The organism is Luteimonas sp. BLCC-B24 (assembly GCF_028550595.1).
Taxonomy (GTDB): domain Bacteria; phylum Pseudomonadota; class Gammaproteobacteria; order Xanthomonadales; family Xanthomonadaceae; genus Luteimonas.
This window is the reverse complement of record NZ_JAQQGN010000006.1, coordinates 1-226,767: the sequence shown is the minus strand read 5'-3', so window position 1 is coordinate 226,767 and position 226,767 is coordinate 1. Positions and strand designations below refer to the sequence as shown.

The window sequence follows — 226,767 nt, the reverse complement described above, 5'->3', positions numbered from 1 at the left end:
GCTGCTGACGCCGCGCGTGGCCGAAGTGCCGCGCTGGTTGCTGTTGCCGGCCGATGCCGGCCTGCGCCGGCAGCTCGTGCTGCCCGCGGCGGCCGCCGACCGCCTGCGCGACGTGCTCGGCTTCGAGATCGACCGGCAGACCCCGTTCGCGTCCGCCGATGTGCGCTACGACCATCGCCTGCTCGGTCGGCGCAGCGACGGCCAGCTGGACGTCGAACTGGTGGTGGTGCCGCGCGCAGTGCTCGATGCCCGGCTCGCGGCGCTGGGCCCGCTGGTACCGACGCTCGCTGGCGTGGACCTCGACAGCGCGGACGGTCCCTTGGGCGTCAACCTGATCGGCGACGCGCGCCGGCGCGAGGACCCGCAGCGCCGCTACCAGTGGCTGCTCGCGGCGGTCGCCGTGCTGTTCACCGCATTCGCGCTGTGGCAGATCCGCGAGAACCGCACGGCGGCGGCGGATGCGCTGGAGGCGCGGGTCGAGGCCGAAGCCACGCGCGCCCGCGCCGCATCGGCGCAACGCCAGCAGCTCACCGATCTGCGCGAGGGCATGGCCTTTCTGCAGGCGCAGCGTGCCGCGCGCCCGACGACCGTGGCCGTGCTCGACGAACTCGCGCGGCGCCTGCCCGATTCCACCTCGCTCGAGAAGGCCGCGATCGAGGGGGATCGCGTGCTGCTGATCGGGCTCAGCACCGAGGCCTCGGCCCTGGTCGGCTACCTCGAGGGCTCGACGCTGTGGCGCTCGCCGGCGCTCGCGGGAGCGTTGCAGAACGATCCGCGCTCGCGTGCCGACCGCTTCACCCTGACCGCCGAACTCGTGCCGCCCGCGGCCGATGCACAGGAGGCCGCCCGTGCGCCGGTCCGTTGATCCCGTGCGCGCGCGTGATCGCTGGCTGGCGCTGGGGCTGCTCGTGGGCGCCGTGCTGACGGCCTACCTGCTGCTGGTGCATCCCTGGTTCACCCGGCCGATGCGCGCGCTGGGCGAGCGCATCGACACCCTGCAGGAACGCGAGCTGCGCGTGCGCCGCGAGCTGGACCAGGCGCCCGAGGTCCGCGCGGCGCTCGATCAGGCCCGGGACGCGATGGCGGCCATGCCCGGTTTCATGCCCCAGGCCAGCGTCGAGCTGGCGACCGCGGCGCTGGTACAGCGTCTGGAGCAGGCGGTGCTCGAGGCCAGCCCCGGCAACCGCAGCTGCGCGATCAGCAACCGCTCGCCGATGACCGGAGGGCGCGCCGAGCGCTATCCGCGCGCGAGCGTGCAGGTCCGCCTGCGCTGCGGCAATCCGGAACTGGCGGCGGTCCTGCATTCGCTGGAAACCGGCACGCCGCGGCTGTTCGTCGACAATCTCAACATCCTCAGCCAGCGCCACACGGTGGCCGCGGGCACGGCCAGCGGCGGGGTCGACGTGAGCTTCGACCTGTCGGGCTACGTGCTGCCGCCCGCGGGCGCGACGCGCGCCGGTCCGTCGACGGCACCGGGCGGAGGGCGCGATGCGGATTGAGACGGCCAATGCGCGTACCTGGCTGGCCGCGGCGGTCGCGGGCTGGGCGCTGGTGGTCTGGGGGCTGGCCCTGGCGGGCCTCGGCGGGCGTATCGGGGCGATCGGCGACGACGGCGAAGTGGCGGCGCCGATCGCGGCCGCGATGCCGGCACCGGAGGCCGCGCCGCCGCTGTCGCGCTATTCCGAGGTCGCGTCCCGTCCGCTGTTTTCCGGGGACCGGCGGCCGCATCCCTTCTTCATCGATCCCAACGACGCCGGTGAAGGCGCGTCGGCGGGCTTCGATTACGTGCTGACCAGCGTGCTGCGCACGCCCGATTTCGCGATGGCGATCCTGCAGCCTGCGGGCGGCGGCGACTCGATCCGCCTGCGGGTCGGCGAGGCGCCGCCGGAAGCCTCGAACTGGGCGCTCGACTCGGTGGACGCGCGCAGTGCGGTCTTCATCGGTCCGGAGGGCCCGCGGACGCTGGAACTGCGCGTTTACGACGGAGTGGGCGGACAGCCACCGACGCCGATGCGGACGCCGGTCGCCACGGCGCCCGAGCGCGTCCAGGCCGAAAGCGGCGCGACCGGCCGGAATCGCGCCGCGCCGGCGTCGCCGCAGGGCGCGCCGCGCGCGCCGCCGCCCACGCGGCCCGGCAGCGCCGCGGCGTCGACGGCCGAGGCGGCGCCCGTGCCGCCGCCTCCTGCCACGGCAGAGCCTGCGCCGCCCGCCGGCGACGCTGCGGGCCCCTCCGAGGCCCAGGTCGAAGCGATCCGGCGCCGGATCGAGGAGCGCCGGGCCCGGCTGCAGCAGGAGCGCGCGACCGGTGGCGCGCCGTGATGCCGCGCCCCGTATCTCCATTGCCTTCGCCTGCCGCCAGGCCCCCGCGGACGGCGCCTCGCGCGCCGCAGGCCCTAGACTCCAGCCGATGAAGCCTTCGATGACCCCATCCCCGTCTCTTCGTGCCATCGCCTTCGGAACCGGCATCGCCCTGCTGGCCGGCTGTGCCACCGCGCCGTCGCCTTCGATCCGCCGCTCGGCCCAGTTGCCGGCCGATGCGGGCGTGGCCGCCGATCCCGATGCCCCCGTGGTGCGCAGCCAGGTCCTGCTCGACGACGAGGACCGGCCGCGCCCGCAGATCCGCCGCGGCACCGGCACCGTGATCAACCGCGGCGCCGCGGCCGCGCCGGCGCCCACGCTCGGCGGCACCACCGGCCAGGCCTCGTTCAATTTCGAGGGCGAGTCCGTGCACGCGGTCGCCAAGGCGATCCTCGGCGACATGCTCGGCCAGAACTACGTCATCGCGCCGGAGGTGCAGGGCACGGTGACCCTGGCGACGCCGCAGCCGGTGAGCCCGGCCCAGGCGCTGAGTCTGCTGGAGATGGTGCTGGGCTGGAACAACGCCCGCATGATCTACAGCGACGGCCGCTACAACATCGTGCCGGCCGACACGGCGCTGGCCACCGGCACCGTCGCCCCGCGCACCGGCGGGACCGGTGCGGCGCGTGGCTTCGAGGTGCGCACGGTGCCGCTGCGCTACATCTCGGCCACCGAGATGGAGAAGGTGCTCGAGCCGTATGCGCGTCCGAACGCCATCGTCTCCGCCGACAACGCGCGCAACGTCATCACGATTTCCGGCAGCCGCTCCGAACTCGACAACTACCTGCGCACGATCGAGATCTTCGACGTCGACTGGCTGTCGGGCATGTCGGTCGGCGTGTTCCCGCTGCAGTCCGGCAAGGCCACGCAGGTGGTCGCCGATCTGGAAAAGGTCTTCGGCCAGGACAGCGAATCGCCGGTGTCGGGCATGTTCCGCTTCATGCCGCTGGAAGGCGCCAATGCGGTGCTGGTGATCACGCCGCAGGCGGATTACCTCGGCGAGATCCAGCAGTGGCTCGAGCGCATCGACAACGCCGGCCAGGAACCGCGGCTGTTCTCCTACGAACTCAAGTTCATCAAGGCGCGCGAACTCGCCCAGCGGCTGTCGGAAGTCTTCGGCGCCGGCACCGGCAGCAGCGCGCAGGGCGGCGCCTCGCTGGCACCGGGCGCGACCGGCAGCACCTTGCGCAGCGGCGGGCTCGGCGCGCAGTCGGCAGGCCAGAGCGGGTTCGACAGCGGCTCGGGCGGACTGGGCAGCACCAGTGGCACGGGGCGCGGACGCGGTGGTGCAGGCGGGGGCGACATCGGCCAGATGCAGCTCAACGACAGCCAGGACGGCCCCAGCAGCGTGACGTTGGAAGTCGAGGGCGCGCGCGTCGGCGTGTCGGCGGTCGACGAAACCAACACCCTGCTGGTGCGCACGTCGCCGGCCGCCTGGCGCTCGATCCGCGATGTCGTCGAACGGCTCGACGTGATGCCGGCGCAGGTGCACATCGAGGCGCAGGTGGTCGAGGTGCTGCTCAGCGGCGAGCTGCAGTACGGCGTCAACTGGTACTTCGGGCAGGGCGTGACGGACAACGGCATCGGGCCGTTCCCGCCTCCGGGCCAGGGCGGACCGACCCGCTGGAGCACGCTCGGCGCGGCGATCGGCGGCGCGGCGACGGGGCCGGGCGCGGCCTGGACGCTGGTCAGAAGCGATGCGGCCGCGCTGATCCGCGCGCTGGACGAAGTCACCGATGTGCAGATCCTGCAGTCGCCGTCGGTGTTCGTGCGCAACAACGCGATGGCCGAGTTCAACGTCGGCGCCAGCATTCCGATCTCGACGACCAGCTTCAATCCGGTCATCGGCGACAGCCAGTACACCCAGGTGCAGTACCTGGAAACCGGCACCATCCTCAAGGTGCGGCCGCGCGTGACCCGCGACGGCATGGTGTTTCTCGACATCGTGCAGGAGGTCAGCTCCCCGCAGCCGCAGAACACCGCGGACAACCAGGGCAACGTGCGCATCGACACGCGGCGGCTCAAGACCGAGGCGGCCGTGCAGGCCGGTGACACGGTGATGCTGGCGGGTCTGATCCGCGACGAGGTCGGGCGCACGTCGACCGGCGTGCCGGGCCTGAGCCGCATCCCCGTCGTTGGCGGACTGTTCGGCGGGCAGAGTTCCCGCACCGAGCGCACCGAAGTCATCGTGCTGCTCACCCCGACCATCGTGCGCGATCCGCTGGAAGCGCGTCAGCTCACCGACGAATACGGCCGCCGCTTCCGCGCCATGCAGCCCCTGCGCCGACCCCAGGACTGAAGTGCGCGCACAGGGGGACTCGCCGCATGGCTGAGTGGCCGATCGTGGTGCTGCCGGTGGGGCACGACGACGACGCGCTCGACGCGTGCCTCGCCGCGCTCGACGCCGGCACGCCGGCCGGCGCGCGCATCTGGCTGGCCGACGACGCCCGCATCGGGCCGCGCGGCGCGGCGATCGTGCAGCGCTGGCTGGCGCGCACGCCGCTGCAGGCCGACTACACCTGCCGCGCGCGGGGGATCGGCGAGGTCGCGCATCTGGACGACGTGCTGCGCGCCTGCGGTGATGCCGACGTGGTGGTGCTGGCGCCCGATGCGATCCCGCTGCCGGGATGGCTCGTGCAGTTGTCGGCCTGCTTCGCACGCGATGCCGCGATCGCGACCGCCACGCCCTGGTGCAATGCCGGCGAGGCGGCCTCGTGGCCGCGCATCGGCGAGATCAATGCCGCCCCCGAAGACGGCGTGCGCCTCGCGGCGGCCTGCCGGCAGCTGGCGCCGCTGCATCCGGAGCTGCCGGCGGCGGTGGGGCACGCGGTGCTGCTGCGCGGCAACGCGCGGCGCAAGGCCGGGGGCCTCGATGCGTCCAGCTACGGCTCGTGGTACGCCGCGCTGATCGACCTGTCGCTGCGCATGGGCGGGCTCGGTTGGCGCAATGCGCTGTGCGAGACGGCGTTCGTCGCGCGTGGTGGTGAAGGCGGGCCGGCCGACGGCGACATGGATGCACTCGCCGTGCGCTGGCCGGCGTGGCACTCGCGGCTGGCGACGTTCCTGATGCAGGACCCGCTCTACGACAGCCGGCAACGGCTGATCCGCCACTACGCGGCGCTCGAACACGCGCCGGCGCAGCAGTCGTTGTTTCCGGCGCGCGACGACGTGGCGTCCGCCGGTGAAGCCGGCACGGGCAGCCGGACGACGCGCAGCGACGTAGCGGACGGCCCGGCCACACCGGCCGACGCCGCGGATGTGGCGCCATGAGTGCGTCGTCGCCCGCCGGACACGCGGGCATCGTTGCCGTCGTCGTCAGCTACCAGAGCGGCAGCACGATCGACACCTGCCTCACGCGTCTGCGTGCGGCATCGGGCGTGGACCAGATCCGGGTCGTCGACAACGGCTCCACCGATGCCACGCTGGGCATCGTGCAGCGTCACGCGTCGCTGGATCCGCGCCTGCATTTCATCGCCAACCCCGACAATCCGGGCTTCGCGGTCGCCTGCAACCAGGGCGCGCGCGATGCCGACGCGCCGTGGATCGCGTTCGTCAATCCGGACTGCCTGTTGGACGCCGACACGCTGTCGCGGCTGCGCGCGCATGCCGAGGCGCTGGACGTGGATGCCTTGCTGGGCACCGATCTCGCGGGCGAAGACGGGGCGCGCGATCCGGCCGCGCGCCGCCGCGATCCGGATTTCGCCGCGATGCTGCGCCACGCCGCGGCGCGCGATCTGTCGGTGCCGCGGGATCCGGCGCAGCCCCTGCAGCGCGTCGATGCGATCTCGGGCGCGATGATGCTGTTGCCGCGACGCCTGTTCGAGCGCATCGACGGGTTCGACACCGGGTATCGCCTGCATGCCGAAGACCTCGATCTGTGCCGCCGCGCGCGCGAGGCCGGGGCGGTGGTGGCCGTGGCCAACGACATCGTCGTGGCTCATGCACGCGGGGTCTCGAGCCGGTCGCGCCCGGTCTTCGTCGAGTGGCACAAGCATCGTGGCCTGTGGCGTTACTTCCGCCGGTTCGAGGCGCCGCGGCGCGCCTGGCCGGTGCGCGCCGCGGTCTGGGCGATGGTCTGGCTGCGGTTTCCGGTGGCGGCACTGCGCGCAGCGGCCCGGACGGCCGGCTGATCGCCTCGCGAAAACTGCGACAGATTTGGCAAACCTGACAATCCGCGTCACCTGGGGCCTGCCCGGATGCCGCAAAGCGCCGTCGCCTCTGTAGGCTGCGCGCCGGGGGAAGTGTCGCCGTCGCAACCGGGGAATATGCATGTCCAGAACTGCTTGGGCGTCGTTGACGCTCGCGGCCGTCCTGCTGTCCGCCTGTGGCGGAGGTGGCGGCGATTCCGAAGCGCCTGCGCCGGCGCCCGGTGCACCTGCGCCCGCGCCGGGTACCCCCGCGCCGCCCGCGCCGGCGTTCGCGCCCATTCCGGCCAGCGACGCCGAGGCGGCGCGCTTCCTGGTGCAGGCCACCTTCGGGCCTACGCGCGCGGACATCGACCGGCTTCGCCAGATCGGCTACTCGGCGTGGATCGACGAGCAGCTCGATCCGGTGCGCACGCCCGCGACGCTGGTCACGCCGCACATCCTGTCGATTCCGGTGGCCCAGCTGAACTACGCCGAGCGCCGCAATTACTGGCTGTGGCAGGCAACCACCCGGCCGGACCAGCTGCGCATGCGCATGGGCTTCGCGCTCAGCGAGATCTTCGTGGTCTCCGACCGCGACTACAACACGGCCAACTTCGGCCGGATCAGCAATTACCAGGACATGCTGGCCCAGGGCGCGTTCGGCACCTATCGTCAGCTGGTGGAGCGGGTGACACTGCATCCGGCGATGGGGCTGTACCTGAGCCACATGTCCAACCGCAAGTCGACGAGCTACACCAACGGCCAGGGCGTGCGCGTCACCATCGTGCCGGACGAGAACTACGCGCGTGAGCTGATGCAGCTGTTCTCGATCGGCCTGATCCAGCGCAACGCCGATTTCAGCCCCCGGCTCGACGCCCAGGGCCGCACCATCCCCACCTACGACCAGGAAACGGTCAAAGGCATGGCGCGCGTGCTGACCGGCTGGACCTGGCCCGGCAATACCCGCGACACGTTCTGGCGCTGGGGCGCGGACAACGAGGCGCGCCCGATGACCTGCGTACCCGAGTTCCACGACGAACAGCCGAAGACGATCTTCAACGGCGTCGTCATCAACGAGGGCAGCAACTGCACCGCGAGCCTGGCGAAGATGCTCGATGCGCTCGCCGCGCACCCGAATGTCGCGCCGTTCATCAGTCGCCAGCTGATCCAGCGTTTCGTCACCAGCAATCCCAGCCCGCAATACGTGGGGCGCATCTCGCGCGTGTGGAGCGAAACCGGCGGTGATCTGGGCCGGGTAATCAAGGCGATCCTGCTCGACGTGGAGGCGCGGGTGCCGCCGGCGGCGGACAACGCGGCCTACGGCAAGGCGCGCGAGCCGCTGCTGCAGCTCACCGCGCTGTGGCGCGCCTTCGACGCGCGCTACATCCCGCGTGCCGACGGCCAGTACTACTTCGGCTTCTCCAATTCCTGGGATTTCGCCACCAGCCTCGCCCAGGACTCGCTGCGCGCGCCGTCGGTGTTCAACTTCTTCGAACCCGACTACCGGCTGCAGGGCGCCGACGGCGCCGCGGGCCTGTACGCGCCGGAACTGCAGCTCTACAACGAGGCGACCTTCGCCAGCGTGTTCAACCAGCTCGACAGCGCCGGCTGGTCGCAGCTGCAGACCGCGCCGCCGACCGCCAATACGTCCGCGCCCGTGCTCGACATCCGGCCGCTGCTGACGCTGGCCGAACAGGACAATCACGCCGCGATGGTCGACCGCGTCAACGTGTTGTTGCTGGCCGGCGCGCTCACCGGCGACAACCGCGCCACGATGGTGCAGATGCTCGACCGCCTGCGGGCCGAGCGGAGGCCCGCCGACGAGCGTGTGCGCTCGCTGGTGCAGCTCGCGGTCGCGTCCCCCGAATTCGTCATCCAGCGCTGAGGGCCTCATGGATACTCACTCCCGCGCCTCGCGCCGCCAGTTTCTCGCGCGTCTGGGCACGCTGCTCGCCGGCGGCGCCGCCGTGGCCACGCTGCCGCAGCTCGAACTCATGGGCCGTGCCCTCGCCGCCGCACCGGCCGCGACCGGCGGTTACCGCGCCGCCGTCTGCATCTTCCTGCTGGGCGGCAACGACTCCTTCAACATGCTCGTGCCGCATGTGCGCGAGGAGCACGACGTCTACCTCGCCAGTCGCGGCGGCGTATTCAACGCGAGCACCAACGCCCAGGGCCTCGGCCTGGCGCGCGAGGCGCTGGTGCAGATCACCGACACCGCCGGCAAGCCCTGGGGGCTGCACCCGGCCTGCGCGTCGCTCAAGCCGCTGTTCGACCGCGGTGAGCTCGGCTTCATGGCCAACGTCGGCACCCTGGTGCAACCGGTGACCAAGGCCGAGTACATCGCTCGCAGCCGACGCCTGCCGATGGCGCTGTATTCGCACAACGACCAGCAACGGCTGTGGATGCGCGGCGAGTCGGAACTGGCCAGTTCGACCACCGGCTGGGGCGGACGCTGCGCCGATCGCCTCGAGCGCGCCAACGCCGCAGGCCTCGCCACGCTGCCGCCGACGATCTCGCTGGCCGGCAACAACCTGTTCCAGACCGGCAGTGCGACCACCGCCTACGGCATGGGCAGTGGCGGGCCGGTCGCGCTGCGCCGCTTCACCAGCACCACCAACGCGGCCGAACGCATCCGCCGCGAGGCGCTGGAGGCGATGCTCGCGCGCCGCTACACGCCGATCATGCAGGACCATTACGCCGTGCTCGGCGAGGGCACGATGCAGATCAGCGACACGCTGCGCGCCGCGCTCGATCCGGCCAACGGCGGTGACATCACGACGGCGTTCCCGGCGAACGAGAGTCTGGCATCGCAGCTGCGCATGATCGCGCGCATGATCAAGGCCAGCCGCGGCAGCGCGATCAACCATTCGCGGCAGATCTACTACGCCACCCTCGGCGGTTTCGATACCCACGACAACCAGATGGCCGAAAGCAGCCACGCGCGGCTGCTCACGCGTCTGAGCGAGGGCCTGTCGGCGTTCCGCGACGCGCTGGTCGAGGTGGGCTCGCTCAACGACGTGGTCACGTTCACGATGAGCGACTTCGGACGCACCCTCAACAGCAACGGCAACGGCACCGATCATGCCTGGGGCGGCGTACAGCTGATGATGGGCGGGGCCTCGACCGCGGGTGGCCCGTTGCGCGGACGCCGCGTGCACGGCACCTATCCGCTGCTCGAACTCGACGGTCCGCAGGCGGTCGAGCGGGGGCGGATGATCCCCACCACGTCGACCAACCAGTTCGGTGCGACGGTCGCGCGCTGGCTCGGCGTGCCGGATGCCGACCTGGCGACCGTGTTCCCCGGTCTCGGCAATTTCGACCGGCCGTTGCTCGACTTCCTGGGCTGACCGGGTCCGGCCGGCCGGGTTCCGTCAGCGGTGCCGGTTGATCGCGTCGCGCAGCGTGCGCGCCTCGCGGGCAGCGGCGCCGGCGTAGTCGTCACCGTTCGACGCGTAGAGAATCGCGCGCGACGAGCTGACCATCAGGCCGGCACCGTCGGCGCTTTTCGCATTCGACACCACCGCGGCCACGTCGCCGCCCTGGGCGCCGACGCCCGGCACCAGGAACGGCATGTCCCCGACGATCGCGCGCACCTCGCGCAACTGCTCGGGCCAGGTCGCGCCCACCACCAGCGACACGTTGCCGTGGCCGTTCCAGTCGCGCGCGACGGTCTCGGCGACGTGCTGGTACAGCGGGCGCGTTCCGCCGGTGTGTGCCACCGGCAGATCCTGCAGGTCGGCCGCACCCGGATTCGACGTGCGGCACAGGATCACCACGCCCTTGTCGGCGCGCTCGAGAAACGGCTGCACCGAATCGCGACCCAGGTAGGGATTCACCGTCACCGCATCGGCGTCGAAGCGTTCGAAAGCCTCGGCGACGTAGCGCTGCGCGGTGCTGCCGATGTCGCCGCGCTTGGCGTCGAGGATCACCGGAACACCGGGATGCGTGGCGTGCAGATGTGCGATCAGCCGTCGCAGCGCATCCTCGGCGCCGAGGGCTGCGAAATGCGCGATCTGCGGCTTGAACGCGCAGGCGAACTCGGCGGTCGCATCGGCGATGTCGCGGCAGAATGCGAAGACCGCATCCGGATCACCGGCAAAGCGCGCGGGAAATTTCGCCGGCTCGGGGTCGAGGCCGACACAGACCAGCGTATCGGCGGACTGCCAGCGCGCGCGCAGCGCCTGCATGAAGGTGGACGTCATGGAGCGGGCCTCAGGTCACGATGATCGGCGCGCCGTGGGTGACGACGACCGTGTGTTCGAACTGCGCCGCGTATCCCTTGGCGCAGATCAGCGACCAGCCGTCGTCCAGGTCTTCGGTGCGCGTGACGTGCGTGGCCAGGAACGGCTCGACGGTGATCACCATGCCGTCGTGCAGGCGGCGGGTGTCGCGACGATCGAAATAGCCGGGAATTGACCCGGGCGCCTCGTGCAGCGCACGACCGACGCCGTGGCTCTGCAGGTTGCGGATGATGCGAAGTCCCCGGCGCGCGGCGACGGTCTCGATGGTGCGGCCGATGCCGCTGAGCAGTTCGCCCGCGCGGAGCTGGGCGATCGCGGCGTCGCGCGCCTCGCGGGTCGCGTCGAGCAGGCGCTGCTGCGCCGCGCTCGCGGTGCCGACGACGAAGCTCGCGCCGGTGTCGGCGAAGAAGCCGTCGAGCTCGGCCGAGACGTCGATGTTGACCAGGTCGCCGTCACGCAGCGGCGTGGCATCCGGGATGCCGTGGGCGACGACGCGGTTGACGCTGATGCAGGTCGCCCCCGGGAAGCCGTAGGTCAGCGCCGGCGCCGATTGCGCGCCGGCGTCACGCAGCATGTCGGCGCCGATGGCGTCGAGATCGCACGGCGTGGTGCCGGCCGAGGCCTGCTCGCGCATCGTCGAGAGGATGCGGGCGACGAGCGCACCGGCGCGCCTGAGGCCTTCGAGTTCGTCGAGGTGCTGGATGGTCATCGCGATGGTCCCCCACGGGGCGGCAGTGGCACGGTGTCGGGCGGCGCCTCGCTCGAGCCGGGCATGTCGCCGGACGGGCCGAGGATGAGGGCGTCGGGTGTGATCCCATGGATCCGGCGCGTGGCGTGCTTGGCGCCGAGCACGGTCTCGACCACCGGATGCCAGGTGCCGCCGGCGCTGCGCAGCACCAGCAGTTGGCGGACGTCATTGTTGCCGCCGCCGCAGCCTTCGAGCGTGTAGACGGCGAGACCGTCCGGGGCGAGATGGCCGTCGACCCGCAGGGCGAACACGCGGTCGGCATCCGGATAGCGCCGGCAGTCGTCTTCGCGCGCGCGTGCATCGGCACGTGCGGCGACCGCGTGCCGCAGCGCGGGCGGGACGGCCGTCGCCCGGGTGCGCAGTTCCGCGGCAGCGCCGTCGGTGAAATCCAGCGACGTGTCGTCGATGCCGACGCCCCGTGTCACAGACGCGGCGTCCGCGCGCGGCGGCGTGCCGGCTGCGCCGCCACCGCAGGCGCCCAGCAGGGCGGCCGCGGTCAGCAATGGCGCGTACGGCATGCGCATCGGGCGGGCGCCGAGACTTACTTCAGCGCCTTGAAGCGCAGACGCTTCGGACCGGCGTCGTCGCCCATCCGGCGCTTCTTGTCTTCCTCGTACTCGCGGTAGTTGCCCTGGAAGAACTCGACGTGGCTGTCGCCTTCGAACGCGATGATGTGCGTGGCGATGCGATCGAGGAACCAGCGGTCGTGCGAGATCACGAAGGTGTTGCCGGGGAATTCCAGCAGCGCGTCTTCGAGCGCACGCAGGGTTTCGATGTCGAGGTCGTTCGAGGGTTCGTCGAGCAGCAGCACGTTGCCGCCCTGCAGCAGCGTCTTGGCCATGTGCAGGCGACCGCGCTCACCGCCCGACAGGGTGCCGACCATCTTCTGCTGGTCCTGGCCCTTGAAGTTGAAGCGGCCGATGTAGGCGCGCGACTGGATCTCGGTGCCGTTGATGTTGAGGATGTCGAGGCCGCCGGAGATTTCCTGGAAGACGTTGTGGTTGCCTTCGAGCTTGTCGCGGCTCTGGTCCACGTACGACAGCTGCACGGTCGGGCCGATGACGATCTCGCCCGAATCCGGCTTTTCCTGCCCGGTGATCATCTTGAACAGCGTGGACTTGCCCGCGCCGTTGGGGCCGATGATGCCGACGATCGCGCCCGGCGGGATGATCATCGACAGGTTGTCGATCAGCAGGCGGTCGCCGAACTTCTTGCTGACGTTCTTGAACTCCATCACCGAGTTGCCGAGGCGCTCGCCCGGCGGGATGAAGATCTCGTTGGTCTCGTTGCGCTTCTGGTAGTCCTGCGACTGCAGCTCTTCCAGACGGGCCAGACGCGCCTTGCCCTTGGAGCGGCCGCCCTTGGCGTTCTGCCGCGACCATTCCAGTTCCTTCTGGATCGCCTTCTGGCGGGCCTTTTCCTGGTTGTCTTCCTGCTTGAGGCGCTCGTCCTTCTGGGTGAGCCACTCGGTGTAGTTGCCCTTCCACGGAATGCCGCGGCCGCGGTCGAGTTCGAGGATCCACTCGGCGGCGTTGTCGAGGAAGTAGCGGTCGTGGGTGACCGCCACGACGGTGCCGGTGTAGCGGGCCAGGAACTGCTCCAGCCATTCGACCGATTCGGCATCGAGATGGTTGGTCGGTTCGTCGAGCAGCAGCATGTCCGGCTTCTGCAGCAGCAGGCGGCACAGCGCGACGCGGCGCTTCTCGCCGCCCGACAGGTTGCCGATCTTCGCGTCCCACGGCGGCAGGCGCAGCGCGTCGGCGGCGACTTCCAGCTGGTTCTCCAGCGTGTGCGCATCTCCGGCGGCCAGGATGGCCTCCAGGCGCTCCTGTTCCTTGGCCAGGGCATCGAAGTCCGCGCCTTCCTCGGCGTAGGCGTCGTAGATCCTGTCCAGCGCGGCCTGGGCCTGCAGCACTTCGCCCACGCCCTCCTCGACGGCCTCGCGCACGGTCATCTCGGGATCGAGCTGCGGCTCCTGCTCGAGGTAACCGACCTTGGTGCCGGGCTGGGGCCGCGCCTCGCCTTCGAAATCGGTATCCACGCCGGCCATGATCCGCAGCACCGTGGACTTGCCCGCACCGTTGAGGCCGAGCAGGCCGATCTTCGCGCCGGGAAAGAACGACAGCGAGATGTCCTTGATGATCTGCCGCTTCGGCGGGACCACCTTGGACACGCGGTTCATGGTGTAGATGTATTGCGACATGGGGGCTCCGGTTGCGCCGGCCCGCGCCGGGGCCCGGTGGGGCGGCGTCGGGGGATGAAGGGATGGCGTCGATTATAGCGGCTCGCGCCCGGCCGGGCCGGCGCCGGGCAGGGGCGGGCGCTACAATGGCCGGCCCTGCCGTTCACGTCTCCCGGAGCCTTCGATGTTCCAGCGCGCCGCCCGTCTCGACCAGTACGATCCCGATCTCGCCCAGGCCATCGCCAGCGAGGTCCGCCGGCAGGAGGATCACGTCGAGCTGATCGCCTCGGAGAACTACTGCAGCGCACTGGTGATGCAGGCCCAGGGCAGCCAGCTGACCAACAAGTACGCCGAGGGCTACCCGGGCAAGCGCTACTACGGCGGCTGCGAGTACGTCGACGTCGCCGAGCAGCTGGCGATCGACCGGCTCAAGGCACTCTTCGGCGCCGATTACGCCAACGTGCAGCCGCACTCGGGCTCGCAGGCCAACCAGGCCGTCTACCAGGCGCTGCTGCAGGCCGGCGACACCATCCTCGGCATGAGCCTGGCGCACGGCGGCCACCTCACCCACGGCGCCAAGGTCAACGCCTCGGGCAAGCTGTACAACGCGGTGCAGTACGGCGTGGATGACGCCGGCCTGATCGATTACGACGAAGTCGAACGCCTGGCGCTCGAGCACAGGCCGAAGATGGTCGTCGCCGGCTTCTCGGCGTATTCGCAGAAGATCGACTGGGCGCGCTTCCGCGCCATCGCCGACAAGGTCGGTGCCTACCTGTTCGTCGACATGGCGCACGTGGCCGGCCTCGTCGCCGCGGGCGTCTACCCGACGCCGCTGCCGCATGCGCACGTCGTCACCTCGACCACGCACAAGACGCTGCGCGGTCCGCGCGGCGGCATCATCGTCGCCAGCCGCGAGGGCGCCGGCGACAAGTTCGACGAGCTGGAGAAGAAGCTGCAGTCGGTGGTGTTCCCGGGCATCCAGGGCGGCCCGCTGATGCACGTCATCGCGGCCAAGGCGATCGCCTTCAAGGAGGCGCTGGAGCCGGAGTTCAAGGCCTACCAGCAGCAGGTGGTGAAGAACGCACAGGCGATGGCCAAGGTGATCGTCGAGCGCGGCTACAAGATCGTCTCCGGCGGCACCGAGAACCATCTGATGCTGGTCGACATGATCGGCAAGGACGTCAGCGGCAAGGATGCCGAAGAAGCCCTCGGCCGCGCCCACATCACCGTCAACAAGAATTCCGTGCCCGGCGACCCGCGCAAGCCCTTCGTGACCTCGGGCCTGCGCCTGGGCACGCCGGCGGTGACCACCCGCGGCTACCTCGAGCAGGACTGCGCGGACCTCGCCCACTGGATCTGCGACGTGCTCGACGCCCCGGCCGACGAGACCGTGATCGCTGCCGTGCGCGACAAGGTCGCCGCGCAGTGCGCCCAGTATCCGGTGTATGGCTGAGGAGCCGGGATTCGGGATCGGGGATTCGGGATTGGCAAAGCGCCACATCCTGCAGAATTCCGCTGTTTCGAATCCCCACTCCCCACTCCCGAATCCCCTCGCCTGATGCATTGCCCCTTCTGCCAGCACACCGACACCCGCGTCATCGATTCGCGCGTGTCCGAGGACGGCGCGACGATCCGGCGTCGCCGCGAGTGCGAGGCGTGCGGCGAGCGCTTCAGCACGCTCGAGACGATCGAGCTCAAGCTGCCGGCGATCATCAAGGACGACGGGCGCCGCGAACCCTTCGACGCCAAGAAGCTGCGCCTCAGCATGGACCGCGCGCTGCACAAGCGGCCGGTGTCGGAGGAAGAGGTGGAAACCGCGGTGCGCGCCGTCGTGCATCACCTGCGCATGACCGCCGAGCGCGAGGTCTCGTCGCGGCGTGTGGGCGAGTTCGTCATCGGCGAATTGCGCAAGCTCGACCACGTCGGCTTCGTGCGTTTCGCGTCGGTCTACCGCTCGTTCGAGGACGTGGCCGATTTCCGCGAGGAGCTCGACCGGCTGGAGCGCGATCTGCCGGGCGAGGGGCAGCTGCCGCTGCTGGAGGGTGCGCCAAGTGCGGCGGCGGCGAAGCCGGACAGGGCGAAGCGGCGCTAGACGTCGATGTCGAGCCACCGGCGGCACCGATTTTCGCGTGAGGAGTTGCGCCGGGGCGAGCTGGGGTTCGGGGCGAGGCTCGGCGTCGCAGTCGCGTGCGTCGGTGTGTTGTGGTGGGCGTTCGATACGCCGAGGGGCCCCGTGTTCTGGTCACTTGCCGGCGTCTATCTGATGTATACGCTCTGGCAGGCCGCGCGCTTGCAGCGCTTCGAGCGTGCGCGCTGGGACAACAAGCGCCGGTATGAGGTGTGGTTCGAGCCGGACGTGATGCACGTTGCCGTTCCGCTGGTTCCCGCTGAGTCGGTGCCGCTCGATTCGATCGTCAGCATCGAGGCGGTCATGGAGCGGTCTCGGGTTGCGCGCCTCCTTGCCGACGACCGCTCCGGCGAGCGTTCGATCTATTCCGGATTCGAGGACATGGCGGCCTTTGCCCGTGATTTCCGCGATTCCGCGCCGCAGGCCCGCTTTCGAACCATGCGCATGGGACTTTCCATGCGGCTCAAGGAAGTCCCATGACCGAGTTCACGAACCACGATCACCGCTTCATGGCCCAGGCCCTGCGCCTGGCCGAACGCGGGGCCTGGACGACGCGGCCCAATCCCATGGTCGGCTGTGTGATCGTCGCGGACGGCGGCGTCGTCGGCGAAGGCTTCCACGTGCGGAAAGGCGGCCCGCATGCCGAGGTCGTCGCGCTGGAGGCCGCGGGCGCGGCAGCGCGTGGCGCGACCGCCTACGTCACGCTGGAACCCTGCGCCCACACCGGCAGCACCGGGCCGTGCGCGGACGCGCTGATCGCGGCCGGTGTCGCGCGCGTCGTCGCGGCGATGCGCGATCCGTTTCCGCAGGTCGACGGCGCCGGCTTCGAGCGCCTGCGCGCGGCCGGGATCGCCGTCGCCTCCGGCCTGATGGAGGCGCAGGCACGCGCGCTCAATCGCGGATTCCTCTCGCGCGTGGAACGCGGGCGGCCGTGGCTGCGGGTCAAGCTGGCCTGCAGCCTCGACGGCCGCACCGCGCTGGCCAACGGCGAGTCGAAATGGATCAGCAGCGCGGCCTCGCGTGCGGACGTCATGCGTTGGCGCGCGCGGGCCGGCGCGCTGTTGACCGGCAGCGGTACCGTGCTCGCCGACGATCCGCAGCTGACGGTGCGCCTGGACACCGGGGCGCCGGTCGCGACCCCGCTGCGCGTGGTGCTCGACGCGGGCCTGGCGACGATCGCGCGCGGCAACATCCGTGACGCCGCGGCGCCGACGCTGTACGTGCACGCCCACGACACCAAGGTGCCCAAGGGGTTCGATGCGCCGCGGGCCAGCGTGGCGCGCGATGCCGCCGGCCAGCTGGACCTGGCCGCCGTGCTCGCGTTGCTGGCCGAGGGGGGCATCAACGAAATCCAGGTCGAGGCGGGCGCGACGCTGTCCGGCGCGTTTCTTCGCGCGGGCCTGGTCGACGAGCTGCTGCTGTACATCGCACCGGTCCTGCTGGGCGAGCGCGGCCGGCCGCTGTTCGACGGCCTCGGCATCGAGACGATGGCCCAGCGGCTGCAACTGCAGACCGTGGAGACCCGCCGCATCGGCGACGACCTGCGGCTGCGGCTGCAGCCGGCCGGCGCATGAGCTTCGACGACCACTTCTCGGCGGTCGCCGAGGGCTACGCCCGCGCGCGTCCGCACTACCCGGACGGGCTGTTCGACTGGATCGCACGCGTGGCCCCGGGCACGGGCTCGGTGTGGGAGCCGGCGTGCGGCAGCGGCCAGGCCACCCAGGCGCTCGCGTCGCGCTTTCAGACCGTCTTCGCGACCGAACCCAGCGCCGCCCAGCTGGCCGGCGCCGTGATGCCCGCCCACGTGCGCACGGCGGTGGAACCGGCCGAGCACTGCAGCCTGGCGGACACGTCCGTCGACGCGGTCTGCGTTGCCCAGGCGCTGCACTGGTTCTACCTTCCCATGTTCTTCGCCGAGTGCGCGCGGGTGCTGCGCCCCGGCGGTGTGCTGGCTGCCTGGGGCTACCAGGACATCGTGTTGCCACCGCCCGTGGCCGAGGCTGCCGCGCCGTTCCTGGCGGCGATCCGTGCGGACTGGCCGGCCGAACGTGCGCTGGTCGACAGCGCCTATGCCGGCGTCGACTGGCCGTTCCGGGCGCTCGAGGTGCCGGCCTTCGACATGCGGGTCGACTGGCCGCTGGCCCGTCTGCTGGCCTACTTCGGCTCGTTTTCCGCCACCGCGCGGTATCGCGCGCGCACCGGCCGCGATCCGGTGGCCGAGCATGCCGACGCGATCGCCGGCGGCTGGGGCGGGGCGCCGACGCGGCCGCTGGCCTGGCCGTTGTTCGTGCATGCGCGTCGCACGCCCGCCTGAGCGGCGCCCGTGACAAGCACCGCCGCGCCGGCGCCTGTCCGTGCAATGAAGCGTCCCGCAGCGCCCGGCGGCCGGGTACGGCGGCGCTGCTAGACTGTGCGCTGCCGGTCACCCGGCATCCAATCGAATGTCTTCGGGGCGGGGTGGAAGTCCCCACCGGCGGTAGGCGCGGCGACGCGCGAGCCCGCGAGCGCTGCCGGCCCATGCCGGCAGGTCAGCAGATCCGGTCGAAGTCCGGAGCCGACGGTCAGAGTCCGGATGCGAGAAGACGACCTCTTGCGTGGCCTTGCGGCCGCGCACGTTGTCGCGTCCCGGACCGTTCCCTTTCGGCTTGACCGTGCGGGTATGCCCGTGCGGAGGGAGACAGCGACATGTTCACCGGACTGATCGAGGGCGTCGGACGCCTGGTGTCCACCGAGGCACGCGGTGGCGACGCGCGCCTGCGCATCGCGGTCGGCACGCTGCCGTTCGACGATGTGGCGATGGGCGAGAGCATCGCGGTCAACGGCGTCTGCCTGACCGTGGTCGCGTTCGATGCGGCCCATTTCGAAGCCGACGCGTCCACCGAAACCCTGTCACTGACCACGCTCGGTGCGCTGGGCGCGGGCCATGCGGTGAACCTCGAGCGCGCGATGCGCCCGACCGACCGCCTCGGCGGGCACATGGTCAGCGGCCACGTCGACGGCGTCGGCCGCGTGGCGTCGGTGCACGACGATGCGCGCGCGCAGCGCTGGCGCTTCGACGCGCCGGCCGCGTTGTTGAAGTACGTCGCCCACAAGGGCTCGGTCTGCGTCGACGGCGTCAGCCTCACCGTCAATGCCGTCGACGCGGCCGGCTTCGAGGTCGCGCTGGTGCCGCACACGGTGGCGCACACGGCGTTCGGCAGCACCGCGGTCGGCGATGCGGTGAATCTGGAAGTGGATCTCGTGGCGCGCTACGTCGAGCGCCTGCTCGGCGCCGGCGTAGCCCCGGCAGGCGCGGCGGCATGAAGTTCGCACCCGTCCCCGAGCTGCTGGAAGAGATCCGTGCCGGCCGCATGGTGGTGATCGTCGACGACGAGGACCGCGAAAACGAGGGCGACCTGATCATGGCCGCCGAGCTGGTCAAGCCCTCGGACATCAACTTCATGGTCACCCACGCCCGCGGCCTGGTGTGCCTGTCGATCACCCGCGAGCGCTGCGCCCAGCTCGGGCTGGCGCCGATGGTCCAGCACAACACCGCGCAGTTCCAGACCAACTTCACCGTCTCGATCGAAGCCGCCGAGGGCGTGACCACCGGCATTTCGGCCTACGACCGCGCGCACACCGTGCGCACCGCGGTGCGGCCCGACGCCAAGCCGCGCGATCTCAGCCAGCCGGGCCATATCTTCCCGCTGACCGCCCAGCCCGGCGGCGTGCTCACCCGTGCCGGGCACACCGAGGCGGCGAGCGACCTGCCGATGCTCGCCGGGCTCGAGCCCGCGGGCGTGCTGGTCGAGGTGCTCAACGCCGACGGCACGATGGCGCGCCGGCCGGAACTGGAAGTCTTCGCGCAGACCCACGGCCTGAAGATCGGCTCGATCGCCGATCTCATCGCCTGGCGCCTGAGCAACGAGCACACCGTCGAGCGCATCGACACGCGCGAGATCGAAACCGAGTTCGGTCCCTTCCAGCTGGTGACCTACCGCGATCGCATCGCCCACGAACTGCATTTCGCGCTGGTGCGCGGCACGCCGACGGCTGGAACGCCGACGCTGGTGCGCGTGCAGGTGGAGAATCCACTCAGCGACCTGCTGCACTGGCGCCGTGACGATTTCGGCGTGGCCGCGACCGACGCGCTGCGCGCGATCGCCAATGAAGGCCAGGGCGTGATGGTGGTGCTGTCGGCCCCGCGCGACGGCGAGGCGCTGCTGGCCCGGCTGCGCAAGCAGCCCGAGACCGTGAACACCAAGGACGTCGGCCAGTGGCGGCGCAACGGCGCCGGCGCGCAGATCCTGGCCGAACTCGGCCTGGGCAAGCTGCGCGTGCTGGGCACGCCGCGCAAGCAGATCGGCCTCGCCGGCTACGGGCTGGACATCGTCGAATACGTGCAACCGTGAGCACCGCAGCGCCCGTGTCGGACCGCGCGGCGGGCGACGCGGTAAACTCCACGCCCCCTGTCTGCAAGGCGTCGCTGTGACGAAGAGCCATTTCGAAGGCGACCTGCGCGCACCGGCCGGTGCACGCTATGCGATCGTCGCCAGCCGCTGGAATCCGAAGATCACCGACACCCTGGTCGCCGGCGCACGCAAGGCGTTCGCCGATCACGGCGTGGCCGACGATGCGGTCGATGTGATCCGCGTGCCCGGCGCCTGGGAGATCCCGGTCGCCTGCGCGCGCCTGGCGGCCAGCGGCGGTTACGCCGCGCTGCTGGCGCTGGGCTGCGTGGTCCGCGGCGACACGCGGCATTACGAACAGGTCGCCGACGGCTGCAGCGACGCCCTGATGCGCGTGGCGCTCGACACCCGGGTGCCGGTCGCCAACGGCGTGCTCGCCGTGGACGATTACGCCGACGCCGAGAAGCGTGCCGGCGGCACCCACGGCAACAAGGGCGAAGAGGCCGCGCTGGTCGCGATCGAGATGAGCCACCTGCTGGAACAATTCGCATGAACTCCACCCGCAACCGCACCGGCGGCATCGATCCCGTGCTGCGCTCGCGCGCGCGCCGGCGCGCGCTGCAGGCGATCTACGCGATGCAGATGACCGGCACCGAGCCGCGCGAGATCGTTGCCCAGTTCGCCCACGAGCAGGCCAAGGAAGTCGCGGACCTCGCGTACTTCGAGGACCTGGTCCACGGCGTGGGCACGCGCTACCGGGAACTCGACACGGCGCTGGCGCCGTTCCTCGACCGCGCCATCGACGAGGTCGATCCGATCGAGCGCGCCATGCTGCGCATCGCGGCCTACGAACTGCAGCACCGTGTGGACGTGCCGTATCGCGTGGTCATCGACGAAGCGCTGAAGACGGTCAAGCGTTTCGGCTCCGAACACGGCCACACCTACGTCAACGGCGTGCTCGACAAGGCGGCCGCGGCCTGGCGGGCGCCCGAGGTCGGGGCGCTGCGCGGTCGCTGAGCCGGGACGGCCGGTGCGCGAGGACGCGCGGTCCGCGTGTCGGGCCTCGGTCGACGTGGCGGCGCCCGGCAATGCAGGCACCGCGGTGCACCCTGAGGCAGGACAGATGAGAACACCCGGGTTTCCGTTCGGAGGGCGCGCATGACGCCGTCGCGTGATCGCGTGCTGGCGTGTGCGTCGTCGTCCCGGGCGGCGCGATCCTGCCTCGGCACGACCGCACCGCGCGTGGCTCCGCAGGTGGCAGGGCGCACCCGCGCGTGACCGGCGAATTCGACCTGATCGACCGGATCCGGGCGCGCGTCGTCGCCCGCGACGACGTGCGGCTGGGCATCGGCGACGATGCCGCCGTGCTCGCAGTGCCGGCGGGCCTGCACCTGGTCGTCGCGACGGACACGCTCAACGCCGATGTGCATTTTCCGGCGGACACCGCACCGGCCGACATCGGCTGGAAAGCGCTCGCGGTCAACCTGTCGGATCTCGCTGCGATGGGCGCGGTGCCCGCCTGGTGCACCGTGTCGCTGTCGATGCCGACGGCCGACGCGCCATGGGTGGACGCCTTCCTCGACGGATTCGATGCGCTGGCGCGTGCGCACGCCGTTGCGCTGGTGGGCGGCGACACCACGCGCGGGCCCCTGTCGATCTGCGTGACCGTGCACGGCCTCGTCGCGCCGGGGCGCGTGCTGCGCCGGAGTGCGGCCTGCGCCGGTGACGACATCTGGATCAGCGGCACGCCCGGCGACGCGGCCGGGGCACTGCGGCAGTGGCGTGCGGGCGGCGCGGTCGACCCCGCGCTGCGCGAACGGCTGGACCGTCCGACTCCGCGCCTCGCACTTGGTGATGCGCTGGTCGGCGTCGCCCATGCGGCGATCGACGTGTCCGACGGGCTGCTGGCCGATCTCGGTCACATCGCCCGGGCCAGCGGCCTGGCCGCCGAAATCGACCTGGACGACCTGCCGGTTTCCGCGGCGCTGCGCGCGGCCTTCGATGCCGACATGCGGTACCGCCTGCAGGCGAGCGGCGGTGACGACTACGAACTGTGCTTCACCGCGCCGCCTTCGGTCGCCGACGCGGTGCGCGGCGCCGCCCGGGCTTCGGCCACCCCGGTGACACGGATCGGCCGGATGCAGGCGGGCGCGGGCGTCTCGGTCCGGCTCGCGGGTGCCCCGTGGGCGCCGCAGGGCGCGGGTTGGGACCATTTTGCGGCATCCCCATAGGCAGGCCCGCACGCCGCCGCTGCTGCGCATGACGCGCGGGAAATCCGGCGCAGTCCGGCGCAAGGGCCGGGCTGCGCGGGTTCCGGCATTCACGGGCCGGACGGACCTCATCGGAGGATTCCGGGCGCCATCCCCGCGGCATCATCGACGTGCCGCGGAGCACACGCGCACGCGGCCGTCCGGTCCGGACGACTGGCGGTGTCGGCCGGCGTGGGGAGCCGCCGCTCAGTCGTCGGCGCGGAACGCGTCGCGCAGCCAGTCCAGACGGGGGGCGGACGCGTCGCCGCCGGCGGCGACCACATCGAAGCGGCAGGGCAGATCGCGCAGCGCGCGGTTTGCGGCGAGGAACTGCTGCGCCGCCAGCACCAGACGACGGCGCTTGCCGGCGTCGACCGACGCGGCGCCGCCGCCGAACGCCGCCGAGCGCCGGTGGCGGACCTCGACGAACACCACGGTGCGCGTCGCCCCGTCGCCGTCGAGCATCACCAGATCCAGCTCCCCGCCGCGGTAGTTCACGTTGCTCGCGACCAGCCGCAGGCCGGCCGCTTCGAGATGCGCGCGAGCGGCACGCTCGACCTCCGCGCCGGCGGCGCGGCGCCGGTTCAACCGCCGGCGTCCGCCTGCGGGACGACGGTGCCGCCGCGCCACGTGGCCCAGGCCGGCTGGCGCATGACGTTGCCGTCGGCGGCCACGCGCAGCACGCCGGTGGCGCCGTCGACCGTCGCCTCGCCGTTGCGCGACAGGTGCTCGAGATACCCGCTGAGCAGCCAGGCATCGAAGCCGAACGCGAACAGGCGCGCGGCGGGACCGCGGGCGGTGGGCAGATCGCCGGCCACCGAGGCCTGCGGCGGCAATGCGCGCGGCCCGGTGCCGGTCGACCAGCGCTCGGTCGGGAACACGATGCCGTCGAGAATCTGGTCCTCCTGGGCCTGGCCGGTGCCCAGCGTCAGCGCCGAGGTGCCCACGCGCGGGCGGCCGCCGAGGCCGGCGACCGAAAGCTGCGGCGCGATCGCCCGCGCCTGGTTGCCGCGGATGGCCAGAAACACCGCGTCGACGCCGCCCTCGGCCGTCACCGCGTTGCGGAAGACCTCGGTCTGATCGGCCGGCGTGTCGCCGACGACGGCCACCGTGCCGACGACGGTGCCGCCGGCCTGGGCCAGTCGCGCGCGCAGGGCATCCACGCTGCGGCGTGCATTGTCGTCGCCGTTGCTGAGCACCAGCACGTTGCGCGCGTTGCGGGCCAGCAGGTACTGCGCGGCGGCGTCGCCTTCATCCTCGGGCGCGAGCGAGAACGCGGCGGTGTTCTCGGGCGCGGCCGACGGCCCGCGGTTGAGCGCCAGCACCGGCACCGCCGGCGCCGACTGGAACAGGCTGCCCACTTCGTCGCGGCCCAGCGGGCCGACGATCTGGTCGGCACCTTCGGCGATCGCGCGTGCATAGGCCGCCGCGGTTCCGGCCGACGTGCCCGCCGTGTCGTAGAAGGCGAGTTCCGGGCGTTCGCGGCGCTCGCCGTAATAGCCGGCCAGCAGCCCGTCGCGCACCGGCGCCGCGGCCGTGGCCAGGCTGCCGCTCATCGGCAGCAGCACCGCGAGCTTGCGCGGCGGGCGGTAGCCGTCGCGTTCGGCCGCCGGGCGATCGCTCTCGAACGTCCAGCGGCCCGGGTCGACGGATGCGGTCGCGTCCGGCGCGGTGGCCACGCTGCTGCCGGTGGTCTGGACGGTTGCGCACCCCGCCAGCAGCGCGACCAGCGAGGCCGACAGCAGACCGCGCAGCGCGCGGATGCGGGGGCGCGGCGTCGCGCGGGCGGTGAGGGCCTTGAACAGAGCTGCCATGTCGCGGTTCCGCTGCGGGATAATGCCCGCATTCTAGCGTTGCCTCGTGGAGACGATGACTGCATCCGCCCGCCCCGGGCCCGGACCGGGCCTTCTGCATGTCGTCGCCACGCCGATCGGCAATCTCGGCGATCTGTCGCCGCGCGCGCAGGCCGTGCTGCGCGGCGTCGATGCGGTCTGTGCCGAAGACACCCGGCACACGCGGCAGTTGCTCGGCCACTTCGGCATCGAGCGCCCGCTGGTCGCGCTGCACGAGCACAACGAGGACGGCCTGGCCGCGCGTCTGGTCGAGCGCCTGCAGGCCGGCGAATCGCTGGCCCTGGTCAGCGACGCCGGCACGCCGCTGGTCAGCGACCCGGGCTATCGCCTGGTGCGCGCCGCGCGGGCCGCCGGCGTCCGCGTGTCGCCGGTGCCGGGGCCGAGCGCGCTGGTCGCGGCGCTCAGCGTGGCCGGACTGGCCAGCGACCGCTTCGTGTTCGAAGGCTTCCTGCCCGCCAGGGCCGGCGCGCGGCGCGAGCGCCTGCAGGCGCTGGTCGGCGAGCCGCGCACGCTGCTGTTCTACGAGGCCTCGCACCGCATCGCCGAGATGCTCGCCGATGCGGCCGCGGTCTTCGGCGGCAACCGGCCGGCGGTCGTGGCGCGCGAGCTGACCAAGCTGTTCGAGACCGTTCTCGACGGCACGCTCGACGCGCTCGCGGCGCGGGTTGCGGCGGAGGCCGACCAACGCAAGGGTGAGTTCGTCGTGATCATCGAAGGCGCCGGTGAGGACGCCGACGCCCGCCTCGCGGAGGGTCGCCGCGTGTATGCGCTGCTGGCGCGCGAGATGAAGCCGTCGCAGGCGGCGAAACTGGCCGCCGACATCACCGGTGCGCCGCGCAAGGCGCTCTATGGCGGGCAGGCGGAGCCGGACGCCGCCGCGTGACGTCGACGGTCGACGCGTCCGCGTTGCCCCGCTCCGCCCGCCGGGTGCTGGCGGCGTGCGCGGTCGTCCTGCTGGCGGCAGCCGTGTGGAACTTCCATGCCTCGGGGTGCGCGGAGAACGCCGCAGGGGCCACGGAGCGTTCCGCCGATCTGGGCTTCGTGGGCGTCCTGCTGGGGATGGCCGGCATTGCGCCGCTGCTGACGCTGGCCGCCGCGCGGCCCGGGCCCGTCGCGCTGCGCCTGTTGCGCGGGCTGATCGCCTGGGGCCTGGGCGTGGTGCTTCTGCTGCTCGTCGCGATCACGGTCCCGGCGATCGCGCGGTGTGGTTGAGCAGACCGGGCCGGACCGCGCCCGGTGTAGAATCCGCCCCGGCGGAGTCGGCCGGACAGTCGCGTCATCAGCACCATCGATGCCGAGGAAAGTCCGGGCTCCACAGGGCACGGTGCCAGGTAACGCCTGGGCGGCGCGAGCCGACGGAAAGTGCAACAGAAAGATACCGCCCAAGACTGCCTCGAGCAGGACGGCAAGGGTGAAATGGTGCGGTAAGAGCGCACCGCGAGCCTGGTAACAGGCCGGCACGGCAAACCCCACCGGGAGCAAGACCAAATAGGGACCTCATGACGTGGCCCGCGTCGGGTCCGGGTAGGTTGCTCGAGCGTATCGGTGACGATGCGCCTAGAGGAATGACTGTCCACGACAGAACCCGGCTTACAGGCCGGCTCCGCCACCTTTTCCTCCGCGCCGCGCCGCCCGTGCGCGCCGTGCATCTCCGAAGTCTTCCGTTCCGACGTCGCCAGGCCCCGCCTGGCCGCTGGTGTGCGCACCGCGCGCCGCCCGCAGGCGCCGGCGTGAGGGTTTCGTAAAGAGGACGTGAGCGCGGCGTGTACGGTCAAAAAATGACCGGAATCTCAAAATTTGAGACGAAACAAACGCTTGTGGATAAAGCTTGAACAAGTCTGTGAAGAGTGGTGCAAGTCATTGACCGGACAGGTGAAAACAGCATGGATCGACTGTTGACAACCCTCTAACGCAGTCCTAAGGTGGCGCCTCGTGGGAAACCCGGGAATTTTGTGGTTTTCCGTCGCACAAGTCCGCGTGAAGACGGGCGACAACCAGGCAGAACCGACGTGTTCCAGGGCGAGACCGCCATCACCATCGACGACAAGGGCCGACTGGCGATTCCCACCGCCTATCGGGACCTGATCGCGCGCGAGTGCGGCAACCGCCTGGTCCTGACCTACAACCCCTTCGACGCCGGCAGCCTGTACCTCTATCCGTACGCGGTCTGGGAAGGCGTGCGCGACAAGGTCAACGCCCTGCCGCGGACCCGTTCCACCAACCGCACCCTGCAGCTCAAGCTGGTCGGCGCGGCGATGGTGGTCGAGCCCGACGGCAACGGCCGCATCGGCATTCCCGCCAGCCAGCGCACGACGGTCGGCATCGAGCGCCGCGCGATGCTAGTCGGCATGGGCGACAAGTTCGAACTCTGGAGCGAGCAGGCCCACCAGGCCCAGATCCGCCAGACCCTCAGCGACGACGACATGGCCGGGGACGATCTCGAGGGATTGCAGTTGTGACCGCGGGTGGTGCGGATGCCACGTCCGGCCACCTCCCGGTGCTGTACGCGCAAGTCCTCGAGGGCCTGCGTGTACGCGAGGACGGGCGGTATCTGGACGGCACGTTCGGCCGCGGCGGTCACGCCGGCGGCGTGCTCGAGCGCCTCGGCCCGGCAGGCCGGCTGCTGGTGATGGACAAGGATCCCGACGCGATCACCGTCGCCCGGCAGCGCTTCGGCAGCGATGCGCGCGTCGCCGTGCGCCGCGGCAGTTTCGCCGACCTCGCCGCCTGGGGCGCCGCATCCGAGGCGCCGCTCGACGGCGTGCTGTTCGATCTCGGCGTGTCGTCGCCGCAGCTCGACGTCGCCGAGCGCGGCTTCAGCTTCGGCAAGGACGGTCCGCTGGACATGCGCATGGACCCCGATGCCGGCGAAAGCGCGGCCGAGTGGCTCGCGCGCGCGACCGAGGCGGACATCGCCGACGTGCTGTGGACCTACGGCGAGGAACGCATGAGCCGCCGCATCGCCCGGGCGATCGTCGCGCGCCGCGCCGAGGCGCCGTTCCTGCGCACGGCCGATCTGGCCGCGGTGATCGCCGCCCACGTGCCGCGCAAGAACAAGCCGGGACAGAAGGAGACCCACCCGGCGACGCGCTCGTTCCAGGCGATCCGCATCCACATCAACCGCGAACTGGCCGACCTGGAAACCGGCCTCGACGCCGCGCTCGACGCCTTGCGTCCCGGCGGCCGGCTCGCGGTGATCAGCTTCCATTCCCTGGAAGACCGCATCGTCAAGCGCTTCATCGCCGGGCAGGCCAAGGCGCCGGCCGGCAACCGCCGCCTGCCCGAAGCGGCGCCGTTCGTGCCGCGCCTGCGCATCGTCGCCGACGCGACCCGCGCCGACGCGGCCGAACTGCACGCCAACCCGCGTGCCCGCAGCGCCGTGCTGCGCGTGGCCGAAAAGCTCGCCCCGGGCGGTGCCGCATGACCATCGGGCGCCTGCTGATCGCCGTGCTGCTGGCCGCGAACATCGTCACCGCGATCGGCGTGGTGCACGCGCGCCACGACTATCGCCAGCTCTACGTGCAGCTCACGCGTCTGGAGCGCGCGCGCGACGAACTCAACATCGACTTCGGCCGGCTGCAGCTCGAACAGGCCACCTGGGCGATGAGCAACCGCGTCGACCAGGTCGCGCGCGAGCGCCTGGGCATGCGCTTCCCCGAAACGGCTGAAATCGTCGTGGTGCGGCCGTGAATTTCCGCAAGTTCATCAAGGCCGGCGACGGCCACGCCAAGAAGCCGCGCAAGCGCGCGCAGTTCGATCTGCGGCTGCGGCTGATGCTGGTCGGCGGCGCGCTGGGGCTGGGTGCGGTGGCGCTGGTCGGTCGCGCGGTGGACCTGCAGCTCATCGACAACGCGTTCTACCAGCAGAAGGCCGACGCGCGCTTCCGCCGTGAAGTGCCGATTCCCGCCTCGCGCGGCATGATCACCGACCGCAACGGCGAGCCGCTGGCGATCTCCAGCCCGGTCGAGTCGCTGTGGATCAATCCGCAGGAACTGAGCAAGCATCCCGACCGCCTGCCCGAACTCGCCGAAGCCACGGGCCTGGCGGTCGAGGATCTGGCGCGCGAGGTGTCGCAGCGCGCCGACAAGGAATTCATGTACGTGCCGCGTCACCGCCGGATCAGTCCCGCGGCGGCCAAGCGGGTGCTCGACCTCGGCGTGCCGGGCGTGTTCTCGCAGCGCGAGTACCGCCGCTTCTATCCGCAGGCCGATGCGGTGGCCCACGTGCTGGGCTTCACCAACATCGACGACCGCGGCCAGGAGGGCGTGGAGCTGGCGTTCGACGAATGGCTGACCGGACGCCCGGGCGCGCAGAACGTGATCCGCGATCGCCACGGGCGCATCGTCGAACACGTGAACCTGGTGCGCGCCGCCGAGCCGGGCAAGGATCTGGTGCTGAGCATCGATCGCCGCATCCAGTTCCTGGCCTACCGCGAGCTCAAGCACGCGCTCGAGGAAACCGGCGCGAGTGCCGGCTCGATCGTCGTGCTCGAGGTCTCGACCGGCGAAGTGCTGGCGATGGCGAATCTGCCCTCGTACAACAACAACCGCGTCACCGGCGACAACCGCGACGCGCACCGCAACCGCGCCGTCACCGATCTCATCGAGCCGGGCTCGACGATGAAGCCGCTGACCGTGGCTGCGGGCCTGGAGAAGGGCGTCATCAGCCCGACGAGCACGTTCAACACCAGCCCCGGCTGGATTCCGAACGGGCGCTACCGCACCAGCGATTTCCGCAACTACGGCGTGCTAGACACCACCGGCATCATCACCAAGAGCTCGAACGTCGGTGTGTCGCTGATCGTGCAGAAGCTGCAGAACCAGGAGTTCTACGACTTCCTGCGGCGCATGGGCTACGGCCAGAGCACCGGCAGCGGCTTCCCGGGCGAGGCGGCCGGCCTGTTCCCCGATCCGTCGCGCTGGAGCGGCACCACCAAGCAGACGATGTCCTACGGCTACGGGCTGTCGGCGACTCCGCTGCAGATCGCGCACGCCTACGCCACGCTCGGCAACCGCGGCCGCGCGATCGCGCCGACCTTCGTCAAGGGCCATGCCGGCGAGGCGCGGCAGGTGCTCGATCCGGCCATCGCCGACGAGATCGTGCGCATGATGCAGACCGTCACCGAGCCGGGCGGCACCGCCACGCGCGCGGCGATTCTCGGCTATCACGTGGCCGGCAAGACGGGCACCGCGCGCAAGGCCAGCGGCGGTGGCTATGACCGTCGCTACGTCGCGTTCTTCGCCGGCCTGGTGCCGGTGGAGAATCCGCGGTTCGCGATGGCCGTGGTGATCGACGATCCGGACACCTCGCGCAACATGTACGGCGGCGGCTACGTCTCGGCGCCGGTGTTCCAGCGGGTGATGGACGGCGCGTTGCGCCTGATGGACGTGCCGCCGGACGACATCGAGACCTGGCTCGCCGCGCAGGCCGCCAACGACGCCAGGCGCGCACGCGGGCAGGGCCGCGCCGCACCGGCCGCGCCCGCAGCGGCGACGCCGGCGACGCCGGTCGCGGTGGTCGCACCGCAAGCACCGGTCGTGGCCGCGCGCGTGCCCGGAGGCCAGCGATGAGCCGCGCGATGCCGCTGCGCGATCTGCTGCCCGATGTCGCCGGCGTGCCGGACGACACGGTGATCACCGGCCTGGTGCAGGACAGCCGCGCGCTGCGTCCGGGCGATGCCTTCGTGGCGATCGGCGGCTTCGGCACGCACGGCCTGCATTTCGTCGACACCGCGCGCGCTGCCGGCGCCGCTGCGATCCTGTTCGAGCCACCGGTGCCCGCGGAGATTCCGGCGCTGCCGGCCGACGCGATTGCGGTCGCGGGCCTGCGCGCGCGCCTGGGGGCGATGGCCGATGCCTTCCACGGCCGCCCGTCGCAGGCGATGACGATGGTCGGCGTCACCGGCACCAGTGGCAAGACGTCCACCGTGCAGTTGCTGGCCCAGGCCTTCGAGGCCATCGGCCGGCGCGCCGGTACGATCGGCACGCTCGGCGCGGGGCTGCACGGCGCCGTCGCGCCGACGGGGTTCACCACGCCGCTGGTGCTGCAGACCCATGCGCTGCTCGCCGATCTTCGCGACGCCGGCGCCGACGCGGTGGCGATGGAAGTCAGTTCGCACGCGCTCGACCAGGGCCGCGTGGATGCGGTGCACTACGACGTCGCCGTGTTCACCAATCTCACCCGTGACCACCTCGACTATCACGGCGACATGGCCGCCTACGGCGAGGCCAAGGCGCGCCTGTTCGTGCGCGACGGTCTGCGCGCGGCCGTGCTCAATATCGACGACGCATTCGGCGCCTCGCTGCCCTCGCGTCTCTCCGCGGAGGTGCGCGCGGTGACCGTCAGCGCGACCGATCGCGCCGACGCCGACATCGCGGCGCGCGACATCGTGCTCGATGCCGACGGGCTCGCGTTCTCGCTGCGGATCGACCGCACCTGGCACGCGCTGCGCTCGCCGCTGCTCGGACGCTTCAATGTCGACAACCTGCTGGCCGTCGCCGGCGTGCTGCAGGCGCTGGGGCACGCACCGGCGGAGATCGTCCGCGTGCTCGGCATGCTGCAGCCGATCCCAGGCCGCATGAACCGCCTCGGCGGCGGTGAGGCCCAGCCGCTGGTGGTGGTGGACTACTCGCACAAGCCCGATCCCTTGGCCCAGGCGTTGCAGTCGCTGCGCGGTCATCTGCGCGGCGAACTGGTCTGCGTGTTCGGCTGCGGCGGCGAGCGCGATGCCGGCAAACGCCCGCAGATGGCGGCGATCGCCGAAGCGCAGGCCGACCGCGTCGTCGTGACCGACGACAATCCGCGCCGCGAGAACGGCGATGCGATCGTCGCCGACATCCTCGCCGGCTTCAGCCGTCCGGACGCGGTGGTGGTCGAACGCGACCGGCGCCGCGCGATCGAGCAGGCGGTGGGGCAGGCTCGGCCGGGCGACATCGTGCTGATCGCCGGCAAGGGGCACGAGCCCTACCAGGAGATCGACGGCGTGCAGCACGCGTTCGACGACCGCCTCGTCGCCCAGGCGGCGCTGGACGCACGCAGCACGGAGGCGCGCCCGTGAACGCACTCTCGCTCGCCCGCATCGCCCAGCTGGTCAACGGCCGCCTGCACCACGTCGACGGCGACTTTCCGGTCGACGGCGTCGCCACCGATACCCGCACACTGGACGCGGCCGTGGCGCACGCGCAGCTGTTCGTCGCGCTGACGGGTGCCAACTTCGACGGCCACGATCACGTGACCCGCGCGGCCGAACTCGGCGTCCGCGCCGCCCTGGTGGCGCGTCCGCTCGACATCGCGCTGCCGCAGATCGTCGTCGCCGACACGCAGATCGCGCTCGGCCTGCTCGCCGGCGCGATGCAGCGCATCCGCGCCACGCGCGTCGTCGGCATCACCGGCAGCAACGGAAAGACCAGCGTCAAGCAGCTGGTGGTCGCGATCCTGTCGCGCCATGCGCCGACGGTGTTCAATCCCGGCAACCTCAACAACGAGATCGGATTGCCGCTGTCGATTCTCCAGGCGGACGAGGACGCGCGGTTCGCGGTCTACGAGATGGGGGCGGGGCAGCCGGGCGACATCGCGTACCTGACCTCGATCGCACGGCCGGACATCGCGCTGGTCAACAACATCGCCCCGGCGCACATCGAGCGCATGGGCAGCCTGCTCGGCATCGCCGACACCAAGGCCGCGATCTACGACGCGCTGCCGCCCGACGGCACGGCGGTGATCAACGCCGATGACGCCTTCGCACCGTATTTCGCGCGGCGCGCGCACGGCCGGCGGCTGCTGCGCTTCGGACTCGAAGCGAGCGCCGACATCAGCGCGCGCGACGTCGTCGGCGACACGAGCGGCTCGCAGTTCCGCCTGGTCACCCCGGCGGGGGATGCCGATGTCGTACTGCCGCTGCCGGGACGCCACAACGTGCGCAACGCACTGGCGGCCACGGGCATCGCACTCGCGGCCGGCGTGCCGCTCGCGACGATCGTCGCCGGCCTCGGTGCCGCCGAAGCGGTCGCCGGCCGTCTCGTGCGCCACACGCTGGCCACGGGCGCGGTGCTGATCGACGACAGCTACAACGCAAACCCGGGTTCGCTCAACGCGGCGATCGACATGCTGGGCGCCGTCGAGGGTGAGCGCTGGCTGGTGCTCGGCGACATGCGCGAGCTCGGCGGCGACGGTGCGGCGATGCATGCGCAGGCCGGTGTGCGCGCGAAAAGTGCGGGCATCAGCCGCGTGTATGCACTCGGCGCACTGAGCGCAGCCGCGGCCGAGGCGTTCGGCGAAGGGGCGCGTCATTTCGAAACCCACGACGACCTGATCGGCGCACTGGCCGGTGACCTGTCGGCCGGCACGCGCGCTTCCATCCCGGATCACGCATCCCCGCATCCGACGGACGAACGTCCGGCCATCACCGCGTTGATCAAGGGCTCGCGTGGCAGTGCGATGGACCGGGTGGTCGACGCGCTGCGCGCTGCACAAGGAACCCACGATGCTGCTTGAACTCGCGCGCTGGCTGCAGGGCTTCGACGACGTGTTCACGTTGTTCGAATACCTCACGCTGCGCGGCATCCTCGCCGCGCTGACGGCGCTCGCCCTGTCGTTGTGGCTGGGCCCGGCGGTCATCCGCCGGCTCGCGCAGTACAAGGGCGGCCAGCCGATCCGTCAGGACGGCCCGCAGACGCACTTCTCCAAGGCCGGCACGCCGACGATGGGCGGTGCGCTGATCCTGATCACCGTGCTCGCCTCGGTGCTGCTCTGGGGCGACCTGCGCAACAAGTACGTGTGGGTGGTGATGGCGGTGATGGTCGCCTTCGGCGCGATCGGCTGGTACGACGACTGGATCAAGATCGTCCACCGCGACCCGAACGGCCTGAAATCGCGCTGGAAGTATCTGCTGCAGTCGGTGTTCGGTCTCGCCGCCGGCCTGTACCTGTACCTCTATGCCGACGTGCCGGCGGCGACGACGTTCTACGTGCCGCTGTTCAAGTCGATCGCGCTGCCGTTGGCCGGCATCAGCTTCGTCGCGATCGCGTACTTCTGGATCGTCGGCTTCTCCAACGCGGTCAATCTCACCGACGGCCTCGACGGCCTGGCGATCATGCCGACCGTGCTGGTGGCCTGCGGTCTGGGCGTGTTCGCCTACGCCTCGGGCAACGCGGTGTTCTCGAGCTATCTGCAGATTCCGCAGGTGCCCGGCGCAGGCGAGCTCGTGATCATCTGCGCGGCGATCGCCGGGGCGGGGCTGGGCTTTCTGTGGTTCAACACCTATCCGGCGATGGTGTTCATGGGCGACATCGGCGCGCTGGCGCTCGGCGCCGTGCTCGGCACGATGGCGGTGATCGTGCGCCAGGAGCTCGTGCTGGTGATCATGGGCGGCATCTTCGTCATCGAGACGCTGTCGGTGATGATCCAGGTCGCCAGCTTCAAGCTGACCGGCAAGCGCGTGTTTCGCATGGCGCCGATCCATCATCACTTCGAACTCAAGGGCTGGCCCGAGCCGCGCGTGATCGTGCGCTTCTGGATCATCTCGGTGGTGCTGGTCCTCGTCGGCCTCGCGACGTTGAAGGTGCGCTGATGGCCACGTATCGCGACACCGCCAGCGCCCATCAGGCCACACGCCTCGACGACATCCACGGCCGTTTCGACCCGTGGCTGGCCGGTATCGTCGTCGCGATCGCGACGCTCGGCGTGATCATGGTCGCGTCCAGCTCGATCGCCATCGGCGAGGACATGCACGTCGGCCGCTACTACTTCCTCACCCGCCACTTCATGTTCCTGGCGCTGGGCATCGGTCTGGCCGCGGCGGTGATGCGCACCGAGCTCAAGACCATCGAGAAGTACGACCGCTTCGTGCTGCTGATGTGCGCCGGCCTGCTGATGCTGGTCTTCGTGCCCGGCCTCGGTCACACGGTCAACGGGGCGCACCGCTGGATCAATCTGGGCATTTCCAACTTCCAGGTGGTGGAAGCGGTCAAGGTCATCTACATCGTCTGGCTGTCGAGCTATCTGGTGCGCTTCCGCGACGAGGTCAACGCGACCTGGGGCGCGATGCTCAAGCCGATCGGTGTCGCGGTGGTGCTGGTGGCACTGCTGCTGCTGCAGCCGGACTTCGGCTCCTCGATGCTGCTGCTCGGCGTGACCGCCGGCATGCTGGTGCTCGGCGGCGGCCATCTGAAGCGGATGCTGGTGCCGATCCTGCTGCTGCTGCCGGCCGTGGTGCTGGTGGCGATCATCGAGCCCTACCGGCTGCGCCGCATCACCTCGTTCATGGATCCGTGGGAAGACCAGCTCGGTGCCGGCTACCAGCTCAGCAACGCGTTGATGGCCGTGGGCCGCGGCGAACTCACCGGCGTGGGCCTCGGCGCCTCGGTGCAGAAGCTCTCCTATCTGCCCGAAGCGCATACCGACTTCATCTTCTCGGTGCTCGCCGAGGAGCTGGGCTTCGTCGGCGTGTGCCTGGTGGTGGTGCTGTTCGCGGCGCTGGTCGGACGTGCGCTGTGGATCGGCCTGAAGTGCGTGGAGATGCGCCGCCACTTCGCCGGGTACTGCGCATTCGGTGTCGCGCTGATGATCGGCATGCAGAGCCTGGTGTCGATCGGCGTCAACCTCGGCCTGCTGCCGACCAAGGGGTTGACCCTGCCACTGGTGTCGTCGGGCGGTTCCAGCGTGATGATGACCTGCGTCGCGCTGGGCCTGCTGCTGCGCGTGTCCTACGAACTCGACCGCGCCCAGCGCCAGGTCGCCCGCCTGCGCGGCGACGCGGCGCCGCCCGCACCGGTGGTCGCGCCCGCCGCCGTTCCCACCACACAGCCGCCGCTGCCCGTGGCCCCGGCGCCCGCGCCGGTGCGCGGCACCAGTCGCCTTCGCCAGCGCGTCGAACCCCGTTTCGGCGCCGGGAGCACCGCATGATCCGCCGCCTCCACGACACCCGGGGCCTGTCCAAGGAAGACTTCGCCAAGGTCTTCTCCCGCGTCCATTTCGTCGGCATCGGCGGCACCGGCATGAGCGGCATCGCCGAAGTGCTGTGCACGCTGGGCTATACGGTGTCGGGCTCGGATGCGGCCGACAGCGCGGCCACGCGGCGTCTCGCACGTCTGGGCGCCACCGTGCACAAGGGCCATGCCGCCGCGAACGTGCTCGGTACCGACTGCGTGGTCGTCTCCAGCGCCATCCGTCACGACAACCCCGAGCTGATGGAAGCGCGCGCCCAGCGCATTCCGATCGTGCCGCGCGCGGAGATGCTGGCCGAACTGATGCGCTTCCGCCGCGGCATCGCGGTGGCCGGTACCCACGGTAAGACCACGACCACGTCGCTCACCGCCAGCGTGCTCGCCGAGGGCGGCATGGATCCGACCTTCGTCGTCGGGGGGCAGTTGCTGGCGGCCGGCGCGAATGCACGTCTGGGCAGCGGTGACTGGCTGGTGGCCGAGGCCGACGAGAGCGACGGCAGCTTCCTGCGGCTCAACCCGCTGATCGCGATCGTCACCAACATCGACGCCGATCACCTCGAGAACTACGGCGGCGATTTCGCCCGTGTGCAGGCGGCGTTCTCGGAATTCCTGCACCGGTTGCCGTTCTACGGCCTGGCCGTGCTGTGCATCGACGATCCGGAAGTCGCACGCCTGGCCGCCAGCGTGCCGCGGCACATGATGACCTACGGTCTTTCCGACGAGGCCGACGTGCGCGCGGAGGCCATTCGCCAGGAGGGCGCGTCGATGCGCTTCACCCTGTGCCTGCCGGAAAACGTGCGCATCGAGGCGCACCTCGCGCTGCCGGGTCATCACAACGTACTCAACGCACTCGCGGCCGCCGCGATCGGCTGGCAGCTCGGTGTCGCACCGGAGGCGATTGTCGCCGCGCTCGGCAAGTTCGAGGGCATCGGCCGTCGCTTCAATCTGCTCGGCGAACTGGTCACGCCCTCCGGCGCGCGCGTGCAGCTGGTCGACGATTACGGCCATCACCCCAAGGAGCTGGCCGCGGTGTTCGCCGCCGCGCGTGGCGGCTGGCCGGAACGCCGGCTGGTGGTCGCCTTCCAGCCGCACCGCTACAGCCGCACGCGCGCGCTGTTCGACGATTTCGCCGGCGTGCTGTCGGATGTCGATGCGCTGGTGCTCACCGAGGTCTATCCGGCCGGCGAAGCGCCGATCGCCGGTGCGGATGCGAAGACGCTCGCACGTGCGATCCGCGCGCGCGGCCGCATCGAGCCGGTGGTGGTCGGCAATGCCGAGGCCCTGACCGACGTGCTGCCGGACATCCTGCAGGACGGCGACCTGTTGCTGATGATGGGCGCCGGCGACATCGGCGCGGCGGTCCAGCAGCTCGTGCAATCCGGCTTCCAGCCGCGCGTGTCCGTGGAGGGTGCGCGATGAGCCTCACCCTGTCGCCGCCGCGCTTCACCGATCCGGCCGTGTTCGGTCGCGTCGCCGTGCTGCTCGGCGGTCCCGGTTCCGAGCGTGAGGTCTCGCTGCAGTCGGGGCAGGGCGTGCTCGACGCGCTGCGCTCGCGCGGCGTCGATGCGCACGCCGTCGACGGTGTGCCGGCGCTGGCGAGCGAGATCGTCGCCGGCCGCTTCGACCGCGTGTTCAACATCCTCCACGGCGGCGACGGCGAGAACGGCGTGGTGCAGGGCCTGCTCGACGCGTTCGCGATTCCCTATACCGGTTCGCGCGTGCTCGGTTCGGCGCTGACAATGGACAAGATCCGCACCAAGCAGGTGTGGATGAGCGAAGGCCTGCCGACGCCGCGCTACCGCCGGATGAAGCCGGGAGATGACGTGCACGCGGCCGCGCGCGAGATCGGCTTGCCGGTCATCATCAAGCCGTCGAAGGAAGGTTCGAGCGTCGGCATCAGCCGAGTGTTCGAGGATGCCGATCTGGCTGCTGCCGTCGAGCTCGCTGCGCGCTATCCCGGCGAACTGCTGATGGAGCAGATGGTCGAGGGTGATGAACTCACCGTCGCGGTGATCGAAGACATCGATGGTCCACGCGCGTTGCCGTCGATCCGTATCGTGCCCAAAGGCGCCTGGTACGACTACGAGGCGAAGTACGTGTCCGACGACACCCAATACATGTGTCCGGGCCTGGACGGTGACGACGAGCAGCGCATCCGGGCGCTGGCTGTCGACGCATTCGTATCGGCGGGCTGCAGTGGGTGGGGCCGGGTCGACGTGATGCGTGACCGTCGCACCGGCGCGCTTCTCTTGCTGGAGATCAACACCGCACCCGGCATGACCAGCCATTCACTGGTGCCCAAGGCGGCCGCGCAGATCGGCATCGACTACGCCGCGCTGTGCTGGCGTGTGCTGGAAGCGACGCTGCCGCAGGAGACCGCCGCGCGATGAGCCAGGCGTTCGCCATCGCTGCACGCATCCTGGCCTGGACGCTGGCGCTCGCGCTGGTGACGCTGCCGGTCGTCGCCGTGCTCAATGGCTGGATCGGCGCCGATCGCTGGCCGCTGCGCGTGCTGCGGATCAACGACGGCCTGGAGCAGGTGGACGTGGCGCGCGTGCGCGAGACGGTGCTGCCGCACGCGCAGCGTGGTTTCTTCGCGATCGACCTCGCCCAGACCCAGCGCGACGTCGCGCGGCTGCCGTGGGTGGCCGGCACCGACGTGCGCAAGCGCTGGCCGGACGTGCTGGAAGTGCGCATCGCCGAACACGTGCCGTTCGCGCACTGGGGCGAGAACCGGCTGCTGTCCACGCGCGGCCGTCTGTTCTCCGCCGAGGGTGTCGAGGTGCCCGCGGCAATGCCGCGCTTCGATGGCCCCGAGGCCCGGGTGACCGAAATCGTGGCGCTCTACAACGAATCGCGCGACCTGTTCCGCCCGGCCGGCGTCGAGGTCACGAGCGTGGTGCTCGACGCGCGCGGCAGCTGGCAGCTGACGCTGTCGAACGGCACCGACGTCATCGTCGGCAGCCAGGAGGCACGCCTGCGCCTGGCCCGGTTCGCGCGGATGCTGCCGAACCTGGTCGCCGCCCGCACCGAGTCGCTGACCCGTGCGGACCTGCGTTACACGAACGGGTTCGCTCTCGTCTGGGCGAACCCGGAATTGGGGATTGGGGATTCGGGATTGGGGGCAGCGATTGCACCGAACGCCACAGCCGCCTTCTCCAATCCCGAATCCCGAATCCCGAATCCCGGCACTTACACATGAACCGCAAAGGCGACAAGACGCTCATCGTCGGACTCGACATCGGCACCTCGAAAGTGGTGGCGCTGGTCGGCGAGTACTCGCCCGGCAATCCGATCGAGGTCATCGGCATCGGCAGCCACGAATCGCGCGGCCTCAAGCGTGGCGTGGTCGTCGACATCGAATCGACGGTGCAGTCGATCCAGCGCGCGGTCGAAGAGGCCGAGCTGATGGCGGGCTGCGAGATCCGCTCGGTCTACGCGTCGATCTCGGGCAATCACGTGCAGTGCCGCAATTCGCCCGGCATCGTGCCGATCCGCGACAACGAAGTGACCTGGTCCGATCTCGACCGCGTGCTCGACGCCGCCAAGGCGGTCGCGATTCCGGCCGACCAGAAGATCCTGCACGCGATTCCGCGCGAGTACGTGCTCGACGATTCCCAGGAAGGCATCCGCAACCCCGTCGGCATGACCGGCGTGCGGCTCGAAGTGCATGCGCATCTCGTGGTCTGCGCGCAGTCGGCGGCGGCCAACATCAGCAAGTGCGTGCAGCGCTGCGGCCTGTCGATCGACGACCTGATCCTCTCGTCGCTGGCATCGAGCACGGCAGTCCTGACCAGCGACGAGCGCGAGCTCGGCGTGGTGCTGGTCGACATGGGCGCGGGCACGACGGACCTCGCGGTGTTCGTGCAGGGCGCGATCTGCCACACCGCCAGCCTGCCGATCGCCGGCGACAAGGTCACCGAGGACATCGCGCACATGCTGCGCACGCCGACCCCGGAAGCCGAGCAGATCAAGGTCCGCTACGCCTGCGCGCTGGCGCAACTGGCCACCAGCGAGGAGTCGATCCAGGTACCGAGCGTCGGCGATCGACCGCCGCGTCGCCTGCCGCGCCAGTCCCTGGCCCAGGCGGTGCAGGCGCGTTACGAGGAGATCTTCGAGATGGTGCAGGCCGAACTGCGCCGCTCGGGCTTCGAGCAGCACGTGCGCGCCGGCATGGTGCTCACCGGCGGCGCCGCGAAGATGGAAGGGGTGGTCGAACTGGCCGAGGAAATGCTGCAGATGCCGGTGCGCGTGGGCATTCCGCAGCACGTGACCGGCCTGGGCGAAGTGGTGGGCAATCCGGTGCACGCCAGCGGTGTGGGTCTGCTGCTGATGGGCAGCCAGATCGAACACCCGCGCCGGCCGGTGATTTCGTCGGGACGCGCGGGCGGATTCCTGCGGAAGTTGAAGACCTGGTTCAACGGCGAGTTCTAGAAGAGCCGGGATTGGGGATTCGGGATTGGGGATTCGAAGAAGCAGAAGCAAACGCAAGAGCAAGAGCAGGACGGCAAGCGGGACGTGGTAGCGAGTAGGTTCAACAACTAACAACACGCCGGATGGCGATACGAGGCGGGATTCGTTTCTTCGAATCCCCAATCCCGAATCCCCAATCACGGCTCTAAAACACCGAGGACAACGGACATGGCACATTTCGAACTCGTGGAAAAGATGGCACCCAACGCGGTGATCAAGGTCATCGGCGTCGGCGGCGGCGGCGGTAACGCGGTCGCCCACATGGTCAACAACAGCGTCGACGGCGTGGAGTTCATCACCGCCAACACCGATGCGCAGGCGATCAAGAACTGCGGCGCCAAGCTGCAGCTGCAGCTCGGCAGCAGCGTCACCAAGGGCCTGGGCGCAGGCGCCAACCCGGAAGTCGGTCGTCAGGCCGCCCTGGAGGACCGCGAGATCATCATGGACGCGCTGCAGGGCGCCGACATGGTGTTCATCACCGCCGGCATGGGCGGCGGCACCGGCACCGGCGCCGCGCCGGTCGTCGCGCAGCTGGCCAAGGAGATGGGCATCCTGACCGTCGCCGTGGTCACCAAGCCGTTCCCGTTCGAAGGCCGCCGCCGCATGCAGGTCGCGCTCAAGGGCATCGAGGAGATGTCGGCGCACTGCGATTCGCTGATCACCATTCCCAACGAAAAGCTGATCACCGTGCTCGGCCGCAACGCCACGATGATCCAGGCCTTCCGCGCCGCCAACGACGTGCTGCTGGGCGCCGTGCAGGGCATCGCCGACCTGATCGTCCGTCCGGGCCTGATCAACGTCGACTTCGCCGACGTGCGCACCGTGATGTCCGAAATGGGCCTGGCGATGATGGGCACCGGCCACGCCCGCGGCGACGATCGCGCGCAGGCCGCGGCCGAGGCGGCGATCCAGAATCCGCTGCTCGACGACGTCAACCTGGCCGGCGCCAACGGCATCCTGGTCAACATCACCGCCGGTGCGGACTTCACGATGAGCGAGTTCGACGAGGTCGGCCGCACTGTCGAGAACTTCGCCAGCGAAGACGCGACCATCGTCATCGGCACCGTGCTCGATCCCGACATGCAGGACGAAGTCCGCGTGACCGTGGTCGCCACCGGCCTCAACCGCGCCCCGGCACGCGCCAGCGGCTACGACGGCCAGGGCGCGAACCGCGGCAAGCCGCAGGTGCAGCTGATCAGCAACACCCAGCGCGGTGTCCGCGACGGCACCACCGGCATGCTGATCGACGACGCCTCCGACGCCGTGGCCGCCTACAGCCCGGGCCACAGCATCGCGGCCTCGCTGCGCGGTCACAGTGCGCAGGCCGGCGGCCGTGCGGCCCCGGCGCGCGCCGAAGCGAACGAGGCGCCGAAGGTCGCCGATTTCGGCAACGACAACTATCTGGACATTCCGGCCTTCCTGCGCCGCCAGGCCGACTGAGCGCGTCGGGCTGTGACGCGCCGCGCCGGGTCCGGGTGACGTCGGTGCGGCGGTCGCGCCCGGGCGCCCGACATGTCCTCGTACTGCCGGTGGCACGTTGTCCGCGTGCCGTCGTTTTGCGTCCATCGGGCCTGTCGGCCCGGTGGACGGTTTTCTTCCGATGCGATTCGCACCACAGGCGGGTGATGCCGTGCCTGGAGCGGACCGCCCGTGCCCGGACTTCCGTTCAGGTTCAGCGGAGCGCGTGATAATCTGCCCCCCATTCCGATGACGGCCTGAAGTCGGCGGCTGCGCGGAACCTCCCCACACCGGAATCCCCATGCCCCGGCAACGCACCATCAAGAACGTCATCCGCGCGACAGGCGTCGGCCTGCACAGCGGCGAAAAGGTGTTCCTGACCCTGCGTCCCGCGGCGCCCGATACCGGCATCGTGTTCCGTCGTGTCGATCTCGACCCGGTCATCGAAATTCCGGCCGACGGCCATCTGGTGACCGAGACCACGTTGTGCACCGGCCTCACCCAGGGCGTGGCCAAGGTGCAGACGGTCGAGCACCTGATGTCCGCACTGGCCGGCCTCGGTGTCGACAATCTCTACATCGAGTTGTCCGCGGCCGAAGTGCCGATCATGGACGGCTCGTCCGGTCCGTTCGTGTTCCTGCTGCAGTCGGCCGGCGTGGTCGAGCAGGACGCGCCCAAACGCTTCATCCGCGTGCTGGCGCCGGTCGAAGTGCGCGAAGGCGACAAGATCGCCCGCTTCGAACCCTACGACGGCTTCAAGCTCGATTTCACCATCGCCTTCGACCACCCGGCGATTCCGCTCGCGCAGTCGCGGGCCGAGGTGGAGTTCTCCACCGAGGCCTACATCCGCGAGGTCAGCCGCGCACGCACGTTCGGCTTCATGCGTGATCTCGAGTACATGCGCGAGCGCAACCTCGGCCTCGGCGGGTCGATGGACAACGCGATCGTGCTCGACGAGTTCCGCGTGCTCAACGACGACGGCCTGCGCTACGCCAACGAATTCGTGCGGCACAAGATCCTCGACGCCGTCGGCGATCTGTATCTCGCCGGTCATCCGATCCTCGGCCTGTTCAAGGGCTACAAGTCGGGACACGCGCTCAACAACAAGCTGGTCCGCGCGCTGCTCGAGCAACGCGAGGCCTGGGAGACGGTCACCTTCGACGCCGCGACGCCGGCGCCGCTGACCTACGGCAGCCCGGTCGCTGCCTGAACTTCCGCGCGGCGCTCGTCGCGACCGTTGCGCCCGTCCGATCCGCCGGAAACGCCCGCACGGCGGCGTTCCGTCCTGCAATGGCGCGCGGATTTAACCAATAAATAACGAAATCGGCCTGAATCGCTGGCGCCGGCTTAACGTTTGCCTCGATTCGGATCGGTAGGATGCCCCGTCCCCTTCACCCGGCCTTGACGCCGGCGCGGGGGAGTCGGGGTCCCGAATCAGTCCGCGCGCTCGTCGTCCGACGGTCGCAGCGACGCCAGCACCGCCTGCAGCGCTTCGCGCGACCTGGCCGACGGTGCACCGCCGATCGGCGGCCTGTCGGCATCGGCCGCAGGGGCGCGCAACGGACGGGTCGAGGTCCTGACGACGATGTCGCTGACATCCAGCCCGATGGACCGGGCGGCGTCGAGCAGCACCTCGGCCGACAGGCGCAGCCTGGCGTGCCAGATGGGCGAGTCGACGAGGAAGACCAGCCTGTTGCGATCGACATTGGCCAGCCGCGCATGCGGCGCCAGCGCCGGAGGCAGCAGGGGAACAAGGCGGCGGTCCAGTGCGTCGAGCCAGATGGCCCGGCGGATCGGATCGGCCGACGCGCCCTCCAGCGCCGCATCCAGTGCGGCGGTCGGGGTCCCGAGACGGGATGCGCCGACGCGGAGGGGCTTGGACCTGGACCTGAAATCAGACATTGGCAATGACCGTACACACTCTTCTGAATGATATGCGCGCGCGTCTCGCGCATGTGGCCCGCACCGCCCGCGTCCTGGCCCGGCGCAAACCCGCTTCGATGGCCATCGTGATCGCTGCGGCCGGCATGTGTGGCGCGGCGGCGATGAATTCGGCCGAAATGGCCCGCCTCAACGGTGTCGCCGCGGCCCACGAGCAGAGTCTCGAGGCGACCCGCCGCGATGCGCAGCGCGAGATCAATGCGCTCGCCGCGCGGATGGGGGAACTGCAGGCGCAGGCCAACCGCCTCAATGCCCTCGGTGACCGGCTCGCCCGCGGCGCCGGCCTCGAGGGCGGCGAGTTCGATTTCGACCGCCCGGTCGGCATCGGTGGTCCCGAGGCGGCTTCCGACATGCCCGCGCGCCGGCTGCTCCAGGGGCTCGACACCCTCGATGGCGATCTCGCGAATTCCGGCCAGCAGCTTTCGGTGCTCGAAGCCCTGCTGTTCGACCGCACCCTGGAGCGCAACGCGATGCCGTCGCGCTCGCCGGTCGCCAGCAGCTTCGTGACGTCGTCCTACGGCTATCGCGCCGACCCCTTCGGCCGCGGCGGACAGTTCCACAAGGGCATCGACTTCGACGCCCGGACCGGCGATCCGGTGATGACGGTCGCCGACGGCGTGGTCAGCTATTCCGGAGTGCGCGGCGGCTACGGCAACGTGGTCGAGGTGGACCACGGCAACGGCTACGTCACCCGCTATGCGCACAACTCGCGCAATCTGGCCAAGGTGGGGGATCTGGTCCGCGTCGGCGACGAGATCGCCAAGGCCGGTTCCACCGGCCGCTCGACCGGTGCCCATGTCCACTTCGAGGTCTGGGAAAACGGCCGCGTGCAGAACCCGCGCAAGTTCCTCGGCGACATGGGCGTGAGCCGCCAGTAAGCGCAAGGAGGCCGGCCGGCGGCTTGAAAACGCCCGCCGGCTCCCCAAGCTACAATGCGTGTTGCCAACGAGAGGGCGCCCGGCGCCCTTTCTTTTTTGCGGCTTCGGGGGAAACCGCCGGAGCCGTGTCGATTCCAGGACCCGGATTCCACATGCTCAATCGTCTGCTCACCAGTGTCTTCGGCAGTCGCAACGACCGCTTCGTCAAACAGCTCGAGAAGATCGTCGCGAAGATCAACGCGCTGGAGCCGCAGATGGAGGCGCTGTCCGACGCCGAGCTGCAGGCCAAGACCCCCGAGTTCAAGACCCGCATCGCCAACGGCGAATCGCTCGACAAGATCCTGCCCGAGGCCTTCGCGGTCTGCCGCGAGGCGAGCAAGCGCGTGCTGGGCATGCGCCCCTACGACGTGCAGCTGATCGGCGGCATGGTGCTGCACATGGGCAAGATCGCCGAAATGCGCACCGGCGAAGGCAAGACGCTCGTGGGCACGCTGCCGACCTACCTCAATGCGCTCGAGGGCAAGGGCGTCCACGTCATCACGGTCAACGATTACCTGGCCCGCCGCGACGCGGCGCAGATGGGCAAGCTCTACAACTGGCTCGGCCTGTCGGTCGGCGTGATCTGGCCGGGCATGCCGCACGGCGATACCAAGCGCGAGGCCTACCGCGCCGACATCACCTACGGCACCAACAACGAATTCGGCTTCGACTACCTGCGCGACAACATGGCGCTGTCGAAGGCGGACCGTTACCAGCGCGGTCTCAACTACGCGATCATCGACGAGGTCGACTCGATCCTGATCGACGAGGCGCGCACGCCGCTGATCATCTCCGGTCCGGCCGACGACTCGCCCGAGCTCTACATCAAGGTCAACCGCATCGTGCCGTCGCTGGTGCGCCAGGAGACCGAGGACGGGGACGGCGATTTCTGGGTCGACGAGAAGGGCAAGCAGGTGCATCTGTCCGAAGCCGGGCAGGAGCACGCGGAAATGCTGCTGCGCAAGGCCGGCATCCTCGGCGAGGACGAAAGCCTGTACGCGCCGCAGAACATCCACGTGGTGCATCACCTCAACGCGGGTCTGCGCGCGCATGCGATCTACCAGCGCGACGACCATTACATCGTCCGCGACGGCGAGGTCATCATCGTCGACGAGTTCACCGGCCGCACGCTGCCCGGTCGGCGCTGGTCCGACGGCCTGCACCAGGCGGTGGAAGCGAAAGAGGGCGTGCCGGTGCAGCGCGAGAACCAGACGCTCGCCAGCATCACCTTCCAGAACCTGTTCCGCATGTACGGCAAGCTCTCGGGCATGACCGGTACGGCGGACACCGAAGCCTACGAGTTCGAGAGCATCTATTCGCTCGAAGTGGTGGTGATTCCCACGCATCGGCCGATGATCCGCAAGGACGCGCCCGATGCGGTGTTCCTCAACCGCGCCGGCAAGTACCGCGCGGTCGCACGCGAGATCCAGGCCGCCCACGAGCGCGGACAGCCGGTGCTGGTCGGCACGACGTCGATCGAGGTGTCGGAACTGCTGTCCTCGCACCTGCGCAAGGAGGGCATCGCGCACGAGGTGCTCAACGCCAAGCAGCACGAACGCGAGGCGACGATCATCGCCCAGGCCGGTCGCCCGGGCGCGGTGACCATCGCCACCAACATGGCCGGTCGCGGCACCGACATCGTGCTCGGCGGTTCGCTGGAGGCTGAACTCGCCCAGCTCGAGGCCGAAACCGGCGCGCCGGTCGACGAGGCCACCAAGGCCCGGCTCAGGGCCGAATGGCAGCAGCGCCACGACGCGGTCAAGGCGGCCGGTGGCCTGCACATCCTCGGCACCGAGCGCCACGAATCGCGTCGTATCGACAACCAGCTGCGCGGCCGCTCGGGCCGCCAGGGCGACCCGGGATCGAGCCGCTTCTACCTGTCGCTCGAAGACAACCTGATGCGCATCTTCGCCGCCGACTGGGTGCAGAAGGTCATGGCGCGCATGGGCCTGCAGGAAGACGACATCATCGAGTCGCCGCTGGTCACCAAGCAGATCGCCAACGCGCAGCGCAAGGTCGAGGCCCACAACTTCGACATCCGCAAGAACCTGCTCGACTTCGACGACGTCAACAACGACCAGCGCAAGGTGATCTACGGCCAGCGCGACGAACTGCTGGATGCCGAGAGCGTCAAGGAGAACATCGACGGCATCCGTGCCGACGTCGTCGCCGGCATCGTCGGCCGCTACGTGCCGCCGCAGTCGATCGACGACCAGTGGGACCTGCCGGGTCTGGAGTCGGAGATCGAACGCGAATTCGGCCTGCGTCTGGCGCTGGTGGAAATGGCCAGGACGCGCCAGGAACTCGATGCCGAGCAGATCACCGAGCACGTGCAGCAGGCGGTCGACCAGCTGTTCGCCGACAAGGAAGCGCAGCTCGGCGGCGAGACGATGCGCATGCTCGAGAAGCACATCATGCTCAATGTGCTCGACCAGGGCTGGAAGGAACATCTGGGGCGCATGGACTATCTGCGCCAGGGCATCCACCTGCGCGGCTACGCGCAGAAGCAGCCCAAGCAGGAGTACAAGCGCGAGGCGTTCGAGCTGTTCTCCGAGATGCTCGACAAGGTGAAGCTCGACGTCACCACGATGCTGGCCCGCGTCCGCGTGCGCAGCGAGGACGAGATCGCCGCACTGGAAGCCGAGGAGCGGCGCCAGATCGAGGCCAAACTCAACCAGGCCCAGTTCCAGCATGCCGACGCCGGCGGCTACGGCGCCGACGAGGAAGCCGAGGACGTGCGTGCCGCAGCGTCGCAGGCGGGCGGGCAGGTGCCGATCGTGCGCGACGGGGTGAAGGTGGGGCGCAACGATCCGTGCCCCTGTGGCAGCGGCAAGAAGTACAAGCACTGCCACGGTCAGCTGAGCTGACCGCAGCGGCGCGGCTTCGATGCGGCCGCGCCGTGAAGCCCCGAGCGGGCCTGCGCTGCAGGCATCCGCCTACCGGCGATGGGCTGCGTGCACGGCCAGCTGCCCGTGGCCGGACGCAGGCGCTCGCGTGCGTCCAGCCGACGCCGTCGCCCGGACGTCGGCCACCATCGCGGCCTCGCGCATTCCACTGTGATCAAACGCGCTGCCGCGGTTGGCCAGGCTGACCGTTGCGGCTTGGCGACCCGTTCCGCACCTGCAGCGATCCGCGCGTCGTCGCGGCGCGCAGCATCCGGTTGACGACCGACGATCGGCGGCAGCGGTCGAAAGGGCGCGCCCGGGTCTGATCCGCAGGCGCGCGACCGGGCGCCCTCCCGTTCGGCGCTGACATGCGGTGCTTCCGCGCGCATCGGCCCTATCCTCGCATCTGGAGTCCGCATCGTCGTCCCGGCGAGTCGACCGCGGGCGGCGAACCGTCGGCGTCGATCGGTTGTGCGCGGGGTCGGCAGATTCGGTGTGGACACCGTCGGCCTGTCTTGCGCTGACGGCGCGCGATCTTCCCCGCTTCTGTATCGAGGTGGCGGACAGGCCCCGCCTCGCCTAACCTGACGCCCCCCTCCGCCGCGCAGCCGCATGAGCGAACGCGTCATCGAAGTCGTCGCCGGCGTCATCACCGACAAGCGCGGCCGGATCCTGCTCTCGCGGCGTACCCCCAGCCAGGACATGGCCGGGCTGTGGGAGTTTCCGGGCGGCAAGCGCGAGCCCGACGAAACGGCCGAGCAGGCCCTCGCCCGCGAACTTGACGAGGAACTGGGCATCCGGGCCCACGTCGGCGCGCACCTGATCACCGTGCCCCAGGCCTATGCGCACAAGCGCCTGCGGCTCGAGGTGCGCGAGATCACCGGCTGGCAGGGCGTGCCCAAGGGGCGGGAGGGCCAGGCGCTGGCCTGGGTGGCGCCGGAGATGCTCGCGCGCTACTCGATGCCGCCGGCCGATCTGCCGGTCGTGGCCGCGTTGCGCCAGCCCGACCGCTACCTGGTGACGCCGCCCCCTGACGACGATGAGGCCGCGTGGCTGGGCAGACTCGAGGCCGCGCTGGGGCGGGGCGTCCGCCAGGTGCAGGTGCGTCTGCCGGGCATTGCCGAGGCACACCAGGCGCGATTGCTGGCGGCTGCGGCCACGCGCTGCCGGCGGCACAAGGCCGGCGTGCTGTTCAACGGTCCGATCGAGATCGCCCGTGATGCCGGCGTGGGCCTGCACCTCACGTCGCAGGCCCTGCGCGCGCTGTCCGCACGGCCCGTGCCCGCCGACGTCCTGCTGGCCGCGTCCTGCCACGACGCAGACGAACTGCGCATGGCCGCGGCGATCGGCTGCGACTTCGTCGTGCTCGGCCACGTGCGCGCCACGCCCAGTCATCCGGACGTGCCCGGCATGGGCTGGACCGCGTTCGCGCAGCTGCGCGACACCACGGCACTGCCGATCTACGCCATCGGCGGGTTGACCCCGGCCGACATTCCCGAGGCGCGCCGCCACGGCGCACAGGGCATCGCCGCGATTCGCAGTCTGTGGGGCGGCGACTGAGACACTGGTTCGTCGTCGTGCCGGTCGCCATCGCGGCCGCCGGGGCCGCGGGCGTGAGCGCACACGCGGTCGCACCATGTCGCGTCACCGCTCCGGCACGAGCGGCCAGGCCATCGGCGCCGGCCCCTGCGGTCACGGTGAACCCGGACGGCCAGCAATGGCATCGGCGTCGTGACGAGGCTGACCGCCTCCCGGCGGGCGGACCGGGGAGCGAGGGCAGACGACATTCCATCGGGTGAGGGCCGCCGGTCGTGCTGTCGAGTCGGGTGGCGGGGCGGGGCGGGGCGGGGCGCTCAGGCCTGTGGTGAGGCCGCCGATGCCAGCTCGCGATAGCGCGCATCGAGCGCGGCGACGCCCGTGTCCAGCGCCTCCAGAGTGCCGTCGTTGACCAGCACGTCGTCGGCGATCGCCAGGCGCGCGTCGCGGCTGGCCTGAGCGGCGACCATGCGCGCCGCCAACGCGACGTCGATGCCGTCGCGGGCCTGCAATCGAGCCATCTGCACGTCGGCTGGGACATCGATCACCAGCACCCGATGCAGCCAGGGATAGGCGTCACGGCCGCCCTCGGCCAGCAAGGGGATCGCCGCGACCGCATAGGCGCTGGTTGCTGCCTCGCAGGCCTCCCGCAGCATCCGGCGCACGCGCGGATGGATGATGGCCTCGAGGCGGCGCCGGGCGCGGGGATCCTCGAAAATCCGCCGCCGCATCGCTGCGCGGTCGAGATGGCCGTCGACGTTGAGTGCATCCGTCCCGAAGGCCTCGACGACTTCGGCCAGTCCCGCGCTCCCCGGCGCCACCGCGTCGCGCGCGGCCAGATCGGCATCGGCAACGGTGATCCCGCGTGCCTCGAATGCGGCTGTCGCGACGCTCTTGCCCGAGGCGATGCCGCCGGTCAGACCGATGATCAGCGCACTCATCCGCTGCGGCTGCGACTACGCCAGGCCGGCAATGCGCATGTAGCTGCCGACCAGGTCGTCGCCCCACATGAAGGTGATCCAGCCGGCAATGGCGAGATACGGGCCGAACGGGATCGGCGTGGCCCGGTCACGGCCCTGCACCGCCAGCAGAAGCGCGCCGATGATCGCGCCGGCCACCGCCGAGATCAGGATGATCGGCAGCAGGCCGGACAGGCCGCACCAGGCGCCCAGCGCGGCCAGCAGCTTGAAATCACCGTGCCCCATGCCGTCCTTGCCGGTGGCCTGTTTGAACAGCCACCACACCGACCAGAGGCTGACATAACCGACGATCGCGCCCAGCAACGCTGGCTTGGCCGGCATGTACAGATTGTCGAGCGCGGCGATCAGCCCGAGCCACATCAACGGCAGCGTCAGCGAGTCGGGCAGCAGCTGGGTGCGGATGTCGATGCCCGACAATGCGACCAGAAAGCCGGTGAGCACCAGCGCACCGAAGCCCTGCCAACCGAAGCCGAAGCGCCACACGCAGGCGACGAACAGCAGCATCGTCAGCAGCTCGACGGCCGGATACTGGATCGAGATCGGCGCCTTGCAGCTGCGGCACTTGCCGCGCAGCGCCACCCAGCTCAAGACCGGGATGTTCTCGTACCAGGACAGCTGGTGCCCGCAATGCGGGCAATGCGAGCGCTCGACCACGATGCCGGGCGGAGGCGGGTCGTAGAGTTCCGGTTCGCCCAGGATCTCGCGGCTGTCACGCTTCCACTGCCACTCCATGCGCCGCGGCAGGCGCAGGATCACCACATTGAGGAAGCTGCCCACCAGCAGGCCGAGGCCGGCGGCGAGCGGAAAGCCGAGTGCGGGGTTCTGGTCGAGAAACGCCATTCAGGAAAGGTCGGTGTCAGATGGTGGCAGCGAGCTTGAAGATGGGCAGGTACATGCCGATCACCATCGAACCGACGATACCGCCGATGAAGATCATGATCATCGGCTCGAGCAGGCTGCTCAAGGCATCCACCGCGTTGTTGACTTCCTCTTCGTAGAACTCGGCCACCTTGAACAGCATGGTATCCAGCGCACCGGCTTCTTCGCCGATCGCGGTCATCTGTACCACCATGTGCGGGAACAGGTTGACCTGCTTCATCGCCATGTTGACCTGGTAGCCCACCGCGACGTCGTCGCGCATGCGGTAAACCGCGCGCTCGTATACACCGCTGCCGGTTGCACCCGCCACGATGTCCAGCGCTTCGACCAGTGGCACGCCGGCCTTGAACGTGGTTGCCAGGGTGCGCGCGAATCGTGCGATCGCCGCGTTGTGGAGCACCTGGCCGATGACCGGAATCTTGAGCAGCAGGCGGTCGGCGAGATGCTGCAGCGATTCGGACCGCTTGTAGAGCGCCATGCCGCCGAAGATGCTGCCGATCAGGACCAGCAGGATCGCCCACCACCAGGACGTCACGAAGCGGCTGGCGTTGACGATGAGCTGGGTGAAGGCGGGCAACTCGGCCCCGAAGTTGGAGAACACCTGTTCGAACTGCGGAACCACGAACACCAGGAGCACGATGCTGACCAGAATCGCCACCGCGATCACCATCGCCGGATAGAACAGCGCCTTCTTGATCTTGCCCTTGAGGCTCTCGACGTTTTCCTTGTAGCTGGCAATCGTTTCGAGCACGGTTTCCAGCACACCCGCCTGCTCGCCGGCTTTGACCAGATTGCGATACAGCTCGTCGAACTGCACCGGATGCCGGGCCAGCGCCTCGTTGATCGAAAGGCCGCCCTCGATATCGAGCCGCATGGTGTTCAGCATGTCGGCCATGCGCGGGTTCTTGTGGCCGTTCCCGACGATTTCCAGCGCCTGCACCACCGGAACACCGGACTTGATCATCGTGGCGAACTGCCGGCTGAAGACCGCAATGTCCTTGGCCGAGATCGTCTTGCCCGCCTTGCCGAACAGCGGCTTCTTCTTCGGCTTGACGACCGAAGGCTGGATGCCCATCCGGCGAAGCTCGGCCCGCAGCAGGTTGGCATTCTTCGCCTGCTGCTCGCCCTTCATCTTGGCGCCGCGCTTGTCGGTTCCTTCCCAGAGAAAGGTGTCCAGCGTCACGCCAGCGCGCACGGGCGCGGTGGCGGGCTTGCGGGCAACGGTTTTCCGTGCGGCGGTGCGTGTGATCGACATGCGGGCTTTCCCCAAAGAACCGGCCTTCCCCAGCCGGGCGAATGCCCGCATGGTAGCGGGTTGCGCGGAAAAGTGTCGGTCTCGAGCCGTGACCGCGCGCCGCTTTCCGTAGACGGCCGGCGGCGGATCGGGCTTGGGCGCAGCTCCCGTGCCCGGGGCGCAGGATTCCGCGCAGGCCGGGGTTCGCGGGCCGAGGCCTGCTGCGTGTGAAGGTCAGCCTCTTGGAGTCGAGCTCAATCCTTGGTCACGCGATTGATCTCCGCCAGGCTGGTCAAGCCCTGCCGGACCTTTTCCAGCGCCGACTGGCGCAGGTCGCTCACCCCTGCCTTCTGGGCGACCTCGGCAATCTGCATCGCGTTGCCTCCCTGCAGGATGATCTCCTGGATCGCCTCGCTCATCGGCATCACCTGGTAGACGCCGACCCGGCCCTTGTAGCCGTTGGTGCACTCGTCACAGCCCACCGCCTCGTAGAGCTCGATGCCCACCCGCACCTGGTCCTCGGTGAACCCTTCGGTCAGCAGGGTGTGTTCCGGCAGGTCCACGCGCTTCTTGCACTTGGGGCACAGCCGGCGCGCGAGGCGCTGGGCGATGACCAGCGTGATCGACGAGGTGATGTTGTACGGCGCGATGCCCATGTTCATCAGACGGGCGATGGTCTGCGGCGCGTCGTTGGTGTGCAGCGTCGACAGCACCATGTGGCCGGTCTGGGCGGCCTTGATCGCGATCTCGGCGGTCTCCAGGTCGCGGATTTCGCCGACCATGATGATGTCCGGGTCCTGGCGCAGGAACGACCGCAGCGCCGCTGCGAAGGTCATGCCGCGCTTGGTGTTTTGCTGGACCTGGTTCACGCCGGGCAGGCGGATTTCCACAGGATCCTCGGCGGTGGAAATATTGCGGGTCTCGTCATTGAGGATGCCGAGCGCGGTATACAGCGACACCGTCTTGCCCGAGCCGGTGGGGCCGGTGACCAGCACCATGCCGTAGGGCTTGTGGATGGCGTCCAGAAAAAGCGCCTGCTGGTCAGGCTCGTAACCGAGTTTTTCGATGCCGAGCTTGGCGGCGCTGGCGTCGAGGATACGCAGCACCACCTTCTCGCCGAACAGCGTGGGCAAGGTGCTGACGCGGAAGTCGATCTGCTTCGTCTTCGACAGGTTCAGCTTGATGCGACCGTCCTGCGGCACGCGCTTCTCGGCGATGTCGAGCTGCGCCATGACTTTAAGGCGCGCCGTGATGCGCTGGTTGAGCTTGACCGGCATCTTCGCCGACTGCTTCAGGATGCCATCGATGCGCAGGCGCACGCGGTAGTCGGTCTCGTAGGGCTCGAAATGGATGTCGGACGCCCCCTTCTTGATCGCGTCCACCAGCACCTTGTTGACGAACTTGACGATGGGCGTGTCGTCCTTGCCATCGGCGACGGTCTCCATCTTGCCTGCGTCGTCGTCGTCGCCAACGTCCAGGCTGTCCAGGCCGTCCGTCCCGTCCAGTGCGTCGCCCAGAGAATCCGAGGACTGCAGCCAGACATCCAAGGTGCGACGGATGGTGTCCTCGTCGACGAGGATCGGCTCGACGGTGAGGTTGGTGTGGAACTTCACCTCGTCCAGTGCATGGGTGTTCGTCGGGTCGGCCGTGCCCACGAACAGCCGGTTGCCGCGCTTGAACAGCGGCAGCACACCATGCTTGCCCAGCAGTTCTTCGCTGACCAGCTTCACCGCACTGGCCTGCGGATCCATGACCGACGGGTCGAACACCGGCATGCCGAACTCGACCGAGTTCGCCGCCGCCATCTGGGCCGCCGTTACCAGCTTGTGCTCGCGGAGATAGGCCGCGATCTGCTTGCGCGCGGCCGTGGCCTTGTCGAGCGCGTCGCGCGCGGTGGCTTCGTCCAGCGCCCCGTCCAGCACGAGGCGACGGGCGATGCCGGTGATGCCGACGAGATTGGGCGCGGAAACTGCGTTCATGGCGGCATCTGGCAGCGGGATTCGGACAGATACTAGCGTCTGGGGCCTCGGGGCGGAACGGCGGGGTGACGCGCCGTGCGAACGATCGACCTATCGCGTGACGGGCAATGCACGTCGTGCGATAGCCCGCCCCGAGCGTCGCATACGTCTGGCTCAGGGCGCGCCTGCCATCGCCTTGAGCATCAATTGTCCGGCAAGTCCCGGTCTGAGCAATGGGGCAAGATTCTGTTGCCCCAGCGGATCACGTGTCGCATCCGACAGGTGGGAGGCCGCTGATGCATGCTCCGTCCAGTATTTGAAAAGCGCATCGCGGCCTTGGAAGTAGGCGCCTGAATACGATCCCTGACGAAAGTAGACGAAGCGGGGGAACGGGGTCGACTGGAGCGCAACGCCACGCCACGTCGAAGGCGGCGCAATGCCGAGTTCGGCGAGGATGGTCGGTGCGACGTCGATCTGGGATGCGAGCGGCCATGCGCCGAAATCGCTCCCGCTGTAGCCGCGCCGCTGCACGACGAGCGGCACGGTGAGGACCGCTTCATCGACCGAATGCTGGTGGCCAAATACTCCTGTCTCGCCGAGCATTTCCCCGTGGTCCCCGGTAACGAGAACGAGCGCGTTCTGCAGGTAACCCTTCGCTTCCAGCGCCTTCAGGATAGTCGACACGAGTCGGTCGAACTGGCGAACGCCGTTGTCGTAGTGGTTCACCGCGCGCTCCGCGTCTTCGGCACTGGGCGGCACACGTCCGCCGGGTCTGCCCGGCCAGCGGTAGTAGTTCGTGGAGGGTGCGAACGCATCGGGGGCGTCGTGCTTCGTGCCCAGGCCGTGCGTCGACATCAGATGCAGTTGAAGCAGCTCGGGGTGACGCCCGTCGTAATCCGGAAGCGTGTCGATGTGATCCAGCACGGCGAGGTCGTCGTTGACGTATCTCGCGCTCTGTTCGGTGCCGTCGAAGTAGCTCTCCGCAGGCCCATAACTGTCGCGAAGGCCGTAGAAATGGGTGTGATCACCGCCGAGTGCGAGCCGGATGCGATACCCGTGCAGCCTGAGGACCTCGTGCAGCGTGATCGGACTGGTGGGCATCGACTGCAGGGTGCGGGACGACGAGAGAGCCAGCAAGCCGCACAGTGATTCGGCGCAGATCGCCTTGGTCGTCGGCGCAATCCAGGTCTGGTGATGGTGCGTGCTCGCCTCCAGATCCGGTGTGGTCTGGCGGTGATAGCCGTAGAGACCCATGTGGCTCGCGCGCAGCGCGTCTCCAATGATCAGGACCACGTTGCGGTGTGCGAACGTGGTCGTGGTCGCATAGTGGGCGCGTGCATGGCGTTCCGCGGCGTCCAGCGCCGGTGACGCCGTCGCCGCATGTGTCTGCATCTCTGCGGATCGCGCGGCGAAGAAGCCTGCACCGATCGGCTCCTCATGGTGAAAGTCGGTCATGCTGGATAACCGCATGCCCTGGGTGAACGCGAGTGCCACGCAGCACGATGCGACCGTCGAGAGCCCGCTGGGGCTCAACCGCCGAGCCCCGATTTCGCACCAGTCGACCCGTGGCGCCTTCCACACGATCACCGCGACGAACGTCGTGAGCCCGGCGGCTGCAAGCGGCAGCCACCAGCCCGGTAGCCCAAGGGTCGCGATCAGATGAGGGCTCTGCTTGGCATATGTCCAGACCAGTGACCAGGTCGGCACTCTTCCCCACGAGGACAAGCCCACGAGCGTCACCATGTACCAGGCGGCGAGTGCGACAGGTGGCGTGAGGACGAGCAGCGCCGATGCGCGAAGGAATGCCTCCCTCGCCGGAAACAACCGCCAGAGCATCAGACGGATACCGACCAGCCCCGACCAGAACGCGAGGATCACCGTTGCGTGAGGCAGGACGACGCCGGCGTCGGCGCCATACGTGCCGACATAGATGAAGAGGAATGCGCCGGTCAGCGACCCCCAGCATGCGAGTTCCAGGGTCAGTCGACGCGCCAGGCGGCGCGAGTCAGCGAGCTGGCTTCTCATTGCGGATAACCAACAGCTTCGACAGCCCGAACAGATTGACGGTGGTGCACTCGAGCACGGTCCACGGGTGACGCAGAATGTTCTCTTCGTAGCTGAATTCGGATCGGAAGCCGATTCGTCCCGCCAACGGGCTGACCAGCTTCTCGAGCGTGAGCCAGATGTGGCTGCCACTGAAATGGTTGACCAGCACGATGTGACCGCCGGGCGTACAAACCCTGCGCAGTTCGGCAACGAAGACGTCGGGATTCGGGGTCACCGACAGGACGTAAGGGACAGCGACGCAGTCGAAGTTGTCGTCGTCGAATTGCAGATCTTCTGCGTCCATCTCCATCAGGCGGATGCGGCGCCCCGGCAACGCATCGGCGCGTTTCCGCGCGATCGCCAGCATGTCCGATGACAGGTCGATTCCCGTGACATCGGTATCGGCCGGGTACTCCGGGAGCGCGAGGCCCGTTCCGACGCCGACCTCGAGCAGGCGACGAGGCGCGAGAGCGGTGACGGTTTCGGTCAGCTTCCGGCGACCCGGGCCGAGCACGGCGCCGAACATCGTGTCGTAGAACGGGGCGTAGCGGCGGTAACTGGAGACGACGTCTTGCGATTGGATGTCCGGCATGTTGTCAGGTATGCGTCAGGCGCCTAAACGGCGGGGTTGATCAATCGAACTTTACGTTGCCGCACTTGCTCGGGCTCTGTCATCACTGTCGGATGCCCGGTTTTGATCGGCGGCGCGGCAAGCGGCGGCGCACATCCTAGCGTCGTTCCGGGTGGAACGAGATCGCAGGAGCAACTAAAAGGATCATGGGTGCATGCACGGCCAGGCGGCAGCGCCGAAGCGGGCGGCAGCGCCGAGCGCATCCGCGGGGTCACCATCGAAATGGGCGACGACGAGGCGACCATCGCCATCCGTGAGTGCGACCGACAGCACGCCGGGCAGGCGACCGGCATGCATCCAGGGCGCGCCTCGCCCGGCGACAGGTTGCCAGCGCCATCCGTAGCCGTACCACGACCCGTCCTCGAGCGGCACTGCGGAAGGCTCCAGATGCGTCAGAGGCAGCGTGGCCCGCAAGCCGTCGTAGACATCCTCGAGTGGTGCGATCCATGCGCCGGCGCCGCCGAGCGGCTGGGTCGTCAGTGCGCGGATCCGTTCGTCCTCGGGGCCATCCATCGCGACCTGTGCAAGAAGCTCGCCCAGCAGACAGTAGCCGGCGTTGCTGTAGAACGTGCGGCCGGTCAGCGATGCGTCGGGCGGCAGGCCGGCCACGTAGACGGCCGCCGCGCGACAGTCCGGGTGCGTCCCCGTGCCGGGTCCTCTCGTCCAGAGCGGGTCGAGTCCGTCGGGGCGACCAAGACCGCCGCTGTGCTGGAGCAGCTGGCGTATGGTGATGCGACCGGTATCCGGATGGAACGCGATCTCGTCGAGTGCGTCGGCGATGGGCGTGTCGAGTCCGAAGTCGCCTGCGGCGATGTGCCGGGCAACGGCATGCGCGATCAGGGGCTTGGTCAGGCTCGCAACGGGGTACTCGTGCCGCAGGGCGAGCCGGAAACGACTTCGCCAGGTGGCGCTGACGGACCGCGCGGTCCCGTCGTCGCCCGTGAAAACAGCCGCGCCGTTGTCGAGTGCCGGCTGTGTGAGCGCGCTCCTGACGCACTGGGCGCGGTCCGGGCTTTCGCTCGCACACCCACCGAGAGCGACTCCCAACGTCAGTACTCCCAAGCGCAGTGCACCATGAAGACTCATGTTGCGCGCTTGGGACGAAGCGTCCGACGGCAGCGGGCGAACATGCCATGCATGGCGATCCACGCTGCGTATTGCTGGTAGGTGGGGTCGGCCATCAGGTGACGCTCTTCCGTTTTCGCGCGCAGCCAGTAAATGCCGTTGACGGCAAGCAGCGCGGCGCAGTTCAGGGCGGCTGCTTTCGGACCACTGTTGGAGATGAACGGAACGGCGACCAACCACCAGCTCAGATTCTTGCTGATGTAGGCCGGATGCTTGGTCAATCGGAACGGTCCGCTCGTGATGATGCCGCGGTGGGTGAGGTTCGAGAATCGCGGGCCGAACACAAGGGTCGAGAGTGTATACACCGCAGTCAGCGCCAGGATCGCGAGCGCCCAGGCGCCTGCGACCCAGGAATCTCCGAGCCAGTGGGTCCAGTCGACTTCGTCCTGGTAGTCGAGCCATTGCCGAAGGACGAGGAGGTTCAGAGGGGGATAGCACACCAGCGCGGACAGCCAGCCGAGCCAGCTCGCATCGGTGGAGCGGATGTGGGCGCCGATCGCGCGATGCGTCGACAGATAACCGACCGTCCCGAACAGGGTGTCGAGCGCATACAGCAGGGTCATCGCAGCGAGAAACGCCGGCATCCAGCCGTCGAGCGGCGAGGCGGAGACGTGGAGCAGGGCCAGCCAGTCGTGCAGCCACGCGAGCATCAGCGGCAGAAAGAACAGCTTCACGCACCACGCCAGAAGGCACTGGCGCTCTGCGGTGGACCAGGAGCCGCCGCTGAGCAGGTGCTGGAACGACAGGGCAAGCTGCCCGACTGCACCCGGCGCAGGGCGATCGCGAGGCAGGAGCAGCCCTTGCAGGACCGCCCAAATCCCGGCGGCGACCAGAAGCGGAAACTGGACGACGTGGAGGCCGGCGACGCTGCTTCCGGACACGGAGAGCTGGAGCCGGATCGTCAGCGCAAGCAGGACGAACACCAGCAGGCCACCCGTCATGCGGAGGCGGCGGACCTGTGTCCGACTGAAAGGTGGGAGATCGCCGTCGTTGCCATCCGCGGAAGATCGGAAGCGTCGGTGTTCGATCACCCACATCGGAATGGCGCAGGCTGCGAGCATCAGGCCGAGGCTCGCCAACAAGGGTGGCTGCCACGTCAGCACGACGGTCAGACTGAGCAGTACGCCGATCACCCCGGCAACGACCGTGCGCCACGGCACGGCAGTGGGCGGCAACATCATGTCGCGCATAGAGCCGGCCCCCTGCAATAAAAAAGTCGGGGAGCATACGCCCCCCGACTTCTTCGCATCACGTTACGACTGGTTCGAATCAGCCGCCCGTGGTGCCGGTCGGAGCGGTGTTGCGGCACTCGGCGGGCACGTACTTGTGCGCAGCCGTCGCAGCGACCGTGCAAGCCCAGTTGATCGGAGCAGTCGCGTTGGCCTGCGTGGGCGTCCATACCATGACCGGGTTGTCGTTGGCACCGGTGTTGCGCGGAGTCGTGGTGATCACGCCGTTGGCGCCCACTGCAATGCTCTGCACGTAGTCCGTGCCGGCTGCCGGGAAGGTGAAGCCGGAGTTGGCAGCGGTCACGCCGGCGAGACCGTTGTTCAGCGACGAAGCCGTCTCGGCAACCGCCAGCTTGGCCGGCGCGGTCTGGGCGACGGCTTCCGACACGCGGGCGCGGACGGTGTAGTCCTGGTAGGCCGGCAGCGCGATGGCGACCAGGATGCCGAGGATCGCGATCACGATCATCAGTTCGATCAGGGTAAAGCCCTTCTGCATCTTCTTCATGGTGTATCCCCTAGGAGTGATTGTTTCCACGTGCCGGGTGGCCCGGCTGGTGCCGATCCGTGGGCAGCCGTGCGATCTGCACGTGCACGAGAGCTAACGCACGAGTCGTGCCAACTCCGGGATGACGAGGCTTTGACATCCGTGTGCGTGACGAAGGTTCAGTTTTGAGTCATCCAACGCTTGGCGGCGCTTTTCATTCCGGGCGCACAGGGTCAGTAGGTGACGCAGAGCGTCTGAGTGTGGCGAGCGGACCCGTGATGTGCGCGGAAAGAGGCCCGCGCTCTGGCCCGCGTGTCATCTCACCGCGCGGAGCGGCCGGCCCTGCTCGGAATCGATCAACATCCAACCCTCGCCGCGCCGGGACACCAACGGCGCGCGCCTGAGCGCATCGCGTGTGCGCCCGGTGCGGGCGATATCGGCGTCAGGTACCGACGGCGGGACCGCCTCTGCGTTCTCCAGCAGGAGGGGGATGACCGCGTCGAAGGATAGATAGCGCCGGGGTGTGCGCTCGATGCCGGCGCCGCCGGCCATGAAGGTCTCCATCACCTCGCGCCGCTGGTCAGGCGCTTCCGGCATGCGGGCACCCGCGAGGATGGGGCCGGTCCAAGGCAGGCTGCGCCACGCGGGGTCCGCCGCATCCGCAAGATCCGTCGGCGCGATTTCGTTGGCGAAGACCAGCGTATAGGTGTCAGGGGTTGCAACCAGGAAGACCGGCCGGCCTTGCCACAGGGTGTGCAGGCCATAGGCGAGAAACGCGGCTTGGCACAGCGCGATCACTGTGAGGTCGAACCGGAGGCTGGGCTTCCCGGCCCGGTACACGATGAGCGTGAGCAGCGGACCCGCAGTGAGATCGATGGCCAGCATCACCAGCAGGATGCGATCGAGTCCCGAGACGCGGTAGAGGGCGTAGGGATACCAGAGCAGGAACGCGGTGAGGGCGATACCGCCGATGACGACGGCACTCAGGGCGAGATGGGTGGCGGCGGCCTTCCAGCGATTCATCGTTGACCGGGAGCGGGGGCGACGGCGGCGAGTCTAGGCCGCGGTCGTCCCGCCCTCAATCGATCCCCAGCTTCTTCAGCTTGTACCGCAGCGCCCGGAACGTGATGCCCAGGGCCGCGGCGGTCTTGGTCTTGTTGTAGCGGTTTTCCTGCAGGGCCTGCTGGATCGCGGCGCGCTCGATGTCCTCGATGAAGGAGGGCAGGGCGGTGCCGGCGGTCTCGAAGGGGCTGACGGTGCGCGGGTCGCGCGGCGCGGACGTGCTGGGCGGCAGCGCGGGATGGGTGCCGGTAATGACCGGCGATGTCGTGCGCGGGGCGCCCGGAGGCGCGGGCAGGTGCAGGTCGTCGCCGGTGATGCGGTCGCCGTCGGCCATCGCCAGCGCACGTTCGAGCACGTTCTCCAGTTCGCGGACGTTGCCGGGGAACGGATAGGCCTCGAGCGCGGCGACGGCGTCGTCGTCGAGCATCGGCGGCGCGCGGTGCATGGCCTGGGCCAGGCGCTGGAGGATGGCGTTGGACAGCAGCGGCAGGTCGCCGGTGCGCTCGCGCAGCGGCGGGACGTTGAGGCCGATGACGTTGATGCGGTAGTAGAGGTCGTGGCGGAAGCGGCCCTCGTTGACCAGAGCGCCCAGATCCTTGTGGGTGGCCGAGAGCAGACGCACGTCCACGGGCACCTCGCTCGAGGCGCCGACCGGACGGATGCACTTTTCCTGGATCGCGCGCAGCAGCTTGACCTGCATCGGCAGCGGCAGCTCGGCCACTTCGTCGAGGAACAGGGTGCCGCCGTCGGCGGCCTGGAACAGGCCGGGCTTGTCGCTGTGCGCGCCGGTGAAGCTGCCCTTCTTGTGGCCGAAGAACTCGCTCTCCATCAGTTCGGTCGGAATCGCGCCGCAGTTGACCGGAATGAATGGTCCGCCGGCGCGCGCGCCCTGGGCGTGGATGGTGCGGGCCACGAGCTCCTTGCCGGTGCCCGATTCGCCGCTGATGTACACCGGCGCTTGGCTGCGGGCGACCTTGGCGATGGTGTTGCGCAGCGTGACCATGGCGTCGGACGCACCGAGCAGGCGGCTGCTCTGTTCCTCGCTGGTGCGCCGTGCGCGCTCGCCCAGTTCCAGCGCCTGGCGGACCAGGCCGCGCAGCACGTGGATGTCGACCGGCTTGCTGACGAAGTCGAAGGCGCCGGCCTTGAGGGCCTCCACCGCCGCTTCGACGTTGCCGTAGGCGGTGATCACCGCGACCGGGGTGCCGGGGAAGCGGGTGCCGATCTCGCCGACCAGTTCCAGGCCCGAACCGTCGGGCAGGCGCATGTCGGTCAGGCAGAGGTCGTAGGACACGGTGGCCAGCATTTCGCGGGCGGCCGCCAGGTTGGGGGCGGTGTCGGTGCGCAGGCCCATCCGCCCCAGCGTCAGTACCAGCAGTTCACGGATGTCGTGCTCGTCGTCGACGATCAGGGCGCTGCGGTTGTCGCTCATCGAGGCGGGTTAAACGTGTGTTTGGATGTGACGCATGGTGACAGCTTTTGCCCTGACTGACGAGCGCGACACCGGTGACAACGGCGGTGCGCCGCCCGTGAGGGCGGGCAGCGGGCGCGCGCCCGCGCGGCTCATCGACGCAGCAGGGTCTGCCGGGCGGCCAGGGTGATGCGGAAGCAGGCGCCGCCGCCGGGCACGGCGACGTAGTCGAGGCGGGCCTCGTTGGCGCGGCACAGTTCGTGGGCGATGTAGAGGCCGAGGCCGGTGCCGCTTTCGGAGGTGGTGAAGAACGGGCGGAACAACTGGGAGGCCACCGCGTCGGGGATGCCCGGTCCGCGGTCGAGCACACTCAGTGTCGGGCAGTCGCCGTCGGGTTCGATGCGCAGCGTGATGCGCGCCGGCGCACCCGGCATGCGGCCGTAGCGCACCGCGTTGTTGACCAGTGCCGTGAGCACCTGGTGCAGGTGGCGCGGGTCGAATACGGCCGACAGGCTGGCCTGGTCGCAGGCCACGCGGATCTCGGCATTGTCGTCGGCAACGATCATCCGGTAGTCCTGCACGAAGGCATGCGCGGCCGCGACCAGGTCCACGTGCTCGGGACGGGCGCGTTCGCGCCGGGCCAGGCTCAGCACGCTTTCCACGATCCCGTTGGTGCGCACGCACTGCTGATGGATGATCTGCAGCAGGCGGCGGTCGGCGTCGCGAATGTCCTCCGACTCCTCCAGCAGCTGGGTGGCGTAGCTGATCGCCGCCAGCGGATTGCGGATCTCGTGTGCCAGGCCGGCCGAGAACCGGCCCATCGTGGCCAGGGTCAGCGATTCGGCCCGGCGCGAAACCAGCGAGGTGTCGTCGAGGAAGACCAGGGTGTGGTCGCTGTTGGCCAGCAGGCGCACGAACCGCGGCATGACGTCGGTGTGCTCGCGCAGCGTGAGCGGCGCGTCGTCGGTACTGCCGCTGCGCAACCAGTCGGCCAGGCGCAGGGCCAGCCGCGGCGCGAGCTGCGACAGCGTGCGCCCGTGCATGGCGTCCTCGCCGGGCGTGTCGGCGTCGCCCAGCAGCAGCAGTGCAGCCTCGTTGGCCAGGCGGATCTGGCCCGTGCCGTCGACCAGCAGCACGCCGGTCTGCATGCGCCGGATCACCAGCTCGTTGATCTCGGCCATGTTGGCCGCCTCCGCGCCCCGGCGCTCGGCCAGGGCCTGGGTGTCGCGGACCTGCTTGCCGAGCTGGCGGGTCAGCGAGGCGGCGGCGAAAAAACCCAGCGCGAACATCAGCGTTTCGGCCAGCGGCCGGTCGAAGGGGCTGCCGCCGACGAGACTGGCGACGCGCTCGAACAGCAGCGCCGCCGCCGCGGCCGCGGCGATCAAGAGGCTGCTGCGCAGGCTGACGAACAGCGACGCGGCGCTGATGTTGAACAGCAGCAGCATCGCCACGCCGGGCGCGACTTCCGGAATCGCATGGCTCACGAGCCCCGCGACCGCGATGTCCACCGCCACGCCGACCACGGCGTGCGCCGCGTGGTCCACCCGCGCATGCCGGGCATGCAGCAGCAGGCCGACCGACGCCACCAGGTAGCCCAGGCTGACCGAAATCGCGACCGCCGGGTCCACCACCTCGCCCAGCAGTTCGCCCCAGGGGCTGAACACCAGAAGTGCCAGCAGGGCGGCCTCCAGCAGCCGGTAGAGCGAGAACAGCGCCAGTTCGCGCTGCATCAACCCCGGCGACATCGTGGGTACGGCGAGCAGGCGCAACGGTCGCTCCGTGGGGCAGACAGCGGCCAGTATAGGCACGCGCCGGAGGGCCCGTTTTGCCCGGGGGCGCCGCATGCGCGAGAATGGCGGGCCCGGTCGGCCTCCGGCGCCCCGCGCGCCCGCCTCGCGGCCGGCATCATTTCCCACCCGATGGACCCCACATGAACTTCCACGAATACCAGGCGAAGCAGTTGTTTGCCGATTACGGCATCCCCGTGCCGGCCGGACGCGTCGCGTCCACCGCCGACGAAGCAGTCGAAGCAGCGAAGTCCCTGGGCGATGGCCCCTGGATGGTCAAGGCCCAGATCCACGCGGGCGGCCGCGGCAAGGCCGGCGGCGTGAAGTTCTGCAAGACCACCGACGACGTGAAGGCCGCGGCCGCCGCCATGCTGGGCACGAAGATGGCGACCTACCAGTCGGCGGGCGTCGCCCTGCCGGTGAACCTGGTGCTGGTCACCGAGGCCGGCGAGATCGCCAAGGAACTGTACCTGTCGGTGCTGGTCGACCGCGGCACCCAGTCGATCACCTACATCGTCTCCAGCGAGGGCGGCGTGGACATCGAGCAGGTGGCTGCCGAGACGCCGGAGAAGATCGAGACGCTCAACGTCAACTTCGTCGAAGGCTTCCAGGCTTACCAGGGCCGCGACATCGGCTTCAAGATCGGCCTCAATGCCAAGCAGGCCAACCAGCTCGCCAAGATCATGGGCGGCCTGTACACCCTGTTCAACGAGAAGGATCTGGCGCTGGTCGAGCTCAACCCGCTGGCCATCCTGGACAACGGCGACCTCTACGCCCTCGACGGCAAGGTCAACAACGACGACAACGCGACCTTCCGTCACAAGGATCTGGCCGCGATGCGCGACACCTCGCAGGAAGACGAGGCCGAAGTGCGCGCCAGCGAGTACGACCTGAACTACGTGACCATGGACGGCAACATCGGCTGCATGGTCAACGGCGCGGGCCTGGCCATGGCGACGATGGACGTGATCGCGCTCAACGGCGGCGCGCCGGCGAACTTCCTCGACGTGGGCGGCGGCGCGACCAAGGAGCGCGTGACCGAGGCGTTCAAGCTCATCCTGTCCTCGGACAAGGTCAAGGCGATCTTCGTCAACATCTTCGGCGGCATCGTCCGCTGCGACATGATTGCCGAAGGCATCATCGCCGCGGTCAAGGAAGTGGACGTCAAGGTGCCGGTGATCGTGCGCCTGGAAGGCACGAACGTCGAAGCGGGCAAGAAGCTGCTGGCCGAATCGGGCCTGGCCATCACCGCCGCCGACGACATCAACGACGGCGCCAAGAAGGCCGTCGCCGCAGCCGCCTGATCCCACATATCACCTGCAGGGGCGGGCCATGCCCGCCGTCGCGCCACGCGATGCAGCACCTCCGGGTGCGCCTGCGACAGCGAAGGATTTACAGATGAGCGTTCTGATCAACAAGAACACCAAGGTGATCGTGCAGGGCTTCACCGGCCAGCAGGGCACCTTCCACGCCACCCAGATGGTGGAATACGGCACCCAGGTCGTCGGCGGCGTCACGCCGGGCAAGGGCGGCACCACGCACATCAACCTGCCGGTGTTCAACACCGTGCGCGAAGCGGTCGAGGCCACCGGCGCCGACGCCTCGGTGATCTACGTGCCGCCGCCGTTCGCGGCCGACGCGATCCTCGAAGCGGCCGCGGCCGGCATCAAGGTCATCGTCTGCATCACCGAGGGCATTCCGGTGCTCGACATGCTGCGCGTCAAGAACGTGCTGAAGTCGCACCCGGACGTCACCCTGGTCGGTCCGAACTGCCCGGGCGTGATCACGCCGGGCGAGTGCAAGATCGGCATCATGCCGGGCCACATCCACATGCCGGGCAAGATCGGCATCGTGTCGCGCTCGGGCACGCTGACCTATGAGGCGGTCAAGCAGACCACCGCGGCGGGCCTCGGCCAGTCGACCGTCATCGGCATCGGTGGCGACCCGATCAACGGCCTGAACTTCGTCGACTGCCTCAAGCTGTTCAACGAGGATCCGCAGACGCTGGGCATCATCATGGTCGGCGAGATCGGCGGCGACGCCGAGGAAGCCGGCGCCGAGTACATCAAGAACCACGTCAAGAAGCCGGTCGTGGGCTTCATCGCCGGCGCCTCGGCCCCTCCGGGCAAGCGCATGGGCCACGCCGGCGCGATCGCCTCGGGCGGCTCGGGCACGGCCGAGGGCAAGTTCAAGGCGATGGAAGCGGCGGGCGTCAAGACCGTGCGCTCGCCGGGCGACCTGGGCGAAGCGATCGCTGCGCTCGTGAAGTAATCGCGCCGCAAGGCGTGATTCGGGAAGGCCGCCTCCGGGCGGCCTTTTTCGTGGCGGGCTTTCGTCAAGGGCGCGCTCGCGCGCGATGTCGCTGCCCTGGAAACGGCTCACCGCCCGCGCAAGCACGCTCTCTCACAGGGATTTCAAGACGGGAGGTTGACTGGGTGTTTTTCAATGCGCATATTGAATGCGCATCCACGAGGACTCCGTCATGCGCATTCGTGAGGGTTATGCCGGTTACGGCAAGCGCGCCACCAATGTGAGCGTGAATCAGGGTCTGCTCGAAGAGGCCAAGGCGCTCGAGATCAACCTGTCGGCCACGCTCGAGAAAGCGCTGGAAGCCGAAGTGCGCGCACGGCGGCGTGCGCAGTGGAGGGAGGACAATCGGGAGGCGATGGCCGCGTATAACGCCCGTATCGCACGTGATGGGCTTGCCGGGGAGCGTGCGCGCGCATTCAAGACAGCGTTGAAGGACGCGGCAGGGGAATGAGCCAGTTCTGCGTCTATGCCAACGCCGATCCGGCGTCGCGTCGTGAGGTGCCTTGCTGGTTGAACGTGCAGAGCGATCTGATCGACATCGTCGAGTCGCGGGTCGTCGTGCCGCTGATTCCGGAGGCGCAGGCCGGCCCCCTGCTCACCCGTCTGATGCCGGCGCTGCCGGTTGCTGGCAAGTCGATGGTGATGGATACCGCGCAGATCACCTGCGTACCGATGCAGATCCTGGGCCGGCAGATTGCAGATCTGGCGGCCGAGCGACCGCGCATCATCGAGGCTCTGGACTTCCTCACACATGGCATCTGACATGACCGTACCGCTCCGCATCGCCCTGGCCCAGTTCGACTTTCCGGTCGGTGACGTCGGCCGCAACGCCGAACGCATCGCGATGATGATCGCGCATGCCCGCGACGAGTACGGCGCGCACGTGGTGGTCTTCCCGGAGCTCGCGATCAGCGGCTATCCGCCCGAAGACCTGCTGATGCGCCCGGGCTTTCTGATCGACTGCGAAGCGGCGCTGATGCAGATCGCCAAGGACGTGCACGGCATCGTCGCGGTGGTGGGCTGGCCGGAATCGGCGGGCAGCGTGCTCTACAACTCGGCCAGCGTGCTGCGCGGCGGCAAGGTCGAGCGCACCTACCGCAAGCGGGAATTGCCCAACTACAACGTCTTCGACGAGCGGCGGTATTTCCACGTCGACCCCGACGGCGGGTCCTGCGTGATCGAGGTCAACGGTGTGCAGGTGGGCGTGGTGATCTGCGAAGACCTGTGGTTTCCCGAGCCGCTCGACGACACCGCGCGCGCGGGTGCCGAGGTCGTCGTGGTGCCCAATGCCTCGCCCTACGAGCGCGGCAAGCATCGCCAGCGCGACGCGCTGCTGGCCGAGCGCAGCCGCGAGAGCGGTGTGGCCCTGGCCTACGTCAACGTCGTCGGCGGCCAGGATGCGCTGGTGTTCGATGGGGCCTCGGTGGTCGCCGATGCCGACGGCACCGTGCATCCGGCGGCCGTCGCGTTCGACGACCAGTGGCTGGTGGTGGACTTCGACCCCGCGAGCAGGCGGTTTTCGCCGGTACTCTGGGTGGACGATGGCGACGAGAGCATCGACGCGCTGGCCTGGCGGGCGGTGGTGCGCGGCACGCGCGACTACTGCGGCAAGAACGGCTTCTCCACGGCGTGGCTGGGCCTGTCGGGCGGCATCGATTCGTCGGTGGTGCTGGCGATGGCGGTCGATGCGCTGGGCGCGGACAACGTGACCGCGGTACGTATGCCCTCGCGCTATACCGCCGGCCTCAGCAACGACCTGGCGGCCGAGCAGTGCGCGGCGCTCGGCGTGCGCATGCTGACCATTCCGATCGAGCCGCCGTTCCAGGGCTTTCTCGATACGCTGGCGGACGCCTTCAGCGGCAAGGACGTGGACGTGGCCGAAGAAAATCTGCAGTCGCGCACCCGCGGCGCGATCATGATGGCCCTGTCCAACAAGCACGGCGGCCTGCTGCTGACCACCGGCAACAAGAGCGAGTACGCCGTGGGCTACGCGACGATCTACGGCGACATGTGCGGCGGCTACGCGCCGATCAAGGACCTCTACAAGACCGAGGTCTTCGGCCTGGCGAAATGGCGCAACACGGTGGGCGGCGCGCCGGTGATCCCGCCGGCGGTGATCGACCGACCGCCCTCGGCGGAACTGCGTGCCGATCAGCTCGACCAGGACTCGCTGCCGCCCTACGACGTGCTCGACGCGATCCTGCGGCGGTTCGTCGACCAGGAGGAATCGCGCGACGAAATCGTCGCCGCCGGGTTCGATCCCGCAATGGTCGATCGCATGCTGCGCCTGGTGCGCACCAGTGAATGGAAACGGCACCAGTCCGCGCCGGGGCCGAAGATCTCGCGCCGCGCGTTCGGCCGCGAGCGGCGGTATCCGATCAGCAACCGGTATTCGGGGTGAGGGGCGGGCCCGCCTTCGGCCTCGGAACCGGCCGGCCGCAGCGTCCACGCAGACGCGCGCGTGACGGGGCTTCTGCGGGGCGCGGGCGCGCATGTTGAGTCTGATCCAGCGCGTCACCCGGGCCGAGGTGCGGGTGAGCGAGGAGGTCGTCGGACGTATCAGCGCCGGCCTGCTGGCGCTGGTCGGCATCGAGCCCGGCGACGCCGATGCGCAGGTCGACCGCATGGCCGAGCGCCTGCTCGCCTATCGCGTGTTCGCGGATGCGGCCGGGCGGATGAACCGGTCGCTGGCCGATACCGGCGGAGGCCTGTTGCTGGTGAGCCAGTTCACGCTGGCGGCGGATACCCGTTCAGGCAATCGCCCCGGGTTCAGCACCGCCGCGGCGCCCGACGAGGCTGAACGGATCTTCACGCAGCTCGTCACCGCATGCCGCCACCGCCACCCCGGGGTGGAAACCGGCCGCTTCGGTGCCCATATGGAGGTCAGCCTGGTCAACGACGGCCCGGTCACCTTCCTGCTCAGGGCATGAACCCGGCCTCGCAGGTGGTACAATTACGGGTTCACTTTTACAACGGTGCGCCACATGGCGAATGAACGTCTCGTCCAGCAGTCCGATATCAAGCTCCTGATCAGCAAGGGCCTGGAGCAGGGCTACCTGACGTATGCCGAGGTCAACGATCACCTGCCCGACGACATGGTCGATCCGGAGCAGATCGAAGACATCATCGGCATGATCAATGGCATGGGCATCGATGTCCATGAGGTCGCGCCCGATGCCGAAACCCTGCTGCTGGCCGGCCAGTCCGGCGGCAACCGCGAAGTCGACGAGACCGCGGCCGAGGAAGCGGCTGCCGCGCTGACCTCGCTCGACACCGAGGGTGGCCGCACCACCGACCCGGTGCGCATGTACATGCGCGAGATGGGCACGGTCGAACTGCTGACCCGCGAGGGCGAAATCGCGATCGCCAAGCGGATCGAGGAAGGCCTCAACCAGATGATGGCCTCCGTGGCCAGCTTCCCCTGGTCGGTGCAGTTGCTGCTCGAGGAATACGAGCTGCACAAGGCGGGCAAGAAGCGCCTGGCTGAAGTGGTGGTCGGCTTCAATGATCAGCTGCTCGAGGAACTCGCCGCCGAGGAAGAGGCGGCGGCCGGCAACGTGCCCGTGACGGCCGAGGCCGAGGCCGACGACGAGGCCGACGACGACGATGCCGACGACGCCGGCGGCGACGAGGAGAGCGCCGGCCCGAGCGGCCCCGATCCGGAGGAGGTCGCGCGCCGCATGGAGGTGCTGGCCGACCTGTTCAACAAGTTCCAGAAGGCCTACGCCAAGAACGGTGCGACCGCCAAGCCGGTGGTGAAGCTGCGCGGCGAGATGGCCGACCAGTTCATGACCTTCAAACTGCCGCTGCCGCTGACCGACCTGCTGGTGCGCAAGCTGCGTGACGTCGTGTCCGAGCTCAAGGACCACGAGCGCCGCATCCTCGATCTGTCGACCCGCGTCGCCAAGATGCCGCGGAAGGATTTCATCCGCGCCTGGGACGGCAACCAGACCAATACGGGCTGGGCGGACGAGATGATCAAGCGCAAGCAGAAGTGGTCGTCGGGTCTGAAGGACGTGCGCGACCAGATCGTCGCCGAACAGGAAGCCACGCTCGCGATCGAGAAGGCGATGGGCGTGACCCTGGCCGATCTCAAGGAGATCAACCGGGCGATGGCCTACGGCGAGACCAAGGCCCGCCGCGCCAAGAAGGAGATGGTCGAGGCCAACCTGCGCCTGGTGATCTCGATCGCGAAGAAGTACACCAACCGCGGCCTGCAGTTCCTGGATCTCATCCAGGAAGGCAACATCGGTCTGATGAAGGCGGTCGACAAGTTCGAACACCGCCGCGGCTTCAAGTTCTCGACCTATGCCACGTGGTGGATCCGCCAGGCGATCACGCGTTCGATCGCCGACCAGGCGCGCACGATCCGTATCCCCGTGCACATGATCGAAACGATCAACAAGCTCAACCGCATTTCCCGCCAGATGCTCCAGCAATATGGCCGCGAGGCCACGCCGGAGGAGCTGGCCAAGGAAATGGACATGCCGGAGGACAAGATCCGGAAGGTCATGAAGATCGCGAAGGAGCCGATCTCCATGGAGACCCCGATCGGCGACGACGAGGACTCGCACCTGGGCGATTTCATCGAGGACACCAATGTGGAGTCCCCGATCGACGCGACCACCAACACCAACCTGATGGAAACGGTCCGCGACGTGCTCGCCGGCCTGACCCCGCGGGAGGCCAAGGTGCTGCGCATGCGCTTCGGTATCGACATGAACACCGACCACACCCTCGAGGAAGTCGGCAAGCAGTTCGATGTGACCCGTGAGCGTATCCGTCAGATCGAGGCCAAGGCGCTGCGCAAGCTGCGCCATCCCTCGCGCAGCGAGCAGCTGCGGAGCTTCCTCGACGTCGAGTAAGTACGGCACGATGGACGCGATCGAAAGGCCCGCCGCAAGGCGGGCTTTTCTTTGCCCGGCGCACGCGAGTCGCAGCAGGGCCCCTGGGGCGCATGCAGAGTTCCGTGGCGCCCGGCCGAGCCTAGGCCGCGCCGCGCGCGCTGCGGCCGCCGGGACACGCATGGCCCCGGTGTTCGCTTATGCCAGCGCCTCGACCGCGCGTGTGGCCGGTCTCGGAATCGGGAGTGCGATCGTCATGGCGATCAACGACCTCGCTCTTGGGGGCAGGCGCGCGCCGCAACGGTGACGCCGCTGCCGGGTTCAACCTGCTCGTCTGCTTCGGCTGGCTTGCCATGAAACGGCAGGTGTCTGCCGGTCTGCGCTGGCCGGCTGGCGGACTGCGGCGGGGCGTCCTGCTCCTGGTGATGCCCGGGTCGCAGGGCCGAGCGCTTGCGCTCAGGCGCGCGGCTGGCGCGGGAACGCACCACGGCTGGCCGGCGCCACGCCCGGTCTACTGCAGCGCCTCGCCTGGTTCACCGCGCTCTAAACGATGTCGAGCGGGTCGATCTCGCGCGACCTGCCTTCCCATGAGAGTTACAACACCGTCGGCGTCGCCGTCCCCACGATCACCACGTCGGCCTTGCGACGCGCGAACAGGCCCACGCTGACGACACCTGGAATCTGGTTGAGCCTGGCTTCGAGCGCCACCGGGTCGGTGATCGACAGGCCGTGGATGTCGAGCACCCAGTTGCCATTGTCGGTCTTGACCCCTTCGCGCCAGACCGGCTGACCGCCGGTGGCCTCGAGGATCTCGCGCGCCACGAGGCTGCGCGCCATCGGAATCACTTCGACCGGCAGCGGAAACGCGCCGAGCACCGGCACCTGCTTGGCCGGGTCGATGATGCAGACGAAGGTCGCGCTCGCCTCGGCGATGATCTTCTCGCGCGTCAGCGCCGCGCCGCCGCCCTTGATCAGGTGCTTGTGCGGATCGCACTCGTCGGCGCCGTCGACATACAGCGGCAGCGGGCCGGTCGCGTTGAGGTCCAGCACCTGGATGCCGTGTCCGCGCAGGCGTTCGGTGCTCTGGTCCGAGCTCGATACCGCGCCGTCGATGCGATGCTTGATCGTCGCCAGCGCGTCGATGAAGAACGCGACCGTCGATCCGGTGCCCACGCCGACGATCATGCCGTCCTCGACGTAATCGATCGCCTTCTCGGCCGCCAGGCGCTTGCCTTCGCTCATCACTTCTTCTCCAGGGACAACAGCAGCTTCCACTGCGCGGTCGAGACCGGCAGCACCGACAGGCGCGCACCCTTGCGGATCAGCGCGAACTCCTCGCCCAGATCGGCCGCGTGTTCACGGATCTCGGCGAGCGGGATGGGATTGGCCAGCGTGCGCACGTAGGCCACGTCGACCATGAACCAGCGCGGCGTTTCCTGCGTCGCCTTCTCGTCGAAGTATTTCGACGTCTTCTTGAACTGGGTCGGGTCCGGATACGCCGCGCTCGCCACCGACGCGATGCCGTAGATCCCCGGCACGTCGGTGTTGGAGTGGTAGAAGAAGATCTCGTCGCCGACTCGCATACCGTCGCGCATGAAATTGCGCGCCTGGTAGTTGCGCACGCCGGTCCACGGCTCGGTACCGACGCGTTCCAGATCGTCGATGGAGAACTCTTCGGGTTCCGACTTCATCAGCCAGTAGCGCTTGCGGGTGCTCATCGCGTCTCGTCGGTCGGCGGGGCGGGAAACAAGGTGGACGCTTCGGTGCAGATCGCATCCAGCGGCACGTCCCACGCGGCGGCGTCGAGCGCATCCACCTGCTGGAGCGCGAACGCCGCGCCCACCAGCAACGGGGGCGCCGCCTGCGTGCGCCGGAACGCGAACGTACGGTCATACCAGCCGCCGCCCATGCCCAGGCGATGGCCCTGCGCGTCGAATCCGACCAGCGGTGTGACCACCAGCGCCATCGCATGCGCATCGAGCGCGGAGGCCGGCTCGATATCGGGTTCCGGAATGCCGTACCGGTTGGTCACCAGCGGATCGCCGGCGCGCCAAGGGGCGAAGCGCAGCGCATCGCCGTGCAGCACGGGCAGGCAATAGATCAGGCCGGCGGGCAGCCGCATCTGGAAGGCATGCAGACCGATCTCGCCGTCGGTGGCCCAGTAACCGGCCACGTACCCGCGCCCGGGCAGGCCGGACAGCGCGAGCAGTTGCGCGGCGAGTCCGTCCGCCGCCGCGATACGCGCGGCAGGCGCCATCGCGCGGCGCTGGTCGCGCAGGCGGCGGCGGAGTGCGGGGCGTGCGGTCATTCGGCCGGGCTCGTCGTCGGTGGTGCCGGCGACGCGGCGGGCGGAATCGAAAAAAGTACGTCCTCCGCCAGTGTCGATGCGTGCGAAACGACCTTGAACCCGAGGTTCAAGTGGGAACGCTGGGATTCCTTCGGGCTTCCCGCTCGAGGGCGGACTGGCACTCCCGGTTTCCTGACATCCCCGGTGTCGTTCTTAAGGGACAAGGCGAATGTTTTGCTCGCTGTCGGACACGGCAGAGAACGCAGGCGCAGTATAGCCGCTGGACGCAGGGGGCCAAGCCCGTTCGTCGGTCCGGATGCGCCGGGGATGTCGACGATTCAGGCGTGTCGCTGTGCTGCGAAGGCGCTCATCGCGCCTCGGCGTCGAACGCGTCCAGGCGACGGTGCAGCGCGCCCACGGCCTCGGCCACGGCGCGGCTGTCGCCGCTTCCGGTGTCGCGCAGCTGCTGCAGCTCGTGGGCGAGATTGAGCGCGGCCAGAATCGCGACCCGATCGACCGCGGCCATGCGGTTCGCACCGCGGATCTCGCGCATGCGCGCATCGAGCAGACGTGCCGCCGCCATCAGGCTGTCGCGTTCGTCCGGTGCCACGCCGACCGTGTATTCACGATCGAGCACCCGCACGCTGACCGCTTCGCTGGTTCCGCTCACGTGTGCTGCTCCAGGGATTTCAGGCGCGCGATCATCGCCTCGACCCGCGACCGGGCCTGCTCGTTCTTGGACAGCAACTGGGCGCGTTCGCCGACGATCTGTTCCTGCTGCTGACGCAGGCTGCGGTTCTCGTCGCTGAGCACGCGCACGCGCTCGATCAACGTCTCCACGCGCGACGTCAGTCGGTGCAACTGGGCGATGACGTCGGGTTGATCCATCACGGCACGATAGGCAGGGGACCGAAGGCGGTCAAGGCAGGGTGACCGCGCGGGCCGGCGCGGGCGGCCGGGGCAGGTGCTCGGGGCGCCAGTTGCGGATGAACGCCAGGCATTGCAGCGCGTCCATCGGCTGCGCGATCCAGAATCCCTGGATCTCGTCGCAGCCCTTGTCGGCGAGGAACCGCATCTGCGATGCGGCCTCGACGCCCTCGGCCACGACGTTCAAGCCCAGGGAATGGCCCATCGCGATGACGGTGCTGGTGATCGCCGCGTCCTCGGCGTCGTGCGGCAGGCCGTCGACGAAGGCCTTGTCGATCTTCAGGGTGGTGATCGGCAGGCGCTTGAGATACGCGAGCGATGAATAGCCCGTACCGAAGTCGTCGATCGCCAGCGACACGCCCAGCGCGCGGAAGGCCTGCAGCTTGGCCGCGGTCTGTTCGGCGTTGGCCATCAGCACGCTTTCGGTGAGCTCGAGTTCGAGCAGATGCGGCGGAAGGCCGGTGTCCTCGAGCACGCGCGCCACCACGCCGGGCAGGTCTCCGCGCAGCAGTTGCAGCACCGAGACGTTGACCGACACGGTCATCGCATCGAGACCGTGCTGGCGCCAGCGGCCGAGCACCAGACAGGCCTCGCGCAACACCCATTCGCCGATCTCCAGGATCAGGCCGCTTTCCTCGGCCAACGGAATGAAGTCGTTCGGCGGAATGTCGCCGTGCTCGGGGCTGTACCAGCGCAGCAGGGCCTCCACGCCGGTGATCCGCGACGCGGCCAGCGACAGGCGCGGCTGGAACACCAGGCGCAGTTCGCCGCGATCGAGCACCTTGCGCAGCGCGCCCGACAGCGTCGCGCGCTGGCGCACCGCGATGTCCATGTTGTCGTCGTAGCGCATGAAGGTGCGCCGGCCCGCGGCCTTGGCCTGGTACATCGCGGTGTCGGCGTGCTTGAGCAGCGCCGTCGGGACCTGGGCGTGATCGGGATACAGACTGATCCCGATCGACGGCGAGATCGTGATCTCGCGGCGATCGTCGAGCATCAGTGGCGCCTCGAAGGCGTTGATGATCTCGCGTGCGACGCGCTCGGCGTCCGAGGCGTGTTCGAGGTCCTCGATGATCACCGTGAACTCGTCGCCGCCGAGCCGGGCCACCGTGTGCTGGGCGCCGACCGTCTGCTGCAGACGCACCGCCGCCGCGCGCAGGATGCGGTCGCCGGCCGCGTGGCCGAGGGAATCGTTGACGTCCTTGAAGCGGTCCAGATCGAGGAACAGCACGGCCACCCGCCGGTCCTGCCGGTGGGCGCGGATGATCGCGCGCGACAGCCGTTCCGACATCAGCGATCGGTTGGGCAGGCTGGTCAAGGTGTCGAAGTTGGCCAGATAGCGCAGTTCCTGTTCGGTGCGCTTGTGCTGGGTGATGTCGTTGAGCACGGCCACGTGCAGGCGCGTGTCGAGCTCGGGATCGTGCACGGTGCGCAGCTCGACCGCGGCGAGGAACTCGTCACCGTCCTTGCGGCGCTGCCACAGCTCGCCACTCCAGCGGCCCTCGTCGGCGGCCTGCAGCCGGATCTGGGCCTGCAGGGCGGTATCGTGCTGGTCGCTGTCGAGCATGTCCGCCGTGCGCCCGATGACGTCCGACTCGGCGTAGCCGGTCATGCGCAGGAACGCCGGATTGACCGAGACGAACCGGAACTCGGCATCGACCACCGCCACCGCCTCGCTCATGCTGCGCAGCACCTCGGCGGCGATCTGGCGCTCGCGCTCGGCCTCGCGGGTCGCGGTGACGTTCAGCGCCGTGCCGGCGATCCGCACCACGGCGCCGCCGCCGTCACGCTCGATGACCCGTCCGCGCACCCGCACCCAGCACCAGCCGCCCTCGCCGTCGGCGACGCGCAGCACGGCGTTGTAGCGGCCCGCCGGGTCCTCGACGCAGGCGGCCAGCGCCTGGCGGGCGGCGGTCAGGTCGTCGGGGTGGATCAGGGCCGCGGCCTGCAGCGTGTCCTCGATCAGCCCGCCCGTGCCGCCACGCTGGGCCACGCCGATCAGGCGCCGCAGCGCGCCGCTCGGCAGGTGGTAGTCCCAATACCGCTCGCCGGTGGCCCAGAGCGCCAGCGCGAGGCGTTCGCCGCGCTCGTCCAGCGCACGGGTGAAGGCGTGGTCGCTGCGGCGCCTGCGCACCACCAGCACGATGAGCAGGATCAGCATCGCGAACAGCGCCGCGGCACCGGGCACAACGAGCTGGCTGGAATCGATCACGCGGGAACCCCGTGCCGGACGACGGCCCCGCGAGTGTAGTCACGCGGCCGACGCGCCAACAAGCGGTTTCGCCGAGGAATTCCGGGCGATTGGTACACTGGCGCGCCATCGCCAACGTCGTGAGCGCCCATGTCCGAGTCCCTGCCCGCACCCGCCGAAGTCGATGCCGAAATCCGTCAGCTGCAGCTGGCCGCGAGTGCCAGTGAACTGCACGGGGGATTGTGCGGCTGGCTGGCCGGGGGCGGCGCGGATCGTGCGGACTGGCTGGCGCCGGTGCTGGCCGACGCGACGCTTCCGGCGCCGGTCTCCGGCGGCGCGCTGGACCGCTTGCGACTGGCCAGCGCCGCACAGCTCGAGGATCGCAGCTTCGGGTTCACGTTGCTGCTGCCCGGCAGCGAAGCCTCGCTGGCCGCGCGCAGCGAGGCCCTGTTCGAGTGGTGTCGCGGCTTTCTCGGCGGGTTCGGCCTGGCGGCCGGCGCGCCGCGGCTGTCGGCCGAGGGTGACGAGGCGCTGGCCGATCTCGCCCGGTTGGCCGCCGCCCAGGCCGATGCCGACAGCGAAGGCGACGAGGGCGAGGAAGACGCCTTGACCGAGATCGAGGAATTCGTGCGTGTCGCCGTGCTGCTGCTGCACGGTGACGCCGCGCTCGCCACCCGTCACCGCAACCGGCTGAACTGAGCATGGCCTCTTCCACCGGCATCACCGCGGCCGCCTACCAGAAGCGGCGCCGCCAGCTGATGCGGCTCGCCGGCAACGACGCCATCCTGGTGCTGCCGGCCGCGCCCGAGCGCAGCCGCAGTCGCGACACCCATTACCCGTATCGGCCCGATTCCGACCTCTGGTATCTGACCGGATTCGCCGAGCCCCATGCGGTGCTGGTGCTGGTGCCGGGGCGCAAGCACGGCGAAGCGCTGCTGTTCTGCCGCGAGCGCGACCCCGAGCGCGAAGGCTGGGACGGGCCGCGCGTGGGGCCCGAGGGCGCGGTCGAGGCGCTCGGCATGGACGACGCGTACCCGATCGACGATCTGGATGACATCCTGCCCGGCCTGCTCGAAGGCCGATCACGGGTGTACTACCACTTCGGCCGCGATACCGAATTCGACCTGCAGCTGATCGGCTGGCTCAACCGCGTGCGCGCCCAGGTGCGCCTCGGCGCGCAGCCGCCGCACGAATTTCTCGAACTCGGCCACCTGCTCGACGAGATGCGCCTGTTCAAGACCGCCGACGAACTCAGGTTGATGCGGCGCGCGGCGAAGATCAGCGTCGAGGCGCACGCGGCCGCGATGCGCGCTGCGCGGCCGGGCATCCACGAGTACGCGTTGCAGGCCGAGCTCGAGTACGTCTTCCGTCGCCACGACGCGGTGCCGGCATACGAAAGCATCGTCGGCGCGGGCGAGAACGCCTGCGTGCTGCATTACCGGGCCAACACCGCGCAGGCGCGTGACGGCGATCTGGTGCTGATCGACGCCGGCGCCGAGTATCGCGGCTATGCCGCCGACATCACCCGGACGTTCCCGGTCAACGGCCGGTTTTCGCCCGCCCAGCGTGCGCTGCACGCGGTCGTCGAAGCTGCGCAGCAGGCCGCCCTGGCCCAGGCGCGGCCCGGCGTGGCGTACGAAGCCGGGCACATCGCCGCCGTGGAAACGCTGACCGAAGGTCTGCTGCGGCTCGGCCTGCTCAAGGGCAAGCTGGACGCGCGGATCGCCGACGGCAGCTACAAGCGCTACTACCGGCACAAGACCGGCCACTGGATCGGCCTGGATGTGCACGATGTCGGGGACTACCGCATCGACGGCGAATCGCGACTGATCGAGCCGGGCATGGTGTTCACGATCGAGCCGGGCCTGTACGTGTCCGCCGACGACACCAGCGTGGATGCGAAGTGGCGGGGGATCGGTATCCGCACCGAGGACGACGTGCTGATCACGAAGACCGGCCACGAGGTGCTGACGGCCGGTCTGGCCCGCACCGCGGACGAGATCGAAGCCTTCATGGCCGACCCGCGCTGACGGCGGCGTCGCCGGTGCGTCCCCGGAGGCGTCGGTCCGGGCCGCCGGCATCGACGGCGCACGAGCGTCGAATCCGTATCCGCCAGCCCGGCCACCGCGCGGCGCGAGGTGCGCCGACACCGTCGCGTGGACCGAGCCGATGCGGTGCGGGCGCGTCCGCGCACGCCAGCACGCGCCGCGCCGCCTGCCCGGCCGCTCAGTCGGCGAGATCCGCCCAGGCGTCGCGTGTCAGATTGACCGGCGCGCCGTCGGTGCACACCACGTCGTCCTCGATCCGAATGCCGCCATAGGGGCGGAACGTATCGACGCGATCCCAGTCCACCGCATCGCCCTTGCCGTCGGCCTTGAGCTCATCGAGCAGCATGTCGATGAAGTACAGGCCCGGTTCGATGGTCACCACCATGCCGGGTTCCAGCGTGCGCGTCAGACGCAGATACGGATGGCCATCCGGCTTGGCGATCGTGCCGCCGGTGTCGGACGCGGCGAAGCCGCCGACATCGTGTACCTGCAGGCCGATGCCGTGCCCGATACCGTGGGGGAAGAACGCGGTGCTGACGCCGGTCTCCAGCGCCTGCTCGGGCGAGATCTTCAGCACACCGAACTCGCGCAGGACACCGGCCAGGGCGAGGTGTGCGTCCAGATGGATGCGCGCGTAGTCGACGCCGGCGCGCACCTGGTCGCACATCGCGCGCTGCGCGGTATCGACCGCGTCGATCATCGCCTGGAACTCGCTGCCGGTGTCGTGGGCGTAGGTGCGCGTGACGTCGGCCGCGTAACCGGCGTGGCCGGCGCCCGCGTCGATGAGGAAGCTGCGCAGCGGATCGGGCGCCAGACGATCGCGCTCGGTGTAGTGCAGCACCGCCGCATGTGTGTTGAGCGCGACGATGTTGGTGTACGGCAATTCGTTCGCGTCCTGGCCCGCTGCCTGGCAGTACGCCAGATGGATGCCGAACTCGCTGGCACCGGCGCGGAACGCGCGCTCGGCCGCGGCGTGGGCGCGCACCGCGCGCTCGGAGGCCCGGCGCAGCATCGCGATCTCGTAGGGCGTCTTGAACGCGCGGTGGTAGTCGAGATAGTCGACGACGGCTTGCGGGTTGTTGGGCTTGTAGGCGTCGTAACGACCGAGCGCGCTCTGCGCCTCGCCGAGGATCGCGCAGCGCGCCGCGTTCTTCGGCAGATGCTGCTGGGCCTCCTCGGGCTTGCGGATCACCACGATGTCGACGTGTTCCACCCACGCCCCGGTCGGCGTCCCCGGTACGACGTGCCAGTAGTCGCGCGGCTGCAGGTACACCAGTTTCGGGCGCGCCCCGGGGGTGAACACCAGCCAGCTGCCGGGCGCGCGGGTCAGCGGCAGCCAGGCCTTGAACTGCGGATTCACCGCGTAGGGATAGTCGCGGTCGTCGAAGACCTGGTAGTGCAGGGTGCCGCTGGGGATCACCAGGTGATCGAAGCCGCCGCGCGCGAGCGCCGTGGTCGCGCGCTCGATCAGCGTGGTGAGATGATCGGCGTAGAGGGTGGCAGTCGACGGTGCAGACATGGACATCGCGATCCCGGTTGGCTCATGGATCGGCCTATTCTGCCGCATCGGCCCCGGCCGACGCCGGGGTCATTCGTAACGGCTGCCCGGCGCGTTGACCCAGCCGTGCAGGCGGTAGACGAGCGCCGGGGTCGTCGCGATGAAGCGGAACCCCGCCCAGGTGCTGCCGGCGAGCGTGGCATCGTCGAGCCACAGCAGATGCGCGCCCAGCTCGACCGGCTCGGAACCGTCCGGAAGCTGGAAACTGAACTGGTACAGCGCATCGTCGACCAGCGGCTCGTTGGCGATCAACAGCATGCCGGTCTCCGACAGGTTGCCGACGCGACCGACCACGCGGTCGGTCATCGCATCGGTGACCAGGATGACGTCGGAGGCCTTGCGCCGGCGGGCGCGGCGGAATTCCTGGATCATGCGGTCGCTCCCGAGGGATGCGCTTCGCCGCGACCGGCGAAGCTGCGCAGCGCGCTCATCGCGGCCTGCCAGGCACGGTCGACGAGATGGCCGCGGTCTTCGGTAACCACGCGCGCGTTGCCCGAGGCCATCAGCCGCGCGACCGCGTCGAGCGACTGCTCGCCGGTGCGCTGGCCGCGCTGGTTGACGAACAGCACGTGGTCGGTGATCGGACTGAACCACGACATCCGGCGGCGCACGACGTCGCCCTGCTGGTTGGTGGTGAATTCCATCCAGGTGCCGAACGGCAACGTGCGCAGATAGTCGTACTGCGCCTGCTCGTCCGGCGTGCGCGGCGGCGGCACCGGGCGGCGTGCGCGATCGGCATCCTCGCCCAGGCGGGCGCGGGCCTTGAGCTTGAGCGCCAGTTCGGTGCGCGACGCGGCGTCGGCATCGTCGTCGGGCCGATGGCTGGTCAGGCGCTGCGCGATCACCGCGGCCTCGTCGCCGTGATACCCCACCTGGCCGAGCGCCGCTTCGACGTGCGCCTGCAGCACCGGATCGGCCGGATCACCGGGCTGCAGGGCGGCATCGACGATGCGGTGCGTGGCGTCGATCTGCTGGCGGAACGCGTCGGAGCGTTCACCGTGGCGCAGCAGGGTCAGCGTGAGCACGTCGGACCAGGCCTGGTCGAGCAACGCACGCGAGAACCGCGGCAGACGATGGTCGCCGACGATCTCGCGCATCAGCAGGCCGGCGCGCAGCTTCGCCGCTTCCAGGCGTTCCTTGCCCTGGGCCGCTTCGACATGACGCCGCTCCTGCAGCTCGGCCGTGCGGGCCTGGGTCTGGATCTGCGCCTCGACCTGGGCATTGCCTTCGGCGAACACGCCGACGTCGGTTTCGAAATTGCGTACGACATGGGCCACCGCCTGACGCAGCACGGCCTGCACACGCGGGTCGAAGGCGGTGTCCTCGTGCCAGCTGGCCGCACTTTCGGCGACGGTATTGAGCAGCTGCCGCGCCGGATGGCGTTTGCGGGTGAAGAACGAGTGGTCCTGCAGCGCCGCGCGCAGCAGCGGGATCTGCAGTTCGCGCACCAGCGATGCGGCCGGCGCCTCGTTGCGGATCTCGTCCTCGATGTGGCTGTAGAGCATGCCCAGCAGTTCGAACGCGTCCTCGTCCTGGGGCGCGAGCGTGGCGGCTTCACCGTCGCGCTGACGCGCCTGGGCGAGCAGCGAGCGTCTGACCTCGGCCAGATTGCGCGAGGCCTTGCCGGGCGCCAGCGGTTGTGCCTGCAGGCGGCGCAGGGCCTGGGAGACTTCGGCGGTCTGCAGTTCCTGACGCGGGGCGCGGGCTTCGCCGCCGGGACGGAACTTGCGCAGCAGTTCGCGACGTCCGGACATCAGCTGCTGCAGCGTCCGGTAGGCGGCCTCGTGGTCGTCGTCGTCCGGCGCCTGCGTCGCCGGCGTTGCAGCCGCCCAGGCGGTGTAGGGGCGCTGGGCCTCGTGCGCGGCCGGCGATCGGGACGGCGCGGCGGCGGCCACACGTGCGGACGCCGCGGGCTCCTCGGCCGGCGCGGCCGTGGCGCGTACCCGCATCGGCACGAAGGTCAGCGCAGGCAGGATGCCGCCGTCGGCGAGATGGGCATCCAGCCGCTCCAGCACACCGGCATAGCCGGCCATGACTTCGCGGTCGAAGATGCGGTACAGCAACAGGCGTGCGTCGTGTTCGATCTCCAGGGCCCGGGCGGCACTTTCGATCGCGCGGCACAGGCACTGCGGGCCGAGGGGCAAGCGCTCGGCGTCGAAGGCCGGCGCCCCGGCCAATACGCCAAAACGCTGGCCCAGCAGGTGCAGCGACAGGTTGGCGCGGCCTTCCTGGCGGCTGGCGATCTCGCGCAGCACGGTGCCCTCGTCCATCACCGCGTCCTCGACCAGGCTCAGCGTGCCGAAGCCGCCGATCGGGGAGGGGTCCGACGACGTCGGCCGGGCGCCCGGCGCGGACGGCGTGCGGATCGCGGCCAGCGACGATTCCAGCGCGAGCAGGAACCGCGGAATCAGGTCCGCCCGGTTGACGCGGAAGCTGCGCAGCGTGGCCATGTGATGCGCGCCCACGCCCGGGTTGCGGGCCTGGTCGGCGAGGCGGAACAGCTCCTGCTCGTATTCGGTCAGCAGGGCGTTGAGCGGATGGTCCAGCTCTTCCGAGACAAGCGCGAGCGCGCGTTCCAGCATGACGCGCACGCGGGGCGGAAGCCCGGAAGCGGCGAGCGATCGGGGTGGACGCTGGGACGGATGGGCGGACATACCTGTCGCGGGATGGGGTGCTCGTCACACTCTTATCACGGCGCGGGAGTTGCGACCAGTCTTGCGTGGGACCGCCTCCGCGGCGACGGCGGGCGCACCCGGTTCCGGACGTCAGTCGTCGAGAAACAGGCTCACGACATCGTTGGTGAACCGGCGCCCCAGCGCGGTCGGCACGATGCGTGCACCCTCGACCTGCAGCCAGCCCGCGCGCACGGCGGTGTCGATACGCGGCGCAATGGCGGCGTAGGGCAGGCCGGTACGCGCCTCGAACGCGGCGGGGGTGAAGCCCTCGATCAGGCGCAGGACATTGAGCATGTATTCGAACGGCCGGCGCTCCGGCGCGACGCGGTCGTCGCCGCCGATCGCCGCCGGCGTGCCCGCCGCCGCCAGCCAGGCAACGGGATGCTTGTGCTTCCAGCGGCGCAGGAGCGTCTGCTCGCTGCCCAGGGTCAGCTTGCCGTGGGCGCCGGCACCGATGCCGAGATAGTCGCCGAAGCGCCAGTAGTTGAGGTTGTGGGCGCATTGCCGTCCGGCGCGCGCATACGCGGACACTTCGTACTGCGCGTAGCCGGCGCCGGCCAGCAGATCCTGGCAGCGCTCCTGCATGTCCCAGGCGAGGTCGTCGTCGGGAATGCCCTCGGGCGGCCGCGCGGCATAGACGGTATTGGGCTCGAGGGTGAGCTGGTAATGCGAGATGTGCGTCGGCGCCAGCGCAATGGCGCGCGTCACGTCGGCTTCCGCCATCGCCAGGGTCTGGCCGGGCAGGGCGTACATCAGGTCGAGATTGAAATTCTCGAACCCCGCCTCCCGCGCCAGCGTGATCGCATCGACCGCCTGGCGGCTGTCGTGGATGCGGCCCAGCCGTGTCAGGCAGCCGTCGTCGAAACTCTGGATGCCGAAGCTCAGCCGGTTGACGCCGGCCTGCCGGTAGTCTTGGAAGCGCCCGTGCTCGGTGGTGCCGGGGTTGGTCTCGAGTGTGATCTCGGCGTCGGGCGCGAAGCGCAGGCGCGACGAGGCGCCTTCGAGGAGGCGGGCGATCGCCGCGGCCGGGAACAGGCTCGGCGTACCGCCGCCGAAGAACACGCTGTGCACCGTGCGGCCCCAGACCAGCGGCAGGTCCTGGTCGAGATCGGCCAGCAGCGCATCCACGTAGGCATCGAACGGCGGCGTGCCGCCCTTGAATTCGTGCGAGTTGAAATCGCAGTACGGACACTTTCGCACGCACCAGGGCAGGTGCACGTACAGCGACAGCGGCGGGGGCAGCAGGGCGTGGCCGGCCGCGCCGGCTGAGGCCTCGCCGGGCGGCGCGTGCGGATCAGCGGGCATGGACACGGCGGCTCAGGCCCCGGTCGCCAACAGGCCGTCGGCCTGCAGGCGTCCACGCAATGCCTGCAAGGCGAGTGCGCGGTGGCTGATGCGGTTCTTCTGCGCGGGCTCCATCTCCGCGGCCGTGAGTCCGCAGGCGGGATCGAAAAACACCGGGTTGTAGCCGAACCCGTTGTTCCCGCGCGGCGCGTCGAGAATGCGGCCTTCCCAGCGGCCCTCGGCGATCAGCGGCTGCGGGTCGTCGGCATGGCGCAGCAGCACGATCACCGCGTAGAACCGCGCACTGCGCCGTGCATCCGGCAGGCCGTCCAGGGCCTGCAGCAGCTTGGCGTTGTTGGCGGCATCGTCGGTCGGACTGCCCGCATACCGCGCGCTGTAGAGCCCCGGCGCGCCACCCAGCGCGTCGACGATCAGGCCGGAATCGTCGGCCAGTGCCGGCAGGCCGGTGATCTGCGATGCATGCCGCGCTTTGATCAGCGCGTTCTCGACGAAGGTGGTGCCGGTCTCGGGCACGTCGCTCACGCCCAGCTCGCGCTGCGGCACGATCGTCAGCGGAAGGTCGGCGAGCATGGCGCGCAGTTCGACGAGCTTGCCGGCGTTGCCGCTGGCGAGGACCAGTGTCTTCATGCCGTCGGCTCCAGCAGGTCCCACTTCGTGCCGTAGAGGTCGACGAACACGGCGACCGTGCCGTAGGGCTCGACGCGGGGCGCTTCGAGAAAGGTCACGCCGGCGGCGGTCATCGCCGCGTGGTCGCGTGCGAAATCGTCGGTATAGAGGAAATGGTCGACGCGGCCGCCGGTCTGGTCGCCGATACGCGCACGTTGCGCGTCGTTCGCCGGTTGCGCCAGCAGCAGGGCCGCCTCGTCGGCATCGCCGGGACCGATGCACACCCAGCGCTTGCCGTCGCCGAGCGGACGGTCCTCGAACACCCGGAACCCGAGCGCGCGCGTGTACCAGGCGATCGCCGCGTCGTAATCGGCCACCAGCAGCGTGGTCAGCGCGATACGACGCGTCGCGTGGCGCCCTGTCATCCGGCGAGCGCCTCGCGCTGCAGGGCGACGAGTTGCGCGACGCCGGCTTCGGCCAATTGCAGCATCGCGTCCATCTCGGCGCGGCGGAATGCATGGCCTTCGGCGGTGCCCTGGACCTCGATGAAGCCGCCGCCGTCGTTCATCACGACGTTCATATCGGTGTCGCAGTCGCTGTCCTCGGCGTAATCGAGATCGAGCACCGGCACGCCGCGGTAGACGCCCACCGACACGGCGGCGATCGCGCCGTGCACCGGATCGCGGGTGATCTCGCGCTTCGCACGCAGCGCGCCGATCGCATCGACCAACGCGACGTAGGCGCCGGTGATGGCCGCGGTGCGGGTGCCGCCGTCGGCCTGCAGCACGTCGCAGTCCAGCGTGATCGTGCGCTCGCCGAGTGCCTTGCGATCCACGCAGGCGCGCAGGCTGCGGCCGATGAGGCGCTGGATTTCCAGCGTGCGGCCGCCCTGCTTGCCGCGCGCGGCCTCGCGGTCGTTGCGGGTGTTGGTCGCGCGCGGCAGCATGCCGTACTCGGCCGTCACCCAGCCCTCACCCTTGCCGCGCAGAAAGCCCGGCACGCGGTTTTCCACGCTGGCCGTGCACAGCACGCGGGTATCGCCGAAGCTCACCAGCACCGAACCTTCGGCATGGCGCGTGAAGCCGCGCTCGAAACGGACGGTGCGCAGTTGATCGGCCGCGCGGCCACTGGGGCGGGAAAAGTCGGACATGAGGGCGTGCCGGAAGACGGCGCAGAAGTTTAGCAGTGGCGGGTTTCCGGGCCGGGTCAGGCACCCCGTGGGCCTGGACCGCCGCGTGGCCGACGCCAGTTCCTGCCCCTCGACGGTCTCGCGGCCTGCAGCTCCATGAGCGTGCCGGATCGCCCGCTGTGCCGCTCTTCCGAATCCCCGATCCCCAATCCCCGATCGCGGCCCTCAGGCATACTCGTCCGCCATTTTCAGCACCGGCCGACCGCATGATCCGCAGCATGACCGCTTTCGCTTCCGGCGAGCGCAGTACCGAATGGGGCACGCTGACCTGCGAACTGCGCGCGGTGAACCACCGCTTCCTGGAGCTCGGCACGCGCATGCCCGAGGAACTGCGCGGCCTGGAGCCGGTGCTGCGCGAGCGCGTTTCGGCGGCCGTCTCGCGCGGGAAAGTCGAGCTCGGCCTGCGCCTGCGCAGTGCCGAGGGCGGCGGCGAACTCCAGCTCAACCGCGCGCTGCTCGCGCAGTTGCAGGGCCTGGCACAGGACCTGCGCCCTGGCTTCCCGGAGTTGCGGGCGAGCCTGACCGAGTTGCTGCAGTTCCCCGGCGTGATGCAGTCGCGCGGGGTGGACCCCGCGGCGTTGCAGGCCGAGGTGCTCACCCTGCTGGAAACCGTGTTGCAGGACTTCGTCGCCGCACGCGAGCGCGAGGGGGCCAAGCTCGTCGCGGCGATTCTCGAACGCGTCGACGGCATCGCCGCGATCGCCGCCGAGGTGCGCACGCTGATGCCGCAGATCGGCGAGGGGCAACGCGCCAAGCTGCAGGCGCGGCTGGCCGACCTGCCGCATCCGGTCGATCCGGGCCGCATGGAGCAGGAGCTGGTGCTGTGGCTGCAGAAGCTCGACGTGGACGAGGAACTCGACCGCCTCGACAGCCACGTCGTCGAAATCCGCCGGGTGCTGGCCCAGCGCGAACCGGTGGGCCGTCGCCTGGATTTCCTGCTGCAGGAGTTCAACCGCGAGGCCAACACGCTGGGCTCGAAGTCGGTCGACCGTCGGACCTCGCAGGTGGCGATCGAGTTGAAGGTGCTGATCGACCAGATCCGCGAGCAGGTGCAGAACATCGAGTAGCCGGGATTCGGGATTGGACATTCGGGAAAGCAAGTACGATAGCCGCCCTGTCGAGCGACGGACGGGAGTCCGCGTGCCCAATCCCGAACCCCAAATCTCCAATCCCGGCCCCATGCGCGGCACCCTGTTCATCGTCGCCGCGCCGTCGGGCGCCGGTAAATCCAGCATCGTCAACGCCTGTCTGGCGAAGGATCCGGACATCGCCCTGTCGATCTCGTTCACCTCGCGCTCGGCGCGGCCGGGTGAGCGTCATGCCGAGCATTACCACTTCGTCGGCAAGGACGTGTTCCAGCAGATGATCGATGCCGGCGACTTCTTCGAGTACGCGCTGGTGCACGGTGACTGGAAGGGTACGGCGCGGCAGTCGGTGGAACCGCAGCTCGCCGCCGGCAAGGACGTGCTGCTCGAGATCGACTGGCAGGGCGCACGCCAGGTACGCGAGAAGGTGCCCGACGCGGTCAGCGTGTTCATCCTGCCGCCGTCGCGCGAGGCGCTGGACCAGCGCATGCGCAAGCGCGGCCAGGACAGCGAGGCGGTGATGGCCCAGCGCCTCGCCGCGGCCCAGGAGGAGATGTCGCATTACGACGAGTTCGATTTCGTCGTGGTCAACGAGGACTTCGATGTCGCCGTGGCCGACATGTGCGCGATCTTCCGGGCCAGCCGTCTGCGCCGGGACCTGCAGGCCGCGCGGCACGCGGGACTGATCGGCCGGTTGCTGTCCGGCGCCTGAGCGCCACCGCGTGCGCGCCGTCGTGGCGGCGCCAAGTGATTGATTTCCGTGGGCGGCGCTTGCGCCCGCCCCCGCGCGGCCGTACCATGCCCGACCCCTTTTCCTGATTCGCGCGGCCGTGCCGGTCGCCGGGAGCCCGTATGGCCCGCATCACCGTAGAAGATTGCCTGGAAGTCGTCGACAACCGCTTCGAGCTGGTCATGATGGCCGCCAAGCGCGCGCGTCAGCTCGCCAACGGCGTCGAGGCCCAGCTGGACAACAGCGAGAACGACGACAAGCCGACGGTGCTGGCGCTGCGCGAGATCGCTGCGCGTCGCATCGACCAGCCGTTCATCGACGCGGTCGACAAGTCCGAGCGTGAGCGCAAGGAGCGTGAAGCCCTCGAGTGGGCCGCGGCCGAAGTCGTCGCCGACGAGGACATGGCCAAGGGCGACGATCTCTGAATCGCCCGCGCGGCGGCGACAGCCGCCGCGATGTGGACCACACCGGCCCCGCTTCGTGCGGGGCCGTTGCATTTCCGGGCAGGTGAACGCGTCGTCCGCACTGCGACGTGGTTCCCAAATGTCGACCGGCCCCGTAGGCTTCGCGGATGACGCCAGCGCTTCCTGCCAGCCTCCTGGAGCCCGATGTGCCCGGTGACGAGGCGCTGCCGGACTACGTGCGCGAGTTCGAGCGCAGCACGCTGTACCTGCCGGCCGACCAGCGCGCCCGCCTGCGTCATGCCTGGGCGGTCGGCGCCGCCGCCCACGCGGGCCAGACGCGCAAGTCCGGCGAGCCCTACATCACGCATCCGGTCGCCGTGGCCGGGGTGCTCGCCGAGCAGCGGGTCGACGTCGAAACGCTGGTGGCGGCCATCCTGCACGACACCATCGAGGACACGCCGCTCACCCGCGACGCGCTCGCGGCGACGTTCGGCGAGGCCGTGGCCGAACTGGTGGAAGGGGTCACTAAGCTCGACAAGCTCAACTTCAACAGTCGGCAGGAAGCGGACGCGGAAAGCTTCCGCAAGATGATGCTGGCGATGGCGCGCGATCTGCGCGTGATCCTGATCAAGCTCGCCGACCGTCTGCACAACATGCGCACGCTCGGCGCCCAGCCGGGCCCGGCACGCGAGCGCATCGCGCGCGAAACGCTCGAGGTCTACGCACCGATCGCCCAGCGCCTGGGCATGAACAAGATCAAGGCCGAGCTGCAGGATCTGGGTTTCCACGCGCTGCATCCGATCCGGCACTCGGTGCTGGAGAAGCGCATCGGCAACCAGCCGCTGGTGCGTCGTGAAGCGCTGGCGAGCATCGAGGCCCAGCTGGCGCAGCGGCTGACCAGTGCCGGCCTGCAATACCGCCTCGTCGGCCGGGTGAAATCGCCCTGGAGCATCTACAACAAGATGCAGGGCGAGGGGAAAACCTTCACCCAGGTGATGGACGTCTTCGGCTACCGCATCATCGTGGCCACTGCCGCCGACTGCTACCACGCGCTCGGCATCGCGCACTCGGTGTTCAAGCCGCTCGACGGACGCTTCCGCGACTTCATCGCGATTCCCAAGGCCAACGGCTACCAGTCGCTGCACACGGTGCTGTTCGGGCCCTACGGGGCGCCGATCGAGGTGCAGATCCGTACCGAGGAGATGGACCTGATCGCCGAACGCGGCATCGCGGCGCACTGGGCCTACAAGCACGGCGGCGACGGCCCCAACAGCGCCCAGTCGCGCGCGCATTCGTGGATCGCCGGTCTGCTCGAATCGCAACGCGCGACAGGCTCGTCGCTGGAATTTCTCGAGAACGTCAAGGTCGACCTGTTCCCGGACGAGGTCTACCTGTTCACGCCCAAGGGCGACATCATGTCGCTGCCGCGCAATTCCACCGCGCTCGATTTCGCCTATGCCGTGCATACCGACGTCGGCAACCAGGCGGTGGCCGCGCGTGTCGACGGCAAGCTCGTGCCGCTGCGCACTGTGCTGGCGAGCGGGCAGCGGGTGGAGATCGTCACTGCGAAATCCTCGGCCCCGCGTCCGCAGTGGCTGGAGTTCGTGGTCACCGGCAAGGCGCGCACCGCGATCCGCGCGCAGCTCAAGCATCTGCAGCACGAGGATGCGGTGCAACTGGGCCATCGCATGCTCGACCGCGCGCTCGAACTGCTGGGCACCTCGCTCGACCGCCTGCCACAGTCGCGCCTGGACGCGTATCTGGCCGAAGCCCGGTATCCGCGTCTGGAAGCGCTGATGGCCGACATCGCGCTCGGCAACTGGATGCCGGCCCAGGTGGCACTGGCCCTGGCGCCGCAGGAAGGCGCCCAGCCCAAGGACCAGGCCGCCCGCCCGGGCGAGACGATCCGCATCCGCGGTGACGAGCGCGGCGTCATCACCTTCGCCAATTGCTGCACGCCGATTCCCGGCGACGACATCATGGGCTACCACACCACCGGGCGCGGCATCGTCGTGCACCGCATGGATTGCCCGAACGTCGCCGAGTTCCGCAAGTCGCCGGAGCGCTGGGTCAACATCGACTGGGACCGCGACGTCGTCGGCGACTACAACGTGGCGCTGCGCATCGAAGTGGAGAACCACCCCGGCGTGCTCGCGCAGGTGGCCGCGGCGATCGCGCGCGCGCATTCGAACATCGACGGCGTCGACTACCTCGAACGCGACAGCACCGTCGCCGCGATCCGTTTCTCGATCGAGGTCAAGGGCCGAAAACACCTGGCCGACGTGATCCGCAAGACGCGACGCCTGCCGGTGGTGCACGGCGTCCAGCGCATGTGACGCCCGCGGCGCGCACGCCGGGCGCGGAGCCAGGACCGCGGCGAACGCGCCCCCGCTAGAATGGCCGTCTCGATTTCCTGGAGATGTCCACATGCCCCGCACGCCCATCAGCACCCCGGACGCGCCTGCCGCGATCGGTCCGTATTCGCAGGCCGTGCGCGCCGGCGACACCGTGTATTTCTCCGGGCAGATTCCGCTCGACCCCGCGACCGGTGAAGTCGTGACCGGCGACATCACCGCCCAGGCGCGGCGCGCGTTCGACAACCTCAAGGCCGTGGCCGAGGCGGCGGGCGGCGGGCTCGACGACATCGTGCGCGTCGGCCTCTACGTCACCGACCTGTCCGAGTTCGGCCAGGTCAACGCGGTGATGGCCGAGTACTTCGACGCGCCGTATCCCGCGCGGTCGACCATCGAAGTGCCGGCGCTGCCCAAGGGTGCGCGCTTCGAGGTCGATGCGGTCATGGTGCTGGGCTGATTCCGAGCGCCCGCATCCGGTGAGCCGGGCCGCGCCCATGCTGTCGGCCGCCGGCGCCGCGGCGGTCTCCACGCTGCCCGGCGTCGGCCCCAAGGTGGCCGAAAAGCTCGCCGCGCGCGGCCTGGCCACGGTCGGCGACCTCTGGCTGCATCTGCCGCGTCAATACGAGGACCGCACGCGCATCGTGCCGATCCGCGCGCTGCGTGGCGGCGTGCCGGCGCAGGTCGAAGGCACCGTCGACGCGGTGGACCGCGGCTTCCGACGTCGGCCGATGCTGCGTGTCGCGATCTCGGACGACTCCGGTGCGACGCTGGTGCTGCGCTTCTTCCACTTCCGCGCCGCGCAGATCGCCCAGTTCGCCGTCGGTACCCGGTTGTGCTGCTACGGCACGCCGCGACCCGGCCAGCACGGCCTCGAGATCGTGCATCCGAGCTACCGGGTCGTCGACACGCCGGGCGACGCGGTGCTCGGCGATGCGCTCGACCCCGTCTATCCGGCGGTCGAGGGGGTGGGCCCGGTGGCGCTGCGGCGAATGATCGGCCACGCACTGGACCGGCTGCCGGTGGACGCGTCGCTCGAGCTGCTGCCGTCCGAACTGCTCGCCGGCCTGGGCCTGCCGTCGCTGCGCGACGCGCTGTTGACGGTGCACCGTCCAGCGATCGACGCGGACCTGGCGGCATTGCTCGCCGGCCGGCATCCGGCGCAGCGCCGGCTCGCGCTCGAGGAAATGCTCGCCCATCACCTGAGCCTGCGCCGCCAGCGCATTGCGCTGCAGTCGTACAGCGCGCCGGTCCTTCGGCCCGGCCCACTGGCAACGGGCCTGACGTCCTCGCTGCCGTTCGCACTCACCGGCGCCCAGCAGCGTGTCTATGGCGACATCGTCGAGGACCTCGCGCGTCCGCACCCGATGCTGCGCCTGGTGCAGGGCGATGTCGGCAGCGGCAAGACGGTGGTGGCGGCACTCGCGGCGCTCGCGGCGATCGACAGCGGAACGCAGGCGGCGCTGATGGCGCCCACCGAGCTGCTCGCCGAGCAGCACGCGCGCAGCCTGTCGGCGTGGATGGCGCCGCTCGGCGTGCGCGTGGCGTGGCTCGCGGGCAAGGTCACCGGTCGTGCACGCGCGGCCGTCTCGGCCGACATCGCCGGCGGCGCCGCGCAACTCGTCGTCGGCACGCATGCGCTGATGCAGCAGGCGGTCGAGTTCCACGACCTGGGCCTGGCGATCATCGACGAGCAGCACCGCTTCGGCGTGCACCAGCGCCTCGCGCTGCGCGACAAGGGCGCGCACGGCGGCCGCGTGCCGCACCAGCTGGTGATGACCGCCACTCCGATTCCACGCACGCTGGCGATGGCCGCGTACGCCGATCTGGATGTCTCGGCGATCGACGAGCTGCCGCCGGGGCGTACTCCGGTGCGTACCGTCGTGCTCAGTGCCGAACGCCGGGCGGAGCTGATCGAACGCATCCGCGCCGCCTGCGCCGAGGGTCGCCAGGCCTACTGGGTATGCACGTTGATCGACGATTCCGACGAGGTCGTCGCCCAGGCGGCGCAGACCACCTACGACCTGCTGTCGGCCGCGCTGCCCGAGCTGCGGATCGGCCTGGTGCACGGCCGCATGCGGCCGGCCGAGAAGCAGGCCGCGATGGCCGCGTTCAAGGCCGGCGACAGCGATCTGCTGGTGGCCACGACCGTGATCGAGGTGGGCGTCGACGTGCCCAACGCCTCGCTGATGGTGATCGAGAATGCCGAACGGCTCGGTCTCGCCCAGCTGCACCAGTTGCGCGGGCGCGTGGGGCGGGGCAGTGCCGCATCGAGTTGCGTGCTCCTCTACCAGGCACCGCTGTCGCGGGCCGCACGCGAGCGTCTCGACACCATGCGCACCACGACCGACGGCTTCGTCATCGCCGAAAAGGATCTCGAACTCCGTGGGCCCGGCGAACTGCTCGGCACACGCCAGACCGGTCTGGTCGAGTTCCGCCTGGCCGATCTCGCCCGGGACGCGGACCTGCTCCCGGTGATCCAGCAACTGGGCGATACCCTGGCCCAGGCCCATCCCACACGCGCCGACGCGATCGTCGCGCGCTGGATCGGCGGTGCGTCGCGATTCGCGGCCGCCTGATGTCGCCCTGCGCGAGCTGTGGGGACCATGATTTCCGGGAGAACAGGGACGCGACCGGGGCGACGCGATGCAAGGCGCGGGCGGCAACGCCATAATGGCGCATGACCGATACGATTCCGCTCCTCATCGATACCGACCCCGGCGTCGACGACGCGCTCGCGCTGCTGATGGCGTTCGCCGATTCGCGTCACGACGTCGTGGGCCTGACCATCGCCGCGGGCAACGTGGGGCTGGCGCACACGACCGCGAACGCCCTGAAGCTCTGCGAGATCGTCGGACGCACGGAGGTTCCGGTCTTTCCCGGCAGTGCAGCGCCGCTGTTGCACGCCGCGCCGGATGCGGCCTACGTGCATGGCAATGACGGATTCGGCGACATCGGCTACACCCCGGCCGGGCATCACGCCGAACAGGAGCACGCGGCGCTGGCGATCGTGCGCCTGTCGCACGTGCACGCCGGGCGCCTGGTACTGGTCGCGCTCGGGCCGCTGACCAATGTGGCGCTCGCACTGAAACTCGACCCTTCGCTGCCGACGCGGATCGCACGGTTCGTCACCATGGCCGGCGCCGTCACCGGCCACGGCAACATCACGCCATCGGCCGAGTTCAACGTCTTTTTCGATCCCGAAGCCGCGAAGATCGTGTTCGAGGCGTTCCCGCATTTCGAGCTGTCGGACTGGGAGGCCACCGTGGCCCACGGCCTGCCGCACGATCAGGTGGTGGCGTGGATGCATGCGGGCGGCGAGCGCGCCCGGTTCTATGAAGCGATCTCGCGCAAGACCCGCGAATGGTCGGCCGACCGCCGCGGCGATGACTGGCACTCGGCCGACGCGCTGGCCATGGCCTGGGTGCTGGCGCCGGAAGGTGCCGAGGAAACGGTCACGCGTCCGATCGATGTGGTCACCGATCACGGTCCGGCGCGCGGCGCCACCATCGTCGACTGGCAGCGACAGCTCGGCCGTCCCGACAACGCGACCCTGCTCATGCGCTACGACCGGGACCGGTTCCACACGCTGGTGCGCGAGGCGCTCCAGACGGTCTGATCGGGCCGCTTGCGCAGGGAGGATCAACGAGCTAAAATGCCGCTCTTCCCTTGCGCAACTTTGGTGCCCGCCATGAAGGCCGACATCCACCCCGATTACCGTGAAGTCGTCTTCCAGGACGTCACGTCCGATGGCTTCAAGTTCCTGACCCGCTCGACCCTGGCCGCTTCGGCGAAGGAAACGATCCAGTGGGAAGACGGCAACGAGTACCCGCTGATCAAGATCGAAGTGTCGTCCGCGACGCACCCGTTCTACACCGGGCAGAACAAGATCATGGACACCAGCGGCCGCGTCGACAAGTTCCGTCGCCGTTACGCGAAGTAATCGCGCCATCCCGCGATGTCCGGCGGCCGCCTGCGGGCGGCCGTCTGCGTTTGTGGTCCTCGCGCCCGCTGCGTCATTTCGATGCGGCGGGCGCGTCCGTGTTCGACTTTCGTGCAAGGCCTCGTGACGGCGTCGCCGGCGGGGCCTATGCGATAATTGACGCGTTGCGGCATTCGCCGCGCCCGCCAGGCCGGATGCAGAGACGTCCGGAGAAATGAGGAGCCCCAGAGTGTCTGAATCCAATTCCAAGCTCGATCAGGTCACGCTCGATGCCGCCGGCAAGACGGTGACGCTGCCCGTCCTGCACGGCACGCTCGGCAATCCCTGCATCGACATCTCGAAGCTGCCCAAGGAGACCGGCTGCTTCACCTACGACTCCGGCTTCACCGCGACCGCCAGCTGCAAGTCCGCGATCACCTACATCGACGGCGACGAAGGCGTGCTGCTGTACCGCGGGTACCCGATCGACCAGCTGGCGGAGAAGTCGAGCTTCCTCGAGGTCGCCTATCTGCTGCAGGCGGGCGAACTGCCGAACAAGGACGAATTCGCCAAGTTCGAGCACGAGGTCACGCATCACACGATGATGCACGAGTCGCTCAAGAGCTTCCTGCAGGGCTTCCGTCACGACGCGCACCCGATGGCGATGCTCGCCGCCTCGGTCGCCTCGATGTCGGCGTTCTATCACGACACGCTGGATCTGCAGGATCCCGAGCAGCGTCGCCTCGCCGCGATCCGCCTGATCGCCAAGGTGCCGACGCTGGCTGCGGCCGCGTACCGCTATTCGATCGGCCAGCCGATCCGCTACCCGCGCAACAGCCTCGGCTACGTCGACCGCTTCCTGCACATGATGTTCGAGATGCCGAGCGAGCCGCTGGAGCTCAATCCGGTCGTCGCCAAGGCGATGGATCTCCTCTTCATCCTGCACGCCGATCACGAGCAGAACGCGTCGACCTCGACCGTGCGCCTGGTCGGTTCGACCGGTGCGAATCCGTACGCGTCCGTCGCTGCCGGCATCACCGCGCTGTGGGGCCCCGCCCACGGCGGCGCCAACGAAGCGGTGCTCAAGCAGCTGGCCGAAATCGGCACCGCGGACAACGTCGAAAAGGCGGTGCTGCGCGCGAAGGACAAGAACGACCCCTTCCGCCTGATGGGCTTCGGCCACCGCGTGTACAAGAACTTCGACCCGCGCGCGAAGATCATCCGCGAGATGACCCACAAGGTCCTGGGCGAGCTGGGCATCAATGATCCGCTGCTGGACGTGGCGATGAAGCTCGAGGAAGCGGCGCTGAAGGACGATTATTTCGTCGAACGCAAGCTCTATCCGAACGTGGATTTCTACAGCGGCATTATCTACAAGGCGCTGAAGATCCCGACCGAGATGTTCACCGTCATGTTCGCGATCGGCCGCACCGCCGGCTGGGTCGCGCACTGGCTCGAGCAGCAGGTCGACCCGGAGGCCAAGATCGGCCGTCCGCGGCAGATCTACACCGGCTACGACGTTCGCGACTACGTCGCCGACGACAAGCGCTGACGCGTTCGCGCGTTCACTGCGACAGCGTGCGTACAAGGGCGGCCTCCGGGTCGCCCTTGTCGTTTTAAGGCGGCGTGCACAGCGGAAAAGTCCGACACGTCGTTCGCCAGTCTTCCGGCGTCGTGCACGGCGGCGTTCACGCACACTGGCCCCTGGAGCGTGGATGTCATTGCATCGCGAATGGATGCGGGGCCGCGCAGCGGAAGTGCAACGTCGAGGACGACACGTATGGCGATGAAATGGATGCGGGCTGCCGTGATGGCATGTGGTCTGGCAGCGCTCGCGGGCCCCGCGATGGCCCAGGAGATGACATTCCGTAGTGGCGTGATCACGGGGATCACCCCGATGCAGGTCGAGGCCGCCGCCGCGCCCCAGGCGCCGTCGCGGTCGTCGGGGGCCTTCGGACGGGCGCTGGGCCGCATGGCCGGGCGCGCCGCGTCTCGGGTCACCGGCGAGTACACGTACGAGGCTTACGACGTCGCCAACAGCGCCGCGGGCGACCTGGTGAACGCCGCTACGGCCCCGACCGCCGGCGCGCGCACCGTGACCGCCTACATGGTGATGTTGCGCTTCGACGAGGGGGGCGAGTCGGCGATTCGCGCCGCCAGTGTCGACAACCTGCGTGTCGGTGCCCGTGCGCGCGTGTTCGGCAGCGGTGCGAACGCGCAGATCGTGGCCGAGTAACTGCCGGCTGCCGGACTTCGGCCTTCAGGGGCGCGCCCGTCCCGGCATCCGCGGGCTCACTCCATCGCGGACCCGGCGATGGAGCCCCCAAGCTCCATCGTGAGCAGGTGTTCGAGCTGGCTGCGCGATGCGCGACGCATCGGGCGCTCGTCGATCGCGGACAGGGGCGCCTGGCGCAGGCACTGCGGGGGCAAGACCGTCAGGTCGAAGCTGAGCCCCTCGGCCGAAAACACCCAGACATCGACGTCCGCCGCGCGCTGACGATCGAGGCGCAGGCGCCGCACGCGCGACTCCGCCGGAATGCCATGCTCATCCAGGAATCGCGCCACCGACTCCGCCGGTTCGGCGTGCAGATGGAGCGCCACGGGGGCGTGTGCATCGGCGGTGCCTTCGAGCACGGGGCCTACGAGTCTGGGGTCGAAGTCCGAGAAGAACGCCATCGCGCGCAGCGCAGCCTGCCGCCGTTCCTGCAGACCCGTCAGGTGCTGCGGACCACTGAACAGGCGTTGGTGCTCCCTCAACGCGTCTTCGATCTCACGATTGCGAGGCAGTGAGGCATCGTCGTGGATGCCCAACCGGGCCGCCGCCTTCAGCTTCGCCTGGTGGTAGTCGCGAATCCCGCTCTCGACCATCAGACGCGCCGCCTCATGCGCCAGCCGATGGCGCCGTTCGCGCGTGCGCGTTTCCGCGTGCTGACGTGCGTGGCCCATGCGCATCCCCCGTCGATTACAGGGATCGACTCTACCCCGGACGCGTGACGCGTCAACACGGCAACCGCCGGTCATCTGCCGGGCTTCAGGAGGCTGAAGCCCGTGTGAGCGTCGAAGCGCGAATGGTCCGACAGGCCGCCCGGACGTCTGCGCATCGCGGGTCGATCGCTGGGCCGACCCACTCATGACGGACGCATCCGATGTGTACACGTTTTGAAGTCCGGGTGCGGACGTGAACCACCCGGCGGAGCGTGCGCACCGGCTCGAAGCGGCCCGGCTTGCCGAAGGCGGCGCTGTGCGGGCCGACCGCCGCAAGCGCCCATAGGCGGCGAGCAACGGGGTTCGGCCCGCACACGTCGCGTGTCTGCCGTCCGCTCGAGTGCGGCGGCGTCGCCCGGCCTGCCTCGCCGCACCCGGTGGACGGCCATCGATCGTTCCGCCGCCGGGCGGAGGCGATCGATGGGCCTTCAAAAGATGTCGAATGCCTCCTCGGACGGCACGTCGTCGATCCGCAGATCGATCTCCGACTCCATGCGTTCGAGGTCTTCTGCCTTGACGTACTCGATGATGCCGCCGCTCTCGGCGGTCGTCGGCAGCAGGCGGCCGCCCGCGCTGACCGCCACCCGCACCATGCCTTCAGGGGGCTCGTTGCTGGCCTCGGGCACGCCGTCCAGGGCGACACGCATGAAGTCGATCCAGATCGGCAGCGCGGCGCGGCCGCCGTACTCGCGGAAGCCGAGCGAGCGGTTGTCGTCGCGGCCCACCCAGACCGAGGTCACCAGGTTCCCCCCGAAGCCGGAGAACCAGGCGTCGCGGTGCTCGTTGGTCGATCCGGTCTTGCCGCCGACGTCCTCGCGCTCCAGCACGCGCGCCGCGGTGCCGGTGCCGCGACGCACGACGTCGCGCATCATCGAAATCATCTGGTAGGCGACGCGCTCGTCGATCGCGCGTGGCGCCATCACCGGCGCAGCGCCGTCCTCGCGCGGGGCCGGTGGCTCGACCGGCGTTTCGGGCGCCGACGTGACGGTGCGCGCCTCGGCCGCCGGACCGAAGTTGAAGCCGTCCACCACGTGGGAGGGGGTCGAGGCCTGGCCGGGCGCGCCGTTCCCGCCGCAGCCGGGGCAGGCGCGTGGGGCGTTCTCCTTGAAGATCAGTCGACCTTCCCGGTCGCGGACCTCGTCGATGAACCAGGGCGTCACCCGGAACCCGCCGTTGGAGAACACCGCATAGCCGCGGGTGACGTCGAGCGGCGTCAGCGAGGGCGTGCCCAGCGCGATCGAGAGGTTCGGTGGCAGCTGCGATTCCTCGAAGCCGAAGTGACTGATGTACCGGCGCGCGTAGTCGACACCGATCGCATCCAGCAGGCGCACCGCGACGAGATTGCGCGATTGCACGAGCGCCTCGCGCAGCCGCATCGGGCCGAGGAAGCGGCCGTCGGAATTCTGCGGGCGCCAGTCCTGGCCATGCCGCATGCGGAACAGCACCGGCGCGTCCAGAACGATGGAGGCGGGATTGAATCCCTTCTCGAATGCGGCAGCGAACACGAAGGGCTTGAAACTCGAGCCCGGCTGGCGGCGCGACTGGGTGGCCCGGTTGAAATTGCTGCCCGCAAAACTGAAGCCGCCGATCAGGGCGCGCACCGCCCCGTCCGAGGGCTCCATCGACACCAGAGTGGCCTGGGCCCGCGGCAGCTGGTCGAGCTGCCAGGTGACGGTCGGCGGCGGCGTGTCTCCATCGTTGCCTGCGGCGCTGCGCGCCGGCGTCTCGATACGCCGCACGCGGGTCAGGTCGCCGCGGCTCAGCAACGCCGAGGGCGCGCGCCCGGTCCAGCGGCTGCTGGCGGCGTCCAGGGTCAGGGTCGAGCCGTCGGCCAGCACGACATCGGCCGTGCCGTCGCCGCTGCGCACGACGATGGCCGGCAACATGCCGCCCTGGGGGGCGACGCCGCGCAGCCGGCGTGCCGTCGTGGCCGTGTCCTCGTCAGCGGCGAGCTCGTAGGTCTCGGCCGGCTTCACCCAGCCGTGGCGCCGGTCATAGGTCGACAGGCCGTTACGGACCGCGAGCTCGGCCGCCGCCTGCATCGTCGGGTTGATCGTCGTGGTGACGTGGTAGCCGCGGGTCAGGACGTCACCGCCGTAGCGGGCCACCATTTCCAGACGCACCATCTCGGCCACGTACGGCGCATAGACCTCGATCGGCCGTTCGTGGGGCGTGGCGTGCATCTCGACCGCGCGTGCCGCCGCGGCTTCCTGGGCGCTGATGAAGCCCAGCTCCTGCATCCGCGCCAGCACGTAGACATCCCGGCGTTCCTTGGCGCGCTCGGGATTGCTCAGCGGATTGCCGCTGGACGGGAACTTCGGAATCGCCGCGAGGGAGGCCATCTCGTCGAGATCGAGCGCGTCCAGCGACTTGCCGTAATAGAACTCGGCCGCCGCCGCGATGCCGTAGGCGCGATTGCCGAAGAAGCTCTTGTTGAGATAGAGCTCGAAGATCTCGTCCTTCGTGAGGTTGCGCTCCATCTTGCGCGCGAGCAGCATCTCCGCGAACTTGCGCGTGAAGCTGTATTCCGAGCTCAGGAAGAACTGGCGCGCCACCTGCTGGGTGATGGTGGACCCGCCGGGCACGCGCCGATCGTTGGTCGTCGCCAGCAGCCACAGCGCACGCGCGACGCCGCGGTAGTCGATGCCGCTGTGTTCGTAGAACCGGGCGTCCTCGGTCGCCAGGAACGCCTGCTTCAGGCGCTCGGGCACGTCCTCGATCTTGACCGGATAGCGCCGGGTTTCTCCGAACAGCGCGATCAGCCGGCCGTCCTGTGCATACACATAGAGTGGCTCCTGCATCTCGATGTCGCGCAAGGCTTCGACATCCGGCAGCTTCGACGCCACCGCGGTATAGAGGATGCCGGCGGCCACGGCTCCCAGGAGCGCCAGTGCGAGCAGCAGGACGAGGGTCCACCGCAGGAAGCGGCGGAGCCGGGACGGGCGTGGCGACATCGGGGCAGGTCTCATGGCGGCGCAGTATAGGGGAGGCGCCGCTCTCGGGCCTTGCACCAGCCCGCAGACCCGCTGGAAGCGCTTTCAGGGCGCGGTTCCGTACCGCGTCGGATGTATCGCGCTTGTTGCTATCGGCTTAAAAGTCCGTTATTTAATGCGCCGGGACACGAGGCGCGGCTAAGCGCCCGTGGCAAAGGGGAAATTCCGTGGGGCTCATCACAAAAAGCCAGGTGCCGCTCATCGGCGTCGACATCAGCTCGACCGCGGTCAAGCTGTTGCAGCTGTCGCGGCAGGGCAATCGTTACCGCGTGGAGCACTACGCGGTCGAACCGCTGCCGCCGAATGCGGTGGTCGAGAAGAACATCGTCGAGGTCGAGGCCGTCGGCGAGGCGATCCGCCGCGCGGTGTCCCGGTCGGGCACCAAGGCCAAGCACGCGGCCGCTGCCGTGGCCGGGTCCGCGGTCATCACCAAGACCATCCCGATGCCGGCCGATCTCGACGAGGACGAGCTGGAGTCGCAGGTCGAACTCGAAGCGGTCAACTACATTCCGTACCCCATCGAGGAAGTAAACCTCGATTTCGAGGTGCTGGGTGCGATGCCCGGCAACGCGGAGATGGTGCAGGTGCTGCTGGCCGCTTCGCGTTCGGAGAATGTCGAACTGCGTGCCTCCGCACTCGAGCTCGGTGGCCTGTCGGCGCGCGTGGTCGACGTCGAGGCGTTCGCGGTCGAAAACGCGTTCGCCATGATCGCCGGCACGCTGAGCATGCCGTCCGACGGCGTGGTCGCCCTGGTGGATGTCGGCGCGACGATGACCACGCTCAACGTGCTGCGCAACGGCCGCAGCCTGTACTCGCGTGAGCAGGTGTTCGGCGGCAAGCAGCTGACCGACGAGGTCATGCGCCGTTACGGACTGAGCTACGAGGAAGCCGGCCTGGCCAAGCGCCAGGGTGGCCTGCCGGAGAGCTACGAGGTCGAGGTGCTGGAGCCGTTCAAGGAGGCGATGGTCCAACAGGTCAGCCGCCTGCTGCAGTTCTTCTATGCCGGCAGCGATTTCAACCGCGTCGACCAGATCGTGCTGGCCGGTGGCTGCGCGTCGATCCCCGGCGTCGCCGACATGGTCGAGGAACAGCTCGGCGTCCAGACCGTTCTGGCCAATCCGCTGGCGCAGATGACGCTCGGTCCACGCGTCCAGGCCCACGCGCTCGCCCAGGACGCCCCGGCGCTGATGATCGCGTGCGGACTCGCGCTGAGGAGTTTCGACTGATGGCAAGGATCAATCTCCTCCCGTGGCGCGCCGAACGGCGAAAGCAGCGGCAGAAGGAATTCGGGCTCATGCTGGGCATCGCCGCAGTGGCGGGTTTCGCGCTGTGGTTCCTGGTCAACACCTACTACAACGCGCAGATCGACGGCCAGCGTGAACGCAACGCGTTTCTCGAGCAGAAGATCGTCGAACTCGACCGCGAGATCGCCGAGATCGATGCACTCGATCGGCAGCGCGCGCAGCTGCTCGCCCGCAAGGCGGTGATCGAAGAGCTGCAGGGCAACCGCTCGCAGATGGTGCATCTGTTCGACCAGCTGGTGCGCACGATTCCGGACGGCGTCCTGCTCACCTCGCTGAAGCAGGAAGGTCAGCGTCTGACGCTCGAGGGGCGTTCGCAGTCCAACGCCCGGGTCAGTACCTACATGCGTTCACTCGATGCATCCGGCTGGATGTCGAACGCGCAGCTGACCGTCATCGAAGCCCAGGACGGCGTGCCCGGTCTGCCGTATGCGTTCACCCTGAACGTCCAGCTGTCGACGCCGGCCGCGAAGGAAGCCGAGGCCGCAGGCACGCTCGACCCCGCGACGCCCGTCGATGGCACGGCCCCGGTCGATGCACCGGCGCCGGTTGCTGAAGGAGCCGCCTCGTGAGCAAGAAGAAGATGTCCCTGCGCGAGCTGGACTTCAACAACACCGGTGTCTGGCCGCGCGAGTACAAGATCGGCGCCTGCATTCTGGTCGGTCTGCTGCTGTTCGGCCTGCTCTGGTACGTGCTGACGCGCGACAAGGGCGACGAACTGCAGGGGCTCGAAGCGCAGGAGCGCACGCTGCGCCAAGATTTCGAGACCAAGCAGGGACGGGCCGCCAATCTCGAGCCGTTGAAGCAGCAGCTCGCGCAGATGGAACAGCAGCTGCAGCAGATGCTGCGCCAGTTGCCGAGCAAGACCGAGATGCCGGATCTGATCGTCGACATTTCGCAGACGGCGATCGCGACCGGCATCCAGAACGACCTGTTCCGGCCGGGACCGGAATCGCCGCGCGAGTTCTACGCCGAACAGCCGATCGCGTTGCGCATGGTGGGCACGTATCACCAGTTCGGCGCATTCGTCAGTGGCGTCGCTTCATTGCCCCGCGTGGTGATCATGACCATGCACGACATCTCGCTGAAGCCGCGCGGGGGCGGAGGCGACGGTCTCGCCGCGATCGGTCCGAATTCGAGCCTCGAACTCTCGGGGACCGTGAAGACCTATCGTTATCTGGACGAGGACGAGACACCTGCCCAGACGGACGCTGATCAGGCCACCGGGGGAGCGCAGTGATGCCGATGAGTACAGACATGGCGCGCGGCGTGGCCCTGGTCGTGATCGCAGTGGCGCTCGTCGGCTGCGGCCGCGGCGTATCCAGCACCCCGGGCGACGCGCCGAATCTCGAGCAGTGGGTGGACGAAGTGAAGCAGCGTCCTGCACCGGCCCTCGAGCCGCTGCCGGTGATGCAGCAGTTCGAGACCTTCGAGTATTCCGCGCAGGGTATCCGGGATCCCTTCAGTAACGCCTTCACCGACGCCGACAGTGGCAGCGGTCCGCGTCCGGACTCCAACCGGCGCAAGGAAATCACCGAGCAGTTCCCGCTCGACAGCCTGTCCATGGTCGGCACGATCGGTGCCGGCGGGCGCATCGTCGGACTCGTGCTGGCACCTGACAAGGTGACCTATCGCATCGGGGCGGGGAACTATCTGGGGCAGAACGATGGCCGCGTGACATCGGTCAATGAAAATCGCATCGAGCTTGTCGAGCTCGTGCCCGATGGCGCCGGCGGGTGGTTGGAACGCCCGGCATCGCTCGCGCTGAACGAAAATTGATGAGGGGAAGCAAGATGACCGTGAGCAAAGCGGGGAGCCTTCGGGCTGGCCGGACGTCTCCGATGCGTGCCGGTGCGCTCGGTCTCGCCATTGGACTGGTGGCGACATTCAGCGGGGCACAGGCTGCCGATCCGGGCGTGCGGCCCGGGTCGCCGTTGCTGATGCTGCAGGCAGCGACTGCTGCTGCGCAGTCGCCGGCGGTGACCGTGACCGATGTGGATTTCAAGCGTGGTGACGGCGGCTCAGGCAAGCTGATCCTCCGCTTCGACAACGACGGTGCGATGCCCGATCTGCGCACGCAGGACGGCAGCGTGGTCGTGAATCTCGCCGGCGCGACGCTGCCGGCGTCGTTGCAGCGCCCATTGAACGTCACCGACTTCGCGACGCCGGTGCAGCGCATCGACGCGCGTCAGGACGGCAACGGGAGCCAGGTCGTGCTGACTGCACGCGGTGACTTCGAGCCGCTCGCCTATCAGAGCGGCCGCGACTACATCGTCGAAATCGTGCCGCGCGCGGGCGCTCGCGCAGTGGGCTCGGCCGGCCTGTCGGCGACGATGGGGCAGTCGGCGGCCACGGCGGCGTCCGAAGTGCGCAGCTACAGCGGCGCCCCGGTGACCTTCAACTTCCAGGACGTGCCGGTGCGCACGGTCCTGCAGCTGATCGCCGACGAGTCGAACCTCAACATCGTCGCCAGCGACAGCGTGGTCGGCAACGTGACCCTGCGCCTGCAGAACGTGCCTTGGGACCAGGCGCTGGACATCGTGTTGCAGGCCAAGTCGCTGGACAAGCGCCGTAGCGGCAATGTGGTCTGGGTGGCGCCGCAGAGCGAGATCGCCGCGTTCGAACAGGCGCGCGAGGATGCGCGTCTGGCGATCGAAGAGCGTGCGGAGATGGTCACCGAGTACATCGCGATCAGCTATGGCAATGCGGAAGATATCGCTAGGCTCCTCACCGAGGAAAGCAAGACCAGCACAGCTGGTGGTGGCGGGAATGCGCAGAACCGGGGCTTTCTGTCTTCGCGCGGCAGCCTGAGCTTCGATCGCCGTACCAATACGCTGCTGGTGATCGACATCCCGCAGCGTGTCGCCGAGATCCGACGCTTGGTGACTACGCTCGACAAGCCGGTGGATCAGGTGGTGATTGAGGCTCGCATCGTGATCGCCAACGAATCGTTCGCGCGCGACCTCGGTGCACGGTTCGGCGTCAACTCGCGTGCCGACCGCAATATCGACGGACGGGTCGATGTTGGTGGCGGCTTCATCGGGGGCGAGAACAGCACCATCGGCCGTCCGGGTGCCCTGCAGGTGAACCTGCCTGTTGCAGGCGCGCCTGCGCTCGGCTTCACGATTCTCGGCAATACGATCGACTGGCACGTCGAACTCTCGGCCCTGCAGCAGGAGCAGCGCGGCGAAGTGATTTCCAATCCGCGCATCGTCACCAGCAACCAGCGGGAAGCCACGATCAGTCAGGGTCAGGAGGTCGGATATATCACCGTGACCGGCGGTCAGAGCAACAGCGTTCCGACTGTGCAGTTCAAGGATGTGCTGCTCGAGCTGAAGGTCACGCCGACGATCACTGCCGATGGACGCGTGTTCCTGGCGATGGACATCAAGAAGGACGAGGTGCAGGGGCAGATCGAGTACGAAGGAATCGGCTCCGTGCCGCTGATCAGCAAACGCAATGTCACGACGGCCGTGTTGATCGATGATGGCCAGACGGTCGCGATCGGCGGCGTCTACGAGTTCACAGACCGCGCATCGCTGTCCAAGGTGCCGTTCCTCGGCGATCTTCCGATTCTCGGCAATCTTTTCAAGAGCCGCGGCCGCAACAAGGAAAAAGCAGAGCTGCTGATCTTCGTGACGCCTAAGGTGATGCGCGTGGCGCAGCGCCCGGCGCTCTGACCGACCACGCGCACCAGGCTGTTCAGAACGGGACCCGATCGGGTCCCGTTCTGTTTTCGGGGCGTGCTCCCGTCCCGGCGCGCGCCGGTCAACGGAACCAAAGCTGGACGTTTCCGGTCAAACTCGGCCTGACGCGTCGGGCGTCGCGGACAGGATCGCGGATGGAGCAGAGCACCGGGACGGCGGATGGTATGCAGCGGCGCTTCGCTGCGCTGCGCGAGTCGCTTGCGGAGGCGATCCTCGGGCAGTCGGCGCTGGTGGAACGGCTGCTGGTCGCGTTGCTGGCGGATGGCCATCTGCTGGTTGAAGGGGCGCCCGGGCTGGCCAAGACCACGGCCGTCCGCGCGCTCGCCGAGCGGCTGGATGCCGACTTCGCGCGTGTGCAGTTCACGCCCGATCTGCTCCCGGCCGATCTGACCGGCACCGAAATCTGGCGACCTCAGGATGGTCGTTTCGAATTCCAGCCCGGGCCGATCTTCCATCCGCTGCTGCTGGCCGACGAGATCAACCGCGCCCCGGCGAAGGTCCAGTCCGCGCTTCTGGAAGCGATGGGCGAGCGCCAGGTGACCGTCGGCCGCGAGACCTACCGCCTGCCGCAACTGTTCCTGGTCATGGCGACCCAGAACCCCATCGAGCAGGAAGGCACGTTTCCGTTGCCGGAAGCCCAGCTCGATCGCTTCCTGATGCACGTGCGCGTCGATTACCCTGATGCGGACACCGAGTCGCGCATTCTCGGGCTGGCGCGCACGCGCGCGCTGCAGGCGCTCGACGCGCGGCCGGCGACGCTCGAACGCATGCCGCTCGACATCCTGTTCGCCGCGCGGCGCGCGGTACTCGAACTGCACATGGCCCCGGCCGTCGAGCGCTATGTGGTCGAACTGGTCCTCGCCACACGCGACGCCACGCCCTACGATCCGGACCTGGCGCGGCGGATCGCCTGGGGCGCCAGTCCCCGCGGATCGATCGCGCTCGAACGGTGCGCACGCGCGTGCGCATGGCTCGCGGGTCGCGACTTCGTGACGCCCGACGACGTACGCGCGGTCGCGCCGGACGTGCTGCGGCACCGCGTGCTTCCGAGCTACGAGGCGACGGCGGAAGGCTGGGACGGCGAGCGTCTGGTCGCTGCGGTCATCGACCGCGTCCCGTTGCCCTGACCGGCGCGCCGCATGGTGCCCGCAACGCCCCCGACTCCCCGACCGGATCGCGATGCCGGCGTTCGCCCGTCGCTGCCGGAACTGGTCGCATTGCGCTCGGTGGTCGGTCGCGGCGCGGCTGCGCAGCGTGCCAGATCGGGCGTCCGTGCCCAGGCGCTGGCGCCGGCGCGTGGGCACGGCATGGAATATGCGGAATCCCGCGAGTACGTGGCCGGCGACGACGCACGGCACATCGACTGGCGTGTGACGGCGCGAACCGGGCGGACGCACACCAAGACCTTCCAGGCCGAGCGCGAACGCCTGACCCTGCTGGTGGCCGATACCGCGCGCGCGCTCTACATCGGCACGCGCGTGCGCTTCAAATCGGTCCAGGCGGCGCGCGCCGGGGCGATCGCCGCATGGGCCGCGGTTGCGGACGGCGACCGGGTCGCCGCCATCCGTGGCACCGCGCACGAGGCGCCCGTACCGCCGGCGAGCGGACGCCGAGGCGCCCTGCGCGTGCTGCACGCGCTGGCGCGCTGGTATGCCGAGCCGCCGCCGGGCGACGATGGCCTCGGCGTGGCGCTCGAACACGCGGCGCGCGTGGCGCGGCCGGGTTCGCGCGTGTGCGTGCTGGCCGATGCCGGCAGCGTGATCGCCGTGCCGGCGCGTCGCTGGCTCGCGCTGTCGGCGCACAGCGAAGTGCTGGTGCTGCTGCTGTCGGATCCGCTGGAGCGAACGCCACCCCGGGCGCAGCTGCGTTTCGTAGGGCCGACGGGGGCGCACGCGCTCGATCTCGCCCAGGCTGCGCAGCGGGCCCAGTGGGAGGACGCCTTCTCGGGTGCGCTCGCGCGTGCGACCGCCTTGCTGCAGGCCGCGCGCGTGCGCAGCGCGGTGCTGTCGAGCGAAATGCCGAGCGGCCTCTGGTTGCCGATGTTCGGTCGGCCACGGGCGGCGTGACGTGGCGATTCCCGATCTCGTTCTGCGCGATATCCATGTGACGCCGGCGCCGGCGTGGTGGCCGCCCGCACCGGGCTGGTGGTGGCTGGCGGCCGGCGTGCTGCTGGCGGTGCTGGCCTGGGCGGTGCAGCGGTGGCGCATCGCGCGTCGGCGACGCGGCTGGCTGCGCCTGTTCGACGCCGCGGTCGCGGCCGCAGGCGACCCACCCGGGGAGATCGCGGCGATCTCGCAGTTGCTGCGCCGCGCCGCGCGACGCGCGCGGCCGGATGCCGACCGTCTGCAGGGGGACGCCTGGCTGCAGTTTCTCGATGCGGGCGGCCGTGCGGGCTTCACAGGCGAAACAGGCGCGCTGCTGCGCGACGGCGCGTTCCGCGCGCACGTCCCGCACTGCGAGGTCGAAGCGCTCCGGCAGATCGCACGCGCGCGATTTCTCGCCTTGATGGCGGGCGCGACATGAGCATGCTCGCGTCCGCCTGGGATGCCGTGTCGAGCCAGTTCGCGTGGCCCTGGCTGCTGGCCGCCGCGCCGCTTCCGTGGATCGTGCGGCGGTGGCTGCCGCCCGCGCGCGCCGGTGGCGATGCGTTGCGCGTGCCGTATGCCGCACTGCCTGCCGCCGGGCGCGGCGGCCGGGCGGGCCTGGCGCCGCACACACCGTGGCTGCTGTGGCTGGCGTGGAGCCTGCTGTGCATCGCCGCCGCGCGGCCGCAGCAGTGGGGCCCGCCGGAACAGCCACCGCGCGCGGCACGCGATCTGATGCTGGCGGTGGATCTGTCGGGCAGCATGGGCGAAACCGACATGCGCCTGGGCCCGCGCGTGGTCGACCGCCTGACCGCGGCCAAAGCCGTGCTCGCCGACTTTCTCGAACGCCGCGGCGGTGACCGGGTGGGGCTGATCGTGTTCGGCCAGCGCGCCTATGCGATGACGCCGCTGACGCTCGACCGCGCCAGCGTCCAGCAGCAACTCGACGATACGGTCGTCGGCCTCGCGGGCAGGGAGACGGCGATCGGTGATGCGATCGGTCTGGCGGTCAAGCGCCTGCAGGACCAGCCGCGCTCGCAGCGGGTGTTGATCCTGTTGACCGACGGCGTCAGCAATGCCGGCGTCCTGAGCCCGGAGAAGGCGGCCGAACTGGCGCGCGATGCGGGCGTGCGCGTGCACACCATCGCGTTCGGCAGCGACGAGGGCGATCTGTCGATGTTCGGGTTCCGCCTGCCGGCCTCGAGCGAGCCCGCGATCGACGAAGCCGCGTTGCAGGCGATCGCGGACGCGACGGGCGGGCGCGCGTTCCGCGCGCGCGACACCGATGCGCTCGCCGGCATCTACGACGAGATCGATCGGCTCGAGCCGGTGGAACGTGCAGGCCCGGCCTTGCGCCCACGCATCGAACGCTATCCGGTGCCCCTCGCCGGCGCGTGCGCATTGCTCCTGCTCGCGGCGCTGCCGCGCCGCCGCCTGCGCACGACCGCAGGGTCCGCGGCACAGGATGTCGCCACGTGATCGCGTGGTGGGACGGGCTTCATTTCGCGCGCCCGCTCTGGCTGTGGGCGCTGCTGTCGCTGCCGGTGCTGGCCGGGTGCTGGTGGGCGCGGCGCCGCGCTGCGAACGTCTGGCGCACCGCGATCGACCCGCATCTGCTGCCGCATCTGATCGAACGCCGGGTCGACCGCGGCGGATGGTTGGGGCTCGCCGCCTGGATGCTCGCTGCACTCTGTGCGGTGCTCGCGCTGGCCGGCCCGGGCTGGCGCCAGCTCCCGGCGCCCCTGCAGGGCGCCACATCCGCGCCGCTGGTGGTCGCGCTCGACCTGTCCACAGCGACCAGCGCCGGCGATCTGCCCCCGTCGCGCCTGCTGCAGGCGCGCGCCAAGCTCGCACGGGTGTTCGCCGCCCGCGCCGGGGCAGAAACGGCCCTGCTGGTGTTCGCCGATGACGCCTTCACCGTCGCACCGTTGACCGAGGACACCGCCAATCTCGCGCTGTACCTGGATGCGCTGTCGCCCGACATCATGCCCGCCGATGGCCAGCGCGTGGATCGGGCCATCGAACGGGCCACGCGCCTGCTGCGACAGCGCGGTGTCACACAGGGCGCGATCCTGCTGATGACCAGCGAGGCCGACGGCGCTGCGATCGCCGAAGCTGCCACGGCGCTGCGCATGGGATACCGGGTATCGGCGCTCGGTCTGGGCACGCCGGACGGCGCCGCGCATCGCGACGCGAGCGGCGGACTCGCGCACACACGCCTGGAGGCGGCGTCCCTCGAGGCGCTCGCGATGGCGGGCGGCGGCCGTTACTCCGGCCTGACCGCCGACGATGCCGACCTGCGCGCGCTCGATGTCCAGGCCACCGGCGCCGGATCCGCGGATCCCGCCGGCGCGCCGACGCCCGGCCCCGACAGCGCCCTGCGGTGGGCCGACCAGGGCTACTGGTTCGTGCTGCCCCTGCTGGTGCTCGTGCTGCTGGCATTCCGGCGTGGCGGCGCACTGGCGAGCGTCGCGTGCGCCGCGCTGCTGTTTCCGCTGATGCCCGCGATCGCGCAGAGCACCGCCCCGGAAGGCACGCCGTGGCGTCGCGCCGACCAGATGGCGCACGCGCGGATGATCGAGGGCGCCGAGGCCTACCGCGCTGGCCGCTATGCCGATGCTGCGCAGCGCTGGGCCGGGCTGCCCGGGGCGGAGGCCGCCTACAACCGCGGCAATGCACTGGCGAAGCAGGGCGAACTCGACGCCGCGATCGACGCCTACGACGAGGCCCTGCGTCTTCGCCCGGGCATGGCCGATGCCGAGGCCAATCGCGCTGCGGTGGACGCCGCCCGGCAACGGACTCCGCCGCCCGGTCCCGGACAGGATCCGCGCGCGCCGCCACGCGGGCAGTCGCAGGCTGCGGGGCGCCCGGGGTCCGGCGACGGCGCGCCGTCGCCGGACGCTTCGCCCCGGCCGTCGCCGCCGGCCGGGACGGTCACGCCGCCCCCGCCTGCACCGTCGACGCCTCCCGCGTCCGAGTCCGCGGACGCGTCGCCGGCCGATGTCGAGGCGCAGCGCGAGGCCGATGCCGCGCAACGCGAGCGCATGCAGCGCGCACTCGATGCGCGCGATGCCGGCGACGGAACGCCCCGGCCCGGCGCGCCGGACGCCGCGCCGGAGGACCGCGCCGGCGCCGAACGTCGGCAGGCCAACGAGGCCCTGCTGCGCCGCCTGCCGGACGACCCCGGCGGGCTGCTGCGGGCGAAGTTCCGTCTCGAACACGAGCGCCGTCGCAGCGGAGACCCACGATGATGCGAGTCCGATCGACCGTCGTTACCGGGTGCTGGCTGGCCGTTCTGCTGGGCACCCTCGTGGTGGGAGAGGCCCGCGCCCAGGCCCAGGCCTGGCTGGATCGCGACCGTATCGCCTTCGGCGAGAGCACCACGCTCAACATCGAGAGCGACGAGGCGACCGCGGCCCCCGACTGGGCGCCGCTGGAGCGCGACTTCTCGCTCAGCGGCCACACCAGCCGCCGGCAGGTCGAGATCCGCAACGGCCGGCAGACGACGCGCACGCTGCACGGCGTCGCCCTGCGGCCACGCCGCGAAGGGCTGCTCGTGGTGCCCGGCCTGCAGGTGGGCCGTGCCACGACGGCACCGCTGCAGCTCAGCGTCGGGCCGGCGGTGGTCAGCGCCGCGCGTGACGGGGCGCCCGCGTTCGTCGAAGCCGAGGTCGACACCCAGTCGCCGTACGTCCAGCAGGCGGTCGCCTACACCGTGCGGCTCTACTACGCGGTGCCGCTGGTCTCCGGCCAGCTGGAACAGCCGCCGCCGGACGGCGCGTCGCTGCAGCGGGTCGGCAACGACACCCAGTTCACCCGTGACATCGACGGCCGACGCTACACGGTCGTCGAGCGGCGCTTTCTGCTGGTGCCCGAGCGCAGCGGCACGCTGACCGTACCCGGTGCGCGCTTCGAAGGGCGCGGCGTCGCCGGTGGCATGTTCGACGGGCTGTTCAATCGCGGACCACGCGAACTCTCCGCGAATGGGCCGCCCAGCGTGCTGTCGGTGCGCGCGCTGCCGGCAGGCATCGCCGGGCGCGACTGGCTGCCGGTGCGCGGCGTGCAGGCGCGCTGGCTCGAAGCCGCGCCCCGCGCGCGCGCGGGCGAGGCGGCCACGCTGGTACTGGAGGTGCTGTTCGACGGCGCGGTGGGGACCCAGCTTCCCGATGTCGCGTTGCCGACGATCGACGGCGCCCAGGTCTTCGCCGAGGCGCCGCAGTACGACGAGACGTACGAGGACGGTCGTCCGCAGGTTCGACTCACCCGCCGCTTCTCGGTGGTGCCGCAGGCGGCCGGGCGGCTGCGGATCACCGGACCGGAGATCGCATGGTGGGACGTCGGCGCGGGCCAGGCGCGGACTGCGGCCGCGCCGGCGCTCACCCTCGACGTGGAACCGGGTGCGCTGCGCGCGCCGCCCGACCGCGTCGGCATCGCCGGGACCGTCGATCCCGAACGCGCGCACGCGGCTGGCCCCGGCGACGCGGCGATGGCGCCGGTCTGGCGATGGCTCGCGCTTCTGTTCGCCCTGCTGTGGCTGGCCACCGCGTCGCTCGCGTGGCGGCTGTACCGCCGGACGGCGCCGGCCCCCGCGGTCGCGCGGCCTGAAGTGCCCGCTGCGACCGGCACGCGACCATCGCCGCGCCAGCTGCGCCTGCTGCTACAGACCGGCGAGCCAGCGGAGATCGAACGGGCCCTGCGCGCGCTGGTCGTGCCGCCGGCGCCCGATCTCGACGCCCTGCATGCGCGACTCGACGCCCCCGAACAACGCGACGCGCTCGTCGAATGGCGGCATGCACGCTGGGGCGGCGGCGATCTCGGCGCCGCGCGCCGGCGCCTGGCCACCGCATTTCGCGATGGCGCACGGGTGAGACCGAGTGCCCCGGCCGACGACGGAGCGGCGCTGCCGCCGCTGTATCCCCGGCGCTGACCGCGCGCACGTCGGCGCGGTGTGCATCCGCGAGCCCGCAGGCCGGCAGGGCGTGCCGGCGCTGCGTGCGTCGACGCTGGAAGCCGGGAGCGACGCGTCAAGCGGCTGGCCTCGCAGGGCCACCGCGCCGAACGCCGGACAACGAAACGCCCGGCGGAACCGGGCGTCGGGTGAGCGCTGCGGTCGTCCTTACTGCAGCAGCGAGCGCAGCATCCAGGCGTTCTTCTCGTGGGTCTGCAGGCGCTGGGTGAGCATGTCCTCGGTCGGGTCGTCATCGGCGTCGTCGGCCACCTCGAGCGCCTTGCGCGCGCTGCGGCACACGGCTTCGTTGCCGACCACGAGTTGGCGCACCATCTCGCGCCAGTCCGGGGCCTTCTCCAGGCCCGGCTCTTCTTTGATCGACGACAGTTCGATGAACTCCGCATAGGAACCCGGCGCGTTGTACCCCAGCGCGCGGATGCGCTCGGCGATTTCGTCCAGCGCATTCCACTGCTCGGTGTACTGGCCCTCGAACATCACGTGCAGGGCATTGAACATCGGTCCGGTGACGTTCCAGTGGAAATTGTGGGTCTTCAGATACAGCGTGTAGGCATCGGCCAGGAAGACCGACAGGTGCTGGGCGACCGCCTTGCGATCCTCGTCGCTGATCCCGATATCGATGGCCGGCGCCTTGGACTGCGCGTCGGGCGAGGCGACCGCGGGCGCGACCTGGGCGGGCGCGGACTTCTTGGACTTGTTCGACTTGTCCTTGGACATGGGTGGAACTCCTGGCAGGGAATTGCGCCGACAATACGGGCGCATTCGTTGTGGATATGTGACTTGGGACGGGTTGGACGCGTGACGCAGCATTCCAGCGACAAGGCGGTGAACGGCGTGTTGAAGCAGGCGCAGGCCGCGATCGACGCCGCGTCGACGCGCGACCGCGGTCGCCTGCTCGGGCTGCTCGGACGCTGGCGTCGCGCACCGCAGGACGAAGCCGCGCGTGCGGCCTTCGAGAGCCGGCTGCAGGCGTCCATCCGGCTGCGGGAGGCGCGTGCCGCCCAGCTGCCGCGCGCCGATGTCGACCCGGCCCTGCCGATCGCCGGCAAGGCCGAGGCGATCGTGGACCTGATCCGCGCGCATCAGGTCGTCGTCGTCGCCGGCGAAACCGGCTCGGGCAAGACCACGCAATTGCCGAAGCTGTGTCTGGCCGCGGGCCGGGGCGCCGCCGGCCTGATCGGCTGTACCCAGCCGCGCCGGATCGCCGCGCGTACCGTCGCCCGGCGCGTCGCCGAGGAGCTGCAGGTGCCCAGCGGGGGTCTGGTCGGTTACCAGGTCCGCTTCAACGACAACGTCAGTGACGCCACCGCGATCAAGTTCATGACCGACGGTATCCTGCTGGCGGAAATCGCCTCCGATCGGTGGTTGTCGGCCTACGACACGATCATCATCGACGAGGCACACGAGCGCAGTCTCAACATCGATTTCCTGCTGGGCTATCTGAAGCCGTTGCTGGGCCGGCGCCCGGATCTCAAGCTCATCGTGACCTCGGCGACCATCGACACGGCGCGCTTCGCCGCGCACTTCGACGGTGCACCGGTGGTCGACGTGGAAGGCCGTGGATTTCCGGTCGAGGTGCGCTACCGGCCGCTGGACGGCGAGGGTGACGACCCCGGCGAACGCAGCGTCCTCGACGGCATCGTGTCGGTCTGCGACGAGATCATGCGCGAGCGCGGCACCGGTGACACGCTGATCTTCCTGCCCGGCGAGCGCGAGATCCGCGATGCACACCAGGCCCTCGAGCGGCGCAAGTACCGGCATACCGAGGTGCTGCCGCTGTACGCGCGGCTGTCGGCAAAAGACCAGGACCGCGTGTTCCACCCCGGTCCGCAGCGGCGCATCGTGCTGGCGACCAATGTCGCCGAGACGTCGCTGACGGTACCGCGCATCCATTACGTCGTCGATCCGGGTCTGGCCCGGGTCAAGCGCTACAGCCCACGGCAGAAGCTCGATCGCCTGCACATCGAGCCGGTGAGCCAGGCCAGCGCCGAACAGCGCAAGGGACGCTGCGGCCGCATCGCGCCGGGCACCTGCTACCGGGTGTTTTCCGAAGCCGATTTCGAATCGCGTCCGCTCTACACCGACCCCGAGATCCGGCGCGCTTCGCTGTCCGGGGTGATCCTGCGGATGCTGGCACTGGGGCTCGGCGACATCGAGTCGTTTCCGTTCGTCGAGCCGCCGGATCCGCGGGCCGTGGCCGACGGCTGGCAGCAGCTGACCGAACTCGGTGCGATCGATGTGCAGCGCAGGCTCACCTCGACCGGTCGCACGATGGCGAAACTGCCGGTCGACCCCAAGCTCGCACGCATGCTGGTGGCCGCGCGCGACCACGGTTGTCTCGAGCCGATGCTGGCAATCGCGTCCTTTCTCGGCATCCAGGATCCACGCGAGCGCCCGGCCGACCAGCGCGGGGCGGCCGATACCGCGCATGCGCAGTTCGCCGATCCGAAATCGGAATTCGCCGGCATCGTGAAGTTGTGGGCGGCGTACCGGCAGGCGCATGCCGATCTCACCCAGTCGCAGCTTCGCAAATGGTGCGACCGCAATTTTCTCGGCTTTCTGCGCATGCGCGAGTGGCGCGAGCTGCACCGGCAATTGCGCCTGCAGTGCGAGGAACTGGGTTGGACGATCGCCGCGCCCCCCGCGTCGCCCGGGACCGATGCGCGTGCGGCCGCGCGCGCCGAGACGACGGCCTACGTCGCCCTGCATCGCGCGTTGATCGCCGGTCTTCCCACCCAGATCGGCCACCGCGCCGATCCCGGCGGCGGCGGGCGCGTCTCCGGCCAGTACGAAGGTCCGCGTGGCCGGCGCTTCCAGCTGTTTCCGGGCTCGCCGCTGTCGAAGAAGCCACCGCCGTGGATCGTCTCGGCGACGCTGCTCGACACCGAGAAAGTGTGGTCCCTGACCAACGCGGCGATCGAGCCGGACTGGGTCATCGCCGAACTCGACCATCTGCTCGCACGCCGCCACCACGACCCGCGCTGGTCGCGCGCGCAGGGACGGGTGATCGGCAGCGAGCAGATCAGTCTGTTCGGCCTGGTACTGGCACCGAAACGGCCCGTCGACTACGGCCGGCTGTATCCGGACGAGGCGCGCGCGCTGTTCCTGCGCGACGGCCTCGTCGCGGGCGAGATCACGACACGGGCGACCTTCGTCGAGCGCAACCTGCGCACGCTCGAGCGCGCGCGCGAGGAAGAAGCCAAGCAGCGCCGCGTGGGGCTCGTGGTCGACGAGGACTGGATGGCGCAATGGTATGCCCAGCGCCTGCCGGCCGATGTGCTGTCGGCACAGGCCTTGGACGCCTGGTGGCGCAAGGCGCCGGAGGCCGCGAAACAGGCGCTGACGTGGAGCCGCGACGATCTGCTGGTGGCCGATGGTGTCGACGCCGACCTGTTCCCGGCCTTCATCGCGCTGGGCGAGGCGCGGCTGGCCGTGTCCTACCGTTTCGAGCCGGGCGCGGTCGACGACGGCATGACGGTCTCGGTGCCGTTGCATCTGCTCAACGCGGTCGACCCGGTGCGCCTGTCGTGGCTGGCGCCGGGCTTCGTCGAGGACAAGGCGGCGGCCCTGATCCGCGGCCTGCCCAAGGCCCTGCGCCGCAATTTCGTGCCCGCGCCGGATTTCGCGCGGGCCTTCAGTGACGCCTGGCGCGGCGGCGATGCCGATGCGTTCACCGGCACACTGGCGCGGTTCCTCGCCCGGCTCACCGGCGTGGCGATCGGCGCGACGGACTTCGACGAGGCCGCGCTCGACGCGCATCTGCGCGCGAACCTGCGGCTGGTCGACACCGGCCGCGACCGCAAGGCCGCCGTGGTGCTTGCGGAATCGCGCGATCTCGATGATCTGCGCGCGCGCTTCGGCGAACGCGCGGCCCGTGCCTTCGCCGCGCACGCGGCCGACGGGCTGCAGCAGCGCGCATTGACGACGTTTCCGGAGACGCCCATTCCGGTCTCGATGCCGGGTGCCGGCGGCCTGCCGGCCTATCCGGCCCTGCAGGACGACGGGGACAGTGCCTCGCTCGCGGTCCATGCCGATCCGGCCGAGGCCAGGCGTCTGCATCCGCAGGGCGTGCGCCGCCTGCTGACGATCGCGCTGGCCGATCGCGTACGCCAGGCCCGCAAGCAGCTGCCGGTGGCCCCCAAGACCGCGCTGCTCTATGCCGCGATCGAATCGGCTGCGCCGCGCGACGGCAGGCCGGGCGACCGTCTGCGCGAGGATCTCGTCGACGGTGCACTGGCCGCACTGCTGGCCGACGGCCTCGGTGACATCCGCGACGCGGGTGCGTTCACCGCCCATCGCGATGCGGTGGGCAAGGCGCTGTTCGGCGAGGCGATGGCGCGGCTGCGCCAGGCCGAGGTGATCCTCGATCTCGTCGCCGAGATCCGCGGTCGGCTCGAGTCGACACTGATGGGGTGGGCGCGCGCCAATCTCGACGACATGCAGGCCCAACTGGCCGCCCTCGTACCGCCCGGTTTCCTGCGCGCCGTCCCGGCTGCGGCACTCGCCGAATATCCGCGCTGGCTGCGCGCGCTGGCGCTGCGCGCGGAGCGCGGCCAGCGTGATCCCCAGCGCGACCAGCAGCGCATGCTCGACGTCAAACCCTTCGTCGACGCGCTGACCGATGCGGCTGCGCGCGGCCGCGCCGACACGCCCGACTGGCAGGCGCTGCGCTGGGACATCGAGGAACTGCGGGTGTCGCTGTTCGCCCAGGAGCTGGGCGCCAAGGGCGGCGTGTCACCGAAGAAACTCGCCGCGCGGGTCGCGGCGCTTACCTGACCCGCTCGACCCGCGCGCGGGTGTTGTAGTCGCCGACCTTCAGCCACCAGCCCCCCAGGCGGGCCGGGCGGATCTGCACCGACGGCGCGTCCAGGGTCACGCCGGGCAACGCGGCCGCGTCGGTCTGTCGCCACACCTGGCCATTGGCCAGCGTGTACTCGCGGCCTTTGGCGAAGCCGGTGAAGGTGCCGGTCAAGGTGCTGTCGACGGGCTCGCGCGACTGCTGGGCCGCTTGGACCTCCTGCGCATCGGCCAGCGCCTCGCGTCGACCGGCTTCACGCGCGGCGGCGAGGCGTGCATCGACGTCCGGGGCGTCGACGGAGGGTGTGCCCGCCTGTGCGCCGCGACGTGCGAGCCAGGCGTTCAGGGCCGCGCGTTCGCTGTCGGTCAGACGCTCGATCCCCGTCGCGCTGCGTTCGGCGGCGCTCATCTCGGCCTCGATCGGCCGGGTCTGCGCAGCAGCGGGCGATGCGATCGCCCATGCAGCGGCGATCAGGATGCAGTGGACTGCGCGCATGCTCTGTTCCTCGGGACGGGGCGCGGCTAGTGTAGACCGTCCCCGCCCGTTTCGACGTCGATGACCGAGCGCCCGGACACGCTGCGCGACCACCTGCTGACGCTGCCCGCGCTGGCCGCGTACGGCGAGCCGCTGCGTGCTGCGATCACGGCAATGCCCGAGGCCGGAACGCCGCTCGATCCGGCCGACATGGCCGTGCTGGTCGACACCCTGGGATCGCTCGCACTGCTGGGCAGCGACGGCGACGTCGCGGCCGCGGCGATCGTCGACGCGGTCGAGACGTGGCGCGCGCCCATGCTCGCGCGGATGCCCGGGCTGGCGCCGCTGGTCGAGGGGCTGCAGGCGGCCCGTCAGGTGTGGACACTGCACGCCGAGCATGCCGGCACGGGCAATCCGGAGGGGCTGCGGCGGCTGCTGCTGGCACTGGTGCGCGATCTGCGTGTGGTGCTGGTGCTGCTGGCCCGGCAACTGGCGATGATGCGCGCGGCGACGCGCGCGGACTCCGGGGCCCGCCAGGCACTGGCCCGGCTCACCCGTGACATCCACGCGCCGCTCGCCAACCGTCTGGGCATCTGGCAGTTGAAGTGGGAGCTGGAGGATCTGGCCTTCCGGGCGCTCGAGCCCGACGTCTACCGCCGCATCGCCGGTCTGCTCGACGACACGCGTGCCGGGCGCGAAGCCTATGTCGCGGCGGTACGCGCGCGACTGGACGACGCGCTCGCGGCCCAGGGCCTGCGTGCGGAGGTGGCCGGCCGTCCGAAGCACATCTACAGCATCTGGCGGAAGATGCAGAAGAAGCAGGTGTCGATCGATGCGCTCTACGACCTGCGTGCGGTGCGCATCCTGGTCGACGACGTCCCCGCCTGTTACGCCGCGCTCGGTGTGGTGCACGCGCTGTGGACGCCGGTTCCCAGTGAATTCGACGACTACATCGCGCGCCCCAAGCACAACGACTACCGGTCCCTGCACACGGCGGTGATCGGGCCGGACGGCAAGACGCTCGAAGTGCAGATCCGCACCCGGGAAATGCACGAGGCGTCCGAACTCGGGGTCGCCGCCCACTGGCGCTACAAGGAAACCGGCGGCTCGCAGCGGGCGTCGTCCGCGGGCAGCGCGGCGCTCGAGCGGCGCATCGAATGGATGCGCCGCCTGCTCGAGGCGCACGCCGATGCCGGGCGCGACGAGAGCGGCGCCCTGGCCGAGGCGCTGGGGACGGAACTCGCCGAAGACCGGGTGTTCGTGCTCACGCCCAAAGGGGAGGTGATCGACCTGCCACGCGGCGCCACGCCGCTGGATTTCGCCTATCACGTGCACACGATGGTCGGTCACCGCTGTCGTGGCGCCAAGGTCGACGGCCGGATCGTGCCCCTGGACTACGTGCTCCACAGCGGTGAGCGGGTCGAGATCCTCACGGCGAAGACGCCGGCGCCGCGTCGCGACTGGCTGGTCGCCGCCAATGGCTTTCTCGCCAGTCCCCGGTCGCGCGAGAAGGTGCGTACGTGGTTCCACAAGCTCGACCGCGAACGCAACGTGCACGCCGGGCGCGAGCTTCTGGAAAAGGATCTGCGCCGGCTCGGCCTGCTGCAGGCCGACCTCGCGCCGGTGCTCGGGCGATTCAATGTCGCGACGGTCGACGATCTCCACGTGCTGGTCGCACTCGGTGACGTCGGGCCGAACCAGGTCGGCCGCGCACTGCTGGAACTCGAACGCGAACGGGCGACACCCGCCCAGCCGGCCGCGCCCGTGCTGCCGCTGCGGCGTCCGCGTCGCGCACCGCGCACCGGCGATGCCGAGTTCCGCGTGGTCGGCGTCGACAACCTGCTGGTGCAGACCGCGCGTTGCTGCCGGCCGGTGCCGGGCGAGCCGATCGCCGGCTATCTGACCCGCATGCGCGGCGTCACCGTGCATCGGCGCGACTGCGCGGCGTTCCTGCGTCTCTCGGCCGGCCATCCGCAGCGCGTGCTGCCGGTGGAGTGGGGCGGCGTGGCGGGCGGTCACGAGTCCGACATCGTGGTCGAGGCGATCGACCGCAAGCACCTGCTCAAGGACATCAGCAATCTCATCGCGCAGGAGGACGTGCACGTGCTGTCGATCCAGAGCGACCAGCGTGCGCTGTCCCGGGTCCAGCTGCGGCTGCGGCTGCGGGTCGGGGATTACGGCCAGCTGGCGCGGCTGCTCGGCAAGCTCGACAGCCTGCCGGGCGTCGAGGAGGCGCGCCGTCGCTGAGCACGCGCGGATGACGCCAGCGTTCATCCGGCTCTTCCATACTGCGCCGCGTGAACCGCACGTCTCCTCCACCTCCCGCCGGGCGCGATGTCGCCCCGCTGCGCGCGGATGCCCCCCTCGCGCGCCGGCCCCCGCCCGGCGCCGCACCGGTGCGCCAGTGGCGCTGGATCGTGGCCGGGGCGGTGCTCGCCCTGCTGGCACTCGTGCTGGGGGTGCGCCTGCTGGTGGTCGACCGGCTGTGGCCGGAAACGCGCGGGCAGACGCTGCTCGATCAGGCCGCGCTCGCCCTGGCCGAGGGGCGCCTGGACGCCGAGGACGGCAGCGGCGCGCGTCAGCTTTACGAGGCCGCAGCCGCGCTCGATCCGGACGACGTGCGTCCGCGCGCGGGACTGTCCCGGGTGTCGGAGGCGGCCCTGCAGCAGGCGCGGGCCGCGCTCGAGGCGCACCGGTTCGACGCCGCCCACCGCGCCTTGCAGCTGGCGCGTGACCTCGCCGCGCCGCGCGATGCGGTCGATGCCGTCGCCGATGCCCTACGTGCACGCGAGGCCGAGGACGCCGGGCTCGACGGGCTGCTCGCCCAGGCCCAGGCCGCCCAGGCGGACGGCGCGCTGGACGGCACTGCAAGTTCGGCGCTTCCTCTGTACCGGCGGATCCTGACGCTCGACCCCACCAATCCCGAGGCGCTGCGGGGGCGTGACGAGACCCTCGCGGCCGTCCTCGGACAGGCCCGCGCCGCGCTGCGCACCGGCGACCTGCGCGGTGCGGGCGACCTCATCGCTGCCGCACGCGCGTACGACCCCGGGCATGTCGACCTGCCCGACACCGACGCACGCCTGACCGAGGAGCTCGACGCGCTGCGCCGCCGCGCGGCCGGCAGTCTCGCGGCCGGACGTCTCGAACGCGGCGTGGCGGAGTGGCGCATGTTGCTGGCCTTCGACGCCGACGACCCGACCGCGCAGCGCGGCCTGGCGGACGCGGCCGTCGCCTACGCCCAGCGCGCGGAACGCCACGCCCGGGATTTCAACTTCGCCGATGCCGACGCGCAGCTGCGCGAAGCACGTCTACTCGCGCCCGACAGCGACGCCGTGCGGACGGCCGCCGACAACGTGGAACGCTCGCGCCTGCGGCACGCACAGCTCGCGCCGCAGCTCGCGCCCGCCGAGCGCCGGCGCCGCGTCGCGACGCTGTTGCAGGACGCGGCTGCCGCGGAGGCGCGCGGTGATCTGCTCTCGCCCCCGGGCGACAGCGCCTACGACCGGATCCGGGCCGCGCGTCGGCTGGCGCCCGATGACCCCGAGGTCGCGAAGGCCTCGTCGCGCCTGCTGCCTGCCGCCCGTCAGTGCTTCGATGGCGGCCTGCGCGCGAACAATCTCGCGCGGGCACGCAATTGTTTCGACGCGCGTGTCGCACTGGGAGACGACGCCGGCACCCTGCGCGACGCACGCCGGCGCCTCGCCCAGCGCTGGCTCGCGATCGGCGACGAGCGCCTGGGCGCAGGCAATCTCGCCGGCGCGGATGCGGCCCTTGCACTGGCCCGCGAGATCGACCCCGCCGTGCCGGGCCACGCGGAATTCGCGCGCAGGCTGCGGACCGCGTCGCTCAGCGGGAACTGAAGCCGCCGGGCGGCGGATTCTGGCGGCGGCGTGCCTCGCCGGATGCGCCGTCGTCGAGGAACAGCCGCGCTACCGTGGCCCGGGCGGCATCGAGAGAAAAATGCGTCCGCACGTTGTCCAGGCCGCCGGCGGCGAGACGGTTCCACAAGCTCGCGTCGTCGTGGAGCCGTACTACCGCATCCGCGAAGGCGCTCGCGTCGTGCGCGATCAGGACATCCTCGCCATCGCGAAGATGCATGCCTTCGGCCGCGCACGGCGTCGCCACCACCGGCTGCCCATGCGCCATGCTGAGGTTGACCTTGCCCTTCACGCCGGCACCGAACCGGAGCGGCGCGACCGCGATGCGGCAGCCGTCCATGTACGGCGTGATGTCGGCGACGTGGCCATGCACCACGACGCCGTCGACCGTCGCCAGCGCCGCGACCGGCGCGGGCACGTCGCCGCCGATGCAATGGAACCGGATCTCGGGCAATCGTGCGCGGATTGCCGGGAACACCTCGCGCACGAACCACGTCACCGCATCGGCGTTCGGGGGGTGACGGAAGCCGCCGACGAAGACCAGGTCGTGTCGCTGTGCAAAAGACAGCCCGGGGCCTGCGACCTCGTGCAGGTTCGACAGCACCTCCACACATGCATCGGGTGCGTCACGTGCCAGCACTTCGGCCTCGGTCGGGCTGACCACCAGGGTGACGTCGCTGCGGTTCACGACATCGAGTTCGAGTGCGCGGGTGCGAAGCGCATCGCGTCGCAACGTCGTGTCGCCGGCCAGCTCGGCGCCGCGCTGCTCGCGGATGTAGTGCAGGTCGATGCTGTCGAACAGCACCGTGGCCTGCGGCGCGCAACGGCGTACCAGCGGCAGGAACTCGCGTGCGATGTAGTGCCGGCACAGCACGACGTGCGTGAAGCGGGGGCCGTGGGCCTGCAGCCAGCGGGCGATGCCGCCGACGTGCGGCGCGTACCAGACCTCGATGCCCTGCGCCTGCAGCGCGCGCGTCGCCTCGCCGGCATGCTGGCGGTCCGCCGGCACGAACACGACATGGGCTCCGGCGTCCCGCAGCAGCCGCATCAGGTTGACCAGACGGAGCGACGCCGAGTCGCGGGCCGGCACCGGAGTGAGGTTGTCGACGATCAGGATTTCGCGCGTGCCCGCACGCGGCAGTCGCGCGGCGCGCACCGGATCATCCGGGCGGCTGCGCAGCACGTCGCGCCAGCGCTCTGCGAATACGTCGCGGTTGCGGACCTGTGCCGCCTTCATGCCGCGTGTGGGATCGGTGCCCGCGCTTGCGCCTTCGACATGGACCACGCGTGCGTCGGGTTGTACCAGAACGCGCAGCCCCAGGGCGCGCACGCGGAATGCGAGGTCGGTGTCCTCGTAGTAGGCCGGTGAATAGCGCGCGTCGAATCCCTCGAGCTGGCGGAACAGCGCGGTCGGCAGCATCAGCGCGGCGCCGGAGACATAGTCGACGTCGGCGCACCATCGCAGTGACGGGTGCTCGGGGTCGTCGAATCGGCCACGACTCTCGGCTCGGCCGTCGCCCAGCAGCATGGCTCCGGATTCCTGGAGACGTCCATCGGGATACAGCAGCTGCGCGCCGACGATGCCGACTTCGCGGTGCTGCAGGAACGTGGCATGCAGGGCATCGAGCCAGCCGGGCTGCGGCACCGTGTCGTTGTTGAGGAACAGGAGGTAACGCCCCGTGGCCAGCGCCGCGCCGGCATTGCAGGCCCCGATGAATCCTGTATTGCGCGACATCGTGTGCACGCGGAGGCCGGAAATGCCGGGAAGCACGTCCGGTGTCGCGTCCGGGCTCGCGTCGTCGACCACCACGATCTCGATCCGCACCCGGGGCGGATGCGCCGCGATCGCGCGCAGGCAGGCGAGCGTCCGCGTGAGTTCGCCGTACACCGGAATCACGACGGTGACCTCGGGTGCCTCGTCCCTCGGTACCGAGAACGGAACAAACGGCCCGGTATCGCCGGCGAGCAACGCCACCTGCTCCGCGGGTGCCAGCACTCCCAGTTGTGCGGTCACCCGCTGCCAGGTGGCGCGCAGGCCGCGCGTGCGCAGGCTGGCGAGCCCGCGCCGGGTCAGACCGAGCGCGCGGACCAGCTGGAAACGCGCGTCGGCCAGCGAAAACGACATGCGTTCGAACTCCAGCTGACTGATCGGGGTGGGACCAGATCCCGGCCGGAAGCGCTGGGATAGACTGCCCGGCGCTATTGTCGCATCCACACCGACCCGCTGCCGCGGGTGCAGGACATCCATGGCCCGGATCGAGTACGAAGACGAAGACGCGGACGACGACGACCGCCCGGAAACGCCGCGCTGGCGGCGGCGTGCGGTCACCGCGGTGCTCGCGCTGGTGGGACTCGGCCTCGGCTTCCTGATCCCCTACACGATCTATCTGAACCACCAGATCAGCCAGCGCTTCGGCGAGTTGCGCTGGCAGGTGCCCACGCGGGTGTACGCGCGGCCGCTGGTGCTCGCGCCGGGCGTGGCGATGAATGCCGCCACGTTGAAGACCGAACTCGATGCGGCCGGCTATCGCGAGGACGACGGGGTGAAGCCCGGCACCTATTCGATCGACGGCGGACGCTGGACGATTTCCAGCCGCGGCTTCCGCGATGTCGACGGCGTGGTGGCGCCGGCGCGCGTGCAGGTGACACTGTCGGGCGGCCGGGTGTCGCGCCTGCGCGACGGCGACGGCAGGCGCAATCTCGAAAGCGCGCGCATGGACGCGGCGCGCATCGCCACGCTCTACGGCCAGCGCCAGGAAGAACGCCGGCTGGTGCGGGTCGAGGACGTGCCGCAACTGCTGACCGACACGCTGCAGGCGGTCGAGGACAAGGACTTCGCGCATCACCACGGGATCGATCTCAGCGGCATGGCCCGGGCCGCGATGGCCAATCTGCGCGCGGGCGAAACCCGCCAGGGCGCGAGCACGCTCACCCAGCAGCTCGCGCGCAGCGGGCTGCTCGGTATCGGTCGCGAGCAGACCTACAGCCGCAAGTTCAACGAGATCCTCTACGCGCTGCTGATGGAGTCGCGCTACGACAAAGGCGCGATCCTCGAGGCCTATCTCAACCAGGTCTACCTGGGCCAGCGCGGTGCACAGGCGATCCACGGCGTCGCGGCCGGCGCGGAGTTCTGGTTCGGCCGCCGGCTCGACGATCTCGAGGTCGAACAGGTGGCCCTGCTGGTCGGCATCATCCGCGGCCCCTCGCATTACGACCCGCGGCGCCAGCCCGAACGTGCCAAGGCGCGCCGGGACTTCGTGCTGGCGCGCATGCTCGAATCCGGCCTGATCGACCAGGCGACGCACGACCGCGCCGCCGCGCGGCCGCTGGGGGTGACCGAAACCCCGGGCAGCATCATCGCCAACCGCTTCCCGGGCTATGTCGATCTGATCCGCCGCCAGCTGGCGCGCGATTACCCGGCCGGCGCGCTGCAGGGCGCCGGTCTGTCGGTGATGAGTGCGATGTCGCCTTCGGCCCAGGCCTATGCCGAAGGCGCGACGGTGCGCACGATCAAGGACCTGGCGACCGCGAAGCGGCCGGCGCTGCAAGCCGGCCTCGTCGTCACCGACGTGCACAGCGGCGAGGTCGTCGCGGCGGTGGGCAGCCGGGATCCGGTCGAACACGGCTTCAACCGCGCGATCGAGGCCCAGCGTCCCGTCGGCTCGCTGCTCAAGCCCTTCGTCTATCTGCTCGCGCTCGGCGATCCCACACGGTATTCGCTGGCGAGCTGGGTGGACGATTCGCCCGTTACGGTGACGCTCGAGAACGGCCGCAGCTGGACGCCCGGCAACTCCGATGGACGCAGTCACGGCACCGTGCGCCTGATCGACGCCCTCGCGCGCTCGTATAACCAGGCCACGGTGCGTCTCGGCATGGAGGTGCAACCGCGCGAGCTGGCCAATCTGGTCAACACGCTGGCCGGCGTGCGCGCCGAGGCCAATCCTGCGCTGATCCTGGGCTCGATGGACCAGAGTCCCTATGCGATGGCGCAGCTGTACCAGTTCCTCGCATCGGGCGGCGAGATCCAGCCGCTGCGCACGGTGCGCGGCGTCATCGACGAGCAGGGGCGGGTGGTCAACCGCTACGACAGCGCGCCGCGTCCGGCCCAGCCCGGTGACGCGCTGGCCGCCCGCGTCGTCACGCTGGCGCTCCAGCACGCGGTGACCTCGGGTACCGCGCGGCAGCTGGTCAATGACGGCCTCGGCCGGCTCAACGCGGCGGGCAAGACCGGCACCAGCAACGACGGCCGCGACAGCTGGTTCGCCGGGTGGACGGGGGATCATCTGGCCGTGGTCTGGGTCGGCAACGACCAGAACGAGCAGACCGGGCTCTACGGCGCGACCGGCGCGATGCGGGTGTGGTCGGGCCTGTTCGCGCGTCTGCCCAGCGCCGCGCTCGACGTCGGCAGCGAAGGGCTGGAATGGCAGTGGGTGGCCCAGACCCACGCCACCGATGCCGACTGCCCCGAGGCGCGCCGCTTTCCGTTCGTGGCGGGCTACGCGCCGCCGTACGCGCCCTGCCAGCGCTACGATCCCAACCAGACGTTCGTCGACGAGAACGGCAATCTCGTCGATGCGACCGGCGCACCGGTGCAGGACGAGCGCCGCGGGTGGCGCGAATGGTTCGGGTTCGGCCGCGAGCGCGACGCTTCGCCGCCGCCGGCCGAACCTGCACCTGCGCCGCAGCCCGCACCGCCGCCCCCGTCCGAGGAGATGCCCCGATGAGTTCGATGTCCCTGCGCGTTCTGGCCGGCGCGTGCCTGCTCGCCCTCGCGGCGTGCGCGTCGCAGAGTCCGGCGCCGGGCAGCACCACGCCGCCCGCTACCACCGCCACGCCCCAGGAAATGGTCGCCCTGATCCGCGGCGCGGCCGGCGACGGCGACGGTGAGCTGGCGGTGCAGCCGCTGCGTGATCCGATGGTCGACGACCTGCGCGAACGCGCCGCGGCGCTCGAAGCCCAGGGCGATCTCGGCAGCGCCGTGGCCGCGCTGGACCAGGCCCTGGAGATCGTCGACGGCGATCCCGCGCTGCTGCAGGAGCGGGCGGAGCTCGCGATCCTGCAGTCCGATTTCGAACGGGCCGGCACGCTGGCCGAACGCGGCTATGCCCTGGGCTCGCAACTCGGCCCGCTGTGTCGCCGGCACTGGATCACCCTCGAACAGGTGCGCCTGATGGCCGGCGATGTCGAGGGCGCGGCGTCCGCACGTACCCAGGCCGACGGCTGCCGCGTTGCCGGCCCCGAGCGTTACTGACGCCGCACTGGACACGCCCGACGCCAGCCTCGCGGCGCGCAGCCGGGATGCGCTCGTCGAAGGCGGGCTGCTCGCGGCGCGGATTCCCGCCTTCCGTGCGCGTGCGGCGCAGCAGGCACTGTCGATGGCGGTCGCCGAGACGCTGGACCAGCGCGCGACGCTGCTCGCCGAAGCGGGCACCGGTACCGGCAAGACCTTCGCCTACCTGGTACCGGCCCTGCTGTCGGGCCTGAAGACGATCGTCTCCACCGGTACGCGTGCGCTGCAGGACCAGTTGTTCCACCGCGACCTGCCGCGCGTGCGCGATGCGCTCGGCAGCGGCCTGCGCAGTGCGCTGCTCAAGGGACGTTCGAACTACCTGTGCCTGTACCGGCTGGAGCAGGCGCGCGGCGCGCCGAAGCTCGCCACACGCGAGCAGATCCACCAGTTCCAGCGCATCGTGGCCTGGGCCGGGCGCACGCGCCTGGGCGATGTCGCCGAACTCGACGGGCTGCCCGAGGACACCCCGCTGCTGCCGATGGTCACCTCGACCGTCGACAACTGCCTGGGCAACGACTGTCCGTTCTGGAGCGAGTGCTTCCTGGTCCAGGCCCGTCAGCGCGCGCAGGCGGCGGACGTCGTGGTGGTCAACCATCACCTGTTGCTGGCGGATCTCGCGTTGAAGCAGGAAGGCTTCGGCGAAATCCTGCCCGGTGCCCAGGCCTTCATCGTCGACGAGGCACATCAGCTGCCGGAACTCGCGGCGCAGTTCTTCGGCGAAGGCCTGAGCGCGCGGCCGCTGGTCGAGCTGGCGCGCGACGTGGTCGACGAATGCCGTGACGTGCCCGGCGTGCTGCCGGTGGTGCAGGGGCCGGCCGCGGAACTCGACGGTGCCACCCGCGCACTGCGCGTCGCGATGGAGGGGCTGCCGCCGCGCGGCACCCGCTACCGCGCGCTGTACGCACCGGCGGTCGAGGAGGCGCTGCACGGCCTCGACGAGGCGCTGGCCCATCTGCGCGATGCGCTGGCGCCGGTGCGCGAGGCCTCGCCCGGCCTCGACAGCTGCCACGCCCGCGCCGCGTTGTGCCTGGCGCGTCTGCGGCGCTGGAACGACGGCGCGGCGGCGGGGTCGATGTTCGCCGACGACGATGCCGGCGAGGCGCACGGCGTCGAGGCGGTCGCATCCGCGGATGTGCCGGCCGATGCGGCGCTCGGCGACAGCGTGCTGTGGTACGAACTCACGCCGCGGGGCTTCCGTCTTCAACGCACGCCACTGGATGTGTCGGCGCCGTTGCGGGCACACCGCGAACACTCGCGCGCGGCCTGGGTCTTCACCTCGGCCACGCTGACCGTCGACGGCCAGTTCGATCACATCGCGATGCGCCTGGGCCTCGAGGCGCCGCGCACGCTGCTGGCGCCGAGTCCGTTCGACTGGGCGCAGCAGGCCTTGTGCTATGTGCCGCCGCGACTGCCGGCCCCCGCGGCCCCGGGCTACACCGCCGCGGTCGCCGATGCGGTCTTGCCGGTACTGGCCGCGTCGAACGGTCGGGCGTTTCTGCTGTTCGCATCCCATCGCGCGCTGCGCGAGACCGCGGCGCTGCTGCGCGACGGCGCGCGGCCCTGTCCGTGGCCGCTGTTCGTGCAGGGCGAGGCACCGCGTCACGTATTGCTGCAACGCTTCCGCGACTCCGGCAACGGCGTGCTGCTGGGTGCGGCGAGTTTCCGCGAGGGTGTCGACGTCGCCGGCGATGCGCTCAGCGTCGTGGTCATCGACAAGCTGCCGTTCGCCGCACCCGACGATCCGGTATTCGAGGCGCGACTGGATGCGATCCGCCGCATCGGCGGCAATCCCTTCCGTGACGAACAACTGCCGCAGGCGGTCATCGCGCTCAAGCAGGGCGTCGGTCGGCTGATCCGCACCGAACGCGACCGCGGCGTGCTGGTGCTCTGCGATCCGCGCCTGCTCGGCAAGGCCTACGGCGGCGTGTTCCTGGATTCGCTGCCGCCGCTGCCGCGCACGCGTGACATCACGGACGTCGCCGCGTTCTTCGCCAACCGTGACGTGCCCGCGGCTGCGACAATGGCGCAGGACTCGCGTACCGAATCCCCATTCCTGAATCCCGAATCCCCACGCCCATGAAGCTCCTCGCGTTCGAGACCGCCACCGAAGCCTGCTCCGTCGCCGTGTGGGACGCGGGCCGCGTCCTCGCACGCTTCGAGGTCGCGCCGCGGCGGCATGCCGAGCTCGCACTGCCGTGGGCCGAACAGCTGCTGGCCGAGGCCGGGCTCGCGCGCGCGCAGCTCGATGCGATCGCGGTGAGCCGTGGGCCGGGCGCCTTCACGGGTGTGCGCCTCGGCATCGCGCTGGCCCAGGGGATCGCGCTCGCGCTCGACCGCCCGGTCGTCGCGGCGTCCACGCTCGCGGTGCTCGCGTTGCGCGCGCACGCCGCGCCCGGCGCGCAGGTCCTGGCGGCCATCGATGCGCGCATGGGCGAGATCTACAGCGCCGCATTCGCGCTCGATGCGGCCGGGCCACGGCCGCTCTCGGAGGCACGGGTCGGCGCGCCGGACGCGATCGCCCTGCCGGACGACGCCGGCGAATGGACGGGGGTGGGCACCGGTTTCGCCGCGCTCGATGGTGAGCTCGCCACGCGTCTCGGTCACCGGCTCGCCGGCGTGGACGCCGCCGCGCTGCCGCATGCCGCTGATCTGGCCCGTCTGGCGGCCGCGGCCTTCGCACGTGGCGAGGCGCTGGCCCCGGAGCGTGTGGAACCCACGTATCTGCGGAACAACGTCGCGCTGACGCTGGCCGAGCAGCGGGCGCAGCGCGCCGCGCGCTGACGGGAACTCGCGTCACGTGCGGCGGGTCCAAGCGCCCACCGCCGAGGAGCCGTGCCCATGACGCCAGCCACCGAGTCTGCCCCGTCGCCCCGCGAGGCCCCGCCGCCGGGACGCGCCCGGCGCTGGCTGCGCCGCGAAGGCGTGCCGCTCGTGGTGATGCTGGCGCTGCTGGTCGTCGCCCGCTCGTCGCTGGCCAACCACTACCACGTGCCCAGCGGTTCGATGGAACCGGCGCTGATGCCCGGCGACCGGGTGGTCGTGGACATGCGGGCCTACGGTGTGCGCGTGCCGATGACGTCATGGACGCTGTGGCCGGGCGATGCGCCGGCGCGCGGCGATGTCGTGGTGTTCCGCTCGCCCGACGACGGCACGCGGCTGATCAAGCGGGTGGTCGCCGTGGGCGGCGACCGGGTGGACCTGGTCGACGGGCATCTGTCGATCAACGGCCGCCCGCTGGCGCGCGGCCCCGGCCTGCCCGAGGACTTCGGCACGCGCCAGGCCAGGCTCGAGCTCGATGCCGGAGGCGGCCCCGATCTCCACGATGTGGTGGTGCCGGCCGGACAGGTCCTGGTGCTGGGCGATCACCGCGGCGCCAGTCTCGACGGCCGTTACTTCGGCTTCGTCGACAGCGACGCGATCTACGGCCAGGCCCGGGGCGTGTTCTGGCGCCGCGGTGACGGCCCCGGCTGGCGCCGGCTCTGAGCGCCGCGGCGCGCCGCGCTCAGTCGTCGATCAGCGTACCGCCGGGCAGGAAGTTCCAGGTGCGGGTCACGTGCAGCACGTCGACGTTCTCCTCGGTCACCGGCAGCGGCGGGTACGGCTCGGCGAGGCGCGCGATGTTGAGCGCGGCGTCGTCGAGCAGCGGGGTGCCGCTGCTGCGGATGATGTCGGCGCGCTCGACCGAACCGTCGCGGCGGATCGCCACGCTGATCACCAGTTCGCCGGCGAGCTGCCGGCGTCGGGCCTCGTCGGGATAGTTGAGGTTGCCGACCCGTTCGACGCGGTCCACCCACTGCCGTAGGTAGGCCGCATAGGCGTACTCCTGGGTGCTGGCGGAGACGAACTTGCGCTTGGGGCGGCGTGCATAGCGTTCCGAGCGCAGGTGGATCTCCGCCGCCAGCCGGGCCATCGCCAGGTCGCGCTCGATCTTTTCCGGGCCGCGCGGAAGCGTCGAGGGGTCGGTCTGCTGGCTCGGGTCGGGCGCCGGCATCGCGGTTTCGCCGCGGGTGCTCGCCACCACCCGGTCCTGGCTGGGCGGCTGCGCTTCGGGCGACTGCGCGCGCAGCTCCATCGGCGCGACGCCCGAGCTGTCCTGCGGCACCTGGCCGATCTGCGCTTCACGCGGGCGGTTCGTGCGCTCGTGCTCGCCGCCGCCCTGGTTGCTGGCCTGGGCGAGGAAATCGGCCTGGGCCTGGGTCAGCGGGCTCGTGGTTTCCGTCAGGATCACGTCCAGCGTCGGCATCAGCGGCGCGGCATCCTCGGTGGCGAAGCCGACGCCCAGCACCAGCAGGCCATGCACCAGCAGCGACAGCACCAGCGTCGCACCGAGACGTGCGCCGTCGTCGATCTGCGGTGGCGGCGCGACGGCCTGCATGCCCGGACCCGCGTCGCGCGTCAGGCGGCGCGACGCGCGACCGGCCCGCGCTCGATCGCGTCGAACAGCAGGCCGGCGATGTTGGTGCCGCAGGCCGCGTCGATCTCGCGGATGCAGGTGGGGCTGGTCACGTTGACCTCGGTGAGCCAGTCGCCGATCACGTCCAGGCCCACGAAGCGCATGCCCCGCGCGGCCAGCGACGGGCCGACCTGGGCAGCGATCCAGCGGTCGCGTTCGCTGAGCGGGCGCGCTTCGCCGCGGCCGCCGGCGGCGAGATTGCCGCGGAACTCGTCGCCCTGGGGAATCCGTGCCAGGCAGTAGTCCACCGGCACGCCGTCGATCAACAGGATGCGCTTGTCGCCCGCCGTGATCTCGGGGATGTAGCGCTGGGCCATCGCCAGCCGCCGGCCGCCGTCGGTCAGCGTTTCCAGAATCACGTTGAGATTGGTGTCGCCGGCGACGGCGCGGAAGATCGAGCGCCCGCCCATGCCGTCGAGGGGCTTGAGCACCGCGTCGCCGTGCTCGGCGACGAAGGCCTTGAGCGCCGCCGCCTCGCGGCTCACCAGGGTCGGCGGGCAGCACTGCGGGAACGCGAGCGCGCCGAGTTTCTCGTTCATGTCGCGCAGGCCCTGCGGATCGTTGACGACCATCGCGCCCTGGCGCTCGGCCATGCTCAGGATCTGGGTGTCGCCGATGAACTCGGGGTCGACCGGCGGGTCCTTGCGCATCAGGACCACGTCGCCCTCGCCGAAGCGGCGCGTGGCCGGCTCGCCGAGCGTGAACCAGTCGCCTGCGTCCTCGCGCACCGTCAGCGGCGCGCTGCGCGCCACGGCCTCGCCGCCGGCCAGCCCCAGCCCGCCCGGGATCACGTAGTGCAGCCGGTGACCTCGGCGCTGGGCTTCGAGCAGCATCGCGAAGGTCGAATCCTTCGCGATCTTGATCGAGGCGATCGGGTCCATCACCACGACGACATCCAGCGGCATTGCGGGCGACCTGCAGAGCGGGACGACGATCTTAACAGGGCGGACAGCGCCGATTCCCGGCGCCATTCCGAGGCCTGGCGCACACTCCGGATGCAAACTGTTGACAGTCCGAGGGCCGGCTGGGATATAACACCGGCTCGCGACGACGCCGGCTTCATGTGTGTCGTGCACCAGGGGAGACAACATGACCAGTGACGACAAGCCGTCAGCCGGCAGCCTCGACGGGCTGCGGGTGATGGTGATCGACGACTCGAAAACCATCCGGCGCACCGCCGAGACGCTGCTCAAGCGCGAGGGTGCCGACGTGGTGACCGCAGTCGACGGCTTCGAGGCGCTGGCGAAGATCGCCGACCAGCGTCCGCAGATCATCTTCGTGGACATCATGATGCCGCGCCTGGACGGGTATCAGACCTGCGCGCTGATCAAGAACAACCAGGTCTTCCGCAATACCCCGGTGATCATGCTCTCGTCCAAGGACGGCCTGTTCGACAAGGCGCGCGGGCGCATCGTGGGTTCGGAGCAGTACGTCACCAAGCCGTTCACGCGCGAGGAACTCCTCGACGCGATCCGTACGCACGTCAACGCCTGAGGGGGCAGGACATGGCTCGCATCCTGTTGATCGAGGATTCGCCGACCGACACCGCCGTGCTGACCCAGTGGCTCGAACGCCACGGGCACCAGGTGACGGCATCGGACAATGCCGAGGACGGTATCGCGCTCTGCAAGCGCGAGCGCCCCGACCTCGTGCTGATGGACGTGGTGCTGCCGGGCATGAGCGGCTTCCACGCCACCCGTGCGCTGGCCAAGGACGCCGAGACCGCGGGCATTCCGGTCATCATCGTCAGCACCAAGGGCATGGAGACCGACCGCATGTGGGGCATGCGCCAGGGTGCCAAGGGCTACATCGTCAAGCCGCCCAGCGAGGACGCGCTGATCAGCCAGGTCAACCAGGTGCTGGCCGGCTGATGACCACCATGCAGACGGGCGAGACGCACGGGGGCGGTGCGTTCGCACTTCTCACCGAATACGAACGGCGCAGCCTCGCGCATGTGGTCGGTCTGCCGGAGCAGCTCGACGCGCCGGGCCTGTGGCGCGGCGTCGGGTACCGCATCGGGCGGCGCATGCTCGCCTCGGCCTTCGACGAGGTGATCGAGATCCTGCCGATGCCACCGGTGTCGGCCGTGCCGGGCGCGCAGCCCTGGATGCTCGGCGTGGCGAACATCCGCGGCAGCCTGCTGCCCATCGTCGATCTCAAGCAGTTTCTGGAAGGCGAGCGCACGGTCATCAACGAAAACCAGCGCGTGCTGCTGGTACGCCAGCCCGGCGGCGACGTCGCGGTGACCATCGACGAGCTCTTCGGCCAGCGCAGCTTTCTCGAGGAAGACGAGGTTTCCGCCGACCGCGTCGCCGAAGGGCGCTACGCCCATTTCGTCGATCGCGCCTACGCCCACGCGAATGCGACCTGGGGCGTCTTCAGCCTCGATCGCCTCGGCCGCACGCCCGAATTCAGACACGCCGCGGCCTGACGCCGCACCCCACGTACCGCGCAACGCAACAACGATCAGGACCGGAACGAGATGAGCACAGCCGCTGACACCCTTGCAGGCAAGCGACGCACCCTGGGCACGAACTTCTGGGTCGTGCTGCTGATCGTCGCCGGCACGATCCTCGTGCTCAACACCGGTTACGGCACGTGGAAGGCCGCGCAACTCGGCGGCGCCAGCACGTCGGCCTCCAACCTGCGCGTGGACAGCCAGCGTCTGGCCAACCAGGGCACCGAGGCGGTGCGCGGCAACGCGGCTGCGTTCGCGGCGTTCAAGGCCACGCGCGCGCAGATCGACAGCGACATCGAGCAGCTCAACAGCCGCTTCGGCGACACCACCGGCGTGGCCGCGCCGATCCGCAAGGTCAGCGAGACCTGGGAGCCGCTCGGCGCGAGCGCCCAGCGACTGGCCGACAGCGAGGCCGCGGTGACCGCGTTCGCCGGCCAGGCCGAGCGCTTCAGCCAGCGCGTGCCGCAGCTGCAGGCCTTGCTGGACGAACTGGTGCGCGCGATGTCGAGCAGCGGGTCGCCGTCGTCGCAGGTCTACATGGCGCTGCGCCAGGTCGTGGTGGCCGGCGACATGGCCCGCCGCGTGACCGAGGTGCAGGCCGGTGGTCCCGGCGCCGCGATCGCAGGCCAGGGCCTGCGTCGCAATGCGGAAGACTTCCAGCAGGTCATGACCGGCCTGCGTCAGGGCGATCCCTCGCGCGAACTGCAGGCGCTCACCAACGGCAACGCGCTCGCTGCCCTCACCCGGGCCGACGAGGCCTGGGCCGAGATGCGCACCGACCTCGAAGCCATCCTCGGCAGCAGCGAGCAGCTGTTCCAGGCCCAGGCGGCGGCTACCGCGCTCGTGGCCGGCTCCGACCAGCTGCTGACCGACAGCGAATCGCTGTTCAACGCGTTCACCGCGTTCGGCTCGATGGAGGACACCAGCCTGCTCGGCAACATCTGGATCAGCATCCTGGCCGGCCTCGCCGCGCTGGTCGCCATCGGCGGCCTGCTGTTCTCGCTCAATCGCGCCCAGCGCGAGCGGTACGAGACCACGATGGAACTCAACAACCGCAACCAGGAGGCGATCATGCGCCTGCTGGATGAAATGGGTTCGCTCGCCGAAGGCGACCTGACGGTCAAGGCCACGGTGACCGAGGACATGACCGGCGCGATCGCCGACTCGATCAACTTCGCGATCGAGCAGCTGCGCAGTCTGGTGCAGACGATCAACGACACCTCGGTGCAGGTGGCCTCCAGCGCACAGGAAACGCAGGCGACCGCGATGCATCTGGCCGAAGCCGCCGAGCACCAGGCCAGCGAGATCAACTCCGCCTCCGAGCGCATCAACGAGATCGCGGTCAGCATCGACCAGGTGTCCAAGAACTCGGCCGAGTCGGCCGACGTGGCGCAGCGCTCGGTGCAGATCGCGACCAAGGGCGCGGGCGTGGTGCGCGAGACGATCGCCGGCATGGACTCGATCCGCGACCAGATCCAGGAAACCTCCAAGCGCATCAAGCGCCTGGGTGAGAGCTCGCAGGAGATCGGCTCGATCGTCGAACTGATCAACGACATCTCCGAGCAGACCAACATCCTCGCGCTGAACGCCGCGATCCAGGCCGCCTCCGCCGGTGAAGCGGGCCGCGGCTTCGCGGTCGTGGCCGACGAAGTGCAGCGACTCGCGGAGCGCGCGACCAACGCGACCCGCCGCATCGAAACGCTGGTGCAGACGATTCAGTCCGACACCAACGAGGCCGTGACCTCGATGGAGCAGACGACGTCCGAGGTGGTCGCCGGTGCACGTCTGGCCGAAGACGCCGGTACCGCGCTGGGCGAGATCGAAAGCGTCTCGACCAGCCTGGCCGACCTCATCCAGGGCATCTCCTCGGCCGCGCGCCAGCAGTCGTCGGCGGCGAGCAACATCACCGCGACGATGAACACGATCCAGTCGATCACCGCGCAGACCTCGCAGGGTGCGAACCAGACGGCGGCGTCGATCGGCAACCTGGCACAGCTGGCCGCCGACCTGCGTCGCTCGGTCGCCGACTTCAAGCTGCCGGCCTGAGCGCAGACACGGACCCACGCATGACCGCATGTTTTTCCGGGCCGTCCACGCGGCTCGTCCGTCGCGGAGCGACGCGATGAACGGGCTCCGCGACGCCATCGACCACACGATGCTCGGCTGGATCAAGCCCGAACTCGACGAGGTGCTGCGCCAGGCACGGATCGAGCTCGAGGGCTTCGTCGAAACCACCGACGACCCGAGCCGGATGCGTCTGTGCGCCGGTTATCTGCACCAGGCCCAGGGCACCCTGCGCATGGTGGAGCTGTACGCGCCGGCGATGGTCGTCGAGGAAATGGAGCGGCTGGCCGACGCGCTGCGCGACAACGCCACCGCCGACCGGGACGCCGCCTCGGCCGCGCTGCTGCGCGGCATGCTGCTGCTGCCCGATTATCTCGAGCGTCTCCAGGGCGGGCATCGCGACATTCCGATCGTGCTGCTGCCGCTGCTCAACGAGCTGCGTGCCGCGCGCGGCGAGGCCGGACTCAGCGAGAGCATCCTGTTCGCGCCTGATCTCGCCCGGCCCGTGCCGGTGACGGCGGCGCCGCAGACGCAGGCCGGCGGCAGTCGCGACGCGGCCCTGCGTGCGTTGCGTGCCGCGCTTCAGGCCTGGCCGGCGGGCGGGACGGCGGGCGACGCCGGTGCGCTGGTCACCGCGTTGCAGGCGCTGACGCCGCTGTTCGACGAGGAATCGGTCCGGCGCATGGTGTGGGTGGCCGCGCGGATCGCCGAGGCCCTCGCCGACGGTGCGTTCGACGCCGGCAGCCAGCAGGCCCTGCGTCAGGTGTTTTCCGGTGTGGAACGGGAGCTGCGCCAGCAGGCCCAGGATGCGCCCCTGGCGAGCCTGTCGGCCGACTCGGCGCAGGAGCCGACCCGGCAGCTGCTCTACCACGCTGTGCACACGGACAGCGAGCATCCCGCGCTGCGCGATCTGCGCGATACCTTCGATCTGCAGGCCCAGCTGCCCAGCGACTCGGAACTCGAGCATGCACGCAGCAGCCTCAGCGGTCGCAACCGCGCACTGCTCGACACCGTCTCGGCGGCGGTCAAGGAAGATCTGCTGCGGGTCAAGGACGCGCTCGATCTGCATCTGCGGACGGGGTCCACCGATGTCGGCGCGCTGAAGTCACAGGTCGAGGTGCTGGCCGGTGTGGCCGACACGCTCGGCATGCTCGGTCTCGGCGCCGCGCGCAGCGTGGTCCAGCAGCAGCGCGACGTGATGCGCTCGATCGTCGACGGCAGCACGCCTGCCAGCGAGGACACGCTGCTCGACGTCGCCGGTGCGCTGCTGTACGTCGACGCCACGCTGGACGACCAGGTCTCGCGCCTCGGCAGCGATGCGCCCGATGTCGGCGACGACACGCTGGCCGTGGAGGCGCAGCAGTCGGTCGTGGTCCTGGTGCGCGAGGCGATCGCGAACTTCTCCGACGCGCGCCAGGCCCTGGTCGCGTTCGTCGAGACCAACTGGGATCACGCCGAACTGCAGGAAGTGCCGCGTCTGCTGGCCGAGGTCGGCGGTGCGTTGCAGATGCTGGAGATTCCCCAGGCCCGGGCCTATCTCGACGGCGTGCGCCTGTACGCCGAGCGCGAGCTGATCGCGCGCAAGCGCGTCCCCAACGGGCGTCAGCTCGACACCTTCGCCGACGCCCTCGCCAGCCTCGAGTACTACCTCGAAGCCCTGCGCGAGCCGCGCGCGGGACGCGCGGACATTCTCGACATCGCCCGCAGCAGCCTCGAGGCGCTGGGCTACTGGCCGCTGCCCGAGGCCCACGCGTCGGGGGCTGCGGAGTGGAGCGACGACGTCGAAGGCGACGCGCTGGCGCTGGACCTGCAGGCGATCGACGTCGCCCAGCTCGCGCGCGGAAGCGAGACGCGTGCACCCGCCGAGCCGCCGCCCGCCGCCGAACCGCGACCGGTGCCGGCGTCGACGCCCGTCGCGGCGCCGTTGCGTCCGGCCGATGGCGGTTTCGAGATCGTCGGCGACGAGATCGACGACGAGATCCGCGAGGTCTTCCTCGAGGAATTCGCAGGCGAGATCGAGAACCTCGACACGCTGCTGCCGCCATGGCGCGCGCACCCGGACAATCTGGATCTGCTGCGTCCGATCCGCCGCGTCTTCCACACGCTCAAGGGCAGTGGACGTCTGGTGGGCGCGCGCCGGCTCGGCGAGTTCAGCTGGGCGATCGAAAGCATGCTCAACCGGGTGCTGGACGGCACCCGCCCCGCGAGTCCGGCCGTGGTGGCGATGGTCGACCAGGCGTTCTACGCGCTGCCCGAGCTGCAGGCGGTCCTGCGCGGCGAAGCCGATCTGCGCGCCGACCTCGACACGATGCAGGCCTCGGCCGCGCGGATCGCGGCCGGCGACGACGCCATGCCCGACCATCCGGCGCCCGTGCAGGCCGCCTCCGCTCGACCGGGCGTGGACGCAGCCGCATCCGAAACGGCCGCGCCTGCGGCCGCGTCCGGCGAGATGCCGCAGGCACCGACGACCGATACCGCCGTGACCGCGCCTGCACCGGCGGTGGACGCGAGCGTGCCCCCGTCGCCCGTCGACGACGCATCCGTGCCGGCATCCGTCGATGCGCTGCTGCTCGAGATTCTCGATGCCGAAGTCCGCGGGCATCTCGATGCCGTGGCCGGCTGTCTCGACGCGGTGCGCAGCGGCGGCCCCTTCGATGGCGAGCGGCTGCTGCGCGCGCTGCACACCATGCACGGGGCCTTCGCCATGGCCGAGGTGCCCGCGATCGGCCTCGTGCTCGGTCCGGCCGAGGACTATGCCCAGCGGCTGGCCGCGGCCAAGGCCGTTCCGGACGCCGAAGGCGTCGAGGTGCTGGAGGCGGTCGCCGCCGAGATCCGCGACGCGCTGACCGCACTGCACGGCGACGCGCCGAGGATTCCGGTCCGGCACGCGCTGGCCGCGCGGGTCGCGGACGTGCGCGACCGTCTGCCCGAGGCGGCGATCGAACGCTTCGCGTTCCAGTTCGACGATGAGGACACGGGCGGTGACGCGTCCGCCGATGCGGAGCGCGCCGAAGCCGAGCGGCTCGAAGCCGAGCGTCTGGAACAGGAACGCCTCGCCGCCGAGCGCGCCGAAGTCGAGCGGCTCGAAGCCGAGCGTCTGGAGCAGGAACGGCTCGCCGCCGAGCGCGCCGAAGCCGAGCGGCTCGAAGCCGAGCGTCTGGAGCAGAAACGGCTCGCCGCCGAGCGCGCCGAAGCCGAGCGGCTCGAGGCCGAGCGTCTGGAGCAGGAACGTCTCGCCGCCGAGCGCGCCGAAGCCGAGCGGCTCGAAGCCGAGCGTCTGGAGCAGGAACGGCTCGCGGCCGAGCGCGCCGAAGCCGAGCGGCTCGAAGCCGAGCGTCTGGAACAGGAACGTCTCGCCGCTGAGCGCGCCGACGCCGAGCGGCTCGAAGCCGAGCGTCTGGAACAGGAACGTCTCGCCGCCGAGCGCGCCGAAGCCGAGCGTCTGGAACAGGAACGCCTCGCCGCCGAGCGCGCCGAAGCCGAGCGGCTCGAAGCCGAGCGTCTGGAACAGGAACGTCTCGCCGCCGAGCGCGCCGAAGCCGAGCGGCTCGAGGCCGAGCGTCAGGAGCAGGAACGGCTCGCGGCCGAGCGCGCCGAAGCCGAGCGTCAGGCGTCGGCGGCCGGGGACGAGACGGTACCGGCCGCGACTTTCGATACGGCGCCCGACGCCGAGCTCGACGCGCTGCGCGCGCAGGACGCGATCGATGCGCAGGTGCTCGAGGCGGCACGCGCGCGCTTCGACGACGAGGCGCGGCAGCAGCAGGACGATGATGGCGCGGCGGACGTCGCGGTGGCGCCGGACGACGATGTCGAGGTCGCGACCGGGCCTGCCCCCGTCGCCGAAGACGCGCCGCTCGAGAACGCGAGCGATGTCCACGTCGAAGCCGAAGCCGCATCGACCGGGTTCGCCGCCGATATCGAAGCGAACGCCGAAGCAGCCGCGACAGAAACAGAGGCAGACGCAGCAGAAGCAGCAAACGCCCAGGATGGCCTGGACGCCGCGGTCGAACCCGCCACCGGCGTCGACGACGCGCTGCAGAGCCGGGACGCCGTGCCGGCCATCGCCGATGCGGCGCCCGCAACGGACGCCGACACACCCGAGCCCGAGCCGGACTCCGAGGCCTGGCCGCCGCCGGTGGACGAGGCGCTGGACCCCGATGCCCCGCTGGACCTCGAAGGCCTCGATCCGGAGCTGATCGACATCTTCGTCGAGGAAGGCATCGACCTGCTCGACCATGCCGACGGTCTGCTGGCGCAGCTGCGCGAAGACCCCGAGAGCCGCGACGCAGTGGCCGGGCTGCAGCGCGATCTGCACACGCTCAAGGGCGGCGCGCGCATGGCCGGGCTGATGGAGATCGGCGATCTCGGGCACGCCATGGAAACGCTGCTCGAGTCGGTGTCGGAGCGGCGCACCACGCTGCGCCGGGCCGACCAGGCGTTGCTCGAGCGCGGCTTCGATCGCTTGCATACGATGGTCACGCGCGCGGGTGAGCGCCGTGCGATCGGCGCCTCGCAGGCGCTCGTCGATGCCTTCAGCGGCACCGCGCCGGTCGTCTCCGACGGCCAGGCCCGGCCCGCGGTGGAAGCGGCGAAGGTCGAGCTGGCACCGCTGTCGGCGCCGCTGCTGCCCGAGGACATGGGCGCGGACGACGAAGAAGGCGCGCTGCGCGGCTCGCAGGAACAGGTCCGCATCCGTGCCGACCTCCTCGACCGGCTGGTCACCTATGCCGGTGAGGTCGCGATCTATCGCGCACGTCTGGAGCAGCAGCTGGGCGCGTTCCGCGGTGCGATGAACGAACTGGCGCAGACCAACACGCGTCTGCGCGACCAGTTGCGGCGTCTCGACATCGAGACCGAAGCGCAGATCATCGCGCGCTACCAGCGCGAGGGCGACACGGCGAACACCGCGTTCGATCCGCTCGAGCTCGACCGCTTCTCCACGCTGCAGCAGCTCTCGCGCGCACTCGGCGAGACCGCGGCCGACCTCGGCAGCCTGCAGCAGACGCTCGACGACCAGACCCGCCAGTACGAAACCCTGCTGCTGCAGCAGTCACGGGTCAGTTCCGACCTGCAGGAAGGCCTCATGCGCACGCGCATGGTGCCGTTCGATGCGATGGTGCCGCGACTGCGGCGCGTCGTGCGCCAGGCGGCCCAGGACACCGGCAAGCAGGTGCAGCTGCGCCTCGACGGCGCACAGGGCGAGCTCGACCGCAACGTGCTCGAACGCATGGTGTCGCCGCTCGAACACCTGCTGCGCAATGCGATCGCCCACGGCCTGGAAAGTCCGTCGGGCCGCCGTGCCGCGGGCAAGTCGGACGAGGGCAGCGTGCGCATCGCGGTCCGGCGCGAAGGCTCGGAAGTGGTGCTGGAAGTCAGCGACGACGGCGCCGGTCTCGACCGCGCGGCGATCCGTCGCCGCGCCGAGGAACGCGGCCTGCTGCATGCCGATGCGGTGATCAGCGACGCCGACCTCGACGCGATGATCCTGCAGCCGGGCTTCTCCACCGCCACCGAGGTGAGCCGTCTCGCCGGCCGCGGGGTGGGCATGGACGTGGTGGCCAGTGAAGTCCGCCAGCTCGGCGGCAGCTTCGACATCCGCTCGCGCAAGGGGCAGGGCACCACCTTCACGCTGCGACTGCCGCAGACCCTGGCGGTCACCCAGGCCGCGTTCGTGCGCATCGGCGAGACCAGCTTCGCGGTGCCGATCGCCTCGGTCCGCGGCGTCGGTCGCATCGCGCGCGAGGACGCCCGCCCCGGTGCGGTGTACCCGTACGGCGGCGAGGACTACCAGCTGCACGATCTCGGTCGCCTGGTCGGTCACGCGCAGGCGCGTGCCGAAGGCCACCTGCAGATGCCGCTGCTGCTGATCCGCGCCGGTGAACTGCGTGCCGCGGTCGCCGTGGACGAAGTGCTGGGCAACCGCGAGATCGTGGTGAAGCCGGTCGGTCCCCAGGTCTCGTCGGTGCCGGGCATCTTCGGTGCGACGATCATGGGCGACGGTCGCGTCGTGGTGATCCTCGACGTGGCGCCGCTGGTCCGCCGCCATCTGGCGCATCTGGCCGAAGTGGGCGACGGCGCGGTCGAGGAACCCGCGCCGGTGGTCGAACAGCGGCCCGTGCCGCTGGTGATGGTGGTCGACGATTCGGTGACGATGCGCAAGGTCACCGGACGCGTGCTGGAACGCCACAACTTCGAGGTGATGACCGCGCGTGACGGTGTGGACGCACTCGAACGCATGGAAGAGCGTGTGCCGGACCTGATGCTGCTCGACATCGAGATGCCGCGCATGGACGGCTACGAGCTGGCGACGCAGATGAAGGCCGATCCGCGCCTGCGTGACGTGACCATCATGATGATCACCTCGCGTACCGGCGAGAAGCATCGCCAGCGCGCGTTCGAGATCGGCGTCGAGCGCTATCTCGGCAAGCCCTACCAGGAGCACGATCTGCTGCGCCACGTGCACGAACTGCTGAAGCTGGAGCGCGACGATGACTGAGCCGGCCATCCGGACGGTGGTGATCGCACGCGCCGGCGCCGCCTGTGATCGTCTGATCGAGGGACTGGTCGAATCGGGCGCGGACGTCGCGCAGGCGGTGGATCCCACCGTCGCCGGTCCCGAAGCGGTCGAGGCCCTCGCGCCCGATGCGATCGTCGTCGCGCTCGACCCGGTGGTCGAGGATGTGCTGGAGACCTTCGAACCCCTGCTGCTGGCCCCGGGCCGCACGGTGATTTTCGAGGAAGCGGCGCTGGTGCTCGAACGCACCGGCTGGGACGCGGCGCGCTGGGTGCGGCATCTCGCGGCCAAGTTGCGCGGGCAGGGCAGCGTGCTGCCACCGGGCGCCGAGCAGGACGACGAGGCCGATGCCGGCCCCGCGGCGCCGACGGCGCATGCGGAGGCCGGCGGCGCGAGCACGGCGACGGACGTCGCGGCCGCCGCACCGGTCGACGACGCCAACGACCGCAGCGCTGCGACCTTCACGATCCAGGGCACGGACGACGCGGTGACCCCGGCCGATGGTGCCGATGCGGACACACCGGCGGGCCCCGCCGTCGACCCGACGGCCGCAGGCGACGCCGCCGCGACCGACGTGCGGACCGGTGCCGCGCCGGACGACGCGGACGACGCGGACGGGCGTGACGTGGCGCCGTCCGGTTCCGGTGTCGAGGGCCTGACGATCGAAGGCCTCGAGGACGATTTCACATGGTCCGCGCCGGTCCGGTCGGATGACGCCCCGGCGGCGTATGCCTTCGACCCGGTGGCTGCGGAACTCGACGGCGCGTCCGACGCGCCGGCCGAGATCGCGCCGCTGGTGCTCGATACGGACGGATCGGACGACGCGGTCGGGTCCGCCGCCGAGCCGTCCGGACTCCACTTCGAGGGCCTGACGATCGAGGGCCTGGAAGACGACTTCACGTCGACCGCATCGACGGAGGGCGACGACGCCCCGGTGTCGTACGCCTTCGATCCCGTAGCGGCCGAATTCGACGGCGCGCCGTCCGCCGACGACGCTGCGCCGGTTCAGGTGCTGGATTTCGAGTTCGAACTCGGCGACACGGACGATATCGGCTATGCACCTCCGGTCGCGGATGCGGCCGCGCCCGCCGGTTTCGACACCGCGCTCACGCTGGACGACGGCCCGGCGCGTGACGGGGCGGTCGACCGCGCGGTGCCGGCGTCGGAACCGGAAGTGCCGCACGACCTCGATGCATCAAGCCGCAGCGTCGACGCGTCGCTCGGCGAGCTCGACGGCAGCACCCTGCAACTGCTCGACGGCGATGCGCTGCCCGCCGCCGGCGACGCAACCGCGTCCACCCGGCCGGCGTCGCTGGATCTGGCCGCACTCGAAAGCCGGATCTCCGGGCTGAGCCTCGCCGACACCGACAGCTACGGCCATGGCCCGCGCCGCGGCGTGGTCTTGGTCGAAGGCGGCCTCGGCGGCCCCGATGCGGTGCGCCAGCTGCTCGGAGCGATCCCCGAAGGCTTCCCGCGCCCCATCCTCGTCCGGCTCCAGCTCGACGGGGGCCGCTACGACCGGCTCGTCCGCCAGATGGAGCGCGCGACGTCGTTGCCCGTGCAGCTCGCCGAGGCGGGCATGTCGGTGGCGCCGGGCGAGGTCTACTTCCTGCCGCCCGGCCTGCTGCCGGCGACGAGCGGCGGCGCGCTGCGTTTCGCCGAGGGCGGCGACCTGGCCGCGTTGCCGGAGGCGGTGCCCGCCGAGGACAGCGCGGTGCTGTTTCTCAGTGGCGCCGATGTCGCGCTGGTCGACATCGCCATGAGCCCGGCCTGGCAGGGCGCCCTCGTCGGCGGCCAGTCCGACGAAGGCTGTTACGACTCCGTCGCGGCGCACGCGGTCGCCGAGCGCGGCGGGCCGTCCGGGCGCCCCGACGAGATCGCCGACTGGCTGCTCGCGCGCTGGATGCCGGCCGCGCGTCAATCCGAACCCGGCCCTGGAGGCCTGTCGCTGTGAATGCCACCCTCGACGACATCCGCGGCGTCCTGATCCGCGTGGGCGCGACCCAGTTGCTGCTGCCCAACGCGACGATTTCCGAAGTGCTGTCCTATTCGCCGCCCGAGCCGGTGGAGAACGCACCGGACTGGCTGCTTGGCCGTCTGCGCTGGCGCGGCTGGCGTCTGCCGCTGGTGGCCTTCCCCGTGCTGTCGGGGCAGGGCGACGAGCAGGCGGGCCTCGGCAGCAAGGTGGTCGTGTTCAAGGCGCTCGGTGGCGATCCGCGTCTGCCGTTCTTCGCGCTGGTCACCCAGGGCTTTCCGCGGCTGGTGACCATCGCCGCCGACACCCTGCTGGAGGAGTCGGACGGCGAGGGCGACGCGCTTCCGTTCGCGGTCAGCGCCCGCGTTCGCCTGAATGACGACATCGCGCAGATTCCCGATCTCGATCAGCTGGAGCGTTCAGTGCGCGAGGCGCTGGCCGCCTGACCAGACGGCCGCGCGCGCCACGCGTGCGGGCTGCCGCGGACGATCCGCCGGCTCGGCAACGACCGCGCCCGATGCCGCGAAGCGCCCGCCCTGCACTAGACTGGCGGCATGCGTAATCCACTGCAGGACCAGCTGCTCAAGGCCGGGCTGGTGAAGAAATCCCAGGTGGCCCAGGTCGCGCGCGAGCAGGCCAAACAGCGTCACGGCAAGGGTCCGGCACCCGCCAGCGAACAGCAGCGCGAGGCCGAGCGCGCCCGCCACGAGCGTGCCGAACGCGATCGCGCGCTGGCGGCCGAGCGCAACGCCCAGGCGAAGCTGCACGAGCAGCGGGCCCAGGCCCGGCAGATCATCGAAACCCAGCGCGTGCGTGCGGCCGGCGAGATCGATTACCGCTTCGTCGACGGCCACGCGATCCGCGCCGTCCAGGTCGATGCCGCGTCGCGCACGCAGCTCGCCGCCGGTGCCCTGGTGATCGCCCGGCTGGGCGACGGCTATGCGTTGATTCCGCGGGCCGCGGCGGAGAAGGTCGCGGCCCGCGACCCCGGGTTGATCGTGCTCGATCACGGTGCCGCCGCACCGGCCTCCAGCGATAGCGAGGATGCGGCGTACTACGCGCGTTTCGAAGTGCCGGACGATCTGATCTGGTGAGGGCGTGCGGTGCGCGCGCGACCGACGGCGCCACCGCGGGAACACGCGCGATGCGCGCGTAGTGCAGCTGCGGCCAGGCGCCGCGCCGTACCGTGGGCGCAATCGGGCTCGGAGCGTGCGGCTGCGCGTCGATGATCCGGACGACGGCGTGCGGGGCGGCGGGTCGCCGTCGTAGCACGCGATCGGACAATCGCGGCGCACGCCGTCCATGGCGCGCCGCGTGCGTGTGCCAGCGCTGTTCGGTCGCCGGTGCGCACGTGGGGCGGCGGAACGTTCAGGGACGACGTGTGTGCCGCCGGAATGACCTGCGCGTGCGCTTGCCCGCGCACCGCGCCGTCACGGTCGCGGCAAGGCGCACGGTCCGTCAGCTCGCGCCCCGCGCCAGATCGCCGAACCGGGCCTGCAGGGCCGCGATCGCCGCCATGCCGGCGGTTTCGGTGCGCAGGATTCTGGGCCCGAGGCGCAGGCCGCCGAAGCCCGCGGCAGCGAGCGTCGCACGATCGTTGTCCGACCAGCCGCCTTCCGGGCCGACCGCGAGCACCACGATGCCCGCCGGCGCAGGCATCGTCGCGATGCCGTCCGTCGCCTCCGGATCGAGCAGCCAGCGCGCACTGCCTGCAGGCAACGCGGCCAGCGCGGCGGCCAGCGGCTGCGGCGAGGCGACGTCGGGCACGCGGCTGCGCCCGCTCTGCTCGCAGGCCGAGACCACGACGCTGCGCCAGTGCGCGTGGCGCCTGGTCGCGCGCTCGGCGTCGAGCTTCACCTCGCTGCGGTCGCTCGATACCGGTACGAAGGCGGCGACCCCGAGCTCGGTCGCCTTCTGCAGGATCCAGTCCATCTTCTCGCCGCGGGCGATGCCCTGGACGAGCATGATGCGCAGCGGCGATTCGATGTCGACGGCGCGCGTGGCGACGATTTCGGCACTGGCGCCGCGCTTGCCGGCCGAGACCAGACGGGCCTCGTGATCCGAGCCGTCGCCGTTGAACAGCACGCAGGCGTCGCCTTCGCGCAGGCGCAGCACGCGGACGAGGTGCGCGGCGGCGTCCTCGGGCAGCTCGACGGTCGCGCCGACCGTCAGTGGCCGGTCGACGAAGGCACGGATCACGCGCATGACGTCGCCACCTCGATGGCCTCGGCGGTGGCTTCGGCCAGCAGTTGCAACTGCGCATCGTTGATGCAGTAGGGCGGCATCCAGTACAGGATGTCGCCGAGCGGACGCAGCAGCACGCCGCGCTCGACCGCGTGCCGATACGCGCGCAGCCCCACGCGCAGCGCGGGATCGAACGGGGTGGCTTTGTCGCCATCACGGGTGAGCTCGAACGCGACCACCATGCCGGTCTGACGCGTATCGGCGACATGCCGGTGCGCCCCGGTCTGCGCGGCCAGCGTCGCCATCTTCGATGCGGTGCGCCGGTTGCGCGCGAGCACGTCGTCGGCTTCGAAGATGGCCAGCGAGGCCAGCGCCGCGGCGCAGGCCAGCGGGTTGCCGGTGTAGCTGTGCGAATGCAGGAAGGCGCGCTCGCGCGAGGCATCGAGAAACCCGTCGTACAGCGCCTGGGTGGCCAGCACCGTCGACAGCGGCAGGAAGCCGCCGGTCAGGCCCTTCGACAGGCACAGCAGGTCCGGCTGGATGCTGGCCTGCTCGCATGCGAACAGGGTGCCGGTGCGGCCGAAGCCGACCGCGATCTCGTCGGCGATCAGGAACACGCCGTGTACGTCGCACAGCTCGCGGACGCGCTTGAGATACACCGGATCGTGCATGCGCATGCCGCCGGCGCACTGGATCAGCGGCTCTATGATCAGCGCACAGACCTCGCCGGCGTGCGCGTCGAGCAGGTGCGCCAGCGCATCCGCCGCGTCTTCGGCGTGGCCGGCGGCGCTCTGGCCCGGACGCGCGAGATAGGCGTCGGGCGAGGGCGCGAACACGGCCTCGCACAGCAGCGGCGCGTAGACGCGGCGGTACAGGGGAATGTCGCCGACCGCGAGCGCACCGAGCGTCTCGCCGTGGTAGCCGTTCTGCAGCGCGACGAACTTGGTCCGGCGCGGCTCGTCGCCGCGGTTCTGGAACCACTGGAACGCCATCTTCAGCGCGACCTCGACCCCCGCCGAGCCGTTGTCGGCAAAGAACACCTTGCTCAGCGGCGGGCGGCCCGGCTCCCGCGGGGCGACGGCGAGCAGGCGTTCGGCCAGTTCCACTGCGGACGGATGGGTGCAGCCGGCGAGGATCACCTGTTCCAGCGTGCGCGCCTGGGCCGCGATGGCTTCGGCGATGCGCGGCTCGGCGTGGCCGTGGAGATTGGTCCACCAGCTGCTGCCCGAATCGAGAATCCGGCGGCCGCCGCTCTCGATCAGCCACGCGCCGTCGCCGCGCACGATCGGCAACAGCGGCTGCAGGTCGGGGTGTTCGCGCATCTGCGTGCACGGGTGCCAGACCGCGGCGAGGTCGCGGGTCCGCCAGTCGTGGCCGTCGGCTAGAATGGCCGGATCGTGAATCTGTCCTGTCATCCGCGCATTATCGCCGCTCGCCGATCCCGTGGTCGTCGTGGGCCTGCGCCATCGGGCGCAGTGGCATGAGCCGGCCTCTGCCGATCATCCACGGTATCGTCGAACACGAGGCCAGTCCCTACCGCATGGAGCGGCTGGACCTGGAGTTCTCCAACGGCGAACGCCGTCTCTACGAGCGGCTGCATGGCCGCGGCCATGGCGCGGTGATCGTGGTGCCGATGCTCGATGCCGACACCGTGCTGCTGGTGCGGGAATACGCGGCCGGCATGCATCGTTACGAGCTGGGCCTGGTCAAGGGCCGCATCGATGCGGGCGAGACGCCGATCGAGGCCGCCGACCGCGAGCTGAAGGAAGAGGCCGGCTACGGCGCCCGCCGCCTCGATGCGCTGCGCATGTTGTCGCTGGCGCCGACCTACATGAGCCATCAGGCCACCCTGGTGCTGGCGCGCGACCTGTATCCCGAACGTCTGGCGGGCGACGAACCCGAAGAGCTCGAGGTGGTGCCGTGGAAGCTCGACGCGCTGCACGAACTGGTGCTGCGCGAGGATTTCTCCGAGGGCCGTTCGATCGCGGCGCTGTACATGGCCCGCGACTGGCTGCAGCACCACGGTGGCTGATGCCGCCGCCGCACTCGATGCGCGCACGCGCGACGGCGTGATCGCGATCGCCCATGCGGCGGCCGCGGCCATTCTGGATGTCTACGCCGGTGCGTTCGACGTGATCCGCAAGGCCGATGCCAGCCCGGTGACCGCAGCCGATCTCGCCGCACACCACGTGATCGTCGACGGCCTGTCGCGGCTGACGCCCGACATTCCCGTGCTGTCGGAAGAATCGGCCGAGAGCGTCGCACTGGACACGCGTCGCCGCTGGACGCGGATGTGGCTGGTCGATCCGCTCGACGGCACGCGTGAGTTCGTCAAGCGCAACGGCGAGTTCTCGGTGAACATCGCGCTGATCGAGCACGGCGTCGCGGTGTTCGGCGTGATCCAGGCGCCGGTCACCGGCACGCTGTGGCACGGCGCGCCCGGGGTGGGCGCCTGGCGCCGCGACGGTGCGGTCGACACCCGGCTCCGTGCCCGGCGGTTCGAGGGCGTGGCGCCGCTGCGTGTCGCGGCCAGCCGCTCGCACCGCGATCCGCGCACGACCGCGCTGCTCGCGCGGATCGGCAAGACCGAGCCGATGCCGCTGGGGTCGTCGCTGAAATTCTGCCGGCTGGCCGAGGGGGCGCTGGACGTGTATCCCCGGTTCGGCCCGACCAGCGAATGGGATACCGCGGCCGGCCAGGCGATTCTCGAAGGCGCGGGCGGCGTGGTGCTCGATCCGGCCGGCCGGCCCTTCCGCTACAACCAGCGCGATTCCCTGCTCAACGGGGACTTCATCGCGCTCGGCGATCCGTCCCTGCCGTGGCGCGACTGGCTCCCGGGCTGAGCCGCGCGCGTCGAGGCGTGCACGGGCGGGTTCGGGCGGTCACGACCCGACACCGGTGAGCCGCACGCGCGCGCCCCGCTTCTACAATGCGTGGCCTCGATCGAGGCGTCCGCCCTCGTTCCCAGGAGTCCGACGTGACCGACGCCCCCGGCGACATCCAGCGCATCCTCGGCATCATGGCGCGCCTGCGCGACCCGCAGCGGGGCTGCCCCTGGGATCTCGAACAGGATTTCGCGTCGATCGCGGCGTACACGATCGAGGAAGCCTACGAGGTCGCCGATGCGATCGATCGCGGTGATCTGCCAGGCCTGTGCGACGAGCTCGGCGACCTGTTGCTCCAGGTGGTGTTCCACGCGCAGATGGCGCAGGAGCAGGGCGCGTTCGGCTTCGGCGATGTGGTCGATGCGATCAGCGACAAGATGATCCGCCGGCACCCGCACATCTTCGGCGACGCGGAGGCCGGTGATGCCGACACCGTGCTGCGCAACTGGGATGCCATCAAGCGCGGCGAGCGCGCGGCGGCGGGCGATCCCGACACGTCTGCGCTGGCCGGCATCGCCCGCGGGCTGCCCGAGTGGCAGCGCGCGGTGAAACTGCAGGCGCGCGCCGCGCGTGTCGGCTTCGACTGGCCCGGTCCGGCGCCGGTGATCGACAAGCTGCACGAGGAAATCGAGGAGGTGCGCGCCGAGTTCGCTGCGGTTGTGGCCGATCCCGACGACGCCGCGGCGCAGGACCGGCTGGAGGAAGAACTCGGCGACCTGCTGTTCGTCGCTGCGAATCTCGCCCGTCACGCCAAGGTCGACGTCGGCGCGGCGCTGCGCCGCGCGAACCACAAGTTCGAGCGGCGTTTCCGTGCGATGGAAGCGATGGCCGAGGCCGACGGGCAGCCGCTCTCGGGCCAGTCGCTGGACGCGCAGGACGGGTACTGGCATCGCGCCAAGCAGGCCGAACGCCGCCCTTGAAGACGCTGCTGCTGTTCGTCGCGACCGCGTTCTTCGAGATCGTCGGCTGCTATCTGCCCTGGCTGTGGCTGCGCAAGGACGGCAGTGCGTGGCTGCTGCTGCCGGCAGCCGTCGCGTTGGCGGCATTCGTGTGGCTGCTGAGCCTGCATCCCACGGCATCCGGGCGCGTGTATGCGGCGTACGGCGGCGTGTACGTCGCGGTCGCGCTGCTGTGGCTGTGGCGGGTGGACGGGCTGGCGCCGAGCCGCTGGGATCTGCTCGGCGCCGCCCTGTGTCTGGGCGGCATGGCGGTGATCATGTTCGCGCCGCGCACGGGCGGAGCCGGTTGACGCATGCAGATGCCGGTGCGATCAATGACGCACCGACCGCGCGCTCCGGGAGAACACATGCGCCGTTTCGCCAGCTTCCGCGAGTTCTATCCCTTCTATCTCGCCGAGCACACGCACCCGGTCTCGCGACGCCTGCATTTCATCGGCAGCTGCGGCGTGCTGGTCCTGCTCGGCGTCGCACTGTGGCAGCGCAGCGGCGGGTGGGCGCTGGCCGCGCTGGTCTGCGGCTACGGCTTCGCGTGGGTCGGGCATTTCTTCTTCGAGAAGAACCGCCCCGCCACGTTCAAGCACCCCATCTACTCGTTCATCGGCGACTGGGTGATGTTCAAGGACATCCTGCGCGGTCGCATCCGCTTCTGAGGCCGGCGCTCATTCCAGAAAGATCAGCCAGGCGGCGACCACGATCAGCGCGAACCCCGCCCAGTGGTTCCACTTCAGCGGCTGGCCGAGATACCAGGTCGAGAAGCCCGCGAACACCAGCAGGGTGATCACCTCCTGCATGCCCTTGAGCTGCGGCGCGGAATAGACCGCGGCGCCGATGCGGTTCGCCGGCACCATCAGCAGGTATTCGAAGAAGGCGATGCCCCAGCTGACCACGATGACGGTCAGGATCGGCACGCTGCGGTACTTCAGATGGCCGTACCAGGCGAACGTCATGAAGATGTTCGAGCCGACCAACAGCAGGATGGGGAGGAACCGTTCGTAGCCGTGCATGGGGGGATCCGGACAGCAGGAGAGAGGCGTTCGGGCCCGCGGATACTGCGGCCGCGACCCGAATCTTCACAAGTCCTGCACCGGTCGACCCCTATCTTCACAAAGATTAATCCACCATGTCATTCACCGGAGCCGTTATGCGTGCAGGTCAGGAGCCAGGAGGACTCGTCCTCATCGTCGAGGACAACCGCAATATCTCCGAGATGGTGGGCGAGTACCTCGAGGGCCGCGGTTTCGAGGTCGATTACGCCGCCGACGGCCTGGACGGGTATCGCCTGGCCACCGAGAACAGCTATGACGTGATCGTGCTCGACCTGATGCTGCCCCGACTGGACGGCATCGAGGTCTGCAAGCGACTGCGCGAAGACGCGCGCAAGTCGACGCCGGTGCTGATGCTCACCGCGCGTGACACCCTGGACGAGAAGCTGACCGGCCTGAGCTCGGGTGCGGACGACTACCTCACCAAGCCCTTCGCGATCCAGGAACTCGAGGCGCGCCTGCGTGCGCTGATCCGTCGCGAGCGCCGTCAGGTGGGGTCGGAAGTCCTGAAGGTCGCCGATCTCGTACTGGATCCGGCCAGCATGCGCGCCACCCGCGGCGGCATCGAACTGCAGCTCTCGCCGATCGGCATGAAGCTGCTGACGATCCTGATGCGTGAATCGCCGCGCGTGGTGAACCGCCAGGAGATCGAACGCGAGATCTGGGGCAACAGCCTGCCCGACTCCGACACGCTGCGCAGCCACCTCTACAACCTGCGCAAGATCATCGACAAGCCCTACGACAAGCAGTTGCTGCACACGGTCCAGAGCGCCGGTTACCGGATCGCGGACATCGAGCAGTCGCCGGCCTGAGGCCGGCGTCCACGGGCTGTCCGATGCCGCAGGGCCTTCCCAATCGCATCCGCGATGCGTTCACGCTGCAGGCGGTCGTCGCCGGCATCACGCTGATCGTGTGCGTGATGGCCGCGGCGCTGGTCGGCCGCGAGGTCGTCGCGCGCCAGTGGCTGCGGGCCGAAGCCGAAGCCTACTGGCGCGCGCGCGGCACCGACGCGGCGTACCCGCCGCCCTACGGCGTCAACATCCAGGGCTATTTCGTGCCCGCCGACGGCGGACCGTACGACAGCATCCTGGTCGGCGAACGGGCCATCGCCAATCTGGTCTGGTTCAAGGACGCGCCGGAAGGCTTCTCCGACCGGCGCGACACCGAAGGCGTGCTTCTGGTCGATCGCCGCGAGGCCGGCACGCTCTACCTCGCCACCTCGATGTCGCTGTTCGACCGCCTGCTGGCCCTGGCGGCCGGCGGGCTGGCGCTGCTGACGCTCGCCACCATCTTCGTCGTGTCCTGGCTCACCTACCGCACGTCGAAGCGCATGGTGCTGCCGATCCACCAGCTGGCCGACGAGGTGGGGCGCTGGAATCCCTCCGGTGACGACGAGGGCATTCCCGCACCGCTCGAGCCGCGCGAGGGCGTCGGCCGCGAGGCCCAGGCGCTGTCGAACGCCCTGCATGGCCTGGGCGAGCGCATCGGTGCGTTCGTGCGCCGCGAGCGCGAGTTCACCCGCGACGCGAGTCACGAACTGCGCACGCCGCTGACGGTGATCCGCGTCGCCAGCGACATGATCGCGTCCGACCCGTCGACGCCGCCGCACCAGCAGCGTCCGCTGCTGCGCATCCGCCGCGCCAGCCAGGACATGGAGGCGGTGATCGATGCGCTGCTGGTGCTCGCCCGCGAACGCGGCGTGATGCCGCAGAGCGAGATCTTCGACGTGCTCGAGATCGTCGAGGAGGAAGTCGACAAGGTGCGCCCGCTGTTCGAGAGCAAGCAGCTCGCATTGCAGATCGACGTCCAGGCGCGTCCGAAGCTGGAGGCCCCGCCGCGCGTGCTCGGGGTGATGCTCGGCCATCTGCTGCGCAACGCCTGGGCGTTCACCGAGCGCGGCGGCGTGGACATCGTGGTCGATCGCGACCGCATCATCGTGCGCGATACCGGCATCGGCATGTCGCCCGAGGTGCTGCAGCGTGTGTACGACCCGTTCTTCCGCGCCGATCCCTTCAGTCAGGCCGGCAAGGGAATCGGCCTGTCGATCGTGCGCCGCCTCGGCACGCGTTTCGGCTGGCCGGTTGCCCTCGAGAGCACGCCCGACGAGGGCACGACGGTCACCATCGTGCTGGCCGAACGCCTGCTCTGAACGGCGTCGTGGGCCTGGACCGCGCGCGCGGCGAAAAACCTGGCGGCGGGTCAACTCCCGTGCGAGCCGTGCGTTAGCCTGCTGTGTTGCCCGCCAAGAACCTGCCCATGTCGACCCGTCCCAAGCCCCGCCGCGGTGTGCCGCGCTTCGTTCCCGTCATCGTCGTCGCCGCGGTCGTCGCGGCCGGTCTGTGGGTCTGGTACCAGCGCGGCGCCGGCAGCGCCGAGGACGCCTGGCGCACCACGCCGGTGGAACGGGGCGACATCCGCGTGGTGATCTCGGCCACGGGCACGCTCAGCGCCACGTCCACGGTGACCGTCGGCAGCCAGATTTCGGGGTTGATCACCGAGGTGCTGGTGGACTTCAACGACACCGTCGAGCAGGGCCAGGTGCTGGCCCGGATCGATCCGGCGACCTACCAGGCGCAGATCGAGCAGGGCGCGGCGCAGATCAGCAGCGCGCGTGCGTCGTTGGCCCAGGCCCGGGCGAGCCTGCGCAACGCGGAACTCGATTACGCGCGCAAGTCGGATCTCGTCGAGCAGCAGCTCATCGCCCGTAGCGATGTCGATCTGGCGCGCGCGACGCTCGACCAGGCACGCGCCCAGGCAGCGTCGGCCGAGGCCCAGATCACCCAGCAGACCGCCTCGACCCAGACCTCGCGCATCAACCTCGAACGCACGGTGATCCGCTCACCGGTCGACGGCACCATCCTCACCCGCTCGATCGAACCGGGGCAGACGGTCGCGGCCAGCCTGCAGGCGCCGGAGCTGTTCACGATCGCCGAGGACCTCAGCAAGATGCGCATCGAGCTCGCGGTGGACGAAGCCGACATCGGCCAGGTGCGCGAGGGCCAGTCGGTGAGCTTCACCGCCGATGCGTTCAACGACCGCCGTTTCCAGGGCACGGTGGAGCAGGTGCGGCTGGCGGCGACGACCACCAACAACGTCGTCACCTACCCGGTGGTCGTGTCCGTCGACAACGCCGACGGCACGCTGCTGCCGGGGCTGACGGTGAACGCCGAGATCGAGGTCAGCAACCGCGCGGACGTGCTGCGGGTCGCCAACGCCGCGCTGCGCTACCGGCCGGCGGACGCCGACCAGATCGCCGCGTCGGCGCCGGCTCCGGCGTCCGGGGGCAGTGCGCCGCGGGGCGGAGGGTTGATCGACGACCTGACCGCGGCCGCCGCCGCGATGGACCTCGATGCGACCCAGCAGGCGGCATTCGACGCCGCGCTGGCGACCATGCGCGAGCGCCAGCAGGCCGGCCGCAGCGGCGGACAGGGCGGCGGCGCGCGACCGGGCGGTGCGGGTGGCCCGCCACCGGGCATGGGCATGGGCGGGTCGGGCGGCGGTGGACGCAGCGATCCGGCGGTGCAGGCGCAGATCCGCCAGCGCATGATGGACCGGTTCCAGCAGACCTTCGCAGGCTTCGTCGCGACCCTCGATGCGGAGCAGCGGGCCACGTGGACGCGCACGCTCGCCGGCACCGTCGGCGCGACCCGCGTCACCGTGTATCGCCTCGTCGACGGCCGTCGTGAGCCGGTGCAGGTCCGCCTCGGAGCGAGCGACGGCAGCATGACCGAAGTCACCGGCAACCTGGCCGAGGGCGATCTCATCGTCACCGGCGAACGCGCGGCGGCACGATGACGGGGGCGACCGACATCCGGCCGCCGGTGATCGAAACGCATGCGCTGGGCAAGGTCTATTCGGCGGGGACCGAAGCCGAGGTCATCGCGCTGCACGCCGTCGACATGTGCATCCGGCACGGCGAGTTCGTGGCCATCATGGGGCCGTCGGGTTCGGGCAAGTCGACGCTGATGAACCTGATCGGTTGCCTGGATACGCCCACGTCGGGCCGCTACCACTGTGACGGCGTCGATGTCGCCACGCTCGACCGCGAGCAGCTCGCGGAATTGCGTCGCGACAAGATCGGCTTCGTCTTCCAGGGCTTCAACCTTCTGCCGCGGATGACCGCGATCGAGAACGTGGCGATGCCGCTCGGCTATGCGCGGGTGCCCAACGACGCGCGTCACGAGCGCGCGCGCGCTGCGCTCGAGGCGGTCGGTCTGGGCAACCGCGGCGGTCATCGGCCGAGCGAGCTGTCGGGTGGCCAGCAGCAGCGCGTGGCGATCGCGCGGGCCCTGATCAACCGTCCGCCGGTGCTGCTGGCCGACGAACCGACCGGTGCGCTCGACACGAAGACCGGCGAGGAGATCCTGGCCCTGTTCAAGCGCCTGCGCGACGACGGGCACACCGTGGTGCTGATCACGCACGATCCCGAGGTGGCCGCGCATGCGGACCGGACCTTCGTCATGCGCGACGGCGAACTGCATGAGGAAGCGCCCTATGACACCCGCGTGCGCCCGGCGCCGGGAGGTGATGCATGACCTACATGGACGTGCTGCGCACCGCGATCTTCGCGCTGCGCGGCAACTGGATGCGCAGCATGCTGACCTCGCTCGGCGTGATCATCGGCATCGCCGCGGTCATCGTCATGGTGTCGGTAGGGCAGGGCACGCAGGCGGAGATCGATCGCATGGTGTCGGGACTCGGCTCCCAGCGGCTCGACATCTCGCCGGGTTCACGCCGCACTGGCGGCGGCGCGCGCCAGGCCGGCAGCGCCTTCTACACGTTGACCGAGGGTGACGCCGAGGCCATCCGCGCCGAAATTCCCGAGGTGCAACTGGTGACCGGGCAGTTGCGCGGCAGCAGCCAGGTCGTGTTCGCCGAACGCAACTGGGCCAGCAGCTGGCAGGGCGTGCAGCCCGACTTCTTCGAGATCAACGCCTGGACGCTGGCCGACGGCAGCCTGTTCGAGCCGCAGGATTACACCGGCGCGGGCAAGGTCGTGATCCTCGGGGAGACCGTGCGGCGCGAACTGTTCGGCGACGACAGCGGCGTCGGGCAGACCGTGCGCATCGGGCGTACGCCGTTCACCGTGGTCGGCACGCTGGCGTCGAAGGGCCAGGGCGGGTTCGGCCAGGACCAGGACGACGTGATGATGGTGCCGCTCGAGACCGGACGGCGGCGGCTGCTCGGCGCCTCGGGGCTGCCGCCGAGCGCGGTGATGCAGATCGCCCTGACCGTGGCCAACGCCGACGACCTGGGCTATGTGCAGGGCGAGGTCGAAGCCCTGCTGCGTCAGCGCCACCGCATCGCCCCGGGCGCCGAGGACGATTTCACGGTGCGCAACATTTCCGAGATCGTGGCCACGCGCACCGCCACCACACGGCTGATGTCGCTGCTGCTGGGCGCGGTCGCGACGATTTCGCTGATCGTCGGCGGCATCGGCATCATGAACATCATGCTGGTCTCGGTGACCGAGCGGATCCGCGAGATCGGCCTGCGCATGGCCGTCGGCGCCGGTCCGGCGGACGTGCGTCGGCAGTTCCTCGCCGAGGCGATGCTGCTGTCGCTGGGCGGCGGTGTGCTCGGCATCGGCATCGGCATCGGCGGGGCGCTGCTCGTCGGGCGCTTCAGCGACCTGCCGACCGTGCTCAATACCCAGGTGGTGCTGCTGGCCGCCGGGTTCTCGGTCGCCACGGGTCTGTTCTTCGGCTACTACCCCGCGCGCAAGGCATCGCAACTCGATCCCATCGACGCCTTGCGCCAGCAGTGAGGGCCGATGGCCGGACAAGGGAAGGGCGCCCGCAGGCGCCCTTCGATCCGCGGTGTCCGTCCGGACTCAGCGGGTGTAGAGCAGGCGGTTCGGCGAGCCGGTGCCGATGCCCGTCAGCCGGTTGGTGGTCGCATTGGTGTAGAGCCAGTTGCGCACGGTCGCCGGTGACGCCGACGGGTTGTTGGTGAGATACAGCGCCGCCGCGCCGGCCACGTGCGGCGATGCCATCGAGGTGCCGCTGATGGTGTTCGACGCCGAGGTGCTGGTCGACCAGGCCGAGGTGATCGACGAGCCGGGCGCGAAGATGTTGACGCAGCTGCCGAAGTTCGAGAACGACGAGCGTGCATCGGTCGAGGTCGTCGAGCCCACGGTCACCGCATTGGCCACGCGCGCGGGCGAATAGTTGCAGGCGTTGGCGTTGTCGTTGCCGGCCGCGACCACCACCGTGACCCCGCTGTTGATGAGGTTGTTGGTGGCGTTGTCGGTGGCCGTCGAGGCGCCACCGCCCAGGCTCATGTTGGCGACCGCGGGCAGCACCCGGTTCGCGCGCACCCAGTCGATGCCGGCGATGATCGTGGAGTTGGCGCTGCCGCCGCTGCAACCGAACACGCGCACCGGCACCAGGCGCACCTGCTTGGCGACGCCCCAGGTGGTGCCGCCCACGGTGCCGGCCACGTGCGTGCCGTGGCCGTTGCAGTCGTTGGTGCCGCGGCCGTCGTTGATCGCCGAATAGCCCGACAGCAGGCGCGAGCCGAACTGCGTGTGGCCGGTGCGGATGCCGCTGTCGATGATGTAGGCGCGCACGTTCGCGGCCAGCGGATCGTAGATGTAGGTGCCGTTCAAGGGACGGTCACGCTGGTCCACACGGTCCAGGCCCCAGGTGGCGCCGGTCTGGGTGGCGGAAAGTTCGACGTAGCCGTCCTCTTCGATGAAGTCCACGCGCGGATCGTTGAGCAGCCGCGCCAGCTTGCGCTCGTCGGCCTGCACCACCATGCCGTGCAGCGCATGGGTGTAGAGCTGGCGCACGTCGAGGTCGTAGCGCGATGCGACGTCGACCACCGTGCGCTCGACCTCGGCGGCGATGGCCAGATCGGGCGACGCCGCCGAGGCCTTGTCGAGTCGGCCGGCGAGGCGTTCGGAATCCACGCGTTCGCGGATGTCGGCACTGTTGAAGACCACGATGTACTGCCCCGGGATGGGGTTGTCGGCCTTCTTCAATTCGCCGGCGAAGGCGGGCGAGGCGAGGGCGGCGGCGAGAGCGAGGGCGAGCAGGCGCTTCTGGTTCATCGGAATGTCCTTATCGAATCGGTGGGTACGACGCGGTGGATCGATGGCGGTGGTTCCCCTGTTCCTTGCAGCACGGTGACGCATGCGCGGCGACACCGGACGCCTCGACGCTGTGAGCGCGACGCTGTCCCTGTCAAGACAAACGGGACATTTGATCGTGAATGCACAGACCCCGCGTGCGCGCGCCCACAGTAATGTGGCTGTCATGTCGCGCGCCGCGTCATCCGGGCGCGATCGACCGTCCGGCGATGCTGCGATGCAGCACGCGCACGCGCGATTGACCTGCGCTGTCATCGCGCCACCATCGACCTCGGGTCCGAGACATACACGCGGCACACGGCAGCGCGTGCCGGCGCGATATGCGGGCCCGCGGCCTGCCGCCGTCAACGCACCAGATACGGTCCGATGATCTCGCGCCAGAGGGCGTAGCCCTCGGCATTCATATGCAGGCGGTCGTCGATGAAGAGGGAGTCGCGCGGCAGGCCCTCGGCGTCCAGCATGGGCGTGAAGACATCGATGTAGGCCACGTTGCGCTGGCTCGCCGCCCAGGCGCGCAGCGCGTCGTTGGTGGCGCGCTGCACCGGCAGCAGGTGCACCCGCGACGGGCTCGGCTTGATGCCCAGCAGGGCGATCGGGGTGCCGGGCAGCGCGGCATGCACCCGGGCGACGAACGCGCGGGTGTCGGCGAGCACCTGGGCCGGGGAGCGGCCTTCGTTGGTGTCGTTGTCGCCGGCGTAGAGCACGATCTGCCGCGGCCGGTAGCGCAGCGCGACCTCGTCGGCATACCAGACGGCGTCACGGACCTGGGACCCGCCGAAGCCGCGATTGAGTACCGGTACCTCGGGGAAATCCCGTGCCAGCGTGTCCCACATGCGCACCGACGAGCTGCCGGTGAACACGATCGGCCGGTCCGGTGGTGGCTGCGCGGCATCCTCGGCGGCGAACCGGGCCATGTCGATCGCCCAGTCGGGCGACGAGACCGGGTCGAGGCCGGCGGTCGGGTCGAGGCCCGGCCGGGCGCCGGGCGAGGCGCAGGCCACGAGGATCACCAGGGCGGCCCACAGCAGGGCGGTCGAGCGGAGGGCAAGGCGCACGGCGGGCTCCTGGATCCGGACAGACGGCCGGCCAGTCAAACAGCCCCGGCGCAGCGATGCAAACCCGGGAGGTGGCTGCGGCGGATGTGTCAGAATCCGTCGGCCCCGTCCGCCGCCCCCGAATTCCGGCCCCATGCCCCCGACCGCTCTGCCGTGGTCCGTATTCCATTGCCGTCCGACGCGCGGTCCGTCCGCTCGACCGGGGGGCTGACCGTGGCCGACGAGACCGGACACTGGCCGCGCGGCCCTGCGCGGATGCTCAAGGCCACCATCTGGTCCTGCCAGGGCCTGCGCGCGGCCTGGCTGCACGAGTCTTCGTTCCGCCTCGAGGTCTGTCTGCTGGCCGTGCTGGCGCCTCTGGCGGTGTGGCTGGGCCAGAGCGGGGTGGAGCGCGCGCTGCTGCTCGGCAGCTGCCTGCTGGTGCTCGCGGTGGAACTGCTGAATTCGGCGATCGAGGCCGTGATCGAGCGGTATGGGCCCGAGCACCACGAGCTTGCCGGTCGCGCGAAGGACATGGGCTCGGCGGCGGTGTTCGTGACCATGATCAATGTGTTGGCGGTGTGGGGCCTGATCCTGCTGCCGCGCCTGCTGTGAACCGGATGGCCGGCGCCACGCCGTCGTCAATTGAATCGAGGATGTGTCCCCAATGATGGAGCTTCTGACCGATCCGCAGGTCTGGATCCTGCTGATCACCCTCAGCACGATCGAGATCGTGCTGGGTATCGACAACCTGGTCTTCATCTCGATCGCGGTGTCGAAGCTGCCGGTCGAGAAGCGCGAGTTCGCGCGCAAGTTCGGCATCGCCGTGGCCTGCATCACCCGCATCGCCCTGCTGCTCACGCTGGCGTGGCTGGCACGGCTGACCGATCCGCTGTTCGCGGTGCTGGGCCGCGGCGTGTCGGTACGTGACCTGATCCTGATCCTCGGCGGCCTGTTCCTGATCGTGAAGGGCGTGCTCGAGATCCGCGAGCAGATCAAGGGCGAGGATCCCGAAGCGCACGGCACTACCGGCAAGGCCGCCGCCTCGTTCGGGGCGGTCATCGCGCAGATCGCGGTCATCGACATCGTGTTCTCGCTCGACTCGGTGATCGCGGCGGTCGGCATGGCCGGCGACTACATTCCGGTGATGGTCGCGGCGATCCTGGTCGCGGTGTCGGTGATGCTGCTGGCGGCGCAGCCGCTGGGCCGGTTCATCGACGCCAATCCCACGGTGAAGATGCTGGCGCTCGCCTTCATCGTGTTGATCGGCGTGTACCTGATGCTCGACGGCATCGGCGTCCACATCCCGCGCGGCTACCTCTACGGGTCGATGGGATTCTCGGCCGCGGTGGAATTGCTGAATTTGTGGGCCAAGCGCAATGCGATGCGCGTGCGCGGCGAGCCCATTCCGCCGGTCGATGCGCCCACCCACCCGCTGCCGCGCTGATCCCATGACGATTCTTCACCAGATCGATCCCATCGCCGTCCATCTGCCGCAGGTGGGGCCCTTCCATCCGTCGATCCACTGGTACGGCCTGATGTACCTGCTGGCGTTCGCCGTGGCCTGGCTGCTCGGACGCAGCCGGATCCGCGCCGGCCGGCTGCCGGGCGTCAGCGTCGAGCAGTTCGGCGACCTGCTGTTCTACGGCATCCTCGGCGTGATTCTCGGCGGCCGCATCGGCTACGTGCTGTTCTATGCCTTCGGCGATCTGCTGCGCGACCCGCTGATGCTGGTCAAGGTCTGGGACGGGGGCATGAGTTTCCACGGCGGCCTGCTCGGCGTGCTGGTCGCAGCGTGGTGGTGGACGCGCCGGCAGGGCCTGCACTTCTTCGACGTCATGGATTTCGTGGCGCCGTGGGTGCCGCCGGGCCTGGGCTTCGGGCGTATCGGCAACTACATCGGCGCCGAGCTGTGGGGCAAGTACACCCAGGCGGGCTGGGGCGTGGTGTTTCCGACCGACCCGGCGTTTCGTGGCTGGTCGGCCGAGCGCCTGCAGAGCGAGTTCGCGACCGGCGCGCTGGACCAGTTCGCCCGCCACCCCTCGCAGCTCTACCAGGCGTTTCTCGAGGGCCTGGTGATGTTCGCGGTGCTGTGGTGGTTCTCGCGCAAGCCGCGGCCGCGGTATGCGGTGTCGGGCCTGTTCGCACTGCTCTACGGCGTGTTCCGCTTCATCGTCGAGTTCGTACGCGTGCCCGATGCCGAACTGGGCTATCTGGCGTTCGGCTGGCTGACGATGGGCCAGGTGCTGTCGCTGCCGCTGATCGCGCTGGGCCTGTTCCTGCTGTGGCGCTCACGCAGCGCACCGACGCTGCAGCCGGTGCCGCCCGCGGCGACCACCGAAACCAGGTAAGCGATGCACGCCCGGCCCTCATCGATCAGGAGATCGCGATGAAGCAGTACCACGATCTGCTGCAGCACGTGCTCGAGCACGGCGCCGAGAAGTCGGACCGCACCGGCACCGGCACGCGCAGCGTGTTCGGCTGGCAGATGCGGTTCGACCTCGCCGCCGGCTTTCCGCTGGTGACGACGAAGAAGCTGCACCTGCGCTCGATCATCCACGAGCTGCTGTGGTTCCTGCAGGGCGACACCAACATCGCCTATCTGCGCGACAACAAGGTCAGCATCTGGGACGAATGGGCCGACGCCGACGGTGAGCTGGGGCCGGTCTACGGCAAGCAGTGGCGGCGCTGGACGACGGCCGACGGCCGCACGATCGACCAGATGCAATGGCTGGTCGACGAGATCCGTCGCAATCCGGACTCGCGGCGTCTCGTGGTCAGCGCCTGGAACGTCGGCGAGCTGTCGGAGATGGCGCTGATGCCGTGCCATGCGCTGTTCCAGTTCTACGTCGTCGACGGCAAGCTCAGCTGCCAGCTCTACCAGCGCAGCGGCGACATCTTTCTCGGGGTGCCGTTCAACATCGCCAGCTACGCGCTGCTGACCCACATGGTCGCGCAGGTGTGCGGGCTCGGCGTGGGCGATTTCGTGCACACGCTGGGCGATGCGCATCTGTATTCGAATCACTTTGATCAGGCGCGCGAGCAGCTGACGCGCACCCCGCGCGCGTTGCCGACGCTGCGGCTCAATCCGGAGGTCACCGACCTGTTCGGGTTCCGATTCGAGGACATCGCGATCGAGGGCTACGATCCGGCGCCCGCGATCAAGGCGCCGGTGGCGGTGTGATGAAGGCCGGTGATCCGTGAGCGGTGATTCGAAGGAGCGGGCGCCATCGCCCGCACCGATGCGCGGGCGATCGGTGGCGTCGCACCAGGCGCCCATCAGCCCGCGACGGGCACGGCTCGTTCTCGTCGCCGCGATCGACCGCGAGCGCGGCATCGGTCGCGGCAACGCGATGCCGTGGCATCTGCCCGACGACTTCCGCCACTTCAGGGCGCTGACGCTCGGACGGCCGGTGCTGATGGGGCGCAGGACCGCTGAATCGCTGGGCCGCGCGTTGCCGGGCCGGACCAATCTCGTGCTGACGCGCAGCGGTCGCGTGCCGTTCGATGGCATGCAGGCGGTTGCATCACTGGATGCGGCGATCGCGATCGCCGCGGACCAGGGCGCCGACGAGCTGTGCGTGATCGGGGGCGGCGAGGTCTATGCCTTGGCCCTGCCGCACGCGGACGTACTGCAGCTCACCCACGTCGGGACCGTGGTCGAGGACGCCGACGCCTTCTTCCCGCTCTGGGATCCGGCGCAATGGCGCGAGGTCTCGCGCACGACGCATGCGGCCGACGGCCGACACGCGCACGCCTTCGATTTCGTCGAATACCGCCGGGTCGGCTGAACCCACGCGCCCGCGCGGACGGGCCTCAGGCCGGCTTGCGGGGCGGCAGGCCGGACACGTCGCGCCCCGGCACCTGCACGACGCGCAACGTCTCCGCGTCGAGCTGCAGGGCGGTGAGCTTGCCGCCCCAGACCGCGCCGGTATCGATGGCGTGCACGCCGTGGCCGATGAACAGGCCGAGTGTCGACCAGTGGCCGCAGACGATCTTGAGATCGCGCTCGGCGCGTCCCGGCACCTCGTACCACGGGTAGAGGCCCGGCTGCTGGGTGCCGGGCGGTCCCTTTTCCTCGAACGCGATGCGACCCTTCGGGGCGCAATAGCGCATGCGGGTGAAGATGTTGATGATCGCGCGGTCACGGTCCGGACCGGCGAGGTTCGGCGACCACGCCGGCCGGTCGCCGTACATGTTGCGCAGCAGCTTGCGATAGCCGCCGCTGCGCAGCTTGTGCTCGATCTCGCCGGCGTGCTTCTGCGCCAGCTGGGTGGTCCAGCGCGGCGCGAGGCCGGCATGCAGCATCATCCAGCCGAGCGCGCGGTCGACGTGCAGCAGCGGGCAGGTACGCAGCCAGTCGAGCAGCACGTCGCGGTCGTGCGCGAACAGCACGCCCTGCAGGTCGGCGTTGACCTTGCGCTGGTCTTCCTCGCGCCGCTGGGCGATCGCGAGCAGCGACAGGTCGTGGTTGCCGAGCACGCTGACCACGTTCTCGCGCAGCGAATGCACCAGACGCAGCGTCTCGATCGATTCGCCGCCGCGGTTGACCAGATCGCCGCAGAACCACAGCCGGTCCTGCGCGGGATCGAAACGGATCGCGTCGAGCAGACGCCGGGTGGGGTCGTAGCAGCCCTGCAGGTCGCCGATGGCCCAGACAGCCATCAGTGCAGGGTTCGCGGGACGGAGAGCGTGAACGGCGGAATCGGCGCATCGAAATGTGCGCCGTCGTCGCCGATCATGTCGTAGCTGCCTTCCATCGTGCCGACCGCCGTGGCGAGGACGGCGCCCGATGTGTAGGTGAAGTCTTCGCCGGGCTCCAGGCGCGGCTGCTCGCCGACGACGCCGTCGCCGCGCACTTCCTCCACCCGCCCGTTGGCGTCGGTGATGATCCAGTGGCGCGAGACCAGTTGCGCCGGCAGGCGCCCGACGTTGCGGATGCGGATCGTGTAGGCGAACACGTACCGGTCGTCGTCGGGCCTGGATTCCTCGTCGAGGAAGCGCGTCGCGATCTGGATTTCGAGGGTGTAGTCGGCGGTCTCGTCCATGGCCGCTCCAGTGTAGCGGCATGGCATGAATGCTTCGACTACTGTGCGGCCGGTTCGACGGGCACGGTGTTGGCGAGGCGCACGAAATCCGCCACCGCGAGCTGTTCGGCGCGTGTCTGCGGGTCGATGCCGGCGGCGGTGATGGTGTCGGCGTCGACGACACCGCCCAGCGCGTTGCGCAGGGTCTTTCGGCGTTGTCCGAAGGCCGCACGCACGATCGCGGCGAATCGCGCCGGATCGTCGATGCCGACCGTGTCCGCCGCGCGCGGACGCAGGCGCACGACCGCCGAGTCGACCTTCGGCGGCGGTCGGAACGCGCCCGGGCCGACGGTGAACAGCGCCGTGACCTCGCAGTAGGCCTGCAACATCACGCTCAGCCGGCCGTAGACCTTGCTGCCGGGGCCGGCCGCCATGCGTTCGACGACTTCCTTCTGCAGCATGAAATGCATGTCGACGATGGCCGCCGCGTGGGCCAGCGCGTGGAACAGGATCGGCGAGGACAGGTTGTAGGGCAGGTTGCCGACCAGGCGGATCGGCGTGCCTGCGGCCAGTGCGGTCAGGTCGACATCGAGCACGTTGGCGTGGACCAGGGTCAGCGCACCGTGCGCGGCGGCTTGGGCGGTCAGCGGTTCGAGCAGGTCGCGGTCGAACTCGATCGCGGTCAGTGCACCGTGCCGGTCCAGCAGCGGGAACGTCATCGCGCCCTGGCCCGGGCCGATCTCGACGATGTGCTCGCCGGGACGCGGCGCGATCGCCAGCACGATGCGGTCCACGACGCCGCGTTCGTGGAGGAAGTTCTGACCCAGCGATTTTTTCGGGGGTTCGGTGAAGGCGCCGGGACGGGGCGGATGTCGGCTCATGCGGGCGGTGCTCGGAAATTCGGGTTACAGCAATCGCGTGCCGGGGGCGATGTCGCCGTCGGGCACGCACAGACGCACGGCTCCGTCGGCATCGTGGAAGCCGGTGATCAGGCATTCGGACATCAGCGGACCGATCTGCTTGGGCGGAAAATTGACCACGCCGACGACGAGGCGTCCGACCAGGGCCTCGGGCGTGTAATGCACGGTGATCTGCGCGCTGGACTTGCGCACGCCGATTTCGGGGCCGAAGTCCACGTGCAGCACGTAGGCCGGGCGGCGCGCAGCGGGAAACGGCTCGGCGGCGAGCACTCGGCCGACGCGCAGGTCGACCCGCGTGAAATCGGTCCACTCGATCACGGCCATGCCGCTCACCGGGCACACCTGCGGTGGCGGGCCAGCACGGCGCACTGGTCGATCGCCGCGAACAGGCTGGACGGATCGGCGCGGCCGGTGCCGGCCAGTTCGAGCGCCGTGCCGTGATCCACCGCGACGCGTGGATAGGGCAGGCCGAGCGTGAGGTTCACCGCCGACTCGAACCCGCTGTACTTCAGGACCGGCAGGCCCTGGTCGTGATACATCGCCAGCACGGCGTCCACGTCGCGCAGACGCGCCGGCAGGAAGGCCGTGTCGGCGGGAAGCGGGCCGACAAGGTGCAGGCCGTCGCGGCGCAGCCGTTCGAGCGTGGGGCTGATCGTTTCGATTTCCTCCCGCCCCAGATGGCCGTCCTCGCCGGCATGCGGGTTGAGCCCGAGCACGGCGATACGCGGCTGGGTCAGGCCGAAATCGCGGCGGAGCGCGCCGTCGAGGATGCGCAGGACCCGTTCGAGCGCCTCCGCGGTGATCGCATCCGGCACCGCACGCAGCGGCAGGTGGGTGGTCGCCAGCGCGACGCGCAGCGTGGGATTGGCGAGCATCATCACCACGGGGCAGCCGGCATCGTCGGCCAGCAACTCGGTGGTGCCGGTATAGGGGACGCCGCCGGCGTTGATCGCGGCCTTGTGCACCGGGCCGGTCACCATGCCGTCGAAGCGCCCGTCGCGGCAGCCGCGGGCGGCATGCAGCAGGGCCGCGACGACGCCGTGCGCATTGGCGGGTTCCGGAGTGCCGAAGGCGGTGTTGGCCGCGAACGGCTGCTCGATCAGCCGCAGGGTGCCGGCAGGCACATCGGCCGCATCCGGATCGGCGAAGGCCAGCGGGCGGCCGATCGCGTCCGCAGCGCGCAGCAGGACCTCACGGTCGCCGATCACGACGAGGTCCGCATCGGCGGCATGCCAGGCTGCGCGAACGCACAGTTCGGGTCCGATGCCTGCAGGCTCGCCGGGCACCAGCGCCAGTCGGACGCGATTCACGAGGCGGCCGACGCGGGCGCCCGGCGCACCGCCCGGGGCGCACGGCGAGGGCCATGCGACGCCGGACCGGATGGCGTGTGCCCGTCTAACGATGCGCCTCGGCCCGCGCGCATCATCCGGACGGACCAGGACCGCCGCGCGAGGATCGCGGGGCGATCCGGCGCGTGGCGGCCCACGTCGCTCACCCGCCGGTGCCCACGACCTCGGGATCGGCATTCGGGCCGATGCGGATGCTCACGTAGGCTTCGCCGCGCAACTCGCGCACGTAGCGGTCCCACTCGTCCTCGAGCTTGCGCTGGCCGATCGCTTCGCGGGCCTGGGCACGCTGGTTGTTGTCGTTGCCCGCGGACTGCCGGGTGGCCATGCGCTGGACGATGTGCCAGCCGGCCTGGGTGCGGAACGGCTGCGACACCGCGCCGTCGCCGAGCGCGGCGACCTGGCTGCCGAAGTCGGGGCCGAACTCGTCCTGGGTGAACCAGCCGAGGTCGCCGCCGGTACCGCGCGTGCTGGCGTCCTCGGAATTCTCACGGGCGATCTCGGCGAAGTCCGCACCGCCGGCAACCCGCGCCCGAAGCGCATCGGCCCGCGCCTTGGCAGCGCCGTCGTCGCCCGCGCCGGCGCGGATCAGGATGTGGCGCGCCTGGAACTCGGTCACCGTCGCGCCCCCGGCCTGCGCCGCGTCGCGTACATCGACGAGCTGCAGCAGCTGGAAGCCGCTCGGGCCACGGATCGGGCCGATGATCTGACCGGGCTGCAGCGAGGTGACCGCGGTGGCGAACGCGGCCGGAATCTCGTCGCTGCGGCGCCAGCCGAGGTCGCCGCCTTCCAGCGCATTGGGACTGTCGGAATAGCGCACCGCGGCGGCCGAGAATTCCATCTCGTTGCGGTCGAGCAGGCCCTTGATGCCGTCGATCTTCTGCTGGCCGATCTGGATCTGCTCGGGGGTCGCGCCCTCGGGCAGCGCGACCAGGATATGCGCGAGCCGGTACTGGGCGCCGGTGGCCTGGGCCGACAGCGCCGCATCGACCTCGGCATCGCTGACCGAGATGCGCGTCTGCGCGAAGCGCTGGCGCATGCGCTGGATCATCAGCTCGTCGCGCAGCGACGCCCGGAAATCGTCGAAGGACATGCCGTCACCGGCCAGCTGCTGACGCAGCTGATCCATCGTGAAGTTGTTCTGCTGGGCGATCGCCGCGATCGCCTGGTCGACGTCCTGGTCACTGACGCGCACGCCGGTCTGGGCGGCACGCGCGGTCTGCAGGCGCAGGATGATCAGGCGCTCGAGCACCTGCCGTTCGAGGATCTGCTGCGGCGGCAGCTGGTCCTGGCGCGTGGCGTACTGGGCGCGGATGTTGGCCACCGCGCGCTCGAGTTCGCTGGCGAGGATCACGTCCTCGTCGACGACGGCGGCGATGCGGTCCAGGGGCTGCAGGTCCTGCGCCTGGGCGGTGGCGGCGAACAGCACGGCGGCCGCCGCGAGGGAACGGATCAGTGTCTTCATTGGCTCAGGCCGGGAGTGAGGGTTTCCACGTCGTCGCTGTTGCGCAGCTCGGACGGCGGCACGAGATAGAGGTCGTCGCGGTAATAGCCGAGAATAGCACGGCGCAAACGGTCCTCCGTGTCGGGGCCGGCCGAGCCCAGACCCTTGAGTTCGAGCTCGAACATGATGGCGTTGTTCAGCTCGCCCTGGCGGTTGCGCACGTAGCGGCGCCCGACGACGCGGGCCGCCAGACAGCAGCTGTCCCACTGCACGCCGGCGACGGCTTCGAGCAGACGGTGGTCGGTGAACGAGTAGTAGTAACGGCCGACCAGGCTCCAGGCCGGACTGACCGGATACAGGAACGACAGGTCGGCCTGCTCGATCAGATCGGCGCGGCGGCGGTAGGCGAAGTTGACGATGCCCTCGTCACCGATCAGATAGCGCGAGCGCAGCGACATCAGGTCTTCGCGGCGGAACTTCGGATCCCACTGGTAGCCGGCGCTGACCGTCCAGCGGTCGTTGATGGCGTAGGTCGCATCGCTGACCCAGGCCGAGCGGCCCTGCTCGACCTGCGCTTCCCCGGGGATCGTCACCCGGGAATCGGACAGGTAGACGATCTGGCCGAGGCTGGCGGAGAGCTTTTCCAGGCCGTCGGATTCGCGGATCAGGCGCGTGCTGACCGCCATCGTGACCTGGTTGGCGTCGGCCTGGCGGTCGGCGCCCGAATAGCGGTTGTCACGGAACAGCTGGCCCCAGCCGAAGGTCAGCGGCGTGGTATCGAACAGCGGCAGCGCGGACTGGTCACGGTAGGGCGAGTTCAGATAGAACAGCCGCGGTTCCAGCGTGTGCAGGTAGTCCTCGCCGCGCCAGCGCGTATTGCGGTCGAAGAACAGGCCGGCGTCGATCGAGCCGATCGGCTGGCCGCGGCTGGGCGAGGTGTTGCGGTACAGCGCGAGGGTGTCCGCGGGCACGGGGACGCCACCCGGAATGCCCAGTTCGGCACGTGCGCGCTGCTCGGCGATGCGGTCTGCCAGCACGCGGTCCAATGAATAGTTGGTCTGGCGGTACGCGACGGTCGGCCGCACGAACCAGGCCGCCCCTTCGAACGGCATCGACACGTAAGGCTTGAGATCGACACGGCTGCCCCCCGGACGTGCCGCATCGTCGAGGTGCGAGAACCGGGTGGCCGTCGCGTCGACACCGGCGTTGATCCAGCGGCCATAGGGCCGCTGCCAGGTGAAGGAGGCATGCGGCAGCCGGTTGTAGGGCAGCACCGCCTCGGGCAGCGTGTAATCGGTCAGCAGCTGATAGTCGGCCAGCACGCTGGCGTTCCAGTAGCCCAGGTCCCCCGAAGTGCCCTGGCCGAACACGCCGAGCTGGCTCAGGGCGTTGACCGAGGAAATGCCGTCGACGTTGTTGCTCGAATCCTCGAGGTAGCGGGGATCGCTCATCCAGGTGAGGTTGGTGCGGCCCTGCCAGGTCGGATTGATGTCCCACGACCCGCCGAAACTCAGGAACGCGCGATCGTCCTTGCGCCGGTTCTCGACGATCGGCACCTGCTCCTCCTCCAGCTCGCGCTCGCGACGGGCGAGCTTGTCGGACGGCAGATAGGCCACGTCCAGTTCGCCGCGCGTGCGTTCGGTCTGGAAGCGGAACTCGGTGCCCAGCTGCACGCCGCGCCGGCTCATGAAACGCGGCTCGAGGGTCATGTCGAACTGCGGCGCGAGGTTGAGATAGATCGGCTGCGTGTAGTCGAAGCCGTTGCGGCCCGACTGCGAGATGCGCGGAAACAGCAGGCCCGAGAGGCGGCGTTCGTCGATGGGAAAGCGGAACCAGGGCACGTACAGCACCGGCACCTTGCCGACGCGCAGGGTCGCGTTGCGCGCGGTGCCCATGCCCATGTCGGTGTCGATGTCGATCTGGCCGGCCTTGAGCTCCCACCAGCGGTCGCTCGGCGTGCAGGTGGAATACGTCGAGCCGAGCAGCGCACCGACGCTGCCGTCCATCCGGATGCGGTCCGCGCCGCCGTTGCCGCGCCGGGCGGTGAGCTGGTAGCGCACGTTGTCCATGCGGTAGGACTCGGCGAGCGTGTCGCCTTCCACCCGGTCGGCGATCACGCGCAGCCCCGAATCCTGGTAGCGCACATTGCCGTCGGCGACGAAGGTGCCGTCCTCCTGCGAGAACTGCAGATCGTCGGTTCCGAGGAACTGGTCGCCGCGGCGCAGGGTCACATCGCCGGTGACGTTGCCGGTGAAGTCGCTGTCGATGCCGGCCAGGCCTTCGAACTGGTTGCCGTCGATGTTGGTCGGCTGGTTCTCGCGATCCTCGACCGATCCCACCGGCGCCTGGGCGTCGGCGAAGGCCGGAACCGCATCTTCGATCGGGCACAGCGCCCAGTAGTTGGGACGCAGCGCCTCGTCGGCGTGGGCACTCAGCGAGACGGCGATGCAGAACGGAAGAGGCAGCAGGCGTAGGGCAGGGCGCACGGTGGATCCGTTCAGCCAAAAACGTGCGCCAGCATGCCGTATCCCCCGGGCAGCGGCAATGCGGCGCGGTGCCGGCCGTTCACTGGACGGCGGGCTGTCCGGGCACGCCTGCCGCCACGGGTGCGAACAACATGAACGGGTGAAGTCCCGCCGCTGCGCGATGCACGCCCGCGCCCGGGCGCGTTCGGCCAATCAGGCCCCGAGCGCGCGCAGATGCGCCACGCTGCACTCGCGCAGCGCCTGGAGGTCGTAGCCGCCTTCCAGCATCGAGACCAGGCGTCCTTCGGCGTGGCGCTCCGCCAGTGCGACCAGTTCGGTCGTGATCCAGCCGAAATCCGCGGCGTCGAGTTCGAGCTGGGCCAGCGGGTCGCGGCGATGCGCGTCGAAGCCGGCCGACACCAGCACCAGTTGCGGCGCGAAGGCGTCGATCTCGGGCAGCAGCCGTTCGCGCCAGGCCGACCGGAACGCATCACTGCCGGTGCCCGGCGGCAGCGGCAGATTGACGATGTTGCCGACTCCGCGCTCGCTGCGGTGGCCGGTGTCGGGGTACAGCGGCCACTGGTGCGAACTGAGGTACTGCACGCGCGGCTCGGTCTCGAAGATCGCCTGGGTGCCGTTGCCGTGATGCACGTCGAAATCGACGACCGACACCCGGGTCAGGCCGTAGCGGTCGAGCGCATGCGCGGCCGCGACGGCGATGCTGTTGAACAGGCAGAACCCCATCGCGATGTCGCGCGTGGCGTGGTGGCCGGGCGGGCGCACCGCGCAGAACGCGCGGCGTGCATCGCCGCCGAAGACCAGGTCCACCGCCGCCACGCCCGCCCCGGCGGCATGCAGCGCGGCCAGTGCCGAGCCGGGCGAGAGCACGGTGTCGGCATCGAGCGGGATGCGGCCCGTCGGCCGCGATTCGAGCACGGTGGCGAGGAGGGATTCGTCGTGCACGCGCAGCAACTGGCCGCGCGTGGCGGCCGGCGCCTGGCGCAGATCCAGATCGGGGAATGCGGTCTGCAGCGCCTCGATCACCGCGGCGAGACGCTCGGGACGCTCCGCGTGTTCCGGCCCGGTGTCGTGGTCGAGGCCGCCGGCGTACGAGAACACCGGTACCCGCCGGACATCACCGCCGAAGGCGACCGGAGGGTGCACCGCTCAGCGCCTGCGCTCGTGGCGCCACAGCACCTCGCCGTGGCCGTCGGCGCGGGCCAGCACCCGGGCCAGCACGAACAGCAGATCCGACAGCCGGTTGAGGTAGCGCACCGCCTGGGGGCGCACGGCGTCGGTGCGCGACAGGGCCACGGTCTCCCGCTCGGCGCGGCGCACGACCGTGCGCGCCACGTGGCAGCGCGCCGCGGCCTCGCCGCCGCCGGGCAGGATGAAATCCTTCAGCGCCGGCAGGTCGTCGTTGTACTGGTCGAGCCGCGCCTCGAGCGCGTCGATGTCGGCATTCTCGATCGCCGCGTGCCCCGGAATGCACAGCTCGCCGCCGAGATCGAACAGCTGGTGCTGGACGGTGGTCAGCAGGTCGCGGATGTCGTCGGGCACCCCGGCCGCCAGCAGCAGGCCGATCGTCGAGTTGGCCTCGTCGACGGTGCCGTAGGCGGCGACGCGCAGGGCGTCCTTTCCGACGCGGGTGCCGTCTCCGAGCCCCGTCGAGCCGTCGTCGCCGGTGCGGGTGTAGATCCTGGAGAGGCGGTTGCCCATCGTGCGGCGGTCAGTCGGCGCGGAGGGCGCGGACCGGTGCCGGCTTCGGCAGCACGCGGGTCAGCAGCACGTGCAGCATCGCCGCGGCGCCGACGTACATCGCGGCGACGCGCATGTAGGGCAGCAGCCAGTCGGTGTAGTTCTTCCACCAGCCGGCCAGGCTGGGCTCGGCCACGCTGCTGCTGATCCAGTAGAAGCTGCCCTGGGCGATCAGATGGCAGATCATGACCGCGGCGACCAGGCTGACGCCGAGCTTCAGCACGCCTGCGACCGCGGGGCCGTCGAGATGCCGGCCCAGCCACAGGCCGCCGGCCCACATCGCGAAGTACGCCGGCACCAGGCACCAGTAGGCCGGCGAGACGCAGTAGTGGCTCCAGAACGACAGGCCCTGGCTGGTGATCACGAACGCATCCACCGCGACTGCGAGCGCCATCAGCGCGGGAAACGCCCAGCGCGTCCACGTGGCGAGATAGACGCCGCCGATGAAGAACACCGCCCAGGAGGCATCCGGCACCGCGCCGAAGTGATGCACGCGGGTGGCGGCCATCAGCGCGGCCAGCAGGGCGAAGATGGTGGCGCGACGGGCGACGGGGGTCATTGCGGCTCCGGAGACGGCGAACGGGTTCACGACCCGCATTCTAGCGGAGCGCCCGGTGACGTGCGGCCAGCGCTTATCATCGCGCCATGGAGCATGCACATCAGGTCCTGATCGTCGGCGGCGGCCTCGTCGGCGCCAGCCTCGCCATCGCGCTCGACCGGGTGGGCATCCGGACCGCGCTGGTCGAGGCGACGGCGGAGGCGATGCCGGCGGTCTTCGACGAGCGCAATCTCAGCTTCGCCGAGGCCACGGTCAACGCACTGAGCGCGCTCGGCGTGTTGCAGGCCCTGAAGGCGCCCGCGGGGCCCATCCGCCAGATCCACGTCAGCCGCGCCGGCGATTTCGGCCGCGTCCGGCTCGATGCCCGTGATTACGGGCGCACGCAGTTCGGCCAGGTTGTCGTGGCCCGCGACTTCGGCCAGGCCCTGGAGGCGCGGCTGCAGACGCTGACCCACGTCACCCGTTACCGGCCGGGTCGCGTGACCGCGGTCGGGGTCGCCGACGGCGGGCGCCGGGTCGTCGACATCGAAACGCCGGACGGTGTGGTGCGCGCCAGTGCGGCGCTGCTCGTCGCCGCCGACGGCACCGATTCGATCACGCGCGGCGCCCTCGGCATCGAGGCCGACCGCCACGACTACCGGCAGACGCTGTTCGTCGCCCGGCTGCAGGCTGCGCGTGCGCCGGACGGCGTCGCCTACGAGCGCCTGACCGACAGCGGGCCGACGGCGCTGTTGCCGCGCGGCGACCGGCACTACGGCCTGGTGCACGGGGTGGCGTCGGAGGACGCGGAGGCCGTCGCCGCGCTCGATGACGCCGCCTTTCTCGCCCGCGTGCAGTCGGTGTTCGGGTGGCGTGCGGGCCGGTTCGAGGCCGTGGGTCCGCGCAGCCGTTATCCGATCCGGCGCGTGGTGGCGGCGGCGACGACGGCGCCGCGCGCGGTGCTGGTCGGGAACGCCGCGCAAACTCTGCATCCGATCGGCGCGCAGGGCTTCAACCTGGGCCTGCGCGATGCGCTGACCCTGGCCGAGCTGGTCGCCGACGCGGCCGATCCCGGCGCGCCCGCGCTGCTCGAGCGCTACGCGGCGCGTCGACGGGAGGACCGCAGCCGCACGCTCGCGTTCTCCGACGGCCTGGCGCGGTTGACGTCGAATCCGTCGCCTCTGGTACGCCCGCTGCGCAGCCTCGGCCTGCTGGCCATCGACCGCGACGCGGCCCTGCAGGCGATGCTGGCCGGCGGCGCGATGGGCTATCGCGGCGACGTGCCGGCGCTGTGCCGCGGAGGGGCCGCATGAGCCGCCGCGGCGTACGGGACGTGGTCGTCTGCGGCGGCGGTGTGGTCGGCGCGGCCTGCGCACTCGCACTCGCGCGGCTCGGCCTGGATGTGATGCTGGTGGAGGCGCGTCCGCCCGAGGCCTGGACTGCCGCCGCGCCGGACCTTCGCGTCTACGCCTTCGCCCACGACAATGCCCGTCTGCTCGAGACGATCGACGTCTGGCCCGCAGTGCGCGCGACACGGGCGCACGCGTACCGCCGGATGCAGGTCTGGGATGCGGGCGGCGGCAGCGAGCTGCGCTTCGATGCCGATGCGTTGGGACTGCGCGAGCTGGGCTGGATCGTCGAGCACGGTCTGCTGGTCGATCGGCTGTGGGCGCAGCTTGCGACGGCCGGCGTCGAGGTGCGCAGCCCGGCCGCGGTGGAAGCGCTGGAGACGGCCGACGACCGTGTTGCGCTGCGGCTCGATACCGGCAGCCGCATCGAGGCGCGGCTGGCGATCGCGGCCGACGGTGCCGGCTCGGTGCTGCGCCGGCTCGCCGGAATCGGCGCCGACGGCCACGACTACGGCCAGAGCGGCGTCGTCGGTTACGTGCGCAGTGCGCATCCGCATGAAGACACCGCCTGGCAGCGCTTCCTGCCGGGCGGGCCGCTGGCGCTGTTGCCCTGCGACGACGGCCTGAGTTCGATCGTGTGGACGCTGCCGGCCGACGAGGCCGAACGCGTGCGTGCGCTCGACGATACGGCGTTCGCCGATGCCCTGACCCGTGCGTCCGGCGGCCGCCTCGGCGCGCTGACGCCGGTCTCGGCGCGGGTGGCGTTCCCGCTGCGCCGGCAACTGGTCGACACCCAGGTGGCGGGACGTGTGCTCGTGGTCGGCGATGCGGCCCATGTGGTGCATCCGCTGGCCGGACAGGGCGTCAATCTGGGCCTGCGCGACGTGGCCGCGCTGGCGGCATCGCTCGGTGCGGCCCTGCAGCGCGACGCGCGCTGGGATTCGCCGCAGCGCCTCGCCCGCTGGGCGCGTACGCGGCGCAGCGAGAACACGCTCGCGGCCCATGCGTTCGAGACGATCAACCGGGTCTACTCCAACGACGCCGTGCTGCCGACGCTGCTGCGCAGCCACGCACTGGGCATCGCAGGGCGCGTGCCCCCGCTCAACCGCCTGTTGTGGCAACGGGCCGCCGGCGGCTGACGTCCGCGCGCCGCTATCGGCTCAGTGTGCCGCGGCCGCCGGTCCGCGCATGTGCCTGAAGATCTGCACCGCGCCGACAGCGAGCCCGCCGGCGACGATGCCGACGACGGCGTTGATCAGTGTCGGCGTGATCGCCCCCAGCACCGCGCCCACGGTCGGCAGCGCGCCGAGCCCGGCCGCGGTGTCCTGGATCCAGGTGGCGAGGTCGTGGATGCCGTGGGCGATGATGCCGCCGCCGACCAGGAACATCGCCGCGGTGCCGGCGATCGCCAGACCTTTCATCAGCCACGGCGCGGCGCGGAGGATCGTCCGGCCCGCGCCGCGTGCGAGCGCGGACGTGCGCCGGCTCAGGGCCAGCCCGGCATCGTCGAGCTTCACGATGCCCGCGACGAGGCCGTAGACGCCGACGGTCATCAGCGCGGAAATCACCGCCAGGGCACCGAGCTGGGTCAGGAAGGCCGCGCCGGCGACCGTGCCCAGCGTGATCGCGATGATCTCGGCCGAGAGGATCATGTCGGTGCGCACCGCGCCGCGGATCTTGTCGCGCTCGAACGCGACCGGGTCGACCTCGGTACCCGCGAGTGCCGCGGTGCGCCCCGGCTTGGCGGCATCGTCCTCGGCCCTGTGAAACAGCTTGTGCATCACCTTTTCGAAGCCTTCGTAGCAGAGGAACAGGCCGCCGGCCATGAGCAGCGGCGTGACCAGCCACGGCAGCCACGCGCTGATCGCGAGCGCCGCCGGCACCAGGATCAGCTTGTTGCGCGCCGAGCCCTTGGCGACCGCCCAGACCACCGGCAGTTCGCGATCGGCCCTGACCCCGGTGACCTGTTGCGCGTTGAGGGCGAGATCGTCGCCGAGCACGCCGGCGGACTTGCGCGCGGCCAGTTTGGTCATCACCGCCACGTCGTCGAGCACGGTGGCGATATCGTCGAGCAGGGTCAGCAGGCTGGAGGCCACGCGGGCGGGTCCGAAGGGGAGGCGCGCGCAGTATGGGGCCGGAATGTGGCGCTGGCGTCAGTGCCGTGCCGGCGCCCGGGCCGGCCGATACGGGAACGCCGTGCGTCTTCCGGCCGGGCCGCCTGCCGCCCAGCGACGCCCCCGGCGCAACCGAGCCGCGCCGGAATGTCCCGGGCGTGGCCAGCGTTCCGCGGAAGCGACGCCGGGACCCACGTCGGTCGCCGCGAACACGCTGGACTCCGCTCTCGCGGCGAAGGCGCGCATGCTCGATCGGCGGTGGGCCGGGAACGATGCCGGCGCGCCCGGACGCCGCGGGAAGGCGCGCCGTGGCCGGCCGACCCTAGCGCGCCAGCGCCCAGGCGGCGAGACCGAAGGCCAGGGCCGCGATGGTGGCGGCGACGAGGGCCAGGGCCTGGGCGCGGAGCAGTCGCGTCTCGGCGCGCGCGGCGGCCAGGTGCAGGGCCTCGATGGTCTTCTGCATGTCCGCCGCCAGCTTGCCGATCGAATCCGCGTTCTGGCTCGCGGCGTCCTGCAGCTCGACGATCTGCGCGTCCAGCATGTCGTTGCGCCGCTGCTGGCCGAGGTCCACGAGAGGCGGCGGGGTGCGGGTGAAGATCGGCCGCGCCAGCCGGACGATCTCCGGCAGGTACGGGGCGACGACGGTGATCCAGCCTGCGGCCATTGCGGACTCCCCGATTCGGAATTACTCGACGCTGGCGTAGACCGTGATCTCTTCGCGGTCGTGATAGAGCTGGCGCGCGCGGATCACCAGGGTGTCGTGCTCGCCGGCGTTGTTGGCGAACAGGTCCAGCGCGAGCAGGGTTTCCTGCCAGCGCTTCTTCATCGGCAGCTTGAGATTGAAGACCGCATTGCGGCACCAGCCTTCGCGGAACCAGGTGGCCATGCGCTCGGCGACCTTGCGCGGCTGTTCGACCATGTCGCAGACCATCCAGTCGACCGCGCCGACGGGCTGGTAGCGGAACCCGTCGACGCGGTGGTGGTCGACCAGGCCGGTGTCCATCAGCTCGGCCTGCATCGGCCCGTTGTCGACCGCGGTGACCCGCATGTGCTCGCGGGTCAGCACCCAGGTCCAGCCGCCGGGCGCGGCGCCGAGGTCCACCGCGCGCATGCCGGGCCTGATGCGGGCGTTGCGCTCGCGCTCGCTCAGCAGGGTCATGAAGGCTTCCTCCAGCTTCAGCGCCGAACGCGACGGCGCATCGGCGTGCGTGCGCAGGCGCGGAATGCCCAGCGGCCACGGCGCGCTGTCGCCCACCACCGACTGCGCGAGGTAGGCGTGGGTGCCCGACACGAAGAACACGTGCAGGCGCGGAAAGCGAGCCTCGTCCTTCTGGCTCAGGAAGCCGCGCTTGCGCAGCGCCGGGCGCAGCGCGTTGCCGAAGCTGCGGGCGAGGCCGGCGAGCTGTTTGCCCGCGTCGGAGTCCGGATGCTCGACGATCAGCTCGCCGTGGCGGCCGCGACCGGCCAGCACCTCGAAGATCGGGGTGATGCGGTCGGTCGGGTCGAGGTCGCGAAGCTCGGCCAGCAGCATCAGCTTCTGGCGCGCGAAGACCAGTTCGCGGAACGGCAGTTCGCCGGTCAGCGAGGGCCCGTTGTCGGAATGGAACAGCACGTAGCCGTCGCCGCGCCTGGTCTGGGCGTAGCCGGCGACGTGCACGCCGGCGGCGCGCTCGGTGAGCTCGGCGGCGAGGTCGGATTCGAAGCCCGCGCGGCAGTAGCACAGCAGGCCGCTGGCCGCCTGCACCGGCGACGCGGTGGCGTCGGCGGCCTCGGGGGAGGCGCCGCCGCTCGAGGTCGGATCGGGATCGCTCATGTCAGTACTTCGCTCCGTCGGTCTCGCCGTAGGTGCGCAGCACGGCACGCGCATCATCGCGCAGGATGTCACGCACGACCTCGATGCCGCGCTGGTTCAGCGCGCCGATCCAGTCCGCGGGCAGCGGGCCCTCGTCGAACGGCGTCAGCGCCTCGACGTCCTCGGAGCGTGCGCCGATCAGCAGCCGGTCGATGCCGGCCCAGACGGTCGCGCCGTAGCACATGCAGCAGGGCTGCGACGACGTGGCCAGGGTGACCGGACCGATCCGCTCGTTGAGGCGCGGCGTCTGCAGCCGCTGCTGGGCGAGCATGTAGGCCATGGTTTCCGCGTGCGCGACCGAACAGGTGTGCGGCATCACCCGGTTCACGCCGACCGACACGATGCGGTCCTGGCCGTCGAAAACGACCGCGCCGAACGGCCCGCCGCTCTGCGCCTCGATGTTCAGGCGCGAGAGTTCGATCGCGAGCGCGACCTTGTCCGCATCGCCCGCGTAGGCGCGTGCGGCGTCGACGTGTTCGTGCACCCAGGCGGGCAGGGTGAGGTGGACCTGTGCGTACAGCATGGACAGCCTTGGAAGGAGGACGGGGCGTTCAGCGCTCGAGCGCGCCCTGGGGCGCCGCTTCGCAGCGGTTGGCGACGCAGCGGCAGGCAGTGACCTCGCGGAACCCGCAGACCGAGGCCAGGCCGCGGCGGGCGCAGTCCGCGGCCACCGCGGCGGGGTCGACACGCGCCGCGGTGTTCACGCAGGCCGGGTAGGCGCCGCAGCAGTTGCCGACGTTCTTGACCGTGCAGTCGGCATCACGGGTGCAGCGGGTATCGGGGGCCAGCGGCGAAGCGCCTGCGTCGGCGAGCGCCGGCGGCGCGCCGTAGGGCACGTCGGCCGACGGCGTCGGCAGCTCCGGCGCGCGCTGCACGGCGCAGGCGGCGAGCCACAGCAGCAGCGGCGCCAGCAGCCACGACGCACGGCGCGACCGGCTCATGTGCCCGCCGCCCAGGTGTCGCGCAGGGTCACGCTGCGGTTGAACACCGGCCGCGTGGTGGTGTGGTCGTAGCGGTCGGCGACGAAATAGCCGAGGCGCTCGAACTGGAACGCCTGCTCCGGGGCGGCCGCTGCGGCCGCCGGCTCGACGTAGCCGGTCACACTGCGCTTCGAATCGGGATTGAGATGGTCGCGATAGGTCTTGCCGGTCGACTCGTCGTCGGGCTTCTCCACCGTGAACAGCCGGTCGAACAACCGCACCTCGGCCTCGACCGCATGCGCGGCGCTGACCCAGTGGATCGTGCCCTTGATCTTGCGGTTGGCCCCGTCCATGCCCGGGCGCGACTCGGGGTCCAGCGTACCGCGCAGCTCGACGATCGCGCCGCTGTCGTCCTTGATCACCTCGTCGCAGCGCACGATGCCGGCGCCGCGCAGGCGTACTTCACCGCCGGGAATCAGCCGCTTCCACCCCTTGGGCGGCACCTCGGCGAAATCCTCGCGCTCGATCCACAGCTGGCGCGAGAACGGCACCTCGCGCGTGCCCTGGGTCTCGTCCTTGGGGTGGTTGGAGAAGGTCAGCGTTTCGGCATGGCCGTCGGGCAGGTTGGTCAGCACCAGCTTGAGCGGATCGACCACCGCCATGCGCCGCGGGGCGCGCGCGTCGAGATCGTCGCGCAGCGCACCTTCGAGCACCGAGAAGTCGATCACCGAGTTCTGCTTGCTGATGCCCACGCGGTCCACCAGCAGGCGCAGGGCGGCCGGCGTGTAGCCGCGGCGGCGCAGGCCCTGCAGGGTGTACATGCGCGGGTCGTCCCAGCCGTCGACCAGGCCTTCGGCGACCAGCTGGGTGAGCTTGCGCTTGCTCATCACCGTGTAGTTGATGTTGAGGCGCGAGAACTCGATCTGGCGCGGCTTCGCGGCCACGTTCGGCAGGCCGCGCGCGGTCAGCGGGGCCAGCAGCTCCGGAGTGCCCGCCAGGTCCACGCGGTCGACCACCCAGTCGTACAGCGGCCGGTGATCCTCGAATTCCAGCGTGCACAGCGAGTGCGTGATGCCTTCGACGGCGTCGCCCAGGGCGTGGGCGAAGTCGTACATCGGGTAGATCGGCCAGGCATCGCCGGTGTTCTGGTGGGCGACCTTCTTGATCCGGTACAGGGCCGGGTCGCGCAGGTTCATGTTGCCGCTGGCCATGTCGATCTTGGCCCGCAGCGTGCGCGTGCCGTCGGCGAACTCGCCCGCGCGCATGCGCCGGAACAGGTCGAGATTCTCCTCGACGCCACGATCACGGAACGGCGAGTCGCGGCCCGGCTCGACCAGGGTGCCGCGATACTCGCGCACCTGTTCGGCGGTCAGGTCGCAGACGTAGGCGTCGCCCTGGCGGATGAGCTTCTCGGCGGCCAGGTAATAGACCTCGAAGTAGTCCGAGGCGTGGCGCAGTTCGGCCCAGTCGAACCCGAGCCAGCGCACGTCGTCCTCGATCGCCCGCACGAAGGCCAGGTCTTCCTTTTCGGGGTTGGTGTCGTCGAAGCGCAGGTTGCAGCGACCGCCGAATTCGGCCGCGATGCCGAAATCCAAACAGATTGCCTTCGCGTGGCCGATATGGAGGTAGCCGTTCGGCTCCGGCGGGAACCGGGTCCGGATCTCGCTGTGCTTCCCGCTGGCCAGATCCTCGCGGACCACCTGCCGGATGAAGTCCTGGCGCACCGGGCTGGAGGCGTCGGACGGCGAAGCGGCGGGATCGGGGACACCGGAGGAGGACATGGATGGCAGGCTCGTGTGGATCGAAGAGGGGATCACGCAGTTTAGCGGACAGGCGTTGCAGCCCGGCGCCCCGGGCGCGACGCATCCGTCAACGCGTCTGTGACAGGAAGTTGCTTCAATATGTGACGGCGGTAGGGGGCGCCTCCTGGACGGCGGTGCTTGGACTCGGAGATCCAGGGGAGGTGTGCATGCGCGTGTCCGCGCACTCGATGACGTGTGCGCGGCGCCGGGCGATGCCGCGCCGCGCCCGCCCGGGAGCATCTGCATGGCATTAGACACCGCGGATGCGATGCCGGGGCACCGCTGGGTGCTGGCCGGCTGTCTGCTGCTGCTGCTCGGCCTGTTCGCGATGCTCGCCGCCTCCACCCAGCTCAGGCCGCACGAGCAGCGGCCTGTCACGGTCGTCGATCTCTCCCCGGACGCCCGATTCGGCGAGGCGGTGCGACGCGTCGAGCTGCGGTTCGACCTTCCGCCTACCGAACGCAGCCAGGGGCGCTGGGCGCTGTGGTTCCCGCGCGAGCCGGTCGTCGGGCTGCATCTCACCCGCGCGGACGGCTGGCGCAGCGAGATCCGAGACTTCTTCCGGGTGGGCGACGACGAAGGCATGTTCCCCAACGGCTACGGCTTCGTGTTGCCGGCGGACTGGCAGGGACCGGTCCAACTGGACGTGCGCTATGAAGGCCTGCTGCAGGCGAACCTCGCCCCGGTGCTGGCCCGCGCCGGTGACGTGCGCCGCATCGAGCGGTCCGGCGTGGCGCTGTCGGCGGCGCTCTACGGCGCGCTGCTCGCGCTCGCGACGCTGGCGCTGGCGTTGGCCTACGCATCGCGCGACCGGCTGTTCCTCGGATTCTTCGGCGTGGTGTTCGGGCTGGCGCTGCTGCTGCAGGCCGCGAACGGCCACCTGTACGGGCTGCCCGCCGGCCACGTGTTCGGCCACTGGGGCCTGCAGGGCACCGCGGCGCTGGCGCTGCTCTACGCCGCCGCGACCCAGTGCCTGATCGAGGCCTATGCGATGCCGCGACGGCATCGCAGAGCCCGCCTGACCCGGGCGATCGCCGCGGCGCTGGTGCTGCTGGCCGCGCTGTGCCTGCTCAACCTGCGAGCGCTCGCGCCCCTGGTGTGGCCGCTCACGCTTCTGGGCTGGGCGCTGTCCGGCACCGCGTCGATCGCGATGCTGGTCGATGCGACGCGACGCGGCGTGCGTCTGGCGGGCTGGGTGCTGATCGCGGCCGTGGTGGCCACGGTGGGCGGCGTGTGGATCACCCTGGTGCGACTCGGGATGCTCGCCGACATCGCCCTGCTGCACTTCGCCTATCAGGGCGCGCTGGTCGCCTTCGTGTTCGGGCTGGGTCTGGCGTTGATCAGCCGCATCGGTGACTACCGCGACCAGCGTGACCGCGACCGGCTGGCCCGTCTGGACACCGAGCGCAAGATGCAGCGCGAACGCGCGCGCGCCAATCTGACGACCGCCCTGCAGACCCAGCTCAATGGGCTCGATCCGGGCGAATTGCCCTGGCAGGGGTTCCGGCTGCTGATGGACCATCTGTTGCCGCTGGTGCCGCACGAATCCTGCGTCGCCGTGCTGCGCGGCTACCAGGGGCGCGACCATCTGCTGGTGGAGCCGGCGGATGCCTTGCCCGCGATCGAACACGAGATCCAGCGCCGCGGCCTGATCCTGCGCCGTCAGGCGACGGCGGGCATCGCGCTGCAGCAGCCGGTGCAGGCCTCGTCGGGCGGGCCGGTGGTCGCGATGGAGGCCCTCGTGCCGCTGCAGGTGCGGGCTCCGGGCTGGGCGGCGCTGTTGCTGCGCCGCGCCGGCGGCGAGGGCTTCACCACGGACGAGATGTCGGTGATCGGCGAACTGCTCCGCCTGACGCAGCTGCAGGTCGACCAGGCGGCCGCGGCGGTCAAGCTGCGACGCTCGGCCGAGATCGACGCGCTCACGGGAACGATGAACCGGCGCACGCTGGATCTGTGGGTCGAGCGCACGTTCGCCGACGCCGAGCGCACGGCGCGCCCCGTCTCGGTGCTGTTCGTCGATCTCGATCATTTCAAGTCGGTCAACGACCGCTACGGACACGCCTGTGGCGACGATTGCCTGCGTGCGGTGTCGACCGCCCTGCGCAGCGTGCTGTCGGAGGCCGACATGTTCGGCCGCTACGGCGGCGAGGAGTTCATCGCGGTCCTGCCCGGACACGACGGTGCGGAAGCGCGGGCGATCGGCGAGCGCATGCGCACCGCGGTGGAAAACGTGGAGGTGCGGCACGAGGGGCTGCGGGTGCGGCTGACGGTGAGCATCGGCATCGCCACGCGGCAACCGGGCGAGGACGCGCCGGCGGCGGCGATCGCGCGCGCCGACAAGGCGCTGTACGCGGCCAAGCGCCAGGGCCGCAATTGCGTGCAGGTGGCGCCCGCGGTCTTCAGCTGAGTCGCGTGCGCCAGCGGGCGCGCTGCTACGCTGCCCGCCCCCGGCTGCGGTGCAGGCACGCGAATGATCGAACGCTCCGCCCAACGGACCGCGCTGGTCTCGATGCTCGCGGGCGCCGCGCTGATCGGCACCAATGGGCTGATGGTGCGCTGGGCGGACACGCCGCCGACGATCTCGGCGTTCTACCGCATGCTGTTCGCCGGGTTGATGCTCGCCGTGCTGGTCGCGTTGCGGCGCGACTGGCGGCCCCTGCCGCGCGCGGTGTGGCTGTGGTCGCTGCTGCCGGCCGGCGCGTTCGCCGCCGATCTGTGGCTGTGGCATCGCAGCATCCTGCTGGTCGGGCCGGGCCTGGCGACGCTGCTCGCCAACGCCCAGGTGTTCTTCATGGCGCTGGCCGGCGTGGTGCTGTTCGGCGAACGCATCGGGCTCCGGTTCGTGGCCGGCATCGCGCTGGCGTTCTTCGGCCTGTGGCTGCTTCTGGGTGCGGACTGGGCCCACCTGCCGCCGGAGTACCGCTGGGGCGTGTGGCTGGGGCTGGCGACCGGGCTGTGTTACGCGGTCTACAACATCGGTCTGAAGACGGTGCAGCGCGTCGGGGCCGCACACGATGCGTCACGCGCCGCGCCGATCGCGCAGATCCTGGCGATCGCCTCGCTCGGCTCGGCGCTGCTGCTGGGCCTGGCCGGCGCGGCGGAGGGCGTGTCGTTCGCAATCCCCACGTGGGCTTCGCTGGCCTGGCTGCTGGTGCTCGCCGTCCTGGGGCACTGCCTGAGCTGGATCCTGATCTCGCGCGCGATGCAGCGCCTCGGCGTGGCCCTGGTCGGCCTGTTGCTGCTGGTGCAACCGGTCTGCGCGTTCCTGCTCGATGTCGTGCTGCTGCAGCGGCCGACGCTGCCGCGCGAATGGCTGGGGCTCGGCTTCACCCTGGCCGGGATCTTCCTCGCGAGCCTGAAGGGGCGCAGCCGGCTGCCGGTCGATACCACCTGAGCGCGCGCCACCTTGAAGCGACGCGCGCGTGGCCGCACGTGGATTGTGCGTTGCGCGGCTGTCCCGCGCCGCCAGGAGACCTCAGATGTTGGGAATCGGAGCGTGGAAACAGCGCCTGCCGCGCGCGCAGGACGCCCTGCCGGGGCGTGACACGCCGCTGCCCTTGCACAACGTGCACGCGGTGCACGGCCGCCCGCTGCAGGGTGCCTTCGAGGGGCTCGAGCAGGTGCAGTTCGGCATGGGCTGCTTCTGGGGCGCCGAGCGTGCGTTCTGGTCGCTGCCCGGCGTGGTCACGACGGCGGTGGGCTACGCGGGCGGCAGCACGCCGAATCCGACCTATCGCGAAGTGTGCTCGGGCCAGACCGGGCATGCCGAAGTGGTGCTGGTGGTCTACGACCCCGCGCAGGTCGCGTTCGAAACCCTGCTGAAGACCTTCTGGGAAGGTCACAACCCGACCGAGGGCATGCGTCAGGGCAACGATGTCGGCACGCAGTACCGTTCGGCGCTCTACTGCAGCACGCCGGGCCAGTTCGAGCTGGCCACGCGCAGCCTGGCGGACTACGGGGCCAGGCTGGAGGCCGCGGGTTATCCGCCGATCACGACCGAGCTTCGCGCCGAGGCGCCGCCGTTCTATTACGCCGAAGACGAGCATCAGCAGTATCTGCACAAGCATCCCGGCGGCTACTGCGGCCTGGGAGGCACGGGCGTCAGCTGCCCGGTCGGCGCGGTGCTCTGACAGCGGACGCCGGGCGGCGCGGCAACCGCGCCGCCGGGGCGATCATGCGGCAGGCGGTGCGACCGCAAGCACGCGCAAGCGCAGCGTGCGTCCGTTGACGCCGGGCCAGTCGATGCGCTGGCCGACCGCCAGTCCCAGCAGGGCGGCGCCCACGGGGGCCAGAACCGACACGCGGCCTGCGCCGGCATCGGCTTCATGGGGATAGACCAGGGTCAGCGTGTGTCGGCTGCCGTCGTGCTCGTCGACACAGTCGACGTGCGCGTGCATGCCGACGATGCCGGCGGCGTCGGCATCGGGCGCCAGGACATCGGCGCGGTCGAGTTCGCGTTGCAGCGAAGCGGCGCCGGGATGGTGCCGGTAGGTGGGAGAGGCCAGCAGGGCATCGAGCCGTGCCAGGTCGCGGGTGGTCAAGCGGATCGGAACGGACTGCGAAGGAGGCAGACCACTCTGGGGTTGGGACGACATCGGGATTCTCCGGTCGGGTGACGTGAAAAGGGCGACGCATCGCGCCGCCCGGGTCGATTGTGCCGGATCGGGTGCCGCGGCGATGCCCGGCCGCGCCGCATGCACCTCAATCCTGCGACGGCATCCGCAGCAGGGCCGGCGGCAACGCGGCGAACGGCTGGGCCAGCGTCTGCAGAAAGCCCGCGATCGCCGAACTGCGTCGCCAGACCATCGCGATGCGCCGGCTCGGCGGCTGGGGGTCGGCGAAGCCGATGAGGCGGATGTCCGGCGACTGGGCCACCGGCGGTTGCACGGCCAGCATCGGCAGCAGGGTCACCCCCACGTTGGCGGCCACCATCTGCCGCAGCGTTTCCAGGCTGGTGCCCTGGAAGCCCGACTTTTCCGCGGCGCCGGCGAGGTGGCAGACGTCCAGGGCCTGGTCGCGCAGGCAGTGGCCGTCTTCGAGCAGCAACAGGCGCTGGTCGGCCAGCGCATCCAACGTGATCGTCGTGCGCGCGGCGAGCGGATGCCCCTCCGGCACGGCCAGCACGAACGGCTCCTCGAACAGGGGCTCGGCGTGCATCTGCTCGTCGTGCACCGGCAGCGCGAGCAGGGCCGCGTCGAGCCTGCCGTCGCGCAGCCGCGCGAGCAGCTGATCGCTCTTGTCCTCGATCAGCAGCAGTTCGAGCTGCTGGAAACGGCGCCGGATCGACGGCACCACGTGCGGCAGCAGGTAGGGCCCGAGGGTCGGAAAGAGGCCCAGCCGGACGACACCGGCTTCGGGATCCTGGCTGCGCCGGGCGACCTCCTTCATCTGCTCGACGTCGCCGACGATGCGGCGCGCGCGTTCGGCCACCTGCTGCCCGGTGGGCGTGAGCATGATCTTGCGCGGCGAGCGCTCGACCAGGGTGACGCCGAGCTCGTCCTCGAGCTTGCGGATCTGGGTCGATAGCGTCGGCTGGCTGACGAAGCACGCCGCGGCCGCGCGGCCGAAATGCCGGTGGTCGGCCAGGGCCACCAGGTACTTGAGATCGCGCAGGTTCACGACGCGTCACCGCCCCGCGCCCGGGCATGCCCGGGCGCGCGGCATCGCGGCGTCGGTCCGCGCCCGTGCACGGCTCAGGCCGCCTCGGCCTGGGCCACGCGCAGCGGGCTGCGGATGAGGTGATCGAAGGCGCTCAGCGCCGCCTTCGATCCCTCGCCCATCGCGATGACGATCTGCTTGTACGGCACCGTGGTCGCGTCACCGGCCGCGAACACGCCGGGCACGCTGGTCTGGCCGCGGTCGTCGACGATGATCTCGCCACGCGGCGACAGCGCCACCACGTCCTTGAGCCATTCGGTGTTGGGCAACAGACCGATCTGCACGAACACGCCCTCCAGGTCGACGCGGTGGCTGTCGCCGCCGACGCGGTCGCGGTAGACCAGGCCGTTGACCCGGCTGCCGTCGCCGAGCACTTCGGTGGTCTGCGCGCTGGTGACGATACGGACGTTGGCCAGGCTGCGCAGCTTGCGTTGCAGCACTTCATCGGCGCGCAGCTGGGCGTCGAACTCGATCAGGGTGACGTGGGCGACGATGCCGGCGAGATCGATCGCGGCCTCGACGCCGGAGTTGCCGCCGCCGATCACCGCCACGCGCTTGCCCTTGAACAGCGGGCCGTCGCAGTGCGGGCAGTAGGCCACGCCCTTGTTGCGGTACTGGTCCTCGCCGGGGACGTTCATCTGCCGCCAGCGCGCGCCGGTCGACAGCACCACGGTGCGCGACTTCAGCGACGCGCCGTTCTCCAGCCCGATCTCGATCAGGCCGTCGTCGCCGGCCGGCACCAGGCGCGTCGCCCGCTGCAGGTCCATCACGTCGACGTCGTACTCGCGCACGTGCTGCTCGAGTGCGGCCGCCAGCTTCGGGCCCTCGGTTTCCTTGACCGAGATGAAGTTCTCGATCGCCATCGTATCCAGCACCTGGCCACCGAAGCGCTCGGCTGCGACGCCGGTGCGGATGCCCTTGCGCGCGGCGTAGATGGCCGCAGCCGCGCCGGCCGGGCCGCCGCCGACGACGAGCACGTCGAACGGCGCCTTGGCCGCGATCGCCTTCGCCGCGCGGTCGGCGGCGCCGGTATCGAGCTTGGCGACGATCTGCTCCAGCGTCATCCGGCCCTGGTCGAACTTCTGGCCGTTGAGGAACACGGTCGGCACCGACAGGATCTCGCGCGCCTCGACCTCGTCCTGGAACAGGGCGCCGTCGATCGCCGTGTGGCGGATGCGCGGGTTGAGCACCGCGGCCAGATTCAACGCCTGCACCACGTCCGGGCAGTTCTGGCACGACAGCGAGTAGTACGTCTCGAAGATGTACTCGCCGTCCAGCGCGGCCACCTGGGCCAGCGTCTCCTGCGCCGCCTTCGACGGATGCCCGCCGACCTGCAGCAGCGCCAGCACCAGCGACGTGAACTCGTGCCCCATCGGCAGGCCGGCGAAGCGCAGCGAGATGTCGTGACCGGGCGAGGTCAGCGCGAACGAAGGCCGACGCGCGTCGGTGCCCCCGGTGTCGACGGTGATCTTGTCGCACAGCGCACGCAGGTCGTCGAGCAGCGCCCGCAGCTCCTGCGACTTCTCGCCCGCGTCGAGCGAGGCGACGATGTGGATCGGACGGACGACGCGTTCGAGATAGGCGGCGAGCTGGGTCTTGAGTTCGTCTGCGAGCATGGGGGCGGCTCCGGTTGCGGGCGACACGGGTCCGCGACGCCGGCGTGGAACCGGATCGGGACGGGGAGGGGAGAGACGTGCACCGGAGACCGCAGGCCCGGACGCGGGCGGCTGCTGGCAGGAGCCGGCGGGCTCCGGTGCACGCCCACCCCCGCGAGGGCGGGCGTGGACGTGGTACGCGGCAGGCGCCGCGCGGGGCGTCAGATCTTGCCGACCAGGTCCAGCGACGGCGCGAGGGTCTTCTCGCCTTCCTTCCACTTGGCCGGGCAGACCTCGTTCGGGTTGGCGGCGACATACTGCGCGGCCTTGAGCTTGCGCAGGGTCTCGGTGACGTCACGGGCGATCGCGTTGTCGTGGATCTCGACGGTCTTGATCACGCCCTCGGGGTTGATGACGAACGTGCCGCGCAGGGCCAGGCCGTCTTCCTCGATGTGCACGCCGAACGCGCGGGTCAGGCGGTGGGTCGGATCACCGACCAGCGGGAACTGCGCCTTGCCGACCGCCGGCGAAGTCTCGTGCCACACCTTGTGCGAGAAATGCGTGTCGGTGGTGACGATGTAGACCTCGGCGCCGATCTTCTGGAACTCGGCGTAATGATCGGCCGCGTCCTCGACCTCGGTCGGGCAATTGAAGGTGAAGGCGGCCGGCATGAAGATCAGCACCGACCACTTGCCCTTCAGGCTCTCGTTGCTGACTTCGACGAACTCGCCGTTCTGGAACGCGGTGGCCTTGAACGGCTGGACTTCGGTATTGATGAGCGACATGAAAACTCCTGGGTGACGGGGGAGGCGGCGCAGCGCCGCAGGCCGGGTCTCGGCTGCACATAGTGTAGGGACCGTCTATCGATAAACAAAATCGTTAATACGTATTCTATCGATAGGCAGGGACGATCGATTTCGTGCCGGTTATGCAGCGACAGCGTTCCACCAGTGGCGTTGCAGGATCTGCTGCATTGCAGCAATGTCGAACCCGACGGCGGTTCGCGCGGGCTTCAGGTCCGCGGCGATCCGCCAGGCGGCACACTACGCCGCAGACCCGAATTCCGTGTCCGTACCTCCCTCCCACACGTCCACGGAATCTTTGAAGGCGGCTTCGGCCGCCTTCATTTTGTCTGCGATGCGTCGGCGTCCGCCGGCACGGCTCGGACGAAACGCAGTACGGCCGGCAGCACCTCCGGCGCACGGTCCGGGTCGTAGAACGCGGCCGCGGTGACGAAATGGTTGCCCCCGGGCAGCACCAGCAGCCGCGTCTCCACGCCCGCGCGGCGCAGCGCGAATTCCAGCTTCCGGCTGTTGCCGACATCCACCGTGCGGTCGCGGTCGCCATGGATCAGCAGAAACGGCGGTTCGTCGCCGTCGACGAAGCGGACGGCCATCGCCTCGGGCCACTGGCTGCGAGGCCCGAAAATCTCTTCCAGCTTGCCGCTGATGACGAAGTCGTACGGCCCGGACAGGCCGATCACGCCCGCCAGCTGTTGCGGTCGCGCGTCGACCGCCGCCAGATATCGCGCGTCCGTACCGATCAGTGCGGCAATCTGCGCACCCGCCGAGTGACCCGCGACATGAATCCGCTGCGGATCGCCGCCGTGTTCGGTGGCATGGTCCAGCGTCCAGCGCACCGCGCGCGCGGCGTCCTCCATGAAGGCCGGAAAGCCCGCCGTCGGCCAGGTGCGATAGTCCGCGACGATCGCCACGACGCCGTTCTCCGCCAACCGGCTGCCCACGAACCGGTACTGCGCGCGCGCGCCCATCTGCCAGGAGCCGCCGTAGAAGAACAGCACGACGGGTGCTCCGGACGCGACGCCCGTCGGCCGGTAGATGTCGAGCGACAAGCCGCGGGCCGGATCGTAGACGGCGGTGACATCGGGCTGGGCGCTGTCGCGGTTGACGAAGCCGAAGAACGCGCTCTGGCAGCCGGTGGCGAGCAGTGCGAGCAGGGCGGCGAAACAGGCGCGAAGCGAACGGGGCATGGGCATCTCCTCGAGGTGCGACACCATGCCGGGAGGCACCCCGGCTACGATGTGAAGCCATGACGACACCTTCGAGTCCGCCCCTGGAGGCCCTGTTGCAGGGCGCTGCCGGTCGCATCGACGCGACCGACGCGCGCTGGCTGCTCGCCCACGCGGCGGGCCGTCCGCAGGGCTGGCTGTACGCACATGCGCGCGATCCTGCGCCCGACGGTGTCGCCGAGCGCTTCGAGGCCCTGGTCGCGCGCCGCGAGGCGGGCGAGCCGGTGGCCTATCTCACGGGCGTGCGCGGGTTCTGGGGGCTGGAACTGGCGGTGACGCGGGCCGTGCTGATTCCGCGGCCGGAGACCGAGCTGCTGGTCGAACTGGTCCTGGCCCGGTTACCGGCCGCCGCTGCGCACGTGGCCGACCTCGGCACGGGGAGCGGAGCGGTGGCACTGGCCGTCGCGCGCGAGCGACCCGACGTCGCGATGCTGGCGACCGATGCCAGCGAGGCGGCACTCGCCGTCGCGCGGGCCAATGCGCATTCGCTGGGGCTCTCGCACGTACGTTTCGCCCAGGGGGACTGGTACACGCCGCTCGCCGGTCTGCGGGGCGACATCATCGCGAGCAATCCGCCCTACATCGAGGCGGCCGACCCGCATCTCGGACAGGGCGATCTGCGCTTCGAACCGGGCGCGGCGCTGGCCTCGGGCGCCGACGGCCTCGATGCGATCCGCGTGCTCGCCCGGGGCGCGCTCGCGCATCTGCATCCCGGCGGCTGGCTTCTGGTCGAACACGGATGGCGTCAGGGGGCCGCGGTGCGCGCGCTTTTCGTGGAAGCAGGCCTGGAGCAGGTGGTGACCGAACGCGATCTGGAAGCGCGCGAGCGCGTGACCCTGGGGCGCGCGCCCGGTGCGGCGGAGGCCGGCTGATAGACTGACGGCCGGTTTTTCCGGATTCATGTGCATGCGCCAGCTCTATCCCGCCATCGAGCCGTTCGACACCGGAACGCTCGCCGTCGATGATCGCCACACGCTCTATTACGAGCAGTGCGGCAATCCCAAGGGCAAGCCGGTCGTGCTGCTGCACGGCGGGCCGGGCGGGGGCTGCAGCCCGAAGATGCGCAGCTTTCACGACCCCGCGAAGTACCGCATCGTGCTGTTCGACCAGCGCGGCGCGGGGCGTTCGACGCCGCACGCCGATCTCGTCGACAACACCACCTGGGACCTCGTCGCCGACATCGAGCGGCTGCGCACACACCTGGGCATCGAGCGCTGGCAGGTGTTCGGTGGCTCCTGGGGCTCGACGCTGGCGCTGGCCTACGCCCAGACGCATCCGCGCCAGGTCACCGAACTCATTTTGCGCGGCATTTTCATGCTGCGTCGCTGGGAACTGGAATGGTTCTACCAGGAAGGCGCCTCGCGCCTGTTCCCGGAGGCCTGGCAGCACTACATCGCCGCGATTCCGGAGGCCGAGCGCGGCGATCTGATCGCCGCCTTCCACAAGCGCCTGACCAGCAACGACGAGGCGACGCGCCTGGCCGCGGCGCGCGCGTGGAGCGTGTGGGAGGGCGCGACCAGCTTCCTGCACATCGATGCCGATTTCGCCGACAGCCATGCCGATGCGCAGTTCGCGCTGGCGTTCGCGCGGATCGAGAACCACTATTTCACCAACGCCGGCTTCTTCGAGGTCGACGACCAGCTGCTGCGCGACGCCTACCGCATCGTCGACATCCCGGGCGTCATCGTCCACGGTCGCTACGACGTGGTCTGCCCGGTGCAGAACGCGTTCGACCTGCACCAGGTCTGGCCCAAGGCCGAGCTGGTCATCACCCCGGCCTCGGGCCATTCCGCATTCGAGGCCGAGAACGTCGACGCGCTGGTGCGCGCGACCGACCGCTTCGCCTGACAGCCGGGCCTCGCCGCCCGGTCCACCCACTGCGATGCGCGGCGCAGCGGCCGCGCGCGGGATTTCACGATGTCCGAAGAAGAAGCGCTGGTCGTCAAGGACAGCAACGGCACGCGCCTGGCCGACGGCGACGCCGTCACCCTCATCAAGGATCTGAAGGTCAAGGGCACCAGCGTCACCCTCAAACGCGGCACGCTGGTCAAACACATCCGCCTGACCGACGATCCGGATCTGATCGAATGCAACGTCCAGAAGGTCAAGGGGCTGGTGCTGCGTACGGAGTTCGTCAAGAAGGCCTGACGCGGGGGATGCGGCGGCGCGCGCGTCGAACACCCCGCATCGCGCGCTGGCGTGGCCGGTGTGCCGCTCAATCGGCCGGCGAGCCGTCCGGATTGAAGTCGATCATCCACAGCCCGGCCCAGAGCTTGAGGTCGAGCTCGTAGCCCTCGGCATGCTTGCGCATCAGCCAGGCCGGCGCGGTGGCGCGCGGCACGGCATGCACGATGATCGCCTCGTCGTCGACGCCGCCTCCGGTGCCGACCCGCGTGAGCTCGCGTGCGCGTACGAACGCGACCCGTTCATTGCTCATGCCGGCCGTCGTCGGCCCGGTCAACAGCACCTCGACACGGCCGGCGGCCCAGCCGGTCTCCTCGATCAGCTCCCGCCGCGCCGCGTCCTCCAGCGAATCGGTGCTGCCGCCGTCGCCGACCAGTCCGGCCGGCATCTCGATCGTGCGTGCGCCCAGCGGTACGCGGTACTGCTCGACGAACAGCACGTCGTCGTCGGGCGTCACCGCGATCACCAGCACGGCCATGCCGTTGCCGCCGTGGGTGCGTTCGCAGGCTTCCCACGTGCCGCGGCGGACGAGCCGCAGCCAGTCGCCCTGGTAGAGGATTTCGGGTGCGTCGGTCTGTGCGTCGGAGGTCATGCGCGGATCCTAACGCGGGAGGTGCGGCGGCCGCGTGTCAGACCTCGACCGCGGGTGCGTACTCGAGGCCGGCGGCCGCATGCAGGCGCCGCCTCGTGAGCGGGCCGAAACGCAGGGTGTCGCACAGCGCGCGCAGTGCCTCCGCGTCGCCCTCGCGCCGTGCGAAGCCGTATGACACGTCACCCAGGGGCGCGTCACAGGCGATCGTCGTGAGCTGACGGTAGAGCCGGGCCACCTCGGCGTGCTGGCGCAGCTTCGCGCCCACCTGGCCGGCGCCGCGGAAGCGGAGGAACTGGACCTCGTCGCTGCGCGCCAGCAGCGCGTCCAGCGTACCGAAGTGGTGCAGCAGGCTCGCCGCGGTCTTGCAGCCGATCCCGGGGACGCCGGGAATGTTGTCGACCGCATCGCCGCACAGCGCGAGGTAATCGGCCATCTGGTGCGCGTCCACGCCGTGGCGGGCTTTCACGCCCGCTGCGGTCCAGCGCTGGCCGCGGGCGAAATCCCACTGGCTGTCCTCGCCCTGCAGCAACTGGGACAGGTCCTTGTCGGCCGACACGATGACGCCGGTGAGTCCACGGGCGCGACCGGCCTGCAGCGCGCTGCCGATCAGGTCGTCGGCCTCGTAGTCGTGGTCGGCCAGCACCGGCAGGCCCATCACGCGGCACAGGGACTTGCAGTGCGCGAACTGGCGACGCAACTCGTCCGGCGCGGGCGCGCGATTGGCCTTGTACGCCGGATAGAGCCGGTGGCGGAAGCAGCTGTCGAGCGCCTCGTCGAACGCGATGGCGATGTGCCGCGGTCGCTCGCGCTCGACCAGCTCGGCCAGGAAGCGGGCGAAGCCGTGGACCGCGTTGGTCGGCCAGCCGTCCGCGTCGCGGAATTCGTCCGGCATCGAATGCCAGGCGCGGAAGACGTAGAGACTGGCGTCGACCAGGTACAGAGGTGTCATACCGGCATTGTGACGCCATGCGCCCCGGGTGTCCCCGGCTGGGATCTGGGATCAGTCCGGTCGCCAGTCGCTCAGCAGCGCGCGCGGGTCGGGCCGCTCGCGCTCCGGAGCCTCGACACGCGGCGTGCCGATGTGGATGAAGCCGACGATGCGCTCATGAGGCTGCACGCCCAGGGCGCCGACGATATCGGGGTCGTAGGCGGCCCATCCGGTCAGCCAGCACGCGCCGAAACCCGCCGCCTGCGCCGCCTGGAGCAGGGCAAAACACACGCTGCCGGCGGTCAGCAGGCGCTCCAGTTCGGGGATCTTGCGGTCGTCGGCGTCGAGCACCGCGATCACCGCAATGACCAGCGGCGCGTGTGAAAACCGCAGCCGCTCCTTTTCCAGCGCGCCCGCTCCGAGGTCGGGCTCACGCGCACGCGCGCGGTTGGCCAGGCGCTCGCCCAGCGCGTCGCGCGCGTCCCCGGCAATGCGCAGGAATCGGAACGGCACCCGCTTGCCGTGGTCCGGCACCCGGGACGCGGCCGCGAGCATCCGCAGCAGTGTGGCCTCGTCCGGTCCGGGGGCGGCCAGCTGCCGCGCCGGCACCGAGCGCCGCCCGTTCAACGCGGCGAAAGGTTCGTGTTCAGGATTTGCGAGTATCGTCACAGACGCAGTGCCGGGCTTGCGGAATCTTATGTGCGGGGCAGTGTGCCCCATTTCCCCCGATCTCCCTATATGAAGCCTTCCGACGACATCGGTGCCGGTTCAGGCGCGCGCGCAATGCCCTCGCGACCGGCCAGCCGCGTGCTCGAGACGCTCCGGCACGATGCCGTGACGGCGCTCGGCGGCGTGTTGTCCGGCTTCTGGAGTTCGATCGAGGAGCAGGTCCGCCTCGCGGCGCTCGCGGGGCACGACTATATGGCGGCCCAGGAGGACCGGGTTGCGGTGCTCGACCTGAGCCATCGGGCCCTCGAGCTGGCGACCCGGTTCCGCAAGTCGATCGAGACCGAGTTCGAGCAGTGGCTGTCCGATCGTCCGCCGCCCCCGGCCGCCGATGGCCTTTCGCTGATGTCCGAGGGCGAGCTGGAAGTCCAGCTGGCGGCGCAGCAGATCATCGAACTGATGGACCACCAGTTCCTGCATCCGCTGGCCGCGCTCGACGAGCGCCTCGCGGTGCTCGCGAGCCATCTCGGGCTGGAGGGGCCGCGCGCCAATCCGCTGCGCCCGGAAGTGCCGGTGATGGCGTTCGTGCGCCTGTTCCGCGCCGACGATCTGCCGCCCGGCCTGCGTTCGACCGTGTTCCACCAGTTCGACAAGCGCCTGCCCGCCATCCTGTCGGAGGTCTACACCAAGGCCAACGCCACGCTCGAGTCCGCGTCGATCGGTAGCGGTGCCTCGTCGGCGCATCCGCACGCGATCGCGCGCGCGGCCGGACCGGCCGGGGCGGGTTCCGCCGCCGCGCCAGCGCCGCGCCGCGGTGGGGCCGAGGCCTGGGTGCCGGATGGCGGTGTCGTCGAACACTACGCGCCTGCCGAGGGCGACATCGCGGTGACCGAATCCACGGCACCCGCCTACGGCCCGCTGTCGTCCGGACTGATGGATGTTCTGGCGGCGCACGCGAACGGCGCGCCGCCGGTGCCCCGCAGCTATCGGGATCTCGTGCGCGAGCAGCTGCACCAGTGGCGGGAGCGCCGCGAGGCCGACGCGTCCATGGCCGCGCCGGCGGACGGCAGCGGCGGCCAGGTCCTCAGCATGTCGCAACTGCTCAGCGTCGCGCGGATGCTGCAGGGGGACGATCCCTCGCCGTATGCGCGGGTGCTGGTCGGCGACGATCGCCGTCAATTGGGCGACGTCATCCGCGACGAGCTGTTGCGCGGCCTGCGCGAACTCGGCGTGGATCCCGAGCAGTCGCCGCTGCGCCGTGAAGACGAAGACGCGATCGATCTGGTCGGCATCCTGTTCCAGTCGCTGTTCGACGCCAACGATCTGCTCCAGCAGGCGCGGGACATCTACAGCCGGCTGGTGGTGCCCTATGTCAAGGTGGCGCTGACGGACGACTCGATGTTCAACCAGCGTGGCCATCCGGCACGCAAGCTGCTCGACGCGGTTACCGAAGCCTGCGACGGCAATACGGGCGAAACCGCCCAGGACCGCGATCTCCTCGATCACGCAGGCCGTGTCGTGGATCGCGTCGTCGATGAATACGAGAGCGACCAGGCGGTGTTCCGCCTCGCCTCCGACGAGCTGCGTGAGCGGCTCGACCAGCAACGCCGGCGCGCCGAGGTGGCCGAGCGTCGGGCCGCCGAAGCCATCCACGGCCGCGAGCGGCTGCAGCAGGCGCGGCGCAGCGTCAACGACATCGTGGCCTCGCGCCTGTCGGCGCGTAAGCTGACGTCGGCCGTGGCGTTCTTCCTCGACCGGCACTGGCGGCATTACCTCACCCAGACCTGGCTGCGCGACGGGCCCGATTCACAGCGCCACCTGGCGGCGATCGGCGTCGGAGACGCCATGATCCAGGTCGACGCCGACGCGGCCCACGCGCTCGGCAGCGCGGTCGCCGACGAATTGCTCGCGCTGCAGATGCCGCTGGCGGAGTGCTACTCGAGCTGTGGCCTCGACGCCGACGCGGCGCGCGACGCCGTGGCGCGCATCATCGCGGCGCTGGCGCTGCCGGACACGCCGCGTACGGTCCACGTGGCGCAGGCACAGGACGATCTCGACGACGAACCGCAGGACGGCGCGCTGCATCTGGCGCCCGGCCAGGCACCGGCGTTCGAGCCGACCGTCGCCGCGCGCATGCGGCAGTTGCGGGTGGGCCAGGGCCTGCGTCTGATCGACGAAAACGGCCGCGAGTCCGCCGCGCGCGTCGCCTGGATCAGCCCGTTGACCGCCCGCCTGTTGATCGTCAACCGGCGCGGCATGCGCAAGATGGTCGTGTCGCCGGAAGAACTCGCCGCACTCGTCGGCGCCGGACGTGTCGTCGTGCGCGCGGTGGATGCGCCGTTCGACGAAGCGATGAAGCACCTCTGGCAGCAGCTCAACGCGGCGAACGACGGCGCCATGTCGTCGGCCACGGGCTGAACGCCACGCGCGGTTCGAGACGTATCACCGCCGCGTGCGTTATTGTCCTGCGATCGATCGCTCGGGGCGGAGTAGGGGTGCATGCCCGGTTTCACACTGCAGGGAACCGGTGATTCCGGCCGAACCGAGACGCCTGCGCAGGTGCTCGACGGTCTCAGGCGCGAAGCAGCGGCGCGGCTGCTGCCCTTGCTGGGTGACGCGCTGCGGGCCGAGCGCGCACGGCTGGACGCCGGGCGCCGGGAGATCACCCACGACGTCAAGGCCGACGAGGCGATCGCCGAGGATCTGACCGGACTCGCGGTGCTGGGCGCCGAACTCATCCATCACGAGCAACGCTGGCAGAAGGCGCTGGCCGACGTCTTCGCCGCGTGGCCGGCGCCGCCGGTGGCCCGCACCCTGGACCAGTTCTCACTGGTGTCGGACGACGAACTGCAGGCGCAGTTGATCGGTCAACCGGTGGCCGAAGCGCTGGATCGCCGCTTCGAAAGCGTGCGCGACATCATCGACCGGCGCCTGTACTCGGTTTCGGCGTCGATGGGCTATCGCCAGCGCCCGGCCAATCCGCTCGCGCCGCGTTTCATCATCGAGTGCTTCCTGCAGGCGTTCGGCGTACAGGACTGCGGCCGGCGCCTGCGCGCGGCGCTGCTGAAGCGCTACGAAGCGCTGCTCGACCAGCATCTCGGTGCCTTGTACGCGTGGTGCAACACCCGTCTGGCCGAAGCGGGCTATGCGCTGGCTGGAGACAGTGATCATTCCGCGCTGGTGTCCTCACTGGGCATGCCGGCGGAGATCGCGCGCGGCCAGAGCTGGGACGACGACGCGGCCATGGCGGTCGGTGCGCCCAGCTGGCAGACCGGCGGGCCCCGTGCGTCCACGCCGGCGCGCCGGATCGTCGACGCCCCGCGCGGCAATCTGCTCCGGCGGCACGCACGCTCGTTTCGCGACGCGCAGCGCTCCGATCCGGGCACGCCGCAGCGCAGCCTGCGGCCGGAAGAGTTCCAGGCGGCACTGTCACTGCTGCAGGCCGAGCGGACGCTGCCGCTTCCGGACGCCGCCCACGGTGCGCGGATCCGCGAGGGGCTCCAGCGGGTGGCCGGCGGGCTGGGCATCGACCGGCAACAGGTGGCGTTCGCGCCCGAGCAGGACGATGCCATCGCGCTGATCGGCGCACTTTTCGATCTGCTGGCGGCCCGGCACCTGCTGCTGCCGCAGGCGCGGGAGCGTCTGGCCGTGCTGACGCTGCCCTATCTGCATCTCGCGCTCGAGGATCCGCAGCTGTTCGAAACCTCGTCGCCGCCGTCGATGCAGCTGCTGTCGCTGTTGCTGGAGCTGTGGGATGGCGCCGATCCGGACGATCCGGCATCGGCCGAACTGCAGGCCGTCGCCGAGCGTGCGTCGGCAGCGGTCATCGACGGTGCCCACGGCGACGGCCGGGTATTTCCCGCGCAGCTCGCGCAGATCGATGCGGTGCTCGGCCAGCAGCGTCGGCGCGCCGAGGCGGTCGAGCGCCGGACCTGGCAGGCACTGCGCGGCCGCGAGCGTCTCGACGCCGCCCGCGCCCAGGCCGCGTCCGATGTGGCGCGTCGGCTACAGGGCCAGCCGCTGCTGCCCACCGTCGCCGCCTTCATCGACGGCGAATGGCGCCAGGCGCTGATCCAGGCCTGGCTGCGGGACGGCGCCGATTCGGACCGCTATCGCGAGGTGCTGTCGCTCGGGGATGCCCTGATCGAGGTCGACGGTCTCGCCGCCGGAAGCGGCGGCAGCGCAGTGGCCGATCGCCTGCTCGGCATCCTGCCGGCGCTGCGCGAATGCTGCGTGCAGTGCGGTGTCGACGAAACCGCAACCGATGCGCAACTGGCCGGCCTGGTGGCCGAGCACGCGAGTCCGACGCCGCGCAAGCTCCATGCGCCGACGCCTTCGGGCGGCGACGAGATGCCCATCGAGGCCGACACCCCGCTACTCGGTGCAGGACCCGCCGAACTCGAGTACGCCGAAGGGCAGCGGTTCGTGCAGCCGGCAGCCTCCGGGCCCGCGCGCGTCCTGCGCCTGGCCTGGCGCAGTGCACTGACCGGGAGCTGTCTCCTGGTGAACGCGGCCGGCGCGAAAGAGCTGCTGCTGTCCCCCGCCGCGCTGCAGGCGCGGGTGGCCGACCGGCGCCTGTTGCCGCGGCCACTGGGCAGTGCGGTGGCCGCCGCGCTGCACGACATGGCCGAGCGGGCACGCGGCGGCTGAACCGGCTCCGCCCGCTTTCCGGCATCCGGGCCTGGGCCTAGGATGGAGCCAGCGTCTGGGGAGGGCAGCCGATGGGAATCACGATTGGGGTCGCGCGGGAGACCGCAGCGGGCGAGCGCCGGACCGCGCTCACGCCCGAGACCTGCCGCAAGCTGGTCGCGGCCGGCGCGCGGGTGCAGATGGAGGCAGGTGGCGGCGCCGGCGCCTATTTCAGTGACGCCGCGTACGCCGAGGCGGGCGCCGAGATCGTCGAGACGGCCGTCGCGGCCTGGCGCGATGCCGACGTGGTGCTGTGCGTACAGCCGCCGGCGCCCGCAACGCTGCGCGAACTGGCGGCCGGTACGGTGTTGATCGGACTGATCCAGCCCGATGCCGACCCGGCACGCGGCGCCGCGATCCTCGACCGGGGCCTGATCGCCTTTCCGCTCGAGCGATTGCCCCGCACCACGCGCGCCCAAGCGATGGACGTGCTGAGTTCACAGGCCGGGATGGCCGGCTACAAGGCGGTCGTGATCGGCGCCCAGCTCGCACCGCGGTTCTTTCCGATGCTGACCACGGCGGCCGGCACCATCCGCCCCTCGCGCGTGCTGGTACTCGGCGCCGGCGTGGCCGGCCTGCAGGCGATCGCGACCGCGCGCCGGCTCGGTGCCCAGGTCGAAGGCTTCGACGTGCGCCCGGAAACCCGCGAACAGATCGAATCGCTCGGTGCCCGTTTCCTGGATCTGGGGATCGACGCGGCAGGCGAAGGCGGCTACGCGCGCGTCCTGACCGAGGCCGAGCGCGCCGAACAGCAACGCCGGCTGTCGGCGCATCTGGCCCAGGTGGATGTCGTGATCTGTACCGCCGCCGTGCCCGGTCGCCGGGCGCCGACGCTGCTGACCCGGGCGATGGTGGCGGGCATGCGGCCCGGCAGCGTGATCGTGGATCTGGCCGCCGAAACCGGCGGCAACTGCGAAGCCACGGTGCCCGGCGACACGGTGGAGCAAGCGGGCGTCACCATCGCCGGCCCGCTCGGTCTGGCGAGCCTCGGCGCCACCCACGCCAGCGAGATGTATGCGCGCAACGTGCTGAACTTCGTTCTGCTCCTTCTCCAGGACGGCGCGTTGACGCTCGACTGGAGCGACGCGCTGCTCGCCGGCACCGTCTGGCCGTCCCGCGCCGCGTCCGCGTCCGCGGGAGACTGACGCCCGCGCTCAGCGCGGATCGATGCCCGGCGGTGGCGGGTTGGCGGTCGCCCATTGCCGCCGCTGTTCGGGCGTCATCTGCCGCCAGCGCTCGCGCAGTGCCGCGCGCTCGGGCTCGGGCAGGGCGCGCAGCTTGCCGTAGAGCGCGCGCGCTTCTTCGCGTTGCTCGGGCGCCAGCCGCTTCCAGTGATGCATGCCGTGACGCGCATTCTGGCGCTCGGCCGGGGTCATGGCCTGCCAGCGGCGGGCATGCTCCAGCATGCGCCGACGCTCGTCGGCATCGGCCTGGCTCCAGCGGTCGCGCAGCGGCGCGAGCAACTGCTCGCGCTGGGCCGGCGTGAGCTGGTCCCACGCCGGCGGCGCCGCCCCCGGCGATTGCGCCGACGCGGCGCCGGCAGACAGCAGGCCCGCCAGGAGCGGAACGGCCCACAGGGGATGGAAACGGAAACGGGACATGGTCACTCCACGGCGAGCAGGGTGGCTTCGTTGGCCGCCAGCCACAGGTAGAAATCGGGGGATTCGTCGTAGGCCACGTAGACCTCCGCCGCCGCGTCGTCGAGCACGGCCGCCTCGGCCACCGTCAACGGCGCGCTGGCGGCCGCAGACGGGGGCGAAGGCGCGGCCCCCGGTGGCGCGGATATCTGCAGCCCGGCCGCAAGTGCGAGCAGTGCGGTGCAGCCCGCCGCCAGCGGCCAGGCCCAGCCACGCCGCTGCACGGGTGCCGCCGAGAGTGCGGCATGCCGGGCGCGGTTGAGACGTGCGATGGTGCCGGCCGACATCTGCGCCTGCGCCTCCAGATAGAGCGCGCGGGCACGGGCGTCGGTCGGCGGCACGGGGACGTCGTGCGGCTGCGAAGTCATCGGAAATCCTCGAGATGCGTCTGCAGTGCCTCACGGGCACGGAACAGATGGGTTTTCACCGAGCCGGCACTGCAGCCCATGATGCGGGCCGTGGTGTCGACGTCGAACTCCTCCAGCACGCGCAGCGTGAACGCTTCGCGCTGGCGGCGGGGCAGGGCGCGAAGCGATGCGGCGAGATGCCGCCACGCTTCCTGGCCGTCGTGCTGCCGGGACGGATCCGGACCGCTGTCGGCCCAGTCGATCTCATCGCCGTCGGGTGTGCGGGCATCACTGAGCCAGGTCAGACGGAAGCTGCGCCGCCGTTGCAGGTCGATGATCCGGCTTCGCAGCACCGTCCAGAACAGCGGCGACCACTCGGCGGGCGGTCGGTCGCGATAGCCGAGCATCCGGGTCATCGCGTCCTGCACCGCATCGAGCGCGTCGTCGCGATGGCGCAGGCCCAGTTCGGCGAACCGGAACGCGCGCCGCTGTACGTCGGCCAGGAAGGCCTCGAGCGTCGCGGCGGGCGCGGGCTGCGCCGCGGACTCTGGAGTGCTCACGGGCGCCAGCCTAGCGTGCGGCGCGTGCGCCATGTGCGAAGCGGGAAGGCTGCCATCCATTGTCGGTGCAATCGGGCCGTCGGCGGGGTCACACCGGAACAACGCGCGGGTCCCGCGCCGGTTGACCTGGGGGCACGCACCCGCGCCGGACTGGCGCGACGTTCACCGGCGGTTATGATGCGGCGACACGCTGACGGGGGTCGGTCATGATCGACGGGGTCGTAGCGCTGTACATTTTTATGCTGGCGGCGATCGCCGGCCACGTGATCATCTCGCGCGTGCCGGTCATCCTGCACACGCCGCTGATGTCAGGTTCGAACTTCATCCACGGCATCGTGCTGATCGGCGCGATGGTGGTGCTGGGGCATGCGGAAACGCGCGTCGAGCAGGCCATCGGATTTCTCGCCGTGCTCATGGGGGCGGGCAATGCGGCCGGGGGCTACGTGGTCACCGAGCGCATGCTGGACATGTTCAAGCCCGCGCGCCGCCCGGAGGACGCCGAATGACCGCGGCCCCGCGGCGGGGGGTGTCGGCGCGCGACGTGTTCCAGGCGCTGAGCTACCTGCAGTATCCGCTGCTGCTGATCGCTCTGGGCTACGGGTTCGTGGGTGCCATCGGTCTGGGCAGCGGACGGGATGGGAGGCCTCCCCTCGATGCCTGGAACTACGGGCTGCTGTATGCCGGCCTCGCGATCGGTCTGTCGTCGATGCAGGACCCGCGGCGCACCCAGAATGCGCTGTCGCGGCGGGTCTGGCAGGACCCGGGCAAGGGGCGCTGGATGCTCGCGCTGCTGGCGTTCTATGCGTTCAGCGCGATGGGCGGCGGGTTGGCCGGCGCTTATCTCAGCGCGTCCACGCCGATGCATCAGCTGTCACTCGGTCTGCTCGCGCTCGGCCTCGGCCTGCTCGGCCTGCTGAAGACCGCGATGGAGATGCGCGAACATCACCGCCTGGATCGGAACCCGCACCCGGGCGTGGCGTCATGACCGGGCCCCAGTCGCTGCACGGCCTGATCGCAGCGAGCTATCTCGTCGCCGCGACGCTGTTCCTGCTCGGCCTGCAGCGCATGGCCTCGCCGAAGACGGCGCGCTCGGGCATCCAGTGGGCGGGCGCGGGCATGGTGATCGCGACGCTGGCGACGTTTTTCGTGCCAGGCCTGGCCAACATCGGCCTGATGATCGTGGCGATCGCGCTCGGCACGGTGCTGGCGTGGGTGTCGGGCAAGCGCGTGGCGATCACCGACATGCCGCAGATGGTCGCGTTGTACAACGGCCTGGGCGGCGGATCGGCCGCGGCGATCGGCGCGGTGGAACTGCTGCGCTGGAACGCCCAGGCGGGGCTGGTGGACGCGGCGCCGGTGCCGCAGCTCGTGCGTGTGCTGGCCGTGCTCGGCGCCCTGATCGGGGCGATCGCGCTGTCGGGGTCGGTCATCGCCTGGGCGAAGCTCGACGGCCGCATGGACCGGCGCTACGTGTTCCCGGGCCAGCAGGTCCTGAATCTGGCGGTGTTCGGCGTCGCGGTCGTGCTCGGCGCCGTGGTGGCGCATGCGCTCGGCGTGCCGGCGATCGTGGCGTTCTTCATGGCCGCGCTCGCGGTGGGCGTGCTGATGACGCTGCCGATCGGCGGGGCGGACATGCCTGTGGTGATCTCGCTCTACAACGCGCTCACCGGGCTGGCGGTCGCATTCGAAGGCTACGTGCTCGGCAACGAGGCGCTGATCGTCGCCGGCACCATGGTCGGTGCTGCCGGCATGCTGCTGACGCGGCTGATGGCCAAGGCCATGAACCGCTCCATCCGCAGCGTGCTGTTCTCCGGCTTCGGCGCCCGTGGCGAGGCCCGCGCCATCGAGGGCGCGCAGGTGGCGATCGAGGCCGGCGACGTCGCGGCGATGATGGCGTATGCCGAGCGGGTGGTGATCGTGCCCGGCTACGGCATGGCCGTCGCCCAGGCCCAGCACAAGATCTGGGAACTCGCGCAGCGGTTGATGGAGCGCGGGGTCAAGGTGAAGTTCGCGATCCATCCCGTCGCCGGCCGCATGCCAGGGCACATGAACGTGCTGCTCGCCGAGGCCGGCGTGCCCTACGACCTGATCGCCGACATGGACGACATCAATCCGGAATTCGCGGTCACCGACGTCAGCCTGGTGATCGGGGCCAACGACGTCGTCAATCCGGTGGCGAAGACCGATCCGGCCAGTCCGATCTACGGCATGCCGATTCTCGACGTCGTCGACTCCAAGCACGCGATCGTCATCAAGCGCGGCGCGGGCACGGGGTTTGCGGGCATCGAGAACGCGCTGTTCTACGCGCCCAACACCCGCATGCTCTACGGCGACGGCGCCGCGATGGCCGGCGCCCTGGTCGCCGAGCTCAAGGCGCTCGACGGCGGGCACTGACGGGGCTCAGCGCGAAAGCACCGCCGCGATCACCAGTCCGGCGCACAGCCAGGCCACGTCCACCGGCCCGTTGGCCAGCGTGCCGAGGGTCCAGGCGTGCTGCGGGCCGAGCTTGAGCGCGGACTCCCAGGGCAGCATGCCCATCGGACGCGCCAGCTGGGCGGCGATGATGCCGAAGCCGGCGACCACGATGGTCAGCGCGGTCGCCGACAGTCCGGCAAGCGCGCGCAGCAGCCCGGGACGTGCGCGGGTGAGGCGCAGGATCCAGGCGGCATCCGCCGCCGCGACCACCGCCATCCAGCTGCTCTGCGCATTGCGTGCATCGGCCACCAGAATCCAGACGGCCGCGATGCCGAGGCTGCCGAGCAGCAGCAGGGCGATCGCCAGCGGCCAGCGCCGGGCGCGGGCAGAACGGACGGGTTCGGACATGGAAGGCTGTATCGCGGAAGCGGCCGGCCAGCATAGCGGCGGCTGGCGATACAATCACAGCCTTGCCGTGGCCGTCTCGCGCCACCATGTCCAGGCCATGTACTCCCGTAGCAGCGAACCCGTCCGATTCGAGCGCGATTGCGCCGTCGTCCTCGTGCCCCAGGGCGAAAACGTCACCCTGCCCGCAGGCAGCGCCGGGTACATCACCCAGGCGCTGGGCGGCAGCTACACCGTGTTCGTCGAGGGCAACCTGTTCCGGCTGGCCGGCCGCGATGCGGATGCGATCGGCAAGGAACCGCCGGTGCCGCTGGAGCTTCCCGACGGCGCCGACGACGCGGCCGTCGAGCGCATGGTGTGGAACCAGCTGCGCACGTGTTTCGATCCCGAAATCCCGATCAACGTGGTGGATCTGGGGCTTGTCTACGAGGCCGTCGTGCACCCGGCCGACGACGGCGCGCGCACGATCGAGGTCAAGATGACCCTCACCGCGCCCGGCTGTGGCATGGGCGAGATCCTCGTCGACGATGTGCGCAGCAAGCTCGAACTGATCCCCACCGTGCGCGAGGCGGACGTCGAACTGGTGTTCGACCCGCCGTGGAACCGCTCGATGATGTCCGAAGCCGCCCGCCTGGAAACCGGAATGCTCTGACGCCGCCGCCCGCGTCACCTGCCTGAACGAGCCCAATGCGTCATTGTGTGACGCGTTGGGTATTTTTTTGTCCAAATCCAGCAGGATTCGGAGTTGATCCGGGAGTCCTCTGTCGCGTAGCGTCAGTTATCGGTCAGTTTTGTCATGTCGGCTCGACCGACATGCGGCAGCGGGGCCTGCAGGGGGCGGGCATCGCGTGCGGTCGTCCCGGATCACGGACGGGGCGGGGACGAGGGCAGGTGGCACGCGGGATCGATCGTCGTGCGTGTCGCCGGCGGAGCACGCCGCAACGGTGTGCTCCGTTTTTTCGGGACATCAACACGAGGGGTCATCTTTCGCATGAAGACGGTCATTGCCTGTTTCACCGCTGGCACGTTGTCGCTCGGGATCGCGGTGGCCGCGCCGCGGGATGCGCGGCCCGCCGCGTTCTCGCACACCCTGCCGGCCGAGCACACGGTCGAACTCAAGCGCATGCCCGCGGTGGACGTCGCCCGCCTGCAGGCCGAGGACGCACGTCAGGATCGCGCGTCGGGCCCGCGACCGGTGCGGTTCGCCGCGCCCCACGTCGTGGACATCACGCCCGACAGCGCCGGCGACTGGGACGAGTTGCCGAACGGTGATCTGGTCTGGCGCCTGCGCGTGGAGTCGCGCGATGCGTTGTCGCTGAACTTCGGGTTCTCCGACTACCGCATGCCCGAGGGCGGACGCCTGCTGGTCTATCCGGCGGGTCTGTCCAAGAACGCCGATCCGGCCGCGATCCGCGCTTTCGACGCATCCGACAACACGCCCCGCAACGTGCTGTGGACACCGATCGTGCCGGGCGACAGTGCGGTGATCGAGGCCGTGGTGCCGAAGGCGAAGCTGTCCGAACTCCGGCTGCGCCTGACCCGGATCAACCACGACTACGTCGGTTTCGGCCGGCTCGCGCGTGAGGGGGCGCTGGCCCAGACCAAGGGCGTGTCGGGCAGCTGCAACGTCGACGTGGTCTGCCCCGACGGCGACGACTTCCGCCGCGAGATTCCGTCCGTCGGTGCGTACTCGCGCTTCGGCCAGTTCTACTGCAGCGGCTCGCTGCTCAACACCACCGCCGGCGACAGGAAGATGTACTTCCTCACCGCGCACCATTGCGGCATGGGCACCGCGGACGCCGCGGCCAGCATCGTCGTCTACTGGAACTACGAGAACTCCACCTGCCGGACCCCGGGCAGCGCCGAAAGCGGCGCCAACGGCGACGGCAGCCTGGCCCAGAACCAGTCCGGCGCCGTGGTGCGCGCGACCTACGCCGCGTCGGACTTCACGCTGCTGGAGCTCGACGACGCCGCCGATCCGGCGTTCAACCTCAGCTGGTCGGGCTGGGACCGCCGCGACATCGCGCCCCAGGGCGCCACCGGCATCCATCACCCGCGCGTGGCGGAGAAGCGCATCACCCATTCGGACAATCCCTTGCGCGTCGAGGGCTATCTCGGCAACAGCGGCGCCAGTCATCTGTGGGTGCAGTGGAACCAGCGCGGCACGACCGAGGGCGGTTCTTCGGGGTCGCCGATCTACAGCCCCGAAGGTCGCGTGGTCGGCCAGCTGCACGGCGGCTACGCCTCGTGCTCGACCACCGGCGCGAACCACGTCGACTGGTACGGCCGGCTGTTCACGTCGTGGACCGGCGGCGGCACCGCGGCGACGCGCCTGAGCGACTGGCTCGACAGTGCCGGTACCGGCGCGCAGTTCGTCGATACGCTCGGCGCCGATGTGGCTGCGCCGGGCGCGCCGACTGCGGACTTCGAGTTCGTGGTGGATGCCGCCACGCTGACCGTCGGCTTCACCGATACCTCGAGCGACGGCGACAGTGCGATCGTGGCCCGCGCCTGGGAGTTCGGTGACGGCGCGACATCGAGTGCAGCGAACCCCACCCACACCTACGCCGCGGCCGGCGTCTATACCGTCAGCCTGACGGTGACCGACGCCGATGCACGCAGCCACACCGTGTCGCGCAGCATCGAGGTCGGCGACACCGGGCCCGATGCGATCGCACTGGTCAACCGCACGCCGGTCGGCGGCATCGCAGGCGCAGCCGGGGCGTCGGTGCTGTATCGCCTGGACGTCGAAGCGGGTGCCAGCGGGCCGCTGATGATCCTGACCTCGGGCGGCAGCGGAAACGTCACGGTGCACGTGTCCGTCGACGAGGCGCCCACGCTGGACACCTACGACTACCGCTCGGCACGCCCGGGCAACAACGAGTCGATCCGCGTGGACACGCCCCGGCCCGGGCGCTATTACGTGCTGGTCGTCGGCGAGACCGCCTTCTCCGGCGTGACCCTGCAGGCGCGTCACAACTGAGCGTGTGCCGCGCAGGGATGCGCGGCCGCGACGCCCCGGCCCCGGTGGGTCGGGGCGTCGTTCGTCGGCGCGGCGCACGCGGCCCGCGCGTTAGCATCGAGCGCGACGGTTCAGGAGCAACGGCAATGACGGCGATGCCACGGCAAGGGCGGTCGCGTCTCCGGTGGCTGGCGGCCCTGCTGCTGGCGACGATGGCGACCACGGGATGCGCGATGACCAATCAACCGACAGCACGCGATGCCGGACCCGCCCAGCGGGTCATCGTGAAGTTCCGGGACGACAGCCCGGCGGGCCGGGATCCGGCGGCGGTGCAGGCCCGGCTTGATGCGATGGCCACCGCCGACCTCGGCGGGCCGGGCGTCACGCTGCGCTGGCTACACCGCACGGGTGTCGGCGCCGATGTCGTCGTGGCGACACCCCCGCTCGCACCGGCGCAGATGCAGAGCCTGCTCGCCCGGCTGTCCGCCGCGGCCGACGTGGAGTACGCCGAGCCCGACGGCAGGATGCGGATCGCACCGGATGTGACACCGCCTGCGCGCTGACGCGCGAGGCATCGGGGTCGTGCGCGCGCTGCCGGCGGGCCCGCGACGCCGGGCTGTCCTCGGCGGCGTTCGCCTGTGCGCTGGCGCGATGGTGCGGATCTGTGACCGCCGGCGTGCTTTTGCGGCACTGCGCCGACCCGCGGCGCTTGCGGAGCGGGCCGCCTGTCCTCTAGCGTCAGATTCGCGCCCGCTGCGTCAGCAGGCGCGTCGTCGGACGCCGAGGGGGCGGTTTCGGACGGGGGTCAGCCGGCGCGCACTGTCGCGCGCCGACCACAATCCGGGGAGTCACACATGTCGAAGTCCAGCTCACGCGCACGCCGGCGCGTGCTCGCATCCGCCATCCTAATCGCCGTGGCCTGCGGCGCCGCCGCGCCGGTGTTGTCCGCCGAACGACTCGATCTCAGCGGCCTGAACACCGCCGACCGCCACGACCGCTTCATCGTGAAGTACCGGGACGATGCAGCCGTCCGCAGCAACCCCGCGGCCCTGCAGTCGGCCCTGCAGACCGCCGCACGTGCGTTGCCGGAGGCGGGCGCGGACCGGCTCGCGATCCGCGCGCTGCGCCGGATGGGCACCGGGGCCGACGTGGTCACCACGGGCCGCGCGCTCGACCGGGTCGAAGCCGAACAGCTGATGCGCCAGATCGCCGCCGACCCGGCGGTCGAATACGTCGAGGTCGACCGTCTGCTGCAGATCGCGCTCACGCCCAACGATCCGCGCTACAGCCAGCAGTGGGGCTTCTTCAACGCCACCGGCGGCATCCGCGCCGATCAGGCCTGGGACGTGTCGACCGGCGAGGGCATCGTCGTCGCCGTGCTGGACACCGGCAGTACCAGCCACAGCGATCTCAACGGCAACACCATCGCCGGCTACGACATGATCAGCGACGCGACCGTCGCGGGCGACGGCGGCGGGCGCGATGCCGACCCGGCCGACCCGGGCGATTTCTACGGCGGCGATCCGTCCAGCTGGCACGGCACCCATGTCGCCGGCACCGTCGCCGCGCTGACCAATAACCGCGTCGGCGTGGCCGGTACCGCGTTCGGCGCGAAGGTGTCGCACGTGCGCGTGCTGGGCCGGGGCGGCGGCTACACGTCCGACATCGCCGACGGCATCATCTGGGCGTCCGGCGGCAGCGTGCCCAACGTGCCGGCCAATGCGAACCCGGCCGAGGTCATCAATCTCAGCCTCGGCGGCGGCGGCAGCTGCGGCGCCACCACCCAGAACGCGATCAACGGCGCGGTGTCGCGCGGCACCACGGTCGTCGTGGCCGCCGGCAACAGCAATGCCAACGTCTCCGGCTTCACCCCGGCCAACTGCGCCAACGTGATCGCCGTGGCGGCCACCGACCAGAACGGCTCGCGCGCGAGCTTCTCCAACTACGGCACCGGCATCGACGTCTCCGCGCCGGGCGTGGGCATCGTGTCCACGCTCAACAGCGGCAGCACGACGCCGGGCGCGGAAAGCTACGCGTCCTACAACGGCACCTCGATGGCGGCGCCGCACGTCGCCGGCGTGGTGGCCCTGATGCAGGCGGCCGCGCCCAGCCCGCTGAGCCCGGCGCAGGTCGAGTCCATCCTCAAGAGCACCGCGCGGCCGTTGCCGGGCACGTGCTCGGGCGGCTGCGGCGCGGGTATCGTCAATGCCAAGGCCGCGGTCGATGCGGCCGCCGGCAATGGCGGCACACCGCCCGGCCCGGATCCGGGCACCGGCCAGCTGGCCAACGGCGTGCCGGTGACGGGCGTGTCGGGGGCTGCCGGCAGCACGCGCTACTGGACGGTCACCGTGCCGGCGGGCGCCACCAACCTGTCGATCACCACCGCCGGTGGCACCGGGGATGCCGATCTCTACGTTCGCTTCGGCAGCCAGCCCACCACGGCGACCTACGATTGCCGGCCCTACCAGACCGGCAATGCGGAAACCTGCACCTTCGCTGCACCCCAGGCCGGGACCTACCACGTGATGCTGCGCGGGTACTCGGCGTTCTCGGGCGTGTCGCTGACCGCCGCCTTCACCGCTTCGAGCGGCGGTGGCAGCGTGCTGCAGAACGGGGTGCCGGTGTCGGGCCTGTCCGGCGCGGCGAGCAGCACGCGCACCTACACGCTGAACGTTCCGACGGGCGCGTCCAATCTCCAGTTCGCCCTGTCGGGCGGCACGGGCGATGCGGACCTGTACGTCCGCCGCGGCGCGGCGCCGACGACTTCGGCCTACGACTGCCGGCCCTACCAGACCGGCAACAACGAGACCTGCAGTTTCGCCGCGCCGCAGGCGGGCACCTGGTACGTCACCGTGCGCGGTTACAGCGCGTATTCGGGGGCGACGCTGCGCGGCAGCTACAGCGGCGGCAACTGACGGCAGCGGCTTCCCACCCCGGACGGACCATCCGGGGTGGGCGGCGGCTCAGGGCAAGGGTTCGAAGCGGTTGGCCTCGACGTTCTTGCGGACCTTCAGCGGATCCCAGATACGGCCGTTCATCGCCACGTAGACGCCGGGCGGCCGGGACTGCACCGCGCCGACGGCGGTGCCGATGTTGAATTCGGCATCCGAGCCGCGGAAGCTCGCCGGGCTCAGTGCGCCGGTCAGCACGATGGTCTTGTCGGCGATCGACGCCAGCACCTTCGCCGTCTCGACCATCGAGTCGGTGCCGTGGGTCAGCAGCACGTGGCGCGCCGGCTGCGCGGCGATCGTCGCGCGGATCAGTTCGCGGTCGGCATCAGTGATGTGCAGAGAATCCTTGCGGATGATCGGAATCACCCGGAACCGGAACGCGACGCCGAGCTCCTCGAGCATGCGTCCGATCTGCGGTTCGCCCACCTGGTAATCCGACTTGTCGTCGAAGTAGATCTTGTCGATCGTGCCACCGGTGGTGACGATCAGCAGCTCGTCCATTTGTGTCGAGGTCTGTACGGAATCAGAGGAGATGATACGGGGAGTGGGATCGGCGATCCGTCACTGGGGGTTCGACACGGCCGTGCACCGGCTTACGAATCACCAATCACCAGTCACCAATCACGAACCCCCGCGCTTGCGCCCGAACCGTGTCCGGATCCCGGGCAGGCTGGCCGAGAACACCACCGCGAGCGACAAGGCGATGCCCGCCCACGGATAGAGGCCCAGTTCGGGGTGCGACCAGGCGTACATCACGCCGTGCGAAAACCAGAACAGCGCGGCGATGCCCGACCACAGCGGCGCACTGGCCAGACCGCGCAGCACGGCCGCCAGCAGCACCAGCGGCGGCAGTACGAACACCAGCAGGGCGGCGCCGAAATGCGGATCGTCCCGGTGCCACAGCACGTACAGCACGGCGATCAGCGCCAGCGAGGCCGCCAGCACGCGGCGGGACGGCGATGCGCTCACGTGCGGAGAACCGCCGCCAGCTGCGCGATCCGCCGGCCGAGCGCGCGCGCCAGTACCGCTTCGTCCTCGGTGGGCTGGGGATCGTCGTGCGGCCCCGAGACATGGCTGGCGCCGTAAGGCGTGCCGCCGCCGCGCGTGGTGGTCAACGCGGGCTCGGTGTAGGGAATGCCGGCGATCACGCAGCCGTGGTGCAGCAGCGGCACCAGCATCGTCAGCAGCGTGGCTTCCTGCCCGCCGTGCTGCGTGGTGGTGGAGGTGAACACTCCGGCCGGCTTGCCGACCAGCGTGCCGCTGGCCCATTCGCCGCCCGTGCCGTCGAGAAAGTACTTCAGCGGCGCGGCCATGTTGCCGAAGCGGGTGGGGCTGCCGAGCAGCAGACCGGCGCATTCGGCCAGGTCCGCGCGCTCGACATAGGGCGCGCCGTCCTCGGGCACCGGCGGCGCGGCCTGCTGGGTGATCGCGGCCACCGGCGGCACGGTGCGCAGGCGGGCCGACATGCCGTCGACCTCGCCGATGCCGCGCGCGATCTGGCGCGCGAGCCGCGCGACCGAGCCGTTACGGCTGTAGTAGAGGACCAGGATCTCGGGCATGACACGGGCCTGTGCAGCGGGTGAGGCAGTGTGACAGGGCGTCCGCGCGCTGTCCGCCCTGCGCGCTTGGCACGCGTTGCGGGCACGCCGATCGGACACCGGCGCTTTGCTACGCTGCGCCGATGGAACCGCTGGACACCCTCACCCGCTGGGCCGAACGTGCGATGGATCGCGCGCGCGCGCTGACCTTCGCGCGGTTCCTGTGGCGCCGGTTCCTCGACGACCGCCTGTTCGAAGCCGCCGGTGCGCTGGCCTTCACCACCGTGTTCGCGCTGGTGCCGCTGTCGATGGTGGTGTTCGGCGTGCTGGCGGTGTTCCCGGCGTTCGGCCAGTGGCGCGACCAGCTCAGCGACTACATCTTCTCGAACTTCGTGCCCGACTCGGCGCGCGCGGTCGAAGACGTCCTGCTGCAGCTCTCGACCAACACCGCGCAGCTGACGACGATCGGCGTGATCGCCCTGGTGATCTCGGTGCTGGTGACGCTGGTGAGCGTCGAGACCACGTTCAACCGCATCTGGCGGGTGAAGTCGGCGCGGCCGACGTTCGCGCGGTTCCTCGTCTACTGGACGGTGCTCACGCTCGGCGCGCTGGTCGCCACCGCCAGCCTCGCGGTCTCGGCGCGGTTCTTCGCGCTGGAGATCTTCAGCACCGACTCCGGCCAGTTCCTGCGCAGCGCCATGCTGTGGGCGGCGCCGATGCTGATCGAACTGGCGGCATTCACCACCTTGTTCCGCGTGGTGCCGCACCGCACCGTGCAATGGCGTCACGCGCTGGCCGGCGCCGCGCTCGCGGTGCTGCTGTCGGAAATCGTGAAGTGGGCGATCGGCCTGTACCTCGGCAGCTTCGACGCCTACGAGCGCATCTACGGCCAGATCGCATTCCTGCCGATCTTCCTGCTGTGGGTGTACTTGAGCTGGGTGGCGATCCTGCTCGGCGCCTCGTTCGCGGCGTCGATCTCGGCCTTCCGCTACCAGCCCGCGCATCTGCGCCTGCCGCGCGGCTACGAGCTCTACGGCCTGCTGCGCATGCTCGGCCGCTTCGCGCACGCCCGTACCGGCGGCCGCGGCCTGCACAGCGACGAAATCCAGGCGCTGGAGCCCATGCTCACCGACACCCTGGTGCAGCAGATGCTGGCCCAGCTGGAGGAGATCCGCCTGCTGCAGCGTGCCGAGACCGGCGAATGGCTGCTGGCGCGCGACCTCGACGACATGACCCTGGCCGATCTCTACGAAGCCTGCCACCTGCGCATCCCGATCAACGAGGCGCACCTGCCGTGCCGCGACGATGCCCTCGGCATCGCCGCCGCCGGTGCACTCGACGATCTGCGCATCCCGCTGCGCGACCTGCTCAAGCGTCGCGTCGCCCGCCTGTACGACCCGCCGGAGACCCCCGCATGATCCGCCGTAGCGCCCTCTGTGCCGCCCTGCTGCTCGCACTTGCCGCCTGCCAGCGCGGGGCCGACGACACCCCCGCCGATGCCGCACCGACCGGCACCGCGCAGGCCACGCCCGGCGTCGATCGCGCTGCGGCCCCGTCGCGCGAACAGCCGACGCTGCGCGTCGACACGCTCGACGGCGGCGTCTTCGATCTCGCCGACCATCGTGGCCGCTGGGTCGTGGTGAACTTCTGGGCGACCTGGTGCGCGCCGTGCCTGAAGGAGATGCCCGAGCTGTCGGCGCTCGATGCGATGCGCGAGCACATCCAGGTCGTCGGCCTGGCCTACGAGGAGATCGAGCCCGACGCCATGCGCGCGTTCCTGGACGAGCGCCCGGTGGTGTATCCGATCGCGATCCTGGATCCGTTCGCGCCGCCCGCGGACTTCGAAACCCCGAAGGGCCTGCCGATGACCTACCTGATCGCGCCCGATGGCCGGGTGGCCAAACAGTTCCTCGGCCCGGTCACCGCCGAAGGCATCGAGGCGATGATCGCCGAGGCCGGCGGGCCGCCCGTGCAGGCCTGAGCGCGACCGCCCGCGTCGGTATCGACTGGCGGGGCGGGTGCGCCCTTCCGCGTCGCGGCGCCGCGCGCGGCCATGGCCTTGGCCTGGCGTCGAGGCGCGAAGTCCGGGAGGCGCGTGACCATCGTCGAGCTCGAGAGTCGGATGTGAGGACGCGCGGACGGCGCCGGCGCATCGGCGCCGGTCGCGCCCGGCCGGCGGATCGACGATGTCGCGGGGCGAGCGCGTCGGGTTGGGTGATCCGCCGGTGTCGGCGCCGCGCCGCGCACGCGTGCGTGCGGCCGCTCAGGTCTTCGAGGGTTCGCGGTCGCGCGCGGCCGCGTCCACTTCGAGCGGCGGCAGCGGCGGCACCAGCGCATAGCACTCGCTCGCGGGGGGCGCGTGCAGGGGTGGAAAGTGTGGCAGCGCCGTATCCACCTGCAGGTCGGGCAGGCGATCGAGCAGATCCCGGATCAGCGTGAGCCGGCCGCGCCGCTGGTCGTTGAAGTCCACCAGCGTCCACGGCGCATACGGCGTGTGCGTGGCCGCGAGCATGGTCTCGCGTGCCCGCGTGTAGTCGTCGTAGCGCGCGCGCGCGGCCAGATCCATCGGCGAGAGCTTCCAGCGCTTGAGCGGATCGGCCAGGCGCTCGGCGAAGCGCTTTTCCTGTTGCGCCTGGTCGCAGCCGAGCCAGTACTTGAACAGCAGGATGCCGTCGTCCACCAGTTGGCGCTCGAAGGTCGGCGCGTCGCGCAGGAACGCGGCGACCTGCTGCGGCGTGGCGAAGCCCATCACCGCCTCGACGCCGGCGCGGTTGTACCAGCTGCGGTCGAACAGGGCGATCTCGCCGGCGGCCGGCAGGTGTTCGACGTAGCGCTGGAAGTACCACTGGCTCTGCTCGCGGTCCGAGGGCTTCGGCAGCGCGGTCACCCGGCACTGGCGCGGGTTCAGATGTTCGGAGATCGCCTGGATCGTGCCGCCCTTGCCGGCGGTGTCGCGGCCTTCGAACACGATCAGTATCCGCTGGCCGCAGACCTGCACCCAGTGCGCCATCTCCGCCAGCGCGACCTGCATCGGTGCCAGGGCCGCCTCGTAGTCCTTGCGCTTGAGTCGCTTCACGACGCGTCTCGGGCTGCGGTCTTGTTGCGGCGCGCACGCTCGGCACGCATGCCGGCCATGCCGCGCGCCACCTCGAGCAGCGCGCCCTGCTGCCGTGTGTCGAGTGCCCGATAGGCCGCCAGCAACGTGTGCTCACCCTTGGTACGCGCCGGATCGAAGGTGCTGGCCAGCGTGGCGAGCAGGGCGCCGACCGGAACGCCGAACGTGCGTGCGAGGGCCTCGATCTGCTCGGCGGCCGGTGCCTTTTCGCCGCGCATCCAGGCCGACACCGTCGCGGCGCCCACGCGCGGAATCGCCGCGGCGATCTCGCCCGCGGTCAGGCCGCGGGCCTTGGCGAGCAGGCGCAGGGTCTGGTCGAGGCCCACCGTCATTCCTTCAGGCGTGGCCGGATCGTGGCGAGATTGCAGGGCTTCGTGCGGGCGTCGAGCTGCTGGCGGATGATCTTCTCCCACGCGGTGCGGCAGGCCGACGTGGAGCCGGGCAGGGCGAAGACGAAGGTCGCATTGGCCAGGCCGGCGAACGCGCGCGACTGCAGGGAGGAGGTGCCGATCTCGTCGAACGAGATCGCGCGGAACAGTTCGCCGAAGCCGGGCATCTCCTTGTCGAGCAGCGGCCGCAGCGCCTCGGGGGTCGAATCGCGTCCGGTGAATCCGGTGCCGCCGGTGACCAGGATGCCGTCGATCGTCGGATCGGCGATCCACTTCGAGACCAGGGCGCGCATCGCATAGCGGTCGTCGGGAAGCAGGGCGCGCTCGGCCAGGATGTGGCCGGCCTCGCCGAGCGCGCGGGCGAGGTAGTCGCCCGAGCTGTCGGTTTCGAGGCTGCGGCTGTCGGAGACGGTCAGCACGCCGATGTGCAGGGCGATGGTGTGGTCGAGTGCGGTCATGCGCGCAGCCTAGCGCATCACCGGATGACGCCGCGTGCGTGCAGGCGGTGTCAGCTGCCCCGGGTGAGTTGGGCCAGCGCGTCGGCCTGGTGCTCCTGCGACAGCCGTTCGACCAGCGGGTCGAGTGCGCCTTCGAGCACGTTCGGCAGGTCGTACAGGGTGAGGCCCTCGACGCGGTGGTCGGTGATGCGGCCCTGCGGATAGTTGTAGGTGCGGATGCGCTGGCTGCGGTCGCCGCTGCCGACCTGCAGCTTGCGGATCTCGGCCGTCGCGGCGGCGCGGCGCTCGGCCTCGGCTTCGGCGAGCATCGCGCGCAGGCGCTTCATCGCCTTGTCGCGGTTGGCGTGCTGGCTGCGCTCGGTCTGCGACTCGACGACGACGCCGGTCGGCAGGTGGGTGATACGGATCGCCGAGTCGGTCTTGTTGACGTGCTGGCCGCCGGCGCCGGACGAGCGGAAGGTGTCGATCTTCAGATCGGCCGGGTTGAGCACGATGTCGACCGAGTCGTCCTCGACCGGAATGATCGCCACGGTCGCGGCCGAGGTGTGGATGCGGCCCTGCGATTCGGTTTCGGGCACGCGCTGCACGCGGTGGGTGCCGGACTCGAACTTCAGCCGCGCGTAGGCGCCGGCCCCGTCGACGGCGGCGATGATCTCGCGATAGCCGCCGTGTTCCCCGGGATTCGCCGATTCCACGTCGATGCGCCAGCCGTGGCGCTCGGCGTAGCGCGTGTACATGCGGAACAGGTCGCCGGCGAAGATCGCCGCCTCGTCGCCGCCGGTGCCGGCGCGGATCTCGAGGTAGAGGCCGCCGTCGTCGCGCGCGTCGCGTGGCACCAGCAACGCCAGCAGCTGCGATTCCAGCACCGCGAGGTGGGCGTCGGCGGCGGCGATCTCGTCTTGCGCCAGTTCACGCATGTCGGGGTCGTCGAGCATCGCGCGCGCGGCCTCGAGATCGTCGCGGGTGCGGCGCTCCTCGGCCAGCGCCGCCGCCACCGGCTCGAGCTGGGCGAACTCGCGCGACAGCGCGCGGAAGCGGCCCTGGTCGGCCACCGTGGCCGGGTCGGACAACAGGCGTTCGAGTTCGTCGCGGCGTTCGGCCAGCGCCTCGAGCTTACGGCGCAGGGTCGGCAGCATCGGGATCCAGGAGGGCGGTATCGGAACGCGGTGCCAGCACCTGTTCCAGGCGTTCGGCCAGGGCGTCGTCGCCGTGTAGCGCCGCTTCGCGCAGGGCCGCGGTCGGCAGGTGCAGCAGGCGGTTGGTCAGGCCGTGCGCGAGTTGCTCGAGTACGGCGTCGGGCGACTGGCCGGCGGCCAGTTGCTGCCGCGCACGCGCCAGCGCGTCGCTGCGGATCGCCTCGCCCTGAGCGCGCAGCCGGCGTACCGGCGCCAGACGCCCGCTGGCCGCGCGGGCCTCGCCGTAGCGGGTGACCTGCAGATCGATGATGGCTTCGGCGTCGTTCGCCGCCTCGCGGCGTCCGCGGCGGTTGTCGTCCAGGGTGCGTTCCAGATCGTCGACGGTGTACAGGAACACGTCGCGCAACTCCGCCACATCCGGCGCGATGTCGCGCGGCACGGCCAGATCCATCAGCAGCATCGGCCGGTGCTTGCGCGCATCCAGCGCCGCGGCGACCTGTGACCGGGTTAGCAACGGGACGCGGCTTGCGGTCGCGGTGAGCACGATGTCGGCCAGGAACAGATGGCGATCGAGCTCGTCGAGCGGCAGGGCGATGCCGCCGTGGCGCGCGGCAAGGTCCTGGGCGTGGGCATAGGTGCGGTTGGCGACCAGCAGGCGCTTGACGTTCGCCTGTGCGAGATGGCGCGCGGCGAGTTCGATGGTTTCGCCGGCCCCGATCAGCAGCACCGCCGAATCCGAGGGGCGCGCGAACGAGTCCTGGGCCAGCCGCACCGCCAGCGACGCCACCGACACCGGACTGGTGCCGATGCGCGTCTCGCTGCGCGCGCGTTTGGCGGTCACGAACGCATGCTGGAACACGCGGTCGAGTTCACCGCCCAGCGTGCCGACGCTGCGCGCCGTGGCCCAGGCCTGCTTGACCTGGCCGAGGATCTGCGGCTCGCCGAGCACCAGCGAGTCGAGGCCGGTGGCCACGCGGAACAGGTGTCGGGCCGCGGCCTCGTCCCGGTAGCGGTAGAGATAGGCGTGCAGGCCGCCGCCCGCCAGGGCGGCATCGCGGTCGGGGTGGGTGGCCAGCCAGTCGGTGAGTGTCGTGCCGTCGTCGTCGGCGATGGCGTAGAGCTCGGTGCGGTTGCAGGTCGACAGCAATGCCGCTTCGCGCACCCCGGGCAATGCGCGCACCTCGGCCAGCGCAGCGGCGAGCGCATCGCCGGAGAACGCGACACGCTCGCGCAGGGCGACCGGCGCGGTCTGGTGGTTGATGCCGAGTGCGAACAGGGGCATGGACTGGGCTGGCGAGCCTGGGCGACATCCGCGTTCAGGCGCTTGCGATAAGCTTCCGGTGAAGGCGCCCATTTTACGGCCCGGTTGCCCCAGATGCCCGTTTTCGACTCCGTTTGGTCCGCGTCGCTGCGCGCGGCGCTGCTGGTGCCCGTGCTCGGAATCGCCTGCGCCGCCCAGGCCCGCCCCCCGGTCACGACCGGCGACAGCCTCCAGGACGATCTGCTCGGCGCCACCCTCGCCGGTGAATTCGCCGTCCAGGCCGGACGGCTGGCCGAGGCGGCCGACTGGTATCTGGCCGCGGCGCGGCAGTCCGACGGTGATGCCGGGCTGGCCGAGCGCGCGACCCGGATCGCCTTGCTGGCCGGCGACGACCGCCGCGCCGCGCAGGCGCTGGACCTGTGGCGCCGGCACGCGCCGGACTCGCTGCCGATGCGGGCTGCCGAAGCGACGCTGTCGCTGCGCAGCGGCCGTGACCGCGCCGCGCGCCGCCAGCTCGACGCCCTCCTGCGCAGTGACGATCCGACCGGGTGGCGGCACGCCTTCACGGTGCTCTCCGGCGGCGGACGCGATCCGGCCCAGGCCGCCCGTCTGCTCGAGCGCATCGTCGCCGACGACGCGATTCCCGACGTGCTCCAGGCATGGATGGCCTTCGGCGGTCTGGCCCAGCGGCTGGACCGGGTCGACCTGACCGAGCGCATCCTCGATGCCATCGTCGCCAAGTTCCCGGGTGAGCCGCGCGTCGCGCTGTTGCGCGCCAGCCAGCTGCGCGAAGCGGGCCGTCCCGACGACGCGCGTGCGGCGCTGGCCGCGATGGGCGAAGACGCCGCGCTGATCGCGCCCGACGTGCGGCTGGCCATCGCGGTGGAATACGAGGCCCTGGGCGATTTCGCCGATGCCGAACGCACCCTGGGCACCGGCCCCCAGGACGGCCGCACCTACGTCCTGCGCGCCTCGCTGCTGGCGCGCGCGGAGAACAGGACCGCGCTGGCCGCGCTGTACGAGGAGGTCAAGGCCGCCGCGCTGACGCCCAACCCCGCGCAGCGGCTGCTGCTGGGCCAGATGGCCGAGTATCTGGAGCAGTTCGACGAGGCGCTGACGTGGTACGACACCGTGCCGGGCGGGCCGGAGCGTCAGCAGGCCCGGATCCGCGGCGCGCGCGTGCTGCACGAACTCGAACGCCGCGACGAGGCCTGGCAACGCCTGCGTGCGCTGCAGACCGACGGTGCGGCCGAGGAGGACACGCGGCGCGACGCCTATCTGCTGGAAGCCGAGCTGCGCCGCCAGGACGACGATCCGGTCGAGCTCGATGTCTACAACCGCGCGCTCGGCGCGATGCCCGACGATCCGGCGGTGCTCTATGCGCGCGCCCTGATGTGGGAGCGTCGCGACGACATCGCCCGCGCCGAAGCGGACCTGCGTCGCATCCTGGTCCAGGACCCGGAGAACATCGCCGCGCTCAACGCGCTGGGCTACACGCTGGCCGACCGCACCCAGCGCTACACCGAGGCGCTGGAACTCATCGACCGCGCGCGCCTGGCCGAGCCCGACAACGCCGCGATCATCGACAGCTACGGCTGGGTGCTCTATCGCCTGGGCCGTCACGCCGAGGCGCTGGTCGAACTGCGGCGTGCGTATTCGATGATGAAGGATGCCGAGGTTGCCGCGCACATCGCCGAGGTGCTGTGGGTGATGGGCCGCCGTGACGAGGCCCGCCGGTATTTCGACGAGGCGCGCGCGATCGATCCGGAGAACCGCTCGTTGCTGCGCGCACTCGAGACGACCGGCGCATGAGGGCCCGTGGACTCGCCGCAGCGGCGCTGGTCGTCGCACTTACGGCCTGCACCAGCGTGCCGGTGCGCCCGCCCGCGCAGACCGCGGTGCTCGATGCCGAGGCCCGGGCGGGGGCCGAGGCGCGTCTGGTCGCTCGCGAGGCGGCAGTGCGCGCGCTGCCGGAATTCGCATTTGCCGGCCGGGTGGCGATGTCGAACGGCCGCGACGGCGGCAGCGGGCGCATCGACTGGCGCCAGGCGGGCGACCGCTTCGAGGTGTCGCTGGCCGCGCCGGTCACCCGGCAGAGCTGGCGCCTGAGCGGCGATCCGCGCGGCGCCCGGATCGACGGGCTGGAGGGCGGGCCGCGCGACGGCGCCGATGTCGGGCAGCTGTTGTGGGAGGCCACCGGGTTCGACATTCCGGTGGCCGCGCTGGCCGCGTGGGCGGCGGGCACCCGGGCCGACCCGGCGCAGGCCGGCGAGGCCGAACTCGAATTCACCGCCGACGGCCAGCTCGCCCGGCTGCGGCAGGGTGGGTGGACGATCGACTACATCGACTGGCAGCCGGTCGCGGCCGAGGGCGCGCCGGTGCTGCCGGTGCGGATCAACGCCGCGCGTGACACCGCGCGCGTGCGCCTCGTCGTCGATGCCTGGTCGCTCGACGCCGCCGCCTCGCCATGACCGCTCCGTCCGCGGGCGACGGCTGGCGCGCCTGGCCGGCGCCGGCCAAGCTCAACCTGTTCCTGCGCATCACCGGGCGGCGCGCCGACGGCTACCACGCGCTGCAGACCGTGTTCCGGCTGCTGGACTGGGGCGACACGGTGCACATCCGCCCCCGTGCCGACGCGCGCATCGTCCGGCACGGCGACACGCTCCCGGGGCTGCCGGCAGATGACGACCTCGTGGTCCGCGCCGCACGCGCGCTGCAATCTGCAGCCAATGTCGGCCAAGGGGCGGACATCGCCGTCGAAAAGCGAGTTCCATCGGGCGCTGGGCTGGGCGGCGGATCGTCCGACGCCGCGACCGTTCTCCGGGTGCTCGATCGGCTCTGGCAGCTGGGTCTCGGCGAAGACCGGCTCGCCGCCATCGGCCTGACACTCGGGGCCGACGTGCCGGTGTTCGTCCGCGGCCGCAATGCCTGGGCGGAGGGCGTCGGTGAGTCGCTGCGGCCGGTCGACCTGGCGCCCGCCTGGTATCTGCTCGCCGACCCCGGCGTGCACGTGAACACCGCCGGCCTGTTCGCCGCCCCTGAATTGACGCGAAATGCCGCGCCCGCGACAATGGCGGACTTCGTTTCAGGTGCAGCGCTCGGCAACGCGTTCGAGCCGGTTCTGCGTCGCCGGGAACCCGCCGTCGAGGCGGTGTTCGCCGAGCTGGCACGGGTCGGTACGCCGCGATTGACCGGGACGGGCAGCGGGTGCTTCGTCGAGTTCGCCACGCGCGAATCCGCCGAGGCGGCCCTCGCCCGGGTCGGGACGCGGGTGCAGGCCCGCGTGGTGGCCGGCGCGACGCGCTCGCCCCTGCTCGAAGCGTTGGATGCGTGGTGATTCGTAATTCGTGATGGGTGATTCGAACGGGCGATGCGTCGCGTGTGTCCGAATCACGAATGACCAATCACGAATCACCGCTTGCCGAAGGGGCGTCGCCAAGTGGTTAAGGCACCGGGTTTTGATCCCGGCATTCGCAGGTTCGAATCCTGCCGCCCCTGCCATCCGTGCAGTGCACGGTCCCTTCATCCGCTCGGTCAGAGCGACGCGGAACTGCAGACATGAAAGAAGAACGCAATCTCCTGATCTTCTCGGGCAATGCCAATCGCCCGCTGGTCAAGGCCGTATGCCGCGAGCTGGGCGTGCGCCAGGGCAAGGCGCTGGTGTCGACCTTCTCCGATGGCGAGGTGCAGGTCGAGATCGAGGAGAACGTGCGCCGGCAGGACGTGTTCCTGATCCAGCCCACCTGCGCGCCGTCGGCCGAGAACCTGATGGAGCTGCTGGTGCTGATCGACGCGCTCAAGCGCGCGTCCGTCGCCAGCGTGACCGCGGTGATTCCGTACTTCGGCTACTCGCGCCAGGATCGCCGCCTGCGCTCCTCGCGCGTGCCGATCACCGCCAAGGTCGCGGCCAAGATGGTCACCGCCGCCGGCGCCGACCGGGTGCTGACGATCGACCTGCACGCCGACCAGATCCAGGGCTTCTTCGACATTCCCGTCGACAACGTCTACGCCTCGCCGCTGCTGCTGGCCGACATCTGGCGCGCGCACGGCACCGACAACCTGATCGTAGTGTCGCCCGACGTCGGCGGCGTGGTGCGTGCCCGTGCGATCGCCAAGCGGCTCGATGATGCCGATCTGGCGATCATCGACAAGCGTCGCCCGCGCGCCAACGTCTCGACGGTGATGAACATCATCGGCGACGTGCAGGGCAAGACCTGCGTGCTGGTGGACGACATCGTCGACACCGCCGGCACGCTGTGCGCCGCCGCCGCCGCGCTGAAGAAGAACGGCGCCGAGAAGGTCGTCGCCTACTGCACGCACGCCGTGCTCTCGGGCGCGGCGATCGACAACATCGAAAAATCGCAGCTCGACGAAATGGTGGTCACCGACACCATTCCGCTGTCGGAGGCCGCGCGCAACTGCACGCGCATCCGCCAGCTCAGCGTCGCCGAGCTGCTGGCCGAGACGATCCGCCGGATCGCGTTCGGAGAATCGGTCAGCTCGCTCTACGTGGACTGACCTGCTGCAACGTCTCGTCTGGTCGCGGACGAGACGCTTCACCGCCGTGAGGCGGTGCCAACCTCAGAAAAGTGAAACCGAAAAATGGCTACCACGCATGAAATCAAGGTGCAGCGCCGTGAGGACGAGGGGAAGGGTGCGAGCCGCCGCCTCCGTCTCGCCGGCAAAGTGCCTGCCGTCGTCTACGGCGGCGACCTCAAGCCCGTCAGCATCGAGCTGAGCCACAACGACGTCTGGCTCGCCAGCCAGCACGAGTGGTTCTACGCCTCGATCCTCGACCTGAGCCTCAACGGCGACGTCCAGAAGGTGCTGCTGCGCGATATGCAGCGTCACCCGTTCAAGCAGCAGATCCTGCACCTGGACTTCCAGCGTGTGAACGCGAACGAGGCGATCCGCACCGCGGTGCCGCTGCACTTCCTCAACGAAGACACCTCGCCGGCCGGCAAGGCCGCCGACGTCGTGATCACGCATGAGCTCAACGAAGTCACCGTGACCTGCCTGCCGGGCGACCTGCCGGAGTTCATCGAGGTCGATCTGGCGAACATGGTGGTCGGCGACATCGTCCACCTGTCGCAGATCAAGCTGCCCAAGGGCGTCGAGATCCCCGAGCTGGCGCTGGGCGCGGACCACGACGTCGCCGTCGTCGTCGCCAAGCACGGCCGCGTGGAAGCCGAGCCGGCCGAGGGTGACGAGTCGGCCGACGTGCCGGCCACCAAGGCCGCGAAGGACGACGAGTAATCGTCACGCGGGCGTGGCTCCGGTCGCGCCCGCGTTGCCGTATCGATGGCAGCACTGCGTCTCATCGTCGGGCTGGGGAATCCCGGACCCGAATACGCACGGACCCGGCACAACGCCGGGTTCCGTCTTGTCGACGAACTCGCCGCGAGGGCGGGGGCGTCGTTCCGGCTCGACAGCAAGCTGTTCGGCGAGACCGCCAGGGTCGACATCGCCGGCCAGCCGGTCTGGCTGCTGAAGCCGGCGACCTTCATGAACCTCAGCGGCAAATCGGTCACCGCCGCACTGCGGTTCTGGAAATTCGAGCCCGAGCAGGCGCTGCTGGCGCACGACGAGCTGGACCTGCCGCCGGGCGTGGCACGGCTGAAGTTCGACGGCGGACACGGCGGCCAGAACGGGCTGCGCGACACGATGAAGCTGCTCGGCCACGGGAAATTCCACCGCCTGCGCATCGGCATCGGCCATCCCGGCAGCAAGGACAAAGTCACGCCGTGGGTGCTGGGGCGCGCGAGCGCGGACGACGACCTGCTGATCGGCCGGGCCATCGACGCTGCGATCGACGTGCTGCCGCTGGCGATGGACGGCAACTTCATGGATGCGATGACGAAGCTGCATACGGTGAAGCCGTAATTCGTGATTGGTGATTGGTGATTCGTGAGCGCACGGCGCTGCTGCTCTTTCGAATCACCAATCACGAATCACCAATCACGGATCCCAGATGGGCATCAAATGCGGCATCGTCGGCCTGCCGAACGTCGGCAAGTCGACTCTCTTCAACGCGCTGACCAAGGCGGGCATCGCCGCGGCCAACTTCCCGTTCTGCACCATCGAGCCGAACGTCGGCATCGTGCCGGTGCCGGATCTGCGCCTCAATGCACTGGCGGCCATCGTCAAGCCGCAGAAGGTGCTGCCGACGGCGGTCGAGTTCGTCGACATCGCCGGTCTCGTCGCAGGCGCCGCCAGCGGTGAGGGCCTGGGCAACAAGTTCCTGTCGCACATCCGCGAGGTCGACGCGATCACGCATGTGGTGCGCTGCTTCGAGAATCCGGACGTCATCCACGTCAACAACAAGGTCGATCCGATCGCCGACATCGAGACCATCGATACCGAACTGGCGCTGGCCGATCTGGACTCCGTGGAGCGCGCGCTGCAGCGCGCCGAGCGCTCGGCCAAGACCGGCGACAAGGACGCCAAGGTCCGCGCCGAGGTGCTCGGACGCGTGCAGGAGGGCCTGGCCGACGGCCGGCCGGTGCGTTCGCTCGCGCTGTCGGACGACGACCGCGCCGCGATCCGCGATCTGTTCCTGCTCACCGCCAAGCCGGTGCTGTACATCGCCAACGTGCTCGAGGACGGCTTCGAGAACAACCCGCATCTCGACGCGGTGCGCGCGCGTGCGGCGGGCGAGGGCGCCGAGGTCGTGCCGGTGTCGGCGGCGATCGAGGAAGAACTCTCGCAGCTCGACGACGCCGACCGCGACGCGTTCCTGGCCGATCTCGGCCTCGACGAGCCGGGCCTCAACCGCGTGATCCGTGCGGCCTACGGCCTGCTCGATCTGCAGACCTACTTCACCGCCGGCGTCAAGGAAGTGCGCGCGTGGACGGTGAAGATCGGCGCGACCGCGCCGCAGGCGGCTGCGGTGATCCACACCGATTTCGAGAAGGGCTTCATCCGCGCCGAGGTCGTCGGCTACGACGATTTCATCCGCTACAACGGCGAGGCGGCCGCCAAGGAGGCCGGCAAGTGGCGCCTGGAAGGCAAGGACTACATCGTCAAGGACGGCGACGTGATGCATTTCCGCTTCAACGTCTGATCCACCGCGGGCGTGACGGCCGAGGCGCCCCGATGGGCGCCTTTCGCGTTTCGGGGGCCGGGAACCGCGTCGCGGGCGCGGGCATCCCGATTGCGGGCGCCGCCGCCTACACTCGGCACGTCCTTTCGATGTTGCGGAGTCGTCATGCGCCTGTCGTCCCTGTCTGTTCTCTGCGTGCTCGCGATCGGTGGCGCGTGCGCGCCGGTCCCGGCGGCCGATTCGCCGCGTGCTCCGGTCGAGCCGGTGCTGGTGATCCACGGCGGCGCAGGTGTCGTGCGCGCCGGGCTGTCCGAGGCCGATGCGGCGGCTGCGCGCGAGGCCCTCGCCCAGGCGCTGCGTACCGGCCATGCCCTGCTGCGCGACGGCCGGCCTGCGCTCGATGCGGTGGTCGCGGCCATCACCGTGCTCGAGGACGACCCGTCCTTCAATGCCGGCCGCGGCGCGGTGTTCACCCACGAGGGGCGCAACGAGCTCGACGCCTCGCTGATGGACGGCGCCAGCCGTGCGGCCGGGGCGGTGGCCGGACTGCGCCGCATCCGCAATCCGATCCAGCTCGCCCGGCACGTGATGGACGATTCCCCGCACGTGATGCTCGTGGGCGAGGGCGCCGAGACCTTCGCGCAGGACCGGGGCATGGCGTTGGTGGATCCGGCGTGGTTCCACACGGACAAGCGCTGGCAGCAGCTGCAGAAGGCCCGTTCCGATGCCGACGCGGCGCGCAATGCGCAGGCGGCCGTGGCGGACGACCCGCTGCGCTACTTCGGCACGGTGGGCGCGGTGGCGCTGGATGCATCCGGCGCGCTCGCGGCCGGCACTTCGACCGGCGGCATGACCGACAAGCGCTGGGGCCGTGTGGGCGATGCGCCGGTGATCGGTGCCGGCACCTGGGCCGACGCGCGCTGCGCGGTGTCGGGAACGGGCTGGGGCGAGTACTACCTGCGTACGGCCGCCGCCCATGCCATCTGCAGCCGGGTCGAACTGCTGGGTGAAGGCGTCGACGCCGCCGCTGAAACGGTGATCAACACCGACATCCCGGCACTGGGCGGGAACGGCGGCGCCATCGCGCTCGGTGCCGACGGCCGGATGGCCCTGCCGTTCAACACCGAAGGCATGTATCGCGGCTGGATCGGCGCGGACGGCGTTCCGCATGTCGCCATCGGCCGGGACGATGTCGAAGCCATGGCGCCGGAGCCCATCGACCGGTAACATGCGCCCCCCGGCCCGCAGGCGATCGCGGGACGGCAGTTGCGGTGAGGATTCGTTGCGATGCAGCGTTGACAGAATCGCCAACTGGGCCCAAAATCGCGGGCTGTTTTCACCGGCACGAAGAAAACGCCGGAGGGATACCCAAGCGGCCAACGGGGGCAGACTGTAAATCTGCTGGCTTACGCCTTCGGTGGTTCGAATCCACCTCCCTCCACCATCTTCGGCACGGTGGAAAACAAGTGCAGTGCGACAGGTTGTAATGCGGCAGGCGGGTCCCGGTGCGGGAGTAGTTCAACGGTAGAACCTCAGCCTTCCAAGCTGATGGTGCGGGTTCGATTCCCGTCTCCCGCTCCATTGAACGTTCCATGCGGTTCCCGGATCACCCGTTTTCACATCGTTGCTCACGTAGCTCAGTCGGTAGAGCACCTCCTTGGTAAGGAGGAGGTCGAAGGTTCGATTCCTTTCGTGAGCACCATCCTTCGCGGATCCGCATGCATCGCAGGTCCGACGCGGCACGCAATCACCACTTCATCAGATTTCGAGATAGGCAGCCATGGCAAAGGGTAAGTTCGAGCGCACCAAGCCCCACGTGAACGTGGGCACGATTGGTCACGTTGACCACGGCAAG

At 70.2% G+C, this 226,767-nt stretch carries 200 protein-coding genes, 4 tRNA genes, 2 other RNA genes, 7 pseudogenes and 1 riboswitch (1 of these 214 only partly in view); of the genes and pseudogenes, 132 read left to right on the top strand and 81 right to left on the bottom strand.

Going from position 1 to position 226,767, the window contains the following annotated elements; translation table 11 throughout:
- The 8 genes and pseudogenes from PQS31_RS13410 to PQS31_RS13375 form a co-directional block, all read left to right on the top strand.
- Positions 1-865, top strand: the 3' portion of a protein-coding gene (locus tag PQS31_RS13410; protein WP_272763234.1) for a PilN domain-containing protein. The gene continues 299 nt to the left of window position 1, outside the view; the window shows 865 of its 1,164 coding nt (coding positions 300-1,164); the start codon falls outside the window, past its left edge; the stop codon is at positions 863-865.
- The gene (gspM, locus tag PQS31_RS13405) at positions 849-1,499 is read left to right on the top strand and encodes a type II secretion system protein GspM (RefSeq protein ID WP_272763233.1); all 651 of its coding nucleotides are present in this window, start codon (positions 849-851) and stop codon (positions 1,497-1,499) included. Before PQS31_RS13410 ends, gspM begins: the two co-directional genes overlap by 17 nt.
- The gene (locus PQS31_RS13400) at positions 1,489-2,319 is read left to right on the top strand and encodes a general secretion pathway protein GspN (protein ID WP_272763232.1); all 831 of its coding nucleotides are present in this window, start codon (positions 1,489-1,491) and stop codon (positions 2,317-2,319) included. The genes gspM and PQS31_RS13400 overlap by 11 nt, the downstream gene beginning before the upstream one ends.
- A 100-nt stretch (positions 2,320-2,419) precedes the next feature.
- A complete protein-coding gene (gene gspD / locus PQS31_RS13395) occupies positions 2,420-4,657 on the top strand; it encodes a type II secretion system secretin GspD (RefSeq protein WP_272763231.1) in 2,238 nt (745 codons plus the stop codon).
- 26 nt (positions 4,658-4,683) lie between these two features.
- Positions 4,684-5,439 (top strand): annotated as a pseudogene (locus PQS31_RS13390) (glycosyltransferase); the annotation flags it as partial.
- A gap of 185 nt (positions 5,440-5,624) precedes the next feature.
- Positions 5,625-6,488, top strand: coding sequence for a glycosyltransferase family 2 protein (locus PQS31_RS13385; protein ID WP_272763230.1), 864 nt, complete (start codon positions 5,625-5,627; stop codon positions 6,486-6,488).
- A gap of 139 nt (positions 6,489-6,627) precedes the next feature.
- Positions 6,628-8,370 carry a DUF1800 family protein gene (locus tag PQS31_RS13380; protein ID WP_272763229.1) on the top strand — a complete coding sequence of 581 codons (1,743 nt, stop codon included), beginning with the start codon at positions 6,628-6,630 and terminating at the stop codon, positions 8,368-8,370.
- Positions 8,371-8,377: 7 nt separating this feature from the next.
- Positions 8,378-9,832 carry a DUF1501 domain-containing protein gene (locus PQS31_RS13375; RefSeq protein ID WP_272763228.1) on the top strand — a complete coding sequence of 485 codons (1,455 nt, stop codon included), beginning with the start codon at positions 8,378-8,380 and terminating at the stop codon, positions 9,830-9,832.
- 24 nt (positions 9,833-9,856) lie between these two features.
- On the opposite strand, the gene pyrF is transcribed toward PQS31_RS13375, so the two are convergent.
- Genes pyrF through ettA form a run of 4 tightly spaced genes read right to left on the bottom strand, consistent with a single transcriptional unit; the run spans position 9,857 to position 13,677 of the window.
- The gene (gene pyrF, locus PQS31_RS13370) at positions 9,857-10,687 is read right to left on the bottom strand and encodes an orotidine-5'-phosphate decarboxylase (RefSeq protein WP_272763227.1); all 831 of its coding nucleotides are present in this window, start codon (positions 10,685-10,687) and stop codon (positions 9,857-9,859) included.
- Between the two features lie 10 nt (positions 10,688-10,697).
- Positions 10,698-11,435, bottom strand: coding sequence for a type I methionyl aminopeptidase (gene map, locus PQS31_RS13365; RefSeq protein ID WP_272763226.1), 738 nt, complete (start codon positions 11,433-11,435; stop codon positions 10,698-10,700).
- Positions 11,432-11,992 carry a hypothetical protein gene (locus tag PQS31_RS13360; RefSeq protein WP_272763225.1) on the bottom strand — a complete coding sequence of 187 codons (561 nt, stop codon included), beginning with the start codon at positions 11,990-11,992 and terminating at the stop codon, positions 11,432-11,434. Before PQS31_RS13360 ends, map begins: the two co-directional genes overlap by 4 nt.
- A gap of 23 nt (positions 11,993-12,015) precedes the next feature.
- On the bottom strand, positions 12,016-13,677 hold the full coding sequence (gene ettA / locus PQS31_RS13355; protein WP_272763224.1) for an energy-dependent translational throttle protein EttA: 1,662 nt from the start codon (positions 13,675-13,677) through the stop codon (positions 12,016-12,018).
- A 163-nt stretch (positions 13,678-13,840) separates the two neighbouring features.
- On the opposite strand from ettA, the gene glyA reads away from it, so the two are divergent.
- The 10 genes from glyA (at position 13,841) to thiL (ending at position 22,403) form a co-directional block, all read left to right on the top strand.
- Entirely contained in the window at positions 13,841-15,109 is a 1,269-nt protein-coding gene (gene glyA / locus PQS31_RS13350; RefSeq protein WP_272763223.1) for a serine hydroxymethyltransferase, read from the top strand.
- A 105-nt stretch (positions 15,110-15,214) separates the two neighbouring features.
- Positions 15,215-15,748: a transcriptional regulator NrdR gene (nrdR, locus tag PQS31_RS13345; RefSeq protein WP_272763222.1), complete on the top strand. Its 534-nt coding sequence runs from the start codon at positions 15,215-15,217 to the stop codon at positions 15,746-15,748.
- 141 nt (positions 15,749-15,889) lie between these two features.
- On the top strand, positions 15,890-16,264 hold the full coding sequence (locus PQS31_RS13340; RefSeq protein ID WP_272763221.1) for a hypothetical protein: 375 nt from the start codon (positions 15,890-15,892) through the stop codon (positions 16,262-16,264).
- Positions 16,261-17,358 (top strand): bifunctional diaminohydroxyphosphoribosylaminopyrimidine deaminase/5-amino-6-(5-phosphoribosylamino)uracil reductase RibD, encoded by a 1,098-nt coding sequence (gene ribD, locus PQS31_RS13335; protein ID WP_272763220.1) that lies wholly within the window; start codon positions 16,261-16,263, stop codon positions 17,356-17,358. Before PQS31_RS13340 ends, ribD begins: the two co-directional genes overlap by 4 nt.
- Positions 17,355-18,098 carry a class I SAM-dependent methyltransferase gene (locus PQS31_RS13330; protein WP_272763219.1) on the top strand — a complete coding sequence of 248 codons (744 nt, stop codon included), beginning with the start codon at positions 17,355-17,357 and terminating at the stop codon, positions 18,096-18,098. The genes ribD and PQS31_RS13330 overlap by 4 nt, the downstream gene beginning before the upstream one ends.
- 125 nt (positions 18,099-18,223) lie before the next feature.
- Positions 18,224-18,372, top strand: a riboswitch (FMN riboswitch).
- Positions 18,373-18,469: 97 nt separating this feature from the next.
- Positions 18,470-19,087 (top strand): riboflavin synthase, encoded by a 618-nt coding sequence (locus PQS31_RS13325; RefSeq protein WP_272763218.1) that lies wholly within the window; start codon positions 18,470-18,472, stop codon positions 19,085-19,087.
- A complete protein-coding gene (ribB, locus tag PQS31_RS13320) occupies positions 19,084-20,175 on the top strand; it encodes a 3,4-dihydroxy-2-butanone-4-phosphate synthase (protein ID WP_272763217.1) in 1,092 nt (363 codons plus the stop codon). The genes PQS31_RS13325 and ribB overlap by 4 nt, the downstream gene beginning before the upstream one ends.
- A 76-nt stretch (positions 20,176-20,251) precedes the next feature.
- Positions 20,252-20,725: a 6,7-dimethyl-8-ribityllumazine synthase gene (ribH, locus tag PQS31_RS13315; RefSeq protein ID WP_272763215.1), complete on the top strand. Its 474-nt coding sequence runs from the start codon at positions 20,252-20,254 to the stop codon at positions 20,723-20,725.
- Positions 20,722-21,189: a transcription antitermination factor NusB gene (nusB, locus tag PQS31_RS13310; RefSeq protein WP_272763214.1), complete on the top strand. Its 468-nt coding sequence runs from the start codon at positions 20,722-20,724 to the stop codon at positions 21,187-21,189. The genes ribH and nusB overlap by 4 nt, the downstream gene beginning before the upstream one ends.
- A 257-nt stretch (positions 21,190-21,446) precedes the next feature.
- A complete protein-coding gene (thiL, locus tag PQS31_RS13305) occupies positions 21,447-22,403 on the top strand; it encodes a thiamine-phosphate kinase (protein WP_272763213.1) in 957 nt (318 codons plus the stop codon).
- 225 nt (positions 22,404-22,628) lie between these two features.
- Here thiL and PQS31_RS13300 read toward each other — a convergent pair whose 3' ends face one another.
- Positions 22,629-23,009: a YraN family protein gene (locus PQS31_RS13300; protein WP_272763212.1), complete on the bottom strand. Its 381-nt coding sequence runs from the start codon at positions 23,007-23,009 to the stop codon at positions 22,629-22,631.
- Positions 23,006-24,235: a penicillin-binding protein activator gene (locus PQS31_RS13295; protein ID WP_272763211.1), complete on the bottom strand. Its 1,230-nt coding sequence runs from the start codon at positions 24,233-24,235 to the stop codon at positions 23,006-23,008. The genes PQS31_RS13300 and PQS31_RS13295 overlap by 4 nt, the downstream gene beginning before the upstream one ends.
- Positions 24,236-24,290: 55 nt before the next feature.
- Between PQS31_RS13295 and rsmI the strand changes: the two genes are divergently transcribed.
- The 17 genes and pseudogenes from rsmI to lpxC all read left to right on the top strand — a co-directional run bounded on the left by rsmI (position 24,291) and on the right by lpxC (position 42,358).
- Entirely contained in the window at positions 24,291-25,157 is an 867-nt protein-coding gene (gene rsmI / locus PQS31_RS13290; protein ID WP_272763210.1) for a 16S rRNA (cytidine(1402)-2'-O)-methyltransferase, read from the top strand.
- Positions 25,154-25,486, top strand: coding sequence for a hypothetical protein (locus tag PQS31_RS13285; protein ID WP_272763209.1), 333 nt, complete (start codon positions 25,154-25,156; stop codon positions 25,484-25,486). Before rsmI ends, PQS31_RS13285 begins: the two co-directional genes overlap by 4 nt.
- A 43-nt stretch (positions 25,487-25,529) precedes the next feature.
- An RNA gene (rnpB, locus tag PQS31_RS13280) (RNase P RNA component class A) lies at positions 25,530-25,883 on the top strand.
- Between the two features lie 400 nt (positions 25,884-26,283).
- A complete protein-coding gene (gene mraZ, locus PQS31_RS13275; protein WP_096210351.1) occupies positions 26,284-26,733 on the top strand; it encodes a division/cell wall cluster transcriptional repressor MraZ in 450 nt (149 codons plus the stop codon).
- A pseudogene (gene rsmH / locus PQS31_RS13270) lies at positions 26,721-27,677 on the top strand (16S rRNA (cytosine(1402)-N(4))-methyltransferase RsmH); the annotation flags it as partial. The gene mraZ and the pseudogene rsmH, both read left to right, overlap by 13 nt.
- Positions 27,678-27,700: 23 nt before the next feature.
- Complete coding sequence (gene ftsL, locus PQS31_RS13265; protein WP_096210375.1) at positions 27,701-27,964, top strand: cell division protein FtsL; 264 nt, start codon at positions 27,701-27,703, stop codon at positions 27,962-27,964.
- A gap of 83 nt (positions 27,965-28,047) precedes the next feature.
- Positions 28,048-29,844 carry a penicillin-binding protein 2 gene (locus PQS31_RS13260; protein WP_336314355.1) on the top strand — a complete coding sequence of 599 codons (1,797 nt, stop codon included), beginning with the start codon at positions 28,048-28,050 and terminating at the stop codon, positions 29,842-29,844.
- An 8-nt stretch (positions 29,845-29,852) separates the two neighbouring features.
- Positions 29,853-31,331, top strand: coding sequence for a UDP-N-acetylmuramoyl-L-alanyl-D-glutamate--2,6-diaminopimelate ligase (locus PQS31_RS13255; protein ID WP_272763260.1), 1,479 nt, complete (start codon positions 29,853-29,855; stop codon positions 31,329-31,331).
- Complete coding sequence (gene murF / locus PQS31_RS13250; protein ID WP_336314353.1) at positions 31,328-32,767, top strand: UDP-N-acetylmuramoyl-tripeptide--D-alanyl-D-alanine ligase; 1,440 nt, start codon at positions 31,328-31,330, stop codon at positions 32,765-32,767. The genes PQS31_RS13255 and murF overlap by 4 nt, the downstream gene beginning before the upstream one ends.
- Positions 32,757-33,842, top strand: a complete 1,086-nt coding sequence (gene mraY / locus PQS31_RS13245) for a phospho-N-acetylmuramoyl-pentapeptide-transferase (RefSeq protein ID WP_272763208.1) — start codon at positions 32,757-32,759, stop codon at positions 33,840-33,842. The genes murF and mraY overlap by 11 nt, the downstream gene beginning before the upstream one ends.
- Positions 33,842-35,176, top strand: a complete 1,335-nt coding sequence (ftsW, locus tag PQS31_RS13240) for a putative lipid II flippase FtsW (RefSeq protein ID WP_272763207.1) — start codon at positions 33,842-33,844, stop codon at positions 35,174-35,176. Before mraY ends, ftsW begins: the two co-directional genes overlap by 1 nt.
- Complete coding sequence (gene murC / locus PQS31_RS13235) at positions 35,173-36,636, top strand: UDP-N-acetylmuramate--L-alanine ligase (RefSeq protein ID WP_272763205.1); 1,464 nt, start codon at positions 35,173-35,175, stop codon at positions 36,634-36,636. The genes ftsW and murC overlap by 4 nt, the downstream gene beginning before the upstream one ends.
- Positions 36,633-37,607, top strand: a complete 975-nt coding sequence (locus PQS31_RS13230; protein WP_272763204.1) for a D-alanine--D-alanine ligase — start codon at positions 36,633-36,635, stop codon at positions 37,605-37,607. The genes murC and PQS31_RS13230 overlap by 4 nt, the downstream gene beginning before the upstream one ends.
- Positions 37,604-38,419, top strand: a complete 816-nt coding sequence (locus tag PQS31_RS13225) for a cell division protein FtsQ/DivIB (RefSeq protein ID WP_272763202.1) — start codon at positions 37,604-37,606, stop codon at positions 38,417-38,419. The genes PQS31_RS13230 and PQS31_RS13225 overlap by 4 nt, the downstream gene beginning before the upstream one ends.
- Positions 38,416-39,651, top strand: a complete 1,236-nt coding sequence (gene ftsA / locus PQS31_RS13220) for a cell division protein FtsA (RefSeq protein ID WP_096210342.1) — start codon at positions 38,416-38,418, stop codon at positions 39,649-39,651. Before PQS31_RS13225 ends, ftsA begins: the two co-directional genes overlap by 4 nt.
- Positions 39,652-39,858: 207 nt before the next feature.
- Entirely contained in the window at positions 39,859-41,130 is a 1,272-nt protein-coding gene (gene ftsZ / locus PQS31_RS13215; protein WP_272763201.1) for a cell division protein FtsZ, read from the top strand.
- Positions 41,131-41,449: 319 nt separating this feature from the next.
- Positions 41,450-42,358 carry a UDP-3-O-acyl-N-acetylglucosamine deacetylase gene (gene lpxC / locus PQS31_RS13210; RefSeq protein ID WP_272763200.1) on the top strand — a complete coding sequence of 303 codons (909 nt, stop codon included), beginning with the start codon at positions 41,450-41,452 and terminating at the stop codon, positions 42,356-42,358.
- Positions 42,359-42,582: 224 nt separating this feature from the next.
- On the opposite strand, the gene PQS31_RS13205 is transcribed toward lpxC, so the two are convergent.
- A complete protein-coding gene (locus tag PQS31_RS13205) occupies positions 42,583-43,050 on the bottom strand; it encodes a DUF721 domain-containing protein (RefSeq protein ID WP_272763199.1) in 468 nt (155 codons plus the stop codon).
- 98 nt (positions 43,051-43,148) lie between these two features.
- Between PQS31_RS13205 and PQS31_RS13200 the strand changes: the two genes are divergently transcribed.
- The 3 genes from PQS31_RS13200 to PQS31_RS13190 all read left to right on the top strand — a co-directional run bounded on the left by PQS31_RS13200 (position 43,149) and on the right by PQS31_RS13190 (position 48,451).
- Positions 43,149-43,967 carry a M23 family metallopeptidase gene (locus PQS31_RS13200; RefSeq protein ID WP_272763198.1) on the top strand — a complete coding sequence of 273 codons (819 nt, stop codon included), beginning with the start codon at positions 43,149-43,151 and terminating at the stop codon, positions 43,965-43,967.
- Positions 43,968-44,119: 152 nt separating this feature from the next.
- Positions 44,120-46,873, top strand: coding sequence for a preprotein translocase subunit SecA (gene secA / locus PQS31_RS13195; RefSeq protein WP_272763197.1), 2,754 nt, complete (start codon positions 44,120-44,122; stop codon positions 46,871-46,873).
- A gap of 630 nt (positions 46,874-47,503) precedes the next feature.
- On the top strand, positions 47,504-48,451 hold the full coding sequence (locus tag PQS31_RS13190) for a Nudix family hydrolase (protein WP_272763195.1): 948 nt from the start codon (positions 47,504-47,506) through the stop codon (positions 48,449-48,451).
- 293 nt (positions 48,452-48,744) lie between these two features.
- Here PQS31_RS13190 and coaE read toward each other — a convergent pair whose 3' ends face one another.
- The 12 genes from coaE to PQS31_RS13130 form a co-directional block, all read right to left on the bottom strand.
- On the bottom strand, positions 48,745-49,368 hold the full coding sequence (coaE, locus tag PQS31_RS13185; RefSeq protein ID WP_272763194.1) for a dephospho-CoA kinase: 624 nt from the start codon (positions 49,366-49,368) through the stop codon (positions 48,745-48,747).
- A gap of 15 nt (positions 49,369-49,383) precedes the next feature.
- The gene (locus PQS31_RS13180; protein ID WP_272763193.1) at positions 49,384-50,247 is read right to left on the bottom strand and encodes an A24 family peptidase; all 864 of its coding nucleotides are present in this window, start codon (positions 50,245-50,247) and stop codon (positions 49,384-49,386) included.
- A 16-nt stretch (positions 50,248-50,263) separates the two neighbouring features.
- The gene (locus PQS31_RS13175) at positions 50,264-51,418 is read right to left on the bottom strand and encodes a type II secretion system F family protein (protein WP_336314354.1); all 1,155 of its coding nucleotides are present in this window, start codon (positions 51,416-51,418) and stop codon (positions 50,264-50,266) included.
- Positions 51,419-51,774: 356 nt separating this feature from the next.
- The gene (pilB, locus tag PQS31_RS13170; RefSeq protein WP_272763190.1) at positions 51,775-53,499 is read right to left on the bottom strand and encodes a type IV-A pilus assembly ATPase PilB; all 1,725 of its coding nucleotides are present in this window, start codon (positions 53,497-53,499) and stop codon (positions 51,775-51,777) included.
- 153 nt (positions 53,500-53,652) lie between these two features.
- A complete protein-coding gene (locus tag PQS31_RS13165) occupies positions 53,653-55,503 on the bottom strand; it encodes a sulfatase-like hydrolase/transferase (protein ID WP_272763189.1) in 1,851 nt (616 codons plus the stop codon).
- Positions 55,484-56,116 carry a methyltransferase domain-containing protein gene (locus PQS31_RS13160; RefSeq protein WP_272763188.1) on the bottom strand — a complete coding sequence of 211 codons (633 nt, stop codon included), beginning with the start codon at positions 56,114-56,116 and terminating at the stop codon, positions 55,484-55,486. The genes PQS31_RS13165 and PQS31_RS13160 overlap by 20 nt, the downstream gene beginning before the upstream one ends.
- A 183-nt stretch (positions 56,117-56,299) precedes the next feature.
- On the bottom strand, positions 56,300-57,304 hold the full coding sequence (locus PQS31_RS13155; protein WP_272763187.1) for a serine hydrolase domain-containing protein: 1,005 nt from the start codon (positions 57,302-57,304) through the stop codon (positions 56,300-56,302).
- Positions 57,238-58,470 (bottom strand): isoprenylcysteine carboxylmethyltransferase family protein, encoded by a 1,233-nt coding sequence (locus PQS31_RS13150; RefSeq protein WP_272763186.1) that lies wholly within the window; start codon positions 58,468-58,470, stop codon positions 57,238-57,240. Before PQS31_RS13150 ends, PQS31_RS13155 begins: the two co-directional genes overlap by 67 nt.
- 79 nt (positions 58,471-58,549) lie before the next feature.
- Positions 58,550-59,014 (bottom strand): pilin, encoded by a 465-nt coding sequence (locus tag PQS31_RS13145; RefSeq protein ID WP_272763185.1) that lies wholly within the window; start codon positions 59,012-59,014, stop codon positions 58,550-58,552.
- 294 nt (positions 59,015-59,308) lie between these two features.
- Complete coding sequence (locus tag PQS31_RS13140) at positions 59,309-60,016, bottom strand: hypothetical protein (RefSeq protein WP_272763184.1); 708 nt, start codon at positions 60,014-60,016, stop codon at positions 59,309-59,311.
- A 55-nt stretch (positions 60,017-60,071) separates the two neighbouring features.
- A complete protein-coding gene (locus tag PQS31_RS13135) occupies positions 60,072-61,487 on the bottom strand; it encodes a sigma-54 dependent transcriptional regulator (protein WP_272763183.1) in 1,416 nt (471 codons plus the stop codon).
- Positions 61,488-61,618: 131 nt separating this feature from the next.
- Entirely contained in the window at positions 61,619-63,211 is a 1,593-nt protein-coding gene (locus PQS31_RS13130) for a HAMP domain-containing sensor histidine kinase (RefSeq protein ID WP_272763258.1), read from the bottom strand.
- Between the two features lie 185 nt (positions 63,212-63,396).
- Between PQS31_RS13130 and sucC the strand changes: the two genes are divergently transcribed.
- The 7 genes from sucC (at position 63,397) to rpoD (ending at position 70,428) form a co-directional block, all read left to right on the top strand.
- Positions 63,397-64,557 (top strand): ADP-forming succinate--CoA ligase subunit beta, encoded by a 1,161-nt coding sequence (sucC, locus tag PQS31_RS13125; RefSeq protein WP_272763182.1) that lies wholly within the window; start codon positions 63,397-63,399, stop codon positions 64,555-64,557.
- Positions 64,558-64,651: 94 nt separating this feature from the next.
- On the top strand, positions 64,652-65,524 hold the full coding sequence (sucD, locus tag PQS31_RS13120; RefSeq protein ID WP_096210512.1) for a succinate--CoA ligase subunit alpha: 873 nt from the start codon (positions 64,652-64,654) through the stop codon (positions 65,522-65,524).
- Positions 65,525-65,735: 211 nt separating this feature from the next.
- Positions 65,736-66,014, top strand: coding sequence for a type II toxin-antitoxin system CcdA family antitoxin (locus tag PQS31_RS13115; RefSeq protein WP_272763181.1), 279 nt, complete (start codon positions 65,736-65,738; stop codon positions 66,012-66,014).
- Positions 66,011-66,325: a CcdB family protein gene (locus PQS31_RS13110; RefSeq protein WP_272763180.1), complete on the top strand. Its 315-nt coding sequence runs from the start codon at positions 66,011-66,013 to the stop codon at positions 66,323-66,325. Before PQS31_RS13115 ends, PQS31_RS13110 begins: the two co-directional genes overlap by 4 nt.
- 1 nt (position 66,326) lies before the next feature.
- Positions 66,327-67,964, top strand: a complete 1,638-nt coding sequence (locus PQS31_RS13105) for an NAD+ synthase (RefSeq protein WP_272763179.1) — start codon at positions 66,327-66,329, stop codon at positions 67,962-67,964.
- Between the two features lie 91 nt (positions 67,965-68,055).
- On the top strand, positions 68,056-68,493 hold the full coding sequence (gene dtd / locus PQS31_RS13100) for a D-aminoacyl-tRNA deacylase (protein ID WP_272763177.1): 438 nt from the start codon (positions 68,056-68,058) through the stop codon (positions 68,491-68,493).
- Positions 68,494-68,547: 54 nt separating this feature from the next.
- Positions 68,548-70,428, top strand: coding sequence for an RNA polymerase sigma factor RpoD (gene rpoD, locus PQS31_RS13095; RefSeq protein ID WP_272763176.1), 1,881 nt, complete (start codon positions 68,548-68,550; stop codon positions 70,426-70,428).
- A 573-nt stretch (positions 70,429-71,001) separates the two neighbouring features.
- On the opposite strand, the gene rpiA is transcribed toward rpoD, so the two are convergent.
- The 7 genes from rpiA to PQS31_RS13060 form a co-directional block, all read right to left on the bottom strand.
- Positions 71,002-71,649, bottom strand: a complete 648-nt coding sequence (gene rpiA, locus PQS31_RS13090) for a ribose-5-phosphate isomerase RpiA (RefSeq protein WP_272763175.1) — start codon at positions 71,647-71,649, stop codon at positions 71,002-71,004.
- Positions 71,649-72,125 carry an EVE domain-containing protein gene (locus tag PQS31_RS13085; protein WP_272763174.1) on the bottom strand — a complete coding sequence of 159 codons (477 nt, stop codon included), beginning with the start codon at positions 72,123-72,125 and terminating at the stop codon, positions 71,649-71,651. The genes rpiA and PQS31_RS13085 overlap by 1 nt, the downstream gene beginning before the upstream one ends.
- Positions 72,122-72,715 carry a 5-formyltetrahydrofolate cyclo-ligase gene (locus tag PQS31_RS13080; protein WP_272763173.1) on the bottom strand — a complete coding sequence of 198 codons (594 nt, stop codon included), beginning with the start codon at positions 72,713-72,715 and terminating at the stop codon, positions 72,122-72,124. Before PQS31_RS13080 ends, PQS31_RS13085 begins: the two co-directional genes overlap by 4 nt.
- 57 nt (positions 72,716-72,772) lie before the next feature.
- A non-coding RNA gene (gene ssrS / locus PQS31_RS13075) (6S RNA) lies at positions 72,773-72,957 on the bottom strand.
- Positions 72,958-73,061: 104 nt separating this feature from the next.
- The gene (locus tag PQS31_RS13070; RefSeq protein ID WP_272763172.1) at positions 73,062-73,364 is read right to left on the bottom strand and encodes a cell division protein ZapA; all 303 of its coding nucleotides are present in this window, start codon (positions 73,362-73,364) and stop codon (positions 73,062-73,064) included.
- Positions 73,361-73,582 (bottom strand): TIGR02449 family protein, encoded by a 222-nt coding sequence (locus PQS31_RS13065; protein ID WP_272763171.1) that lies wholly within the window; start codon positions 73,580-73,582, stop codon positions 73,361-73,363. The genes PQS31_RS13070 and PQS31_RS13065 overlap by 4 nt, the downstream gene beginning before the upstream one ends.
- Positions 73,583-73,613: 31 nt before the next feature.
- Entirely contained in the window at positions 73,614-75,830 is a 2,217-nt protein-coding gene (locus tag PQS31_RS13060) for an EAL domain-containing protein (protein ID WP_272763170.1), read from the bottom strand.
- Between the two features lie 129 nt (positions 75,831-75,959).
- Between PQS31_RS13060 and PQS31_RS13055 the strand changes: the two genes are divergently transcribed.
- Both PQS31_RS13055 and PQS31_RS13050 read left to right on the top strand, forming a co-directional pair.
- Positions 75,960-76,508, top strand: coding sequence for a UPF0149 family protein (locus PQS31_RS13055; RefSeq protein WP_272763169.1), 549 nt, complete (start codon positions 75,960-75,962; stop codon positions 76,506-76,508).
- Between the two features lie 2 nt (positions 76,509-76,510).
- Positions 76,511-77,839 carry an aminopeptidase P N-terminal domain-containing protein gene (locus PQS31_RS13050; protein WP_272763168.1) on the top strand — a complete coding sequence of 443 codons (1,329 nt, stop codon included), beginning with the start codon at positions 76,511-76,513 and terminating at the stop codon, positions 77,837-77,839.
- Between the two features lie 196 nt (positions 77,840-78,035).
- On the opposite strand, the gene pepQ is transcribed toward PQS31_RS13050, so the two are convergent.
- From pepQ to rph, 7 genes are all read right to left on the bottom strand, one after another.
- The gene (gene pepQ / locus PQS31_RS13045) at positions 78,036-79,376 is read right to left on the bottom strand and encodes a Xaa-Pro dipeptidase (protein ID WP_272763167.1); all 1,341 of its coding nucleotides are present in this window, start codon (positions 79,374-79,376) and stop codon (positions 78,036-78,038) included.
- Positions 79,377-79,445: 69 nt separating this feature from the next.
- Positions 79,446-79,787: a PilZ domain-containing protein gene (locus tag PQS31_RS13040; RefSeq protein ID WP_272763166.1), complete on the bottom strand. Its 342-nt coding sequence runs from the start codon at positions 79,785-79,787 to the stop codon at positions 79,446-79,448.
- Complete coding sequence (locus PQS31_RS13035; RefSeq protein WP_272763165.1) at positions 79,784-82,006, bottom strand: DUF1631 family protein; 2,223 nt, start codon at positions 82,004-82,006, stop codon at positions 79,784-79,786. The genes PQS31_RS13040 and PQS31_RS13035 overlap by 4 nt, the downstream gene beginning before the upstream one ends.
- Before the next feature lie 174 nt (positions 82,007-82,180).
- The gene (gene hemW, locus PQS31_RS13030; protein ID WP_272763164.1) at positions 82,181-83,395 is read right to left on the bottom strand and encodes a radical SAM family heme chaperone HemW; all 1,215 of its coding nucleotides are present in this window, start codon (positions 83,393-83,395) and stop codon (positions 82,181-82,183) included.
- 12 nt (positions 83,396-83,407) lie between these two features.
- Complete coding sequence (rdgB, locus tag PQS31_RS13025) at positions 83,408-84,022, bottom strand: RdgB/HAM1 family non-canonical purine NTP pyrophosphatase (protein ID WP_272763163.1); 615 nt, start codon at positions 84,020-84,022, stop codon at positions 83,408-83,410.
- Positions 84,019-84,426 carry a VOC family protein gene (locus PQS31_RS13020; protein WP_272763162.1) on the bottom strand — a complete coding sequence of 136 codons (408 nt, stop codon included), beginning with the start codon at positions 84,424-84,426 and terminating at the stop codon, positions 84,019-84,021. The genes rdgB and PQS31_RS13020 overlap by 4 nt, the downstream gene beginning before the upstream one ends.
- On the bottom strand, positions 84,423-85,151 hold the full coding sequence (gene rph, locus PQS31_RS13015) for a ribonuclease PH (RefSeq protein ID WP_272763161.1): 729 nt from the start codon (positions 85,149-85,151) through the stop codon (positions 84,423-84,425). Before rph ends, PQS31_RS13020 begins: the two co-directional genes overlap by 4 nt.
- 245 nt (positions 85,152-85,396) lie before the next feature.
- Between rph and PQS31_RS13010 the strand changes: the two genes are divergently transcribed.
- The 10 genes from PQS31_RS13010 to PQS31_RS12965 all read left to right on the top strand — a co-directional run bounded on the left by PQS31_RS13010 (position 85,397) and on the right by PQS31_RS12965 (position 95,918).
- Entirely contained in the window at positions 85,397-86,257 is an 861-nt protein-coding gene (locus PQS31_RS13010; RefSeq protein WP_272763160.1) for a YicC/YloC family endoribonuclease, read from the top strand.
- 112 nt (positions 86,258-86,369) lie between these two features.
- Positions 86,370-86,987, top strand: coding sequence for a guanylate kinase (gmk, locus tag PQS31_RS13005; RefSeq protein ID WP_272763159.1), 618 nt, complete (start codon positions 86,370-86,372; stop codon positions 86,985-86,987).
- Positions 86,988-87,127: 140 nt separating this feature from the next.
- Positions 87,128-87,430 carry a DNA-directed RNA polymerase subunit omega gene (gene rpoZ / locus PQS31_RS13000; protein WP_047135361.1) on the top strand — a complete coding sequence of 101 codons (303 nt, stop codon included), beginning with the start codon at positions 87,128-87,130 and terminating at the stop codon, positions 87,428-87,430.
- A gap of 146 nt (positions 87,431-87,576) precedes the next feature.
- On the top strand, positions 87,577-89,745 hold the full coding sequence (locus PQS31_RS12995) for a bifunctional (p)ppGpp synthetase/guanosine-3',5'-bis(diphosphate) 3'-pyrophosphohydrolase (RefSeq protein ID WP_272763158.1): 2,169 nt from the start codon (positions 87,577-87,579) through the stop codon (positions 89,743-89,745).
- A 91-nt stretch (positions 89,746-89,836) separates the two neighbouring features.
- Positions 89,837-90,220: a RidA family protein gene (locus PQS31_RS12990; RefSeq protein WP_272763157.1), complete on the top strand. Its 384-nt coding sequence runs from the start codon at positions 89,837-89,839 to the stop codon at positions 90,218-90,220.
- A complete protein-coding gene (recG, locus tag PQS31_RS12985) occupies positions 90,198-92,339 on the top strand; it encodes an ATP-dependent DNA helicase RecG (RefSeq protein ID WP_272763156.1) in 2,142 nt (713 codons plus the stop codon). Before PQS31_RS12990 ends, recG begins: the two co-directional genes overlap by 23 nt.
- 101 nt (positions 92,340-92,440) lie before the next feature.
- A complete protein-coding gene (locus tag PQS31_RS12980) occupies positions 92,441-93,379 on the top strand; it encodes a nucleoside hydrolase (RefSeq protein ID WP_272763155.1) in 939 nt (312 codons plus the stop codon).
- 72 nt (positions 93,380-93,451) lie between these two features.
- Positions 93,452-93,703, top strand: coding sequence for a type B 50S ribosomal protein L31 (locus tag PQS31_RS12975; protein ID WP_096210485.1), 252 nt, complete (start codon positions 93,452-93,454; stop codon positions 93,701-93,703).
- A 229-nt stretch (positions 93,704-93,932) separates the two neighbouring features.
- Complete coding sequence (locus PQS31_RS12970) at positions 93,933-95,234, top strand: citrate synthase (RefSeq protein WP_272763154.1); 1,302 nt, start codon at positions 93,933-93,935, stop codon at positions 95,232-95,234.
- Positions 95,235-95,540: 306 nt separating this feature from the next.
- Positions 95,541-95,918 carry a hypothetical protein gene (locus PQS31_RS12965; RefSeq protein ID WP_272763153.1) on the top strand — a complete coding sequence of 126 codons (378 nt, stop codon included), beginning with the start codon at positions 95,541-95,543 and terminating at the stop codon, positions 95,916-95,918.
- Positions 95,919-95,974: 56 nt separating this feature from the next.
- On the opposite strand, the gene PQS31_RS12960 is transcribed toward PQS31_RS12965, so the two are convergent.
- The gene (locus PQS31_RS12960; protein ID WP_272763152.1) at positions 95,975-96,628 is read right to left on the bottom strand and encodes a hypothetical protein; all 654 of its coding nucleotides are present in this window, start codon (positions 96,626-96,628) and stop codon (positions 95,975-95,977) included.
- Between the two features lie 467 nt (positions 96,629-97,095).
- A complete protein-coding gene (locus tag PQS31_RS12955; RefSeq protein ID WP_272763151.1) occupies positions 97,096-99,621 on the bottom strand; it encodes a penicillin-binding protein 1A in 2,526 nt (841 codons plus the stop codon).
- Between the two features lie 206 nt (positions 99,622-99,827).
- Here PQS31_RS12955 and PQS31_RS12950 point away from each other — a divergent pair, with 206 nt between their 5' ends.
- The 11 genes and pseudogenes from PQS31_RS12950 (at position 99,828) to PQS31_RS12900 (ending at position 111,679) form a co-directional block, all read left to right on the top strand.
- Positions 99,828-100,886, top strand: coding sequence for a pilus assembly protein PilM (locus tag PQS31_RS12950; RefSeq protein ID WP_272763150.1), 1,059 nt, complete (start codon positions 99,828-99,830; stop codon positions 100,884-100,886).
- Positions 100,886-101,659, top strand: a pseudogene (locus tag PQS31_RS12945) (PilN domain-containing protein). The gene PQS31_RS12950 and the pseudogene PQS31_RS12945 overlap by 1 nt, the downstream one beginning before the upstream one ends.
- Positions 101,545-102,201, top strand: coding sequence for a type 4a pilus biogenesis protein PilO (pilO, locus tag PQS31_RS12940; protein ID WP_272763149.1), 657 nt, complete (start codon positions 101,545-101,547; stop codon positions 102,199-102,201). The pseudogene PQS31_RS12945 and the gene pilO overlap by 115 nt, the downstream one beginning before the upstream one ends.
- Before the next feature lie 5 nt (positions 102,202-102,206).
- Positions 102,207-102,740: a pilus assembly protein PilP gene (locus tag PQS31_RS12935; RefSeq protein ID WP_272763148.1), complete on the top strand. Its 534-nt coding sequence runs from the start codon at positions 102,207-102,209 to the stop codon at positions 102,738-102,740.
- Positions 102,741-102,754: 14 nt separating this feature from the next.
- A complete protein-coding gene (pilQ, locus tag PQS31_RS12930; RefSeq protein WP_272763257.1) occupies positions 102,755-104,641 on the top strand; it encodes a type IV pilus secretin PilQ in 1,887 nt (628 codons plus the stop codon).
- A 161-nt stretch (positions 104,642-104,802) separates the two neighbouring features.
- On the top strand, positions 104,803-105,795 hold the full coding sequence (locus PQS31_RS12925) for a MoxR family ATPase (protein ID WP_272763147.1): 993 nt from the start codon (positions 104,803-104,805) through the stop codon (positions 105,793-105,795).
- A 12-nt stretch (positions 105,796-105,807) separates the two neighbouring features.
- Positions 105,808-106,734: a DUF58 domain-containing protein gene (locus PQS31_RS12920; protein ID WP_272763146.1), complete on the top strand. Its 927-nt coding sequence runs from the start codon at positions 105,808-105,810 to the stop codon at positions 106,732-106,734.
- A 1-nt stretch (position 106,735) separates the two neighbouring features.
- Entirely contained in the window at positions 106,736-107,191 is a 456-nt protein-coding gene (locus PQS31_RS12915) for a DUF4381 family protein (protein ID WP_272763145.1), read from the top strand.
- A complete protein-coding gene (locus tag PQS31_RS12910; protein ID WP_272763144.1) occupies positions 107,188-108,231 on the top strand; it encodes a VWA domain-containing protein in 1,044 nt (347 codons plus the stop codon). The genes PQS31_RS12915 and PQS31_RS12910 overlap by 4 nt, the downstream gene beginning before the upstream one ends.
- Positions 108,228-110,003 carry a VWA domain-containing protein gene (locus PQS31_RS12905; protein WP_272763143.1) on the top strand — a complete coding sequence of 592 codons (1,776 nt, stop codon included), beginning with the start codon at positions 108,228-108,230 and terminating at the stop codon, positions 110,001-110,003. Before PQS31_RS12910 ends, PQS31_RS12905 begins: the two co-directional genes overlap by 4 nt.
- Positions 110,000-111,679 (top strand): BatD family protein, encoded by a 1,680-nt coding sequence (locus PQS31_RS12900; RefSeq protein WP_272763142.1) that lies wholly within the window; start codon positions 110,000-110,002, stop codon positions 111,677-111,679. The genes PQS31_RS12905 and PQS31_RS12900 overlap by 4 nt, the downstream gene beginning before the upstream one ends.
- 189 nt (positions 111,680-111,868) lie before the next feature.
- Here PQS31_RS12900 and PQS31_RS12895 read toward each other — a convergent pair whose 3' ends face one another.
- Positions 111,869-112,435, bottom strand: coding sequence for a Dps family protein (locus PQS31_RS12895; RefSeq protein ID WP_272763141.1), 567 nt, complete (start codon positions 112,433-112,435; stop codon positions 111,869-111,871).
- Between the two features lie 81 nt (positions 112,436-112,516).
- Between PQS31_RS12895 and hrpA the strand changes: the two genes are divergently transcribed.
- A complete protein-coding gene (hrpA, locus tag PQS31_RS12890) occupies positions 112,517-116,494 on the top strand; it encodes an ATP-dependent RNA helicase HrpA (RefSeq protein ID WP_272763140.1) in 3,978 nt (1,325 codons plus the stop codon).
- Here the strand turns inward: hrpA and PQS31_RS12885 are convergent.
- Positions 116,487-117,011, bottom strand: coding sequence for a hypothetical protein (locus PQS31_RS12885; protein ID WP_272763139.1), 525 nt, complete (start codon positions 117,009-117,011; stop codon positions 116,487-116,489). The genes hrpA and PQS31_RS12885 overlap by 8 nt on opposite strands.
- Before the next feature lie 153 nt (positions 117,012-117,164).
- Here PQS31_RS12885 and PQS31_RS12880 point away from each other — a divergent pair, with 153 nt between their 5' ends.
- Complete coding sequence (locus PQS31_RS12880) at positions 117,165-119,237, top strand: bifunctional (p)ppGpp synthetase/guanosine-3',5'-bis(diphosphate) 3'-pyrophosphohydrolase (RefSeq protein ID WP_272763256.1); 2,073 nt, start codon at positions 117,165-117,167, stop codon at positions 119,235-119,237.
- Between the two features lie 149 nt (positions 119,238-119,386).
- Positions 119,387-120,850, top strand: coding sequence for a hypothetical protein (locus tag PQS31_RS12875; RefSeq protein WP_272763138.1), 1,464 nt, complete (start codon positions 119,387-119,389; stop codon positions 120,848-120,850).
- 49 nt (positions 120,851-120,899) lie between these two features.
- Here the strand turns inward: PQS31_RS12875 and PQS31_RS12870 are convergent.
- Positions 120,900-122,993 (bottom strand): annotated as a pseudogene (locus PQS31_RS12870) (glycosyltransferase); the annotation flags it as partial.
- Between the two features lie 121 nt (positions 122,994-123,114).
- On the opposite strand from PQS31_RS12870, the gene mrcB reads away from it, so the two are divergent.
- Genes mrcB through lepB form a run of 5 tightly spaced genes read left to right on the top strand, consistent with a single transcriptional unit; the run spans position 123,115 to position 129,641 of the window.
- A complete protein-coding gene (mrcB, locus tag PQS31_RS12865; RefSeq protein ID WP_272763137.1) occupies positions 123,115-125,592 on the top strand; it encodes a penicillin-binding protein 1B in 2,478 nt (825 codons plus the stop codon).
- Positions 125,589-126,119 carry a hypothetical protein gene (locus tag PQS31_RS12860; RefSeq protein ID WP_272763136.1) on the top strand — a complete coding sequence of 177 codons (531 nt, stop codon included), beginning with the start codon at positions 125,589-125,591 and terminating at the stop codon, positions 126,117-126,119. Before mrcB ends, PQS31_RS12860 begins: the two co-directional genes overlap by 4 nt.
- A gap of 7 nt (positions 126,120-126,126) precedes the next feature.
- Positions 126,127-128,238 (top strand): ATP-dependent DNA helicase, encoded by a 2,112-nt coding sequence (locus PQS31_RS12855; RefSeq protein WP_272763255.1) that lies wholly within the window; start codon positions 126,127-126,129, stop codon positions 128,236-128,238.
- Positions 128,235-128,939 carry a tRNA (adenosine(37)-N6)-threonylcarbamoyltransferase complex dimerization subunit type 1 TsaB gene (tsaB, locus tag PQS31_RS12850; protein ID WP_272763135.1) on the top strand — a complete coding sequence of 235 codons (705 nt, stop codon included), beginning with the start codon at positions 128,235-128,237 and terminating at the stop codon, positions 128,937-128,939. The genes PQS31_RS12855 and tsaB overlap by 4 nt, the downstream gene beginning before the upstream one ends.
- Before the next feature lie 57 nt (positions 128,940-128,996).
- Positions 128,997-129,641, top strand: coding sequence for a signal peptidase I (lepB, locus tag PQS31_RS12845; RefSeq protein ID WP_272763134.1), 645 nt, complete (start codon positions 128,997-128,999; stop codon positions 129,639-129,641).
- A gap of 19 nt (positions 129,642-129,660) precedes the next feature.
- On the opposite strand, the gene PQS31_RS12840 is transcribed toward lepB, so the two are convergent.
- Positions 129,661-130,533 carry an energy transducer TonB gene (locus PQS31_RS12840; protein WP_272763133.1) on the bottom strand — a complete coding sequence of 291 codons (873 nt, stop codon included), beginning with the start codon at positions 130,531-130,533 and terminating at the stop codon, positions 129,661-129,663.
- A gap of 20 nt (positions 130,534-130,553) precedes the next feature.
- Complete coding sequence (gene gshB / locus PQS31_RS12835) at positions 130,554-131,516, bottom strand: glutathione synthase (protein WP_272763131.1); 963 nt, start codon at positions 131,514-131,516, stop codon at positions 130,554-130,556.
- 184 nt (positions 131,517-131,700) lie between these two features.
- On the opposite strand from gshB, the gene pilG reads away from it, so the two are divergent.
- From pilG to PQS31_RS12795, 8 genes are all read left to right on the top strand, one after another.
- Positions 131,701-132,105, top strand: coding sequence for a twitching motility response regulator PilG (pilG, locus tag PQS31_RS12830; RefSeq protein WP_096208253.1), 405 nt, complete (start codon positions 131,701-131,703; stop codon positions 132,103-132,105).
- 11 nt (positions 132,106-132,116) lie between these two features.
- Entirely contained in the window at positions 132,117-132,482 is a 366-nt protein-coding gene (locus tag PQS31_RS12825) for a response regulator (protein ID WP_096208252.1), read from the top strand.
- 8 nt (positions 132,483-132,490) lie between these two features.
- Positions 132,491-133,042 (top strand): chemotaxis protein CheW, encoded by a 552-nt coding sequence (locus PQS31_RS12820; RefSeq protein ID WP_272763254.1) that lies wholly within the window; start codon positions 132,491-132,493, stop codon positions 133,040-133,042.
- 51 nt (positions 133,043-133,093) lie between these two features.
- On the top strand, positions 133,094-135,115 hold the full coding sequence (locus tag PQS31_RS12815; RefSeq protein WP_272763130.1) for a methyl-accepting chemotaxis protein: 2,022 nt from the start codon (positions 133,094-133,096) through the stop codon (positions 135,113-135,115).
- A gap of 76 nt (positions 135,116-135,191) precedes the next feature.
- Positions 135,192-141,629, top strand: coding sequence for a response regulator (locus PQS31_RS12810; protein WP_272763129.1), 6,438 nt, complete (start codon positions 135,192-135,194; stop codon positions 141,627-141,629).
- Positions 141,622-143,601, top strand: a complete 1,980-nt coding sequence (locus PQS31_RS12805) for a chemotaxis protein CheB (protein WP_272763128.1) — start codon at positions 141,622-141,624, stop codon at positions 143,599-143,601. The genes PQS31_RS12810 and PQS31_RS12805 overlap by 8 nt, the downstream gene beginning before the upstream one ends.
- Positions 143,598-144,068: a chemotaxis protein CheW gene (locus PQS31_RS12800; RefSeq protein WP_272763127.1), complete on the top strand. Its 471-nt coding sequence runs from the start codon at positions 143,598-143,600 to the stop codon at positions 144,066-144,068. Before PQS31_RS12805 ends, PQS31_RS12800 begins: the two co-directional genes overlap by 4 nt.
- Before the next feature lie 108 nt (positions 144,069-144,176).
- Positions 144,177-144,716 carry a DUF2058 domain-containing protein gene (locus tag PQS31_RS12795; protein ID WP_272763126.1) on the top strand — a complete coding sequence of 180 codons (540 nt, stop codon included), beginning with the start codon at positions 144,177-144,179 and terminating at the stop codon, positions 144,714-144,716.
- 364 nt (positions 144,717-145,080) lie between these two features.
- On the opposite strand, the gene PQS31_RS12790 is transcribed toward PQS31_RS12795, so the two are convergent.
- Together PQS31_RS12790 and bioA are read right to left on the bottom strand one after the other, a co-directional pair.
- The gene (locus tag PQS31_RS12790; protein ID WP_272763125.1) at positions 145,081-145,827 is read right to left on the bottom strand and encodes a 16S rRNA (uracil(1498)-N(3))-methyltransferase; all 747 of its coding nucleotides are present in this window, start codon (positions 145,825-145,827) and stop codon (positions 145,081-145,083) included.
- Complete coding sequence (bioA, locus tag PQS31_RS12785; protein WP_272763124.1) at positions 145,818-147,221, bottom strand: adenosylmethionine--8-amino-7-oxononanoate transaminase; 1,404 nt, start codon at positions 147,219-147,221, stop codon at positions 145,818-145,820. The genes PQS31_RS12790 and bioA overlap by 10 nt, the downstream gene beginning before the upstream one ends.
- 65 nt (positions 147,222-147,286) lie before the next feature.
- Between bioA and nudE the strand changes: the two genes are divergently transcribed.
- The 5 genes from nudE to PQS31_RS12760 all read left to right on the top strand — a co-directional run bounded on the left by nudE (position 147,287) and on the right by PQS31_RS12760 (position 150,300).
- Positions 147,287-147,838 carry an ADP compounds hydrolase NudE gene (gene nudE, locus PQS31_RS12780; protein ID WP_272763123.1) on the top strand — a complete coding sequence of 184 codons (552 nt, stop codon included), beginning with the start codon at positions 147,287-147,289 and terminating at the stop codon, positions 147,836-147,838.
- A complete protein-coding gene (cysQ, locus tag PQS31_RS12775) occupies positions 147,831-148,649 on the top strand; it encodes a 3'(2'),5'-bisphosphate nucleotidase CysQ (RefSeq protein WP_272763122.1) in 819 nt (272 codons plus the stop codon). The genes nudE and cysQ overlap by 8 nt, the downstream gene beginning before the upstream one ends.
- 176 nt (positions 148,650-148,825) lie before the next feature.
- Entirely contained in the window at positions 148,826-149,611 is a 786-nt protein-coding gene (gene mazG, locus PQS31_RS12770; RefSeq protein ID WP_272763253.1) for a nucleoside triphosphate pyrophosphohydrolase, read from the top strand.
- Positions 149,608-149,940 carry a YnfA family protein gene (locus tag PQS31_RS12765; protein WP_272763121.1) on the top strand — a complete coding sequence of 111 codons (333 nt, stop codon included), beginning with the start codon at positions 149,608-149,610 and terminating at the stop codon, positions 149,938-149,940. The genes mazG and PQS31_RS12765 overlap by 4 nt, the downstream gene beginning before the upstream one ends.
- 57 nt (positions 149,941-149,997) lie before the next feature.
- The gene (locus PQS31_RS12760; protein WP_272763120.1) at positions 149,998-150,300 is read left to right on the top strand and encodes a DUF962 domain-containing protein; all 303 of its coding nucleotides are present in this window, start codon (positions 149,998-150,000) and stop codon (positions 150,298-150,300) included.
- 9 nt (positions 150,301-150,309) lie between these two features.
- Here PQS31_RS12760 and PQS31_RS12755 read toward each other — a convergent pair whose 3' ends face one another.
- The gene (locus PQS31_RS12755; RefSeq protein WP_096208241.1) at positions 150,310-150,654 is read right to left on the bottom strand and encodes a DMT family protein; all 345 of its coding nucleotides are present in this window, start codon (positions 150,652-150,654) and stop codon (positions 150,310-150,312) included.
- A 137-nt stretch (positions 150,655-150,791) separates the two neighbouring features.
- Between PQS31_RS12755 and PQS31_RS12750 the strand changes: the two genes are divergently transcribed.
- The 5 genes from PQS31_RS12750 (at position 150,792) to PQS31_RS12730 (ending at position 156,460) form a co-directional block, all read left to right on the top strand.
- The gene (locus PQS31_RS12750) at positions 150,792-151,505 is read left to right on the top strand and encodes a response regulator transcription factor (RefSeq protein WP_272763119.1); all 714 of its coding nucleotides are present in this window, start codon (positions 150,792-150,794) and stop codon (positions 151,503-151,505) included.
- 23 nt (positions 151,506-151,528) lie between these two features.
- The gene (locus PQS31_RS12745) at positions 151,529-152,842 is read left to right on the top strand and encodes a HAMP domain-containing sensor histidine kinase (RefSeq protein WP_272763118.1); all 1,314 of its coding nucleotides are present in this window, start codon (positions 151,529-151,531) and stop codon (positions 152,840-152,842) included.
- 107 nt (positions 152,843-152,949) lie between these two features.
- The gene (locus PQS31_RS12740; protein WP_272763117.1) at positions 152,950-154,488 is read left to right on the top strand and encodes an efflux RND transporter periplasmic adaptor subunit; all 1,539 of its coding nucleotides are present in this window, start codon (positions 152,950-152,952) and stop codon (positions 154,486-154,488) included.
- A complete protein-coding gene (locus tag PQS31_RS12735) occupies positions 154,485-155,228 on the top strand; it encodes an ABC transporter ATP-binding protein (RefSeq protein ID WP_272763116.1) in 744 nt (247 codons plus the stop codon). Before PQS31_RS12740 ends, PQS31_RS12735 begins: the two co-directional genes overlap by 4 nt.
- Positions 155,225-156,460: an ABC transporter permease gene (locus tag PQS31_RS12730; protein WP_272763115.1), complete on the top strand. Its 1,236-nt coding sequence runs from the start codon at positions 155,225-155,227 to the stop codon at positions 156,458-156,460. Before PQS31_RS12735 ends, PQS31_RS12730 begins: the two co-directional genes overlap by 4 nt.
- A gap of 66 nt (positions 156,461-156,526) precedes the next feature.
- Here PQS31_RS12730 and PQS31_RS12725 read toward each other — a convergent pair whose 3' ends face one another.
- Both PQS31_RS12725 and PQS31_RS12720 read right to left on the bottom strand, forming a co-directional pair.
- Positions 156,527-157,747, bottom strand: a complete 1,221-nt coding sequence (locus tag PQS31_RS12725) for a S8 family peptidase (protein ID WP_272763114.1) — start codon at positions 157,745-157,747, stop codon at positions 156,527-156,529.
- A gap of 383 nt (positions 157,748-158,130) precedes the next feature.
- The gene (locus PQS31_RS12720) at positions 158,131-158,841 is read right to left on the bottom strand and encodes an SGNH/GDSL hydrolase family protein (protein WP_272763113.1); all 711 of its coding nucleotides are present in this window, start codon (positions 158,839-158,841) and stop codon (positions 158,131-158,133) included.
- Between the two features lie 213 nt (positions 158,842-159,054).
- Here PQS31_RS12720 and PQS31_RS12715 point away from each other — a divergent pair, with 213 nt between their 5' ends.
- The 5 genes from PQS31_RS12715 to PQS31_RS12695 all read left to right on the top strand — a co-directional run bounded on the left by PQS31_RS12715 (position 159,055) and on the right by PQS31_RS12695 (position 162,611).
- On the top strand, positions 159,055-159,435 hold the full coding sequence (locus PQS31_RS12715) for a diacylglycerol kinase (protein WP_272763112.1): 381 nt from the start codon (positions 159,055-159,057) through the stop codon (positions 159,433-159,435).
- A gap of 52 nt (positions 159,436-159,487) precedes the next feature.
- Positions 159,488-160,267 (top strand): TerC family protein, encoded by a 780-nt coding sequence (locus PQS31_RS12710; RefSeq protein WP_272763111.1) that lies wholly within the window; start codon positions 159,488-159,490, stop codon positions 160,265-160,267.
- A 4-nt stretch (positions 160,268-160,271) separates the two neighbouring features.
- Entirely contained in the window at positions 160,272-161,171 is a 900-nt protein-coding gene (lgt, locus tag PQS31_RS12705) for a prolipoprotein diacylglyceryl transferase (protein ID WP_272763110.1), read from the top strand.
- Positions 161,172-161,209: 38 nt separating this feature from the next.
- The gene (locus PQS31_RS12700; RefSeq protein ID WP_272763109.1) at positions 161,210-162,004 is read left to right on the top strand and encodes a thymidylate synthase; all 795 of its coding nucleotides are present in this window, start codon (positions 161,210-161,212) and stop codon (positions 162,002-162,004) included.
- 169 nt (positions 162,005-162,173) lie between these two features.
- Positions 162,174-162,611, top strand: coding sequence for a dihydrofolate reductase (locus tag PQS31_RS12695; RefSeq protein ID WP_272763252.1), 438 nt, complete (start codon positions 162,174-162,176; stop codon positions 162,609-162,611).
- Between the two features lie 49 nt (positions 162,612-162,660).
- Here the strand turns inward: PQS31_RS12695 and PQS31_RS12690 are convergent.
- From PQS31_RS12690 to PQS31_RS12645, 10 genes and pseudogenes are all read right to left on the bottom strand, one after another.
- Positions 162,661-163,485 (bottom strand): annotated as a pseudogene (locus PQS31_RS12690) (symmetrical bis(5'-nucleosyl)-tetraphosphatase); the annotation flags it as partial.
- Positions 163,485-163,868 (bottom strand): Co2+/Mg2+ efflux protein ApaG, encoded by a 384-nt coding sequence (apaG, locus tag PQS31_RS12685; protein WP_141250497.1) that lies wholly within the window; start codon positions 163,866-163,868, stop codon positions 163,485-163,487. The pseudogene PQS31_RS12690 and the gene apaG, both read right to left, overlap by 1 nt.
- 38 nt (positions 163,869-163,906) lie before the next feature.
- Complete coding sequence (rsmA, locus tag PQS31_RS12680) at positions 163,907-164,728, bottom strand: 16S rRNA (adenine(1518)-N(6)/adenine(1519)-N(6))-dimethyltransferase RsmA (protein WP_272763108.1); 822 nt, start codon at positions 164,726-164,728, stop codon at positions 163,907-163,909.
- Positions 164,729-164,752: 24 nt separating this feature from the next.
- Positions 164,753-165,091 carry a tRNA-binding protein gene (locus PQS31_RS12675; RefSeq protein ID WP_272763251.1) on the bottom strand — a complete coding sequence of 113 codons (339 nt, stop codon included), beginning with the start codon at positions 165,089-165,091 and terminating at the stop codon, positions 164,753-164,755.
- A 5-nt stretch (positions 165,092-165,096) separates the two neighbouring features.
- Positions 165,097-166,077, bottom strand: a complete 981-nt coding sequence (gene pdxA, locus PQS31_RS12670; protein ID WP_272763107.1) for a 4-hydroxythreonine-4-phosphate dehydrogenase PdxA — start codon at positions 166,075-166,077, stop codon at positions 165,097-165,099.
- Between the two features lie 181 nt (positions 166,078-166,258).
- On the bottom strand, positions 166,259-167,578 hold the full coding sequence (locus PQS31_RS12665; RefSeq protein WP_272763106.1) for a peptidylprolyl isomerase: 1,320 nt from the start codon (positions 167,576-167,578) through the stop codon (positions 166,259-166,261).
- Positions 167,575-170,043, bottom strand: coding sequence for an LPS assembly protein LptD (gene lptD / locus PQS31_RS12660; RefSeq protein WP_272763105.1), 2,469 nt, complete (start codon positions 170,041-170,043; stop codon positions 167,575-167,577). The genes PQS31_RS12665 and lptD overlap by 4 nt, the downstream gene beginning before the upstream one ends.
- A gap of 192 nt (positions 170,044-170,235) precedes the next feature.
- On the bottom strand, positions 170,236-171,186 hold the full coding sequence (locus PQS31_RS12655) for a histone deacetylase family protein (protein WP_272763104.1): 951 nt from the start codon (positions 171,184-171,186) through the stop codon (positions 170,236-170,238).
- Positions 171,187-171,189: 3 nt separating this feature from the next.
- Positions 171,190-171,741, bottom strand: a complete 552-nt coding sequence (locus PQS31_RS12650; protein ID WP_272763103.1) for a cob(I)yrinic acid a,c-diamide adenosyltransferase — start codon at positions 171,739-171,741, stop codon at positions 171,190-171,192.
- Between the two features lie 10 nt (positions 171,742-171,751).
- Positions 171,752-172,339, bottom strand: coding sequence for a hypothetical protein (locus PQS31_RS12645; RefSeq protein ID WP_272763102.1), 588 nt, complete (start codon positions 172,337-172,339; stop codon positions 171,752-171,754).
- Between the two features lie 86 nt (positions 172,340-172,425).
- Here PQS31_RS12645 and ubiH point away from each other — a divergent pair, with 86 nt between their 5' ends.
- Both ubiH and PQS31_RS12635 read left to right on the top strand, forming a co-directional pair.
- A complete protein-coding gene (ubiH, locus tag PQS31_RS12640; protein ID WP_272763101.1) occupies positions 172,426-173,631 on the top strand; it encodes a 2-octaprenyl-6-methoxyphenyl hydroxylase in 1,206 nt (401 codons plus the stop codon).
- Entirely contained in the window at positions 173,628-174,806 is a 1,179-nt protein-coding gene (locus tag PQS31_RS12635) for an FAD-dependent oxidoreductase (RefSeq protein WP_272763100.1), read from the top strand. Before ubiH ends, PQS31_RS12635 begins: the two co-directional genes overlap by 4 nt.
- Before the next feature lie 21 nt (positions 174,807-174,827).
- Here the strand turns inward: PQS31_RS12635 and PQS31_RS12630 are convergent, their stop codons facing one another.
- The 6 genes from PQS31_RS12630 to PQS31_RS12605 form a co-directional block, all read right to left on the bottom strand.
- Complete coding sequence (locus tag PQS31_RS12630) at positions 174,828-175,763, bottom strand: DUF808 domain-containing protein (RefSeq protein WP_272763099.1); 936 nt, start codon at positions 175,761-175,763, stop codon at positions 174,828-174,830.
- Positions 175,764-176,103: 340 nt separating this feature from the next.
- Positions 176,104-176,445, bottom strand: coding sequence for a hypothetical protein (locus PQS31_RS12625; protein WP_272763098.1), 342 nt, complete (start codon positions 176,443-176,445; stop codon positions 176,104-176,106).
- Between the two features lie 21 nt (positions 176,446-176,466).
- Positions 176,467-177,594, bottom strand: a complete 1,128-nt coding sequence (gene rlmM, locus PQS31_RS12620) for a 23S rRNA (cytidine(2498)-2'-O)-methyltransferase RlmM (protein WP_272763097.1) — start codon at positions 177,592-177,594, stop codon at positions 176,467-176,469.
- Between the two features lies 1 nt (position 177,595).
- Complete coding sequence (locus tag PQS31_RS12615; RefSeq protein WP_272763096.1) at positions 177,596-178,156, bottom strand: nucleoside deaminase; 561 nt, start codon at positions 178,154-178,156, stop codon at positions 177,596-177,598.
- Positions 178,157-178,184: 28 nt separating this feature from the next.
- Entirely contained in the window at positions 178,185-178,574 is a 390-nt protein-coding gene (locus tag PQS31_RS12610; RefSeq protein ID WP_272763095.1) for a hypothetical protein, read from the bottom strand.
- Entirely contained in the window at positions 178,571-180,334 is a 1,764-nt protein-coding gene (locus tag PQS31_RS12605; RefSeq protein ID WP_272763094.1) for a glutamine--tRNA ligase/YqeY domain fusion protein, read from the bottom strand. The genes PQS31_RS12610 and PQS31_RS12605 overlap by 4 nt, the downstream gene beginning before the upstream one ends.
- A 265-nt stretch (positions 180,335-180,599) precedes the next feature.
- On the opposite strand from PQS31_RS12605, the gene PQS31_RS12600 reads away from it, so the two are divergent.
- From PQS31_RS12600 to msrA, 3 genes are all read left to right on the top strand, one after another.
- Positions 180,600-182,762 (top strand): GGDEF domain-containing protein, encoded by a 2,163-nt coding sequence (locus tag PQS31_RS12600; RefSeq protein WP_272763093.1) that lies wholly within the window; start codon positions 180,600-180,602, stop codon positions 182,760-182,762.
- Positions 182,763-182,825: 63 nt separating this feature from the next.
- On the top strand, positions 182,826-183,749 hold the full coding sequence (locus PQS31_RS12595) for a DMT family transporter (RefSeq protein ID WP_272763092.1): 924 nt from the start codon (positions 182,826-182,828) through the stop codon (positions 183,747-183,749).
- Between the two features lie 85 nt (positions 183,750-183,834).
- Positions 183,835-184,485, top strand: coding sequence for a peptide-methionine (S)-S-oxide reductase MsrA (gene msrA / locus PQS31_RS12590; protein ID WP_272763091.1), 651 nt, complete (start codon positions 183,835-183,837; stop codon positions 184,483-184,485).
- Positions 184,486-184,527: 42 nt separating this feature from the next.
- On the opposite strand, the gene rnk is transcribed toward msrA, so the two are convergent.
- The 5 genes from rnk to PQS31_RS12565 all read right to left on the bottom strand — a co-directional run bounded on the left by rnk (position 184,528) and on the right by PQS31_RS12565 (position 189,598).
- Positions 184,528-184,950, bottom strand: coding sequence for a nucleoside diphosphate kinase regulator (gene rnk, locus PQS31_RS12585; RefSeq protein ID WP_096208211.1), 423 nt, complete (start codon positions 184,948-184,950; stop codon positions 184,528-184,530).
- Between the two features lie 106 nt (positions 184,951-185,056).
- Positions 185,057-185,974 carry a DNA-binding transcriptional regulator OxyR gene (gene oxyR, locus PQS31_RS12580; protein ID WP_272763090.1) on the bottom strand — a complete coding sequence of 306 codons (918 nt, stop codon included), beginning with the start codon at positions 185,972-185,974 and terminating at the stop codon, positions 185,057-185,059.
- A gap of 74 nt (positions 185,975-186,048) precedes the next feature.
- The gene (gene ahpF / locus PQS31_RS12575; protein ID WP_272763089.1) at positions 186,049-187,629 is read right to left on the bottom strand and encodes an alkyl hydroperoxide reductase subunit F; all 1,581 of its coding nucleotides are present in this window, start codon (positions 187,627-187,629) and stop codon (positions 186,049-186,051) included.
- A 200-nt stretch (positions 187,630-187,829) separates the two neighbouring features.
- Positions 187,830-188,393, bottom strand: coding sequence for an alkyl hydroperoxide reductase subunit C (gene ahpC, locus PQS31_RS12570; RefSeq protein WP_096208208.1), 564 nt, complete (start codon positions 188,391-188,393; stop codon positions 187,830-187,832).
- A gap of 338 nt (positions 188,394-188,731) precedes the next feature.
- Complete coding sequence (locus PQS31_RS12565) at positions 188,732-189,598, bottom strand: alpha/beta hydrolase (protein WP_272763088.1); 867 nt, start codon at positions 189,596-189,598, stop codon at positions 188,732-188,734.
- 59 nt (positions 189,599-189,657) lie between these two features.
- Between PQS31_RS12565 and prmC the strand changes: the two genes are divergently transcribed.
- From prmC to PQS31_RS12550, 3 genes and pseudogenes are all read left to right on the top strand, one after another.
- Positions 189,658-190,509, top strand: a complete 852-nt coding sequence (gene prmC, locus PQS31_RS12560; protein ID WP_272763087.1) for a peptide chain release factor N(5)-glutamine methyltransferase — start codon at positions 189,658-189,660, stop codon at positions 190,507-190,509.
- A 34-nt stretch (positions 190,510-190,543) separates the two neighbouring features.
- Positions 190,544-191,485, top strand: coding sequence for a prolyl aminopeptidase (gene pip / locus PQS31_RS12555; protein WP_272763086.1), 942 nt, complete (start codon positions 190,544-190,546; stop codon positions 191,483-191,485).
- A 90-nt stretch (positions 191,486-191,575) separates the two neighbouring features.
- Positions 191,576-191,785, top strand: a pseudogene (locus PQS31_RS12550) (alkylphosphonate utilization protein); the annotation flags it as partial.
- A gap of 67 nt (positions 191,786-191,852) precedes the next feature.
- Here PQS31_RS12550 and PQS31_RS12545 read toward each other — a convergent pair.
- Genes PQS31_RS12545 through PQS31_RS12535 form a run of 3 tightly spaced genes read right to left on the bottom strand, consistent with a single transcriptional unit; the run spans position 191,853 to position 194,004 of the window.
- Complete coding sequence (locus PQS31_RS12545; protein ID WP_272763085.1) at positions 191,853-192,413, bottom strand: NUDIX hydrolase; 561 nt, start codon at positions 192,411-192,413, stop codon at positions 191,853-191,855.
- A 37-nt stretch (positions 192,414-192,450) separates the two neighbouring features.
- The gene (locus PQS31_RS12540; RefSeq protein WP_272763084.1) at positions 192,451-193,362 is read right to left on the bottom strand and encodes a 5'-3' exonuclease H3TH domain-containing protein; all 912 of its coding nucleotides are present in this window, start codon (positions 193,360-193,362) and stop codon (positions 192,451-192,453) included.
- A gap of 51 nt (positions 193,363-193,413) precedes the next feature.
- Entirely contained in the window at positions 193,414-194,004 is a 591-nt protein-coding gene (locus tag PQS31_RS12535; protein ID WP_272763250.1) for a nitroreductase family protein, read from the bottom strand.
- A 75-nt stretch (positions 194,005-194,079) separates the two neighbouring features.
- Between PQS31_RS12535 and PQS31_RS12530 the strand changes: the two genes are divergently transcribed.
- From PQS31_RS12530 to PQS31_RS12520, 3 genes are all read left to right on the top strand, one after another.
- Positions 194,080-196,425, top strand: coding sequence for a DUF1631 family protein (locus tag PQS31_RS12530; RefSeq protein ID WP_272763083.1), 2,346 nt, complete (start codon positions 194,080-194,082; stop codon positions 196,423-196,425).
- A gap of 81 nt (positions 196,426-196,506) precedes the next feature.
- Entirely contained in the window at positions 196,507-198,657 is a 2,151-nt protein-coding gene (locus tag PQS31_RS12525) for a DUF1631 family protein (RefSeq protein ID WP_272763082.1), read from the top strand.
- 71 nt (positions 198,658-198,728) lie between these two features.
- Positions 198,729-199,841: an NAD(P) transhydrogenase subunit alpha gene (locus tag PQS31_RS12520; protein ID WP_272763081.1), complete on the top strand. Its 1,113-nt coding sequence runs from the start codon at positions 198,729-198,731 to the stop codon at positions 199,839-199,841.
- Between the two features lie 9 nt (positions 199,842-199,850).
- On the opposite strand, the gene PQS31_RS12515 is transcribed toward PQS31_RS12520, so the two are convergent.
- The 3 genes from PQS31_RS12515 to PQS31_RS12505 are packed head-to-tail and all read right to left on the bottom strand — an operon-like array spanning position 199,851 to position 201,240.
- Positions 199,851-200,297: a DUF3106 domain-containing protein gene (locus PQS31_RS12515; RefSeq protein WP_272763080.1), complete on the bottom strand. Its 447-nt coding sequence runs from the start codon at positions 200,295-200,297 to the stop codon at positions 199,851-199,853.
- Between the two features lie 2 nt (positions 200,298-200,299).
- Positions 200,300-200,701 (bottom strand): hypothetical protein, encoded by a 402-nt coding sequence (locus tag PQS31_RS12510; RefSeq protein ID WP_272763078.1) that lies wholly within the window; start codon positions 200,699-200,701, stop codon positions 200,300-200,302.
- The gene (locus PQS31_RS12505; RefSeq protein ID WP_272763077.1) at positions 200,698-201,240 is read right to left on the bottom strand and encodes an RNA polymerase sigma factor; all 543 of its coding nucleotides are present in this window, start codon (positions 201,238-201,240) and stop codon (positions 200,698-200,700) included. Before PQS31_RS12505 ends, PQS31_RS12510 begins: the two co-directional genes overlap by 4 nt.
- Before the next feature lie 206 nt (positions 201,241-201,446).
- On the opposite strand from PQS31_RS12505, the gene PQS31_RS12500 reads away from it, so the two are divergent.
- Genes PQS31_RS12500 through PQS31_RS12490 form a run of 3 tightly spaced genes read left to right on the top strand, consistent with a single transcriptional unit; the run spans position 201,447 to position 203,634 of the window.
- Positions 201,447-201,746 (top strand): NAD(P) transhydrogenase subunit alpha, encoded by a 300-nt coding sequence (locus PQS31_RS12500; RefSeq protein ID WP_272763076.1) that lies wholly within the window; start codon positions 201,447-201,449, stop codon positions 201,744-201,746.
- Positions 201,743-202,225, top strand: a complete 483-nt coding sequence (locus PQS31_RS12495) for a hypothetical protein (protein ID WP_272763075.1) — start codon at positions 201,743-201,745, stop codon at positions 202,223-202,225. The genes PQS31_RS12500 and PQS31_RS12495 overlap by 4 nt, the downstream gene beginning before the upstream one ends.
- On the top strand, positions 202,222-203,634 hold the full coding sequence (locus PQS31_RS12490) for an NAD(P)(+) transhydrogenase (Re/Si-specific) subunit beta (RefSeq protein WP_272763074.1): 1,413 nt from the start codon (positions 202,222-202,224) through the stop codon (positions 203,632-203,634). Before PQS31_RS12495 ends, PQS31_RS12490 begins: the two co-directional genes overlap by 4 nt.
- A gap of 6 nt (positions 203,635-203,640) precedes the next feature.
- On the opposite strand, the gene PQS31_RS12485 is transcribed toward PQS31_RS12490, so the two are convergent.
- Entirely contained in the window at positions 203,641-204,063 is a 423-nt protein-coding gene (locus PQS31_RS12485; protein ID WP_272763073.1) for a hypothetical protein, read from the bottom strand.
- A gap of 97 nt (positions 204,064-204,160) precedes the next feature.
- Here PQS31_RS12485 and sufT point away from each other — a divergent pair, with 97 nt between their 5' ends.
- From sufT to PQS31_RS12460, 5 genes and pseudogenes are all read left to right on the top strand, one after another.
- Positions 204,161-204,712 (top strand): putative Fe-S cluster assembly protein SufT, encoded by a 552-nt coding sequence (gene sufT, locus PQS31_RS12480; protein WP_096208274.1) that lies wholly within the window; start codon positions 204,161-204,163, stop codon positions 204,710-204,712.
- Between the two features lie 339 nt (positions 204,713-205,051).
- Positions 205,052-207,043, top strand: a complete 1,992-nt coding sequence (locus PQS31_RS12475; RefSeq protein ID WP_272763071.1) for a PKD domain-containing protein — start codon at positions 205,052-205,054, stop codon at positions 207,041-207,043.
- A 125-nt stretch (positions 207,044-207,168) separates the two neighbouring features.
- Positions 207,169-207,585, top strand: a complete 417-nt coding sequence (locus PQS31_RS12470; RefSeq protein ID WP_272763070.1) for a hypothetical protein — start codon at positions 207,169-207,171, stop codon at positions 207,583-207,585.
- Between the two features lie 291 nt (positions 207,586-207,876).
- Positions 207,877-209,598: pseudogene (locus PQS31_RS12465) on the top strand (S8 family peptidase); the annotation flags it as partial.
- On the top strand, positions 209,578-209,937 hold the full coding sequence (locus PQS31_RS12460) for a PPC domain-containing protein (protein ID WP_272763249.1): 360 nt from the start codon (positions 209,578-209,580) through the stop codon (positions 209,935-209,937). The pseudogene PQS31_RS12465 and the gene PQS31_RS12460, both read left to right, overlap by 21 nt.
- 48 nt (positions 209,938-209,985) lie before the next feature.
- Here PQS31_RS12460 and PQS31_RS12455 read toward each other — a convergent pair whose 3' ends face one another.
- The 3 genes from PQS31_RS12455 to wrbA form a co-directional block, all read right to left on the bottom strand.
- Complete coding sequence (locus PQS31_RS12455; RefSeq protein ID WP_272763069.1) at positions 209,986-210,474, bottom strand: asparaginase domain-containing protein; 489 nt, start codon at positions 210,472-210,474, stop codon at positions 209,986-209,988.
- Between the two features lie 120 nt (positions 210,475-210,594).
- The gene (locus PQS31_RS12450; RefSeq protein WP_272763068.1) at positions 210,595-210,942 is read right to left on the bottom strand and encodes a DUF2069 domain-containing protein; all 348 of its coding nucleotides are present in this window, start codon (positions 210,940-210,942) and stop codon (positions 210,595-210,597) included.
- Complete coding sequence (gene wrbA / locus PQS31_RS12445; protein ID WP_272763067.1) at positions 210,939-211,532, bottom strand: NAD(P)H:quinone oxidoreductase; 594 nt, start codon at positions 211,530-211,532, stop codon at positions 210,939-210,941. The genes PQS31_RS12450 and wrbA overlap by 4 nt, the downstream gene beginning before the upstream one ends.
- A gap of 122 nt (positions 211,533-211,654) precedes the next feature.
- Between wrbA and PQS31_RS12440 the strand changes: the two genes are divergently transcribed.
- Positions 211,655-212,929, top strand: a complete 1,275-nt coding sequence (locus PQS31_RS12440; protein WP_272763066.1) for a YihY family inner membrane protein — start codon at positions 211,655-211,657, stop codon at positions 212,927-212,929.
- Complete coding sequence (locus PQS31_RS12435; protein WP_272763065.1) at positions 212,926-213,492, top strand: TlpA disulfide reductase family protein; 567 nt, start codon at positions 212,926-212,928, stop codon at positions 213,490-213,492. The genes PQS31_RS12440 and PQS31_RS12435 overlap by 4 nt, the downstream gene beginning before the upstream one ends.
- Positions 213,493-213,774: 282 nt before the next feature.
- On the opposite strand, the gene ppk2 is transcribed toward PQS31_RS12435, so the two are convergent.
- The 5 genes from ppk2 to hemA are packed head-to-tail and all read right to left on the bottom strand — an operon-like array spanning position 213,775 to position 217,891.
- Entirely contained in the window at positions 213,775-214,587 is an 813-nt protein-coding gene (ppk2, locus tag PQS31_RS12430) for a polyphosphate kinase 2 (RefSeq protein WP_336314352.1), read from the bottom strand.
- Positions 214,584-214,952 carry a helix-turn-helix transcriptional regulator gene (locus tag PQS31_RS12425; RefSeq protein WP_272763064.1) on the bottom strand — a complete coding sequence of 123 codons (369 nt, stop codon included), beginning with the start codon at positions 214,950-214,952 and terminating at the stop codon, positions 214,584-214,586. Before PQS31_RS12425 ends, ppk2 begins: the two co-directional genes overlap by 4 nt.
- A 2-nt stretch (positions 214,953-214,954) precedes the next feature.
- The gene (gene moaB / locus PQS31_RS12420; protein WP_272763063.1) at positions 214,955-215,473 is read right to left on the bottom strand and encodes a molybdenum cofactor biosynthesis protein B; all 519 of its coding nucleotides are present in this window, start codon (positions 215,471-215,473) and stop codon (positions 214,955-214,957) included.
- A gap of 50 nt (positions 215,474-215,523) precedes the next feature.
- Entirely contained in the window at positions 215,524-216,609 is a 1,086-nt protein-coding gene (gene prfA / locus PQS31_RS12415) for a peptide chain release factor 1 (RefSeq protein ID WP_272763062.1), read from the bottom strand.
- The gene (gene hemA / locus PQS31_RS12410) at positions 216,587-217,891 is read right to left on the bottom strand and encodes a glutamyl-tRNA reductase (protein WP_272763061.1); all 1,305 of its coding nucleotides are present in this window, start codon (positions 217,889-217,891) and stop codon (positions 216,587-216,589) included. The genes prfA and hemA overlap by 23 nt, the downstream gene beginning before the upstream one ends.
- Before the next feature lie 93 nt (positions 217,892-217,984).
- Between hemA and PQS31_RS12405 the strand changes: the two genes are divergently transcribed.
- The 12 genes from PQS31_RS12405 to PQS31_RS12350 all read left to right on the top strand — a co-directional run bounded on the left by PQS31_RS12405 (position 217,985) and on the right by PQS31_RS12350 (position 226,614).
- Positions 217,985-219,682 (top strand): tetratricopeptide repeat protein, encoded by a 1,698-nt coding sequence (locus PQS31_RS12405; RefSeq protein ID WP_272763060.1) that lies wholly within the window; start codon positions 217,985-217,987, stop codon positions 219,680-219,682.
- Positions 219,679-220,341 carry a lipoprotein insertase outer membrane protein LolB gene (gene lolB / locus PQS31_RS12400; RefSeq protein ID WP_272763059.1) on the top strand — a complete coding sequence of 221 codons (663 nt, stop codon included), beginning with the start codon at positions 219,679-219,681 and terminating at the stop codon, positions 220,339-220,341. The genes PQS31_RS12405 and lolB overlap by 4 nt, the downstream gene beginning before the upstream one ends.
- Entirely contained in the window at positions 220,338-221,207 is an 870-nt protein-coding gene (gene ispE, locus PQS31_RS12395; RefSeq protein WP_272763058.1) for a 4-(cytidine 5'-diphospho)-2-C-methyl-D-erythritol kinase, read from the top strand. The genes lolB and ispE overlap by 4 nt, the downstream gene beginning before the upstream one ends.
- An 88-nt stretch (positions 221,208-221,295) precedes the next feature.
- Positions 221,296-221,371, top strand: a tRNA-Gln gene (locus tag PQS31_RS12390).
- A gap of 57 nt (positions 221,372-221,428) precedes the next feature.
- Positions 221,429-222,388 carry a ribose-phosphate diphosphokinase gene (locus tag PQS31_RS12385; protein ID WP_272763057.1) on the top strand — a complete coding sequence of 320 codons (960 nt, stop codon included), beginning with the start codon at positions 221,429-221,431 and terminating at the stop codon, positions 222,386-222,388.
- Positions 222,389-222,472: 84 nt separating this feature from the next.
- Entirely contained in the window at positions 222,473-223,126 is a 654-nt protein-coding gene (locus PQS31_RS12380) for a 50S ribosomal protein L25/general stress protein Ctc (protein WP_272763056.1), read from the top strand.
- 45 nt (positions 223,127-223,171) lie between these two features.
- Entirely contained in the window at positions 223,172-223,753 is a 582-nt protein-coding gene (gene pth, locus PQS31_RS12375) for an aminoacyl-tRNA hydrolase (protein WP_272763055.1), read from the top strand.
- Positions 223,754-223,841: 88 nt separating this feature from the next.
- Positions 223,842-224,933, top strand: coding sequence for a redox-regulated ATPase YchF (ychF, locus tag PQS31_RS12370; RefSeq protein WP_272763054.1), 1,092 nt, complete (start codon positions 223,842-223,844; stop codon positions 224,931-224,933).
- Between the two features lie 144 nt (positions 224,934-225,077).
- Entirely contained in the window at positions 225,078-226,139 is a 1,062-nt protein-coding gene (locus PQS31_RS12365; protein WP_272763053.1) for an isoaspartyl peptidase/L-asparaginase, read from the top strand.
- 131 nt (positions 226,140-226,270) lie between these two features.
- A tRNA-Tyr gene (locus tag PQS31_RS12360) sits at positions 226,271-226,356 on the top strand.
- A gap of 63 nt (positions 226,357-226,419) precedes the next feature.
- A tRNA-Gly gene (locus PQS31_RS12355) sits at positions 226,420-226,493 on the top strand.
- 45 nt (positions 226,494-226,538) lie between these two features.
- A tRNA-Thr gene (locus PQS31_RS12350) sits at positions 226,539-226,614 on the top strand.
- Positions 226,615-226,767: the final 153 nt, after the last annotated feature.

Coding starts and splice junctions, on each gene's coding strand:
- PQS31_RS12545 (WP_272763085.1), bottom strand. CDS start 192,413: ATGACCTCCGACGCACAGACCGACGCACCCGAAATCCTCTACCAGGGC.
- ahpF (WP_272763089.1), bottom strand. CDS start 187,629: ATGCTCGCAGACGAACTCAAGACCCAGCTCGCCGCCTATCTCGAACGC.
- prfA (WP_272763062.1), bottom strand. CDS start 216,609: ATGCTGCCGACCCTGCGCCGTAAGCTCGAGGCGCTGGCCGAACGCCGC.
- hemW (WP_272763164.1), bottom strand. CDS start 83,395: ATGCCCGCTGATCCGCACGCGCCGCCCGGCGAGGCCTCAGCCGGCGCG.
- PQS31_RS12760 (WP_272763120.1), top strand. CDS start 149,998: ATGCGCCGTTTCGCCAGCTTCCGCGAGTTCTATCCCTTCTATCTCGCC.
- PQS31_RS13085 (WP_272763174.1), bottom strand. CDS start 72,125: ATGAGCACCCGCAAGCGCTACTGGCTGATGAAGTCGGAACCCGAAGAG.
- PQS31_RS12735 (WP_272763116.1), top strand. CDS start 154,485: ATGACGGGGGCGACCGACATCCGGCCGCCGGTGATCGAAACGCATGCG.
- PQS31_RS12665 (WP_272763106.1), bottom strand. CDS start 167,578: ATGAAGACACTGATCCGTTCCCTCGCGGCGGCCGCCGTGCTGTTCGCC.
- sufT (WP_096208274.1), top strand. CDS start 204,161: ATGTACTCCCGTAGCAGCGAACCCGTCCGATTCGAGCGCGATTGCGCC.
- PQS31_RS12900 (WP_272763142.1), top strand. CDS start 110,000: ATGATGCGAGTCCGATCGACCGTCGTTACCGGGTGCTGGCTGGCCGTT.
- mrcB (WP_272763137.1), top strand. CDS start 123,115: ATGGCCCGGATCGAGTACGAAGACGAAGACGCGGACGACGACGACCGC.
- tsaB (WP_272763135.1), top strand. CDS start 128,235: ATGAAGCTCCTCGCGTTCGAGACCGCCACCGAAGCCTGCTCCGTCGCC.
- PQS31_RS12810 (WP_272763129.1), top strand. CDS start 135,192: ATGAACGGGCTCCGCGACGCCATCGACCACACGATGCTCGGCTGGATC.
- PQS31_RS12995 (WP_272763158.1), top strand. CDS start 87,577: ATGACGCCAGCGCTTCCTGCCAGCCTCCTGGAGCCCGATGTGCCCGGT.
- PQS31_RS12990 (WP_272763157.1), top strand. CDS start 89,837: ATGCCCCGCACGCCCATCAGCACCCCGGACGCGCCTGCCGCGATCGGT.
- secA (WP_272763197.1), top strand. CDS start 44,120: ATGCTCAATCGTCTGCTCACCAGTGTCTTCGGCAGTCGCAACGACCGC.
- lgt (WP_272763110.1), top strand. CDS start 160,272: ATGACGATTCTTCACCAGATCGATCCCATCGCCGTCCATCTGCCGCAG.
- PQS31_RS13165 (WP_272763189.1), bottom strand. CDS start 55,503: ATGAGAAGCCAGCTCGCTGACTCGCGCCGCCTGGCGCGTCGACTGACC.
- map (WP_272763226.1), bottom strand. CDS start 11,435: ATGACCATCCAGCACCTCGACGAACTCGAAGGCCTCAGGCGCGCCGGT.
- lpxC (WP_272763200.1), top strand. CDS start 41,450: ATGCCCCGGCAACGCACCATCAAGAACGTCATCCGCGCGACAGGCGTC.
- PQS31_RS13065 (WP_272763171.1), bottom strand. CDS start 73,582: ATGGATCAACCCGACGTCATCGCCCAGTTGCACCGACTGACGTCGCGC.
- sucC (WP_272763182.1), top strand. CDS start 63,397: ATGAACTTCCACGAATACCAGGCGAAGCAGTTGTTTGCCGATTACGGC.
- PQS31_RS12795 (WP_272763126.1), top strand. CDS start 144,177: ATGCGTAATCCACTGCAGGACCAGCTGCTCAAGGCCGGGCTGGTGAAG.
- PQS31_RS13295 (WP_272763211.1), bottom strand. CDS start 24,235: ATGGCAGCTCTGTTCAAGGCCCTCACCGCCCGCGCGACGCCGCGCCCC.
- gspD (WP_272763231.1), top strand. CDS start 2,420: ATGACCCCATCCCCGTCTCTTCGTGCCATCGCCTTCGGAACCGGCATC.
- murC (WP_272763205.1), top strand. CDS start 35,173: ATGATCCGCCGCCTCCACGACACCCGGGGCCTGTCCAAGGAAGACTTC.
- PQS31_RS12645 (WP_272763102.1), bottom strand. CDS start 172,339: ATGACCCCCGTCGCCCGTCGCGCCACCATCTTCGCCCTGCTGGCCGCG.
- PQS31_RS12495 (WP_272763075.1), top strand. CDS start 201,743: ATGACCGCGGCCCCGCGGCGGGGGGTGTCGGCGCGCGACGTGTTCCAG.
- PQS31_RS12600 (WP_272763093.1), top strand. CDS start 180,600: ATGGCATTAGACACCGCGGATGCGATGCCGGGGCACCGCTGGGTGCTG.
- PQS31_RS12675 (WP_272763251.1), bottom strand. CDS start 165,091: ATGGCCGTGATCGAGTGGACCGATTTCACGCGGGTCGACCTGCGCGTC.
- ychF (WP_272763054.1), top strand. CDS start 223,842: ATGGGCATCAAATGCGGCATCGTCGGCCTGCCGAACGTCGGCAAGTCG.
- PQS31_RS12625 (WP_272763098.1), bottom strand. CDS start 176,445: ATGGCCGCAGGCTGGATCACCGTCGTCGCCCCGTACCTGCCGGAGATC.
- PQS31_RS13175 (WP_336314354.1), bottom strand. CDS start 51,418: ATGAAGGGCGAGCAGCAGGCGAAGAATGCCAACCTGCTGCGGGCCGAG.
- PQS31_RS12595 (WP_272763092.1), top strand. CDS start 182,826: ATGATCGAACGCTCCGCCCAACGGACCGCGCTGGTCTCGATGCTCGCG.
- ftsZ (WP_272763201.1), top strand. CDS start 39,859: ATGGCACATTTCGAACTCGTGGAAAAGATGGCACCCAACGCGGTGATC.
- PQS31_RS12740 (WP_272763117.1), top strand. CDS start 152,950: ATGTCGACCCGTCCCAAGCCCCGCCGCGGTGTGCCGCGCTTCGTTCCC.
- PQS31_RS12530 (WP_272763083.1), top strand. CDS start 194,080: ATGAAGCCTTCCGACGACATCGGTGCCGGTTCAGGCGCGCGCGCAATG.
- PQS31_RS12885 (WP_272763139.1), bottom strand. CDS start 117,011: ATGCGCGCAGTCCACTGCATCCTGATCGCCGCTGCATGGGCGATCGCA.
- ispE (WP_272763058.1), top strand. CDS start 220,338: ATGACCGCTCCGTCCGCGGGCGACGGCTGGCGCGCCTGGCCGGCGCCG.
- ubiH (WP_272763101.1), top strand. CDS start 172,426: ATGGAGCATGCACATCAGGTCCTGATCGTCGGCGGCGGCCTCGTCGGC.
- PQS31_RS12910 (WP_272763144.1), top strand. CDS start 107,188: ATGAGCATGCTCGCGTCCGCCTGGGATGCCGTGTCGAGCCAGTTCGCG.
- PQS31_RS13385 (WP_272763230.1), top strand. CDS start 5,625: ATGAGTGCGTCGTCGCCCGCCGGACACGCGGGCATCGTTGCCGTCGTC.
- pilG (WP_096208253.1), top strand. CDS start 131,701: ATGACCAGTGACGACAAGCCGTCAGCCGGCAGCCTCGACGGGCTGCGG.
- PQS31_RS13105 (WP_272763179.1), top strand. CDS start 66,327: ATGACCGTACCGCTCCGCATCGCCCTGGCCCAGTTCGACTTTCCGGTC.
- PQS31_RS13180 (WP_272763193.1), bottom strand. CDS start 50,247: ATGGCGTTTCTCGACCAGAACCCCGCACTCGGCTTTCCGCTCGCCGCC.
- PQS31_RS12975 (WP_096210485.1), top strand. CDS start 93,452: ATGAAGGCCGACATCCACCCCGATTACCGTGAAGTCGTCTTCCAGGAC.
- mazG (WP_272763253.1), top strand. CDS start 148,826: ATGGCGCGCCTGCGCGACCCGCAGCGGGGCTGCCCCTGGGATCTCGAA.
- PQS31_RS12955 (WP_272763151.1), bottom strand. CDS start 99,621: ATGTCGCCACGCCCGTCCCGGCTCCGCCGCTTCCTGCGGTGGACCCTC.
- PQS31_RS12490 (WP_272763074.1), top strand. CDS start 202,222: ATGACCGGGCCCCAGTCGCTGCACGGCCTGATCGCAGCGAGCTATCTC.
- rlmM (WP_272763097.1), bottom strand. CDS start 177,594: ATGAGCGATCCCGATCCGACCTCGAGCGGCGGCGCCTCCCCCGAGGCC.
- PQS31_RS12980 (WP_272763155.1), top strand. CDS start 92,441: ATGACCGATACGATTCCGCTCCTCATCGATACCGACCCCGGCGTCGAC.
- gmk (WP_272763159.1), top strand. CDS start 86,370: ATGCGCGGCACCCTGTTCATCGTCGCCGCGCCGTCGGGCGCCGGTAAA.
- coaE (WP_272763194.1), bottom strand. CDS start 49,368: ATGAGTGCGCTGATCATCGGTCTGACCGGCGGCATCGCCTCGGGCAAG.
- PQS31_RS12385 (WP_272763057.1), top strand. CDS start 221,429: ATGAAAGAAGAACGCAATCTCCTGATCTTCTCGGGCAATGCCAATCGC.
- PQS31_RS12500 (WP_272763076.1), top strand. CDS start 201,447: ATGATCGACGGGGTCGTAGCGCTGTACATTTTTATGCTGGCGGCGATC.
- PQS31_RS13130 (WP_272763258.1), bottom strand. CDS start 63,211: ATGTCGCCGGGGTTGATGCAGCGCGAACTGGCGCTGTTCTCGCTCTAC.
- PQS31_RS13140 (WP_272763184.1), bottom strand. CDS start 60,016: ATGAATCGCTGGAAGGCCGCCGCCACCCATCTCGCCCTGAGTGCCGTC.
- PQS31_RS12820 (WP_272763254.1), top strand. CDS start 132,491: ATGCAGACGGGCGAGACGCACGGGGGCGGTGCGTTCGCACTTCTCACC.
- PQS31_RS13150 (WP_272763186.1), bottom strand. CDS start 58,470: ATGCGCGACATGATGTTGCCGCCCACTGCCGTGCCGTGGCGCACGGTC.
- nusB (WP_272763214.1), top strand. CDS start 20,722: ATGAACTCCACCCGCAACCGCACCGGCGGCATCGATCCCGTGCTGCGC.
- dtd (WP_272763177.1), top strand. CDS start 68,056: ATGTTGAGTCTGATCCAGCGCGTCACCCGGGCCGAGGTGCGGGTGAGC.
- ribD (WP_272763220.1), top strand. CDS start 16,261: ATGACCGAGTTCACGAACCACGATCACCGCTTCATGGCCCAGGCCCTG.
- PQS31_RS12710 (WP_272763111.1), top strand. CDS start 159,488: ATGATGGAGCTTCTGACCGATCCGCAGGTCTGGATCCTGCTGATCACC.
- PQS31_RS12860 (WP_272763136.1), top strand. CDS start 125,589: ATGAGTTCGATGTCCCTGCGCGTTCTGGCCGGCGCGTGCCTGCTCGCC.
- nudE (WP_272763123.1), top strand. CDS start 147,287: ATGAGCCGGCCTCTGCCGATCATCCACGGTATCGTCGAACACGAGGCC.
- PQS31_RS12485 (WP_272763073.1), bottom strand. CDS start 204,063: ATGTCCGAACCCGTCCGTTCTGCCCGCGCCCGGCGCTGGCCGCTGGCG.
- PQS31_RS13200 (WP_272763198.1), top strand. CDS start 43,149: ATGGCCATCGTGATCGCTGCGGCCGGCATGTGTGGCGCGGCGGCGATG.
- moaB (WP_272763063.1), bottom strand. CDS start 215,473: ATGACCGCACTCGACCACACCATCGCCCTGCACATCGGCGTGCTGACC.
- PQS31_RS12730 (WP_272763115.1), top strand. CDS start 155,225: ATGACCTACATGGACGTGCTGCGCACCGCGATCTTCGCGCTGCGCGGC.
- PQS31_RS12515 (WP_272763080.1), bottom strand. CDS start 200,297: ATGTCCCGTTTCCGTTTCCATCCCCTGTGGGCCGTTCCGCTCCTGGCG.
- PQS31_RS12440 (WP_272763066.1), top strand. CDS start 211,655: ATGGAACCGCTGGACACCCTCACCCGCTGGGCCGAACGTGCGATGGAT.
- wrbA (WP_272763067.1), bottom strand. CDS start 211,532: ATGCCCGAGATCCTGGTCCTCTACTACAGCCGTAACGGCTCGGTCGCG.
- rph (WP_272763161.1), bottom strand. CDS start 85,151: ATGTCCGACTTTTCCCGCCCCAGTGGCCGCGCGGCCGATCAACTGCGC.
- PQS31_RS13135 (WP_272763183.1), bottom strand. CDS start 61,487: ATGAGCGACAACCGCAGCGCCCTGATCGTCGACGACGAGCACGACATC.
- pilQ (WP_272763257.1), top strand. CDS start 102,755: ATGACCGTGAGCAAAGCGGGGAGCCTTCGGGCTGGCCGGACGTCTCCG.
- rdgB (WP_272763163.1), bottom strand. CDS start 84,022: ATGAAGACACTGGTCCTCGCCAGCGGCAACGCCGGCAAGCTCGTCGAA.
- PQS31_RS12755 (WP_096208241.1), bottom strand. CDS start 150,654: ATGCACGGCTACGAACGGTTCCTCCCCATCCTGCTGTTGGTCGGCTCG.
- PQS31_RS12470 (WP_272763070.1), top strand. CDS start 207,169: ATGACGGCGATGCCACGGCAAGGGCGGTCGCGTCTCCGGTGGCTGGCG.
- PQS31_RS13010 (WP_272763160.1), top strand. CDS start 85,397: ATGATCCGCAGCATGACCGCTTTCGCTTCCGGCGAGCGCAGTACCGAA.
- ftsA (WP_096210342.1), top strand. CDS start 38,416: ATGAACCGCAAAGGCGACAAGACGCTCATCGTCGGACTCGACATCGGC.
- lepB (WP_272763134.1), top strand. CDS start 128,997: ATGACGCCAGCCACCGAGTCTGCCCCGTCGCCCCGCGAGGCCCCGCCG.
- PQS31_RS12935 (WP_272763148.1), top strand. CDS start 102,207: ATGAGTACAGACATGGCGCGCGGCGTGGCCCTGGTCGTGATCGCAGTG.
- PQS31_RS12815 (WP_272763130.1), top strand. CDS start 133,094: ATGAGCACAGCCGCTGACACCCTTGCAGGCAAGCGACGCACCCTGGGC.
- PQS31_RS13055 (WP_272763169.1), top strand. CDS start 75,960: ATGTCCGAGTCCCTGCCCGCACCCGCCGAAGTCGATGCCGAAATCCGT.
- rpiA (WP_272763175.1), bottom strand. CDS start 71,649: ATGAGCGAAGGCAAGCGCCTGGCGGCCGAGAAGGCGATCGATTACGTC.
- PQS31_RS13020 (WP_272763162.1), bottom strand. CDS start 84,426: ATGACAGGGCGCCACGCGACGCGTCGTATCGCGCTGACCACGCTGCTG.
- PQS31_RS12520 (WP_272763081.1), top strand. CDS start 198,729: ATGGGAATCACGATTGGGGTCGCGCGGGAGACCGCAGCGGGCGAGCGC.
- gshB (WP_272763131.1), bottom strand. CDS start 131,516: ATGCCGCTGGATGTCGTCGTGGTGATGGACCCGATCGCCTCGATCAAG.
- ribB (WP_272763217.1), top strand. CDS start 19,084: ATGAAGTTCGCACCCGTCCCCGAGCTGCTGGAAGAGATCCGTGCCGGC.
- PQS31_RS13145 (WP_272763185.1), bottom strand. CDS start 59,014: ATGAAGAAGATGCAGAAGGGCTTTACCCTGATCGAACTGATGATCGTG.
- PQS31_RS13115 (WP_272763181.1), top strand. CDS start 65,736: ATGCGCATTCGTGAGGGTTATGCCGGTTACGGCAAGCGCGCCACCAAT.
- PQS31_RS13230 (WP_272763204.1), top strand. CDS start 36,633: ATGAGCCTCACCCTGTCGCCGCCGCGCTTCACCGATCCGGCCGTGTTC.
- PQS31_RS12605 (WP_272763094.1), bottom strand. CDS start 180,334: ATGTCCTCCTCCGGTGTCCCCGATCCCGCCGCTTCGCCGTCCGACGCC.
- PQS31_RS12960 (WP_272763152.1), bottom strand. CDS start 96,628: ATGGGCCACGCACGTCAGCACGCGGAAACGCGCACGCGCGAACGGCGC.
- PQS31_RS12805 (WP_272763128.1), top strand. CDS start 141,622: ATGACTGAGCCGGCCATCCGGACGGTGGTGATCGCACGCGCCGGCGCC.
- PQS31_RS12880 (WP_272763256.1), top strand. CDS start 117,165: ATGCCCGAGGCCGGAACGCCGCTCGATCCGGCCGACATGGCCGTGCTG.
- ftsW (WP_272763207.1), top strand. CDS start 33,842: ATGGCCACGTATCGCGACACCGCCAGCGCCCATCAGGCCACACGCCTC.
- sucD (WP_096210512.1), top strand. CDS start 64,652: ATGAGCGTTCTGATCAACAAGAACACCAAGGTGATCGTGCAGGGCTTC.
- PQS31_RS12455 (WP_272763069.1), bottom strand. CDS start 210,474: ATGGACGAGCTGCTGATCGTCACCACCGGTGGCACGATCGACAAGATC.
- msrA (WP_272763091.1), top strand. CDS start 183,835: ATGTTGGGAATCGGAGCGTGGAAACAGCGCCTGCCGCGCGCGCAGGAC.
- PQS31_RS13110 (WP_272763180.1), top strand. CDS start 66,011: ATGAGCCAGTTCTGCGTCTATGCCAACGCCGATCCGGCGTCGCGTCGT.
- PQS31_RS13040 (WP_272763166.1), bottom strand. CDS start 79,787: ATGATCCAGGAATTCCGCCGCGCCCGCCGGCGCAAGGCCTCCGACGTC.
- pip (WP_272763086.1), top strand. CDS start 190,544: ATGCGCCAGCTCTATCCCGCCATCGAGCCGTTCGACACCGGAACGCTC.
- prmC (WP_272763087.1), top strand. CDS start 189,658: ATGACGACACCTTCGAGTCCGCCCCTGGAGGCCCTGTTGCAGGGCGCT.
- PQS31_RS13375 (WP_272763228.1), top strand. CDS start 8,378: ATGGATACTCACTCCCGCGCCTCGCGCCGCCAGTTTCTCGCGCGTCTG.
- PQS31_RS12840 (WP_272763133.1), bottom strand. CDS start 130,533: ATGCAGGCCGTCGCGCCGCCACCGCAGATCGACGACGGCGCACGTCTC.
- PQS31_RS13050 (WP_272763168.1), top strand. CDS start 76,511: ATGGCCTCTTCCACCGGCATCACCGCGGCCGCCTACCAGAAGCGGCGC.
- PQS31_RS13380 (WP_272763229.1), top strand. CDS start 6,628: ATGTCCAGAACTGCTTGGGCGTCGTTGACGCTCGCGGCCGTCCTGCTG.
- rsmA (WP_272763108.1), bottom strand. CDS start 164,728: ATGAGCCGACATCCGCCCCGTCCCGGCGCCTTCACCGAACCCCCGAAA.
- PQS31_RS12825 (WP_096208252.1), top strand. CDS start 132,117: ATGGCTCGCATCCTGTTGATCGAGGATTCGCCGACCGACACCGCCGTG.
- PQS31_RS13255 (WP_272763260.1), top strand. CDS start 29,853: ATGCCGCTGCGCGATCTGCTGCCCGATGTCGCCGGCGTGCCGGACGAC.
- PQS31_RS13190 (WP_272763195.1), top strand. CDS start 47,504: ATGAGCGAACGCGTCATCGAAGTCGTCGCCGGCGTCATCACCGACAAG.
- PQS31_RS12510 (WP_272763078.1), bottom strand. CDS start 200,701: ATGACTTCGCAGCCGCACGACGTCCCCGTGCCGCCGACCGACGCCCGT.
- PQS31_RS12380 (WP_272763056.1), top strand. CDS start 222,473: ATGGCTACCACGCATGAAATCAAGGTGCAGCGCCGTGAGGACGAGGGG.
- PQS31_RS12965 (WP_272763153.1), top strand. CDS start 95,541: ATGACATTCCGTAGTGGCGTGATCACGGGGATCACCCCGATGCAGGTC.
- PQS31_RS12475 (WP_272763071.1), top strand. CDS start 205,052: ATGAAGACGGTCATTGCCTGTTTCACCGCTGGCACGTTGTCGCTCGGG.
- pepQ (WP_272763167.1), bottom strand. CDS start 79,376: ATGTCTGCACCGTCGACTGCCACCCTCTACGCCGATCATCTCACCACG.
- ettA (WP_272763224.1), bottom strand. CDS start 13,677: ATGTCGCAATACATCTACACCATGAACCGCGTGTCCAAGGTGGTCCCG.
- pilO (WP_272763149.1), top strand. CDS start 101,545: ATGTCCCTGCGCGAGCTGGACTTCAACAACACCGGTGTCTGGCCGCGC.
- rpoZ (WP_047135361.1), top strand. CDS start 87,128: ATGGCCCGCATCACCGTAGAAGATTGCCTGGAAGTCGTCGACAACCGC.
- PQS31_RS12615 (WP_272763096.1), bottom strand. CDS start 178,156: ATGCTGTACGCACAGGTCCACCTCACCCTGCCCGCCTGGGTGCACGAA.
- PQS31_RS13260 (WP_336314355.1), top strand. CDS start 28,048: ATGCTGGTCGGCGGCGCGCTGGGGCTGGGTGCGGTGGCGCTGGTCGGT.
- PQS31_RS12635 (WP_272763100.1), top strand. CDS start 173,628: ATGAGCCGCCGCGGCGTACGGGACGTGGTCGTCTGCGGCGGCGGTGTG.
- PQS31_RS13080 (WP_272763173.1), bottom strand. CDS start 72,715: ATGACCGCACGCCCCGCACTCCGCCGCCGCCTGCGCGACCAGCGCCGC.
- nrdR (WP_272763222.1), top strand. CDS start 15,215: ATGCATTGCCCCTTCTGCCAGCACACCGACACCCGCGTCATCGATTCG.
- PQS31_RS13400 (WP_272763232.1), top strand. CDS start 1,489: ATGCGGATTGAGACGGCCAATGCGCGTACCTGGCTGGCCGCGGCGGTC.
- PQS31_RS12700 (WP_272763109.1), top strand. CDS start 161,210: ATGAAGCAGTACCACGATCTGCTGCAGCACGTGCTCGAGCACGGCGCC.
- PQS31_RS13205 (WP_272763199.1), bottom strand. CDS start 43,050: ATGTCTGATTTCAGGTCCAGGTCCAAGCCCCTCCGCGTCGGCGCATCC.
- PQS31_RS12790 (WP_272763125.1), bottom strand. CDS start 145,827: ATGCGCGTGATCCGTGCCTTCGTCGACCGGCCACTGACGGTCGGCGCG.
- PQS31_RS12650 (WP_272763103.1), bottom strand. CDS start 171,741: ATGGGCAACCGCCTCTCCAGGATCTACACCCGCACCGGCGACGACGGC.
- PQS31_RS12435 (WP_272763065.1), top strand. CDS start 212,926: ATGATCCGCCGTAGCGCCCTCTGTGCCGCCCTGCTGCTCGCACTTGCC.
- PQS31_RS12540 (WP_272763084.1), bottom strand. CDS start 193,362: ATGACACCTCTGTACCTGGTCGACGCCAGTCTCTACGTCTTCCGCGCC.
- PQS31_RS12745 (WP_272763118.1), top strand. CDS start 151,529: ATGCCGCAGGGCCTTCCCAATCGCATCCGCGATGCGTTCACGCTGCAG.
- PQS31_RS12895 (WP_272763141.1), bottom strand. CDS start 112,435: ATGTCCAAGGACAAGTCGAACAAGTCCAAGAAGTCCGCGCCCGCCCAG.
- lolB (WP_272763059.1), top strand. CDS start 219,679: ATGAGGGCCCGTGGACTCGCCGCAGCGGCGCTGGTCGTCGCACTTACG.
- PQS31_RS12920 (WP_272763146.1), top strand. CDS start 105,808: ATGGTGCCCGCAACGCCCCCGACTCCCCGACCGGATCGCGATGCCGGC.
- pyrF (WP_272763227.1), bottom strand. CDS start 10,687: ATGACGTCCACCTTCATGCAGGCGCTGCGCGCGCGCTGGCAGTCCGCC.
- PQS31_RS12565 (WP_272763088.1), bottom strand. CDS start 189,598: ATGCCCCGTTCGCTTCGCGCCTGTTTCGCCGCCCTGCTCGCACTGCTC.
- apaG (WP_141250497.1), bottom strand. CDS start 163,868: ATGGACGAGACCGCCGACTACACCCTCGAAATCCAGATCGCGACGCGC.
- hemA (WP_272763061.1), bottom strand. CDS start 217,891: ATGCCCCTGTTCGCACTCGGCATCAACCACCAGACCGCGCCGGTCGCC.
- bioA (WP_272763124.1), bottom strand. CDS start 147,221: ATGACAGGACAGATTCACGATCCGGCCATTCTAGCCGACGGCCACGAC.
- PQS31_RS12525 (WP_272763082.1), top strand. CDS start 196,507: ATGCCCGGTTTCACACTGCAGGGAACCGGTGATTCCGGCCGAACCGAG.
- rpoD (WP_272763176.1), top strand. CDS start 68,548: ATGGCGAATGAACGTCTCGTCCAGCAGTCCGATATCAAGCTCCTGATC.
- mraY (WP_272763208.1), top strand. CDS start 32,757: ATGCTGCTTGAACTCGCGCGCTGGCTGCAGGGCTTCGACGACGTGTTC.
- rnk (WP_096208211.1), bottom strand. CDS start 184,950: ATGTCGTCCCAACCCCAGAGTGGTCTGCCTCCTTCGCAGTCCGTTCCG.
- PQS31_RS13360 (WP_272763225.1), bottom strand. CDS start 11,992: ATGCCGTACGCGCCATTGCTGACCGCGGCCGCCCTGCTGGGCGCCTGC.
- PQS31_RS13160 (WP_272763188.1), bottom strand. CDS start 56,116: ATGCCGGACATCCAATCGCAAGACGTCGTCTCCAGTTACCGCCGCTAC.
- ahpC (WP_096208208.1), bottom strand. CDS start 188,393: ATGTCGCTCATCAATACCGAAGTCCAGCCGTTCAAGGCCACCGCGTTC.
- pth (WP_272763055.1), top strand. CDS start 223,172: ATGGCAGCACTGCGTCTCATCGTCGGGCTGGGGAATCCCGGACCCGAA.
- PQS31_RS13330 (WP_272763219.1), top strand. CDS start 17,355: ATGAGCTTCGACGACCACTTCTCGGCGGTCGCCGAGGGCTACGCCCGC.
- PQS31_RS12725 (WP_272763114.1), bottom strand. CDS start 157,747: ATGAACCAGAAGCGCCTGCTCGCCCTCGCTCTCGCCGCCGCCCTCGCC.
- PQS31_RS12610 (WP_272763095.1), bottom strand. CDS start 178,574: ATGAGCCGGTCGCGCCGTGCGTCGTGGCTGCTGGCGCCGCTGCTGCTG.
- glyA (WP_272763223.1), top strand. CDS start 13,841: ATGTTCCAGCGCGCCGCCCGTCTCGACCAGTACGATCCCGATCTCGCC.
- recG (WP_272763156.1), top strand. CDS start 90,198: ATGCGGTCATGGTGCTGGGCTGATTCCGAGCGCCCGCATCCGGTGAGC.
- PQS31_RS13225 (WP_272763202.1), top strand. CDS start 37,604: ATGAGCCAGGCGTTCGCCATCGCTGCACGCATCCTGGCCTGGACGCTG.
- PQS31_RS13325 (WP_272763218.1), top strand. CDS start 18,470: ATGTTCACCGGACTGATCGAGGGCGTCGGACGCCTGGTGTCCACCGAG.
- PQS31_RS12695 (WP_272763252.1), top strand. CDS start 162,174: ATGCCGTGGCATCTGCCCGACGACTTCCGCCACTTCAGGGCGCTGACG.
- PQS31_RS12365 (WP_272763053.1), top strand. CDS start 225,078: ATGCGCCTGTCGTCCCTGTCTGTTCTCTGCGTGCTCGCGATCGGTGGC.
- rsmI (WP_272763210.1), top strand. CDS start 24,291: ATGACTGCATCCGCCCGCCCCGGGCCCGGACCGGGCCTTCTGCATGTC.
- PQS31_RS12405 (WP_272763060.1), top strand. CDS start 217,985: ATGCCCGTTTTCGACTCCGTTTGGTCCGCGTCGCTGCGCGCGGCGCTG.
- PQS31_RS12750 (WP_272763119.1), top strand. CDS start 150,792: ATGCGTGCAGGTCAGGAGCCAGGAGGACTCGTCCTCATCGTCGAGGAC.
- pilB (WP_272763190.1), bottom strand. CDS start 53,499: ATGAACGCAGTTTCCGCGCCCAATCTCGTCGGCATCACCGGCATCGCC.
- PQS31_RS12925 (WP_272763147.1), top strand. CDS start 104,803: ATGGAGCAGAGCACCGGGACGGCGGATGGTATGCAGCGGCGCTTCGCT.